219 protein-coding genes, 5 tRNA genes and 1 riboswitch (2 of these 225 cut by a window edge) are annotated in these 230,686 nt (G+C 49.1%); of the genes, 171 read left to right on the top strand and 53 right to left on the bottom strand.

Translation table 11 applies throughout. From position 1 onward, the window contains the following. The 12 genes from PJDR2_RS25350 to PJDR2_RS25295 form a co-directional block, all read left to right on the top strand. On the top strand, positions 1-1,510 hold the 3' portion of the coding sequence (locus PJDR2_RS25350; RefSeq protein WP_015846590.1) for an ABC transporter substrate-binding protein. The gene continues 98 nt to the left of window position 1, outside the view; the window shows 1,510 of its 1,608 coding nt (coding positions 99-1,608); its start codon lies off the left edge, out of view; the stop codon is at positions 1,508-1,510. Between the two features lie 108 nt (positions 1,511-1,618). Continuing rightward, positions 1,619-6,679: a glycoside hydrolase family 66 protein gene (locus PJDR2_RS25345; protein WP_015846589.1), complete on the top strand. Its 5,061-nt coding sequence runs from the start codon at positions 1,619-1,621 to the stop codon at positions 6,677-6,679. Between the two features lie 151 nt (positions 6,680-6,830). Continuing rightward, a complete protein-coding gene (locus tag PJDR2_RS25340) occupies positions 6,831-7,526 on the top strand; it encodes an SDR family oxidoreductase (protein ID WP_015846588.1) in 696 nt (231 codons plus the stop codon). Between the two features lie 171 nt (positions 7,527-7,697). Continuing rightward, the gene (locus PJDR2_RS25335) at positions 7,698-8,849 is read left to right on the top strand and encodes a GntR family transcriptional regulator (RefSeq protein ID WP_015846587.1); all 1,152 of its coding nucleotides are present in this window, start codon (positions 7,698-7,700) and stop codon (positions 8,847-8,849) included. Positions 8,850-8,993: 144 nt separating this feature from the next. After that, the gene (locus PJDR2_RS25330) at positions 8,994-9,512 is read left to right on the top strand and encodes a CBO0543 family protein (protein WP_015846586.1); all 519 of its coding nucleotides are present in this window, start codon (positions 8,994-8,996) and stop codon (positions 9,510-9,512) included. 192 nt (positions 9,513-9,704) lie between these two features. Continuing rightward, positions 9,705-11,000: a glycoside hydrolase family 125 protein gene (locus PJDR2_RS25325; RefSeq protein ID WP_015846585.1), complete on the top strand. Its 1,296-nt coding sequence runs from the start codon at positions 9,705-9,707 to the stop codon at positions 10,998-11,000. An 86-nt stretch (positions 11,001-11,086) separates the two neighbouring features. After that, positions 11,087-12,433 carry an ABC transporter substrate-binding protein gene (locus tag PJDR2_RS25320; protein ID WP_015846584.1) on the top strand — a complete coding sequence of 449 codons (1,347 nt, stop codon included), beginning with the start codon at positions 11,087-11,089 and terminating at the stop codon, positions 12,431-12,433. A gap of 107 nt (positions 12,434-12,540) precedes the next feature. Then, a complete protein-coding gene (locus PJDR2_RS25315) occupies positions 12,541-13,428 on the top strand; it encodes a carbohydrate ABC transporter permease (protein ID WP_015846583.1) in 888 nt (295 codons plus the stop codon). Positions 13,429-13,515: 87 nt separating this feature from the next. Next, the gene (locus PJDR2_RS25310) at positions 13,516-14,364 is read left to right on the top strand and encodes a carbohydrate ABC transporter permease (RefSeq protein ID WP_416202279.1); all 849 of its coding nucleotides are present in this window, start codon (positions 13,516-13,518) and stop codon (positions 14,362-14,364) included. A 5-nt stretch (positions 14,365-14,369) separates the two neighbouring features. Beyond that, positions 14,370-15,527, top strand: coding sequence for a glycoside hydrolase family 76 protein (locus tag PJDR2_RS33635; protein WP_015846581.1), 1,158 nt, complete (start codon positions 14,370-14,372; stop codon positions 15,525-15,527). A 27-nt stretch (positions 15,528-15,554) separates the two neighbouring features. Continuing rightward, positions 15,555-16,619, top strand: a complete 1,065-nt coding sequence (locus tag PJDR2_RS33630; protein ID WP_015846580.1) for a glycoside hydrolase family 76 protein — start codon at positions 15,555-15,557, stop codon at positions 16,617-16,619. Continuing rightward, on the top strand, positions 16,619-17,677 hold the full coding sequence (locus PJDR2_RS25295; protein ID WP_015846579.1) for a glycoside hydrolase family 76 protein: 1,059 nt from the start codon (positions 16,619-16,621) through the stop codon (positions 17,675-17,677). Before PJDR2_RS33630 ends, PJDR2_RS25295 begins: the two co-directional genes overlap by 1 nt. Here PJDR2_RS25295 and PJDR2_RS25290 read toward each other — a convergent pair. Next, a complete protein-coding gene (locus PJDR2_RS25290; RefSeq protein ID WP_015846578.1) occupies positions 17,670-18,548 on the bottom strand; it encodes a helix-turn-helix transcriptional regulator in 879 nt (292 codons plus the stop codon). The genes PJDR2_RS25295 and PJDR2_RS25290 overlap by 8 nt on opposite strands. Before the next feature lie 177 nt (positions 18,549-18,725). Here PJDR2_RS25290 and PJDR2_RS25285 point away from each other — a divergent pair, with 177 nt between their 5' ends. The 4 genes from PJDR2_RS25285 (at position 18,726) to PJDR2_RS25275 (ending at position 22,551) form a co-directional block, all read left to right on the top strand. Beyond that, entirely contained in the window at positions 18,726-20,603 is a 1,878-nt protein-coding gene (locus PJDR2_RS25285) for a beta-L-arabinofuranosidase domain-containing protein (protein WP_015846577.1), read from the top strand. 31 nt (positions 20,604-20,634) lie between these two features. Then, a complete protein-coding gene (locus PJDR2_RS25280) occupies positions 20,635-21,633 on the top strand; it encodes an aldose 1-epimerase (RefSeq protein WP_015846576.1) in 999 nt (332 codons plus the stop codon). A gap of 392 nt (positions 21,634-22,025) precedes the next feature. Continuing rightward, entirely contained in the window at positions 22,026-22,178 is a 153-nt protein-coding gene (locus tag PJDR2_RS33295) for a hypothetical protein (RefSeq protein WP_015846575.1), read from the top strand. Positions 22,179-22,200: 22 nt separating this feature from the next. Continuing rightward, positions 22,201-22,551 (top strand): hypothetical protein, encoded by a 351-nt coding sequence (locus PJDR2_RS25275; RefSeq protein ID WP_015846574.1) that lies wholly within the window; start codon positions 22,201-22,203, stop codon positions 22,549-22,551. A gap of 50 nt (positions 22,552-22,601) precedes the next feature. Here PJDR2_RS25275 and PJDR2_RS25270 read toward each other — a convergent pair whose 3' ends face one another. Next, on the bottom strand, positions 22,602-24,782 hold the full coding sequence (locus tag PJDR2_RS25270; RefSeq protein WP_015846573.1) for a family 78 glycoside hydrolase catalytic domain: 2,181 nt from the start codon (positions 24,780-24,782) through the stop codon (positions 22,602-22,604). 146 nt (positions 24,783-24,928) lie between these two features. On the opposite strand from PJDR2_RS25270, the gene PJDR2_RS25265 reads away from it, so the two are divergent. After that, on the top strand, positions 24,929-25,495 hold the full coding sequence (locus tag PJDR2_RS25265; protein WP_015846572.1) for a hypothetical protein: 567 nt from the start codon (positions 24,929-24,931) through the stop codon (positions 25,493-25,495). Between the two features lie 25 nt (positions 25,496-25,520). Here PJDR2_RS25265 and PJDR2_RS25260 read toward each other — a convergent pair whose 3' ends face one another. Next, positions 25,521-25,955 (bottom strand): GNAT family N-acetyltransferase, encoded by a 435-nt coding sequence (locus PJDR2_RS25260; RefSeq protein ID WP_015846571.1) that lies wholly within the window; start codon positions 25,953-25,955, stop codon positions 25,521-25,523. A gap of 132 nt (positions 25,956-26,087) precedes the next feature. On the opposite strand from PJDR2_RS25260, the gene PJDR2_RS25255 reads away from it, so the two are divergent. Further along, positions 26,088-26,540 (top strand): MarR family winged helix-turn-helix transcriptional regulator, encoded by a 453-nt coding sequence (locus PJDR2_RS25255; RefSeq protein ID WP_015846570.1) that lies wholly within the window; start codon positions 26,088-26,090, stop codon positions 26,538-26,540. A gap of 16 nt (positions 26,541-26,556) precedes the next feature. Here PJDR2_RS25255 and PJDR2_RS25250 read toward each other — a convergent pair whose 3' ends face one another. Beyond that, positions 26,557-26,880 carry an antibiotic biosynthesis monooxygenase family protein gene (locus PJDR2_RS25250; RefSeq protein WP_015846569.1) on the bottom strand — a complete coding sequence of 108 codons (324 nt, stop codon included), beginning with the start codon at positions 26,878-26,880 and terminating at the stop codon, positions 26,557-26,559. A gap of 112 nt (positions 26,881-26,992) precedes the next feature. Here PJDR2_RS25250 and PJDR2_RS25245 point away from each other — a divergent pair, with 112 nt between their 5' ends. From PJDR2_RS25245 to PJDR2_RS25215, 7 genes are all read left to right on the top strand, one after another. After that, the gene (locus PJDR2_RS25245) at positions 26,993-27,865 is read left to right on the top strand and encodes a LysR family transcriptional regulator (protein ID WP_015846568.1); all 873 of its coding nucleotides are present in this window, start codon (positions 26,993-26,995) and stop codon (positions 27,863-27,865) included. Between the two features lie 131 nt (positions 27,866-27,996). Next, entirely contained in the window at positions 27,997-28,920 is a 924-nt protein-coding gene (locus PJDR2_RS25240; RefSeq protein WP_015846567.1) for an ArsR/SmtB family transcription factor, read from the top strand. Between the two features lie 282 nt (positions 28,921-29,202). Further along, positions 29,203-30,612 carry an ABC transporter substrate-binding protein gene (locus PJDR2_RS25235; protein ID WP_015846566.1) on the top strand — a complete coding sequence of 470 codons (1,410 nt, stop codon included), beginning with the start codon at positions 29,203-29,205 and terminating at the stop codon, positions 30,610-30,612. An 87-nt stretch (positions 30,613-30,699) separates the two neighbouring features. Then, positions 30,700-31,593 (top strand): carbohydrate ABC transporter permease, encoded by an 894-nt coding sequence (locus tag PJDR2_RS25230; RefSeq protein ID WP_015846565.1) that lies wholly within the window; start codon positions 30,700-30,702, stop codon positions 31,591-31,593. Between the two features lie 13 nt (positions 31,594-31,606). Further along, the gene (locus PJDR2_RS25225; protein ID WP_015846564.1) at positions 31,607-32,446 is read left to right on the top strand and encodes a carbohydrate ABC transporter permease; all 840 of its coding nucleotides are present in this window, start codon (positions 31,607-31,609) and stop codon (positions 32,444-32,446) included. A gap of 4 nt (positions 32,447-32,450) precedes the next feature. Next, positions 32,451-34,874: a glycoside hydrolase family 43 protein gene (locus PJDR2_RS25220; RefSeq protein ID WP_015846563.1), complete on the top strand. Its 2,424-nt coding sequence runs from the start codon at positions 32,451-32,453 to the stop codon at positions 34,872-34,874. A gap of 54 nt (positions 34,875-34,928) precedes the next feature. Then, positions 34,929-36,686 carry a glycoside hydrolase family 2 protein gene (locus PJDR2_RS25215; RefSeq protein WP_015846562.1) on the top strand — a complete coding sequence of 586 codons (1,758 nt, stop codon included), beginning with the start codon at positions 34,929-34,931 and terminating at the stop codon, positions 36,684-36,686. A 64-nt stretch (positions 36,687-36,750) separates the two neighbouring features. Here the strand turns inward: PJDR2_RS25215 and PJDR2_RS25210 are convergent, their stop codons facing one another. Continuing rightward, positions 36,751-38,679 (bottom strand): LTA synthase family protein, encoded by a 1,929-nt coding sequence (locus tag PJDR2_RS25210; protein WP_190276168.1) that lies wholly within the window; start codon positions 38,677-38,679, stop codon positions 36,751-36,753. A gap of 458 nt (positions 38,680-39,137) precedes the next feature. Between PJDR2_RS25210 and PJDR2_RS25205 the strand changes: the two genes are divergently transcribed. Beyond that, a complete protein-coding gene (locus PJDR2_RS25205) occupies positions 39,138-40,280 on the top strand; it encodes a transglutaminase domain-containing protein (RefSeq protein WP_015846560.1) in 1,143 nt (380 codons plus the stop codon). Between the two features lie 328 nt (positions 40,281-40,608). Here PJDR2_RS25205 and PJDR2_RS25200 read toward each other — a convergent pair whose 3' ends face one another. Then, the gene (locus PJDR2_RS25200) at positions 40,609-41,757 is read right to left on the bottom strand and encodes a virulence factor (protein WP_015846559.1); all 1,149 of its coding nucleotides are present in this window, start codon (positions 41,755-41,757) and stop codon (positions 40,609-40,611) included. A gap of 214 nt (positions 41,758-41,971) precedes the next feature. Between PJDR2_RS25200 and PJDR2_RS25195 the strand changes: the two genes are divergently transcribed. The 4 genes from PJDR2_RS25195 (at position 41,972) to PJDR2_RS25180 (ending at position 46,930) form a co-directional block, all read left to right on the top strand. Further along, the gene (locus PJDR2_RS25195; RefSeq protein ID WP_049790176.1) at positions 41,972-42,889 is read left to right on the top strand and encodes an MBL fold metallo-hydrolase; all 918 of its coding nucleotides are present in this window, start codon (positions 41,972-41,974) and stop codon (positions 42,887-42,889) included. Positions 42,890-43,035: 146 nt separating this feature from the next. Continuing rightward, positions 43,036-44,106: a Gfo/Idh/MocA family protein gene (locus tag PJDR2_RS25190; protein ID WP_015846557.1), complete on the top strand. Its 1,071-nt coding sequence runs from the start codon at positions 43,036-43,038 to the stop codon at positions 44,104-44,106. Between the two features lie 135 nt (positions 44,107-44,241). Beyond that, positions 44,242-45,861 carry an ABC-F family ATP-binding cassette domain-containing protein gene (locus tag PJDR2_RS25185; RefSeq protein WP_015846556.1) on the top strand — a complete coding sequence of 540 codons (1,620 nt, stop codon included), beginning with the start codon at positions 44,242-44,244 and terminating at the stop codon, positions 45,859-45,861. A 172-nt stretch (positions 45,862-46,033) separates the two neighbouring features. Beyond that, positions 46,034-46,930 (top strand): cation diffusion facilitator family transporter, encoded by an 897-nt coding sequence (locus PJDR2_RS25180; RefSeq protein WP_015846555.1) that lies wholly within the window; start codon positions 46,034-46,036, stop codon positions 46,928-46,930. A 49-nt stretch (positions 46,931-46,979) separates the two neighbouring features. On the opposite strand, the gene PJDR2_RS25175 is transcribed toward PJDR2_RS25180, so the two are convergent. From PJDR2_RS25175 to PJDR2_RS25155, 5 genes are all read right to left on the bottom strand, one after another. Then, complete coding sequence (locus PJDR2_RS25175) at positions 46,980-48,170, bottom strand: acyltransferase (protein WP_015846554.1); 1,191 nt, start codon at positions 48,168-48,170, stop codon at positions 46,980-46,982. A 175-nt stretch (positions 48,171-48,345) separates the two neighbouring features. Continuing rightward, the gene (locus tag PJDR2_RS25170; protein ID WP_041613629.1) at positions 48,346-49,197 is read right to left on the bottom strand and encodes a polysaccharide deacetylase family protein; all 852 of its coding nucleotides are present in this window, start codon (positions 49,195-49,197) and stop codon (positions 48,346-48,348) included. Positions 49,198-49,226: 29 nt separating this feature from the next. Further along, the gene (locus PJDR2_RS25165; RefSeq protein WP_015846552.1) at positions 49,227-50,423 is read right to left on the bottom strand and encodes an acyltransferase; all 1,197 of its coding nucleotides are present in this window, start codon (positions 50,421-50,423) and stop codon (positions 49,227-49,229) included. A 136-nt stretch (positions 50,424-50,559) separates the two neighbouring features. Continuing rightward, on the bottom strand, positions 50,560-51,975 hold the full coding sequence (locus tag PJDR2_RS25160; RefSeq protein WP_015846551.1) for an NAD-dependent malic enzyme: 1,416 nt from the start codon (positions 51,973-51,975) through the stop codon (positions 50,560-50,562). A 118-nt stretch (positions 51,976-52,093) separates the two neighbouring features. Continuing rightward, complete coding sequence (locus PJDR2_RS25155) at positions 52,094-53,209, bottom strand: UDP-N-acetylglucosamine--LPS N-acetylglucosamine transferase (protein ID WP_015846550.1); 1,116 nt, start codon at positions 53,207-53,209, stop codon at positions 52,094-52,096. A gap of 291 nt (positions 53,210-53,500) precedes the next feature. On the opposite strand from PJDR2_RS25155, the gene PJDR2_RS25150 reads away from it, so the two are divergent. Further along, positions 53,501-53,887: a kinase-associated lipoprotein B gene (locus tag PJDR2_RS25150; protein WP_015846549.1), complete on the top strand. Its 387-nt coding sequence runs from the start codon at positions 53,501-53,503 to the stop codon at positions 53,885-53,887. Positions 53,888-53,942: 55 nt separating this feature from the next. Here the strand turns inward: PJDR2_RS25150 and PJDR2_RS25145 are convergent, their stop codons facing one another. Further along, a complete protein-coding gene (locus tag PJDR2_RS25145; protein ID WP_015846548.1) occupies positions 53,943-55,238 on the bottom strand; it encodes a stalk domain-containing protein in 1,296 nt (431 codons plus the stop codon). Positions 55,239-55,635: 397 nt separating this feature from the next. Here PJDR2_RS25145 and gltB point away from each other — a divergent pair, with 397 nt between their 5' ends. The 3 genes from gltB to PJDR2_RS33625 all read left to right on the top strand — a co-directional run bounded on the left by gltB (position 55,636) and on the right by PJDR2_RS33625 (position 61,632). Next, the gene (gltB, locus tag PJDR2_RS25140; protein ID WP_015846547.1) at positions 55,636-60,237 is read left to right on the top strand and encodes a glutamate synthase large subunit; all 4,602 of its coding nucleotides are present in this window, start codon (positions 55,636-55,638) and stop codon (positions 60,235-60,237) included. Between the two features lie 441 nt (positions 60,238-60,678). Continuing rightward, positions 60,679-61,152: a DUF2975 domain-containing protein gene (locus PJDR2_RS25135; RefSeq protein ID WP_015846546.1), complete on the top strand. Its 474-nt coding sequence runs from the start codon at positions 60,679-60,681 to the stop codon at positions 61,150-61,152. Positions 61,153-61,506: 354 nt separating this feature from the next. Continuing rightward, on the top strand, positions 61,507-61,632 hold the full coding sequence (locus PJDR2_RS33625) for a hypothetical protein (RefSeq protein ID WP_265525079.1): 126 nt from the start codon (positions 61,507-61,509) through the stop codon (positions 61,630-61,632). Positions 61,633-61,645: 13 nt separating this feature from the next. Here PJDR2_RS33625 and PJDR2_RS25130 read toward each other — a convergent pair whose 3' ends face one another. Then, complete coding sequence (locus PJDR2_RS25130; RefSeq protein WP_015846545.1) at positions 61,646-62,014, bottom strand: helix-turn-helix domain-containing protein; 369 nt, start codon at positions 62,012-62,014, stop codon at positions 61,646-61,648. Between the two features lie 279 nt (positions 62,015-62,293). Between PJDR2_RS25130 and PJDR2_RS25125 the strand changes: the two genes are divergently transcribed. The 10 genes from PJDR2_RS25125 to cls all read left to right on the top strand — a co-directional run bounded on the left by PJDR2_RS25125 (position 62,294) and on the right by cls (position 72,051). Further along, positions 62,294-62,719, top strand: a complete 426-nt coding sequence (locus PJDR2_RS25125) for a PilZ domain-containing protein (RefSeq protein ID WP_015846544.1) — start codon at positions 62,294-62,296, stop codon at positions 62,717-62,719. Positions 62,720-62,740: 21 nt separating this feature from the next. Then, positions 62,741-63,439 carry a CpsD/CapB family tyrosine-protein kinase gene (locus tag PJDR2_RS25120; RefSeq protein ID WP_015846543.1) on the top strand — a complete coding sequence of 233 codons (699 nt, stop codon included), beginning with the start codon at positions 62,741-62,743 and terminating at the stop codon, positions 63,437-63,439. Beyond that, positions 63,439-64,647, top strand: coding sequence for a sugar phosphate nucleotidyltransferase (locus PJDR2_RS25115; RefSeq protein WP_015846542.1), 1,209 nt, complete (start codon positions 63,439-63,441; stop codon positions 64,645-64,647). Before PJDR2_RS25120 ends, PJDR2_RS25115 begins: the two co-directional genes overlap by 1 nt. Before the next feature lie 33 nt (positions 64,648-64,680). Then, on the top strand, positions 64,681-65,640 hold the full coding sequence (locus tag PJDR2_RS25110; protein ID WP_015846541.1) for an LCP family protein: 960 nt from the start codon (positions 64,681-64,683) through the stop codon (positions 65,638-65,640). A gap of 465 nt (positions 65,641-66,105) precedes the next feature. Then, a complete protein-coding gene (locus PJDR2_RS25105) occupies positions 66,106-67,026 on the top strand; it encodes an ABC transporter ATP-binding protein (protein WP_015846540.1) in 921 nt (306 codons plus the stop codon). After that, positions 67,019-67,813 carry an ABC transporter permease gene (locus tag PJDR2_RS25100; protein ID WP_015846539.1) on the top strand — a complete coding sequence of 265 codons (795 nt, stop codon included), beginning with the start codon at positions 67,019-67,021 and terminating at the stop codon, positions 67,811-67,813. The genes PJDR2_RS25105 and PJDR2_RS25100 overlap by 8 nt, the downstream gene beginning before the upstream one ends. A 214-nt stretch (positions 67,814-68,027) precedes the next feature. Continuing rightward, complete coding sequence (gene rfbC / locus PJDR2_RS25095) at positions 68,028-68,585, top strand: dTDP-4-dehydrorhamnose 3,5-epimerase (RefSeq protein ID WP_041613628.1); 558 nt, start codon at positions 68,028-68,030, stop codon at positions 68,583-68,585. A 10-nt stretch (positions 68,586-68,595) separates the two neighbouring features. Continuing rightward, the gene (rfbB, locus tag PJDR2_RS25090; protein ID WP_015846537.1) at positions 68,596-69,615 is read left to right on the top strand and encodes a dTDP-glucose 4,6-dehydratase; all 1,020 of its coding nucleotides are present in this window, start codon (positions 68,596-68,598) and stop codon (positions 69,613-69,615) included. Between the two features lie 23 nt (positions 69,616-69,638). After that, on the top strand, positions 69,639-70,490 hold the full coding sequence (gene rfbD / locus PJDR2_RS25085; RefSeq protein ID WP_015846536.1) for a dTDP-4-dehydrorhamnose reductase: 852 nt from the start codon (positions 69,639-69,641) through the stop codon (positions 70,488-70,490). Positions 70,491-70,614: 124 nt separating this feature from the next. Then, a complete protein-coding gene (gene cls / locus PJDR2_RS25080) occupies positions 70,615-72,051 on the top strand; it encodes a cardiolipin synthase (RefSeq protein WP_015846535.1) in 1,437 nt (478 codons plus the stop codon). Positions 72,052-72,059: 8 nt separating this feature from the next. Here the strand turns inward: cls and ligD are convergent, their stop codons facing one another. From ligD to PJDR2_RS25065, 3 genes are read right to left on the bottom strand one after another with little or no spacing between them, the layout of a single operon-like run. Continuing rightward, positions 72,060-72,974, bottom strand: a complete 915-nt coding sequence (gene ligD, locus PJDR2_RS25075; RefSeq protein WP_015846534.1) for a non-homologous end-joining DNA ligase — start codon at positions 72,972-72,974, stop codon at positions 72,060-72,062. After that, positions 72,971-73,921 (bottom strand): RNA ligase family protein, encoded by a 951-nt coding sequence (locus tag PJDR2_RS25070; RefSeq protein WP_015846533.1) that lies wholly within the window; start codon positions 73,919-73,921, stop codon positions 72,971-72,973. Before PJDR2_RS25070 ends, ligD begins: the two co-directional genes overlap by 4 nt. Then, a complete protein-coding gene (locus tag PJDR2_RS25065; RefSeq protein WP_015846532.1) occupies positions 73,921-74,826 on the bottom strand; it encodes a Ku protein in 906 nt (301 codons plus the stop codon). Before PJDR2_RS25065 ends, PJDR2_RS25070 begins: the two co-directional genes overlap by 1 nt. 137 nt (positions 74,827-74,963) lie before the next feature. On the opposite strand from PJDR2_RS25065, the gene PJDR2_RS25060 reads away from it, so the two are divergent. The 3 genes from PJDR2_RS25060 to PJDR2_RS25050 all read left to right on the top strand — a co-directional run bounded on the left by PJDR2_RS25060 (position 74,964) and on the right by PJDR2_RS25050 (position 77,864). Beyond that, positions 74,964-75,155: a hypothetical protein gene (locus PJDR2_RS25060; RefSeq protein WP_015846531.1), complete on the top strand. Its 192-nt coding sequence runs from the start codon at positions 74,964-74,966 to the stop codon at positions 75,153-75,155. 36 nt (positions 75,156-75,191) lie between these two features. Next, a complete protein-coding gene (locus PJDR2_RS25055; protein ID WP_015846530.1) occupies positions 75,192-75,365 on the top strand; it encodes an H-type small acid-soluble spore protein in 174 nt (57 codons plus the stop codon). A gap of 186 nt (positions 75,366-75,551) precedes the next feature. Continuing rightward, positions 75,552-77,864: a YcdB/YcdC domain-containing protein gene (locus PJDR2_RS25050; RefSeq protein ID WP_015846529.1), complete on the top strand. Its 2,313-nt coding sequence runs from the start codon at positions 75,552-75,554 to the stop codon at positions 77,862-77,864. 39 nt (positions 77,865-77,903) lie between these two features. Here the strand turns inward: PJDR2_RS25050 and PJDR2_RS25045 are convergent, their stop codons facing one another. After that, entirely contained in the window at positions 77,904-78,215 is a 312-nt protein-coding gene (locus PJDR2_RS25045; RefSeq protein ID WP_015846528.1) for a hypothetical protein, read from the bottom strand. A 79-nt stretch (positions 78,216-78,294) separates the two neighbouring features. Continuing rightward, entirely contained in the window at positions 78,295-78,741 is a 447-nt protein-coding gene (locus PJDR2_RS25040; protein ID WP_015846527.1) for a cupredoxin domain-containing protein, read from the bottom strand. A gap of 198 nt (positions 78,742-78,939) precedes the next feature. On the opposite strand from PJDR2_RS25040, the gene PJDR2_RS25035 reads away from it, so the two are divergent. The 6 genes from PJDR2_RS25035 (at position 78,940) to PJDR2_RS25010 (ending at position 84,673) form a co-directional block, all read left to right on the top strand. Further along, a complete protein-coding gene (locus PJDR2_RS25035) occupies positions 78,940-79,548 on the top strand; it encodes a DedA family protein (protein ID WP_015846526.1) in 609 nt (202 codons plus the stop codon). 21 nt (positions 79,549-79,569) lie between these two features. Continuing rightward, positions 79,570-80,139 (top strand): thioredoxin family protein, encoded by a 570-nt coding sequence (locus PJDR2_RS25030; RefSeq protein ID WP_015846525.1) that lies wholly within the window; start codon positions 79,570-79,572, stop codon positions 80,137-80,139. A gap of 26 nt (positions 80,140-80,165) precedes the next feature. Next, positions 80,166-80,801 carry an MBL fold metallo-hydrolase gene (locus PJDR2_RS25025; protein ID WP_015846524.1) on the top strand — a complete coding sequence of 212 codons (636 nt, stop codon included), beginning with the start codon at positions 80,166-80,168 and terminating at the stop codon, positions 80,799-80,801. A 251-nt stretch (positions 80,802-81,052) separates the two neighbouring features. Then, a complete protein-coding gene (locus PJDR2_RS25020) occupies positions 81,053-83,194 on the top strand; it encodes a Tex family protein (protein ID WP_265525211.1) in 2,142 nt (713 codons plus the stop codon). Positions 83,195-83,270: 76 nt separating this feature from the next. Continuing rightward, positions 83,271-83,771 carry an Rrf2 family transcriptional regulator gene (locus tag PJDR2_RS25015; protein WP_015846522.1) on the top strand — a complete coding sequence of 167 codons (501 nt, stop codon included), beginning with the start codon at positions 83,271-83,273 and terminating at the stop codon, positions 83,769-83,771. Positions 83,772-84,028: 257 nt separating this feature from the next. Continuing rightward, complete coding sequence (locus PJDR2_RS25010; protein ID WP_015846521.1) at positions 84,029-84,673, top strand: nitroreductase family protein; 645 nt, start codon at positions 84,029-84,031, stop codon at positions 84,671-84,673. Between the two features lie 58 nt (positions 84,674-84,731). Here the strand turns inward: PJDR2_RS25010 and cmpA are convergent, their stop codons facing one another. Both cmpA and PJDR2_RS25005 read right to left on the bottom strand, forming a co-directional pair. After that, entirely contained in the window at positions 84,732-84,884 is a 153-nt protein-coding gene (gene cmpA, locus PJDR2_RS32575; protein ID WP_015846520.1) for a cortex morphogenetic protein CmpA, read from the bottom strand. A gap of 192 nt (positions 84,885-85,076) precedes the next feature. Further along, positions 85,077-85,427: a hypothetical protein gene (locus PJDR2_RS25005; RefSeq protein ID WP_015846519.1), complete on the bottom strand. Its 351-nt coding sequence runs from the start codon at positions 85,425-85,427 to the stop codon at positions 85,077-85,079. A gap of 110 nt (positions 85,428-85,537) precedes the next feature. On the opposite strand from PJDR2_RS25005, the gene PJDR2_RS25000 reads away from it, so the two are divergent. The 13 genes from PJDR2_RS25000 to PJDR2_RS24940 all read left to right on the top strand — a co-directional run bounded on the left by PJDR2_RS25000 (position 85,538) and on the right by PJDR2_RS24940 (position 95,829). Next, entirely contained in the window at positions 85,538-85,999 is a 462-nt protein-coding gene (locus PJDR2_RS25000) for a SprT family protein (RefSeq protein WP_083778269.1), read from the top strand. An 88-nt stretch (positions 86,000-86,087) separates the two neighbouring features. Then, positions 86,088-86,163 (top strand) — tRNA-Asn (locus tag PJDR2_RS24995). A 1-nt stretch (position 86,164) separates the two neighbouring features. Further along, positions 86,165-86,255 (top strand) — tRNA-Ser (locus PJDR2_RS24990). A gap of 60 nt (positions 86,256-86,315) precedes the next feature. Beyond that, positions 86,316-86,390, top strand: a tRNA-Glu gene (locus PJDR2_RS24985). Between the two features lie 45 nt (positions 86,391-86,435). After that, positions 86,436-86,511, top strand: a tRNA-Lys gene (locus PJDR2_RS24980). 49 nt (positions 86,512-86,560) lie between these two features. Continuing rightward, positions 86,561-86,646 (top strand) — tRNA-Leu (locus PJDR2_RS24975). Between the two features lie 174 nt (positions 86,647-86,820). Beyond that, complete coding sequence (locus PJDR2_RS24970) at positions 86,821-87,513, top strand: response regulator transcription factor (RefSeq protein WP_015846517.1); 693 nt, start codon at positions 86,821-86,823, stop codon at positions 87,511-87,513. Further along, a complete protein-coding gene (locus tag PJDR2_RS24965; RefSeq protein WP_015846516.1) occupies positions 87,510-89,036 on the top strand; it encodes a sensor histidine kinase in 1,527 nt (508 codons plus the stop codon). The genes PJDR2_RS24970 and PJDR2_RS24965 overlap by 4 nt, the downstream gene beginning before the upstream one ends. A 151-nt stretch (positions 89,037-89,187) precedes the next feature. Then, positions 89,188-90,318, top strand: coding sequence for a TolB family protein (locus PJDR2_RS24960; protein WP_015846515.1), 1,131 nt, complete (start codon positions 89,188-89,190; stop codon positions 90,316-90,318). Positions 90,319-90,695: 377 nt separating this feature from the next. Next, positions 90,696-92,177, top strand: a complete 1,482-nt coding sequence (locus PJDR2_RS24955) for a hypothetical protein (protein ID WP_015846514.1) — start codon at positions 90,696-90,698, stop codon at positions 92,175-92,177. 201 nt (positions 92,178-92,378) lie between these two features. Further along, a complete protein-coding gene (locus PJDR2_RS24950; protein WP_015846513.1) occupies positions 92,379-93,860 on the top strand; it encodes a hypothetical protein in 1,482 nt (493 codons plus the stop codon). Positions 93,861-94,045: 185 nt separating this feature from the next. Next, positions 94,046-94,903 carry a polysaccharide deacetylase family protein gene (locus tag PJDR2_RS24945; protein WP_015846512.1) on the top strand — a complete coding sequence of 286 codons (858 nt, stop codon included), beginning with the start codon at positions 94,046-94,048 and terminating at the stop codon, positions 94,901-94,903. A gap of 59 nt (positions 94,904-94,962) precedes the next feature. Further along, positions 94,963-95,829: a fumarylacetoacetate hydrolase family protein gene (locus PJDR2_RS24940; RefSeq protein ID WP_015846511.1), complete on the top strand. Its 867-nt coding sequence runs from the start codon at positions 94,963-94,965 to the stop codon at positions 95,827-95,829. Positions 95,830-95,875: 46 nt separating this feature from the next. On the opposite strand, the gene PJDR2_RS24935 is transcribed toward PJDR2_RS24940, so the two are convergent. Beyond that, positions 95,876-96,733, bottom strand: a complete 858-nt coding sequence (locus PJDR2_RS24935; RefSeq protein WP_015846510.1) for a helix-turn-helix transcriptional regulator — start codon at positions 96,731-96,733, stop codon at positions 95,876-95,878. A 213-nt stretch (positions 96,734-96,946) separates the two neighbouring features. On the opposite strand from PJDR2_RS24935, the gene fabF reads away from it, so the two are divergent. Next, positions 96,947-98,185: a beta-ketoacyl-ACP synthase II gene (gene fabF, locus PJDR2_RS24930; protein ID WP_015846509.1), complete on the top strand. Its 1,239-nt coding sequence runs from the start codon at positions 96,947-96,949 to the stop codon at positions 98,183-98,185. Here fabF and PJDR2_RS24925 read toward each other — a convergent pair. Next, on the bottom strand, positions 98,129-98,989 hold the full coding sequence (locus tag PJDR2_RS24925) for a WYL domain-containing protein (RefSeq protein WP_015846508.1): 861 nt from the start codon (positions 98,987-98,989) through the stop codon (positions 98,129-98,131). The two genes, fabF and PJDR2_RS24925, sit on opposite strands and share 57 nt — an antisense overlap. Next, complete coding sequence (locus tag PJDR2_RS24920) at positions 98,940-100,292, bottom strand: helix-turn-helix transcriptional regulator (RefSeq protein ID WP_015846507.1); 1,353 nt, start codon at positions 100,290-100,292, stop codon at positions 98,940-98,942. The genes PJDR2_RS24925 and PJDR2_RS24920 overlap by 50 nt, the downstream gene beginning before the upstream one ends. A 637-nt stretch (positions 100,293-100,929) precedes the next feature. On the opposite strand from PJDR2_RS24920, the gene PJDR2_RS24915 reads away from it, so the two are divergent. The 8 genes from PJDR2_RS24915 to PJDR2_RS24885 all read left to right on the top strand — a co-directional run bounded on the left by PJDR2_RS24915 (position 100,930) and on the right by PJDR2_RS24885 (position 107,533). After that, on the top strand, positions 100,930-101,241 hold the full coding sequence (locus PJDR2_RS24915; RefSeq protein WP_041613625.1) for a hypothetical protein: 312 nt from the start codon (positions 100,930-100,932) through the stop codon (positions 101,239-101,241). Continuing rightward, positions 101,238-102,356 carry a slipin family protein gene (locus tag PJDR2_RS24910; RefSeq protein ID WP_015846506.1) on the top strand — a complete coding sequence of 373 codons (1,119 nt, stop codon included), beginning with the start codon at positions 101,238-101,240 and terminating at the stop codon, positions 102,354-102,356. Before PJDR2_RS24915 ends, PJDR2_RS24910 begins: the two co-directional genes overlap by 4 nt. An 11-nt stretch (positions 102,357-102,367) precedes the next feature. Continuing rightward, positions 102,368-103,168 (top strand): nucleotidyltransferase domain-containing protein, encoded by an 801-nt coding sequence (locus tag PJDR2_RS24905; protein WP_015846505.1) that lies wholly within the window; start codon positions 102,368-102,370, stop codon positions 103,166-103,168. Positions 103,169-103,194: 26 nt separating this feature from the next. Continuing rightward, positions 103,195-104,874: a GAF domain-containing sensor histidine kinase gene (locus tag PJDR2_RS24900; protein WP_015846504.1), complete on the top strand. Its 1,680-nt coding sequence runs from the start codon at positions 103,195-103,197 to the stop codon at positions 104,872-104,874. Beyond that, entirely contained in the window at positions 104,871-105,548 is a 678-nt protein-coding gene (locus PJDR2_RS24895) for a response regulator (protein WP_015846503.1), read from the top strand. The genes PJDR2_RS24900 and PJDR2_RS24895 overlap by 4 nt, the downstream gene beginning before the upstream one ends. A gap of 141 nt (positions 105,549-105,689) precedes the next feature. Further along, the gene (locus PJDR2_RS24890; RefSeq protein ID WP_015846502.1) at positions 105,690-106,313 is read left to right on the top strand and encodes an FMN-dependent NADH-azoreductase; all 624 of its coding nucleotides are present in this window, start codon (positions 105,690-105,692) and stop codon (positions 106,311-106,313) included. Positions 106,314-106,494: 181 nt separating this feature from the next. Then, a complete protein-coding gene (locus PJDR2_RS33290; RefSeq protein ID WP_015846501.1) occupies positions 106,495-106,656 on the top strand; it encodes a hypothetical protein in 162 nt (53 codons plus the stop codon). A gap of 136 nt (positions 106,657-106,792) precedes the next feature. Then, positions 106,793-107,533, top strand: a complete 741-nt coding sequence (locus tag PJDR2_RS24885) for an N-acetylmuramoyl-L-alanine amidase family protein (protein WP_015846500.1) — start codon at positions 106,793-106,795, stop codon at positions 107,531-107,533. A gap of 72 nt (positions 107,534-107,605) precedes the next feature. Here the strand turns inward: PJDR2_RS24885 and PJDR2_RS24880 are convergent, their stop codons facing one another. Then, the gene (locus PJDR2_RS24880) at positions 107,606-108,508 is read right to left on the bottom strand and encodes a DNA-primase RepB domain-containing protein (RefSeq protein WP_015846499.1); all 903 of its coding nucleotides are present in this window, start codon (positions 108,506-108,508) and stop codon (positions 107,606-107,608) included. A 550-nt stretch (positions 108,509-109,058) separates the two neighbouring features. Here PJDR2_RS24880 and PJDR2_RS24875 point away from each other — a divergent pair. Genes PJDR2_RS24875 through PJDR2_RS24860 form a run of 4 tightly spaced genes read left to right on the top strand, consistent with a single transcriptional unit; the run spans position 109,059 to position 113,028 of the window. Further along, positions 109,059-110,216: a Gfo/Idh/MocA family protein gene (locus PJDR2_RS24875; protein WP_015846498.1), complete on the top strand. Its 1,158-nt coding sequence runs from the start codon at positions 109,059-109,061 to the stop codon at positions 110,214-110,216. A gap of 15 nt (positions 110,217-110,231) precedes the next feature. Further along, positions 110,232-111,305, top strand: a complete 1,074-nt coding sequence (locus PJDR2_RS24870) for a Gfo/Idh/MocA family protein (RefSeq protein WP_015846497.1) — start codon at positions 110,232-110,234, stop codon at positions 111,303-111,305. Between the two features lie 30 nt (positions 111,306-111,335). Next, positions 111,336-112,199 carry a sugar phosphate isomerase/epimerase family protein gene (locus tag PJDR2_RS24865; RefSeq protein WP_015846496.1) on the top strand — a complete coding sequence of 288 codons (864 nt, stop codon included), beginning with the start codon at positions 111,336-111,338 and terminating at the stop codon, positions 112,197-112,199. Between the two features lies 1 nt (position 112,200). Continuing rightward, positions 112,201-113,028, top strand: coding sequence for an AraC family transcriptional regulator (locus PJDR2_RS24860; protein ID WP_015846495.1), 828 nt, complete (start codon positions 112,201-112,203; stop codon positions 113,026-113,028). 59 nt (positions 113,029-113,087) lie between these two features. Here PJDR2_RS24860 and PJDR2_RS24855 read toward each other — a convergent pair whose 3' ends face one another. After that, the gene (locus PJDR2_RS24855; protein WP_015846494.1) at positions 113,088-113,966 is read right to left on the bottom strand and encodes an AraC family transcriptional regulator; all 879 of its coding nucleotides are present in this window, start codon (positions 113,964-113,966) and stop codon (positions 113,088-113,090) included. Between the two features lie 68 nt (positions 113,967-114,034). Between PJDR2_RS24855 and PJDR2_RS24850 the strand changes: the two genes are divergently transcribed. Beyond that, positions 114,035-115,081, top strand: coding sequence for an alpha-L-fucosidase (locus PJDR2_RS24850; RefSeq protein WP_083778193.1), 1,047 nt, complete (start codon positions 114,035-114,037; stop codon positions 115,079-115,081). 173 nt (positions 115,082-115,254) lie between these two features. Further along, entirely contained in the window at positions 115,255-115,779 is a 525-nt protein-coding gene (locus PJDR2_RS24845) for a hypothetical protein (RefSeq protein WP_015846492.1), read from the top strand. Positions 115,780-115,877: 98 nt separating this feature from the next. Here PJDR2_RS24845 and PJDR2_RS24840 read toward each other — a convergent pair whose 3' ends face one another. Then, positions 115,878-116,297 carry a hypothetical protein gene (locus PJDR2_RS24840; protein ID WP_015846491.1) on the bottom strand — a complete coding sequence of 140 codons (420 nt, stop codon included), beginning with the start codon at positions 116,295-116,297 and terminating at the stop codon, positions 115,878-115,880. Between the two features lie 272 nt (positions 116,298-116,569). Here PJDR2_RS24840 and PJDR2_RS32130 point away from each other — a divergent pair, with 272 nt between their 5' ends. The 7 genes from PJDR2_RS32130 to PJDR2_RS24805 all read left to right on the top strand — a co-directional run bounded on the left by PJDR2_RS32130 (position 116,570) and on the right by PJDR2_RS24805 (position 122,204). Next, on the top strand, positions 116,570-117,451 hold the full coding sequence (locus PJDR2_RS32130) for a GNAT family N-acetyltransferase (RefSeq protein ID WP_015846490.1): 882 nt from the start codon (positions 116,570-116,572) through the stop codon (positions 117,449-117,451). A gap of 134 nt (positions 117,452-117,585) precedes the next feature. Further along, a complete protein-coding gene (locus tag PJDR2_RS24830; protein ID WP_015846489.1) occupies positions 117,586-118,293 on the top strand; it encodes a stalk domain-containing protein in 708 nt (235 codons plus the stop codon). A gap of 235 nt (positions 118,294-118,528) precedes the next feature. Further along, positions 118,529-118,987: a hypothetical protein gene (locus PJDR2_RS24825; protein ID WP_015846488.1), complete on the top strand. Its 459-nt coding sequence runs from the start codon at positions 118,529-118,531 to the stop codon at positions 118,985-118,987. A 204-nt stretch (positions 118,988-119,191) separates the two neighbouring features. Further along, a complete protein-coding gene (locus tag PJDR2_RS24820; RefSeq protein ID WP_015846487.1) occupies positions 119,192-119,701 on the top strand; it encodes a hypothetical protein in 510 nt (169 codons plus the stop codon). Positions 119,702-119,883: 182 nt separating this feature from the next. Then, entirely contained in the window at positions 119,884-120,384 is a 501-nt protein-coding gene (locus tag PJDR2_RS24815; protein ID WP_041613622.1) for a hypothetical protein, read from the top strand. Positions 120,385-120,663: 279 nt separating this feature from the next. Beyond that, positions 120,664-121,578 carry a phosphotransferase gene (locus PJDR2_RS24810; protein ID WP_041614639.1) on the top strand — a complete coding sequence of 305 codons (915 nt, stop codon included), beginning with the start codon at positions 120,664-120,666 and terminating at the stop codon, positions 121,576-121,578. 224 nt (positions 121,579-121,802) lie between these two features. After that, positions 121,803-122,204 (top strand): OsmC family protein, encoded by a 402-nt coding sequence (locus PJDR2_RS24805; RefSeq protein ID WP_015846484.1) that lies wholly within the window; start codon positions 121,803-121,805, stop codon positions 122,202-122,204. A gap of 538 nt (positions 122,205-122,742) precedes the next feature. Here the strand turns inward: PJDR2_RS24805 and PJDR2_RS24800 are convergent. After that, entirely contained in the window at positions 122,743-123,531 is a 789-nt protein-coding gene (locus tag PJDR2_RS24800; protein ID WP_015846483.1) for an alpha/beta fold hydrolase, read from the bottom strand. A gap of 430 nt (positions 123,532-123,961) precedes the next feature. Here PJDR2_RS24800 and PJDR2_RS24790 point away from each other — a divergent pair, with 430 nt between their 5' ends. The 17 genes from PJDR2_RS24790 to PJDR2_RS24705 all read left to right on the top strand — a co-directional run bounded on the left by PJDR2_RS24790 (position 123,962) and on the right by PJDR2_RS24705 (position 139,684). Further along, positions 123,962-124,894 carry a GNAT family N-acetyltransferase gene (locus PJDR2_RS24790; protein WP_015846481.1) on the top strand — a complete coding sequence of 311 codons (933 nt, stop codon included), beginning with the start codon at positions 123,962-123,964 and terminating at the stop codon, positions 124,892-124,894. 916 nt (positions 124,895-125,810) lie between these two features. Further along, the gene (locus PJDR2_RS24785) at positions 125,811-126,494 is read left to right on the top strand and encodes a cysteine hydrolase family protein (protein ID WP_015846480.1); all 684 of its coding nucleotides are present in this window, start codon (positions 125,811-125,813) and stop codon (positions 126,492-126,494) included. Between the two features lie 75 nt (positions 126,495-126,569). Next, entirely contained in the window at positions 126,570-127,595 is a 1,026-nt protein-coding gene (locus tag PJDR2_RS24780) for an ABC transporter substrate-binding protein (RefSeq protein ID WP_015846479.1), read from the top strand. A gap of 12 nt (positions 127,596-127,607) precedes the next feature. Then, positions 127,608-128,426 (top strand): ABC transporter ATP-binding protein, encoded by an 819-nt coding sequence (locus tag PJDR2_RS24775; protein WP_015846478.1) that lies wholly within the window; start codon positions 127,608-127,610, stop codon positions 128,424-128,426. After that, entirely contained in the window at positions 128,423-129,175 is a 753-nt protein-coding gene (locus tag PJDR2_RS24770) for an ABC transporter permease (protein ID WP_015846477.1), read from the top strand. Before PJDR2_RS24775 ends, PJDR2_RS24770 begins: the two co-directional genes overlap by 4 nt. Then, positions 129,172-130,239, top strand: coding sequence for a ring-opening amidohydrolase (locus PJDR2_RS24765; RefSeq protein ID WP_015846476.1), 1,068 nt, complete (start codon positions 129,172-129,174; stop codon positions 130,237-130,239). Before PJDR2_RS24770 ends, PJDR2_RS24765 begins: the two co-directional genes overlap by 4 nt. Positions 130,240-130,268: 29 nt before the next feature. Further along, entirely contained in the window at positions 130,269-130,700 is a 432-nt protein-coding gene (locus tag PJDR2_RS24760) for a cupin domain-containing protein (RefSeq protein WP_015846475.1), read from the top strand. A gap of 17 nt (positions 130,701-130,717) precedes the next feature. Next, positions 130,718-132,334, top strand: a complete 1,617-nt coding sequence (locus PJDR2_RS24755; RefSeq protein ID WP_041613619.1) for a PucR family transcriptional regulator — start codon at positions 130,718-130,720, stop codon at positions 132,332-132,334. A 16-nt stretch (positions 132,335-132,350) separates the two neighbouring features. Next, entirely contained in the window at positions 132,351-134,123 is a 1,773-nt protein-coding gene (gene atzF, locus PJDR2_RS24750; RefSeq protein ID WP_015846473.1) for an allophanate hydrolase, read from the top strand. Positions 134,124-134,455: 332 nt separating this feature from the next. Beyond that, the gene (locus tag PJDR2_RS24745; RefSeq protein ID WP_041613617.1) at positions 134,456-134,911 is read left to right on the top strand and encodes a hypothetical protein; all 456 of its coding nucleotides are present in this window, start codon (positions 134,456-134,458) and stop codon (positions 134,909-134,911) included. 131 nt (positions 134,912-135,042) lie between these two features. Beyond that, positions 135,043-135,696: a hypothetical protein gene (locus PJDR2_RS24740; protein ID WP_015846471.1), complete on the top strand. Its 654-nt coding sequence runs from the start codon at positions 135,043-135,045 to the stop codon at positions 135,694-135,696. A 60-nt stretch (positions 135,697-135,756) separates the two neighbouring features. Then, positions 135,757-136,062 carry a DUF6678 family protein gene (locus PJDR2_RS24735; RefSeq protein WP_015846470.1) on the top strand — a complete coding sequence of 102 codons (306 nt, stop codon included), beginning with the start codon at positions 135,757-135,759 and terminating at the stop codon, positions 136,060-136,062. Between the two features lie 158 nt (positions 136,063-136,220). Continuing rightward, positions 136,221-136,703: a HEAT repeat domain-containing protein gene (locus PJDR2_RS24730; protein ID WP_015846469.1), complete on the top strand. Its 483-nt coding sequence runs from the start codon at positions 136,221-136,223 to the stop codon at positions 136,701-136,703. 56 nt (positions 136,704-136,759) lie between these two features. After that, entirely contained in the window at positions 136,760-137,056 is a 297-nt protein-coding gene (locus PJDR2_RS24725; protein WP_015846468.1) for a hypothetical protein, read from the top strand. Between the two features lie 77 nt (positions 137,057-137,133). After that, on the top strand, positions 137,134-137,622 hold the full coding sequence (locus PJDR2_RS24720; RefSeq protein WP_015846467.1) for an NUDIX hydrolase: 489 nt from the start codon (positions 137,134-137,136) through the stop codon (positions 137,620-137,622). A gap of 501 nt (positions 137,623-138,123) precedes the next feature. After that, positions 138,124-138,567 (top strand): GNAT family N-acetyltransferase, encoded by a 444-nt coding sequence (locus PJDR2_RS24715; protein ID WP_015846466.1) that lies wholly within the window; start codon positions 138,124-138,126, stop codon positions 138,565-138,567. 715 nt (positions 138,568-139,282) lie between these two features. Next, positions 139,283-139,684 (top strand): hypothetical protein, encoded by a 402-nt coding sequence (locus PJDR2_RS24705; protein WP_015846464.1) that lies wholly within the window; start codon positions 139,283-139,285, stop codon positions 139,682-139,684. A gap of 375 nt (positions 139,685-140,059) precedes the next feature. Here PJDR2_RS24705 and PJDR2_RS24700 read toward each other — a convergent pair whose 3' ends face one another. Then, complete coding sequence (locus tag PJDR2_RS24700) at positions 140,060-140,359, bottom strand: hypothetical protein (protein WP_015846463.1); 300 nt, start codon at positions 140,357-140,359, stop codon at positions 140,060-140,062. Between the two features lie 247 nt (positions 140,360-140,606). On the opposite strand from PJDR2_RS24700, the gene PJDR2_RS24695 reads away from it, so the two are divergent. The 12 genes from PJDR2_RS24695 to PJDR2_RS24640 all read left to right on the top strand — a co-directional run bounded on the left by PJDR2_RS24695 (position 140,607) and on the right by PJDR2_RS24640 (position 150,719). Further along, positions 140,607-141,032: an NfeD family protein gene (locus PJDR2_RS24695; protein WP_015846462.1), complete on the top strand. Its 426-nt coding sequence runs from the start codon at positions 140,607-140,609 to the stop codon at positions 141,030-141,032. Between the two features lie 3 nt (positions 141,033-141,035). Next, positions 141,036-141,965: an SPFH domain-containing protein gene (locus PJDR2_RS24690; protein ID WP_015846461.1), complete on the top strand. Its 930-nt coding sequence runs from the start codon at positions 141,036-141,038 to the stop codon at positions 141,963-141,965. A gap of 350 nt (positions 141,966-142,315) precedes the next feature. After that, positions 142,316-142,984 (top strand): HAD-IA family hydrolase, encoded by a 669-nt coding sequence (locus tag PJDR2_RS24685; protein WP_015846460.1) that lies wholly within the window; start codon positions 142,316-142,318, stop codon positions 142,982-142,984. A gap of 96 nt (positions 142,985-143,080) precedes the next feature. Further along, positions 143,081-143,548, top strand: coding sequence for an NUDIX domain-containing protein (locus tag PJDR2_RS24680; RefSeq protein WP_015846459.1), 468 nt, complete (start codon positions 143,081-143,083; stop codon positions 143,546-143,548). Between the two features lie 136 nt (positions 143,549-143,684). After that, positions 143,685-144,683, top strand: a complete 999-nt coding sequence (locus PJDR2_RS24675) for a phosphotransferase (RefSeq protein ID WP_015846458.1) — start codon at positions 143,685-143,687, stop codon at positions 144,681-144,683. Positions 144,684-144,954: 271 nt separating this feature from the next. Next, on the top strand, positions 144,955-145,599 hold the full coding sequence (locus PJDR2_RS24670; RefSeq protein WP_041613616.1) for a hypothetical protein: 645 nt from the start codon (positions 144,955-144,957) through the stop codon (positions 145,597-145,599). A 125-nt stretch (positions 145,600-145,724) separates the two neighbouring features. Next, a riboswitch (ZMP/ZTP riboswitch) is annotated at positions 145,725-145,802 on the top strand. A gap of 50 nt (positions 145,803-145,852) precedes the next feature. Next, on the top strand, positions 145,853-146,572 hold the full coding sequence (locus tag PJDR2_RS24665; protein WP_015846456.1) for an IMP cyclohydrolase: 720 nt from the start codon (positions 145,853-145,855) through the stop codon (positions 146,570-146,572). A 49-nt stretch (positions 146,573-146,621) separates the two neighbouring features. Continuing rightward, positions 146,622-147,743 (top strand): hypothetical protein, encoded by a 1,122-nt coding sequence (locus tag PJDR2_RS24660; protein WP_015846455.1) that lies wholly within the window; start codon positions 146,622-146,624, stop codon positions 147,741-147,743. Between the two features lie 103 nt (positions 147,744-147,846). Further along, positions 147,847-148,296 carry a GNAT family N-acetyltransferase gene (locus tag PJDR2_RS24655; RefSeq protein ID WP_015846454.1) on the top strand — a complete coding sequence of 150 codons (450 nt, stop codon included), beginning with the start codon at positions 147,847-147,849 and terminating at the stop codon, positions 148,294-148,296. Between the two features lie 91 nt (positions 148,297-148,387). After that, a complete protein-coding gene (locus PJDR2_RS32125) occupies positions 148,388-148,939 on the top strand; it encodes a hypothetical protein (protein WP_049790080.1) in 552 nt (183 codons plus the stop codon). Positions 148,940-149,388: 449 nt separating this feature from the next. Then, the gene (locus tag PJDR2_RS24645) at positions 149,389-150,117 is read left to right on the top strand and encodes an MBL fold metallo-hydrolase (RefSeq protein WP_015846452.1); all 729 of its coding nucleotides are present in this window, start codon (positions 149,389-149,391) and stop codon (positions 150,115-150,117) included. Between the two features lie 26 nt (positions 150,118-150,143). After that, positions 150,144-150,719 carry a TetR/AcrR family transcriptional regulator gene (locus tag PJDR2_RS24640; RefSeq protein ID WP_015846451.1) on the top strand — a complete coding sequence of 192 codons (576 nt, stop codon included), beginning with the start codon at positions 150,144-150,146 and terminating at the stop codon, positions 150,717-150,719. 13 nt (positions 150,720-150,732) lie between these two features. Here PJDR2_RS24640 and PJDR2_RS24635 read toward each other — a convergent pair whose 3' ends face one another. Further along, positions 150,733-151,584, bottom strand: a complete 852-nt coding sequence (locus tag PJDR2_RS24635) for an AraC family transcriptional regulator (RefSeq protein ID WP_015846450.1) — start codon at positions 151,582-151,584, stop codon at positions 150,733-150,735. Positions 151,585-151,751: 167 nt separating this feature from the next. On the opposite strand from PJDR2_RS24635, the gene PJDR2_RS24630 reads away from it, so the two are divergent. The 6 genes from PJDR2_RS24630 (at position 151,752) to PJDR2_RS24605 (ending at position 158,658) form a co-directional block, all read left to right on the top strand. Further along, positions 151,752-153,032 carry a glucuronate isomerase gene (locus tag PJDR2_RS24630; RefSeq protein WP_015846449.1) on the top strand — a complete coding sequence of 427 codons (1,281 nt, stop codon included), beginning with the start codon at positions 151,752-151,754 and terminating at the stop codon, positions 153,030-153,032. A 162-nt stretch (positions 153,033-153,194) separates the two neighbouring features. After that, complete coding sequence (locus PJDR2_RS24625) at positions 153,195-153,536, top strand: hypothetical protein (RefSeq protein WP_015846448.1); 342 nt, start codon at positions 153,195-153,197, stop codon at positions 153,534-153,536. 150 nt (positions 153,537-153,686) lie between these two features. After that, positions 153,687-154,928 carry an MFS transporter gene (locus PJDR2_RS24620; RefSeq protein ID WP_015846447.1) on the top strand — a complete coding sequence of 414 codons (1,242 nt, stop codon included), beginning with the start codon at positions 153,687-153,689 and terminating at the stop codon, positions 154,926-154,928. 134 nt (positions 154,929-155,062) lie between these two features. Then, positions 155,063-155,359: an ArsR/SmtB family transcription factor gene (locus PJDR2_RS24615; RefSeq protein ID WP_015846446.1), complete on the top strand. Its 297-nt coding sequence runs from the start codon at positions 155,063-155,065 to the stop codon at positions 155,357-155,359. Between the two features lie 46 nt (positions 155,360-155,405). Then, complete coding sequence (locus PJDR2_RS24610) at positions 155,406-157,892, top strand: DsrE/DsrF/DrsH-like family protein (protein ID WP_015846445.1); 2,487 nt, start codon at positions 155,406-155,408, stop codon at positions 157,890-157,892. Positions 157,893-157,968: 76 nt separating this feature from the next. Next, entirely contained in the window at positions 157,969-158,658 is a 690-nt protein-coding gene (locus PJDR2_RS24605; RefSeq protein WP_015846444.1) for a proline-rich domain-containing protein, read from the top strand. Between the two features lie 125 nt (positions 158,659-158,783). Here the strand turns inward: PJDR2_RS24605 and PJDR2_RS32570 are convergent. Together PJDR2_RS32570 and PJDR2_RS24590 are read right to left on the bottom strand one after the other, a co-directional pair. Next, positions 158,784-160,135, bottom strand: a protein-coding gene (locus PJDR2_RS32570; protein ID WP_085982381.1) for an IS1182 family transposase whose coding sequence is annotated in 2 segments (ribosomal slippage) — positions 158,784-159,568 and positions 159,568-160,135 — 1,353 coding nt in all. Because the reading frame shifts where the segments join, the coding sequence is not laid out codon by codon here. A 221-nt stretch (positions 160,136-160,356) separates the two neighbouring features. Continuing rightward, on the bottom strand, positions 160,357-160,584 hold the full coding sequence (locus PJDR2_RS24590) for a hypothetical protein (protein ID WP_015846443.1): 228 nt from the start codon (positions 160,582-160,584) through the stop codon (positions 160,357-160,359). Positions 160,585-161,005: 421 nt separating this feature from the next. Here PJDR2_RS24590 and PJDR2_RS24585 point away from each other — a divergent pair, with 421 nt between their 5' ends. The 4 genes from PJDR2_RS24585 to PJDR2_RS24570 all read left to right on the top strand — a co-directional run bounded on the left by PJDR2_RS24585 (position 161,006) and on the right by PJDR2_RS24570 (position 164,854). Continuing rightward, positions 161,006-161,776, top strand: a complete 771-nt coding sequence (locus PJDR2_RS24585) for a sugar phosphate isomerase/epimerase family protein (RefSeq protein WP_015846442.1) — start codon at positions 161,006-161,008, stop codon at positions 161,774-161,776. 38 nt (positions 161,777-161,814) lie between these two features. Beyond that, positions 161,815-162,834 (top strand): Gfo/Idh/MocA family protein, encoded by a 1,020-nt coding sequence (locus tag PJDR2_RS24580; RefSeq protein ID WP_015846441.1) that lies wholly within the window; start codon positions 161,815-161,817, stop codon positions 162,832-162,834. A gap of 389 nt (positions 162,835-163,223) precedes the next feature. Next, the gene (locus PJDR2_RS24575; RefSeq protein ID WP_015846440.1) at positions 163,224-164,063 is read left to right on the top strand and encodes a CAP domain-containing protein; all 840 of its coding nucleotides are present in this window, start codon (positions 163,224-163,226) and stop codon (positions 164,061-164,063) included. A gap of 134 nt (positions 164,064-164,197) precedes the next feature. Then, positions 164,198-164,854 carry a 3D domain-containing protein gene (locus PJDR2_RS24570; RefSeq protein ID WP_015846439.1) on the top strand — a complete coding sequence of 219 codons (657 nt, stop codon included), beginning with the start codon at positions 164,198-164,200 and terminating at the stop codon, positions 164,852-164,854. Between the two features lie 30 nt (positions 164,855-164,884). Here the strand turns inward: PJDR2_RS24570 and PJDR2_RS24565 are convergent, their stop codons facing one another. Then, positions 164,885-165,688 (bottom strand): polysaccharide deacetylase family protein, encoded by an 804-nt coding sequence (locus tag PJDR2_RS24565; RefSeq protein WP_015846438.1) that lies wholly within the window; start codon positions 165,686-165,688, stop codon positions 164,885-164,887. Positions 165,689-165,811: 123 nt separating this feature from the next. Continuing rightward, the gene (locus PJDR2_RS24560) at positions 165,812-167,077 is read right to left on the bottom strand and encodes a methyl-accepting chemotaxis protein (protein ID WP_015846437.1); all 1,266 of its coding nucleotides are present in this window, start codon (positions 167,075-167,077) and stop codon (positions 165,812-165,814) included. A 241-nt stretch (positions 167,078-167,318) separates the two neighbouring features. On the opposite strand from PJDR2_RS24560, the gene PJDR2_RS24555 reads away from it, so the two are divergent. After that, positions 167,319-167,753, top strand: coding sequence for a hypothetical protein (locus PJDR2_RS24555; protein ID WP_015846436.1), 435 nt, complete (start codon positions 167,319-167,321; stop codon positions 167,751-167,753). Between the two features lie 65 nt (positions 167,754-167,818). Here PJDR2_RS24555 and PJDR2_RS24550 read toward each other — a convergent pair whose 3' ends face one another. Both PJDR2_RS24550 and PJDR2_RS24545 read right to left on the bottom strand, forming a co-directional pair. Then, entirely contained in the window at positions 167,819-168,256 is a 438-nt protein-coding gene (locus PJDR2_RS24550) for a DUF1980 domain-containing protein (protein WP_015846435.1), read from the bottom strand. Further along, positions 168,253-169,317, bottom strand: coding sequence for a permease (locus PJDR2_RS24545; protein WP_015846434.1), 1,065 nt, complete (start codon positions 169,315-169,317; stop codon positions 168,253-168,255). The genes PJDR2_RS24550 and PJDR2_RS24545 overlap by 4 nt, the downstream gene beginning before the upstream one ends. A 470-nt stretch (positions 169,318-169,787) precedes the next feature. Between PJDR2_RS24545 and trpS the strand changes: the two genes are divergently transcribed. After that, the gene (gene trpS, locus PJDR2_RS24540) at positions 169,788-170,777 is read left to right on the top strand and encodes a tryptophan--tRNA ligase (protein ID WP_015846433.1); all 990 of its coding nucleotides are present in this window, start codon (positions 169,788-169,790) and stop codon (positions 170,775-170,777) included. Positions 170,778-170,807: 30 nt separating this feature from the next. On the opposite strand, the gene PJDR2_RS32565 is transcribed toward trpS, so the two are convergent. Next, complete coding sequence (locus PJDR2_RS32565; RefSeq protein ID WP_015846432.1) at positions 170,808-170,990, bottom strand: DUF5325 family protein; 183 nt, start codon at positions 170,988-170,990, stop codon at positions 170,808-170,810. A gap of 130 nt (positions 170,991-171,120) precedes the next feature. Here PJDR2_RS32565 and PJDR2_RS24530 point away from each other — a divergent pair, with 130 nt between their 5' ends. Next, positions 171,121-171,342 carry an alpha/beta-type small acid-soluble spore protein gene (locus tag PJDR2_RS24530; protein WP_015846431.1) on the top strand — a complete coding sequence of 74 codons (222 nt, stop codon included), beginning with the start codon at positions 171,121-171,123 and terminating at the stop codon, positions 171,340-171,342. A gap of 154 nt (positions 171,343-171,496) precedes the next feature. On the opposite strand, the gene PJDR2_RS24525 is transcribed toward PJDR2_RS24530, so the two are convergent. Further along, complete coding sequence (locus PJDR2_RS24525) at positions 171,497-172,483, bottom strand: metal-dependent hydrolase (protein ID WP_015846430.1); 987 nt, start codon at positions 172,481-172,483, stop codon at positions 171,497-171,499. Between the two features lie 108 nt (positions 172,484-172,591). Between PJDR2_RS24525 and PJDR2_RS24520 the strand changes: the two genes are divergently transcribed. Continuing rightward, complete coding sequence (locus PJDR2_RS24520; protein WP_015846429.1) at positions 172,592-172,894, top strand: hypothetical protein; 303 nt, start codon at positions 172,592-172,594, stop codon at positions 172,892-172,894. A 3-nt stretch (positions 172,895-172,897) separates the two neighbouring features. Here the strand turns inward: PJDR2_RS24520 and gerQ are convergent, their stop codons facing one another. After that, positions 172,898-173,455, bottom strand: coding sequence for a spore coat protein GerQ (gene gerQ / locus PJDR2_RS24515; protein ID WP_015846428.1), 558 nt, complete (start codon positions 173,453-173,455; stop codon positions 172,898-172,900). A 389-nt stretch (positions 173,456-173,844) separates the two neighbouring features. On the opposite strand from gerQ, the gene cyoE reads away from it, so the two are divergent. The 3 genes from cyoE to PJDR2_RS24500 are packed head-to-tail and all read left to right on the top strand — an operon-like array spanning position 173,845 to position 176,344. Beyond that, complete coding sequence (gene cyoE / locus PJDR2_RS24510) at positions 173,845-174,720, top strand: heme o synthase (RefSeq protein ID WP_265525210.1); 876 nt, start codon at positions 173,845-173,847, stop codon at positions 174,718-174,720. A gap of 52 nt (positions 174,721-174,772) precedes the next feature. Next, positions 174,773-175,402: an SCO family protein gene (locus PJDR2_RS24505; RefSeq protein ID WP_015846426.1), complete on the top strand. Its 630-nt coding sequence runs from the start codon at positions 174,773-174,775 to the stop codon at positions 175,400-175,402. Positions 175,403-175,405: 3 nt separating this feature from the next. Next, positions 175,406-176,344: an AEC family transporter gene (locus PJDR2_RS24500; protein WP_015846425.1), complete on the top strand. Its 939-nt coding sequence runs from the start codon at positions 175,406-175,408 to the stop codon at positions 176,342-176,344. Here PJDR2_RS24500 and PJDR2_RS24495 read toward each other — a convergent pair. The 3 genes from PJDR2_RS24495 to PJDR2_RS24490 form a co-directional block, all read right to left on the bottom strand. Then, positions 176,322-176,675 (bottom strand): toprim domain-containing protein, encoded by a 354-nt coding sequence (locus PJDR2_RS24495; protein ID WP_041613611.1) that lies wholly within the window; start codon positions 176,673-176,675, stop codon positions 176,322-176,324. The genes PJDR2_RS24500 and PJDR2_RS24495 overlap by 23 nt on opposite strands. 143 nt (positions 176,676-176,818) lie before the next feature. Continuing rightward, the gene (locus PJDR2_RS32975; protein WP_015846423.1) at positions 176,819-176,950 is read right to left on the bottom strand and encodes a hypothetical protein; all 132 of its coding nucleotides are present in this window, start codon (positions 176,948-176,950) and stop codon (positions 176,819-176,821) included. 129 nt (positions 176,951-177,079) lie between these two features. Continuing rightward, a complete protein-coding gene (locus PJDR2_RS24490) occupies positions 177,080-178,240 on the bottom strand; it encodes an MFS transporter (protein ID WP_015846422.1) in 1,161 nt (386 codons plus the stop codon). 238 nt (positions 178,241-178,478) lie between these two features. Here PJDR2_RS24490 and PJDR2_RS24485 point away from each other — a divergent pair, with 238 nt between their 5' ends. The 17 genes from PJDR2_RS24485 to PJDR2_RS24405 all read left to right on the top strand — a co-directional run bounded on the left by PJDR2_RS24485 (position 178,479) and on the right by PJDR2_RS24405 (position 196,629). Beyond that, complete coding sequence (locus PJDR2_RS24485) at positions 178,479-178,937, top strand: hypothetical protein (protein ID WP_015846421.1); 459 nt, start codon at positions 178,479-178,481, stop codon at positions 178,935-178,937. A gap of 49 nt (positions 178,938-178,986) precedes the next feature. Further along, on the top strand, positions 178,987-180,147 hold the full coding sequence (locus tag PJDR2_RS24480; RefSeq protein ID WP_265525077.1) for a transglutaminase domain-containing protein: 1,161 nt from the start codon (positions 178,987-178,989) through the stop codon (positions 180,145-180,147). Between the two features lie 26 nt (positions 180,148-180,173). Then, positions 180,174-182,237, top strand: coding sequence for a peptidoglycan D,D-transpeptidase FtsI family protein (locus PJDR2_RS24475; protein WP_015846419.1), 2,064 nt, complete (start codon positions 180,174-180,176; stop codon positions 182,235-182,237). Positions 182,238-182,439: 202 nt separating this feature from the next. Next, entirely contained in the window at positions 182,440-183,405 is a 966-nt protein-coding gene (locus PJDR2_RS24470) for a metal ABC transporter solute-binding protein, Zn/Mn family (RefSeq protein ID WP_015846418.1), read from the top strand. Between the two features lie 24 nt (positions 183,406-183,429). Beyond that, entirely contained in the window at positions 183,430-184,242 is an 813-nt protein-coding gene (locus tag PJDR2_RS24465) for a metal ABC transporter ATP-binding protein (protein ID WP_015846417.1), read from the top strand. A gap of 10 nt (positions 184,243-184,252) precedes the next feature. Beyond that, positions 184,253-185,209, top strand: a complete 957-nt coding sequence (locus PJDR2_RS24460; RefSeq protein ID WP_015846416.1) for a metal ABC transporter permease — start codon at positions 184,253-184,255, stop codon at positions 185,207-185,209. After that, a complete protein-coding gene (locus tag PJDR2_RS24455) occupies positions 185,206-186,078 on the top strand; it encodes a metal ABC transporter permease (RefSeq protein ID WP_015846415.1) in 873 nt (290 codons plus the stop codon). The genes PJDR2_RS24460 and PJDR2_RS24455 overlap by 4 nt, the downstream gene beginning before the upstream one ends. A gap of 408 nt (positions 186,079-186,486) precedes the next feature. Beyond that, a complete protein-coding gene (locus PJDR2_RS24450; RefSeq protein ID WP_015846414.1) occupies positions 186,487-187,239 on the top strand; it encodes a Cof-type HAD-IIB family hydrolase in 753 nt (250 codons plus the stop codon). A gap of 7 nt (positions 187,240-187,246) precedes the next feature. Beyond that, positions 187,247-187,732, top strand: coding sequence for a DUF456 domain-containing protein (locus PJDR2_RS24445; RefSeq protein WP_015846413.1), 486 nt, complete (start codon positions 187,247-187,249; stop codon positions 187,730-187,732). A 13-nt stretch (positions 187,733-187,745) separates the two neighbouring features. Continuing rightward, the gene (locus PJDR2_RS24440; RefSeq protein WP_015846412.1) at positions 187,746-188,471 is read left to right on the top strand and encodes a ThuA domain-containing protein; all 726 of its coding nucleotides are present in this window, start codon (positions 187,746-187,748) and stop codon (positions 188,469-188,471) included. A 38-nt stretch (positions 188,472-188,509) separates the two neighbouring features. Then, complete coding sequence (locus PJDR2_RS24435; RefSeq protein WP_015846411.1) at positions 188,510-190,147, top strand: putative polysaccharide biosynthesis protein; 1,638 nt, start codon at positions 188,510-188,512, stop codon at positions 190,145-190,147. Between the two features lie 115 nt (positions 190,148-190,262). Then, positions 190,263-191,840 carry a copper amine oxidase N-terminal domain-containing protein gene (locus PJDR2_RS24430; protein WP_015846410.1) on the top strand — a complete coding sequence of 526 codons (1,578 nt, stop codon included), beginning with the start codon at positions 190,263-190,265 and terminating at the stop codon, positions 191,838-191,840. Then, positions 191,836-192,219: a thioredoxin family protein gene (locus PJDR2_RS24425; RefSeq protein ID WP_416202278.1), complete on the top strand. Its 384-nt coding sequence runs from the start codon at positions 191,836-191,838 to the stop codon at positions 192,217-192,219. The genes PJDR2_RS24430 and PJDR2_RS24425 overlap by 5 nt, the downstream gene beginning before the upstream one ends. A 174-nt stretch (positions 192,220-192,393) precedes the next feature. Then, the gene (locus PJDR2_RS24420; RefSeq protein WP_015846408.1) at positions 192,394-193,326 is read left to right on the top strand and encodes a COX15/CtaA family protein; all 933 of its coding nucleotides are present in this window, start codon (positions 192,394-192,396) and stop codon (positions 193,324-193,326) included. Continuing rightward, positions 193,323-195,089 carry a UbiD family decarboxylase gene (locus PJDR2_RS24415; protein ID WP_015846407.1) on the top strand — a complete coding sequence of 589 codons (1,767 nt, stop codon included), beginning with the start codon at positions 193,323-193,325 and terminating at the stop codon, positions 195,087-195,089. Before PJDR2_RS24420 ends, PJDR2_RS24415 begins: the two co-directional genes overlap by 4 nt. Before the next feature lie 26 nt (positions 195,090-195,115). Next, complete coding sequence (locus PJDR2_RS24410) at positions 195,116-195,823, top strand: Cthe_2314 family HEPN domain-containing protein (protein WP_015846406.1); 708 nt, start codon at positions 195,116-195,118, stop codon at positions 195,821-195,823. A 20-nt stretch (positions 195,824-195,843) separates the two neighbouring features. Further along, positions 195,844-196,629, top strand: coding sequence for an SDR family oxidoreductase (locus tag PJDR2_RS24405; RefSeq protein WP_041613608.1), 786 nt, complete (start codon positions 195,844-195,846; stop codon positions 196,627-196,629). Between the two features lie 53 nt (positions 196,630-196,682). On the opposite strand, the gene PJDR2_RS24400 is transcribed toward PJDR2_RS24405, so the two are convergent. Beyond that, a complete protein-coding gene (locus tag PJDR2_RS24400) occupies positions 196,683-196,925 on the bottom strand; it encodes a NifU family protein (RefSeq protein ID WP_015846404.1) in 243 nt (80 codons plus the stop codon). Between the two features lie 87 nt (positions 196,926-197,012). On the opposite strand from PJDR2_RS24400, the gene PJDR2_RS24395 reads away from it, so the two are divergent. Next, complete coding sequence (locus PJDR2_RS24395; RefSeq protein WP_150106556.1) at positions 197,013-197,246, top strand: YuzB family protein; 234 nt, start codon at positions 197,013-197,015, stop codon at positions 197,244-197,246. A 29-nt stretch (positions 197,247-197,275) separates the two neighbouring features. Here the strand turns inward: PJDR2_RS24395 and PJDR2_RS24390 are convergent, their stop codons facing one another. Then, positions 197,276-198,343, bottom strand: coding sequence for an NAD(P)/FAD-dependent oxidoreductase (locus PJDR2_RS24390; RefSeq protein ID WP_015846402.1), 1,068 nt, complete (start codon positions 198,341-198,343; stop codon positions 197,276-197,278). A gap of 71 nt (positions 198,344-198,414) precedes the next feature. After that, on the bottom strand, positions 198,415-199,518 hold the full coding sequence (mqnE, locus tag PJDR2_RS24385; protein ID WP_015846401.1) for an aminofutalosine synthase MqnE: 1,104 nt from the start codon (positions 199,516-199,518) through the stop codon (positions 198,415-198,417). Between the two features lie 297 nt (positions 199,519-199,815). Here mqnE and erpA point away from each other — a divergent pair, with 297 nt between their 5' ends. After that, positions 199,816-200,172, top strand: a complete 357-nt coding sequence (gene erpA, locus PJDR2_RS24380) for an iron-sulfur cluster insertion protein ErpA (RefSeq protein WP_015846400.1) — start codon at positions 199,816-199,818, stop codon at positions 200,170-200,172. A gap of 478 nt (positions 200,173-200,650) precedes the next feature. Here the strand turns inward: erpA and pstA are convergent, their stop codons facing one another. The 4 genes from pstA to PJDR2_RS24360 all read right to left on the bottom strand — a co-directional run bounded on the left by pstA (position 200,651) and on the right by PJDR2_RS24360 (position 204,834). After that, on the bottom strand, positions 200,651-201,559 hold the full coding sequence (pstA, locus tag PJDR2_RS24375) for a phosphate ABC transporter permease PstA (protein WP_015846399.1): 909 nt from the start codon (positions 201,557-201,559) through the stop codon (positions 200,651-200,653). Then, positions 201,559-202,509 (bottom strand): phosphate ABC transporter permease subunit PstC, encoded by a 951-nt coding sequence (pstC, locus tag PJDR2_RS24370; protein WP_015846398.1) that lies wholly within the window; start codon positions 202,507-202,509, stop codon positions 201,559-201,561. The genes pstA and pstC overlap by 1 nt, the downstream gene beginning before the upstream one ends. 87 nt (positions 202,510-202,596) lie before the next feature. After that, complete coding sequence (locus PJDR2_RS24365) at positions 202,597-203,463, bottom strand: phosphate ABC transporter substrate-binding protein (RefSeq protein ID WP_015846397.1); 867 nt, start codon at positions 203,461-203,463, stop codon at positions 202,597-202,599. 39 nt (positions 203,464-203,502) lie between these two features. Further along, complete coding sequence (locus tag PJDR2_RS24360) at positions 203,503-204,834, bottom strand: TolB family protein (RefSeq protein ID WP_015846396.1); 1,332 nt, start codon at positions 204,832-204,834, stop codon at positions 203,503-203,505. Positions 204,835-205,083: 249 nt separating this feature from the next. Here PJDR2_RS24360 and PJDR2_RS24355 point away from each other — a divergent pair, with 249 nt between their 5' ends. The 4 genes from PJDR2_RS24355 (at position 205,084) to PJDR2_RS24340 (ending at position 209,686) form a co-directional block, all read left to right on the top strand. Then, the gene (locus tag PJDR2_RS24355; RefSeq protein ID WP_015846395.1) at positions 205,084-205,806 is read left to right on the top strand and encodes a response regulator transcription factor; all 723 of its coding nucleotides are present in this window, start codon (positions 205,084-205,086) and stop codon (positions 205,804-205,806) included. Then, entirely contained in the window at positions 205,803-206,861 is a 1,059-nt protein-coding gene (locus tag PJDR2_RS24350; protein ID WP_015846394.1) for a sensor histidine kinase, read from the top strand. The genes PJDR2_RS24355 and PJDR2_RS24350 overlap by 4 nt, the downstream gene beginning before the upstream one ends. A gap of 145 nt (positions 206,862-207,006) precedes the next feature. After that, on the top strand, positions 207,007-207,783 hold the full coding sequence (locus tag PJDR2_RS24345; protein ID WP_015846393.1) for an ABC transporter ATP-binding protein: 777 nt from the start codon (positions 207,007-207,009) through the stop codon (positions 207,781-207,783). Next, positions 207,758-209,686: an ABC transporter permease gene (locus PJDR2_RS24340; protein WP_015846392.1), complete on the top strand. Its 1,929-nt coding sequence runs from the start codon at positions 207,758-207,760 to the stop codon at positions 209,684-209,686. The genes PJDR2_RS24345 and PJDR2_RS24340 overlap by 26 nt, the downstream gene beginning before the upstream one ends. Before the next feature lie 23 nt (positions 209,687-209,709). Here the strand turns inward: PJDR2_RS24340 and PJDR2_RS24335 are convergent, their stop codons facing one another. Together PJDR2_RS24335 and PJDR2_RS24330 are read right to left on the bottom strand one after the other, a co-directional pair. Further along, positions 209,710-210,657, bottom strand: a complete 948-nt coding sequence (locus tag PJDR2_RS24335) for a hypothetical protein (protein WP_015846391.1) — start codon at positions 210,655-210,657, stop codon at positions 209,710-209,712. A gap of 93 nt (positions 210,658-210,750) precedes the next feature. After that, a complete protein-coding gene (locus PJDR2_RS24330) occupies positions 210,751-211,902 on the bottom strand; it encodes a metallophosphoesterase (RefSeq protein WP_015846390.1) in 1,152 nt (383 codons plus the stop codon). A 170-nt stretch (positions 211,903-212,072) separates the two neighbouring features. Here PJDR2_RS24330 and PJDR2_RS24325 point away from each other — a divergent pair, with 170 nt between their 5' ends. From PJDR2_RS24325 to sda, 3 genes are all read left to right on the top strand, one after another. After that, a complete protein-coding gene (locus PJDR2_RS24325) occupies positions 212,073-214,232 on the top strand; it encodes a DNA topoisomerase III (protein WP_015846389.1) in 2,160 nt (719 codons plus the stop codon). A gap of 113 nt (positions 214,233-214,345) precedes the next feature. Then, a complete protein-coding gene (locus tag PJDR2_RS24320) occupies positions 214,346-215,017 on the top strand; it encodes a YheC/YheD family protein (protein ID WP_015846388.1) in 672 nt (223 codons plus the stop codon). Between the two features lie 332 nt (positions 215,018-215,349). After that, a complete protein-coding gene (gene sda, locus PJDR2_RS24315) occupies positions 215,350-215,493 on the top strand; it encodes a sporulation histidine kinase inhibitor Sda (protein WP_015846387.1) in 144 nt (47 codons plus the stop codon). Here the strand turns inward: sda and PJDR2_RS24310 are convergent. Next, complete coding sequence (locus PJDR2_RS24310; protein WP_015846386.1) at positions 215,479-215,739, bottom strand: hypothetical protein; 261 nt, start codon at positions 215,737-215,739, stop codon at positions 215,479-215,481. The two genes, sda and PJDR2_RS24310, sit on opposite strands and share 15 nt — an antisense overlap. Before the next feature lie 394 nt (positions 215,740-216,133). After that, positions 216,134-217,135 carry an NAD(P)/FAD-dependent oxidoreductase gene (locus tag PJDR2_RS24305; RefSeq protein WP_015846385.1) on the bottom strand — a complete coding sequence of 334 codons (1,002 nt, stop codon included), beginning with the start codon at positions 217,133-217,135 and terminating at the stop codon, positions 216,134-216,136. A gap of 356 nt (positions 217,136-217,491) precedes the next feature. Here PJDR2_RS24305 and PJDR2_RS24300 point away from each other — a divergent pair, with 356 nt between their 5' ends. Together PJDR2_RS24300 and PJDR2_RS24295 are read left to right on the top strand one after the other, a co-directional pair. Continuing rightward, the gene (locus PJDR2_RS24300; protein WP_015846384.1) at positions 217,492-218,685 is read left to right on the top strand and encodes an NAD(P)/FAD-dependent oxidoreductase; all 1,194 of its coding nucleotides are present in this window, start codon (positions 217,492-217,494) and stop codon (positions 218,683-218,685) included. Further along, positions 218,685-218,945, top strand: coding sequence for a hypothetical protein (locus PJDR2_RS24295; RefSeq protein ID WP_015846383.1), 261 nt, complete (start codon positions 218,685-218,687; stop codon positions 218,943-218,945). The genes PJDR2_RS24300 and PJDR2_RS24295 overlap by 1 nt, the downstream gene beginning before the upstream one ends. A gap of 402 nt (positions 218,946-219,347) precedes the next feature. On the opposite strand, the gene hemQ is transcribed toward PJDR2_RS24295, so the two are convergent. Continuing rightward, on the bottom strand, positions 219,348-220,094 hold the full coding sequence (gene hemQ, locus PJDR2_RS24290) for a hydrogen peroxide-dependent heme synthase (protein ID WP_015846382.1): 747 nt from the start codon (positions 220,092-220,094) through the stop codon (positions 219,348-219,350). Between the two features lie 158 nt (positions 220,095-220,252). On the opposite strand from hemQ, the gene PJDR2_RS24285 reads away from it, so the two are divergent. The 9 genes from PJDR2_RS24285 to PJDR2_RS24245 form a co-directional block, all read left to right on the top strand. Then, entirely contained in the window at positions 220,253-220,540 is a 288-nt protein-coding gene (locus tag PJDR2_RS24285) for a YuiB family protein (RefSeq protein WP_015846381.1), read from the top strand. Between the two features lie 209 nt (positions 220,541-220,749). Then, positions 220,750-222,270: a helicase DnaB gene (locus PJDR2_RS24280; protein ID WP_015846380.1), complete on the top strand. Its 1,521-nt coding sequence runs from the start codon at positions 220,750-220,752 to the stop codon at positions 222,268-222,270. 23 nt (positions 222,271-222,293) lie between these two features. Then, positions 222,294-223,250 carry a primosomal protein DnaI gene (gene dnaI / locus PJDR2_RS24275; RefSeq protein WP_041613606.1) on the top strand — a complete coding sequence of 319 codons (957 nt, stop codon included), beginning with the start codon at positions 222,294-222,296 and terminating at the stop codon, positions 223,248-223,250. A 357-nt stretch (positions 223,251-223,607) separates the two neighbouring features. Then, positions 223,608-225,350 carry an ABC transporter substrate-binding protein gene (locus PJDR2_RS24270; RefSeq protein ID WP_015846378.1) on the top strand — a complete coding sequence of 581 codons (1,743 nt, stop codon included), beginning with the start codon at positions 223,608-223,610 and terminating at the stop codon, positions 225,348-225,350. Positions 225,351-225,492: 142 nt separating this feature from the next. Further along, complete coding sequence (locus PJDR2_RS24265; RefSeq protein WP_015846377.1) at positions 225,493-226,464, top strand: ABC transporter permease; 972 nt, start codon at positions 225,493-225,495, stop codon at positions 226,462-226,464. Next, positions 226,461-227,432, top strand: a complete 972-nt coding sequence (locus PJDR2_RS24260) for an ABC transporter permease (RefSeq protein ID WP_015846376.1) — start codon at positions 226,461-226,463, stop codon at positions 227,430-227,432. The genes PJDR2_RS24265 and PJDR2_RS24260 overlap by 4 nt, the downstream gene beginning before the upstream one ends. Then, positions 227,399-228,424: an ABC transporter ATP-binding protein gene (locus PJDR2_RS24255; protein ID WP_015846375.1), complete on the top strand. Its 1,026-nt coding sequence runs from the start codon at positions 227,399-227,401 to the stop codon at positions 228,422-228,424. Before PJDR2_RS24260 ends, PJDR2_RS24255 begins: the two co-directional genes overlap by 34 nt. Further along, a complete protein-coding gene (locus tag PJDR2_RS24250; RefSeq protein WP_015846374.1) occupies positions 228,388-229,410 on the top strand; it encodes an ABC transporter ATP-binding protein in 1,023 nt (340 codons plus the stop codon). Before PJDR2_RS24255 ends, PJDR2_RS24250 begins: the two co-directional genes overlap by 37 nt. A 223-nt stretch (positions 229,411-229,633) precedes the next feature. Continuing rightward, positions 229,634-230,686 carry the 5' portion of a sulfate ABC transporter substrate-binding protein gene (locus PJDR2_RS24245; protein WP_015846373.1) on the top strand. Its footprint extends 54 nt past the window's final position, so 1,053 of the gene's 1,107 nt are visible here — the first part of the coding sequence; it begins with the start codon at positions 229,634-229,636; its stop codon lies off the right edge, out of view.

Here is a 230,686-nt window from a genome sequence, read left to right as displayed (position 1 = left end):
CGGCAACAAGGAAGAGAGTACGGCTTCGAACTCGGCGAATACTTCGGCGGAACCCGCAAAGAACGCTGCGAAGGCGCTTGATCCTTACGAGGTCGTGATGGTGTACCCGGACGCGCCGCAAGCCGATCTGGCCAGCGTGCAGACCGCAATGAACGATTATTTGAAGCAAACGTACCCGGAATTAAATATGACGGTAAAGCTGAATCCGATTGACTGGGGCGCTTGGAACGACAAGACGAACCTTATGATGGCGTCCAACGAAAAGTTCGACCTGCTGTTCACGGCCGACTGGTTAGGCTATAACCAGCAGGTATTGAAGGGCGGATTGCTTCCGCTTGACGATCTGCTTGCCGAGTACGGTCCGGATATCGAGGCCGTAGAAAAGGATTACCACGAGCCCGCAAAACGCGGCGGCAAGCTGTACGGCATTCATACGCATCAGGAGCTGGGCGGCTCGCAAGGCGTCTATCTCGATAAAGCGCTGGTCGACAAATACAACATGGACTTATCCGCTCTGAAATCCGGCAAAGTAGAAGATCTGGAGCCATTGCTTCAAATCATTAAAGATAATGAGCCGGACGTAACGCCGCTGGCGGCGCCAAGCTTCCCGCTTGAAGCTTACTATTCGTCGGGCACGCTGGATACGATCTCGAGCGTAGCGGCGGTAAACACGTTAAATACGGATCCGAATAGCCTTGACGTCATTAATTCTTTTGAAACGCCTCGTTATAAGGAGCTTGCCGACTTGACCCACAAATGGTTCAAAGCGGGCTTTATCAATAAGGACGCTTTGACTCCGGGACTTGATGCGTGGAAGAAAATCCAGGCGGGCAAAGCTTTTGCCCTAGTAGGCGATATGGAGATTCTGGCTGACATGGAGATCGGCTCGGTAGCTAAAGCGCCTAACGCATCTATTAAAGCCGGCCATGAAATGATCCAAATCCCGTTAAACGTCGATAGACTGCAAACCGGCAAAATGACGGCAACGATGCAGGCCATCTCCAAAACGTCGAAGGACCCTGCCCGTGCCATGATGCTTTTAAACCTGTTCTTTAAGGATCAAAAGCTTCTGACGCTGTTCAACTTCGGCGTAGAGGGTAAGCATTACGTGCTGAAGAACGGCCAAATCGCGCTGCCTGACGGCAAAACGACAAATGACGCGGGCTTCTATCACGATATTATGTGGCAGATCGGCAACCAGATGCTGAACTACACCCGCGAAGGCGAAGACCCTAACAAATATCAGAACTACGAGAAGTTTAACGAGATGGTCTCGAGCCGTCCGGCCCGCACGTTTGGCTTTATCTTTGATCCGGAACCGGTGAAGAACGAGATTATCGCCATCGACAATGCCAACAAAGCTTTTGTTGACGGACTGAAGTCCGGCCAGCTGGATCCGGAAGAAAATCTGCCGAAGCTGCTGGCGAAGCAAAAAGCGGCAGGCGTGGATAAAGTCATCGCGGAAGCGCAAAAGCAGCTTGACGCATGGCGCTCGGCTAACGGCAAATAAGCAGTAACACGAAGGGTATAATCCAAAGCGGTTATACCCTTCTTATGTAGAACGGCAGACACGTATAGGAGATTAATCGGCGATATGATTTCATTTTAGGAGGATACGATGAACAAGCTGAATAAAACCTTGCTGCAGTCGCTTGCAGCTATAGTTGCCTTGCAAGGCGCGGTGCCGGTATTCGAAGCGGCAGCCGGTGAACATACGGCGAAGGCTTATGCCGAAACGACAAGCAGTGAACAGCGCCAATTCTTGAAAGCGATTACTTCGCTGACGGTGGATAAGGCCCGCTATACGCCCGGCGAAGAGGCGACGCTGACTTTCGCATTGAAGGACGACAGCTCCTGGAGCGGCGAGCTCAATGTGGAAATTTATCAGTTGAACAAGCTTGTGGCCAAAGGCGCGAAGGCCGTTACCGTCCTGCAGGGGCAGGGAGAGCTGCAGGTAAAGTGGAAGCCGCCGGCGGAGGATTATACGGGCTATTTGGTGAAGGCTTGGGTAAAAGGAGCGGCTGACGATGATTTTGCAACCGCTGCCATTGATGTATCCAGCGACTGGAAGAAGTACCCGAGGTACGGCTATGTCGGGGAGTTTCCGAAGGAAACGGCGGAGCAAAGCGATGCGAAGCTGAAGCAGCTGTCCCAGGACTACTATTTGAACGGCTATCAGTTCTACGACTGGATGTGGCGGCACGATGTATCGGTCTATTCCAAAACAGACAGCAGCGGCAAGCCGCTTACCGACGAGAACGGAAATTTCATAACGGAAACGATGGATGCGGATACGCATTACACGGATTTGCTCGGGCGCGAATTATTTCCGATGTCGGTGAAGCAGCAGGTGGCAGCCGCGCAGAAATACGGCTCTGCCGCGATGGCTTACGAGATGAACTATGCCGCGAGGGAGAATTACGAGGATTTTGGCGTCAGCCCGTTATGGGGGCTGTACAACAAGTCGGCGCAGTTCCCGCTTGATCCGGGCAACCCGCAGAAGGACCAGAACGGATTTACGTTTGACGTGAACGGCCATCCGACGTCGCTGTTCCTGCAGGATCCGGGCAATACGGAGTGGCAGGCTTTTATTACGAAGGAGTTTAACCGGGCGGTAAACGATTTTGGTTTTGACGGCATTCATCTGGATCAATGGGGAGCGAACGATAACGACTTTTTGTATGATTACAACGGCAACAAGCGTTATTATTCGCTTGATTACGGCAAGCTGATTAACGCGGTCAAGGATTCGCTGACCGTCAATAATCCGAATAACAACGATGTGACCTTCAATATGGTCGGCGGCAATGCGGAATACAGCGCGGTGCCGAACCCAGCCACCAAGACGGACTTTGATTACAGCGAAATCTGGCAGGACCGGAATCAATACCGCGATCTTCAGAAGGTGGTGGAGGATACGCGTGCCGCAAACGGCGGTAAAGCGATGGTTATTGCCGGCTACATGAACTATAAGCAGGCGACCGGCGTAACAACCCGAGGAACGGAAGCGGAGGATGTTCCGGCCACCGTCGATTACCAGTCCCGGATAACGAAGGCTTACGGATGGGTTGGCAACTTCGGACGCAAGGATACCGACGCGGTGACTTTTACCGTAACCGTTCCGGAAGCAGGGAATTACAATCTTGTCCTGAATTACGGACAAGGCAACGGGACCGTTGGACCGGAAGGCAAGCTGACCGTAAACGGCGAGGTTGCGGAAGGCGTTATTCCTTTCTCGGTCAATACGGGCTGGGGCCATCCAACCGCGCAATATACGGTGCCGGCGGAGCTTAAAGCCGGTGAAAACACGGTTAAATTGACGCTTAATACGAACAACCTGTGGCTTAACCTGGCCAGCCTGGACGTGGTGGGGAGCGGAGTGAACGACCGTTACGAAGCGGTGGACGCCAAGCTGGATACGGCTATCGTCGATCAGTACGGCAACGTCTACTATTTTGATACAAAAGGCGATTATTTGAAGTTCCACGTCCGCGTGCCGGAAGCGGGCGATTATCCGCTTGGCTTCAGCTACGCGTCGGATTGGCAGACGGTAAGCCGTGACCTGGTCGTTAACGATCAGCCGCAGGGCAGTCTTGCTTTCCCGGGCAACGGCACTTGGGATAAGTTTGTTGCGCATAGCGGAATGGCGACCGTTCACCTGGAGGCCGGCGACAATACGGTTATGCTGAAGGCGCCTACGGATGATTTGGGCATCAAGCTGCGGTATATGAGTGTCGGGGACAAAAAGTACGGGGCGTTATATGCCGATATCCCGCAGACGAACAGCGTTTCCTACAACGAGAGCAAGACGGATAATTTCGGCCAGCAAGGCCAGACGGTTACTTACGAGGTGAATCTGTCAGAAGCCGTCGATCAGATTACGGTGCTGTACCATGGCGATAACAGTCCAACGATGTCCGTGCTGGTAGACGGCGAGCCTGCGGAGAACGCGCAAGAGGTGTTGTTCCCGAAAACGCCGGGCGGCTGGGGCGGCGCGATGCAGCGGAAGGAGCTGGAGGCAGCGGTTCCGGCCGGCCATCATACGATTACGCTCCGAATGGAATCCAGCGGCCAATATACGAATGTCGGCGGGCTGCTGGCCGGCGGTTACGAATACAGCACGGGAAGCGCGGTAACGGGCGGCGGCGTCATTCCGGTGGTTGGCTATGCCTCGGATTTTAACAACGAGAACGACCGGCTTGCGTTCAACGTAAACGCGGAGGAAGCGGGAAGCTATGATCTGCATTGGCTCTACCGGAATAACGGGACGGACGTTTTGCCGCTAAGCCGCTCGGTTTATATCGGGGACGGAGAAGAGCAGACGGTAAGCTTCGCGCCTACGGCAAGCGACGAATGGGGCAATGCCGTGTTAAGCGGGGTACAGCTTCAGAAGGGCGCAAACCGGGTAGTGATCAAGATGCTTGAAGGAACCGACAGCGGCATCCAGCTGGATAAGCTGAAGGTTATTCCCACTGGAGGCGGCAGTCTCGCGGAACGCTCCTACGAAGCGGAAAGCTTGAATACGGAAACGCCGTTCTCGTTATACAAAGACACGGTAATGAATTTCAGCGAAGTCGGGCAGCAGGTTGCTTATCCTGTCACGATTCCGCAGTCCGGAGAGCAAAGCCTGATCTTTACGTATTCAAACCCGGGGGCTTTTACGACCCGTTCCGTCTACATTGATGGCTTACGAGCCAAGGATGCAAACGGAAACGCTCTGAAGCTGGGATTATCGGGGACGGACAACAAAGACAGTTACAGCGGCGACGGGTATGTAATTATCCCGCATATGACGGCCGGGCAGCACACGGTAACGCTTAAGATGGAAGAGGACGATGAGCCGGGTATGATCCAGCTGCGCGGCGTAACGGCCGGATATTTTGACGAATCTTCCGTACGGTTGATGGATGCGGCGCTGGCTTCCATGGGGGCTACCCATATCGAGCTGGGCACGGCTGAGAAGCTCGGGGAGGGGCCAAACATGCTGGCCCACGAATATTACCCGAACCGCAGCAAGAAGATGACGGAAAGCACAAAGGAAGCGATGAAGGATTATTATAAGTTTTTCGCGGCTTACGAGAACCTGCTCTTCGACAGCAAGGCTGATTCTGCCGCTTCAATCGGCGTTAAGACCGCAGGAGGACAGGCACTGGCGTTGAGCAAGCACGGCTCGGAAAACACGCTCTGGTATACCGTCCGCAAGAATGCTTCAAACGAAGGTTACGAAAATTACGATATTATCCATCTTGTTAATTTGCTCAATAACGACTCCGACTGGAGAAATGCGGCGAACGAGCCGGAGAAGCAAAGCGATTTGAAGGTTGATTATGCGGTTGGCGTCACCAAGCAGGAAGCCGCGAGGCTGAAGGTATTTGCGGCCACCCCTGACCGTGGGGAAGGCGCTATGACCGAGCTGACTTATAACTGGAACGGCGATCATATTACGATTGATGTTCCGTCAGTAGATTATTGGACGATGCTTGTCGTAGACCGCGATCCGAAGCAAGGGCAGGTGCAGCAGCTTGAACTAAACGGCAGTGCGGGTTCAGGCGGGGGCACGGCGGTTATACCGCCGTCTGACGGCAGTCGTACCGTAAACGAACAGGATGTGAAGAACGCGGCAAACGGCCAAGTGGCCATTGCGTTGGATAAAGGAACGGACCGCGTTCAGCTGCCTATTTCGCTTATCGGCAGCCTCGGTACTAACAAGCTTGTGCTTCAGGCAAGCGGCGGCCCTGCGCTGCAGTGGAAGCCGGAAACGCTGAAGAAGCTTGCAGGTTCGGCGCCGGCCGGAGCCTATCTGGAGTTTGCGCTTAGGCCGCTGTCGTCCACCGCAACGCCTGCCGTTCCGGCAGTGATGAAGCTGAAGGGTACAGTTTATTCGCTTGAGCTGAATTTGAAGGCGAAGGACGGAACGCTGCTGACATCCGTTCAGTCTGATCTTCAGGCCGGACTCGAGGTAGAAGTGCCAGCCCCCAAGCTGAATGGCAAGCTGCTTGGTTTGTATGTCTATGACCGCGAGAATAGTCGGTGGAAGTATGCGGGCGGCAAATACAAGGCTTCAAATGGAAGCTGTGCAGCTGATTTGAATTCCGCAGGGACCTTTGCCGTATTTGAATACGAGAAGAGTTATATGGATGTAGGAAGCTCGAGCTGGTTCTACGAAGCCGTTGCTTCGCTGTCGGCGAAGCATGTCGTTAACGGCGTGACGGAGGAGCAGTTTGCTCCGGAACGGAAGGGAACCCGGGCGGAAGTCATGGCTATGATTGTTCGGGCGCTTAATCTGACCGGAAACGCTGCATCCTCTGCGGCCGGATTTAAGGATGTTCCGGCAGGCGCCTGGTATGGGGCGGAATTAGCCGCCGCTTATGAAGCAGGGCTCATTCAAGGAGATTCGTCCGGGCGCTTTAATCCGAACGCTCCGATCAGCCGTCAGGAGCTGGCGGTCATGCTGCTGAGAGCCTATAAGCTTGCAGGCGGCGAATTATCGGAGGCGGGAGCCGGCAAGACGTTGTATGCCGATGAGGCTCTAATTGCCGCATGGGCGAAAACGGCGATTGCCGAAGCCGGCGCAGCCGGCCTGATGCAGGGGGACGGCAACGGGCAATTTGCTCCGGGACGTCACGGCACGCGCGCGGAAATCGCGCAAGCGATCGATAATTTGCTTGAAAAGATCTAGTCAGGATACCTGCCAAGGCTGAGCAGTACTATCTGTTCAGCCTTTTTAAATAGGATAGAACTCCTTATATTATCAAAGGATCTGCTAAGGTATGTTTACATATGTTTATGCTATAGTTAAAAGAATGGAAGATTAAGGAGGGGTTATCACTATGAACATTCTTATTACGGGGTCCAATAGAGGTCTGGGTTACGAAATCGCTGCCGAAGCGTTGGAGCGCGGGCATCATGTTCTTGCTGGCGTGCGCGATACCGCCGCGCAAGGCAAGCTTGCCGAACTTGTCAAGCAATACGGCGGGCAGTTGGAGCTGGTGGAGCTGGATGTTACGGACGAGGCGGGAGTCGCCGCGTTAGCGGGGAAATTGCAGCAGCAAGGAAAAGCCATTGGCGCAATCGTCAATAATGCCGCCATTCTCGTAGAACGCAATACCCCGATCGAAGAGCTGAATATCGAGGAAGTCGCTAAAACTTTCGATATTAATCTGTTTGGGCCAATGCGGGTCGCAAAGCATTTTCTTCCGCTAGTAACGGAAAAACAAGGAACCATTATCAATATTTCCTCCGAAGCGGGCAGCATCTCGAATGCTTATCCGGGAGATTACCCGTACGGCATCTCGAAGACGGCGCTGAATATGTTCACGCAGCAGCTCCTGTCCGCCGTGAAGGAGCGGGGCATTCAAGTGCTTAGCGTTCATCCGGGCTGGATGAAGACGGACATGGGCGGGGAGAACGCGCCTACCGATCCGCGCCAAAGCGCGAGGGGCATTCTGGATATGATCGAAGGTCAGCTCGTGCCGCAGGGCAAGTTCAATTTTGTGGATTATACGGGCAAGGAAATGCCGATCTAGTAACTTATGCGTTTAGGTTGAGAAAGCCTGACTCCTGACCGGGAGCGCAGGCTTTTTGTGTTGTCGTTATTCTGTAGTTGATATGTCAATTCAGCTTGGCAAATAACATATATCATGATATATTGTTATATAATAAACACTTGTCAGAGGGAAGACGGGGGAACGAACAGGATGAACGAATCATCGAAACCGATGTATGAACGGATTTTCGAAGCACTCCGCGAAGACATTATAGAGAAGAAATATATACCGGGCGACCGGGTTCCTTCGGAGAAGGAGCTGGGCGACGAATACAATGTCAGCCGGATTACGAGCAAGAAGGCACTGGAGCTTCTGGCTAATGAAGGCTATATTATCCGGCAGCCGGGACGCGGCTCCTTCGTATCGGATCAGCCTGCGCCACAGCCGAAGCAGCCGGCAGCGGCAGGTGCGATAGCCCAGAAAGCGCGCAAGGAAGACGGCAAGCTGCTGATTGGTCTCGTGATTACCGACTTTGCGGACAGCTACGGCAACGGACTGATTTACGGCATGGAGGAAGCATCCCGCCATCATAACTGCTACCTGGTTCTCCGGCGCACGTTTGGCATGCCTGCCCTCGAAGAGGAGGCGATCAAAGGTCTGCTTGAGCTTGGCGTGGACGGACTTATTATTTTCCCGGCACAGGGCGAATACTTCAATGCCGAAATCTTGAAGCTGGTCATTAATCAGTTCCCGTTCGTGCTTGTCGACCGCCATTTGAAGGGCATTTCGGCCAGCTCCATTGCCACGGACAATGTAGGCGCCGCCAAGGACGGGACTAACCATCTGTTTGAGCTTGGACACAAATCGATCGCCTTTTTGACGCCTCCGCCAGTGGATACAACCGCCATTGAGGAACGGATTGAAGGGTTTATTCAAGCCCATGCGGAGAAAGGGATCGTTGTTGACCGGGAGGTCTGGATGGAGAATATTACGTCTACGCTTCCGAAGCATAATACGGAGGAGAACAAGCAGGAGGATATTCAAAAGATTATCAGCCATCTGAACAAGCATCCTCAGATTACGGCATTGTTCGCAACCGAATACAACATCGGCCAGATCGCCTTCCAAGCGGTGCAGCAAATGGGCAAGTCCGTGCCTAGGGACTATTCGATTATCTGCTTTGACTGCCCGGAGACCAATGGACGTTATCCGTTCACGCATCTGAGCCAGAATCAGCATGAGATGGGGCGAGTTGCTTTCGAGAACGTGCTCAAGCTGTGGGCCGGGCAATCCGTACCGAATAAAATTCTGCTGGATGCTTCGCTTGTTGTCAGCGACTCGACAGGTCCAGCCCAATCATAAGTTTTGGCGTACAAAAAAGCCTCCTTTGCGGAGGTTTTTTTATTTGTCCTTTTTCATGGCGGACAAGGAATAACAAAACAAGGTTAGAGCACAATATTTTCCAAGAGCTAATCTGAGCTCGACCTTTAAAGAGGGGCAATTTATGTGCATTTGATTCTGGGGGTAATTACCGTGCTTGCAGCATGGAGGTACGGGGATTGGCGGCATTGGCAAAGGTATCATCACACCATGATGTTTATTGTCATTGGCAACCTGCTCTATAACTTTTTGACGGCGGGCCATTTCCTATGGAAGCTGAAGCCGGACTTTTTTCCTAACCATAGCTTGACCGAAATGCTGTACACCTTTGTTGTGTTTCCCGCGACGGCGTTAATGTTCATCTCGAATTACCCAGACCGTTCCGGCAAAATCATCGGTCACTACTTAAGGTACATCGGGGTTTACGTAGGGGTGGAGTGGTTCTTTATGCTTACGGACCGAATCATCTACCAGTACGGATGGAGTTTCTATTGGTCTATCTTTTTTGACTTCACTATGTTCCCTTTGCTGTGGATCTTTCACAGGAGACCGCTCGTCGCCTACGGAATCACGTTTCTGTTATGTCTGTTCTATATCTGGTATTTCAAGATCCCGGTTAATGTTCCCGTTGAACAAAGAAATTAATTGCTATGAAGAGCCTCCAGTCTGGAGGCTCTTTTCTTTTGCGTCGCAAGTCCCGGTTGATTAGTATAAAGGTTGGTATAACCTTTCGAAAAAATACATATTGACATACCATATACATGCCAATATAATAGCAATATCAAATGAAAGCGTTTTATAAAAAGCGTTCAAAGGAAACAAGGAGGCACAAAACTGATGACGCAATCGACAGAAATTCCCGCATCCTTAACGCGACTAGTGGAGCGTATCAAGGAAAAGACAGCGGATCATCCGAATTGGGCGGCGATATTCGAGAAGGCCATTCACAATACGCTGCAAACGACGATCCAGCGCCTGCCTGACGGCACGACATTTGTTATAACAGGTGATATACCAGCTATGTGGCTTCGCGATTCCGCTGCGCAGCTTCGTCCGTTCCTGGTGCTGGCGTCCGAGGATGCCGAGCTGGCCGATCTGATTGAAGGTCTAGTCCGGAGGCAAATGGATTCGATCCTGCTTGATCCTTACGCGAATGCCTTCAACAACGGGCCAACCGGCAAAGGACATCAGGATGATCTGACGGAGATGGGACCATCCATCTGGGAACGCAAATACGAGATCGATTCGCTTTGCTACCCGCTGCAGCTCAGCTACCTGCTCTGGAAGAATACAGGCAGAACCTCGCAATTTGGCGACACCTTCCGCCAAGCCGCGGATGCGATACTGAATCTCTGGACAACGGAGCAGCAGCATGAGAGCGTATCGCCTTACCGCTTCCAGCGCTTCAATTGCGCGCCGACGGATACGCTGCTGCGCGAGGGCAAAGGCACGGAGACCGCGTATACCGGCATGACATGGAGCGGCTTCCGCCCAAGCGATGATGCTTGTACATACGGTTACCTGGTGCCGGCTAACATGTTTGCGGTTGTCGTTCTTGGTTATCTGAAGGAAATTGCGGAGGAAGTGCTTGGCGATCAGGAGCTTGCGGCAAGAGCGGCTAAGCTTGGAGGGGAGCTTCATCAAGGCATCCAAACCTACGCGGTTACCGATCATCCGGAATTTGGAAAAATTTATGCATATGAAACCGACGGGCTAGGCAATTACAATTTTATGGATGACGCAAACGTACCAAGCCTTCTGTCGATTCCGTATCTCGGCTATACCTCGCAGGAGGATCCGATTTACCGCAATACGCGCGACTTTGTGCTAAGCAGCAGCAATCCGTATTACTTCGAAGGCGAAGCGGCAGCCGGAATCGGCAGTCCGCATACCCCGGACCGTTACATCTGGCACATCGCGCTGGCGATGCAGGGCCTGACAACGGATGACCGTGCCGAGAAGGAAAGACTGCTCGGCCTGATGGAAGCCACAACGGCGGGAACCGGCTTTATGCACGAGGGGTTCCATGCGGACGATCCGTATCAGTTCAGCCGTCCATGGTTCTCGTGGGCCAACATGATGTTCAGCGAGCTTCTGCTTGATTATTGCGGGATACGAGTACAAACGAAATAACAGCGGTTTCATGGAGGCTTTGCTTATCGGCGGCTTTCTTCGAAATAAATAGTGTAGTGGGTTACTAAAAAAGGGAGGCATGAAAAGTGAAAAAATGGATCACGATGATCGCCTTGGTCACGGTAGTAGCAACAGCAGCCGGCTGCGCAAAAACAACGACAAGCAGCAACGGCAACAGCTCGGAGAGCAGCAATGCGAATGCAAGCAGCAACGGGCAGACGGATAACGCTTCAAGCAATTCCGGCGGCGGCAAAGCCGTAGAACTGACATTCTGGGGCGACTGGGCCGGCGACGGACAGAAGCAGTTCCAGACGATGGTTGATGCTTTCAACAAATCGCAAGACAAAATTCATGTCAAGTATGTGCTTCAGCAGGATCTGATTACGAAGTTCCTGACAGCTGCTACATCCGGCGGCGCACCTGACGTGCTGCTCTGGGACAGATGGCGGACTCCGCTGTACGCGCCGAAAAACGTGCTTCACCCAATCGATGATTTCATGACGAAAGACGGCTTGAACAAGGATGATTTCTACGGCGAAGCGCTGAAGGAATTGTCTAATAGCGACAAGCTGTACGGCCTTCCTTTAACCGTTGATGCCCGCGCACTATTCTATAACAAAAAACTTTTGACCGACGCAGGCGTAACGCAGCCTCCTACAACTTGGGATGAGCTCGAGCAGGCGGCAATCAAGACGACCAAATGGAACGGAAGCAAGCTTGAAGTAGCAGGCTTCTCGCTTGCCGATAACGGACTTTTTAATATGTATCTTCAACAAGCAGGCGGCTCGATGCTGACCGACGACGGCAAGAAAACAAACTTCAACAACGAAAAAGGCTTGTCCGTGCTTGAGTTCTGGGACCGCATGCTGAACCAGGACAAAGTGTATAAGGTCGGCTTCGAGCAAGGCCTTGGCGAAGGAACCGACGCTTTCGCAACCGGCAAGGTCGCAATGACTTACAACGGTCCATGGATGCTGAGCACGTATAAGAAATACGGCAAGGACCTGGACTTCGGGGTTGTGCCTCCTCCGGCTGGACCTAACGGAGACAAAGGCGGCGTGATGGGCGGCTTTGGCCTTGTTATTCCGGAAGCCTCGAAAAATCAGGAAGCGGCATGGGAGTTCATCAAGTGGTGGACGGCGAACAAGGACAACGCGCTTCTGTGGGCGAAAACAAGCTTGAACATTCCTGGCTACAAGCCGGCGCTTGACGATCCGTTCTTCAAGGAAGATCCGCTCTGGCAGCCATTCCTCGATACGCTCGAATTCGCGAAGACTCGTCCGGCTCACCCCGGCTACTCCGTCATGGAGACCGAAGCGCTTATTCCGAACCTGGAGCTGTACCAGCAGAAGAAGCAAAACGCGGAGGATACGCTCAAGAAAGCGCAGCAGCGGGGCGACCAGCAGCTCGCGGACAACGAAGACGTGAAATAATTAAGGGACTCCCGGTGGAACGGACCGGATGATAAAGGGAGGGAGACCTCCCTTTATCTATTCCGGCCGGCCAAACGGGATTCACTACGAAGGAGGGAGGAGTGCTGATGTCTTCAATGGGCAAGCTGAATCAGCATCAGGCCCGCATGGCCTACCTGTTTATTACCCCAACGATGCTGCTGTTTTTCGCTTTTACCATTATTCCTGTCGTCATGGCGCTCTACTTAAGCTTTACGAACTACGATGTGGTCAGCCGGATGGAATTCGTTAAGCTCGACAACTACAAGAAGCTGTTTGAGGATGATCTGTTCTGGACGACGTTCAAGAACGTATTCTTCTATTCCGTTATTTTCGTACCGCTGAACATCATCATTTCCTTGTTGCTTGCCATGCTTCTGAACTTCAAGCGGTTCGGCGTCAAGCTGTTCCGTACGTTGAATTATCTTCCGACATTAACCTCCGCCGTTGCGGCGTCCACGGTCTGGATCTGGCTGCTCCATCCGGAGTTCGGCCTCGTGAACAACCTGCTCAGCTACGTGGGCATCACCGGTCCGGCTTGGCTCGCTCAGACCGAGACGGCGATGTTCTCCATTATTATGGTGACGTTATGGCAGTCGGTCGGCTCCAATATGATCATTTATATCGCCGGCCTGCAAGGCGTGCCGGATTACTTGTACGAATCCGCCAAGCTGGATGGAGCAACCGCTTTTGCGCGGTTCCGTTATATTACTTGGCCGCAGCTTCGCCCAACAACCTTCCTTGTCAGCACGATGGCGATTATCGGGGCGCTGCAGCTGTTCGACCAGGCCTTTGTCTTGACGCAGGGCGGTCCGGGCAACGTGACCAAAACTCCGGTCTATCTCATTTATAATCAGGGCTTCAACCAGCTCAAGATGGGTTATGCTTCTGCCCAGGCGTTTGTGCTGGCTGTGGCGATTCTAATCTTCTCTTTCGTTAACATGCGCATTAATAAATCCGAGGAACCGATCGTGTAAGGAGGCCAGCAAATGGCACAGCCTATTGTCAAATCTATTGCGGTACGCGCACCCAAGCCGCCTTCTTATACTCTCAAAAGGGTTTTGATGGGCGTCCTGTTCTACGCGGTTGCGATAGCTATAGCGGCAGCAATGTTCTTGCCGTTTTTCTGGAGTCTGATTACTTCGTTTAAACCAAGCAACGAGATCTTCTCGGTGCCGATCAAGTGGATTCCGTCCAAGCTTACGTTAGAGCATTACCGGTCGGCGTTTACGACCGTACCGTTCGCGGGATATTTCGCAAACTCCTTTATCCTGGCCGCAGCGGGCGTATTATGCAACCTGTTCTTTGGGTCTATCAGCGGCTACGCCTTTGCCAAGCTGAACTTCAAGCTGAATAAACCGCTGTTCCGCATCCTGCTGGCGGCGATGATGATTCCGGGTATCGTGACGATGATTCCAAGCTTCTATGTATTGAAGCATTTCCCGCTGATTGGCGGCAATGACATCCTTGGAGCCGGAGGCAACGGCTTCCTGAACTCCTTCTGGGGGATTATTCTGCCGGGCGCATCCGGTTCGTTCGCGGTCTTCTTCATGCGGCAGTTCTTCTTGACGCTGCCTTCCGACATGATGGAGATGGCGCGGATCGAAGGCGCCGGCGAGTTCCGCATCTTCTGGAATATTTACCTGCCGCTGACGAAGCCGGCGCTTGCAACCCTTTCGATCTTTACCTTCCAGGCGGGCTGGAACAGCTTCCTATGGCCGATGATCATCTTGAATGATCCGGCGAAAGCAACGATACAGATGGGACTGCAGGCGTTCTCGTTCAACCATCAGACCGATTTCGGTCCCATGATGGCCGGCGCGCTTATTGCAATCCTGCCGATTCTCGTCTTGTTCCTTCTGCTCCAGAAGTATTTCGTACAGGGCATTGCCTTTACGGGAACGAAAGGCTGATCGAATTGAATCGTAACAAACGATATTTATGGCTGGCCGGCGCTGCGGCAGTTATCCTCATAGCGTTGGTCTGGTCATTGGTCTGGAAGGATAAAACGGCAACGACCTCCGTCATTTGGCAGGAGCGGGCGGAAGAAGCGCAGCTTGAACTGACGAAGTCTTTTTGGGACGACAAGCGTAGGCTCTACAACAATGCCGCACCGTGCATTGCTCAGCTATGCACCGATCCGTTTAACTATTGGTGGCTGGCGCATGCGGTGGATGTGCTGGTCGACGGCTACGAGCGTAATGGCGACGAGAGGTACGCGGAGCAAATCGCCAAGCTGCATCAAGGTCTGCTCGATCGCAATGCCGGCGTGATGATCAACGATTATTACGATGATATGGAATGGATGGCGCTGGCCTGGCTGAGAGCTTACGATGCCACCAAGGACGAGAAGTATAAGCAGGCAACGCTTGAACTGTGGGAAGAGATTAAAGGCGGCTGGAACGAGGAGATGGGCGGCGGCATCGCTTGGCGCAAGGAGCAGACCGATTACAAGAATACGCCGGCGAATGCTCCTGCTGCTATTTTGGCGGCACGAGTGTACGGACATTTTCATGATGAGGAAGATCTAGCCTGGGCGAAAAAGATTTACGATTGGCAAAAAGAGACGCTTGTGGATCCGGATACCGGTCTCGTATGGGACGGAATCAACCGGACGGGCGACGGCAATATCGACAAGGAATGGAGATTTACGTATGGCCAGGGCGTGTTTATCGGGGCCGGCGTTGAACTATTCCGGGCAACGGAGGATAAGGCTTATCTGGAAGATGCACGCCGTACGGCGGCTAATCTGAAGGAAGCGTTCCTGTCTCCGGCAACCGGCATGCTTCCATCGGAAGGCGACGGTGACGGGGGCTTATTCAAGGGGGTATTAATCCGCTATTTGGGAGAACTCATTGCCGCTGATCCGGATGGACCGGAACGTAAAGAATGGATTGGCATGCTTAAGACGAATGCCGATAGCTTATGGCAATACGGCAAAGCGGATGACAAGGCGGTATTCAGCAATTCATGGGCCGAAGCACCGGATGCGATCGTGCAGTTAAGCACGGAATTAAGCGGAATGATGCTGCTCGAGCAGATGGCCGTATTGGAGAAAAACGGACAATTACAGTAGGCAGAGGATACGGGGAGAGTGAGAGCAATGGTGTGGGCAGCAAAAGCGGAAGAAGCGCAGCAGGCATTGGAGCAGCTGTATTGGAACCCTTCGATTAACATGTACGATATCGAAATTCCGTGCCCGGACGGCGCTTGCAATACGATTTTTCATTACTGGTGGATGGCGCATGCCGTAGATGCATTGGCGGATGGACTGAACCGGACGGGAAGCGACTTCTACCGGGAGCGGCTGGCGGCCTTTTATGAAGGCATCTTGAACCGCAACAGCGGCGAATGGCCCAATGAACTCTACGACGACATGGAATGGATGGCCATCGCTTGGCTGCGCGCTTATCAGGCGACAGGCGTAGAGAAATACAAAGGTGCGGCTCTTCTCTTGTGGGAGGATATCCAGACCGGCTGGAACGAGCATGCGGGCGGCGGAATCGCTTGGCAGAAGCCGCAGCTGGATTACAAGAATACCCCTGCTAACGCCCCTGCCGTTATTTTGGCGGCAAGATTGTACCAGGCGTTCGGCCGTGAAGAGGATCTCGCTTGGGCTCATAAAATCTTCAATTGGCTAAAAGCAAGCCTTGTTGATCCGGAGACCGGCTTTGTCTGGGACGGCATGAACCGGACCGGTGACGGCTCGATTGATAAGGACTGGAAATTTACTTACTGCCAAGGCGTCTACATTGGCGCAGCGGTAGAGCTGTACCGGATTACGGGCGACTCGGCTTATTTGCGGGACGCGGAACGTACGGCCAAGGCAGCGGCTGCCGAGCTGCTTCAGGGCGGTTTATGGCCGGATGAAGGCGATGGAGACGGCGGCTTGTTCAAAGGCATTCTGATCCGCTATCTGGGCGAGCTTGCTTCCCTATCGGATGAGCGGCCCGAGTTGTCGGCGCTGCTGGAGCAGCAGGGCCAGGCATTGTGGACGCGTGGTTCCGATCCGGCGCGTAAGGTGTTCAGTACTTTCTGGAGCGTTCAGCCGGAAGAGCGCGTTACCTTAAGCACGCAGCTTAGCGGCATTATGCTGCTGGAGCAGCTGGCCGTGCTGGAGAAGCGTGGTCTGACAAGCACGGCGTTAACCGAGGAGGTACAATCCTGATGGCGACACAAGGGAAATGGGCAGAACGCGCGGCAATCGCGCAGGAGGATTTTCGCCGTCTGTTCTGGAATGAAGAGCGCGGCGTGATGGATCAGGTGGTGCCTTGCAACGGCACTTGCAATGACCATTGGATTTATTGGTGGCATGCGCATGTGGTAGACGTATTGGTAGATTCCCTGGAACGCACAAAGTCGGAAGAGGACGAAGTGCTGCTGGAGCGGGCATTCCGCGGGGCAAAGAAGTGGAACGGCGATACGCTGCTTCATAACTATTACGACGATATGGAATGGATGGCGCTTGGGCTGCTCAGAGCTTATCGTGCGACAGGGAAGTCCTTTTACAAGGAAGGCGCTCTTGAGCTGTGGGAAGATATCAAGACGGCGTGGAACGATCATATGGGCGGCGGCATGGCCTGGAAGAAGGATCAGCTGGACTACAAAAACACGCCTGCGAATGCCCCGGCCTCCATTCTGGCTGCGCGCATCTATCGGATGGACCGCCGTGAAGAAGACTTGGAATGGGCGAAGCGGATCTATCAATTCAACAAGGAACGGCTTGTGGATCCGGAGACCGGCTTTGTCTGGGACGGCATGAACCGGCTTGGCGACGGCCAGATCGATTACGATTGGAAGTATACGTATTGCCAGGGCGTCTTTATCGGAGCGGGCATTGAACTGTACAACTGCACGGGGGATGAAAGCTATCTCGTTGATGCGCAGCGAACCGCGGGGGCAACCGTCCAGGAACTGGTCGATCCGGAGACGGGCATGCTGCCGCGCGAGGGGAACGACGACTGCGGCCTGTTCAAAGGCATTCTGATCCGTTATCTGGTTAACCTCATCCGTATTCAGCCTGATTTGTCGCTGCCATGGGTCAATCTGATCCGGCATAACGCGGGCTCCTTGTGGGAGAAGGGTCGCTCGGAAGCCGGCTTGTTCAGCTTATCCTGGGCAGGAGAGCCGGAGCCGGAAGTTCAACTGAGCGGCCAGCTTAGCGGCGTGATGCTTCTTGAGGCAATGGCTGAGCTGGAGAGAGACGGCTTCCTCGCGCCTAGGTAGAAGCAGGCGGCTTGCTCTGACGGTACAGCATCCGGAACTGCTTTGGCGTCTTGCCGGTTCGCTTGTGAAAGCAGCGGACGAAATACGGGAAGGAGCCAAAGCCGGTATCCTCCGCAATAGTGCCGACAGGCTCGTTGGTGTGAATAAGCAGCCGTTTGGCTTGTTCGATCCGGTATTGGGTGACATAGTCAAGCGGCGTGCAGCCAAACGTTCTTTTCATGCACAAGGCGATATAGTTGGCGTGAAAATGCAGCTCCTCAGCCATCCGCTTGTAACTCAGCGGGTCGCGGTAATGCTTGCGCAAATAGAGGGCGGCATCCTCGGCCAGCTGCAGATGGGAGCTTTGCGTTGTCTCTTCTTTGCTGTCTTCCTGAAGCTTAAGAAGAATCGCGTGAAACAGCTGCTGCTCCTGCCAGCGGGAATTTCCGGCCGGATTCTCATACAGTTGAAGAAGCTCGCGGAATTGCTCTTCTCCTCTCCCGAGGCTTTGTACCGGGCCGGAGCGCGGCAAATAAAAGGAGAAGTATTCGATAGGCGGATAAAGAGGCTCTTGCTCAGGCGGCAAGGGCTCTTTGTCGTAAGGCTCGGGATGCCACTGTCCGGTCGTCTGGAAATGCAGCCAGTAGAAATGGGTCTCTTCCCTGCAAGGGATAACGGTGTGATGCTCCAAGTCCGGACGCAAAATGCCGAAATTACCGGCTGGCAGGGTGAGCTCGTTCTCCCCCTCTGCCAGATACAGACATCCTCTGGTTACAAGCAGGAGATCAAATACGCCGATGCTGCTGCGGTCGGGATGTTTTCTGCCGATCTGGTACGTATCTTCTCCGATTTGAACAAAATGGGGCATAGGCGGACATTCAAAATGAAACATTATTAGCTCCTCCATTTGAACAGGAATGAATCCAGTATAAGTAAACACGGGAGACTCGTAAACATCCGCCTGCTTCTATTAGGTTGTAATCGGATAAATAGTGGTTGCGATTGTCTATCCAGCTCGAGGCCGGTCTAATGGTATATTCGAAGCAGATGAATGGGAGGGAGCTTAATCATGAAGAGTATCTTTGAGGCTCTGCCGCTTGGCAGCATTCAAGCGGAGGGGTGGCTGTACAACCAGCTTCGGATTCAAGCAGACGGATTAACGGGACATCTGGAGGAGCATTGGGCGGACGTTGGCCCGGATAACGGATGGATTGGCGGCAACGGCGAAAGCTGGGAGCGTGGTCCTTATTATTTGGACGGATTGCTGCCGCTAGCTTATATTTTGAACGATGAGACATTGATTGCGAAGGCAAACCGCTGGGTGGAGTGGGCGCTGAACAGCCAGCAGGAGAGCGGCATGTTTGGGCCGGCACGAATCGAGACGGTGAATAATGACGTGAGCAAGGAGCAGGATTGGTGGCATTACATGATCATGCTCAAGGTCTTTACGCAATATGAGGAAGCGACCGGCGATGCGCGGGTTATTCCGTTCCTGACGAAATTCGCGGATTACGTGGCCGGGAAGATTGAGGACCAGCCGCTGCAGGGATGGGCTAAAGCGCGCGGTGCGGAGCTGCTGCTCTGCCTCATCTGGCTGTATAAGCGCACCGGGAAAGAAGAGCTGCTGAAGCTGGCTTCCATCGTGAAGGAGCAGACAACGGACTGGACCGATATCTTTTATGATTTTCCGTTCTGGCGGAAGGTTGAGCAGTGGGATTGGAGAACGCATGTCGTTAATGTGGCGATGGGACTCAAGACGCCGGGCGTGCTCTACGAGCTGACCGAGGACAGCCATGAACTGGAGGCGGTGTACCGCGGAATCGAAAGCCTGATGACTTATCACGGGCAGGCGCATGGCATGTTCTCCGGCGACGAATGGCTGTCGGGCACGCATCCAAGCCAAGGCGTGGAATTATGCGCGGTGGTTGAATATATGTTTACGCTGGAGCAGCTGACCCGGATTTTCGGAGACGGCAAGTTTGCCGACGTATTGGAAAAGGTAGCCTTTAACGCTTTGCCTGCCGCTATTTCGGCGGATTGGACTTCTCATCAATACGATCAGCAAGTCAATCAGATTATTTGCAACGTAGCCCCGCGCGCCTGGAGCAACGGTCCTTATGCCAACGTCTTTGGTTTGGAGCCGAATTTCGGCTGCTGCACGGCCAACATGCACCAGGGCTGGCCTAAGCTGGTTTCCCATTTGTGGATGAAGGATAATGGGGGCGGGTTAGCTGCCGTTTCTTATGCCCCTTGTCTTATCCGCACGGATGTCGCGGGCGGCGTGAAAGCCGAGCTTCGGGTATCCGGGGAGTATCCGTTCCGGGAGCGGGTAAAAGTAGAGCTTCAGCTGGAGCATCCAGCCAGCTTTGCGGTACGGCTGCGAATTCCGGGCTGGTGCGAAGCGCCGGTCATTACGGTAAATGGTACCGCCGCTTCGCTTGAGATCAAGCAAGGCTATGCGGCCATTAACCGTGAATGGCAGACCGGAGACCGCATTGAGCTGACGCTGCCGATGGAGCCGAAGACGGTATCCCGCAATCTGTATGCCGTAAGCGTAGAACGCGGACCGCTTGTTTATGCCCTTCCCGTGGAAGAGAGCTGGCAGCTGCTGCGCAAGCGCGAACGATTCCATGACTACGAGCTGTATCCGGCTTCCCCTTGGAAGTACGGCCTGCTTGCGGATAGCACGTTTAAGGCGGTTACGAGCAGCGAAGAAATTCCGTACCAGCCGTTCCTGGCCGTAGAGTCTCCTGTTAAGCTCGCCGTATTGGGCCAGCTGGTGCCGGATTGGCGAATGGAAGGCAATAATGCAGGAACTCCGCCAATCGCGCCGAATACAGATGATCAGCCGGTCACCGAGCTTATGCTTGTTCCGTATGGCGGAGCAAAGCTTCGAATTGGAGAATTCCCGTTAATCGGCGAACGAAAGACATCAAGAACACGATAATAAGGAAACTAACAGACGAGGTGTAAGAAGAATGACGGTAAATCAAGCAAACGAAGGATTATTTCACGGCGAACGCGCGATTTGGCTGCGATTTGGACCGTACGAGGCTGCTCTTCTTCCTGAGATCGGCGGCAACCTGATTGCTTTTCGCGATGTAGAAAAGGAATACCGTTTCCTGCATGAACCAACGCCCGAGGAGATGGAGAGCTTCAAGGCAAGACCGATGATCCACGGCATTCCCGTACTGTTCCCGCCGAACCGCTATGAGGACGGCAAATTCCCTTGGGAGGGGAAAGTTCATCAATTTGATGTAAACGAACCGGCAACGGGCAACCATCTGCATGGTTTCCTCTATCAAACGCCGTGGCAAGTAGAAGACTTCGGCACAACAAAGACGGAAAGCTATGTGGTTGTATCGGTTCAGGTGGATGAGAACCATCCTTCCTATGCCAGCTTCCCGTTCAACTATACGATCCGCCTCCGTTACTCGTTAAGCGAGAATGGTCTGCTGCAGCAGGTGACGGTCCGCAATGACGGAGAAGAGGTAATGCCTTGCCTGCTCGCTTTCCATACCTCGGTGAACGCACCGTTTGTGCCGGGCGGACAAGCTCAGGATTACCGCATCCATATGACGCTTGGCGAGCGTTGGGAGCTGAATGAGCGGATGCTGCCAACGGGGCAGTATCAGCCTCTGAAGGAAGAAGAGCAGCTTATGCGCGACAGCGGCGTATATCCGTTCTTCGAAGCGATGGATAACCACTATACGGCTCGTCCTCAGAACGGACGCAACCTGATGGAGCTTACCGATACGAAGGCTGGCATTAAGCTTGTCTATGATGTAGGCACCTCCTACAAGCAGTGGATGATCTGGAATAACAATGCGACGGAGGGTTTCTTCTGCCCAGAGCCGCAGATTAATCTGGTGAACGCGCCTAATGTGGATCTGCCTGCCGATGAAATCGGGCTCCTTAGCCTGGCTGCGGGAGAGATTTTCGAGGAATCCAGCCGGCTGTATGTTATAAAAGGCTAATAGCGTAAGCGCGAGGGGCTGCCTCTCGTCATCTTCGGATGATGAGGGGCAGCTTTATTTGCGTGCGCGTGACTGGTTGCTTGCTTAATCTCCTGATCCGCCTAGCCGCTAACGAAACTACATAACGCTATTCGCTTCAAAACGAGGACTTTGTAATTGTAAAGAAACTACATATCGTTATTGTCTGATTGGAGGTATCATTTGACCCGTCAAAGTGCCAAATAGTGATATACAGTTTCGTTAAAACTGGCGAGAGGTTGTTTTCCGCGTTCTAACGCTCTGTAGTTTCGTTAGCGGGGCAGAGCGCAACTTCAGACGTCTTCCCGCGTTAACATTTAGTGGAAACAGGATGATATATACAACAATCCGCGATCGACAGTGGAGGGGATGTTATGGGGATTTTCCTTATCATTGCGTTTGTCATTATGCTGCTGGCCGTGCTCAATATAGACGGGAAAATAAAGAAGCATTTGGAGAATCAGAAGCTTATAATCAAGAAGCTTGATCTTCTGCTCCATGCTCAAACCAATAAAGACTCCGAATAAAAGGGGGAGCGCATATTTCGGTATGAAAATGATGTGGTGCTGGAGATGCAGACAAGAAGTTCCGATGCTTGATGAAAAAGAATACCGGCGCATCAATAAAATCTATAAAAAATGTTTTGACCGTGTGCGAAAATATAGAATGTCGGGAAGCAGTGTTTGGATAGACAGTCATAGTCCTATTAACGAATCCTTTAAGCTCGTGGCGAGAGAGTACGAGAAGATGACCGGTTATAAAGATATGCATCACAATGCCATCATGCACCATAGAATCTCCATGTACGGGGAACCCTGCCCCAAATGCGGTAAGCCGTTGCGCACGCCGCAAGCAAAAATGTGTGTTGCATGCGGAAAGAGGGTTCATCCAACGGGCTAGTACCAAAGAACATGCAGCCGATCGTTACTCCGATGGGCTGCATGTTTAGGTTAGTTTACAAGCCTCGCGCCAGGAGGAACGTCTATTGCCAATTTACCGTCAGCATAGTCCACTGTGACCTCCCCGACAGCCGTCCGGAATCTCAACTGAAAATCCTTCATCCCCTCGGGAATAGAAGGGGTAAACTTGATGGCTGTCCAGCCAGGCTCCAAGGGTGAAATCCCGATAATATCTTCGATAAGAACAGGGATAGGGGCGCTTGCCCAGCCATGACATAAGCTCGTATTCCATTTCTGCTCTTTCCCCCAGGCCTCAAAGCAAGAGGTTGCCCCTTCACGAACCATATTCGCCCACGACCGTTCATCCTCGCCTGTTATCAGATCGTAGACTAATCTGTTCCGGCCATGCCTGGCAAGTGCCTTCAAAAGGAAATAGGACATGTATACGCCGCAGCTCATTCTTTTCTGCATGATCAAATCAACTATGGAGTCGATCGCATCAGCCGGTGCAATGTCGAACAGAAGCGGGAAAATATTCGCATGCAGAGAAGTGTGGCTCGACTCGGCTGCGTCCGCGAACAGCATTTTATCCGCGCGGTAGAAGGAGGCCATAAAGGTTTGCTTGAGGCGAGGCAACTCATCCTTATAGGCTATTTTCAAAATATCGCGTATTTCTTGAACGGCTTGAATACTTCCGTAATACAGCGCATTGATAACATTATGGCATCCGTCGCCTACAGGCCGGGTCAGAGGAAAGTCATATCCGTCCCGCAGATTGTCCGGCCAGTCAACCAGGTTCCATTTGTCTTTGACGTTCTCGAGGAGGCCATCCTCCCGGCTGTACCTTTTGAAGTACGTTACTATTCCTTCCGCCACCGGATGCATCTTCGCGAGAAATTCCATGTCAGCGCTATGCCGATAATAGTTTAATAGCTGCATCGGCCATTGCAACGAGAAATCGGCAATCTCCTGCATGTAATGGCCCGGCGCAACAGCGAGCAGCCCCGGACACGCTTGCGCGGATAAAGCAAAATCATGGATCGCTTTTTTGAAAAGGCGAAGGTCACCGCTAATATACATATGAGTATGGCCCATTACCGTGTTATCGCCCAGATATTGGCCTTTCTCCCGGGAAGGGCAGTCGACGAAGTTTTCCTGCGCGCATAATTGGACGCCAAGCTTGCAGATCTCCCAGATTTGCTGCAGCAGCGGATCTTCGGATTTGAATTGGCAGGCTGTATCGTCTAATGGATAGTGGCGGACAATTGCGGCAAAGCTGTCGGGATAAAGGGCATCGGGAGGACCGATAACTTCGATATACCGAAAGGCTTTGTACTCGAATTGCTCAAGCGTGTCTTCTCGCCCCGATAACGTCCATGTTTCTATGTATCTGCAGTTGCAGCGCATGTCAAATTTTACGGATTGTCCGTCCGGTTCCAGCTCCTCGCCATAACGAAGCTCGATTGCTTGACCTGCTTCTCCTAACGCCTTTAACTCGAATTGCCCTGTAAGCTCATGTCCAAAATCAATCAGGTAATGACCCTCGGCCAGCTGGTGTACGAAAGAGGGCGCTTTTCGGTAAACGCTGACAGATGGCGTAGCTTGCGGGAATAACAGATAGTCAGCATAGCGTTTCTCTGCGGCATATTCCCATTTCTGATCCGGAAATTCTGGTGTCTGCCATCCAGCAATTTGAAATCTTTGATCGATATTTTCTAAAAACTGCGTATCATATCCGGTCATATCGGAGGATACGAACTGGCCAGCGCGATGAAATCTCCATGTATTGTCGGTAGAGAGAAGCAGATTACGGCCATCATATAATTCCGCTATAACGCCCATACGTAAGTCTCCGCTGTTATAAGCCCGATTCAGTAACCCTTGATAATAGACATGAATCGCTATCGTATTGTGGCCGGAATCGAGATATTCGGATACATCCCACTCGTTATATTTATAGTGGAAGTGGTAGCTTTGGGCTGGCCCTTGTCCAACGAAGATGCCGTTGACGTACAGCTTGTAATAATCATCGGCGGATATGTTAAGTAACGCCTGTCTGGGCTGATGATTCAGAATAAAGCTTTTACGGAAATAAACATGTCGGTTCATCAGATGCTGAGGATGGGAATACTCTCCATCGGTAAAAGCGGCATCTTCCTTGTGCAGCATGGAAATAGGGTGGAGATCCGCAAATTCGGAATCCGTAATCCAGCTTGCCTGCCAGTTGCTCATTGGGTCACCTCTACACGGCTTGATGATTTAGCAATACATTCAAACGAGTATGAATGACTTTACTATATGTAAAGCGGAGTAGGGGCACAATAGACATTTTTCCGGAAGTGAACACGATTCCGAATATAATTGGAGGGATAGATGGAATGATATTCGATCATATAACCCACTATTACAATTCCGTGCCTTTTAGAAGCTTATCTGCGCTATCATGGGAGGAAGCTTTAAAAGTCATGGAGGAAATGTGCGATGATACTCCGTTTTTCGAAAGATTCAAGGAACCCGTTCAGTATTGGGAAAACCGGATAGAAACTGAAAACTGGTTGAGGAAAAGCTTTATCCAAAAGGGCGGAAAACCAAAGGATAAAATTCCTATTTACTCTGTGCTTGGCACGGCAGTCTGGATAGAGGATTATTCATCAGCCAATGGTTTAGCCGTCGAGAAGATTCGAATTCCTCTATCCGCATTCGAAGAAAGTGATATCAGCTTTACTTTTCCGGACAGCATGGTTTCTTTTTGGATAGCAAGAGACAAACCGGAAGCTTACTATCATCCCGATTATCATGGGCATGTCTTTACGTTAACGGAAATAAAGAGTCTGATGACAAGCGAGTTAATGAATAAAATCGAATTCATGCACCCCGAGGGTACAATACCCTATGTCGAGGCGCAAATTTGGAATAAGGATCTTGTGAAAAATTACAAAACGTAAGTCGATATCCTCACGCGAGTGTTCTTCATTTCATAGATTTGGTCATGAGAACATGAGGGATGCCATCCTCCATGAATTCAGCTGATGCTCCCTCATAGCCAAGCTTCTCATAGAATCCTTTTGCATGCGTTTGTCCGTGCAGTTTAACCTTAGGGAGTCCTTTTTCGAGCGCGACTGCTTCCAATGCGGCGATGATTTGTCTGCCAATCCCGAATTTGCGGTAAGGCTCTAGTATGCAAATGCGCTCTAGCTTGCCCATACCTTCCACAATTCTAATTCTTCCCGTCCCCGCTGGTTGTCCATCATAATAGGCCAGTATATGCTCGCATTCTCCGTCCAAAAGGTCAAACTCGTCAAATTCATCGGCAAGTGGTACTCCTTGCTCCTCAACAAATACTTTCTTTCTGATGGAAAACGCGCTCTCGAGCTCCTCGGGCGTTGCAATTTTGATTGGATTCATAAACTCTCCATCCTTTAAGGATTTATTTTTATGTCGGAAATCGTCATAATGAATAACAGCGATAAATGCAGTATATAAAAAAATATTATTGTTGTAAATGCAACAAATTTTGACTAGCTGGCAGGTGACAACATGAGGGAGATACTTCGTGAGGTTGGCATGATCGCGAGGGCATTAGATTCCATAAGCAATATCGAATTCAAGGAGCTTGAGCTTACCAAAGGACAATACCTGTATCTGGTTCGCATCTTTGAGCATCCGGGAATTATTCAGGAGAAGCTGGCGGAAATGATCAAGGTGGACCGGACGACGGCTGCGCGCGCGATTCAGAAGCTTGAGATTCAAGGCTTTATCGAGAAGAAAGACGATGAATCAAACAAGAAGATCAAAAGGCTCTTTACCACGGAGAAAGGCAAGCTGGCTTATCCTTTTTTGAAGCGGGAAGGGGATCATTCGAACTCTGTGGCACTGGCGGGAATAACGGAGGAGGAAGCGGAGAAGCTTTTTCACCTGCTGCAAAGGGTCAGAAGGAATATTGAGGTCGAGTGGGATTACGTGAAAAAGGGGAATAAAAGAGACTATTAAGCGCGAAAGGCAGCCGTCATGAATGATCGGCTGCCGGGTAGGAATAGGCACGTTCCACTTTACAGATTTTTACGTTGTAGCTCTGATACCAGGCTTGTTTGCCTTTCTCCTGAGCAACCTGGTGCAGCCCGTTCTGCCTCCAGTTATGAATCGCCTCCAGGCTTTCCCAATAGGAAATCGTAATACCTGCTCCCGAGGCATCCCTTACGCTCTCCACGGATATGAATCCAGGCTGCTCCTGGGCAAGCTCCTCCATTTTGTCGGCCATCGCGCCGTACCCATGATCCCCGTCCGTCCGTTGACTCGAAAAAATAACCGCATAACAAGTTCCCTTTACCATGTTTATCAGGCTCCTTTCTGCATTAATTAGACTATACTATTGATTGTTAGATAAATAAAATGAATGATAATAATACTAAACATGAAAGAGTTTCATTTAAGGCGGGACAACGATGAATATAGAAAAATACCGGATTTTTAGCAAGGTCGTTGAGGTGGGAGGTTTAACAAAGGCAGGGGAGCTCTTGAATCTGACGCAATCTGCGATCAGTCACGCGGTTTCCAGCTTGGAGAACGAGCTTGGCTTGAGCTTGCTTATAAGAAACAGGGCCGGAATTCAGCTTACGAACAACGGTGAAAGTCTGATTCATCCTATCAGAGAAATTCTTCGCGCGAATGATATTTTGAATCAAGAGGTAGCCGCTATTAAAGGAATCGAAATCGGAGCCATTAAGATCGCGACCTTCACTAGCGTTTCGATACAATGGCTGCCGCAAATCTTGAAGCAATTTCAGAATCTATATCCTCAAATTGATGTGAAGCTACTGGACGGCAACTATCATGAGATCGAGGAGTGGATCGCGAATGGATCGGCCGATTTTGGCTTTGTTAATTTGCCTACCCGCGAAGCCTTTGATGTAGTGCCGCTTCATCGGGATAGGATGATGTGCGTAATGAATGCCGGGCATCCTTTCAGTCATCGGAGGGCGATCAGCTTGGAACTAATTATCGAGGAGCCTTTTATTATGCCGGTTGCAGGATGTGACACGGATGTGCAACGAATCTTCTCGCAAAACGAATGCAAGCCGCGGATTAAATACGAGTTGGAGGATGACCATGCCATTATTGCAATGGTGCAAAGCAATTTGGGGATCAGCATTCTTCCCGAAATGATATTGTCGCATCTTCCGGACAATGTGTGCTGCCGCCCGCTGGACAGCGAGCATTACCGCAATATTGGCCTTGCCGCAAGATCTTTTAAAAATGTCTCCCCGGCTGCCAAAAAGCTGATTGAATGGATTAGAACTTGGATCACTTCCCGATAAAATTTCATTACAATAATTTTGTAACAAAAACAAAAATATATTTTATTACAAATAAACTAGACAAAACTTTCGAATGGCGCTAATCTGATTGTAAGAAACATAATCGATACAGAGGAAGAAGGGACTTTGCGTTGTTAGAATTAACGATAGACGAGCCCGATCGTCTCGTAAAGGTTGCGCATGCTCTTAGTACACATACCAGAATCGGCATCATAAAGCTGCTGCTTGCCAAACCAAACCTGAATATTATCGAAATTGCGGAAGCGCTGGATATACCGGTCTCCACGGCGGCAACCAACGTGAAGGTGTTAGAAGAGGCGGAGCTTATTCTGACCGAGCTTCAACCGGCATCGCGCGGGGCCATGAAGGTATGCAGCCGGAATTTCGACGATGTCCGCATGATACTTAATCCGATTGCTTACTACCAGAACACAAGCAAGGCCGTTGAAGTCGAAATGCCGATCGGCCATTTCATTAACTTCGACATCCTGCCAACCTGCGGGATGGCGAATACGACCGGCATGCTGTTTATTGAGGACGAGCCGGAAAACTTCTATCATCCGGACAGCCGGACGGCCGAGATTATCTGGTTCCGCAAGGGCTGGATTGAATACCGGTTTCCGAAGAAGCTGCCGGCGGGCGCAAAGGTGAAATCGCTCGAATTCTCTCTTGAGCTATGCTCGGAAGCGCCGAACTACAATAACGACTGGCCTTCCGAAATTACGGTATGGGTGAATGATATGGAGATAGGCTCCTGGATCTCGCCCGGTGATTTCGGAGACCACCGGGGCAAGCTGAACCCGCCTTGGTGGAATGACTCCAGCACCCAGCACGGACTGCTCAAAACCTGGGCAATCGAAGAAAGCCGCAGTACCATCGATAACGAGAAGAGCTCCTCGACAACGCTTCGGGATCTGCAGATGGATCAGAAGCCGTTTATTACCTTCCGGATCGGATTAAAGCCGGACGCCAAGCATCAAGGCGGCATGAATTTGTTTGGCAAGTCGTTTGGCGATTATGCGCAAGGAATTATTATGCGAATGCAATACGAATAACGTCCAATTGTTCCAGATGTTTTGTTAGCACAAAGGCATCTGGAACTTTTTTGTTGAATGATACAGTTTTATTGAAAGAAAGCGTTGACATTGTAATTTAACGCATGTATATTTTGTTTATAAACAAATAAGTTGAAATAAACTAAAAAATATGTCGGTATATACGAGCCTATTGAAGAAACGCTAGCGGGGGCCGTTTGAACTGTACATAAGGGTCATGGCTTATTTGTTTAAAGCGCACGAAATCATATCGTTCATTCATTATGAAGGGGGAAGTAACAGATGGCGAAATGGAGAAGCGGTAAAATTTGGATGGCTGCAATGCTTTGTCTCATTATCGTACTGGCAGGCTGCAGCTCCAATAACGGTGGCAGCAAGGAAAGCTCCAATAACGGCAAGAACAACAGCAATGCGGCAGCACCGGAATCTTCGAACACGGGAACGGCGGCAGAAGGAACGGATGCCGGAGCCGACGCGAAATCTAGCATCGAATTTATGGGCTGGGGCGGAGACACGGAGAAAGCGGTCTTCCAAAAGCTGATTGACGCTTATATGAAGAAGTATCCAAACAAAAAGGTAAAATACACGGTTGTACCTCCAGGCGAGTATTACCAAAAGCTTGATACTCTGATCGCTGCTAAGAAAACACCGGATGTGTTCTACGCAGGCGGCGCGAACTTCAACAAGCTCGTTAGCAGCGGCGTGCTGATGAACCTGCAGAAGATGCTGGACACAAGCAGTCTGGTTGATCAAAGCAACGTATGGCCTGCCGCTCTGGACCGCTACCGTTATGACGGTACCGCTTCCGGCAAAGGCGACATCTATGGTCTTCCGAAAGACGTTGGCCCTTGGGCGTTTGCTTACAACAAAGATCTGTTCGACAAAGCCGGTCTTCCTTATCCTAGCGCAAAAGCCGGCGAATACACTTGGGACGATATGCTTGCCGATGCGAAAAAGCTGACTGTGGTTAATGAACGCGGCAAGATCGATACCTTTGGCGTTGCGGGTTATTCCACCGAATCCGCCGTATGGGCAAATGGCGGAGACTGGACAGACGGCAACGGCAAGATCACCATCGATACTCCTGAATTCGCGCAAGCAATGCAATTCGTAGCGGACCTTAGCCTTGTTAATAAAGTAAGTCCTTCCCCCGACGATGAAAAAGCGCAAAACGGCTATGCACGTTTCGTAGCCGGCAAAATTGCCATGTTCCCGATGGGCCCGTGGGATCAACCGGGCTTCTGGGATCTGCCATTCAACTGGGATATCGCGGCATGGCCGGCTAGCCCGAATACAGGCAAAACCGCAACTTGGCTCGGATCGCTTGGCTTTGTCGTATCGGCTAAAACCGAGTTCCCGGATGACGCATTCCGTCTTGCGGCATACCTCAGCCTTGATCAAGACTCGCAAAGACAAAACTATCAGCTTGGCCAAGCGGTACCAAACCTGATGGATATGGCAAAAGGCGAATTCCTCGAAATGGACAAAAAACCGGAGACCCGCCAAGTATTCCTGGATATCATCTCCGATTACGGCCGTCCTCCGATTGAGAACAGCTCGAAAAACACGAAATGGCTGGATACCTTCTGGCAGGATGCAAGCGCGGTATGGACCGGCAAGCAAAGCGCGGCAGACTTTGTGAAGGCGGAGCAGCCGAAGCTTCAAAAACTGTTCGACGAAGGCAATAAGTAAAGCAGGTTGAACTTGCTGATGTGCGTGGGGCGAAGATGATCAGACATCGTCTTTGCCCCTCTCACCTTTGGCTAGGGAGGATTATTCATGAAGAAGACAATTACCGGATACCGGCGCAAGGAAATCATCTGGTCCCTCATATTTGTTATGCCGCCCGTACTCGGGTTTCTAATCTTTGGGCTGGCGCCGCTGCTCACATCATTTGGACTTAGCTTTATGACTTGGGATATGCTGACGCCATCCAAATTCGTTGGCGTTGATAATTTCCATTACATGTTTAATGACGAGAAGTTTTATAAGTCGCTATACAACACCTTCTTCCTGCTGCTTGGCATTCCGCTAGGCATGGTCATCTCGATGATTCTTGCCATTATGATGAACCGTAAGCTGGCAGGCATCTCGATTTTCCGTACGATTTATTACATTCCCGTCATCTCGCCGATTATCGCGGTATCCCTCTTATGGCAGTGGATGCTCAATTATGATTACGGCCTGGTTAACGAGTTTATTTGGAAAGTCTTCGGAACGCAGGGGCCGAACTGGCTGGGCGATCCGAACTGGGTAAAACCTTCCTTCATTATTATGGGATTATGGGGCGGCGTAGGCGGTACGATGGTGCTGTATCTGGCCGGACTCCAGGGCATTTCTTCAACCTATTACGAAGCAGCAGAAGTTGACGGGGCTACCCGTTGGCATCAATTCAAGCATATTACGCTTCCGCTTTTGTCGCCGATTCATTTCTATGTTGTCGTTATGGGCATTATCGGTACGTTCCAGTCCTTTAGCCAAATGTACATTCTGGCTGCAGACGGCGGACCGGAGTACAGCGGTGCGACAATCGTGTACTACATTTTCCAAGAAGCGTTCAAATATTTCAACATGGGTTACGCAAGTTCGGTTGCCTGGGTGCTTGGCATCCTTATATTCATCATTACGTTGGTACAGTTCCGCTTGTCCAAGCGGTGGGTGTACCAGGATTAGGAGGCCTTAAGCAATGGCTAATCAACGCCGTCTTATCAATACCGTTTTATTCGTGCTGCTGCTTGCGGGATCCGTTATTATGCTGGGCCCGCTCGTATGGACAGTGTCGACTTCGTTAAAAACGCAGCAGCATGTGTTCGATGTGCCTCCGCAATGGATTCCCGAACCGCTCACTTGGCTCAACTATAAGGATGTCTGGTCGAAGGCGCCTTTATTATACGGATTCATGAACAGCGCAATCGTTGTAGTGTGCGTGCTGACCGTAGGTTTGTTTGTGGCGGCAATGGCCGCTTATGCGTTCTCCAAGTTCGAGTTTCCGTTCAAGGAATGGATCTTTATGGCGCTGCTTGGCACCATGATGATTCCTTATTCGGTCGTGATGATTCCGCAATATATCGGCTTCTCGGAACTTGGGTGGGTGGATACGCTTGCGCCGCTTATCGTTCCGGGCCTATTCGGCAATATCGTAACGATCTTCTTCTTCCGTCAGTTTATGCAGGGCTCTATTCCGAATGATCTGATCGATGCGGCCAAAATCGACGGATGCGGCTATTTCCGCACCTTTACGACCGTTGCGCTTCCGATTGCGAAGCCGGCGATTGCCGCACAAGCAGCGCTTGGTTTTATGGGCATCTGGAATGATTTTATGGGTCCGCTGATTTACCTGCATACGCCTGAACGCCAAACGATTCAAGTGCTTATCGCAAGCATGCAGTCCAACTATATTTCCACTTCGAATTACCCGTCTCTGATGGCGGCGTCGATTGTTGCGCTTGTGCCGGTTGTTATCGTGTTCTTTATGGCACAGCGTTACTTCATTGAATCGATGGCAATCAGCGGTATTAAGGGGTAACGGCATGAGCGGATGGCAAATGAAACGATCCTTGATCGGCATTGGCATCGCGGTCGTACTCGCAACAGGCGGGGGAGGGATTTGGTTGCTTACGCAAAAGCAGGATGAGCAGGAACAATCAAGAGAGGCTATTACGATGGACCGGACCTATCGGAATCCGATGACGCTCGACCAGGAATGGGAGGATTACGGCATCGGCGATCCTTACGTGCTGCGCTACAACGGCAAATATTATTTGTACTGCAGCACGAAGGACTGGCGGGTCGGCATAAAAGCATGGAGCTCCGACGATCTGGTGAATTGGAGCTACGAAGGGCTGGTAACGGAGGAGCCGGTAAGCGAAGGCGCTTATGCGCCGGAAGTGGTGTATTGGAACGGTTCCTTCTATATGTACACATCTCCAGCGGGTAAAGGGCATTATGTGCTGCAAAGCGACAGTCCCACAGGGCCGTTCAAGGTGAAAACCGATAATCTGGGCCTCACGATTGATGGCTCCGTCTTTATCGACGATGATGCCAAATGGTATTTCACCCATGCGGAATCCGGCGGCATTATGGCCAGCAGCATGATTGATCCTTATACGATCGAAGCAGGCGATAAGCTGAACACGTCATTGGGGCATTGGACGGAAGGCTCAATGATTATTAAGCGGGGCGGCAGATATTTCATAACGTATACCGGCAATCACGTGTTCTCCAAGGGCTATCGCGTTAATTACGCGGTAGGGCATGAGTCGCCAACCGGCCTGTATACGATTCCTGACAATAATCCGATTATCATCTCGACGGACAAAGATTTTAACGGACTGGGGCATAGCGCAACGGTGCTTGGTCCGGACATGGACTCCTATTATATCGTTTATCACAATCTGGTCGGCAGTTCGGCCGAAGGACCTCCGGTAAGGAAGCTTAATATGGACCGTCTAACGTTTAACGGGGACAAAATGTCCGTGCTTGGCCCAACGCATGATGCGCCGGTACCGGCTCCCGCGCTTCCGGCGTTCCGCGATCCGCTTGGCGGCAGTCCAAGCGCGGATAAATGGCAATCGCCTGAAATCTCCGGTACTGATGCAGCTTGGGTCGCAACGAAGCCAACGGGGGACCGTTTTACGGCGGAATACAACGTTATCTTAGGCAGCGAAAGCGGTGAACTGGAGACCATCTTCTCTTATACAAGCGCGGATGATTATCGCAGCATTCGGATCAATCCGGCGGAGCATTCCATTTCGTTAAGGGATGCGGCTGCGGATAAAGAAGTGCAGAAGGCCTCTTTACCTGAAGGGATGGATTTCTCCAAGCTGCATGCCGTGCGGGTGGAAGCGGATCAGAGCGGAACAAGAGTGTATTGGGATGGACTGCTGCTCATCGATAACGCGGAGTTTACGGCAAAAGCCGGTCAAATCGGTTACGCCTGGACGGGCGGCTTGAAGCCGGAGCTGCAGTATACGGCATTCTCGAATGAAGCGGGCGGCAGCAGCGACAACAAAATGATCAAGCAGGTGCCCGGCACGATGGAGGCCGTACACGCCGCAGCGTCCGGCAATAACGAAGTCACTATTCATCATGAAGGAACACCTGATGGAAGCTACTCGGCCGAGTTAACCGGCAAAGCTTCGGAGCTTGCTTTCCCGGTATACGTCCATTCGGATGGGGATTATATGCTGGCTGCGATGGTATCGGATGCTTCGGCGGGTTCTACGCTTGAGGTTGAAGCGGGCGGCGTAAAGCGGTCCGTAAAGCTTAAGGCGGAAGAGTTCGTAACCGAGGACGATTCCTCGGAATGGATGAAGGTTCCGCTCGGAACGTATCCGTTGAAGCAGGGCTTGCAGTGGCTGACGCTTTCCAGAGGAAAAGGAAATCCGGACATCCGGTTCATCGAAACAATCGAGGCGGCAGCGCCTGAAGGAGAGCAGCAGGTTGCTTTTGACCCTGACTCGACCTTTGGTTATTGGCAGGAAGAGAGCGGTACCGTAGGCCTGCAGCTGGCCGGCGATAATTCCATGATTTTTGGCGGGGATACCCGCTGGACGGATATGGAGGTTGGCGTGGAAATAACGCAGGCAGAAGCCGCGGAAGACGAGGCGTCTATTCTGCTGCGGACAACCATGGAATCATCCTTTCGCGATCAGGTTGCTGATTCTTTTATCGGGTATGAGCTTACCTTCCGCAATGGCAGAATCATCCTGAAGAAAGTCAGCTACGAAGTGAATCAGGAGCTTACCTCCGGCGTGCTGGAGCTGGGGAGCGGCAAAGCCCATCCGATTCGGATCAAGCTGAAGGGGCCAAGCATCCAGGTATTTGACGGGGACAATGACGAGCCCGTTCTGACCTGGACGGACCGGAATGCCTTCCTGCATGGACGGATCGGACTTCGCGCGAGCTCTTCGGACTGGCAATTCGGCAATATCACGGTAAATACGAAATCATAACATTCATTCATCATTAACGCAGCACATGGGCGTAACAGAGAGCAGGGAATACGTATGACAACAAAAATGTATATCAAAAACTATCCGCGTCCGCAATTCGTCCGCGAGCAATGGATCGATTTAAACGGGGAATGGAACTTTGCGTTTGACGACGCGAATACGGGCGAATCGCACTTGCCGTCCGCATTCAGCAGCGATTTGAAGATTAACGTGCCTTTTACTTACGAGACGCAGGCAAGCGGCATTGGCGACGAAAGCCATCATCCCAATGTCTGGTACAACCGAACGCTGGATATACCGGCCGAAGCAGAGGGCTCGAAAGTGCTGCTGCATTTCCAAGCGGTCGACTATGTAGCGAAGGTATGGATTAACGGTACTTATATCGGCTCTCATCAAGGCGGCTATGCGGCTTTTTCCTTCGACATTACGCCGTATATCGCCGTTGGCGGGGAGAACCAGCTGACCGTTAAGGTAGAGGACAGCATGGACGCAACGCAGCCGCGCGGCAAGCAGCGCTGGGTGAAGGATAATTTCGAATGCTTCTACGTGCAGACGACAGGGATCTGGCAATCGGTATGGATGGAGTTTGTCGCTCCCGTCCGCGTGGATTCCGTCAAAATAACGCCGGATATCGACAACCGCACCGTTCGTTTCGAATACCAGGTAGAAGGAGACTACTCGGCTTCGGATATCCGCTTGGAGACCGTCATCAGCCTGAAGGGCAAACAGCTGAAGCAAATGAGCCTGACGGTAGACCGCCCTTGGCTTCAACTCGATGCCGATCTCGTTCACGAGGTAAACGGTCCTTGGAAGCATAGCATGTGGTCGCCGCAGCATCCGAATCTGTATGACGTTGAGTTTATTTTGTACAAGGGCGATACCAAGCTGGACCATGTTTATTCATACTTCGGCATGAGAAAAATTTCGATCGAGAAGGGCCGTATCCTGCTCAACAACGCGCCGCTCTATCAACGGCTGATTCTGGATCAAGGCTACTGGCCGGATAGTCATCTGACGCCGCCGTCGGAAGAAGCGCTGATTGAGGATATTGATCTCATTCTGGAAATGGGCTACAACGGTGTCCGCAAGCATATGAAGGTGGAGGATGCTCGCTTCCTGTATTGGTGCGACGTGAAAGGCCTGCTCGTCTGGTCGGAGATGGCCGCAACCTTTGAATTTAACGATAACGCCGTTCATAAGTTTACGAACGAATGGATGGAGGTCGTACGCCAGCAGTACAATCACCCGTCTATCATTACCTGGGTTCCGTTCAACGAATCCTGGGGTGTCATGAACATCAAGAAGGACAAGAAGCAGCAGAAGTTTACCGAAGCAATCTATCATTTAACCAAAAGCTTTGACCCATACCGTCCGGTTATTACGAATGACGGCTGGGAGCATACGGTATCCGATATTCTGACTCTTCACGACTACGTGGAGACGAAGGAAGAGTTCGAGAAGCGTTATAGCAACAAGGACGAAATCCTGAACAATGAGATTTCGTTTAACCATTGGAAATACGCTTTTGCGGATGGTTACGAATACCAAGGGCAGCCGGTAATCGTCAGCGAGTTTGGCGGCATCGCCTTCCAGACCGAAGCAGGCTGGGGTTACGGTAACCAGGTTGCTTCGGATGATGCGTTCTTGAACCGCTTCCGCAATATCCACCAGGCGATCAAGGACAGAGATTATATCGTTGGCTACTGCTATACGCAGATTACGGATGTGCAGCAGGAAGTAAACGGGCTGCTTACGGCGGACCGCAAGCCGAAGATTCCGATCGAGAAGATTCGCGAAGTTAATCTGATGTAATAGGAAATAAAAAAAATAGCGAGGCAGGAAAAATTCCTGCCTCGCTATTTTTGTGCTATACCGGTTATTTTACTGATGCAACCTGCTTTGTATCATCCGCCGGCGTAACCTTCTTGTTCCATTCCGGCAGCGATGCGACATATTCATCCGACATGCTGATCAGTCGGTGTGCTCTCGTATAAGTGTCCTCCGTATCCTGCGGAGTTGTGACAGGACCGCCGGCGATCGGATAAGTGATGCCGTCCGGGTAACCCGAGCCTGGCACAAATGCGCCTTTGTCCGTAATAAAGGAACCGGTAGGGAGGTAGTAACGTTCAGGCAAGATGTTGCTTGTATGATTGAGCAGATCCTGTCCGAAGTGGACCTGATCCTTAAGCGAAACGCCAATCAGGTTCGAGATGGTCGGGAATATATCCGACTGTCCGCCAACCTGAGGGAAGACCTGAGGAGTTTGATTAGGCACGGACATAATCAGCGGGATATTCATCATATCCGGCAGCGTATAGTCACGGCCGTAAATTTCCTTCATCAGCTTCTTCTCATTGGTGTTCAGGGAGTATATCGGCAGTCCTTGATGATCGCCGTACAAGACGATTACGCTGTTATCCCAGACGCCGTTTTTCTTGAGCTCGTCGATCAATTGGCCAAGCGCGTAATCCGCGTAGTTCTGGGCTTCAATATAGTCGCCGACAAGCGTGTTTTTATAACGGTCGGGCAGTTCCATCTTATATTTGCTTTCCGGAATACGGAACGGATGATGGCCGGACATGGAAATCAGCTGAACATAAAACGGCTGGCCGGTCTGCTGCATGCGCGCAAGCTCATCGGCCGTCTTCGCGTACAGAACTTCATCGGAAGGACCAAAGGCAACGGGATCCTCTTTGCCAAAGAACCGGTCATCATAATATTTGCCCCAACCAAGCGCCTTATACAGCTGGTCGCGGTTCCAGAACATGACGTTGTTCGTATGGAAAGTCGCTGTCTGGTAGCCGTTAGCGGCAAAAGCCTTCGGCATGCTTGGCAGTTCCTTGTTTGCATATACCTCGGAAGCCGCGCCGTTAGGCGGTACGTAAAGCGAGGTATTTACGACAAACTCGGCATCCGCCGTATTGCCTTGCCCCACTTGCTGGAAGAAATGCGGGAAGTAGAAATGATCCGCAGCCAGCTTATTCATATTCGGCGTAATTTCTTTGCCGTCGATTTTCAAGTTAATGAGGAAATTCTGGAATGCTTCAAGCTGAATAACAATAACGTTTTTCCCTTTTGCTGCTTCCCAGTAGGCCGGCTGTGCGGGCTGGGCGCTTCCTTTTTCCTGCTCGACCATTGCCGGCGTTACTTCCTCCGCGTTAATCGGCAGGTCCTTGGAAGGAGCAAAGGTCGCATAGATCTCGTAGTTCAGGATCCCCATGTTTTTCGCCTGCTGGAATTCGTTCATATCCTGGCGGTAAGGGAGAATGGCAATGGCGCAAGCGGCAACCGCAAGCACTTGTCCAGCCACAAACCAGCTTCTTCTGCCTTTGACCGACAACGTGCGGCTCCAAGCGCGGAATCGTTTGCTGCTGGCAATCATGATGAACAGGAACACGATATCCGTAAAGATAAACAAGAAGTAAGGATCCATCAGCGAGAAGACGCTGCTGTTCACCTCGCCTACCTGGTTCACCTGGCGCAGCTCATGATAAGTAACGATAACGCCGAAATATTTGTAGTACATAATAACGGCAAAATAAACACCGGTTAAAATGAGGTCGAGGATCAGGTAAGTCATGAACTTCTTCCTGTAAGCGAATGCTTCAATAAGACAGAAAATAAATCCGATTGATGAAATGCCGGTCAACAGCATTTTAACGATATCTCCCGTACCGCCATCGAATACGATGATCCAGACGAGGAGCATTTTTAGAATCATAATGATGGAAAAGACAACAAAAGGCTTGTTCAGCAGTGCCTTCCACCGATATCCGTTAGTCAAAACGAATCGTCTCCCTTTCATTTAATTATTGACCAGGGGTAAGCTGTATAATATGAACGGCTGCCCCCGTATGTATCGATTGCAGCTCGCGACTTGCGGTATTAGTAATAGGGTTGTTCAAAATCGTACGATCATGCATATCAGCAAACGAAAAAGTGCTGCGGGGGTGTTTGACGGTAAAACATCAAAGCATCAACCTCCGAGCACGGATGTACGAAGTCTCTTTTATTACTTTACTACTATAATTCATTAAGAGAAAGAAAAGCAAGATAACCGAAACGGAAGCCAGCATTTGCATAGGCTGGCTTTATGCTTCCTCTTCTATTTGACAACGAAATCTTATCTTGCCATAGCTAAAAATAGCGTTATGATGGAGATAGATTCATATCCTTTATATTTTAGGTACTGTAGTGTTTATCACGATAGGGAATCGCATAAAATAAGTAAAGAAACTAATATTCCCGAAGCGGGAGGTACCTATGCGAAAAACAGGTTGGAAAATAGCGACAGTAGCGGCCTTGCTTGCCGTTGCCATTGGTTTAAATATGAAATCCGATCTGTTCTCTGTTTTTGCGTCTGCGTCAAGCGGCGGAGGCGGTACGATCGATCAGCTTGAGGATGAGCTGGCATCGCAATTTCAAAGCAGATCCGAGCATTTTACGCTTCAATATAAAGGAGACAAGCACAAGCTTTCCGACGGCTTGCAAAATACGATTAATCTGGCGCTTGCGCAGGATGATTACACCGCGTATATCCTTGACTCCTATCTTTATACAATCCGCAGCTGGGGTAATCTGTCCACCATAAAGCTGGAGGCCAGATACCGCGAAACGACGGACCAGACCGCTGCCGTTGATGCAATGGTGAGCAAAGCGATCAAGCAGATTATTACCCCGCAGATGAATGAGCATGAGAAGGTGAAGGCGATCCACGACTGGATTGTTAATAGACTTCAGTATGACGAGACCCTAAAGCATTACACCGCTTACGATGCTCTCACAACGGGAACCGCTGTATGTCAAGGTTATTCGCTACTTGCTTATAAAATGCTAAAAGCTGTCGGAATTCCTGTTCTTATTGCCGAGGGCAAAGTTAAGACCGGCGACCATGCCTGGAATATGGTGCAGCTCGGCGGCAATTGGTATCATCTCGATATGACCTGGGATGATCCCGTTGTGAAGCAAGCCGGCACGCAGCAGACCGAGTCCCGTCTCAGCTATAATTATTATTTGAAGACGGATGACGAGATGCGCGTCGATCATCAATGGATCAAAACCTATCCAACGGCGAACCATTCCTACGGCAGCGAGCTCAGCAAGCTGAAGAGCACGGACAGCGGGAAGGCGGATGTTTACGCTAAGCTCATCACCGATCTTGGCCTGCATTGGACGGAGCCGGAAAATACGGTAGCAAGCCTGGTAGAGCTGGAGCAGGAGATCCGCGAGGCTGTAATGGAGCAGCAGACGGGCATGAAGTTCCGTTATCTGCAAGGTTCGCAGCTTGCGACCGATCTGCCGACGGCCTTTAAGGTAGCGCATGTATCCGTTCGCTATTCGGCTCGTTACGAGCCATACGGCAATGACGGTTCGATGCTTGTGCAGGTTCAGCTGGATTATCAATAAAAAGTTTAAAGAATAGGAAAGAGCATTCGCTTGTGATAAAGCGAATGCTCTTTTTTACGACACCGTTGCGATATCAGCAAAGGTGTCCGGGCTGCACATTGTATACATTGCAGTATAAATGCCCATATAGGGGTTATTTTTGAGGCTAGAGTGTATTTTCTGCAGTATACATAACCGGGATAAGCTTGAAAAGTACGGATTTGAGGTAATATATTGTACTTTCTGCAACGTAAATCGGCTTATCGCATGAAATTGCTCCATTAAGCTGCGTTAGATACAACGTAGCTGGCAGCCTCGCACATTCGGACTGAGACTCAAACAGCTACTCTTACTGCTGCTGATCGCGGCTTCTGGCAGCGGTCATCTGCTGCCATACCGAGCCGGCAGCTTCCTCGCCGCGCTCGATCCGCTCCAGCGCGATCTGCGCTTGCAGCTGGATCTCGAACTCGGCGTCCTTCGCTGCTTCGCGCAGCGCTTCCACGGCGCTCTCGTCGCCGGCTTCATACAGGAAGCGCGCAGCGCGCCAGCGGACAAGCTTGTTCGGATCGCGCAGCGCGTCAATCATCGGGCCGGTTGCAGCCGGATCGCCCCAATCGGACAACGTATCGCCGGCTGTACGGCGTACGGATACGGATTTGTCGCGCAGCGCCTCGAACAGGTAAGGCATGGCTTCCGGCGTGCGCAGATCGCCAAGATAAACGACGGCAAGACGGCGGATCGACATGTTCTCGTCATGCAGCGCTTTTGCAATCAGCGGCAGCAGTTCGGGCTCCGGAGCCATCCGCTCCAGAGCGGCGTAACGGACCTGCCATTCCGGGGACTCGAAGCGCTCGGCGATTTCTTCGCGCGACAGCGGTGCCGGTCTAGCAGGGGCAGCGGATTCTTCGCCGGGTCCTAACGCCTGGGCTGCCGAGATAAGCTCTTTCAGCCGATCAGGCGTATAAGCAGCCTCCAGCTCCTTCACGATCTCGGCTGCAATCTCCTCAAGCTCGCCGTAACGAACGCCAAATTCCTCCAGCTTCCGTTCGCGGATCATCGAAGCACCGGCCGCTTCGGTTACGGCATCGGTGAATTTCTGCGGCAGCGCGGAGCGGGCTTCGCGCTCGCCGTTCTTCACGCGTACCTGCATCGGGATACCCCGGTACATTTGCACAAGCACATGCGCCTCGCCGTAGCTCTCGGCCGCAAGCGCGGCTCCTGCTGCGGCGTCGCCGTCATTGCCGCCTTGCAGCAGCGTTCGCGCGTCGGCGAGAATACGCGCCCAGTCCGCGCTTGCAACGCGGTCCAGCGCGATAAAGTCGGCCGTGCGGAAGATGCTCCGCACGCCTTCGATGGCGAGGAGCGCCTTCAGCGGCTCAGGTGCGGACTCGATTTCTTTTTTTGTATAGGATTGTCTGATGCCGCGCGGAAGCGATTCATCCACGTTCAGCTTCATGGAATTTGGACTTGGGGTTGGTTCTATTGAAATAAGTTTCATTTTCATTATGCCTCCCGTTCACTAACTTAAGCTTATAATCATAGTGTACATGAAAAAAACAGCTTACGCGAATAGAGCTCGGCAGCAGTTGATTGGACATTCCCAAGTTGGTATCTTTATATAACAGGGCAAGACAATCAGGAGGGATGTACGGTTGAAGCAGAATAAATTCACGAAATTTACGAACAGCGAGCCGGTACAGCTGCAAAATTCCATGAAGCATTTAAAGCGATGGCGCCAGGAGCGTCTCCGTAAAATAAAAACAAAGGATTATTCCTATTCCATTCCTAACATAGAGCCTGACCTTCCATTTTTGCATGAGAATCGGGTAAAGCCATCTTTGACATGGGTGGGGCATTCTACCTTCTTCATTCAGCTTGCCGGGAAAAATATTATCACCGATCCGGTCTGGGCGGGGCAGATGGCGTTTCAGAGGAGACTGGCACCTCCGGGGCTGCCGATTGACGATGTACCCCCGGTTGATATTATCCTTATCTCTCATTCCCATTACGATCATCTTCATATTCAATCGCTTCGGCGTCTTCAGGGCAACAAGCTGCTGCTGGTTCCGGCAGGGCTCCGCACAAAGCTCAGGCTGAAGGGATTTACGAATGTAAGGGAGCTGCACTGGTGGGAGTCTGTTGTTGTTGACGGCATCCGCATTACCTTCGTGCCATCGCAGCACTGGACCCGTCGCAATCTATGGGATATGAACAGCTCCCATTGGGGCGGGTGGGTTATGGAACCGGCCCGGAAGGATTCCTTGGATCCTACGATCTATTTTGCCGGTGACAGCGGTTATTTTTCCGGCTTCAGAGAAATTGGCAGCCGATTCGATATTGATGTGGCCTTAATGCCGATTGGCGCTTACGAGCCGGAATGGTTCATGGGACCTCAGCATGTGACGCCGGAGGAGGCGCTGCGGGCGTTTGAGGATACGGGAGCCAAATGGTTTGTGCCGATGCATTACGGGGCGTTCAAACTTGCCGACGATACGCCGCGCGAAGCTCTTGACCGGCTGGCAAACGAGCGGGAACGAATCGGGTTGGAGGAACAACGTGTCCGAATTCTCCTTCACGGCGAAACTTGGCGCTGTCCAAGCCGTGAAAATAACAAACGAGAACAAGAGTAAGCCAAATAAGCACAGTGACTCTCCCGGGCAGGAGAGCTATACTTATGGATATATTGTTAGGCCCATGCTTTCGAAGCATGAATCATCTCAAATGGCCTGAATATCGCCATCAAGGTGATTATTCATTTTAGGGGGAACTAAAGAAAATGAGTCAGCCTATTCGTCTTGGCATAATTGGAGCAGGGGCTATCGGCAAGGTCCACTTGGAAACTTTCGCGAAGGTTGGAGCGGATTCGGTATACGTTGCCGCGATTACCGATGCCTATTTGCCGCTTGCCGCGCAAAGAGCAGAGGAGTTTGACATAAAGACGGTTCACGAGAACCCGCAGGCCTTGCTGGAGGATCCGGAGATCGATGCCGTCGTCGTTGGCGTTCCGAACCAGTTCCATGCCCCTTTAGCCATTGAAGCTTTAAAGCAGGGCAAGCATGTCTTGCTGGAGAAACCGATGGCGATTGATGCCGAGGCGGCCCGTACTATTTATGAAGCGCAGAAGGCTTCGGGCAAAGTGCTCATGATGGCGCAGCAAATGCGCTGGACCGGCATTAATCGCGCGATTAAAGCGCGTGTTGAGAACGGCGATCTTGGCCGAATCTATAACGTGAAATCCGGCTGGGTGCGCAAAAAAGGCATCCCGGGCTGGGGCTCCTGGTTTACCCGTAAGGATATGGCCGGCGGCGGCCCGCTGATCGACATCGGCGTTCATATGCTGGACCTGTCGCTCTATCTGATGGGCAATCCAAAGCCGGTATCGGTATACGGCTCCACTTACGCCGAATTTGGTCCGGAACGCCGCGGTATCGGCACTTGGGGTACACCGAACTGGGACGGCTACTATGATGTGGAAGATCTTGCAACGGCGCTGATCAAATTCGATAACGGTGCAACGCTGTCGCTTGATGTAAGCTGGGCCGCGCATTCGGCGGGCATGAGCCAGGATCCGTTTATCCACTTGATGGGCAAGGAAGGCGGCGCGGCGCTTGTTGGCAGCGACGGCAAATTCGTAACCCATGAAGGCGACGAGATTGTCGAGTCGAACATCGAGCCGCTTGAGGGCGAAGAAGACCGCGTGCTGCTGAGCAAGCATTTCGTGGAATGCGTTAACGAAGGCAAGGAGCCAATTTCCTCCGCGCTTTCGGGCTACACAAACAGCCGCATTTTGGACGCGATTTACGAATCGTCCCGTACCGGCAACGAAGTGAAACTGAACTGGGATTAATAGCATTGAAAAAGGCTGCCGTAATGGCGGTCTTTTTTGTTTATCTTTTCCCATTGGGTGTAATTGAACGTTCAGACTGTGGTATAATGGTTCGAGATAAATTGAGTTTGGAAAAGAAGGACGGGATTAAATAAAATGATTAGTACAAGCGGCATAACGCTTCGCTTCGGGAAGAAGCCACTATTCGAAGATGTAAATATTAAATTTACGCCTGGCAACTGCTATGGCTTGATTGGCGCGAATGGCGCAGGTAAATCGACGTTTCTGAAAATTTTGTCCGGCGAGGTTGAACAGTCCAGCGGGGAAGTTCATATTACGCCGGGCGAACGCCTTGCGGTACTCAAGCAGAACCATTTCGAATACGATGAGTTCAACGTCCTCGAAACGGTTATTATGGGTCACAAGAAACTGTATGACGTAATGAAAGAGAAGGACGCCCTTTACGCGAAAGCTGACTTCACCGACGAAGACGGCATGCGCGCAGGCGAACTGGAAGCTGAATTCGCGGATATGAACGGCTGGGAAGCGGAATCGCAAGCGGCTGAGATGCTGAACGGCCTTGGCATTACGCCGGATCTGCACGACAAGAAAATGGCGGAGCTGGGCGGCAACGAGAAAGTACGCGTCTTGCTTGCGCAAGCGTTGTTCGGCGAACCGAACATCCTTCTCCTCGACGAGCCTACCAACCATTTGGACATTGAATCGATCCGTTGGCTGGAAGATTTCCTGTCCGGCTATGAAGGCACCGTAGTGGTAGTCAGCCATGACCGTCACTTCCTGAATACCGTATGTACGCACATTGCGGATATCGACTTTGGCAAAATCCAGATGTACGTGGGCAACTATGACTTCTGGTACGAATCCAGTCAGCTGGCTCTCGCGCTCCAACGCGGCGAGAACAAGAAGAAAGAAGATAAGATTAAAGAGCTTCAAGCGTTTATTCAACGCTTCAGTGCGAATAAATCGAAGTCCAAGCAAGCGACTTCCCGTAAAAAATTGCTGGACAAAATTACGCTCGACGACATTCGTCCGTCGAACCGCAAATATCCGTTTATCCATTTCAAAGGCGAACGCGAAGCGGGCAAATCCTTGCTGCTTGTTGAAGGTCTGACGAAGACGATCGACGGTGAGAAGGTTATTGATAACCTGACGATTGCGGTCAACAAAGGCGACAAAATCGCTTTTGTAGGACCTAACGGCCTTCCGAAGACGGTTCTGTTCCAATTGCTGATGGGCGAATTGGAAGCAGATGCCGGTACGTTCCAATGGGGGGTTACAACAACGCAAGGCTACTTCCCGAAAGACAACGCGCCTTACTTCGACGGCGTTGAGCTGAACCTTGTGGAATGGCTTCGCCAATACTCCAAGGATCCGGACGAAACGTTTATCCGCGGCTTCCTGGGTAGAATGCTCTTCTCCGGCGACGATGCGATCAAGAAAGCATCGGTTCTGTCCGGTGGCGAGAAAGTGCGCTGCATGCTTTCCAAAATCATGCTGAGCGGCGCAAACGTGTTTGTTCTCGACGAGCCTACGAACCATTTGGACCTTGAGTCCATTACAGCGCTTAACAACGGTCTGACCGATACGGACTGCACGGTTCTGTTTACATCGCATGACCATCAGTTTGTGCAAACCATTGCGAACCGTATCATGGAGATTACGCCGAACGGCTTGATCGACAGAATGATGTCTTATGACGAGTACCTCGAGAGCGAAGAGATTAAAGCTCTCCGCGAGCGTATGTACGCGGTATAATAATAGGGATAAGAGCCGTACAGTCTTTACTGTACGGCTCTTTTTTTGTGTATATGCATAAAAGCACGCCTAGGGTAAACACTGTTTCTTTAGACCCGTATGGAATCGCTTGGGTACGATAGGGATAAGGCATTATCGGGAACTAAGGATGAAATGAGGTTTGGTTACTGCAATGAACCAGTATGAAGAGATCAAGCAGGGCGAGAAAGGAGCCTTGGTCAGCATCGGGGCTTATATCGGGCTGTCGGCTATCAAGCTAGGCGCCGGCTATTGGTTTGCCTCTGGAGCGCTCGTTGCGGACGGCTTTAATAACCTGACGGATATTATTGCTTCGGTTGCTGTGCTGGTAGGTCTCCGCATCTCTCAGAAGCCGCCCGACAAGGATCACCCTTACGGACATTTCAGGGCAGAGACGATTGCGGCGCTTATTGCTTCGTTTATAATGGCGACGGTAGGCCTGCAGGTGATTATCAATACGGTACGTTCTTTATTCGCAGGAGGGCAGACCGTGCCTTCGCTGACTTCAGCATGGGTTGCTTTGTTCGCGGCAGCCTGTATGGGTGCCGTATATTTCTATAACCGCAGGTTGGCTAACCGGATTAATAACCAGGCTTTGCATGCGGCGGCAAAAGATAATCTATCTGACACGCTTGTCAGTATCGGCGCAGCGGTTGGAATTATCGGCGCTCAGTTTGGCCTGCCTTGGCTGGATCCGGTGGCCGCACTTGCGGTTGGCGCCATTATATGCAAAACCGCCTGGGACATTTTCTACAGCTCGACCCATGCTCTGACGGATGGCTTTGATGCCAACGAGCTGATGACGCTGCGTTCCACTATCGAGCGGACGAAAGGCGTCAAATCCATTAAAGACATAAAGGCCCGCGTACACGGGAGCAATGTGCTCATCGATGTGATCGTGCAGGTTGATCCCGGTTTGACGCTTATTGAAAGTCATCGGATCAGCGATGAGATTGAGCAGCAGATGGAAGGCAAACATAATATTATGAGCGTCCATGTTCATGTGGAGCCGCATGAGGAGCCCTTATCCAGTCCTAGTCCTCTGCATTAATAATATAACCTTAGCCTGGGGCGGCTAAGGTTATTTGCGTTTGAATGGATTACGCCTTCAGTTGTCTTTCCGGGCGAACCGGCTTGAAAGACTGTTGTTGCTTCTTTGGGAGGTTACCGAAGGCTATCCAGTTAAAGGGCACGTAACGGGCGAAGAAACCAACTACAAACCATGATCCAGCAAGAGCGAGTGCGAATCCGCCGAGATACCATAGATGAAGCATCCAAGCTTCCGCGTGAGGCGGGAATTCCCGGTAGACGAGCAGGAAGAAAGGATGGATCAGGTATATGCCAAAAGACAAGGAGCCAAGTCTTGCGATCAGTCTGTTTATAGCCTTCGGCAGCTTCCTGGTCAGGATAAAGGCCAATTGCAGGAGGACGAGAGCGGTTAGTATGCCATGAATATTCCACACCAGATCAAACAACGTTGAATTGAAGGATTGCTTTTGAAGTCTCGTTTCATGGTACAAATACACGTGGGTTAAGCCGGCAACGATCCAGCAAGCCCATAAGATGACCCATGCCGTAACGCGGACGGCAGTGGCATTTTCTTTAGCGGCGATTATCCATTCTTTCACCTTCGGATAGTAGATGCCTAGAGCAGCGCCAAGCAGATAATACGAGAAGTAGGAGAACGACCAGCTTCCGCGGTTAGGGACGGGTGCCGGAAGTCCGTATTTGTTAAGCAGGAAAAATCCCCATTGGAGGGCAAAGCCTGCAGGAATCGCCCATTTGACCATACGCGGATACTTTTTTAACAGCCATAAAAAAAGCGGGAACATGAGATAAAACTGAATGTTGATAAACACAAAATAAAGATGCGTGTAGGCACTGCCGGTTAGTACTTTCTCAATGAAACGATGAATCTCATTTGACAGCGAGCGGTCCGGGTAATATAAGAAATGCAAAATCGTAAAGTAAAACAATGAAAATACAAGATAAGGAATAATAATATACAGGAGCCGTTTCTTGTAGAAGCTCCCCAGCAGCTGCTTGTCCAATGGACGGGAATAATAGTTGTAAAAAAGGACAAAGCTGCTTAAGAAAATAAACGTTGTTGTACCGATTTTCATAAAAATATTGAAGAAATTATAAAGAAAGAAGTATTTCGAATTTATCATAGCAATAGTAGCAAATGAAGTAGAGTGAACGGACAGGACACCTGTGATGGCCATCGCCCTTACGAGGGATAGTTCAGGAATCTTGTCTCTTTTCTGCAAGGCTAGTGAGGTTGTATTCATCGGTTATGGATATCCTTTCTTTAAAGGTATAGCTGTTGGCCTCCTTACCTTAAGCTTCTAAACTTAAATTATTCTTAAATGGTCCTGTTAGAAAATGGTTGCCGAAATAAAAATACAGCCCTTGGTCTTTCTCATTAGAAAGACCAAGGGCTGTTGTATGGTAATTCATAAATCGTTATCCGTATTTCTTCAGCATCTCGAGGAATTTGTTGCCCGAGAGTGCCGGTGTTCCGGCGTTCAGGCGGAATGCTTCGTCTGACCCCGGTCTATTAATGCCGGGATGCACGGTGAAGAATAAGGTGACACCTGCATTCTTCTCAAGCTGTTTAGCCGTTGGGCTAAAAGCGCCATAAGGGAATGCGAGTATCTGACGCGTATTATTCAGCTCTTCCTTCAGCCTTTTTTCCATCAGCTGGGCATCTGCTTCAACGCGAGCCATGTATTCTTTCTTCGTTTCTACGCGGCCTTTGTCCGGAAGGTAAATCGGATTGCTCAGCATAGGGCCCTTTTTCTTGCCCTTTTTATCAAGCGGAGCATAGTCATGCTGGTTATACGTATGGCTATAGAAGCTGAAGCCTTCTCCTTTTAGCTTGCGCATCGTATCCCAAGTCAGATGCTTCGTGTGTACATTCTGATGGTCGGTGCTAGAGCCAATGATGAAGTGCGTAGCCGGAAAATTATACTTTTTCAAAATGGGAACCGCATATTGGTCAAAGCTCTCGTACCCATCGTCAAAGGTAATAACAACGGCGTTATCCGGTACTTTCGCTTTGTGCTGCATGAAATCCTCGAACTGCTCAACGCTGATTACGTTGTAGCCGTTATCGTTCAGAATCTTCATATGCGTGCCGAACCGGCTGGGTGAAATCGTTGCTCCGCTTTCTTTCACATCGATATGATGATACATAAGGACGATAACCTTGTTCTTGTAATGCGCTGGTTTGTTGGCGGAAGCCTCAAGCTGGTATCTGGACACCGGCCAAGTGATCGCAATGGCGATGACGAGGAGTGCGGCAATCACTTTCATTCTCACAACTTATTCCTCCTACGGATGTATTACGCGTCAAGCTGTCTTTCCGGCATAACCGGCTGAGAAGGCCGTTTTTTTGGCTTTGGCAGATTGCCGAAAGCGATCCAGTTAAATGGCACATAACGGGCGAAGAAACCAACGACGATCCAGGATGCGGTCAGGGCAAGCACGAAGCCGCCGAGATACCAAAGATGAAGCAGCCATGCCGTACCCGTATGAAGCGGGTATTCTCGGTAGAGAAGCAGGAAGAATGGATGAATCAGGTACACGCCAAACGATAAAGCGCCAAGTCTTGAGATAACTTTGGTTAAGACCTTCGGCAGCTTCTTGGACAATATAAACGAAATTTGCAATAAAACCAGTGCGGTCAGCACCCCATGAATATTCCACACCAGATCGAACAATGTGGTGTTGAACGATTTCAGGTGAAGTCTGGTCTCATAATACAAATACACATGGGCCAAGCCTGCCGCGATCCACAGCGCCCAAAGGGCAAACCATGTAACGACTCGTGCGTTTGTTGCATGCTTCCTTGCAATAATAATCCATTCTTTGATTTTCGGATAATAAATCCCTAGAGCAGCGCCAAGCAGATAATACGAGAAATAAGAGAACGACCAGCTGCCGCGGTTAGGAACGCCGGGAGCAGGAAGCACGTGCTTATTAATAATAAAGAATGCCCATTGAATGGCAATCCCCGCGGGAATGGCCCATTTGACCGTGCGCGGATATTTTTTCATCAGCCACAGGAACAACGGAAACATCAGATAGAACTGAATGTTTATATACACGAAATATAAATGCGTATAAGCCTTGCCGGTAAGTACTTTATCGATAAAATTATGGATTTCTGTTGATAGAGAGCGGTCCGGATAATAAAGATAATGCAATACCGTAAAGTAAAACAAGGAGAAGACCAAATACGGAATAATAATGTACAACAGCCGTTTCTTATAGAAGCTTCCGAGCAGCTGCTTGTCCAATGGCCGGGTATAATAGTTGTAGAAGAGGACAAAGCTGCTTAGGAATATAAAGGTTGTTGTACCAATCTTCATGAAAATATTGAAGAAATTATAAAGAAAAAAGTAGTTCGAATCCACCATAGTCACGGTGGCAAACGAAGTGGAATGGACGGACAGGACGCCTATAATAGCCATTGCCCGTACGAGTAGCAGCTGGGGGATATTGTCCCTTTTCTGCAAGGTTGGTGAAGCCGTAGCCATTCGTTATACATCCTTCCTTAGGTTTAAGCTATTATCCTATTAACCTAGCTATTATAGTATAAACGACAAGGCATACACAACAATTTGTCTTAATCTCCCAATTGAGATTAAGACAAATTATGTAATTTCTCTATATTTATTCCCTTGGTCTTCTGCGGGCTGCTCCGCTGTCCTGCGCAGCTTGAATCACTCTTTTGCGGACCTCTTCAACTACTCTCGTATTAAAAACGCTTGGAATAATATAGATTCTGCTCAGCTCTTCCTCGTTTATAACGGAGGCGATCGCTTCGGCTGCGGCAAGCTTCATCTGCTCATTGATCGTGACCGCACGGCTGTCCAGCGCCCCCCGGAAAATGCCGGGAAAGCAGAGGACGTTGTTAATCTGGTTCGGATAGTCGCTTCTTCCCGTGGCCATGACAGCTACGATATCTTCGGCCAGCTCCGGCCGAATCTCAGGCTCGGGATTTGCCATGGCGAACACAATAGGCTCGGGAGCCATTGATTGTATATGCTCCCGGGTCAAAATGCCGCCGGCGGATACCCCAATAAATACATCGGCATTAGCGAGCGCTTCTTTTAGCCCTCCGCTGATTCTCGCCTCATTGGTATTCTCCGCGTACCATTGCCACATCGGATGGCTGTAGTTTTTGTCTGCCGTCAGAATCCCTTCGCGGTCAACCCCTACAATATGCTTGGCGCCGCCGGCCAGCAGCATTTTTGTGCAAGCCGTTCCGGCAGCTCCAATTCCGCAAATAACAAACCGTGTATCTTCGATTTTGCGTTTCGTCAGCTTAAGGGCGTTCAGAAGCCCTGCGTACAGGACTACGGCCGTCCCGTGCTGATCATCATGGAAGACCGGAATATCGAGCTCGTCGCGAAGCCTGCGTTCAATCTCGAAGCAGCGCGGCGCCGATATATCCTCCAGGTTAATGCCGCCGAAGGCGGGGGCAAGATGCTTGATCGACGCAATAATCTGCTCGGTGTCCTGAGTATCGAGGCAGATCGGGAAGGCGTCCACGTCAGCAAACTGCTTGAACAGCATCGCTTTGCCTTCCATAACGGGCATTGCCGCATAAGGGCCGATATTGCCAAGGCCAAGCACTGCGCTCCCGTCGGAGACGACGGCAACCGTATTGCGTTTGATGGTGAGGGTAAAGGCCTTCTTCGGGTCGGCTTCAATGGCTTGGCAAACCCTCGCGACATCCGGTGTATACACGCGGGACAAGTCATCCCGGTTTTGGATGGGGGTCTTGGGCTGAATCGTTATTTTTCCGCCAAGATGCAATAGAAAAGTGCGGTCGGACACATGCCGGAGGCGAATGCCCGGCACGCTCTGAAGTGCGGTTTGCAGCCGCTCGGCTGCGCCGGCTTCCGTAATCTTCACCGTCAAGTCCCGTATGCTGATCTGCTTATCGGTTTGAATGACGTCAATGGCTACAATATCGCCGCCTGCCGCTTCAATGGCGGAGACAGCTTTGCCGAAATACGCCTGCTGGGTATCGATCTCGAGACGCAGAATGATTGTTTTTCCGTCCATGCTCCGTTCCTTCATCCTAATCCGCTCCCTTTGCTATTCGACTGCGATATACGTATCCTTCTCTATAATAACAATAACCGGAAAAGGTTTGTACTATTCGAATGGGGGAGTATTTTGTACAAGCAAAAAGCCGTCATTGCAACAGCTGCAAGACGGCTTTAGGACAAGTAAGGGGATTATATTCTTCGTTTCTTTTATTGATCAGGGTCTGGCGGTATCGGGCTGATGTCTCGGGCTGCTGAATGACAGCCATCCATTTATCAACCGTTTCGGTCGTCTCCAGCATTTCGCCAAAGCCGTTTTTGATGAAATATTCGCAGTTTTGTTCTTCCTGCCCGGGAATCGGCTCGTAGAACAGCATCGGAATGCCTTTGCTCATCCCTTCCGTGCAGGTCATCCCGCCTGGCTTGGTTACAAGAACATCCGCCACATCCATCAGCTTGCTGACTTCTTTGGTAAATCCGATAATCCGGACGTTATTATGCCGGAATCTCGGATTCGCAAGCATTTTTTCTTTCACCTTGTCATTATTGCCTACGCAAAAAATAAATTGAACGCGTTCGCGCCACTCCGTCATATATTCCAGCAGGCTGTCTTCATACATAAGACCCCAGCCGCCGCCCATAATAAGGACGGTAGGAAGCTCCTTAAGTCCAAACTGTTCCCTGATCTGGACCTTATCGTAGGATTTCCAGAAAAGAGGATGAACGGGGATGCCGGTTACCGCAATCCGGCTCTCCGGCACGCTGTGGTTAATGAGCTTGTCCTTCACCAGGGAAGAGGAGACAAGGAACTTGTTCACTTCCTGGTTCACCCATGAACCGTGCGCATCGTAATCGGTAATGACGGTACATAGCTTTATGTTCAGCCCAAGCCGCTTCAGGCGGCTGACAACCGCATTCGGAACAGGATGAGTACAAATAACGAGATCCGGCTTCAATTGGGCGATGACTTGCGAAGTATGTGTATAAAACATACGGTGAAGCGCAAGCTGCATAAATCGGTTTAGCGATTTTTTATAATTGCTGCGGTACATCAGGCCAACCATCTTGGGCTGCTTGCTGACCGTTTTGCGATAGGCGGAAATAATTAAAGGTCCTAGCACGGGATTAAGAAAATTGCCCAGCTCCATCACGCGGGTCTGTATATCCGGGTTGAGCTGGCGCAGGCCTGCTGCCAAAGCATGCGCGGCTTGCGTGTGCCCTGATCCGAATCCTTCGGAGAGCAGGAGCACTCTTTTCTTACGCATAATGTCACCTACTTTTCTAGTTCCATATTACGACTCTGCTCGATTTAAAACAAGTCATCCTGCTATTGAAGTTGCAGGGGCGATAGTCCTAGCTGACGGCTATCTCCGCTGCAATCGGAAAATCACGGGTTGCTTTGCAAGAAAACATTCTTATATGATATTGTGAATTTCTGCTGGATGAAGAAAAGCCGATCGACGTACTAAGCGGTATTATAGCACATTGGAAATAAGTAGCGAGCATTCGAATGCGCAAAACAGGCTAATCCATTTATTTTAGGAGGAATATTACATATGCAAGAAAATCGTGATTTTATCGTTCCGGGAGCGCTGGTTAAAGCGGATGTCAGGTCCGGGCAATATATTGGCGAGATTGTTGAAGTAAACGGGCCGCGTGCGGTCTTTAAGGTACTGGCTGTATCGAAGCATCCCGAGCAGGGAGACCTGCATCATCCTTATAATCCGGACGTCGCGATGTTTCATGAGCGCAGAGCATTGAGCTATACGGAAAAAACGAATGTGCTGCTTCGTGACGTGAAGCCGTTTGAAGGGGAAGTGCCGGACTACAATGCCTCGCTGCAGGAGGCGGTTGCAGCCCAGATCGCCGCGCTGGACCGTCTAATGAGATGGTCCGCGCGCGGGCTGGAAATATTGAAGGAATTACGGAAGGAATATAAGTAACTAGAATAATTTCTACTACTATAGTGGGGAAATGCGACCTTACGGTCTTGTTGAATTATTTGTTTATAAAGGCGGTTTGCAGGGTGCTGCGGTATGTGACCTGGAGGCCAAGAGCTTCGGACAAAGCGGCGAGCGGAAGGTAAGTTTTTGATTCCTTTCCTGATTTGAGCAGGAATGCAGGAGGAGTTGTCAGCTTAACCTTCTTGCCGTCGATCGTCGCATAAGCAGAACCGATAGTCAGGATAACGGTATGATTGTTATAAGAAACCGCTGCGCTTTGGGATGCGTTATTCCAGCTGAGCTTCGCGCCTAAAGCATCGGTGATATCCCTCATGGCAACAAAGCTTCGGTTGCTTCGAAGAACAGGCGGGGCTGCCGAGGCGGGAAGCTCCTTGCCGGCCACAACAACGGACATTTGAACGTTGGCTTGGCGTGGACGGACGGTCCGGTAATCGCCCCAGATCGCGGTTGCGAAAGCGCGCCCCATTGCCGCGTAGCCTTGATGGTTCGGATGAATGTCGCCTTGCGCGATGGAGGTGTACTCCAGCTCATGGCCGACAAACAAGCTGCTGACATCCGCAACCTGCAGCTTGATGCCGTCGCCTGCAAGACGGGTGCTTACCAGATCAAGCTTGCCGCGGAGCTTCGTTACTCCGTCAAGCAGAAGCTTGCGCTTGGCTTCGGGATACAGCTCGATTGTCGTGGAGCCGAATTGCAAAGGCGCGGGAACCGGCAAATATTGATCCGACATGACCATTTGCGCTTTGGGGTTCAGGGCGGCAATCGTTCGGATTGAAGCTTCGAGATCCTTTTCGTATTGATCCAATATCGTTTGGATGTAGGTGGTAATTTCTTCGGCGGTTGCGCCGGTATCCAGCTTGGTCATCACCGGAAGCAGGTCGTTTCCTCCGATCGTTAGAACGATCAGGCTGGCGGAACGTATGGATTTAGCCATTTGGGCGGTTTGAGCGGCAAGAGTTTCCTTACGGGGATCCTGCAGCTCTTTCTGGATATCGTCCGCCTTCACGGTACGGCCGCCCGAAACAGCCTGGAGCAGGCGGTTCAAGCCTTCGGCCTTAAGTCCAAGAATTCCGTAATTGACGTATTCCGCGCGGAGACCCTGGAACAGCGACTGCTCGTACACCTGCTCGACATAACCGTAAGGAACGGATTTTTCGGTATAACCATGCTCGTAACCCGCAGTTAAGGAATCGCCGAGAGCAACGATCCGATAAGGCTCCGGCACCCCCGATTCAGCCCTAGCCGGCGACCCTCCCCAGGCCGATGCGGCCAAGACCATGAAAGCTAACATGACAACAACAGATTGGATTTTCCTTGATTTGCTATACAAATGTTCATCCTCCTTTTGATAAAATGTTAGGCATAGTATAAGAACACGAACAATGTGCTGTAAAGTAAAGTTTTATCACATTCATAAAAATATTAAATTGATTCCCTTTTGGCCTGATGTTAAAATAATATAATAACCGCAATGGCGGAACACGGCCCGGAACATGGTCAATCTTAAACGAAAGCTTCATGCAGCTAATTATTTTCGACCAGATACGAACGATTTCCTTTAAAAGCTTCGGAAAGTTTGTGTCCGCGGATAAGATGCCATCAAGCCATCACGTTTAAGCTCGCAAGAATGGCAAGCAACAGGCCGATGCGCCTCGATTGCTGCCGTTCGATATACCGTTATTGAGCTATGCTTGCCCAAAAATCTTCTGATAGAAAGGTTGCACACGATGAAAGAGAAAATTTTTGGATTACCGCCGAAACAAGGTCTATACGACCCGCGCTATGAAAAAGACGCATGCGGCATGGGATTTGTAGCAAACATCAAGGGAAGAAAATCGCATACTGTCATTCGTCAGGCGCTGACATTGCTCGAGAACATGGAGCATCGCGGCGGTCAAGGCAGCGAACCTAACACGGGGGATGGAGCAGGTATCCTGATTCAAATCCCGCATGATTTCTTCGCACGTGAATTGAAAAAGATTGAGATTGACCTTCCGCAAGAAGGAGAATATGCCGTCGGCCTGCTGTTTATGCCCCATGATGAAGCAATCCGCAGCTCGTTCGAGCGCGAACTGGAGAGCATCATCCGCGAAGAGGGCCAATCGCTGATCGGCTGGCGTACTGTTCCTACGAACGATTCGAAGCTTGGCCAATCCGCTTTGTCGGTGAAGCCGTTCGTTCGCCAAGTGTTTATCGCGAAGAACCCGGGCATTCAGGACGAATTGTCCTTTGAGCGCAAGCTGTATGTCATCCGCAAACGCGCTGAGATTGCAATCCGTTTCGGCGGTAAAGAAGGCGGAGAAATGTTCTATTTCACAAGCCTTTCGAGCAAGAAGATCGTCTACAAAGGGATGTTGACTACCGAGCAGGTACGCTCGTTCTACCAGGAGCTGAACGACGAAGCTGTCGTGTCGGCTATGGCGCTTGTTCACTCCCGTTTCAGTACGAACACTTTCCCGAGCTGGGAACGCGCGCATCCTTTCCATTATCTGATCCACAACGGCGAGATCAATACGCTGCGCGGCAACATCAACTGGATGCATGCCCGTCAGACATTGTTCGAAACCGAGCTGTTCGGCGAAGACATGGAGAAGGTAAAACCGGTCATCAGCCCGGATGGTTCCGATACCGCGATGTTCGATAACGCGCTTGAGTTCTTGCATTTGTCCGGCCGTTCCCTTCCGCATGTTGCGATGATGATGGTACCGGAGCCTTGGTCGAACCATGAGAGCATGGACGACAAGAAAAAAGCATTCTATGAATACCACTCAACCCTGATGGAGCCATGGGACGGACCTGCCGCAATGGCGATTACGAACGGTACGCAAATCTGCGCTTACCTGGACCGTAACGGCCTGCGCCCAGCCCGTTATTATGTAACGAAAGACGATCATATCATCCTCGGTTCCGAAGCCGGCACTGTCGAAATCGCTCCAGAAGAGATTGCGTACAAAGACCGTCTCCGCCCGGGCCGTATGCTCGTTGTAGATACGAAAGAAGGCCGCATTATTTCCGACGAGGAAGTAAAAGCGCAAATCGCGGCTGAACAGCCTTACCGCGAATGGCTCGACGAGCATCTCGTTGATCTCGAAGCATTGCCGGACGCGCCAGAGCTTCCTGAGCTGGATCACGCTACCGTGCAACAGCGTCAGCAGGCATTCGGCTATACGTTCGAAGACGTTCGCAAAGTGCTTGAGCCAATGGCGAGCAGCGGCCAGGAGCCGATCGCTTCCATGGGTTACGACGCGCCGCTTGCCGTATTGTCCGAGCGCCCTCAGCGCCTGTTCAACTACTTCAAGCAGCTGTTCGCGCAAGTTACGAACCCGCCGATCGACGCAATCCGCGAAGAGATCGTTACATCGGTAAGCACGACAATCGGACCTGAGCGCAACCTGCTGAAGCCTGAACCGGAAAGCGCGCGCCATATCAAGCTGGATACGCCAATCCTGTCGAACGAGGAATTCGCGAAGCTTCGCCACGTACGCCGTCCCGGCTTCAAGTCGATTACGCTTCCGATCTTCTTCCCGGCCGCCGAAGGCGAAGAAGGCCTGCGCGCAGCGCTGAAGCTGATGTGCGATGCAGCGGACCGCGTTATTGATAAAGGCCATAATATTCTTATTTTGTCCGACCGCGGTATTGACAAGGACAACGCTGCGATCCCGTCGCTGCTTGCCGTAGCGGCTTTGCACCATCACCTGATCCGTCAAGGTACAAGAACAAAGGTGGCGATTCTGCTTGAATCCGGCGATCCGCGCGAAGTGCATCATTTTGCCCTCCTGCTCGGTTACGGCGTTAATGCAGTTAACCCTTATCTCGCATTCGAGACGCTTGACGATATGATCCGCCAAGGCATGCTCAGCAACATCAAGCATGAGAAGGCTGTTAAGAACTTCATCAAAGCGGCAACAAAAGGCGTAGTAAAAGTTCTGTCCAAAATGGGTATTTCGACCATTCAATCGTACCGCGGCGCGCAGATCTTCGAAGCGCTTGGCCTGCAGGAAGAGCTGATTAACGAATACTTCACATGGACGCCATCGCGTATTGGCGGTATCGGTCTCGATATCATCGCCCAAGAAGCGCTGAAGCCTCATAACAAAGCTTACGCTGACCAAGAGGGCGGGGAGAAGGAACTCGACTCCGGCGGCGATTACCAATGGCGTAAAGACGGCGAAGACCATTTGTTCAGCCCGCAAACGATTCACACGCTGCAAATGGCATCCCGTAAGAACGACTATAAACTGTACAAGAAGTTCTCGAACATGGTTCAAGGCGAAGACAAGAAGCATATGATGCTCCGCTCGCTGCTCCGGTTCAAGGATGGACGTCAATCGGTACCTATTGAAGAGGTTGAACCGGTTGAATCGATCTTCAAACGTTTCAAAACAGGCGCAATGTCGTTTGGTTCCATCAGTAAAGAAGCGCATGAGAGCCTCGCAATCGCGATGAACCGTATTGGCGGCAAATCCAATACCGGCGAGGGCGGCGAAGATCCTGCGCGCTTTATCCCTGACGCAAACGGCGATTCCCGCCGCAGTGCGATCAAGCAGGTTGCATCGGGCCGTTTCGGCGTAACGAGCAACTACTTGGTTAACGCGGATGAGATTCAAATCAAGATGGCGCAAGGCGCGAAACCGGGTGAAGGCGGTCAGCTTCCAGGACGCAAGGTATATCCTTGGGTTGCGGAAGTTCGCGGTTCCACTCCGGGCGTAGGCTTGATCTCGCCGCCTCCGCATCATGATATTTATTCGATCGAGGACCTTGCCGAGCTGATTCACGACCTGAAGAACGCAAACCCTCGCGCCCGTATCAACGTGAAGCTCGTATCCGAGGTTGGCGTAGGCACAATTGCTGCAGGTGTTGCGAAAGCTCGTGCTGACGTTATCATGGTCAGCGGTTACGACGGCGGTACTGGCGCATCCCCGATGAACTCGATCCGCCATGCGGGTCTGCCATGGGAGCTTGGCCTTGCGGAGACGCATCAAACGCTGATGCTGAACAATCTGCGCGACCGCGTCGTTATCGAAACCGATGGTAAAATGATGAACGGCCGCGACGTTGCGATCGCAATTCTTCTCGGCGCTGAAGAATACGGCTTCTCTACCGCACCGCTCGTTGTACTGGGCTGCGTTATGATGCGCGTATGTCAGCTGGATACTTGCCCGGTTGGCGTTGCAACGCAAAACCCTGAGCTTCGCGCGAAGTTTATGGGCGATCCGAGCCATGTCGTGAACTACTTGCACTTCATTGCGCAGGAGCTCCGTGAAATTATGGCTGAGCTTGGTTTCCGTACCATTCAAGAAATGGTTGGCCGCGTCGATATTCTTGAATCGAAAAACCTGGTTGATCACTATAAAGCAAAAGGTATCGATCTTAGCCTTCTGCTGCATACGCCGGATGTACCGCAAGACGCAGCGCGTCATAACGTACAAGAGCAAAATCACGGCCTCGAGCTGTCGCTCGACATGCAGGAGCTCGTTCCGGGTGCGCAAGCAGCTCTGGAAAGCGGCGAACGCGTTCGCGGCACATTCCCGATCTGCAACACAAACCGCGTAGTTGGTACAATTCTGGGCAGCGAAGTAACCCGTCGTTACGGCGCGAAAGGCTTGCCTGAAGATACAATCTCGTACCATTTCGTTGGATCTGCCGGCCAAAGCTTTGGCGCATTTGTACCGAAGGGCATTACGCTCTCGCTCGAAGGCGACTCCAATGACTATGTAGGCAAAGGCCTCTCTGGCGGTAAAATTATCGTTGCTCCGTCTCCGAAAGCTACATTTGTAGCCGAAGAGAACGTTATTATCGGCAACACGGCGCTGTACGGTGCAACGGATGGCGAAGCTTACATTCGCGGTACCGCAGGCGAACGCTTCGCGGTTCGTAACTCCGGCGTGAAGGTTGTTGTTGAGGGCGTAGGCGATCATGGTTGTGAATACATGACTGGCGGCCGGGTTGTTGTGCTTGGCGGCACAGGCCGCAACTTCGCGGCAGGTATGTCCGGCGGTGTTGCTTACGTGTACGATGAGCAAGGTGATTTCTTCAACAATTGCAATATCGAGATGGTTCTCCTTGAGCGTCTGGAGACAGAAGCGGATGTTGCCGAGCTTCGCGGCCTGATTGAGCGCCATGTGGAGTACACAAGCTCTGCGGTTGGCTCGCGTGTCCTGAACGATTGGGAAGGATCGCTCGCGAAATTCGTGAAGATTATTCCGAAGGATTACAAGAAAATGCTGGAGCATATCCGCAAAGCGGAAGATGCAGGCTTGACGGACGACAAAGCACTTCTCGCTGCTTTCGAGGAAAGCATGAAAGAGCTGGCTCGTACCGGAGGATAAAGGGGAACAGGCTGGGCAATTGCTCAGCCTGTTTTTTTGTTGTTTGGTGAGTGTGGGAGTGGCTCGGAATGCCGGGAAAGTATCTCCTTCCAGTCGCTGTTGAAATCGTGGGATTCTGAATTAATTAGGCTATGGTAATCCCACGATTTCAAAGGCGAACGCTCCGCTCTTCCAGGAGATACTTTCCCTCTATTCCTTCACACCCACACTACAAAAACAAAAAAGAGCAGGCTGTGCAAAATGCCGCTCGCCTGTTGAAGGGCGGGGCAGAGAAGGGCGAAAAGCGAAAAGCGGAAAGCGAAAAGTGGAAAGCGGAGGGCAAGGGCGAAGAACAATGCAAATACATCCCAGAGTCTAAGGGGGAAAACGATTAAAATATATTGTGAAACGATAAATATCGGATTATAATAACACTGAGTCTACACAGATGAGGTGGTTGTTATGAACCGAGTATCCACACTTTTTCTAAAGATAACCGTCTTATTAATGGCGATACCTGCGATTGCTGTTTGCATATTTGCGGTGATAGCTTTGATACGGAATAACCCTAACCAATTTCCAGGCAGGATGCATCCATCGGATATCGGCTTTTTTGTTGCCGTAATCCCATACTTTATAGCTTTATATATGGCCATGAGATTGCTTGGTTATATTGATAAGAACATCGCGTTTTCCGAGTTGTCCGTCCGGGCGTTAAAGAAGATTAAATATTGCGGTGTATCTATCGGAATCATTTTTGTGGCGATGATGCCGGTCGTAATTATAATGGCGAGACAAGAAGATGCGCCGGGGATTATCGTAATGGGGTTGGCTGTAGCTTTTGCTTCATTTGTAATCGCCGTGTTTGGCGCTTTGCTCGAGCGTCTGCTGCAAAACGCCATAAAGCTTAAGTCAGAGAATGAACTTACCGTTTAACCTTTAAGGGCATACCCGAATATAAAATAACCGTCTCCGTAGAGACGGTTATTTTATGTTTTGGACTTGCATAGGATGGAAGCAGTAAGGAATGAGATTGAAGATTGCCTATCTATGAAAAAAAGGTTAGGAGCAGCTCTATCTGTCTCTAACCTATTTCTAACCATTTGTTATGCGATTTTACAAAGGCTTCCAACGTGGTTGGAGCTGGAATTTTACGAAAAAATGGGCCCATATTCCTATTTTCGACAAAAAAAGAACTAATCTTACCACACTTTCCGACATATTCCAGCCGAACTGTTAGGTATAATAACATTATTGTTTTACTTTATTAGGAGTAGGGAGTCGGATAAAATGAGAGATGCAGAAATGCAAGTAGTAAGCACCGAAGATAAACGTACTGAGCTAAATATTAGGGAAATATTAATTCAACTCAATATTCCGCCGGAAAAATGGCCAGCGGATCTTATCCAGCCCTAACAATTGTCACTGCCTAATTCATCATACGTTCTGCCCGAACAAAGGCAATAAACCGTTTCGTTTCTTCGGCTGTAAGCTTACGGCCGTCCACGCTTAAATTATACTTCTCCAGCAGCTCTTCGTCAGACAGCTCCAAATGATCGACAAAGTTACGAACATCTTCGCTTAACGCCGCCTGTGTATTCGTTGTTCTTCCTACCAAATAATCTATGGTAACTTGATACAGGTCAGCAAACTTCGCCAAGGTCTCCGTATCAGGCTCTCTGCGGTTTTTCTCGTAATGAGATAATGCAGCTCTTGATATGCCGAGCTTCGAGGCGGTTTGCTCCTGTGTCCATTTTCTTTCTTCCCTCAAGCCAGCAATTCGGTTTCCTATATTCATCTTTATATCCTCCTAAAATGACTGACTTCCGCTACACCTATATTAATACGTAAACGTTAAAATTTCATTTGTTGCAACAAAACGTCGCAAAATATCCGCGTCCTCGTTATTTCCACTTGACATGTTACAAAACGTATCGTAAAGTGAAGGAAAAGCTAGATACGTATTGTATCATTAATCCTCAGTATTCACACGTTTCGCCGCCTTTATTCCTCTCTACTAGCGTAACCGAGAGTTTAGGTTCCGCGGGTGAAAATCAGGTAAGGAGATGCTTCAACCATGGGTGCCGACCCGTTTATACCACGGTCTAATATCCGTATTCACCTGCATGAAGGGATAACGGCAATAGCTGGTCTGCTGGATGAGCAAGGCCTCTTGCTTACGTCTTCGACATGTCCGGTGTTGATCCTGAATATTAGCCGGCATGGACTGTGCTTTTTGTCCGGTCTGCGCTTTCCTGTGCGTAAAGGCTATATGCTGGATTTCCAGATGAAGATTTCCGGTGTGGCAATCAATCTGCGCGGCCATGTCGTTTGGCGCAACACAAGGGATAACCAATATGAATACGGCATCGTCTTTCACCCTCTTAACCGGCTTCGGGCTGTGCTGGTCCGCATGCTGAATCAGGAACTTCTGCGTCAAAGCCCGCAGCAGTACAAGATCCATGCATTATATCGGGCATTAAGTCATAAGGCAATTCAATAATAGCTGGCAGGTGGTAAACCCATGCAACAATCCATAATGGAAAATAGCAAGCTGATTACGACGAGCAATCCCGATTCCCCTATTGCTGAGGCGTACCGTTCTTTGCGTACGAATATTCAATTTTCTTCTATTGATGTACCTGTGAAGACGTTAATGGTTACGTCCTGTCAGTCCGGTGACGGCAAAACAACAACGATTGCGAACCTTGCGGTTGCTTTCTCCCAAGAAGGCAAGCGTGTACTTCTGGTTGATGCGGATTTGAGACGGCCAACCCTTCATACGGTTTTTATGCTGTCCAATCAGACTGGCCTGACGAATGTGTTGGCTAATCAGACGGAATGGCAGGATGCCGTGCATTCAACCTCGGTTGATAATTTATTTTTTATCGGTTCCGGTCCTACTCCGCCTAATCCTTCGGAAATGCTGGGCTCCAAAAAAATGAATCAGCTTATCGAAGAGCTGTCCGCCCATTACGATATGATCCTTTTTGATGCTCCGCCATCACTCGTTGTAACTGACGGGCTTGTGCTTGCTTCCAAATGCGATGGCGTAGTTGCCGTAATCAGCGTTGGAATGACCAAGCGCCAGCAAGCGAAAAAATTGTACGCCAGTCTTGAGCATGTGAAAGCGAAGCTGCTTGGAGTGGTGCTCAACAATAAGAAAAAGAAAAGCAAGGAACAGCTGTATTACACCTATTACGGTACAAACAGGAGGATGTAATGGGAGAGCAGCAAGTAAGACTCGTAATATTAGCCGGCGGTCAAGGCAGAAGGATGTGGCCGCTTTCTCATTCGAAGCGCGCAAAGCAGCTTCTTCCCCTGTTGACTGGACCGGATGGCGATAAAGAGTCTTTGCTGAACAGGCTGTGGCGACAGCTGGATCAGGTCGGTTTGCAGCAGGATACGTTTATTGCAATCAGCCACAATCAGACGGAAACTTTGCGCAGCCAGCTCTCCATCAGCCTGAACGTGATTCAGGAGCCTGAGACGAAAGGGAGTTATCCCGCCGTTGCCCTTGCTGCTTCCTACCTCTACTCGGTTGCATCCATTCCTCTCCACGAGACGGTCGCCGTATTGCCCGCGGATCTGTATGTGGAAGAAGAGGACTGGTTTGAGACGCTAAAGGAGCTGCCGGAGCAGCTTCGCAGGCATCAATTAAATCATGCGGTGACAAGCGATGAGAGCGGTATTGTCGTCTTCCGGCTGGAAAGCGTAATAAACGCTTTGACTGAAGAGGGTCTTCCTATTCAGTATGAACAGCTTTTCCGTCGATACGAGGAGCTCTATAGCCGGCTGGAAGACAGAATGATCAGATTATTTGATGGAAGCCCTACCTTCCGGATGCCGGAGCAGCCCTTTTGCCGCATTAACAGCTGGAATGCTCTTGCTGCTGCCTTTCCGGAAAACGCTTCTATTTATAATGATTCGGCAGCTCCTGTAATTATGATGGGGCTGAGCAATATTACTGTGGCCGTTTCTTCTGCGGGAATTCTGATTGCCGATCAAACCGCCTGCATTCCTGATGAACAGACGCGGAATATAAGCACGGAACGGCAGCCGCTCATCCCCGGATACGAGGCTGGCCGATGGGGAAGTGCAGTCGTTATTAACTGCTTATCCCGCGAGGATGGACAGCATGCAATCACAAGAAAGCTCGAAGTGGTTGACGGCGGGTTTCTAAGCTATGCCTTTTATCTGAAGCGAAAGATCGTCTGGACGGTACTGGCCGGTGTCGGAGAGCTGATCCGCAATGAGAAGAGCAGCATCATTAAGACAGGCGAAGTTGTCGAGCTTCTGCCGGGAGAGCGGCATACCGTTATGGCCAGGTCCGGACTTACGCTTCTGGAGGCACACATCGGAACGGATCTAACCGAAGATGACCGGATTGTGCTCGGTGATCATTGGGAGGAAGTCAATACGGCCATCTAGAGTTTGCGGTAATGAAGAAGGGGGAAGCAGAGGGTGAAACGGGGCTGGAGAAGAGCACTCATTGGCATTGGAGCGGGATTGGTCATCATTGCTGCCGGGACAGGCGGATATGCCTGGCACCTGTACGGTTCGGTGAAAGAGACGGCGGACAAAATCTATGAGCCGATTCAGCCAACGGTATATGTAAGCAAGGATCCTGAGGTTACGGTCAAACCGCAGCAGGCGGCTCAAGCTTTAATCGAGAAGCGGCATCCTTTTACGGTAGTAGTGATGGGCGTTGATGAGCGGGAAAATGATAAAGGACGCTCCGATACTTTAATTGTGCTTGCGGTTAATCCAGAGAAGAAATCCATCCTCATGTTCAACATTCCGCGTGATACGAGAACCGAAATTATCGGTCATGGAACAACGGATAAAATCAATCATGCGTATGCCTTTGGCGGAGTATCGATGGCGAAAAATACGGTCGAGCATTTCCTCGATTATCCCATTGATTATTACATCCGGATTAACATGGAGGGCTTCGCCCATTTGATTGACATCCTCGGCGGTGTCGAAGTAAACAATCCGTTTGCCTTTTATTACGAGGATCATCAGTTTGATAAAGGAACACTTAATCTTAACGGCGAGCTGGCGCTCAAATATTCCAGAATGCGTTACGATGATCCAAGAGGGGATCTCGGCCGGAATGCCAGACAGCGGGAGATCATGATGGAGGTTATGAAAAGCTCGCTTCAATTCTCCAATATTACGCAGATTCAAAAGATATTGAAGGAGCTTGGAAGCAGCGTCAAAACAAATATTACGTTTGACGAGATGAAGACCTTTATGACCGATTACCGGGAAGATCTCGGCAATATTAATACGGTGGAGATTAGCGGTTCGGGGAGCATGATCAATAAAGTATGGTACCTGATTGTAAGCAAGCAAGAGAAAGAGAGAATTCACGAGCTGCTTAAGGAACAGATGGATACCAATCAGACGGCGTCTTAACAGGACGCTGTTTTTGTCTCCTGAACTGTAAACGCTTACAGGTTAAAAGACGACAAATTGCATACAAGTATTGACAACTTTCGCTAAATCCCATAAAGTAAAGATACGAAGTGTAACAACTTTGTGATATTGATACAAATAGTATTGGGAGCGAGGGAATAGTGATGATGCAATTGGAAGAATGTTTTTATTGCGTGGGCTGTGGAAAAATGGTGAAGGTGCATGAAGCAAAGGCGCTTTTTCGGACCGGCTTTTTCCGTGTAATCCTCCCGCTTGGCTGCTGCTCGGATTGTTCCCGGATCCAAGCGTAAACGGCTGCGCCGTTCTCTAAATAAAGTCTTAATAGGCTGTTCACTTTCCCTCCCCCTTCTAATTCGCTATAATAGACGGACGATACATAGAACTAGATTTTGGAAAATAAAGCAATGATTCATCACTGGATGATTCATTTAAAGGGAGGGTATCATGGAGCAACCGATCGTACAGCTGCAGCAGGTTACGAAGCGAATCGGGAAGAAGACGATTATCGACAATCTGACGCTGGACCTGCCGCTTGGCGAAGTATTTGGTTTTCTCGGGCCTAACGGCTCCGGTAAAACGACCACAATCCGCATGATGGTTGGCCTCATGGCCATGACTGCGGGCGAAATTAAAATCGGCGGACACAGCATCCGAACCCAGTACCAGCAGGCTATTCGTAATGTCGGAGCGATTGTTGAGAATCCGGAAATGTACAAGTATTTGACCGGTTATCAGAATCTTGTCCATTTTGCGCGGATGATTGAGGGTGTGACGCCTGAACGGATTCAGGAGGTCATTACCCTTGTTGGTCTGGAGTCCCGCATTCATGATAAGGTCAAAACTTATTCCCTCGGGATGCGCCAAAGACTTGGGGTAGCCCAAGCGATCCTGCACCGTCCCAAGCTGCTTATCCTTGACGAGCCGACCAACGGATTGGATCCGGCCGGTATCCGCGAGCTGCGCGATTATCTCCGCCAGTTGTCCAAGGAAGAAGGTATTGCCGTATTTGTCTCCAGTCACTTGCTCTCCGAGATGGAGCTGATGTGCGACCGGGTTGCAATTATTCAAAACGGCAAGCTGATCGATGTTCGGACCATGCACCAAGGAGGTCTGGATGTCGCAAGCGATGTGAATATGCTGTTCGAGGTAGACAAGCCTGCCGAAGCGTCTGACCTTGCGTCGGAGCTGGGCAAAGCTGCATTCAGGGAAGGCGACAGCCTTATTATTGAAGCAAACCGCGAATTCGCGGCAGATTTTAATGCCCGATTGGTTGCCGCAGGCATTAAGGTATACGGTATCCGCGTCCAAACCAAGTCGCTTGAGGATCAATTCCTTGAAGTTACAGGGGGTGAACGCATTGTTTAATTTTTTTAAGCTGGTTCAGAATGAAAACATGAAAATCTACCGCCGCCCGCGGACGTATGTCATGCTGGGAATCTTGCTTGCTTTGATCGCGGCGATTTCGATTATTGGTTATTTCGTGGATCAAAATCATACGACTGCCGCATGGAGCATGATCATGACGGAAGTCATGATTGCTTATTTGCTTATTACGGTATTTACGATTATTATCGCTTCCTCCGGCGTAGCCGAAGAGTTCACGAGCGGTACAATCAAGCTGCTTCTGATTCGTCCATGGACAAGATCCAAAATCCTGTTGTCCAAGTATATTGCCGTTCTTCTGTATGCGCTTGGCATGGTCATTGTTATGCTGCTGTTTACCATCGTGCTGAATATGATTCTGTTCGATACCAGCGACAACACGGCAACCGATATTATTTCCCCGCTTGTCTCGGGCTCCATCGCGGCTTATTTGATCAAGTACGCCCTGCTGAAGTATGTGTCGCTGATCGTCACAACAACGCTTGCCTTTATGCTGGCGACCGTATCCCGCAGCGGCGCGCTCGCTATCGGCTTGTCGCTGTTCCTGATTCTGGGGGTTAATTCCTTTACGCCATTGCTGGCCGCGCTCAAGTATAAATGGGCGGATTACATTTTGTTCATCCATCTTGACCTTACGCAGTATTTGAATGATACGCCGATGCGCGACGGTTTAACATTAGGCTTCTCAATTGCTGTCCTGGCCGTCTATTATGCCATCTTTATGGCTCTAGCCTGGTATGTCTTCAAGAAGAGGGATGTAGCGGCTTAAGCAGCAAGAAAAAACTCCTATTCGGTACTTCCTTCCGGAAGAGCAGAATGGGAGTTTTTTTGTGCCTGCTTATTGACTTCTAATCTCGCAAAGCTCGAAACATGCCAGATTTATCTTCGTTCTATAGGAGAAAAATGGCGTATACCTACGGGTCAGTACGAGTTTGTCGAATATAATGATAGTGTTGAGTTTCGATATAACAGGATGGTGAGGCATGAACGTAATGGATACAAGGCTGCCGGGGGTGAAACTGCTGGAGCCGCCTGTATACGGCGATCACAGAGGATTTTTTACGGAAAGCTATAACGAGAAGACCGCTCGCGAGAATGGCATCCTCCATGCTTTTGTTCAGGATAATCATTCATTGTCGGTAGAAGCGGGAGTTCTTCGCGGCATGCATTATCAGCTTCAGCCAAAAGCGCAAACAAAGCTGGTCCGGGTTACGGCGGGGGCGATCTACGATGTTGTTGTAGATATACGCCGCGGCTCGCCAACCTTTGGACAATGGCAGGGCTTTATTCTAAGCGCGGCCAACAAGAGACAGCTGTTAGTTCCGCAAGGCTTTGCCCATGGCTTCTGTACGCTTGTGCCGAGCTGCGAGGTACAGTATAAGGTAGATGCTTTGTACGCTGCGGAGCATGACAGGGGTATTGCCTGGAATGATCCGGCGCTTGGCATTGACTGGCCGGTGACAAAGCCGATCTTGTCGGACAAAGACGCGAAGCATCCCGTGCTTGCCCAGGCGGAAATCAATTTTGTGTATGAGGGGTGAGCATTCCACAATGAAACTGTTAATTACGGGCGGAGCGGGGTTCATCGGGAGCAACTTCGTTCATTATATGATGAGCCGTTATCCCGATTACGAGTTCATTAACGTTGATGCCTTAACGTATGCGGGCAACCCGGAAAATCTCCGGCAGGTGGAGAATCATCCGCACTATACGTTTGTCAAAGCGGATATTGCCGATCAGGCGGCGCTTACCCCGCTGTTTGAGTCGGGTATTGACGCGGTCATTAACTTTGCCGCGGAATCCCATGTAGACCGCAGTATTTTGCAGCCGGGACTGTTTGTTCATACGAATATCGTCGGGACTCAGACGTTGTTAGATTTGTCCAAGACGCATCAGGTGAAGAGATACGTGCAGGTATCGACGGATGAAGTGTACGGTACGCTTGGTGCGGCTGGACTGTTTACGGAAAACACGCCGCTTGCGCCTAACAGTCCGTATTCGGCAAGCAAAGCCGGAGCAGATTTGCTTGTCCGCGCTTATCACGAGACATACGGTCTGCCGGCTGTCATTACGCGCTGTTCGAATAACTATGGACCGTATCAATTTCCGGAAAAGCTTATTCCGCTGATGATTCTCAATGCGCTGCAGGATAAGCCGCTGCCGGTTTATGGCGACGGTCTTCAGATCAGAGATTGGCTGTATGTCGAGGATCATTGCAAAGCGATCGATCTGGTGCTTCATCAAGGCCGGATTGGCGAAGTGTACAACGTTGGCGGCAGCAACGAACGGACCAATCTTCATGTGGTGAGAACCATCCTGCAGGAGCTGGGCAAGCCGGAATCGCTGATCCGCCATGTGGAGGACCGTCCCGGACATGACCGGCGCTACGCGATTGATGCGGATAAAATCAAAAGCGAGCTTGGATGGACACCGGAGCATAGCTTCGAGAACGGGATTAAATCGACGATCGAATGGTATCTTCACAATGAAGAATGGCTCGAGCAGGTTGTATCCGGCGCGTATAGGAAATATTACGATACGCAGTATGCGAAGAGGCTGGAGTCCAAATGACCGGAGCGGGGGACAAAAGAAAGCTGAGGGTAGCCGTTACGGGAGCAAACGGACAGCTGGGACGCGAGCTTGCCATGCTGGACGACAATGGCCGGTTCGAGATCATTGGGCTAAGCCGCGCGGAGCTCGATATTACGAATCTGGAGCAATGCCGAAACGTGTTGGCTAAGCTTCGTCCGGATGCCGTTATTCACTGTGCGGCATATACGGCAGTGGACAAAGCGGAATCGGAGCCCGATGAAGCCTTCCGGATTAACGCTGCCGGTACGCGTAATATAGCCGTAGCTGCAAGGGAGATTGGCGCTAAGCTATGCGCGGTAAGCACCGATTATGTATTTGACGGAACGGGAACGGTTCCTTACAAGGAACATGACCGAACCAATCCCCGGACGGTATACGGTCAGTCCAAGCTGGCGGGCGAGCAGGCCGTGTCGAGTCTTCATGACCGGTATTTTATCGTCAGAACTTCCTGGGTATTCGGCGCTTATGGCAATAACTTCGTAAAGACAATGCTGAAGCTTGCTTCGCAGCGGGAGCAGTTGAAGGTTGTAGCGGACCAGTGGGGCTCGCCGACATACACGAGGGACTTGGCTATTTTTCTGCTGGAGCTGGTAAGTACGGAATGCTACGGCATCTATCATGCTTCGGGCAGCGGCGTCTGCTCCTGGTTTGAATTTGCGCAGGCCATAATGGAGGAGAGCGGCAGCAGCACGAGGATCGATCCATGTACGACGGAGGAGTATCCAAGGCCTGCTCCCCGCCCGCATTATTCGGTTATGGATCACGGCGCGATTCGCAGCAACGGATTTACCCCGCTTCGTCACTGGCGGGAGGCGCTCCGTCATTATTTATCGAATCATCGTCTCGAGGGGTAACAGCCTATCTGCCGGAAGCACCGGCAGATAGGCTGTTTTTGTGTTCCTAAAGTATACGCTTAAGACAGGTCGACCACACTAAGTGAATGGGGATTTCAGGGGATTTCAATAATGGGGTGCGCGGATGATCGGTTGGCTTACGGCAATAATCATATTTTTACTCCTGTATAGCGCTCAGCCTGTCGTCATTGTATGGATCGAAAGACGTCTTCCGGCGAAAGCGGCTGCATGGATTGTCATTGCGCTGGCCGTTCCTGTTCTTGGTTTTGCGGGATATTGGATGGTTGGCCGTTCGAGACGCGTCAAGGAAGGACGGGCAGTCTCGAGAGAATACGAGCAAGCTGCCGAGCGTTTGTCTATTTGTGCTGCCGGTCCCGGCGAGCTTGGGCAATCCGGCTTACTGGAGCAAGAACAGCTGCTTCGACTCCTGCGCGTTTGTTCCGGCAGACCGGTTACGTTAGGCAACCAAGTGAAGGTGCTGACAAACGGGCGGGAGACGTTTGCCTCTATATTAGAAGAAATGAAGCAAGCTAGTCACCATATTCATCTGGACTATTACACGATCCGCGATGACGGAATTGGCCGGGAGTTTTTGAATATCCTGACCGCCAAAGCCAAGGCAGGCGTTGAGGTACGCGTGTTGTATGACGGGATTGGAAGCGTCAAATTAAGCAAGCGGTATGTTCGCGAGCTGAAGCGGTCGGGCGTGCAGGTAAGCTGTTTTTCACCGCCGGGCGCGGCTTTGCTCAATCGGCTCCTGAACAGCCGCAATCACAGCAAGATTGCTGTAATTGACGGGAAAGTCGGATTTGTAGGCGGCATCAATATCGGAGACGAGTATTTGGGCAAGGATAAGAAGCTTGGATTTTGGCGGGATACGCAGCTTCGGCTTGAAGGGGATGCGGTTTATTTCCTGCAGGAGCTGTTTATGAAGGATTGGGAGCTGGCCGTTAAGGAACGTCTGCCGGTGAATGCAGGTTATATGCCGGAGCATGATCCGGATGAAGCTTTGCAGGAGCCGGTGTTAATTGTGTCCAGCGGGCCCGACCGGAGCGGTGAGCCTATCCTGGAGACGGCGTTTGCTGCCGTAAAAGCGGCCCGGACAAGCGTCTATATTTCAACGCCGTATTTTATACCGGATGAGAGTCTGCTAGCCATGCTAGGGAGTGCCGCAAAAAGCGGGGTAGATGTGCGGCTCGTTATTCCCGGTATTCCAGACACGCAGCTCGTTTTATGGGCGACCTTGTCGTTTGTAGAGCGGATGCTGGAAGCCGGGGTTCGGGTGTACCGTTATCAGAAAGGCTTCATTCACGCAAAAGTGATGATCGTGGATGAGCTCCTTGCGGTAGTGGGAACGGCCAATATGGACATGAGAAGCTTTCACAGCAACTTCGAGCAAAATGCGGTATTGTTCGACGCTGGGACGATCAAACACTTGAAGCGGGATTACGAGCAGGATCTGCTCGACAGCCGCGAGCTTGATCTGGAAGACTTTCGGCAAAGGCCGAAAAAGGAAAAGGCAGCGGAGGCCGCTGCCAGGCTGTTATCGCCGCTCTTGTAAAGGGCGGCTTATTTTTTAGCATGGATAAAGCTGAGCACATGGCCCAAATCCTGCGGCTTCTCCAAATCGATCAAATCGCCGAAACGCTGCAGTCGCTCTCCGATGTTCAGAAGATGGAAGTCGGCCGGCTTTATGCCTCCGGCGTACACTTCTTCCCACTTTAGCGGCGTGGAGACGGGAGCGCCATAGCGCGCTCTTGGCGTATAAGGGGCTGAGATTGTTTTCCCCCTGTAATGCTGAAGATAATCGACGTAAATCAGGTCGCCGCGGTTTTTGGTCAACCGTTCAACGGTGAAAAGCTGGGGATAAGCGCTGGACAGGTAGTCGCCGACGAATTGCCCTAAGCCCCTCAATTCATCGAAGGTGTATTTCTGCTGTAACGGTACAACAATCTGGACGCCCGTTGCGCCAGAGGTTTTGGGGACGGATTTGATCTTCAGCGATTCCAGCAGCTTCCCGACAAGCGCAGCCGCTTCGATGATACGCGGTTCTTCCTCGCGGGAAGGATCAAGATCCAGAATCCATTCGGTAGGGCGGTCCGGATTACTGATCCGGTCGAAGGATGCATGGAACTCAAGGCAAGCCAGGTTGCCGAGCCATAACAAAGTCGGCAGGTTATCGAGTTGAATATACGAGATCCCTTCGCTTTCGGAGATATGGACAAACTCCGGTTTTGGCTCAGGGCAGTTTTTCTGATAAAACGATTTGCCCGCATAACCATGCGGGTAACGGATGGTCGTCAAATAACGGTCCTTGCAATGCTTCAGCAAAAAAGGCGACAGCATGGCGAGCTTCTCCAAATACATCAGCTTAGTGATCCCATGCTCCGGCCAAAGGGGCTTCTCCGGATTCGTAACCGTTATTTCCTGTCCTTCCACCATGACCATTGCGGGCCGCTTGGCAGATGCGCTTGTCTTGTTCATGAGTGGCCTCCTGATGGTTTTAGACCAAAGGATACAAGCTTGGGATGCCTTAATAATCCGGCGGATGTCAGCTCGAGTCCGGTTACCCGGCAAGGAAGCGGGGACGGCAGCCAAATAATGCTCTCGCCTTTAAGCTCAGCCGGCAAAGCCGGAAAAGGCATCGGCCACGAAGGAGCATCGCTTCTCCGCAGCTGCAGCATTTGGCCAAGCGCTTCCCGCATGGCTTCGTCAAGGCCAAGCGAGACGCTTCCGATAAAACGCCCCTGATCGGACATGACTAGACTAGCTGCGCGGCCGTCGCGGCGCTTTACGCCTACGATGCCAACGTCAAGCAGGAGAGCCCGTTTCTTTTTCAGCCAATCGCGATGAGCTTTGCCTTCCTTATAGGAACTATCAAGCCTCTTGCTGACGATTCCTTCCCACTGATGGTCATCGACCCATTTCCATAGAGCATCCGCATCCGTATATAGATCAGCTATAAGTAGCCGGTCGGATTGGACGGGCTTCAGCTTGGCAAGCAGCCGTTTATGCCGCTCCGCATAGGGAAGCGGGCGCAAATCCTCCTCGCCGTCCTGCAGCAGGTCGAAGAGAACATACAGCACTTTCCCTTTGCTTGAAGACGAAGAGAGATCCCCGCCAAAGCTGCGTTCACGGCTTAGTACCATTTGAAAATTCGGACGTTCGCCATCGTAATAGACGATCTCTCCGTCCAGCATGCAGGGACCAAGAGCTTCAGCCTGCTCCTGCAATGTCCGGTGGATTTCCGGGTAGACGGCATTTTTATTCAGCAGCTTGCGCGAGAACAAGTCAATCCTGCCTTCATCATGAACCGTAGCGACGATTCGGACGCCGTCCCATTTGATCTGGTAGATCCAGCCGGACTCCTTCGGGACATGGTCATCCGCGACAGGAATCATCGGCTCGGCAGGCAGCGTAAAGACCGTCATTAAGAGACGGTCTCCGTTGCTTCAGGCTTCTTGGTTCTAGGTTTGCGCGGCTTTACAACCGGTTGGTCTGCGGCTGCTTCAGGAACTGCTGCTACAGGTTTGCCTGCGCCGGTATCGAGACCGACTCCGCCCGGAGGCAGCTTGGCTGCATCGAGGCTGGCTTGCAGGGCGGCCATCAAATCAAGCACATTCGTTTGCTCCTGCTGAGGCGCTACGCGTATTTCCTGTCCGGCGACTTTATTTTGGATAGCCTGAAGCATGTTAGCCCGGTAATCATCGGAATATTTGGACGGTTCGAAAGGAGTGGACAACTGCTCGATTAGAAGCTTGGCCATCGTCAGTTCTTTGTCGTTAATGGTAAACGATTCAGGAATCCCGGGAACATGGGAGATCGAGCGGATCTCATCCGGATAAAAAATCGTCTCCATCGCGAGGCAGTTATCAATGACCCGAATGGCGGCTAGACTGCTTTTCGATCGGATCGATACTTTGGCTACGCCAATCTTGCCGGTATCGGACATTGCTTGAAGCAATAGGCCGTAAGCATTGCTTCCGGCTTGATCCGGGGACAAATAATACGTTTTCTGGAAGTACACCGGATCAATTTCCTCGAGTGCGACAAAATCAAGAATTTGAATCGTGTGGGACTTTTCTCCGGCCAGCTGCTCCAGTTCATCCTTTTCAAACAGCACATAGCTGCCTTTTTCATATTCATAGCCTTTAATGATATCGTCCCATTCCGCCTCTACATCGCAATTCGGACAGCGGCGGACATAGGCGATAGGACTGCCGCAAGGCTTATGAATCATGCGAAGCGAAATATCTTTATCCTCCGTAGCGGTGAACATCTTCACCGGCACATGGACAAGCCCGAAGCTGATTGCGCCTTTCCACACCGTATGCATCTGGTTACTCCTCCTAAAATGAATTTCTTTATATCTTCTTCTACTCTTTATTGTTCCCGCAATGCATGAGAATCAATCAATTCGGGCATATTTTGCTTGAACCAATAATGCTTGCAGCAGGGAGGAGCGAACCGACTATGATGGATTTTGACGACTTGGAAAACAACGAGAAGCCCCCGGCAGACAAATGGGATGAAGGCCGCGACAATTACTTCATGGATATTGACCGTATGGTGAATGAGGGATTAGGCGGAGGCACCGTGTCTGAGCATAACGGGTTAATCGATGAATCAACAACTGATTACATGGTTCCCGAAACAAAAGACTGACCTGCAGAGGCAAGTGCGAAGGAGGCCGTGAAGCAAATGGACGTAAACCGCGCTAAACAGATTTATAATTCAGAGGAATCGATCAAGGTCCATCTTGATGACGGGAATTCCGTATGGATTGAGCATGTAGACGAAGCAAGCGGTACAGCGACTGTACAGGTTGGAGGAAATTCCAAAACGGTACCCGTGGATCGTCTGCAGGAAGGATAACGGTTTGAAATGAAGAAAGCCGTCTGGGGCCCAAAACCCAGACGGCTTTTTTGTTATTTGCAAATATAGTAAATGTTTCTCATGAATGAATTGTAAAAAAAATTGAAACCTTCGCCCCTTTTCTATCGTCTATACTAAGGTGTAATTTGGAAGTGATTTCTATTTTAGAGAAGGTGAGGAAAAGGAATGAAGAAATCGATGAAAGGCAAGCTGCTTGCAACGGTCCTGGCGCTCAGCCTGCTTCCGGTTGGAAATCTTGCTTACGCGGCGGAATCAGGGACAATGACAATTGTTTCCTCCACTGGCACGGGAGCAAGTACCGCCCCGGGTGGCGTACTGGACGAAAGCTTGGCGAAAATTTCGAAGGATGAGGCAGTTGATCGTTTCAGGAAGCTGTTCCCTGAACTGAAGGATGCCGAGGTGACAAGTATCGACCTTGGTAATCCGAATCAATATCCGCCAAGCAATGAGATGGTTTGGACCATTCAGTGGAGCGTATCCGTCGAGAACGGAACTCATGGCTTTGATTCCAGGATTGATGCGATCACCGGAGATATCATTACATATTATAATCCGCTTCCTAAGGAAGAAGCTTATTATCCGGCTGAAGTATCGAAAGCGGAAGCTGAGAAAATCGCCAAGCAGTTCATTGCGGTAGCTTCTCCTTCCATGAAATCGACAGACAAGCTTCAGCTTAAGCCAGTCGAGAGCGATTATCCGCAAGCTTTGTTTGGCCCGGTACAATACAGTTTCAGCTATCAGGCCCAAGTGAACGGCATTCCGACAACAAGCAATCAAATTCAGGTAGTTGTTGACGGTAACGGAAATATTATTAATTATTACGGTTTTAGCACGGGTAAAGATTATCCATCTCCGGATACGACCCTGACAGCAGAACAAGCTGCCGAAAAAATAAAAAAAGAATTGAAGCTGCAACTTGCTTACGTTCCGGGCTCCGATTATTACGTGAATCAAACGAATACGTCGGCTTACCGTCTTGGATATGTTGCGGTTAGCGGGATAGGCCTGGTTGATGCCAAGTCGGGCAAGTTCCTTGATGATCAAGGACAACCTATCGATTCTTTTCCGGCAACCGGCTACTCCTCTATCTCTTCCACGGCAGCTGCATTTAAGCCTCATACGGGAGGGGAATTGACCAAGGAGGAAGCTATTGCGGTTGTGACTGCGGTTGTCGGCAAGGAAAACGCGGAAGGGACCCAACAAGCTTCGACCAGCACCGACCGTGAAGGCCGCAAGACTTGGTCGATTTATAATGGCAGCCCGTTTGGCGGCATTCAAACCCATGCTACAGTGGATGCAAAAACCGGCCAATTAATCGATTATTCTACTTTTTCATACCCGACAGGAGATTCCGCCGCAGCCGAAGAAACGGCAGGGAAGCCGTCGATTACGGAAGCGCAAGCGAAGGCAAAAGCCCAGGATCTCGTTACTTCGTTATATCCGAATGCCTCCGGCAGCCTGAAGCTGGTCGACCGCTCGGGAACGGGTTCCTATAGTCCGGACACGGCTTTTATCTACAGCTTCCAACAGTTCTATAAAGATAAGCCGATCCAGTCGTCAGCTGTTCAGATCAATCTGGATGGACAAGGGAATCTGACAAACTATTATAATATGACTACACCGACGGATAAGCTAAGCAAGCTGGATTCCTTAACCGCTAAAATGACGGAGGAAGAAGCGCTTAAGCTATACCGGGACTCTATTCGTACTGAACTGCAATACACTACAGTCGGAGGCAACTATTTGGATGGCAAGCTCCAGGAGCAGCAAGTGAAGCTTGTGTACATGCCCAAACTAACCGATGACAACAACTGGGGCGTTATTGTAAATGCGGTTACCGGCAAGCTGGAGCAGCAATACATTTTCCCAGGCACAACGGTGCAGAAGGGTGAAATTCCGGCAGACGCGAAGAAGCATTGGGCGTCCAAATCGCTGCTAGTCATGTTTGACTATGGCATTATTCAGCCGGAAGCCGACGGACTTATTCACCCGGACCAAACCGTTAACAACGGAGACTGGGTGAATATGCTGCTGGCCGGCTTTACGGGAGGACAAAGCTACATGACTCCGCAGAAGCAGCGGTTTGCCGACATTCCGGTCGACAGTCCATACGCTTCGGCGGTAGAGTACCTGGTGCAGAGAGGCTTCCTGAAAGCATCACCAACGCAAAAGCTGCATCCTGAGCAGGCTTTAACGCGCGGCGACTTGGCGGTATGGCTGACCAAACTTCTCAAATACGATAAGTTGTCCGAGTTTATGTCCGGCGATACCGATGTAACCAAGCTGAAGGATGCTGCCCAAATTAAAAATAAAGGCGCCGTAACGATTGCGATGAAGCTGGGATTATTAACGGCTGAGAACGGGAAGTTCAACCCTAACGCTGCAGTTACGAAAGCACAGATCAGTATCGTTCTGCTTAGACTTGCGACCTTGCAGGACAAAGTGGATGCGCCGATTATGAACAGCAATTATTATTAATCGTTTATGCAAAAAAAGCTGCCGCGCGGCAGCTTTTTTTTATCCCCCGAATGCATCGCGGAATGCCCAGCGGAGCTTGGCGATATCCACGTCCCACAGCTCGGCGATATCGCTGGCAACGTTCTCGTCCCACCAGTCGGACAGAACCTTGCGGTTTTTTTCGTTCTCCGCAATAAAGAGCAGGTTCATAATGACCTTTTTGTAATACAAGTCTTCGGCCTGCTCCATTTTTTCTTTGGGCACCCATACCTTCAACCGTTTGACGGTTCGATACAGTTCATTGCTGCAGGCGCGGCGGATTTTTCGTGCGGACGGCAGGCCGGACGTATGCTTCTGGGTAGTTGACTTCATCGTGAACCGACTCCTCTCTAACTCATAAATATGCGCCCGAGTTTGAGACGGTCACTTCCAAGCAACGTATTACTGTTTGTTAATGGACCTCGATGTAGCCGACCATCGGTCCGCCATTGTTCATATCGGTATGAACCTGGCATATAATGGGGTAGGTGCCGGCTTGCTCAGGCGTAAACCGGACAACCGTGGTTTGTCCTTTTTTCACTTCGCCTTTAATGCCGAGGCCTTCAATGACAAAAGGGTGGCTGCTGCCGTTAACGCCGCTTATGCGAAGCTCGACAGGCTCGCCCTTGCGGAGGCTGACGGTGCCCGGATCCCAGCGGTATACCTCCAGTTTTTTGCCGTCTTCGGTCGTTGTGCTGAATTCGCCCGTTACAAGCTGGATGGTCTGTACCTTTGTTGGCTGGCTGCTAGCCGTATGCGTACGGTTCCAGCTTAAATAGACGGCTGCCAGGAGGATGATAAGCAGGGCAAACACAAATAGCTGTACATGCTTTTTATTAATGATAAATACGCGTGACATAAGGATTCCTCCTCTTTAATCTTATAACGAGAGCGGTTTCGAAGTTATGCTAGTGTATGCGGCAGCTTGTCCCGGCATGACACCTTTAGTCGCACGGACAAGCCGGACCAGAGTCCGGGTAGATGCCTGTCCGCTTCGTATGGTAGAATACAGTCAATTGCTATTATTTAGATATTTAGGATGGGAAGGCGGGATGGAATGGATTTAATAAAGGATATATTGCACGAAATTTTAGTATGGATTGAAAGCCTTGGTTACTTCGGGATACTAATTGGATTGCTCATAGAGGTGATTCCAAGTGAAATAGTATTAGGTTTCGGCGGGTATTTAGTGTCGGAAGGGAAAATATCGTATCTGGGCGCTATTATTTTCGGCGTGCTTGGCGCGGTTGGGCAGAACTGGATTTTATACGCGATTGGAAGATTCGGCGGCCGTCCTTTGGTCGAGAAATACGGCAAATATATTAAGATCAAGATGAAGCATGTCGATGTCGCGGAAGGATGGTTCAAGAAATACGGAGCGGGTATCGTCTTTACCGCCCGTTTTATCCCGGTTATGCGCCAGGTTATCTCGATTCCGGCCGGCATGGCGAAGATGAACTTCGGCTTGTTTACGCTGTTGACGGCGCTTGCTTCCATCCCTTGGACAATATTATTTGTTCATTTGGGCAAAACATTAGGTGAGAATTGGGAAGATGTCGATCAGAAGGCCGCTCAGTACGTACAACCGGCTATTCTGATTGCTATAGCATTGCTGATTGTTTACGTGGTGTACAAGTTTATTCGTTCCAGAGGCAAGTCTGTATAACAAAACGGAAAGAGGGATGAAATGAGCAGAAGCGTAGCCGAAAAATTAAACAAAGGGATTAGCCCGCAGCAGTTTGTGGAAGGAATGACCAAGAACAAGGAAGCATTTCAGGGCTGGTACGATAAATTTGAATGGGCAAGCGATAGCGACCGCGAATTTTTCGAATCGCTCAAAAGCCGCAATGACCTGCGCGTCTTTATTCTGATGGCGGATTGGTGCGGAGACGTTGTCCGCAATATTCCGGTTGTATTCCGTGCGCTGGAGACGGGAGAAATCCCGGTTGAGGTTCTTATTATGGAAGAAAATCTCGATACGATGGATCAGTTCCTGACGATGGGAGGCCGCTCCGTTCCTGTTGTTATCGTAACCGATGCGGAAGGCAAGGCGATACACGGCACTTGGGGACCAAGACCAACCTACATCCAGGAACCAATGGTGCTCTTCAAGAAAGAAAATCCGGACCGCGAAGCAGCGGACTACCAGGACAAGCTTGCGGAAACACGGAAAGAAATTATGCGCCGTTACGGCGAAGGCACCGGTTATCACGCTTTGGTTGTACAGGAAATTAGAGCGTTGATTGAATCGGTGTAAACGGATTAGATTGGAGTATTGCGAACATGCGTATTGAAACGTTTACGCTTGGCCCGCTGCAAACCAATGCTTATCTATTGACGGAAAAAGATGAGCAAAGCGGCGAAGAGCGAGGAATTATTATCGATCCGGGAATGGGGCCGAAGCGGCTGCTGGACCGGATCGCCGGAGTTAAGGTTGAAGCGATTCTGCTCACTCATGCCCATTTCGATCACATGGGCGGCGTAGAGGAAATAAGAACCGCTGCGGGTTGTCCGGTATATATTCATGATCTAGAGGCGGATTGGCTGACGGATGCCCGCAAGAACGGCTCGATGCGGTGGTCGGACGTAACGCCGCCGCTGACGACAGGTCCAGCCGAATACGCGCTGGACGAAGGGCAGACGCTGAATTTTATCGGCCATACGTTTAAAGTGTTACATACGCCCGGTCATTCTCCGGGCAGCGTTAGCTTCCTCTGCGGGAATGATATCTTCTCGGGCGATGTTCTGTTCCGGCAATCCGTCGGCAGGACTGACCTGCCGGGCGGCCGGGAGCGGGATTTGTTCGATTCGATTCAATTGAAGCTATACAAGCTTTCGCCCGAAGTTAAGGTTTACCCGGGACATGGGCCCAAAACAACGATTGGCTTTGAAATGGCCAATAACCCTTATGTGAGATAATTTATTAAGCGAACCGCCGGCTGTTTCTGCCGGCGGTTTGCTGCTTTTTTGGTTTCGTTTCCGGAAATATGGAAAAGCGGTTTCAAATCTGAGACAATGTAGTTATGGCCTTTTTGTAAATGAAAAGTTTGAAGGGACGGTGCAGTTGTTTGGCAGATACTAAAGTAAAGCAAGTAGAAGAGGAAGCGGCAGGCACGGGCAAACGGACACCCGGGCAGGTTGCTGCCGAGAATGAACAAATCATAAAAAGCATGGCATCGCAGCTGTCGATTCCGATTACGAAAGTGAAATCGGCTGTGGCTTTGCTCGATGAAGGCAATACGATACCGTTTATCGCGCGTTACCGGAAAGAGATGACCGGCGAGCTTGACGAGAATGATCTCCGGGCGATTGAAGAACGGCTGCAATATATGCGTAATCTGGAAGAACGCAAACGCGAAGTGATCCGTCTAATTGATGAGCAGGGCAAGCTGACCGATGAGCTTCGCCGCTCGATTGAGGCATCGGGCAAGCTGCAGGAGGTTGAGGATCTTTACCGTCCTTACCGCCAGAAGCGCAAGACGCGCGCCAGCGTCGCGAAGGAACGCGGTTTAGAGCCGCTTGCCTTGTGGCTGTGGGCTCAGCCCCGCCAGGGCGAACCGCTTGCTGAAGCGTCTAAATACGTGAATGAGGACAAAGGCGTAGCTTCGGCAGAAGATGCTCTTCAAGGCGCAATGGACATCCTGGCGGAAAATATCGCGGATGACGCAGCGATCCGGTCCTGGGTGCGGAAGCATACCTTTGACCAGGCGCTGCTTAAGACCGAAGCGAAAAACGCGGATGCCGAATCCGTCTATGAGATGTACTACAGTTATCAGGAGCCGGTCCGCAAGCTGCCGCCGCACCGCGTCTTGGCGATTAACCGCGGAGAGCGGGAAGATATTCTGCGCGTCTCGTTTGAGCTTTCGGCGGAACGGATCCATGAGTTTATCCAGCGCAAAGTGCTTCGTCAGCAGACTGCGCCTGCCGTACGCGATGTGCTCGCGGCCGTTATTGAGGATGCTTACAAACGGCTCATTTCCCCTTCGATCGAGCGGGAAGTACGCGGCGAACTGACGGAGAAAGCGGAGGAGCATGCGATCTCCATCTTCTCGGAAAATCTGCGCAACCTTCTGCTTCAGCCGCCTGTTCGCGGCAATGTGGTATTGGGGGTTGACCCGGCATACCGGACGGGCTGCAAGCTCGCCGTTATTGACGATACCGGCAAGCTTATGGAGGTAGCCGTAACTTATCCGACTCCTCCCAACAATAAGGCCGCGGAAGCGGAAAAAATCATTAACGGTCAGATTGATCGTTACGGCGTAACGCTTATTGTAATCGGCAACGGAACAGCTTCCCGCGAAACGGAGCAATTTATTGCCGGCTTAATCGGCAAACGCAAGGCAGCCGGTCAAGGCGAGCTGAAATATATTATCGTAAGCGAGGCCGGGGCAAGCGTTTATTCCGCTTCCAAGCTTGCGGCAGAAGAATTCCCCGATCTTGACGTAGCCGAGCGCAGCGCGGTCTCGATTGCGCGTCGACTCCAGGATCCGCTCGCCGAGCTTGTGAAGATTGAGCCTAAAGCGATCGGCGTTGGGCAATATCAGCATGACGTCAGCCAAAAACGGCTCGATGAAAGCCTTGGCGGCGTTGTTGAATCTGCCGTTAACCATGTTGGCGTAGATGTTAACACAGCGTCCGCGTCGCTGCTTTCTTACGTAGCGGGGATCAACGCAACGATTGCGAAAAATATCGTGAAGTACCGCGAGGAGAACGGCCGGTTCGCGAAACGCGGCCAGCTGCAGAAGGTACCGCGCCTCGGCGCGAAATCTTACGAGCAATGCATTGGCTTCCTGCGTATTCCGGAAGCGGCGAATCCGCTGGACAGCACGCCGATTCACCCGGAATCCTATGACGTTGTCGGCAAGCTGTTTGCCGAGCTTGGCCTGAAGCAGAATCAGCTTGGCACGGAGGAGCTGAAGGAGAAGCTGTCGGGAATCGATCCTGCAGCCATGGCGTCTTCGCTTGGCGTAGGGGTGCCAACCTTGAAGGATATTATCGATAGCCTGCTCCGTCCGGGGCGTGACCCGCGTGAGGAGCTTCCGCCGCCGATCTTCCATACCGATGTCCTCAATATTGAAGATTTGACTCCGGGTATGGAGCTGCAAGGCACCGTTCGGAATGTTATCGACTTTGGCGCCTTTATCGATATTGGCATCAAGAACGACGGCCTTGTCCATATTTCGCAGATGAGCGATAAATTCGTGAAGCATCCGATGGATGTGGTATCCGTAGGCGACAATGTCACCGTTTGGGTGCTTGGCGTTGATTTGAAAAAGGGCCGGGTATCCCTTACCATGCGCAAGCAGGCATAATTTCGGGCTTGCTGACAGCTTATTTTGGACCCTATAATACAGATGTGCCTCTAAGATCCTACTAAGGAAGGAGAGGATGAACATCATTATTCAGCCTGATAACAATCCCATTCAAACGGAAAAAGAACGGTGCAGCAGCGCTCCGAATCATAAATGGTTTGGCTTGTCCCTGCAGGCGCTTGTTGTGCTTTCCCGGAAACCTAATGCTTGTACCAGCGCGGAGCTGGCGGGCCATATGAAGTCGGAAGCAACGATGCTGCGGCGCGTACTGGCTAAGCTGGCTAGGGAACAGCTCCTTGAGACAAGGGAGGGCCGTGACGGCGGTTACCGCTTGAAGCGTGCTCCGGAGACGATTACGCTTGCCGATGTCTATTTGGCATTGCGCGTAGGGGAGCCGTTATGCAGCGGAATGCTTGATACAACCGGCATCCATGATTTTGGTCAGGAGATGCGGGTTGCTTTTATGGAAATAACCGACGAAGTGGAACGAAGAACATTGGAAGTGCTGCGGCAGGTTACCATTGCTCAGCTTTCCGAGAGGATTTGCACGCTGAAGCGAATGGATTTGAATAGTTAAAAATGACGGCGGAAAAAATAGTCACACTAGCCCAGTTGACTTTCCGCCGTCTCGATTTTATACTGTTATCAAAACTGTTACAGATGCGAGCGTACGTACAGCATAAAAGGCTCCTTGTTATATTTGTAACTGTGTGAAATTATTCGCAGTTTAATCCGTGGTTTATTTCTCACAGTCGTCATTTCTACTATGCCTTTTTTTGGTTTTAACTGAGCAATCTGGTACACAGATCATTTTATTATTGGAGGGAACCAACAATGGCTATCGAAACACAAGTTGGCAAGGATTTTACGGAAGTTCTGACATCCCGTCGTTCTGTTCGTCATTATGATCCGTCGTTCAAAATCTCGGATGAAGAAATCAAGGAAATTCTCGAACTTGCAACCAAAGCGCCATCCTCGGCGAATACGCAATCCTGGCGTTTCCTGGTAATCACGGATCAAGCGCTGAAAGATCAATTGCTCCCAATTGCGAACAATCAGCAACAAGTTGTTGACGCATCGGCCGTTGTCGTTATATTGGGCGATCTGGAGTTCTACACGAAGCTTGGCGAAATCAACGGGGCGGCAGTTAAAGCCGGCTACATGACAGAAGAGATCGCTCAGCGCTTTACGGATCATTACACAAGCTTGTTCCCTTCTATCCCTAAGGAGCGCGTGACGGAGATCGTTGCTTTTGATGCGGGTCTTGTATCGATGCAAATTATGCTGGCAGCTAAATCCAAAGGGTATGACACTGTACCAATGGGCGGTTATGACCGTGATAAGCTGAAAGCTTTCTTTGAGATTCCTGAACGTTATTTGCCGCTTCTTGTTCTGCCGATCGGTAAAGCAAAAGAGGAAGGCCGTCCAACCGTACGTCTTCCGCTCGACGAAATTACCTTCTGGAACAGCGTGAAATAATTCCGGATGCAAAAAAACTCCCGCAGCAGCTCGCTGGCGGGAGTTTTTTGTTAGGACTTTAATGAAGAGTTATTTCGGGACGGCTTTCGTCTTCGTTTTTTGTTGTTTGCTTGCTCCGATAGAAATACCAGCATTCATTCAGCAGCTTAATCTGCCTAAGGTCCTTCTTCTGAAAAGCACGCATCATTTGATTGCAAAGCCATTGTGGCATTTGTATCTTCTCCTTCCGGCCATACCTGATGTACTACTACAGTATGGAGAAGGGCGAATGTCCGTGCAGGTCCTACCGCAATAGAAATTCTCAGTTCCGAATCTACGGAAACCGAAATTCTATTTGGCGATTAATCCTACCTTTAAACGCGGTCGCTCATCTTCGAAAGGCCTCGATTGAGGATTATTCATTTTAGAGTTCTTCTTCCTCGTACCATTGTTCAAGCTGGGCTTGCAAGGCACGAATCTCGGTGAGCAGGGCAATCAGCGGGTAAGCCGATTCCTTAACAGCCGCAAAATCACGTTCCAGTTCATTAATGTAGTCCAGACCGGAAACGATCCGGATCGAGCTGTCATGCAGCTCGACATTGTCGCATTCCGCGACCGCATACGGCAGCTGAGGCACATGATCAGCGGTAAGCTTGTCAATCTCTTTATGAAGGCGCAGGTTCAGCGCGCTGAGCTGATAAGCGTGGGATTCCGGCATCTCAACAAAGAAAATTTGGCTGCTGCCGTTCATAAGGACGTTACGCATTGTAGGCATGGTGAAAATTAACTCCCCTCGTAGGCCATCTATAATGATTTCTACTTGACAGTGTATCGTATGAACGCTTTAAAATTCAAGTACTGGGGGAGAATACAATGACCATGAAAATGAATGATGAACAGCTGCAGCGGTGGGTCGAGCGCGTATCGCTCGAAAGCTTTGGACGACCCTTCATCCATCAGGCTACCTTTAACGGACGTTTGAAGGCAACGGGAGGGCGTTATTTTACGAAATCGCACAACATCGAGATCAGTCCTCATCAATTAGAAGCGTTTGGTGAAGAAGAGACCGAAAAAATTATTAAGCATGAGCTGTGCCATTATCATCTCCATATAATGAAGAGAGGGTACCAGCATCGGGATGAGGATTTCAAAAAACTGCTTGCTTATGTCGGCGGATCCCGTTACTGCAACTCGCTGCCGGAGAGGGCGGCAAAGGCGCCAACTCCTTATAAATACATGCTTGTCTGCCGTAGCTGCGGCACCGAATATCCGCGTAAAAGAAGGCTTGATCCGGCCCGCTATGCATGCGGAAAATGTCGCGGAAAACTTTTTTTAAAAAACGCTTGACCTTCTGAAATGGCCGTGATATATTATTACTTGTCGCCGCGGTAAACAAGCGGTTGAAACGAAAGAAAAAAGCAAGTGATTGAAGTATTCCCTGATAGCTCAGTTGGTAGAGCACTCGACTGTTAATCGAGTTGTCACAGGTTCGAGTCCTGTTCGGGGAGCCATGGAGAGATACCCAAGTGGCTCAAGGGGACCCTCTGCTAAGGGGTTAGACTGCGTAAGTGGTGCGAGGGTTCGAATCCCTCTCTCTCCGCCATAATTTTCTTGGTGGACAAGTCGCTCGAGAGAGATGACGATAGGAACAACAAGTAAGTAAGGCCCGTTGGTCAAGGGGTTAAGACACCTCCCTTTCACGGAGGTAACAGGGGTTCGAATCCCCTACGGGTCACCATTTCCTTTAATGTAGCGGCTCTCGAGAGTTCGTTTTACAGCATGAGAGCCATTAGCTCAGTTGGTAGAGCACCTGACTTTTAATCAGGGTGTCGAAGGTTCGAGTCCTTCATGGCTCACCATTTTACTTCTCCCTCGAAGTGATGGTATGAAGGAAATGAAATTAAATGTGCGGTAGTGGTGGAATGGCAGACACGCTATCTTGAGGGGGTAGTGGGCGTACGCCCGTGGAGGTTCGAGTCCTCTCTACCGCACCATAACTTAAAAGTTCAATCCCTTACATCCGTAAGGGATTTTTTTGTGTTTTCTTTTTGAAATCGGATTTGTGCTTTGGACTTTGGAACAAGCGCGGCTATAATGAAAAGAATAAGCCATATCTAATGGAACCTGCCGGGTGATAAGGAAAGTTGGAACGAGGAGTGATAAATCGCATGATTAAAGTGCTTGTTGTAGATGATGAAGTCAGCATCTCCAGCGCGATAGCCTACGCTTTGCAGCGTGAAGGCTTTACGGTAGAAACTGCCGGTGACGGGATGGAGGCGCTTGAGAAGGTTGCTGCCTTTAAGCCCGATGTTATGGTGCTTGATGTAATGATGCCGAAGATGAACGGCTATGAGGTATGCCGAAAGCTGGAGGCGGGCAACAAACCGGCCATTATGCTGCTCACCGTTAAAAACGATATCGTGGATAAAGTGCTTGGGCTCGAGCTTGGCGCCGATGATTACATGACCAAGCCGTTTGATATCCGGGAAGTGGTCGCCCGCGTGAAGGCTCTCCACAGACGGCGCCAGATTGAATCGCCGGAACAGGACTCCGATAAAGAAGGCAGATTGGAGCTTGGCGGGATTGTAATTGAATTATTAAGCCGCACGGTCAGGGTTGACGGAGAGATTTGTGACCTTACGCCGAAAGAATTCGATCTGCTGGCGCTGCTGGCGAAGCATCCGGACCGGGTATATTCCAGGGAAGCGCTGCTTGAGCAAGTGTGGGAGATGGATTTTGCCGGCGGTACCCGTACCGTGGACATCCATGTGCAAAGGCTTCGCAAGAAGCTTGGCGAATGGCAAGGACTCATACAAACCGTTTACGGTATCGGCTATAAAAGCACGAGGACAAACGGATGACCCGAGCTGCCGGTACCCGGCATAGGTTCAGAATTGGCTTAAAGGGTAAAATCACCGTGTTTCTCGCGCTGCTGCTCGCTTTTGTTGTCGTATTGCTCAGCACGCTGGTGCTTGCGGGTATCCGCGAGGATCAGCAGAGGCGGATGGAGCAAAGCTTTTCCCAGCTGGCCAGTTCGGCAAATCTTCGCGTACGCGAGGAGTATTTGACCGGCGAGCGGGTGTCGCCGGATGAATTTATGGAGCGTAATGGCCAGAGCCTGGCCGTAGATCTTGGCGGGCAAAGCGGCATGGCGGTTACGCTGTACAGCGCTGACGGGCAATTTGCCGGCACATCGCTTCCGGTACAGCCGCTGACCGATGTGAAGGATGCGCTTGCCCATACTGCCAAAGGCCAGGAGGCTTATATTACGCTAGGCAATCAGGTACTGTATTTGGCGCCGCTCTATAATGCCGATCAATTTCTCGGCAGCGTACAGTTTCATGGCTCGCTCCAGGATCAGAAATTGTTTTACCGCCATATCCGCGACTTGTTTATCGGGACAGGTGCTGCCGTGCTGGCAGCCGGTCTCCTGCTTGGTTATTTGTACGTCTGGAGGCAAGCCTTTATCCTTGGCAAGCTGAATCAGGCGGCCAAGGATATTGGGGAAGGCCGTTACCTGGACAAGCCGCCCGTCCGCAGGAGGGACGAGATTGGCGAGCTTGCGGAAGGGATTTATGATATGAGCGGCAGTATCGCTACTTATGTCGATGAATTAAACGAGGAGAAGCAGAAGCTGCTGACGGCTATTAAGAGGCTTCAGGAGCTGGAGCAGCAGCAAAAGCAGTTTATCGGCAATATCAGCCATGAGCTGAAGACGCCTTTAACATCCATTCTGGCGTATTCGGACCTGCTTGGCATGTATAGCGATGACCCGGTTTTGCTGCAAAATGCCCGTACGCAGATCAGTAAGGAAGCGGAGCGTTTGTATGCGCTGATCGAGAAGGCGCTCCAGCTTTCTTCGATGGATATTTACGATTTTGAGACAAATGCCTCTCGGTTCCAAGTGAAGCCGTTGCTCGAGGATGCGCTAAGCCGTCTACATATTAAAGCGGAAAAACAAAAAATTTCGCTTTCTTCCGAGTTAAAGGATGACCTCGTATGGGCGGATCAGGATAACCTCATGCATATGGTTACGAATTTGCTCAGCAACGCGATAAAATATAACCGCCCCGGCGGATGGGTTCGGCTAACCAACCGTTCGGAAACGGAAACCTCCGGTGAACGGCGCGTCATTATCGAAGTCGCGGACAGCGGTATCGGCATACCGGTAGAGCTTCAGAGGCGGATCTTTGACCCGTTCTTTACCGTTAGCGACGACCGATCCCGGGAAACCGGCGGTACAGGGCTTGGTTTAGCTTTGGTCAGGAGCTTGGCCGAGAAGCAGCATGGCACCGTACAACTGGCCGAATCAGGACCTAACGGCTCCAGATTTGTCATCTCTTTGCCTGGTGAGCCTATAGCCATAGAGCCGCCGGATGAGTAAGCAACAAGCCTGGACATTGGATAGTCCGGGCTGCTTTTTATTTTGGGCACTCTAACAAAAAGTTGTTACAACTTGGATACAATTCAGATATGTTTTCGACATAGAGGCCTTCTATACTAATGGAAACTGGTATAAATCCGGGGGGATAACGATGAAACAGATCATTAAATTAGGCGCCGTGTTGTCGCTCGCAGCCGCACTTGCTGCGTGTTCCTCTGTTCAGAGCGGTAATCAAGCCAATAACGGCAATAACACGAACAAACATGGGGAATTAACGGTTGTAAAAAGCCCAGAGCAGAAACCAAACCAGGAAGTTATGGTGCAAAGGATTCATCGTTTTGAGGATGCAAGCATGGACAAATGGCTGTCTGATGATCAGGTTCAGCTGATGTACACCAAGCTTGTCAAACAGGCTACGGCTACGGAAGAAGCTCAGTTCGAATACAATACCATGGATGTGGATTTAAGCAATAACGAGCAGAAATCTGCCGCTGAACCGGTGAAAAATGTTCAAACGGTCGTGAATGAACAGCCGTCTCCGGACGGTAAGTATGTGTTCGTTCAGCAGTGGAAGGATAAATATACGGCCCGCAATTTTATCAAAGAAATCAGCACCGGCAATACGATCGAAATCAAGGGCAGCAATTACTTGGAGACCGGCGGCTGGCTGAACGATACGACGTACGTTCTTGCGGCGGGCTCGATGAGCGGGCTTGGCGATATCCGCCAAATCGCGGCGGACGGAACCGTTACTCTTCTGAAGCTGGATGATCCGGCGCTTGGCGATCAGCCCTTCGTGAATTTTGGCGTCGGTCAAGGTCGCATCTACTACACGGACAATAACCAGACCTTAAAGCAATTTACGCCTGACGATCCGAAACCAGCCGAACTGGTCAAACATGCGATGATATTCCAGGTATCGCCGGATGGCAAGCATCTTGCGGTCGAAATCCAGAAGCAACCCGGGAAGGCGGGCAGCGAGCTTCGTATTTTCGACTCGAACGGAAGCGCGGAAGGGCTCTCCATTGCGAAAGGGGATTTGATTCCGTATATCGCTTGGTCTCCGGATTCCTCCAAGCTGGCGGCCGCGCTGTATACCGAGAATCAGAGCGGAATGAACGGGGTTTATATTTTCGACTCGGCAACCGGCAAGGTTTCGCCGATTGGCCCAAGCTATTTTCCGCAGTATCCGTTAAGCTGGAATCCTTCGGGAACGCGGCTTGGCGTGACGGTCGCCGATAAGGACAGCATGCCCGTCACTCATATTATTGATTTTCAATGAGAATAAGCAGGGGGAAAACCGGATCTGGCGATCCGGTTTTTTTGTGTCCATTTGTTTGGATTAATTGTTACAGCTTTGATACAAGCTCGAAATTTTTTGGATATATCGGCTTACTATACTAAGTTCATCAGCAACAAACAACAACGAATGAACGAAGGAGAAAACAGATGAACGAAGGACAATTGAAATAAATTGAGGCAAAAATGTTTACAGGTTCGTTACAAGCCCGAAATTTTTTGGATATATCGTCACTCTATACTGTAGTCAGTAAGGAGCTTCAAACAAACAGAAACAGGTTATAAAAAGACAGAGAGTAAAAAGGTTAGAAGTTCGGAAATAGAAAAAACAAACTCAACTCTAAAGGAGATAATAAAAAAATGAACAAAAACATGAAAAGAACAGTCGCAACAATGATGATCGCAGGCATGACCGTATCGGGAGCAGCAGGGGTATATGCAGGAACAAACATGGAGAAAATCAGCGCTTTCCTGAACCACAGCATCGGCTTTAAAATCAACGGCAGCACGTATATTCCGAAAGACGAGAACGGCAACGCACTTGCGCCGATCACGTATCACGACACGACTTATCTCCCTGTTCGCGCGCTTTCCAATGCACTGAACACGCCAATCCAGTACGACAGCAAAACCAATACGATCTACATCGGTACAAGCACAACCGACCAATGGGTATTGGCTAACTACTCGGCAGCCCAATTGGATGAGATCAAAAAAGCATTTGCCGGCTTTGAAGGATTCGAAACGGCTTATGCTCCGCAAATTTTGATCAAAGGCGACGCTTTGCAAAAGGTTGCAGCAACAGCCGACGGCGTAAACCTTACCTTCAAGAACATGACGGTAAACGTATCGCCGCGCGATTACTCTTTCGAATACGACGGCACAAACGTAACGCTCTCCAATGGCGCAAAAGCAAAATGGTACAACGTAAACGGTACAGACATGCTGACTGTAAAAGTAGATGACCGTTATGTGACGGTTAGCTCGCCAAGCAAAGCCTTGAGCAAAGCGCAAGCGGAAAAAGTAGCGGCTACCGTAACTAGCGTTGGCGCCGTGCAATCCGATATGGCCGCTGTAACGTACACCGCCGCTCAGCTGGATGAAATGAAAAAAGCGTTTGCCAACTTTGACGGCTTCGAAGCGGCATACGCGCCTCAAGTAACGGTTAAAGGCGATGCGCTGCAAAAAACGGCAGCTACCGCTGACGGCGTAAACCTTCTCTTCAAAAACATGACGATAAACGTATCGCCGCGCGATTATTCCTTCGAATACGACGGCACGAACGTAACGCTGTCCAATGGCGCTAAAGCAAAATGGTACAACGTAAACGGCACGGACATGCTGACCGTAAAAGTAGACGACCGTTATGTAACGGTTAGCTCGCCGAACAAAACGTTGACCAAAGCGCAAGCGGAAAAAGTAGCCGTTAGCGTAGCTAAAGTTGGCGCTGCGCAATCCGACCTGGCAACCGTAACGTATACAGCTGCTCAAACAAAAGCCATTAAAGACGAATTTGCGAAATTCGACGGCTTTACGGCGGCTTATGCTCCAACAAAAATGGCGAAAGACGACGCGTTCCAAAAAGTAGCGGGCGGAGATTCCGTCAACTTCTGGTTCAAGCACATGAACGTTCAAATCTCGCCTCGCGACTACTCGGTTGGTTATGACAGCACAGCTGTAACGCTGGCAAACGGCGTAAAAGCGAAATGGTTCGCGCCAAGCGGCACAGCTATGCTGAGCTTCCAAATCGACGATCGTTATGTCACAATCAGCTCGGCGGATAACAGCCTGACTAAGGCTCAAATCGAGCAAATCGCAACAGGCGTAGCGAAATTGAAATAAGCATCTTTCAGCACTCCCCGTGCGGCTTTCCAGCTGTGCGGGGAGTTTTTTTGTCCTCGAAATATCGATACAGCATGGACAAAAAGCTTTACAGCTTCGTTACAAGCTCGAAATGGTTTCGAGATAACGCGAATCTATACTTAAGTCTGTAAGGAGCTTCAAACAAAAAAACAAATTCAACTCTAAAGGAGATTATAAAAAATGAACAAAAATATGAAAAGAACAGTCGCAACGATGATGATCGCAGGCATGACGGTATCGGGAGCAGCCGGCGCATTCGCCGGAACTAACATGGAGAAAATCAGCGCGTTCCTGAACCACGGCATCGGCTTTATAATCAACGGCAGCACGTATATTCCTAAGGATGAGGACGGCAATAAACTTTCGCCAATCACGTATCATGACACGACTTATTTGCCGGTACGCGCGTTGTCCAACGCGCTGAATACGCCAATCCAATACGATAGCAGAACAAATACCATCTACATCGGCACAAGCGCAACGGATCAATGGGTATTGACGAATTACACGGCAGCTCAGCTTGATCAGATCGTAAAAGCATTTGCCGGCTTTGACGGATTCGAAGCTGCTTACGCTCCGCAAATGATGATCAAAGGCGATGCTCTGCAAAAAGCAGCAGCAACAAGCGACGGCGTGAACCTGCTGTTCACCAATATGACCGTCAACGTATCGCCGCGCGACTACTCGCATGACTACGACGGCACAAACGTAACGCTGTCTAACGGCGCAAAAGCGAAATGGTACAACGTAAATGGCAAAGACATGCTGACGGTAAAAGTAGACGACCGTTATGTAACGGTCAGCTCGCCAAACGGGAAACTAAACAAATCTCAAATGGAAAAAGCGGCAGTTAGCGTAACGAAAGTAGGCGTTGCTCAAACCGATCTGGTAAAAGTTTTGTACACGGCAGCGCAGCTCGACGAGCTCAAGAAAGCATTTGCCAGCTTTGACGGATTCGAAGAGGCTTACGCTCCGCAAATGATGGTTAACGGCGACGTTCTGAAGAAAACCGTAGCTGCCGCGGACGGTGTAAACATCATTTTCGAGAATATGACCGTAACTGTCTCGCCGCGTGATTATTCCTATGATTATGAAGGTACACCGGTAACCTTATCGAACGGAACAAAAGCAAAATGGTACAAAGCAGGCGATACCCTCATGCTAACGTTAAAAGTGGATGATCGTTATGTTACTTTGAGCTCGCCGAATGCAAACCTGACTCAAGCACGCCTGGAAAAAGTAGCCGTTACGGTCGCGAAAGTAGGCGCTGCTCAATCCGACCTGGCAAAGGTAACGTATACGACAGCTCAAACAAACGCGATTAAAGACGAGTTTGCGAAGTTCGACGGCTTTACTGCGGCTTACGCTCCAACGTTAATGACGAAAAACGATGCCTTCCAAAAAGTAGCCGGCGGAGATTCCGTTAACTTCTTGTTCAAGCACATGAACGTTCAAATCTCGCCGCGCGATTACTCGGTTGGTTACGACGGCACAGCCGTAACGCTGCCAAACGGCGTAAAAGCAAAATGGTTTACGCCAAGCAAAACCGCTATGCTGAGCTTCCAAATGGACGATCGTTACGTCACAATCAGCTCCGCGGACAATAGCCTGACAAAAGCTCAAATCGAGCAAGTAGCAACCGGCATAGCGAGATTGAAATAAGAAATTGAAATAAGGTTCTTCAGCACTCCCCGCGCGGCTTTCTCAGCTGTGCGGGGAGTTTTTATGTGTTAATTGCTAGTCCGGGAATGTTTGCAGGTTCGTTACAATCCGGAAACGCTTTGGAGATAACGGCTATTTATACTGATTCAGTAACAAACGAATCGCGTTTCTAGGAGGAATACGTAGTGAAATTGAAAGGGATTGCCGCGCTGCTTGCCATTGCGATCGTGATCGCTTGGCCGGTGCCCGAAAGCGAACTCGACGCTGCTTCCAACCACCCTGCGCATTATAAGAATAAAGTTATTGTCCTCATGTACCACCATATTGATGCAACGGAAAGCGGGGCAACGATATCCCCGAGCCGTTTCGGCACGCAAATGAAGCTTCTGAAGGATAACGGCTACCATGTCATCAGCATTGAGCAGTTCGCAGACTTTATGCGCGGCAAAGGAAAGGTGCCGGATAACGCCGTTGTTATTACGTTTGACGACGGATATGAGAGCTTTGACCAATACGCGGTTCCGATTATGAAAAAATACCATTTTACCGCCGCTCATTTCATCATTGGCGCAAGCAGCGATAAGCAGAACGTTCATACCAAGCATATGACCTGGGAAACCATGCGCAAGCTCAAGGCGGAAGGGTTCAGCTTCTACAGCCATACGTATAACCAGCATGATTATGCCCCGCTTGATGAAAAAGGTCATAAAACCGGACCAAAGCTGAGCAATCCGATTTATCTGCCTGACAAAGGCCGTGTAGAGACGAAAGCGGAATATAAGGCCCGCATAGAAGCCGATGCACGGCTGGAGGAGACACGGCTGAAGGAAGAGCTGGGCAACACGTATCAAATTATTGCTTTCCCGTATGGCGTGTTTAACCGGACAGCCAAGCAGATTGAGAAAAACGCGGGCGTAACGCTATTTTTCACCACGCACCCCGGCATTAACAAGCCGGGATCAGATGAAGTATTCCGCCTTAATGCAGGAACACCAACGCTGACGGGCAGCAAGTTTCTCAAGATGCTGAAGAGATACGGTTAAGGCTGTATAATAAAGGAGGAATCTATTGCAGATTATTGGAAAACGGGGAGGGCTTATTCGTGAAATTAGTCAATTTCAAGGAAAAGGCAGCAGCTTCTGCTTATCGTTTAGGTGTACGGACGGATAAAGGAATCATTGATGCCGGCCATGTAACCTTAAACGGTTTATTGCAAGGCGGAGAGGCAGAACTAAGCAAGCTCCGGCAATACGTTGAAGAATCGAAGGAACGGCAAGATCGTTACCTGGATGAGTCGCAGGTTGTTGTTGGACCATCCGTGCCGGAGCCGGGGAAAATCATCTGTATCGGACTTAATTACAGGAAGCATGCGGAAGAGACGAATATGCCGCTGCCGGAATACCCTATTCTGTTCAGCAAATTCAGCAACGCGCTTGCCGCGCATGGCGAGGATGTACCTTTGCCCCGGTCGACGCAAAAGGTTGATTACGAAGCAGAGCTTGCGATTGTCATTGGTCGCACGGCGAAAAACGTATCGGTGGACGAGGCGCTTGATTACGTATTTGGTTACAGTACATCAAACGATCTGTCAGCACGCGATCTTCAGACCCGGACAAGCCAGTGGCTGGCGGGCAAGTCCTGCGATAAATTCGCTCCGGTAGGTCCATACCTCGTATCCAAGGATGAGGTAGGCGATCCGAATGATCTGCGCATCAGCTGCACGGTAAACGGAGAGGTACGGCAGGATTCGAATACGTCGGATATGATTTTTAACTGCAAGGAAATCGTCAGCTATATTTCGCAATGCATGACGTTGTCCCCCGGAGACATTATTCTGACCGGCACGCCGGAGGGGGTCGTGATGGGCTATCCGCCGGAGAAGCAAGTTTATCTGCAGGACGGAGATGTCGTCACCATCGAGATCGAGAAGCTTGGCGCGTTAACGAACCGCATGGTTGTTGAAGCTTAATGGAATAGTATCAAGAAAAGAAAGCCGTCTTGGCCTGACGTTCAGGCTAAGACGGCTTTCCGCGCATCAGCTTGCTTAATTTCTCTTCCGTCTCGCTGTCCGGAGCAGGGGTGTATATGCTGCAGCGAAGATCCGAGCCGCCTTGCAGCTGCAAGGACGTTAGATGGAAGAGCATTTTCCCTGCTTTGGCATGCCGGAATTCCAGCACAACCTCTGGCGCAGTCCGTACCTCGCTATGCTCCCATAACTCCTGAAAGTCCGGATGCAGCCCCGTCATTTCCTTCAGAAACTGATCATACCAGTTATCCTCTACATATTGTCCGTAATAAGCCCGGAAGATCGACAGAAATCCGCTTGCGAACTGCTTCCAGTTAACGGCTAAGCGGCGCAGCTCTTTCCGTGTGAACAAGAGGCGGATCATATTCCGCTCCTGCTCGGGGATCTGGGCAAAGTCTACAAAGACATGGGCGGCTGCTTCGTTCCAGCCGACAATCTGACAGCGGCGGTCCGAGATAATGGATGGGCATTGCCTGAGCTCCTGCAGAATTTTGCGCAGGGGCGGACTAACCGCATCCGATGAGTAAGCGGGCATTTCGGCCGTGATAGACGGACCGGCTCCGGGCTCAATCGCAAGACCGTACAAATAATTGCGTTCGTCATGAGTCAAACGCAAGGCGGAAGCAATAGCGTCCAGCACATTCGGCGAAGCTTGAATATCCCGGCCTTGCTCCAGCCAGGTATACCAGGTTGTGCTTACGCCGGCAAGCGCCGCAACCTCTTCGCGTCTAAGGCCGGGCGTTCTTCTCCGGCTGCCGGGAGGAAAACCTACCTCCTCGGGAGTGAGCTTGGCCCGTTGGTTTTTCAGAAAGCTCGAAAGCGCAGTGAGCCTCGTCTTGTTATTCATTTGAGCAGTACCTCCAAATGGGTGATCCTGTTACTCATTATACTAGGATAAACGACAACTTGTAATAGGATACTTCATGTGGCAACATGATTTAATATCAGGTACTAATTCTGAGGTATGAACATACATTAAGCGAATGCTTACGAGGCAATAATCATCATGAATAGCGAACACCGCTATTGGGGTGATAATTCTTTTTAGGAGCTGATCTCTATGGAACGCGTAGTTGTTACGGGAATGGGCGTTATTTCGCCGCTTGGACAATCGGTTGACGAAATGTGGTCCCGGATGAAGCGGGGAGAGTCGGGTATTTCCAGCATAGATGCTTTTGATACGGCAAGGCTGAAAACGAAAATCGCGGGGAGCGTTAAGGATTTTGACCCGGAAGCGTTGTTTGGCCGCAAGGAAGCAAGAAAGATGGACCGTTTCGTGCAATTTGCCGTTGCCGCCGCGGATCAGGCGATAACGGATTCCGGACTTAAGCTGGATGAGACGGACCGTGACCGTGTCGGTGTTTATGTCGGTTCGGGGATTGGCGGATTAAGCACGCTGATGGAGCAGGACGAAATTTTGCGCACCCGCGGTCCCGAACGGGTAAGCCCGATGCTGGTGCCAATGATGATCGCCAATATGGCGGCAGCCACGATCAGTATCAGGTACCAATTAACCGGTCCTACGCTTGCGCCGGTTACGGCCTGCTCCATCGGAAATACCGCCATTGGCGAAGCGATGCGGCTTATCCGCCTCGGTATAGCGGATGTGGTTATCGCAGGCGGCGCAGAGGCAACGGTTAATGAACTGTCTCTTGCCAGCTTTGGCAACGCGCAGGCTATATCTTCCCGCAACGAGGAGCCAAAGAAGGCCAGCCGGCCTTTCGACCGGAACCGTGACGGATTTGTCATGTCGGAGGGAGCGGGTATCGTCGTGCTTGAGTCTCTGGCTCATGCGAAGAAGCGGGAGGCTCGGATTTACGGCGAGGTGTTGGGTTACGGGGCAAGCTCGGATGCCTATCACATTGTTGCTACCCATCCGGAAGGAACCGGGGCGTACACCGCTATGAGGACAGCCCTTGCGGATGCGGGTATCCGTCCGGATGAAGTAGATATCATAAGCGCGCATGCTACAAGCACGGGTCTTGGAGACCGCTCGGAAGGCCAGGCAATTACCCGTTTATTTGGCCAGGGAGAAAGCCGGATTGCGGTAACGGCGAACAAGTCGATGCTAGGTCATATGCTGGGAGCGGCAGGCGGCGTTGAGGCGATTGCCCTCCTGCAAAGTCTGCGCGAAGGAATCGTGCCGCCAACCATCAACCTTGATCAGCTGGATCCGGAATGCGGACTAACCAATGTTCCTGCGGCAGCCCAGTCGGCTCCGCTTCGCATCGGGGTTTCCAATTCATTCGGCTTCGGCGGACATAATGCCGTTATCGTGCTTAGCCGGTTCGAGGGCTGACGAATAGCCGTAACGGGCTAAAGATCTCTGCGCCGCTTCGCGCATCCGGAACTTCATATAGGGATGATCCGTTACTCGGACGCGCAGACCAAGAAACCGGAGCTTGGACAGCACGTATTCCGTCTCGTCGCCAAGGAAAGTCAGCTTGATCGTATAAGTATCGGATAATTCATCGTATTGAACCTGCTTGTCAAAGCAGGAGAAAGCATACAAAATCCGGGATAACTCCTTGTTATAAGCCGGAATAATCTCAATCGTGGCGTGCTGCATGCGCTTCACCAGCTGCTGGGCTAGCGTTGCAGCCGCCTGATTGAAAAATTGCCCGCTTACCGGCATTTCTTCCACGCTATGAATACTCCGAAGTCTCGTTGTCATCAGGGATCGCGTTCTCCGGTTGTACCAGAGCAAATACCATTCGCGCTTTACCATCGAATACTCCAGTTTATAAGGTACACCGGTTTGGCTAGGGAGGAGGAAGCCATCCTTCCGCGTATGGCGCAGCTGCATGCCCGATTTCTTCACAATCATCTGCCTTAGCGTTCTCAGCAGAGGGTGGTAGAGGGAGGGGACGGCACTGCCCGCTTTTTCAACAATAATGGACCGCAGCGAATCGTTGCGTTCATCCGAGCCGCCAAGACATTGCCGGAGCTTATCCAGCGTATCGGGCGATAGGGCAACTGCCGCCTCCGGATGCTCCAGCATCATCAGAAGCCAGCGGCGTTCCTGAGCCGTAACCGCAAGGGCGCCATGCTCGTCAAGCTGTGCCATCATCCGGTAATTGAATATTTTTTCGAACAGGTTCATAGTATTCCGCCAGCTCCTTCCATTCCTTGATAAACTCCCGTCTTAAAGACATGGGCTCAAGCACCTCGCAGCTTGATCCAAAGCTGCGCAGCCAAGGCTTGATCTCCTGCGTGCCGTTAACCGTAATCTCGAACAGGAATGAAGCTTCATCTTCCTCCGTAATAACGCCCCATTGTCCCTGCAGCTGCACCCGGTCTTTAATAAAGTTTCTTTTTGCGCCTTCCGGATTAAAAAATCTGACCTTAACCGAGGCAGGTCTGCTCAAATCGACAAGCCAGCTATAACTTGTGTTGCGTTCTAGCGCTGCCAGCTTTACCGCATATTCTTCTTCCGTTACGAGTCCGCTCTCCTCAAGCTGCGTGATGCCTTCCATCCGAAAAATCGCGACTTGGGACCGGCCCGAGCTATAGCCAAGCAAATACCATCTTCCGTATTGATGATCGTAAGCGACCTTTAGCGGCAGCATCTCGGCGAGCCGGCCTTCGGATGGCTTAACGAACATCGGATTCGTATTTTTGGAATGATAGCTTTGGTTCGATTTGGGCGTGAAGTAGTGGAAGCTTAGCTTCCGCCTGGACTCAATCGCCTGCATGATCGTATATAGATGCGCTTCGTCCAGAATACGCGAATGGTAATGGTATTTATATAAGAAAAGGTCGCTGGCTCCGTCCGGCAGCTGCCGCAGCTTCATCGCTTTTTTCAAGCTGTCGCGCAGCAGATAACCCTGGACGGAAGGAACCTGCGTATTCGCCATCACGTCCACAAAAGCATAGAGATCCGACAACTCCTCGTCGGAGAGTATGCTTACGAAATCATTGTGGGCCGTATATTTCTGCGGTCTTCCGCCCGGAAGCCGCCGGATTACGCCGGCCTGCTCCAAGTATTTGAGATCGGAGCGGATGGTTTTCTCGTCCGGCGGCGCAAGCTCCGCGGGCATTCCTTCGAAGCACAGATCCAGCAGCTCCAGCGGTGTCAGTGCTTGCTCCTGAAGGGAAGCGATAAGCAGAGATAAACGGTAACTCTCGGATTCCTTGAGCGATTTGGAGCGGAACAGGAAGAGCAGCAGCGGGTCTGCCGATTCGTAATAGCTTGTTCGCAGCATGTCCGCCATCGCTTTGTTTTGTTCCTCGGCCGCCGGCTGCTGGACGGATCCGGCAATGTCCTTCAGGCGCCGGATGGTCTTGTCGAAGGTATGTACGGAGATGCCAAGCCGGTCGGCGAATTGCTGCCGGTTATAAGCGCCGCTTGTCAGCACCAGCATTCTCAGAAACTGGATTTCTTTATCGAAGCTTTCCTTTGCCACGGTTCATAAGCCCCTTTCATTTTCGAAGAGGTAGTTGCCTCTATTGTAACTTGGGCCGTTAAAAGTGGATAGGTAATCTTTCGTTGTATAGCGAGATACTTGCAGTGCACGTTAGACCGGATCAGGATCTGGCCAGGCTTACTTGAACTGCCACTGCGCGCCAATGTTGTACGAAATGCAGCATAATAGCGTGATCTAGCCCAGTAATCCAAAATATCCTGCACGGAATGCAGGATATCAGAGAAAAATGAGCTCAAATCGACCCTTATCGGCGCAACATCCTGCATTCTGTGCAATATAATGCGTCCATCATCTCCTAAATGGGCGAATATCCTGTATTTCGTGCAATGTTAGCTAAGTAACTTAACAGGACGGCACCTGAGGGAGCTGCGTCAATTTGAAATGCAATTAAAATGCACTTTTTCTGTTTCGCCATACTTTTACCATGTTCCGGAAACGGGAAGTCGAAGATAATGAGGATGTAAAGCAACGGCCGGGCCGAACCGGGCAGGGATTTCGGTAGGATTCCCGCAGTGCCCGTACAGTCTTTGTACGCGGTATGCTGTCGGACTTGGTACGTGCTTTACGCTAAAGTGGAGGTTCGAATCCTCCATCGTCCTCACGGAGACGATCATGGTTGAATTTAACTCGACTGCAAATCGAGTCCAATCGAATTATTCAAGTTGCTTTGGGAAAATGCTCAGCAGGCTTATACAGCTGCACCTTACGCCGCAGCTCTGCAGTCCGCGGATACCAGGCGGGAAGAGGCCTGCACAAAAGGCCGCTGCCAAACGCACCGCGGACAGACTGGAAGCAAGAAAAGTCTGCTGCGCTGCCGGAGGAGCAGGCCGGCTGGCAGGCGGATGCCGTTCTTAAGCGGATCTCCGCCGCGGGTACGGGAGCATTTTCGCCAAACAACGCCAAATCCAAGGAGGTTATATACCTATGACTGTATATATAAACAAAATTACGATTCAAAACGATCAACGCGGGCTGCTGTTTAAAGACGGTAGTTATGTTAGGCTGCTGGGCCCAGGCAAACACCGCTTTCCATTTTTCTCGAAAACGACGGTAACGGTCATGGATATCACCAAGCCGTTTATGGTACCGGGCAAAGAGCTGGCCTTGTTCCTGCATGACGACAAGCTGCTTGAAGAGCTTCACATCATTGACGTTGCCGATGACGAATATGTGCTTCACTATGAGGACGGCAGATGCGGCAGCGTGTTAAAAGCCGGCAGGCATGCTTATTGGAAATCGGCCATCAAGCATACATTCAACCGATTGAGTACGCGGAGCCTCGAGCTGCCTGCTTCCTTAAATGCCGCTGACTTAATGAGGCTGAACGGTCTGTACAACACTTATGAAGTGGCCGGCCATGAGAAGGGCTTCCTGTTCTTTGACAACATGCTGCAGCGCGAGCTTGGTCCGGGCAAATACCGGTTCTGGCGTACGCCGGTTTCCGTTATCGTACAGACGATGGATATGCGCCGGCAGCAGCTCGACCTGATCGGGCAGGAAATGATGACGGAGGATAAAGTAACGCTTCGCCTTAATTTTGTCAGCCAATACGTGCTGCACAATCCGTTGAAGGCGCTGCAGATCAAGGGCTTCGAAGAGCAGCTCTACATCCAGCTTCAATTAATTCTGCGGGAATACGCGGGGACGATGAAGCTGGATGAGCTGCTGCGCACGAAGCAGGAGATCGGCGCTTTTGTATTGGAACGATTGGCGGCAAGAAGCGGGGAGTACGGAGTAACGTTCCTGAACGCGGGCGTGAAGGATATCATTCTGCCGGGTGAAGTAAAAGACATCATGAATACCGTACTTCTGGCGGAGAAAAAAGCGCAAGCTAACCTCATCACGCGCCGGGAAGAGACGGCTTCCACACGAAGCCTTCTGAATACGGCAAAGCTGATGGATGAGAACGCCACGCTGTACCGCTTGAAGGAGCTCGAGTTCCTGGAGAAAATTTGCGACAACGTCGGCAGCGTATCGCTCACGGGCGGCGGCAATCTGGTCGAGCAGTTAAACCAGCTGCTTGGCGGCAAACGTTCGGGATAGGGGGCGCGAACATGATAGAGGAGCAATACCGGTTGAAAATAGAAGCCGAGCTTGCGCGTATGGAAGCGGAAGAAAATATCCGCATCCTGTACGCCTGCGAGTCCGGTTCGAGAGCTTGGGGTTTTCCGTCAAAAGACAGCGATTACGATGTCCGCTTCCTTTACGTGCGGCCGGTGGAATGGTATTTGTCGATCCGCGAGCGCCGGGACGTGATCGAACGCCCGATCAGCGAGATGCTGGATTTGAGCGGCTGGGATCTTCGCAAAGCGCTGGCGCTGTTTAATAAGTCCAACCCGCCTCTGCTGGAATGGCTGCAGTCGCCAATCAAATACAAGGAGCCCTTTACCACGGCCGAACGTATCCGCACCTTGTCCGGCGCAACCTTTTCGCCTAAGTCCTGCATGTACCATTATCTTCATATGGCCAGGGGCAACTACCGCGAATATTTGCAGGGCGAGACGGTACGGGCGAAAAAATATTTCTACGTACTCCGTCCCTTGCTGGCTTGCGGCTGGATTGAGAAATATAACGCGATGCCACCGATGCTATTCGAGGAGCTTGTTGAAGATTTAATTCCTACCGACAGTGCGCTCTATGGCATTATTGAACGCCTTCTAGTCCGGAAACGCGCGGGAGAAGAGCTTCGAACGGAACCTCGCATCGGGCGTCTCAATGATTATCTGGAGGAGCAAATCGATTATTTTGAGCAGGCGGCGAAGGATTTGGATACGGCTGATGGCTTGACGGACGAACAGCTGGATGCGCTGTTTCGGGATGCCCTGCTGGAGGCATGGGGAAAAGTAAGTGTATAATGGTGGCAGAGAAGGAGGGAAGCCGGATGCCAAGGGAAGTTCGGGTCAGCGAGCTCGCTGCGCTTAAGGAAATCGCGGAGATGCTCAACACGACCAACGACATGGATCAGATGCTCGGCGATGTGCTTGCGAAGCTGCTTGAAGTAACGGATTTTACGACGGGATGGATTTTCCTGATCGATGACGATATCCCGGGAAATACTTGCGCGGCCCATCATAACCTGCCTCCCGCCTTAACCGCCGGCAATTACGCGCTTATGTGCGGGGAGGACTGCTGGTGCGTGGAGCGCTACCGCCAGCGCAAGCTTACCCATGCCGTTAATATTATTGAATGCAAACGCATTACGTATGCGGTAAGCCATCAGCTTGGGGATACGGAAGGCATTACCCATCATGCAACGGTACCTCTTAAAGCCGGCAAGGACCGGTTTGGGCTGCTGAATATCGCGCAGGCGGGCAAGGAGCATTTCAGCGAAGAGGAGCTTGCGCTGCTGCAGGCTGTTGCTCTGCAGATCGGGACGGCGATTAATCGGATTCGCTTGTATCAGACACAAGAGCGCAATGCGATGCTATACGCCAAGCTGGGCGATGTCATCCAGCGTATTAACGGCGTTCAGGATGTTAATCAGCTGCCTATCAAGGCCGTTCAGTATATTGGAGACGAATTCGGCTGGCCGAATGTCTCCTTGTTTATGTATGACGGACAGCAGCTATCGCTCCGGGCTTTGTATTCGAGCGGAAAGCTAACCAAGGAGTGGCAGACGCTTGCGGTTGAAGCCGCCGGTCCGATTGAGGCCTCGCTCCGGGATAATCGGATTATTATCGAGTCTTCTTGCATGGAAGGCAATGAATTGGACTCGGTTGGCATTCCTCCGTTCCGGTCGGCAGCGGCAATTCCGCTTCGCGTGCGTAACCGGACGATTGGCGTCATGTTTATCAGCAGTCCGGATCAGCGTCAATTCGACGACCTGAACGAGGACTTTATGTACTCGCTGGGGGATCATTTTACGTTATGCGTGGAAAATCTGCGTATTTACGAGCATCGGAGCGAGCTTGCCCGGATGGAGGAACGGAACCGGATGGCGCGAGATCTTCATGATTCCGTCGTGCAAAAGGTCTTCTCCTTGTCCTTCCTGGCGAAAGGAGCGGAAAACGTGCTTGCCGGGCGCGATCCCGTCGTACAGCGTTCGCTAAGCGAGATTCAGCAGCTGTCGCAGGAGGCGCTCAAGGAGATGCGAACGCTGATCTGGCAGCTGCATCCGGCGGGTCTCGAGAACGGACTGCTGCCGGCGCTTAAGCAATACGGGCAAGGCCTCAACCTGACGATTTATGACCGGACGGACGGGGTACAGGAGCTGCCGCGTGCCATTGAGGAAGCGTTCTGGCGGATCGGGCAGGAAGCTCTGAACAATGTCAGGAAGCATTCCGGCAGGGAGACGGCCTATATTCGGCTTAACAAACAGCAGGACGGGGCAGCCGTTCTGGAGGTAAGGGACGAAGGGACAGGCTTTCAGGTTGACCGGAAAAAAGGCCGCCAGACGATGGGGATGCGCTCCATGAGGGAGCGGGCGGAGACGCTTGGCGGTTCGCTGTCGATTACAAGCGGACGGGGCAAACCAACCATTGTCCGGGCGACGATTCCTCTTGAATCGGTACAGGCGCATTGCATGGAAGAGAAGGGAAGCAACGGTGACTACTTACTATGAAAATCAAAATTTTACTCGCGGATGATCATCAGATTGTTTTAAAAGGAATATCGTTCTTTCTTGCGATGCAGCCGGATTTCGAATTGGTCGGCGAGGCGCATAACGGCAAGGAAGCCGTCGAGAAGGCTGGCGAGCTTCAGCCGGACATCGTCCTGATGGATTTGAATATGCCGATTATGGACGGAATCGAAGCAAGCGCCTTAATCAAGGAGCAGCATCCGCATATCAAGGTGCTGGTGCTGACCAGCTTTGCCGATCAGAGTCACATCGTCCCGGCCCTGCAAACCGGCGCTATCGGCTACATGCTGAAGGATGTGGAACCGGATCAGCTTGCCGAAGCTATTAGGAGCGCGTATAAGGGGAATATCCAGCTGCATCCGGATATATCGCGTGCTTTGTTAAGCCGTCCGGAACCGGAGCCAAGACCGGAGCCCGTTATCCAGCATTCGAATAGGGATAAGTCGCTGGAAGCTTTGACGCCAAGGGAGCTTGAAGTGTTGGAGCTGCTAACAAAAGGGCTTAGCAATAAAGACATTGCGCAGACGCTGATCGTTGCGGAAAAAACCGTAAAGACGCATGTCAGCAGCATTCTAAGCAAGCTGGATTTGTCAGACCGCACGCAGGCCGCCTTGTTTGCCGCACCGCTCTTTCAGAATAAGGGGCAGATGGCTTAGACGGTTCTCAGCCTATAGTCGTAAGACCAGTCCCGCTTTATTTTTCCGCCTATTAGCCGATGTTGGCGAAAGTAAAACTCTATAAAATAAAGACAGTTACAAAAAGTTACTACACATTATTTTATGGAGGGAATTAAAAAGATGAGTACTGTACTGTTCGTAAAAGCAAATGACCGTGGAGATATCGCTGTCAGCGTAAAGCTGTATGACGCGTTCCTCGCTAGCTATAAAGCAAATCACCCGCAAGACACTGTAATTGAGCTGGACCTGTTCAAAGAGGAACTTCCTTACCTGAACGCCAACCTGATCAACGGCGGCTTCAAAGCGGCTCAAGGTCTTGAGCTGACTCCGGAAGAACAAACAGCCGTAAGCATTGCGGACAAATACCTGGATCAATTTATCGCTGCCGATAAAGTTGTATTCGGCTTCCCGCTTTGGAACTTCACGATTCCGGCTGTTCTGCACACTTACATCGACTACCTGAACCGTGCAGGCAAAACATTCAAATATACGGCTGAAGGCCCTGTTGGTCTGCAAGGCGACAAAAAAGTGGCATTGCTGAACGCACGCGGCGGCGTATATTCCGAGGGTCCTTTCGCAGCAGCAGAAATGTCCCTTAACTATGTGAAGAACATCATGGGCTTCTTCGGCGTAAGAAACTTCGAGACAGTTATCGTTGAAGGCCACAACCAATTCAGCGACAGAGCGGAATCGATCATTGCTGAAGGTGTTGCAACAGCTGAGAAAGTGGCAGCTAGCTTCTAATTTCAGTTTGAATAGGTTACAGAGCAAATAAGAGTAAAGTCCCGCATTTCCCTTGTAGTAAAAGGGAATATGTGGGATTTTTACGTCTAAATGCGACAAATTTTGACAGATCTCCGACGCGGCGTTACAATGATATAGGACTTTAGACACATCTAGATGTTAGTGACGGAGAGGGTAGCCGATGAACAAAGAGTTTTTTGCGGAAATGAGAAAAATCAGCCACGAGGACGAGATGCGGTCTAAGCTGCTGCTTCATGGCGTAAAAAGGATACTCGAGGAGAAGCAAGAGAAGCGAAAGCGGGGCTTGCTTGGTCTTTTAAGAAGAAAAACGAACCACATATAAAAAACGCTCATACATATATGCAGTCAGGCCCTTGGCCTGGCTTATTTTTTTATCCTTCTGCACACAAACCTTTTGAGCCTCTTCTTAGTATAAATGTAACTATAAACAGAAGATCAGCTGCAAAGGAGTGAGGCGTATGTTCGAGACGATACTAATCGATATGATTCCTGCCGGCCGAAATAATCGTCCAGGCACTCCAATTAACGGCCCTTATTTTATTACCGTACATGATACGGCGAATCCGGGAAAAGGCGCGAATGCGCTAATGCACGCAAAATATTTGAAAGGCGAGGCTGCTGAAGTTTTGCCGGTATCCTGGCATTTTACCGTTGACGATACGCGGGTTGTCCAGCATTTGCCGATTACGGAGCATGGCTGGCATGCGGGTGACGGGAGCCGGGGAGAGGGAAACCTTAGCGCCATCGGGATTGAAATTTGCGAAAACGAGGATGGCAATCGCGCGAAAGCCGAGGCTCGTGCCGCAAGGCTGATCGGGGATCTGCTCTATAAGCTGAAGCTCCCGATCGTAGCCGTTGTTCAGCATAACCACTGGAGCGGGAAAAACTGCCCGCATCTTATAAGGGCTCGCAAGAACGGCTGGGAGACCTTTCTTGACGGAGTCCGGAATCAGCTGAATGCTCATTTAGGGGAGGAAGATGTACCGATGACAGAAGCGGAAAGAAAGCAGTTCGAAGCGTTGGTGAACCGTGTAGCGGAGCTTGAGTCGCAGCATGGCATGAAGGTTCCTTCTTGGGCAAAGCCGGCGGTGGACCGGGCTATTGAGCTGGGACTTATCGATGCTCCCGCTGACGGAAGCTCCCGCGATTTCTTTAGAATCCTGACGATCATGTATCGAAGAGGCTTATTAAAGGATTAAATGTTCAAACTGTAATTTGACGGGCAATACCCCCTGGCTGGAGGCGACCAGGGGGTATTGCCGTATTATGCCTTATGATACTTTCCTGCCGCTCAGCTTACGGCGCTTTTGTCTGAGTTTTGCCGTGAGTACAGGTTTTAACTCAAGCAATGTAATAAGCTCCTCTTGCGTGAACGGCTTTACCCTGCCCCACTGGATGACCTTGACCATATAGGGACTTTCGGGATTTTTCATATGGTAGAACCCTGGTATGCGCATCACCCTGGATAAGTTTGTGATCATCGGATCGGAATCGAAGGTTTGGGCTAACGCTTTTTGAATAGGAACGAATTTGCTTATGTCTGCGCTTTGCATGACCCAGTAGATGTGATAACCGTTTTTCGTTTCGACGATCATCGTATCCTTGACGCGTTCACCGTGTTTTTTCATGAATTGTTTTTTTAACTCGGCTACTCTTTGTCTTGTCCGCTGAGCTAAAAGCTGATATTGGCCATTTTTATTTTGCGTGAGCGTAATGGATTGAAGTTGTTCAGAAGGGTCGGAGAGAATGGAGTCGATCTTTTGCTGAATTTGTTCTTTCGTTTTGCAGCGCGCTGAAATTTTGTTTAGGTCAACATCGATAAACTGTGCTCTTATCGCTTTGAACGGGCTGTCCTTCGCCGATTCCCGGCCGTTTATCTCCACAAATACGGCATAGCCTTTCTTGTTTAGCCACAATACGTTAACTAGCTTGTTTCTCCTTGAAAAAAGCTTGATTTGAGGAACCAGCTTTTCCAATGAACGAAAAGGCTTACGCAAGGTTATTGCGGGAAGCTCGGTAGCAAAGCTATACCCCCTGGTTTTACCTTTGGCGTCAGAGACTAATAAGAAATGCAACTGATCATTTGGCTTGCAGCCAAGTTTTTCGAGAAACCGGTAAGCGTGACCGGAATATAGCTGAACGGGTTTGGAACTTTTCGCCCGGCTTTGTGTCATTCAACCACATCTCCTTGTAAGCTCTCGTGACCTGGGAGGTTCGTATCTAAACAATCATATTCTGACAAGATGTTATTCGTGTGGAAAGGCCGTACCCATTTTTGTGCAATGCGACCTTATAAAATAAAAGCCGTCTTGGAATTAGGCGGCCTGGTATCTCTTTTCAAGAACCGGGTGTGAGCGCGGAGAGAAAGCTTGAGGCTGAGGAGCGTGAGCGCCCGCCTTTGTTTTTGAATCTCGACACCTACAATCAAATTCAGGAGATTCAAAAACAACAGCGGCCGAAGACCAAGCTTTCTCGCAGTGCGACCCTACGGTAAAATAAGGTTCAATCACAGTTAAATTGTATTCAAACCGTATTTCACCCACAATCAAAAGCACAAGAGAAGCCGCAGCATCGCTCCGCGCCACCACCCGGTTCGCCCTTCACAACAACCACAGTTAAATGAAAGCCATTATTGGCTCATTAGAATCAAGCGCTTTCACAATGCAACATGCTAGAATGGAGAAATAGATTCCTTATTTCATCAAGCATGGAGAGGGTGTAATCATGGTACGTATTGGTATCGTTGGATTAGGAAACATGGGAACGGGGCATGCCCGTTATTTGATTACAGGCGGCGTTAAAGGCGCAGAATTGACGGCAGTATCCGACGTTCGTCCGGAGCGTCTGGCAGAGGTGAAAGCAGAGTGGGGCGAGCATATTCAAGGGTTTTTGAGCCCGCAGGAAATGTTCGAATCCGGCACGGTTGACGGCGTGATTATCTGTACGCCGCATTATGATCATCCGGAGCAGGCAATCGCTGCTTTAAACGCAGGACTGCATGTATTGATTGAAAAACCAGCAGGCGTCTACACTCGCACGGTACGCGAGATGAACAATGCTGCAGCGAAAAGCGATAAAGTATTCGGCATCATGTACAACCAACGCACGAATCCGCTGTACGCGAAGCTGAGAGAGCTGATTGCTTCCGGCGAGCTTGGCGAGATTCGCCGCACGAACTGGATTATTACGGACTGGTACCGTTCGCAAAGCTACTATAACTCCGGCGGCTGGCGCGCAACCTGGGCTGGCGAAGGCGGCGGCGTTCTGATTAACCAGGATCCGCATCAGCTGGATCTGTGGCAGTGGACAACGGGGCTTATGCCAAAACGCGTCCGCGCATTTTGCCAATTCGGCAAGCACCGCGATATTGAAGTCGAAAATGACGTTACGGCTTATGTGGAATACGAGAACGGTGCTACGGGCGTATTCGTAACTTCGACGTTTGAATCGCCGGGCACAAACCGTTTTGAAATATCGGGCGACCGCGGCAAAATCGTGATCGAAGATAACAAGCTGACGTTCCATCGCCTGCGCGTATTGGAATCCGAATTTAACGAGACTTTCACAGGCGGCTTCGGCCAGCCGGAATGCTGGAAGTTCGAAATTCCGATCACCGGCAGCGGCGGCAGCCATCAGGAAATTACGCAAAACTGGGCGGATGCCATCAATAAGGGAACGCCGCTTGTTGCGCCGGGCGAGGAAGGCATCAAGGGCCTCATGATCTCGAATGCGATGCTGCTGTCCACCTGGACGGATAACTGGGTTGATCTGCCGATTGACGAGGATCTGTTCTACGACAAGCTTCAAGAACAAATCGCAAAATCCGATTCGAAGAAAAATGCGAACGAATACCATACGCTGGATGTTTCCGGCACGCACTAATCAGGAGGCTTAACAATGTCAAAAGCAAACGGAATGAATTACGCGCCGCAAGGAAAGCCGCGTCCTGTCGTATCCCAAGGCGAGTTTATCTTTGCAGCGATGTCGCTTGACCATGGACATATATACGGAATGTGCAACGGCCTCCGCGAAGCGGGCGGCACTTTGAAATGGGTATTCGATCCGGATCCGGCCAAGGTAGAAGTATTCTGCCGCGCGTATCCGGAAGTACAAGTTGCCCTTTCGCAGGAGCAAATCCTGCAGGATCCGGAAGTGCAGCTGGTTGCCGCAGCAGCCGTAACCAACGAACGCGGCCCACTTGGCGTGAAGGTTATGAAGCATGGCAAGCATTATTTTACCGACAAGGCTCCGTTCACGACGCTGGATCAATTGGCCGATGCCAAGAAGACCGCATCCGAGACGGGCAAGAAATATTCGGTTTATTACAGCGAGCGTCTTCACGTGGAAAGCGCGGAATTTGCGGGGCAGCTTATTAAAGACGGCGCGATCGGCCGCGTTCTCCAGGTAATCGGCTTGGGGCCGCACCGCCTGAATGCGCATATGCGCCCGGAGTGGTTCTTCCAAAAGGAAAAATACGGCGGCATCCTATGCGATATCGGCAGCCATCAGATCGAACAGTTCCTGTACTATGCGGGCGTTAAGGATGCAAAGGTTCAGGGAAGCAAGGTTGCTAACTATAATAACAAGCAATATCCGGAGCTTGAGGATTACGGGGATGCTACTCTTATCGGCGATAACGGGGCAACCAACTACTTCCGCGTAGACTGGTTCACCCCTGACGGCCTGTCTACATGGGGAGACGGCAGAACGATGATTCTTGGCACAAACGGATACATCGAGCTCCGCAAATACGTGGATATCGCAAGAAGCAACACGGGCGATCATCTGTTCCTCGTGAACGGCGAAGGCGAGCATAAAATCGAAGTGAAGGATCAAGTAGGCTTCCCATACTTTGGCGCATTAATCCTTGATATCTTAAACGGCACGGATCTCGCGATGCCGCAGGAGCATACCTTTAAGGCAGCCGAGCTGTGTCTCGAAGCGCAGAGACAAGCAGTCAAGGTCGAATAGAACAATTAAAAGCGAAAGAGGGATTCCGATATGAAGCTGTCCATCTTTACAGTAGCAACGCCGGAGCTTTCTCCCGAGGAACTGGTACGCGTAGCAAGCGAAGCCGGCATTGACGGCATTGAATGGCGTTACAAGGAAGCTCCCGAGAATGCGTCGGAGCAAAAGCCGTCCTTCTGGGGGAATAACCTCTGTACGCTGCTTCCTTCCGGCGGCGAAGAAATGGCGGACCAATTCCGCGAAGCGGCTGCTGCGCATGGCTTAAGCTCAATCAGCGTAACGCCATATTTGACGGCAGGCGATTTGGAAGCAACGGAGGATGTACTCCGTAAAGCCAAACGCGTAGGGGCGCAATTTATCCGCCTTGGCGTTCCGGGCTATGACCGTTCCCGTCCATTCGGCGAGTTGTTCTCCTTGGCGCGTCAATATTTGAAGGACGCCGAAGGCTTATGCCGCCAATACGGCATTAAGGGTCTAGTTGAGACTCACCATCAGACAATCGCTCCAAGCGCATCGGCCGCTTACCGCCTTGTCGAAGGCCTTGATCCATCCTTTATTGGCGTATTGTACGATCCGGGCAATATGGTGCATGAGGGGTTTGAGAACTACCGGATGGGGATGGAGATTCTTGGTCCTTACCTCGCCCATGTTCATGTGAAGAACGCTGCATTCGCAACAGACGGCACGGCCGAAGACGGAAGCGTGAAGTGGAAGTCGGAATGGAGCGGCGTCAAGGAAGGCGTTGTTCCGTGGAAGCAGGTAATTGCCGACTTGAAAGCGGTAGGTTACGACGGTTATCTCGGCGTTGAGGATTTCAGCGGACAATTCCCTGAGACTCAGCAAATGTTGAAGCATTTCGTTCAATATATGCGTGAGCTGCTGCAAGCCGAGGCTTAATATGCTGGATTTGCTTTACTGGTCAGACCAGCCGATCGAGCCGTTTTTTCACTCCCACATGCATTACGAGGTTTATTACTTCCATGGCGGCAAATGCAACTATCTGATCGGCGACCAGATTTATGAGCTTGCTCCAGGCGATTTGATTATTATGTACGGTATGACGCTGCATTGCGCCAAGGCGGATCCGTCGGTTGAATACATCCGGTCCATCATCCACTTTGAACCAACGCTCTTGCAGCCTTATCTCGAACTGCCGCATGCCCGCAACATTCTTCAGCCGTTTCAGCAGCTGAACAATTACCGGCTGCGGCTACGGGGAGAGGATAAAGCGGAGGTTGAGCGGATTCTGGCCAGAATGGACGAATACCAGAAACGCGGCGACGCGGTTGGCGACAACCGGTTCCGGCTTGCGTTTGTGGACCTGCTCTATATGATCCTAGATCATTGCGAGCAGCCGCTTCTTAACCGCAACAGGCAGGAATACAGCTCCGAGAAGGAAGCGACGGTGCAGCGCATCATTTCGGTTCTGGAGGAGAATTATACCGAGGACCTGAATATGGAGCTTCTAGAGGAACGGCTGCACTTAAGCAAGTCCTATCTCTCCAAGCTGTTCAAAGAAGTGACCGGCGTCACGATCTTTCATTATATTTATACAAGAAGGATCAACGAAGCGAAAATTCTGTTCCTGATGCAGCCGGAGCTTTCGGTTACGGAGGTTTGCTTCCGGCTTGGGTTCAAGCATCTGGCTCATTTCAGCAGACTGTTCAAGCAATATGCCGGCATGCCGCCGGAGCAGTTCCGCAAGCGCGAGCAAGTGCAAGTATAAAAAGACCTCCGAACTCTCGGAGGTCTCTTTTCTGTCGTATTGTAGTTTAACTGTAACAACTATTCTGTATGAAGCCATTGATATTTTTTGCGATATTCTCCAGGCGTAAACGTTGTGTGCCGTTTGAGTAAACGTGAAAAATAGGTCATATCTTGAAATCCGCATTGTTCCCCAATCTTCGATAGCGGCAGTGTGGAATGCGCAAGCAATCGCTTCGCGCGATCAATTTGCAAATGGTGTCTATATTGCATGGGACTCATGCCTGAATATTCTTTGAGGCAACGTGCCAAGTAGTCGAAATGATAATTCAGCTCGCTTTCCATGCGTTTGGAGTCAAAAGGCTGCTCCAACCGATCAGCTAAATAGGCAGCTGCCTTTTCGCCAATCTCGTATGCTCTTGCATAAGGACTGCTCTTTCTCATCCCGTTTTGCAATTGAATGAGCAGTTGGCAAAAGAGAATTTGTAATTCGAAAGATCGAGATAAAGTAAGTACGCTATGCAATTTTAGCATTTCTGACAACAAGGGCACGGTTTTTCTGATATCGACCGTTGTGAATTTCGGTATTTCAATCGTGGATGGGTGAGACACTGTATCTTGATCAGTTGTTTGAAGCAGTGGCTGTGGAGAGCTATTCTTTTCATTCAGACTTATGGACAGCGAAGTCGGATATTGAAAGTGAATCCAATATACTTCCGTTTCTGTATCGGTTGGGCGATAACCGCTATGCGTCTTTTCCGGTTCCAGAAGAAGCATCATCCCTTGCTTGACGTCATAAAGAATTCCGTCCTCTTCCATGTACAATGTGCCTTTAATGCAAATAATCAAATCATAAACATCGAATTGCCGGCGTGCATGTGTAATTCCTGATTGCCAATGTGTATAGCCTACAGTGGCCAATAAGGGGAAGGGCGGAACTGGCAGTTGAACGCTATACATCGTCTCACCTTCTAAGTTTAATGTAGATATTGTATGGTATTTTGTCGTGTTTGTCCGCTGAATTCTTGATGAAATTCTCTTATATTAGTAGGTATCATACGATATCGAGCAATGCTAAACAAAATGAGGAGGATTCATTCATGAATAATCAAGAGTTATTACAAAAGCAAATGTGGTTTGTTAATCAACGATTTGGCATGTTTATTCATTTCAATAGCGCTACGTTTCAGTTTGCGGAAACAGAAATCGAAGATTGGGAGTACGGCCACGAAAATCACGGTGAACAGCGTAAATTTCCTTTTAATCCAAAGGATTGGAATCCGGTTGGTCTAGATTGCACACAGTGGGCTAGAGCAGCCAAAGCTGCCGGTATGAAGTTTGCTGCACTCACTGCAAAACATCATGAAGGTTTTAGCTTGTGGCCCACCTGCTATACAGAGCACTCCGTGAAAAATGCAACCGATAAGCGGGATATTGTAAAGGAATACCTGGATGCATTTCGCCGCGAAGGAGTAATACCGGGTATATATTTTTCGATGCTTGATTTACATCATCAAATCGGTAGAAGAAAATGCAATTGGGAAGATAAACAATTCATCAAAAATCAATTGAAAGAATTATTAACGAACTATGGGGAAGTTCCGTTCCTTATTATCGACGGATGGAATGCCCATTGGGGCGGACCCCATTATGATGACCTTCCGTTCGAAGAGATTGATGAGTGGGTGAAGGGAATTCAACCAGATTGTTTGCTGATGAACATCAGTTGTGAGTCCACATTGGATCACACAGACATCGTTTTTTATGAAAATGCAGCTGGGCAAGAGATTGAAGATGAATTTAGCGGACCGGGTGCAAGTTGTAATATCTTGACTAAAACATGGTTTTGGAGAAAATCGGATACGAATATGGAGTTGAAAGATGCAGATTGGGTTTTGCAAAAAATTGAAGATGCTAATCGTCATAACGTTACCTTTTTGTTAAACGGCGCACCCAATCAAAACGGCGTTTTGGATGCAAATATCGTAAATCAGTTTGAAAACATCGGCAGACGCTTTAGAATGCCAAATAAGCTTACGAGTATACCTGATAACTGGCTTCATCGTATGAAGTAATCTCAGATATTGAAGGAGGAGTACAACGATATAATAATCCCGATTTAGAACCTTGATAAATCAAGGTTCTTTTTCATGAAGGTGACTTATTTAAGCCTTGTGCTAATTATGGTAAAATGTGGATTATATCTAATTAGAACCCATGAAACATAGGCAGGTGTTTGAATGTGAAGATGTCTAAATTAGGGGAATTGGCTGTTATTGCTATTGTTGTTGTATCCGTTGTTTTATGCATCCAATATACCAAACGTACCTACTATGGGGATGACGGGATAGTCGTCACAGCTGAAAGTAAACCTATGTTAAATGAGGTGCCGGTAGAGGTTAAAGCAACTATCGCAGAAGTTCATGGGATATTAGATGATTTACTCGGCTGGGGTGCGGATGAGGATTTTCAATTCACGGGTTCCGATAAAGAACAGTTAAAGGATGCTGTGGACAAATTGGATGGCGTTCCGCCACTTTCAAGTGACTTTTTAAGAGAGGATTTACACAATGCTCAAGACCTTCTTAAATTCGGTGTCATGCGTGAGGACCTGAAAGCTATACAGTATGCGTACCGTATCCTAAATGATTTAGATATTGCCTTTAATGATTACTTTGGCGATAAAGTTTGGCACTATTCGCTTGCTGGAGCGGGTAATGGAAAGAATGTAGAGAAGGTAAGGAAATATCTGAATCTCACGGATAGTGGATAAGGATTTCATTTATGAGGTTATTGATTGGACAAACTAAAGATTATATTGTTTTTCTTATATAAATTTATTTAGGACTGACTGCCGGATTACTAGGACAATTATTGTCCGCCGGTAGATGATCCGCGAATCATGCTGATCAGTGCACTTAAGTCATCCTCCACCGAAAACTCGCGAATGATCGTTGTCGGCAGTCCATCCTTCATGCGCCAGACGAAGTTGTACAGAGCGGGCTTTCCTTCCTTTACTCGACGCAAAACGACCGATCCGTGATTATCATACACGGTCGTGGCCATGTACTGCACATCTTCAGTCATTCCGAGCGTCGTCCCACCCCCATGCTTCAAGCGGCGAAAGGTCAGCATGAACTGTTCCTTCGTAATCGTGACGGTTTGCCCGATCTGATCAGTCCTAATGTTTACGAAATCAGGTGCATAGATCGCATCCAGCCTATCCAAATCCAATAGAGTCCCCGCTTGAAAATAGCCATCCATTGCTTCGATTAATGATTTGTTCTCCATGTGCATCTCTCCTTGAGTTCGATTTAATTAATAATAGCTTAGTGCGTTTTTGTAAACGGAAGATAAACGGAAAACAAAACCGAACGGATTGTTATGACTGGCATCCCCACCTCAACATTGCGCTCGATCAGATTAAATCTTCCATTTATTGGGGATATATTGCATGATTATTAGAGCGATAGAAGTTTGAATTGAAGGTGTTAATCTAGATTTTCCAACGGAGCTACAAGGTGCAAAGGGTTGCAAAAATATTTTTATAATGAGGATTGTAAATGAAAAATCATTATTTTGAAAAAGCAAACAAGAACTTGTTTGCTGTATATCAAACCATATATTCACAAGCAGATATCGAGATGTGGTACGACTGGAATGCTCGGCTAAATGATACAAAATGGTCTGAAGATTGTTATTTTTTATATTGTGATGGGGAAAAAGTGGGTGGTGCGATTATTGCTCCTAATGTAATCATGTTTCCTTTTCTAATTGCCCCTTTTTGTGACAGAAGATTATTTTGGAAGTTGTTATTGCTGCAAGGAGAAGCTATAAGCCCAGAAGGGGAAATTCAATTAAAAGGTATACTTACGGAAAATATTGATATATTAATGAGCTTCGGTGCAGAAATTTGGAGACCGAGACAAATTATGTGCCGACCGACCGACAGACTAAGCTACTCACTTGATGATTGCTATGTCCTTGAAACGCCAAAAGAAAGTGATATACCAGAAATGGCTAGAGCCCTCAGGAATTCATTTCTTGGTGGAATAGTATATGAAGTCTTTGGGGAAGAAAGTATTGAAGAAATTAATAAAACAATAAGTAATTGTTTCGAATGGTACAGAGCAACTAATACACTTAATCAAGTAGTGGTAGCAAAGGAAAAAAGCACAGACAGAATTATAGGCGGCTGCATTGCAGGTGTATATCCGGAGATAGTTAACAATTTTTCAGGTATAAATGATGTGTTTGTACTACCGGAATACCGCGGAAAAGGACTTGCGCAAGCTATGATAAAATACTCTATCACAGCGGCATATTCGATTACGCCGGTTATAAAACTACATATTCTAATTGGAAATCCAGCAGAACACTTATACCAAAGGCTAGGGTTTGTTGCAGGACCAAGATTTACAGATATGAAGTATAAGAAAAAGTGACTCGTACACGTAGCAACATAATACGCGACCTGTTATCCAACCTTACAGTTTTTAACTTCGAATGAGTAAGTATAGGTGTTAATATTTATTAAACAATTAATTTCTCGCTTATTTATAAAATTATGGAGGTTGAAATGAAGAAAACAGTATTAGTATGTGTAAGTGTAATGAGTGGTGCTTTAATGATTGGTCCAATGAGTTCTTATGCCGCAAATGATGATTATGATGCATATGGCGGAGTAAATGGTTTGCTTTCTGAGGGTAGATTATATGCCCCTCTCCGTAGTATGGCGACGAATAATCTATTCAGATACGATGAACAACTTGATAAATATCTTGAAGTGAAAATAAATTGGAATCAGAAGACAAAAACTGCTTCACTAACTAAAGGCGGGAAGACTTTTAATGCCACTGTTGGTAATGGAGTATTGTTGAGAAATGGTGCGGTGTATGTACAATTTAAAGCTTTAAGTAACTTCTTCTATCCGAACGATTATATCAGGTGGGATGCATCTACTTTGACAGGAAAATCTGAGCACATTACGGTTTATGCTCGTCCATTGACAGATAATCAGGCATTGACTCTTGCAACAAATGCGATGTCCAAGAAGAAACACTGGATTCAATTTCATAAAAAAAACGTAGAAATAGGTCTTCCTGAGTCAGAGTATATTCAATGGAATAAAAGTCTTACTAAATTTAAAGCGGTTTTTCAATCAGATGGGATTGTTGGCGATTATGACTATAGCTACAGTATTGAAGCTGAGATGACTAAGAAGGTTAATGATTGGACTATAACTTCTTTTAATTATTTCGATAGTACAAGGATATATTATCCTTAATCATCACCTGATCAACCGCTAGCCGGTGGATAGGCGTTAAAAAAGGTTAAATCGTGAAGCGCGCGTACAAGAGAGCCGTATAGTATCCCTACGGCTCTTTAATTTTTGACCTTGTTATACTGTGTGATGTAGATTTTCCTATTAAGCTAACGGGCAGGATAACGTGGAAACTATCTTGAATAAATGATTAATAAATACTAGATGCGTAACTACTTGTTACCGGAGGTGATTTTTGATGGGATTAGGTGATTACCAGTTTATTTTGTATCCTATAGGAAATTCATCTATGCTTACGGAAGAAGGTATGGAGTTTATTGGGCCGTATTATTTTAACTTTGTCCAAGCAGTAAATGAGCTCAAAAAAATAGATAAAATAAAGAATGACCCAACATTGAAAAGTTGGAATTCATTCGATGATGCGTGTTATTTTCTATATAACGATGAGCAGTACAAAGTAGAAATTGAACTAAACGCTGGCACTGTATCTGAACAGGCTGAAATGATTTCTGTCAGAACTAATTATTATAAAGAAGAAGGAAGTATAACTGAAGCTTTACATATTTGCAGGGAACTATGTAACTCCTTGAACTTAAGTTGCTGGAGTATGAAACTTCGTAGGATTATTGATTTGAATGAAGTTCAAGATGTAGAAACAATAATTAGTAACTTCAACAAGCTAAGAAATAAATCTTAATTCAGATATCATTGCACGAAGAGGAATGATAGTTCAATACGACACGATGGCAGCGCTTATCAAATGATGCGCTGCCGTTTTTTCAACTAAAGGGCAGGATAATGGAATTAACTCGTTGTATTTCAATTAGGATACTAATACCATAAAAAATATGGAGATAAGGTATGAAAGAGGCTCTGATAGCCTTAATACAAGGGGGATGTAATGAAGCCGCTATTAGCTGTTATCTCGATAGTTGTTGTTCTTTTGTTTCTTGCTATTGCAGGTCCTTGGCTATTAGTTTATTGGGGTCTTTCATTTCAAGAAGATCCTCCTCTGCCTAAATATACTTATGGAGAATTTCCTTTTTATGCAAAATATCAGGTTGACGGTAAGACAATGACTATTGAGGATACTGTAATTGTTAAATATGATGGAGTCGGGTTAAGCGAAGGTACTGAAAAATTTATTAAATGGAAGCAAACCTTAGCGTCTGGGAATGAAGAAGTTGTCTTATTAAAGGATGGTGATTCAATAAGAATTATACTATCGGTCAGAGAGATTAATTACCATCTTGAAGATAATGTGCTTTCAGAAGACTACGGAATACCAGTTATACAAAAAGAAGAGAAATCAGGAAAATCAATAATTTCTAGGCTTGCATCAATAGAAGATTTAGATAAATATAAATTACGAATGATTGAATTTAAGTATGGAGAACCAATTAGGAATTAGCATTGACCATTACGCTAACGGGGAACTATAGCTCAAGACAGCACGACGGCAGCTTATCACATGATGAGCTGCCGTTTTCTCAACGAACGGGCAGGTTAACGCAACAATTGATCAGCAGGATGCGTATTTATAAGAGAAGCCAATTACCTGTAAAAATTCAACAGATAGGAAGATTGTATCAAATGATGAAGCAAACTAAATTCACCGTGCTATCTCTAGCGCTAGCCGCAGCTTTAACGATTCCAGCAGTAATTAACGCTGATTCTGAAGAGGTAACACCGACAGAATCCAATTCCCCAATCGTAACTCCAGCCACGTCGCCAGAAGTATCTGACAAAGACTTTGAGTCTATTACGCCGTTTATTAAGGGTAACCAACAGCCTCTCACAACCGTGACCGCTTCAACTTCTGGCGCCCCCGCCTATTTTGTAATACCAGCTGGTTATGGACATGGAAAATTTTATTTTCACAACACAGGTAAAGGCGTGCTAACGGTTACGATGAAACACTCGTCAGGGTTAGAGTATATTGCAGCAACTATTCAGCCAGGACAAGCATATACATGGAGAAGCACGACGGATTATCCACAAGGAATGCGCGGTGGTGATAATGCCATCTCATTCCAGTGTTCCACTGGTGTAAGTGTAGAGTGGTCTGCATCCGCTTCCGATAGTGTAACTTGAAGGAATTACACTGAATGAAGATCTGGGATTGATAAAGGGAAGTCGGATGGATTGGTTTCTTCACTTTTTACGTTAAGCTATCGAGGAACTATACTTTAATACATCGTGACAGCAGCTGGCGTTTTACGTTGGCTGCTTTTTTGTTATGAACGGGCAGGATAGAGGAACAGACGGTAAGGTTGTTCTCGAACAGAAGAACAAATTAATGATATGATGTTGTAAATGGAACAGGCTAGTCGAGCCTATTTTCTATTTTCGTGAGGGAGTCGATAAATGGGTATGGGAAGTACGAATCAATGGGATGCGGAATGGGAAGTATCAGAAGAATTGGCTCATAAATTAATAAGCAGTCAGTTTCCGCAGTTAGCTTCACAATGCGTACAAAAACTTGGATACGGCTGGGATAACACTGTTTTTCTTGTCGGGATCGAATATGTATTTCGCTTTCCAAGAAGAGAAGTTGCAATTAATCGTTTAAGGATGGAAGGAAAGATACTACCTAAGCTTAAAGATTATTGTTCCATTGCATATTCGTTACCTCTATTTTTTGGGGAAGGGGATTATAATTATCCTGCACCTTTCCTAGGCTACCCCTATTTATCAGGAGAGTTTCCAATCGGATTAACTGACCAGCAACGTGCGTTATCAGCAACAACGCTCGCGCAATTTTTAAAAAGCTTACATGCATTCCCTGTGCAAATTGCCCAAGAAAATGGAGTTCAACATGACCATAGAAATTTGATTGATATTGTAATGCGTAAAGAAAAGTTGCATAAATTCATTTCCGACCTTGCCCTTCATTTTAGTGAAGAAGAGTATCGTGAATTATCGAACTATTTGGAACAGCTTGGAACTGAAAAAGTGAAACCCAAAAACGTATTCCTCCATGGAGACCTTCATTTTAAAAATATGTTGGTAGACGAAAATGGAATAGTTTCAGGGATTATCGACTGGGGAGATATCAATATTGGACATCCTGCTTGCGACTTGAATGTCGCGTATAGCTTTTTGCCTCCGGATGCGCGTTCAGACTTTTTCAAAGAATATGGGGATGTAGATGAAGAAACGAAGATATTAGCTCGATTGATAGCCATATACATTCCCATTTTGATCATGATGCAGGCAATTGATTATAAAGATGAAAAGTTGGTTGCTGAAGCAAAAGCGATCATAAAACGTGCTCTCGCTGATTAAGAAATGTCATACCGTTAACGGGAGACTATAGTTCAATCAATAAAGCTGCAGCAGATCGAGGATCAGCTGCAGCTTTTATTGAGCGAAAGGGCAGGATAGTAGATTCGATCAAGAATTATTTATAGGTTATAACTATTAAATAAATTGTTTTAATATATTTCACTACTATCATCGTAAGAGCAATAATACAGTTATCCTTAATATAAATAATTGGAGGGAATACAGTGGTTATCTCAACAAGTGGAAGCGAAACTTATATTACGGAAATTTTTAATGGTACTTCCGAAATTTATTCTGATGTTACTGAAGAGAAAGGGGGGAGTGGAAAATATTTTAGACCACATGATCTGATAGAATCCGCTTATGCTTCGTGTTTAAATATTACTACGAGAATGATATTGGACTTTATGAATGTATCTTACGACGGGGTTAATGTTACAGTTGAATTGGATAGAAGCAACGAAGTAAAGACTATATTTAAGTACCAAATTGACATTTCAGGATCAATCGATAAAGAAACCAAGGAAGTAGTGTTGAGAAAGGTAATGAACTGTCCAGTTAAAAAAACATTATCTAAACAGCTAGAATTTATTAATGAAGCAGTATTATCTGAGCAAAGGGTATGATTACTTTAAAATAACTCGACAGTACCCGGTTACTTGCCGGTTGCTGTTTTTGTTGAGCTAACGAGGAACGATATTGAATCAACCATATAGGGTGATGAGATGAAATTGAACTTAGTCACGGCGTACCAGAGCAAGGGGAGGACATCATAACTTACCTCATAAATACAGATACAGTCACGATAATCGAGACCAACAGTTATGCTTTGAGCGTAGAGCCTATAATTGAAACAATGACGGTATCAGAATACATGATTGGACTTACCAAGAAAGACCGTATTAAATTGGCAATTGCTCTAGAATTGGCTCAAGAAGATTTGAGGCGAAGTTGAACTATCGGGAAACGATAGTTGGAAACAACGTAAAGGCAGCCGGTCTGAGGATCAGCTGCCTTATTTATTAAAGAAGGGCAGGATAGAGTGGGAACTATCTTGAATAAATGATTAATAACTATCCGATGCATTATTACTTATTATCGAAGGCGATTTTGGAAGGAATTAGACGATTATGCATATCACAAAAAGGCTGTCGTTTTCTTCATTTAGTTCATTACAGTGAACTCCCGAAGTAACTCATTGAGCTTGTCGCGCTCTTCGTAGAACGAACCGTGGCCGCTGTACATGAACGGCACGAGCCGTGAATGGGGGATTTTTCGATGCATCTCTTCTGCCTGGCTGAATGGAATAACCTTGTCGTGAATGCCATGCACGATCAATGTCGGCACTTGGATGCTTGGCAGGTCGGCATTCAGATCGAAGTCGCTCAGCATGATGATGATCGCGGCTGTTGACCAGCCGGCAGCTTGCATGCCTAACTGATTGAACCAGTCCGAGAGTGGCTTGGTGATATACTGGAAGAAGAAAATGTCAGTTACGCCGCGCATCATATTTGCCCGGTCATTCAACGTTTGTTTTAGCAGCTGTGCCGCAGTCTCCTTGGTGAAGCCCCTTGGCGCTGCCGCATCTATTAGCACGAGCTTGGATACGTCTCCGCCATTGTAACGCACCACGTATTTGATAGCTATTGCGCCTCCGGTCGAATGTCCGACGAGCACGAATTCTTTCAACTGTAGCGCATCAACGACTGCTCGGATATCGTCCGCAAGCCGATCTAAGGTATAACCCCCATAGGGACGATCTGACTTACCGAAGCCGCGCCAGTCGATACCGATGCAGCGAAACCCTGCGCTCGGAAGCACATCGAACTGATACTCGAACTGCTCATGGCTGAGCGGCCAGCCATGAAGAAACACGATCGTCTTGTTTCCTCCCGGGTTGATGTCCTCTACGTAGAGCTTTACACCTTGCTCTACCGTTACGTAATATCCCATTGTCGTTGCCTCCGCGAATCAAAATCCTTTCTCGATAGAGTACGCGACACGCGCCCAAACGTGATCTCCGTAATTCTTAGCTTACGAAGGAGGGGCTGCTCCTTTTTTACGGGATTATATTGCTGCCATTGTTCAACTAAAGGGCGGGATACTTTGATGAATGATTGAAATAAATATTAGAAGCATATCAGAAAATCGCTACAGGGAGAAACACTATGGAATTTATTAATTCAAATAAGTATGGGGAGCTAACCGAAACAGCAACTCTTCAGTTTGAAACTATAATAAATCACCGGCTGCCTTCTGAGTACCGAGCATACTTACAAGCAAAAAACTTGCCGTTATTTCTGGTCCTGTTCAGCGAGATTCTATGGAAGCCGGTCACTTCAACAGTGACCAGCTTCCGCAATCAGATCAAATGAGGTGTCACATGAAAAGTATCCGTAACCCGTGGTTGAAACTCAGAGAGGGAATCTACCAAGAAGACTATGGCTTGATTAACAGACTCCAAGAACGATGCATTCGCGAAGATCAGACGACGCTGAAGCTCGAGTTGGACTACAAGCTTGGCGTATATTCAGGGACTGACTGCGCGGAGATCCACCAAATCAATGAATTCATGTACTTCGATGGACATGAGTTAATTGGCTATATGGGGATTTGCGAATTCGGCGGAGCAGGTACACCGCTCGAAGTGAACGGCATGGTGCATCCAGAATACAGGCGCCAAGGAGTTTTTGGAACACTAAGCAGGCTGGTTATGGCTGAGTGGAGGCGCAGATCTTCCAAAAGTATGCTTTTCTTAAGCGATCGGAAGTCAGAAGCCGGACAAGCGTTCATTCAAGGAACCGGTGCAGAGTACCATCATTCTGAGCATGAGATGTATCTCCGGGTGCATCGACCGGAGATACACAATGACTTAGAGGGCATTATATTTCGGAAGGCGACAAACGCCGATGCGTGGGAGATTCACCGGCAGAATGCGATATACTTTGGGGACAAACTGGGTGATGAGGAGACTGAGGAGACAAGCGCACTTTTGGAAGGGATGATCCTGCCTGAGGAGGAAGAAAAGAGGGGCATGACCATCTATCTTGCAGAAGCTGATCATAAGGCCATCGGGAAAGTCCATATCCAGCTGTCTCCCGGCATCGGGGGCATATATGGTCTGGGCGTTCTGCCCGAGTATCGTGGCAATGGCTATGGAAGAGCGATTCTCTTGAAGGCGATAGATAAGTTGAAGGAATCGAACGCAGGGGATATAATGCTGCAAGTGGCCGTGGAGAACGACAATGCACTCCGGCTCTATCAATCGTGTGGTTTCGTGGAGACCTCGACGATGGATTATTATGAGCTAAAATAATCCTCCCATATGTGATAAAGCATAGAAGGTTGATTAACGGGCAGTTTAGTTCCGACATGTGGTAACATTTAAATAGTAATAACAATGATCCTTACTTATCAAGGAGCAGTTAGCTTGTGATATGCTCCCCTTACGGTAGACAGGTTAAAAAATAAAACCTGTTACTGTAAGGGGAGCTTTTTCATGGCAAGGGAAAAATATACTGCGCTAGAGAACGCGGTGAGATTGGTTTTCTAGCTGCAGCCAGAAAATATAAGATCAATGATACCACTTTGATGAAATGGCAGCGTCGCTATAAGCTGTATGGTTATGAAGGGTTGGAGCGCCGTGCACATAACTGCAGGAAAAGTATAGTTAATACTAATATGAGGTTATCGTTCAATTATCGGGAAACGTTAGACCAAATAGATGGTAGAGGTTTATAAATTTTTATAGTGGTTAGACTATAAAAATAACTATCGATTGTGTTTAACTGATATTCATGACTAAAATGTGCAAGTCGGACCGTCTGAAGGTGCTGACAAAGAATATACATTAGATCAACGATAAATAAACCGCCAGGGCATTGTGCTCTGGTGGTTTTTCTTATGCCCGTTTCCAACATAACGAGCTGCTGTGTTGATTTATTTATAAATCCAGCACCAGAGGAGGGGTTAAATGAGAATCGAATTATTACAGGTTCTATAATTTAATTCTTGCGTTACAGCCTCTTTTCGTTTCTTATGTAACTAAACATAACACGTTTGATTCGCTTTATAAAGAATCACAACAAGTAAGTTCACTTTTTTGTGAGATTCACAAAGAAAATCAGTATTTTATGTGATATAATATGACATATAAGAAAAATATACATCGGATATGCGATTGATTGTTACTAAATCTCACAAAATGAGAGTGGAGGAAGGGGAAACATAACATGCAGGTTACAGCTAATCCCTATGCTTGGCCGTACGATGGCAGGATCGATCCTGCGAAAACAGCGCTCCTTATTATTGATATGCAAATCGATTTTTGCGGAAAAGGTGGGTATGTGGAGCAGATGGGGTACGATTTGTCGTTGACGGCCAAGCCTATTAAACCTATCAAAACGCTGCTGAACCGGATTCGCCAGATTGAAGGTATGACGGTTATCCATACAAGAGAGGGCCACAAGCCCGACTTGTCCGACCTTCCTGCGAATAAGCGTTGGCGAAGCAAGCAAATCGGCGCTGAAATAGGCTCACTTGGTCCTGCCGGACGCATACTGGTGCGAGGTGAGCCGGGCTGGGAAATCATTGAAGACCTTACCCCGATTGAAGGGGAGTTCATTATCGACAAGCCGGGCAAGGGAAGCTTTTATGCAACAGACTTGGATCTCGTGTTAAAGAACAGAGGCGTTACTCACTTGATACTGACTGGCATCACGACTGATGTTTGCGTCCATACGACAATGCGGGAAGCAAATGATAGAGGTTACGAATGTTTAATCCTTGAGGATTGCACGGGCGCAACCGATCCAACCAATCATCAAGCGGCGCTTCATATGGTGACAATGCAAGGCGGGGTATTCGGCAGCGTCAGCAACTCAGCGGATGTACTGATGGCTCTGGAAAACTACTAACACAGACTAACGCGAAACTTCTATTCAGCATCCAGCTATTATTTATCCATAAATAGAGACATACCGGAGGGAAATATGATGTGGAATAAGAAATCATTGTTTATTGTTCTGGCGGCTCTGATGCTTGTTGTGACGGCTTGCGGTTCCAATGTAAAAACCAGTACCAACTCAAATACGGTCTCTTCTGACTCGGCAGCCGGAGAAACAAAGAGTTTGAAAAAAGTCGTGTTGAGGCTGAAATGGATTCATCAAGCGCAATTTGCTGGCTATTACGCAGCGGTTGAGAAAGGCTTCTATAAGGAAGCGGGATTGGATGTTGAAATCAGGCCGGGCGGAGCCGATTTCCCTTCCGTTCAGATGGTCGCTTCGGGAAGCGAGCAGTTTGGCGTAACGGGCGCGGATCAAATTCTGATGGCTCGGGAGAAAGGCGTGCCGGTTAAAGCGGTCTCCGCGGTATACCGCAAAACGCCATTCGTATTGTTTAGTTTAAAAGACTCGGGCATTACGAAGATCGAAGATCTTGCCGGCCAGAAGGTAGGCGTGAAGCTTGGCGGCAATGAAGAGCTGACCTTCCGGGCGATGGTCAAAAGCGCGGGCATAAATGCGAAATCGATTGATGAAATGCCAGTGAAATACGACATGAGCCCACTGCTCAGCGGCCAAGTCAAAGCATGGCCGGGTTACGTTATCAATGAGGTGCTGGCCGTTCAAGAGCAAGGCCATGAGGTGAACATTATTCAGCCTGGCGACTATGACATTAATTTTTATGCAGATACGTTGTTTACGACGGAATCATTGATTAAGAAGGATCCTGAAATGGTGAAAAGCTTCGTTGAAGCTTCCATGAAGGGTTGGGAATATGCGATCGCTAATCCGGAGGAAGCAGCCGGGTTTGGTCTGAAGTACGGCGATAAGCTGGATATCGATCATGAGGTAGCCATGATGAAAGCAAGCATTTCGCTGCTCGAGCCGGAAAAACTGCCGCTTGGCAAGATGGATACCGAGGCTTGGGATGTTTTGCAAAAGAGCTTGATTGATTTGAAGTTCCTGAAGAAAGAGCAAGCTCTGGATAAAGTGTTTACGAATGACTATATCGAATAGGGAGTGATTGATGTGCAAGCGACGGTAAGTGAATTGAGGAATGGAGCGGCTAAGCAAGATCATACATCGGTTTCTTCGATGAACGAAATCGCGGTTACATTACAAAATTGCTCCCTTTCGTTCGGAGATGTTCCCGTACTGAACAATGTTTCCTTGGACATCTATAAGAATGAGTTTGTTTCCATCCTTGGCCCAAGCGGCTGCGGTAAGTCCACGCTGCTGCGCTTAATGCTTAATCTCCTCCAGCCGAATGCTGGAGGGGAGGTAAAGCTTGCATCAAAGGATCTGTCGATCGGGATGGTGTTTCAAAAGCCGGTTCTGATGCCTTGGCTTACGGCTATTCAGAATATCGTGCTGCCTCTGACGATCGGAGAGAAACGCTTCTCGAAGAGCGAAGCCCGGGACAAAGCGGAGGGGGCACTGCGGCTTGTTGGCTTGCAGGACTTCAAGAATCACTTCCCGCATCAATTGAGCGGGGGGATGCAGCAGCGTATCGCCATCGCACGGGCGCTTGCCGCTGACCCGGCGGTGCTCTTAATGGATGAGCCGTTTGGCGCGCTGGATGAGTTTACGAGAGAGAAATTGAATTTCGAGCTGCTGCGGCTGTGGGAAAGCTCGGAGACAAGCTTAAACACGGTCGTGATGGTCACCCATTCGATTCAAGAATCGGTTATTATGTCGAACAGAATCGTTATGATGTCGCCAAGGCCAGCCGGTGTGGATGCGATTATTCCGGTTCCGCTTCCTGCGCACCGTGAAGTGGGCATGGAGGAGCTTCCGGAGTACCATCATACCGTTAATGAATTAAGAAAGAGGGTCAAGCACTTATGAAGAATAAATTAAAAAGCAGCATGTACCCTATCAGTTTTGCGCTTGGCTTTATTATTTTGTGGGAGCTGGCCGTTCGCTTGTTCGATGTCCCTGTTTATTTGCTGCCTGCTCCATCGGCTGTCCTTTCAGTTATTGACGGATCACTATCGTCCCATATGCTCGTCACGCTAATGGAGGCGTTGGTAGGTTTTGTACTCGCTAATATTTTGGGGATGGTAACGGCCGTTATTTTCGTTCACTCCAAGTCCATTGAAAAGGGAGTTTTCCCGCTCGCCATTGCGCTTAAGACGACTCCACTCGTTGCGTTGGCTCCGCTATTGGTCGTTTGGATGGGCACCGGCTATTCCTCGAAGGTTGTTGCATCGATGCTTATTTGCTTTTTCCCGATTCTCGTCAATAGCGTCAAAGGTCTGAAAGCGATTGAACATGAGGCTTGGGAGCTGTTTTCCACTTATAAAGGAACAAAAGCGGAAATATTCTGGAAGCTGCGTCTGCCGACGAGTTTGCCTTACGTGTTCTCGGCTTTGAAAATATCCTCGTCGCTCGCCATTGTCGGAGCTATTGTTGGGGAATTTGTTGGAGCAAACAAAGGGCTCGGTTATGTCGTACTCGTATCTTCCTATCATATGGACACACCGATTATGTTCTCAGCGATTATTGCTTCGGCAGTATGCGGGCTGCTGCTTTTCTGGGGCATTAGCTTGCTGGAGAAGAAAGTCGTATTTTGGCAAAGGGCGGATGATCTATGATGAAATGTTCAGTTATTAAAGTGCCGGCTCGTTCTCCGAATGATACGGCTGCGCTGCAGCGCTATATTGACGAATCGCTAATTAATCCGAAGGATGTTGTAGCCGTACTGGGCAAAACCGAGGGAAACGGCTGCGTCAATGATTTTACCCGGGGCTTTGCTGTTCTGGCTTTGAAAAATTTGTTCGCTTCTTATAAAGAAGCAACTGCTGAGCCAGTCTCGTACATTATGTCCGGAGGGACGGAGGGGATATTAAGTCCTCATTTCTCGGTAATTTCCCGGAGTGAATCCCTTGACGATGCGATCAAGCGCGAGCAATCCTCACTGGCAATTGGTGTAGCTAGAACACCTGATTTCATGCCCGAAGAGCTTGGGCGTCTTGCTCAAGTTGATCAAGTGGCGGAGGCTGTTCGCCGGGCAATGGATGGGGCTGGCATCCATGATGCTGCTGATGTGCATTTTGTTCAAATTAAATGTCCGCTGCTGACGGCGGAGCAAGTACAGGAAGCGAATCTGAGAGGAGCCTCCACTGTAACGGAGGATACTTACAAGTCAATGGGCTACTCCCGCGGGGCATCGGCGCTTGGTGCAGCCGTAGCGCTTGGAGAGATTCAACGGGAGCGATTGCAGGATACGGATATTTGCCATTCGTGGGAGCTTTACAGCAAGGTGGCATCTACGTCGGCGGGCAGCGAACTCGCCTATTGCGAGGTTATCGTATTCGGCAACTCCGCTTATGCGGAAGGGCCATATTTTATCGATCACGATGTGATGAAGGATGCCATTGACGCGGGGGCGTTGAAGCGGATTTTGGAAAAATACCCGGATGCCGAGATGGTGCAGGTGCTTGCTAAGGCTGAGGCTGATCCGACCGGATATATAAGAGGCCAGCGGCATACGATGCTCGATGACTCCGACATTAATCATACCCGTCATGCCCGCGCTGTCGTCGGAGGTGTTCTAGCTTCCGTATGCGGCGATCCAATGATCTACGTATCGGGTGGAGCGGAGCATCAAGGTCCGGCAGGCGGCGGTCCGGTAGCGGTTGTTTTTCGGCGTAACTAACAAATAGCGGATGATAGGAGACTGATCATATGGCAATTGCAAATGAGACAGAGGTTATGGTAGGAGAACAAATGGAATGGGGGCTGATGCCTGACCATATTCATTTGTATCATAGGGAAATCGTATCGGCTGCGCAAGCGGATAAGCTGGGTATCCGTTCGAGCTCGATTCTTTGGGAGAAAATCGGTGTCGGCGGTCAAGTACTTCCCCATTACCACGATGTCGCCGAAATTATTTATATTTCCGTTGGAAAAGTAAAGCTGCTCTGCAACGGCGAGTGGAAAAGCTACAAAGCCGGTGATACGTTCCATGTGCCGGCAGGGGTTATTCATTCCGTAGCAAACGATGATGATCAGCCGTCCGAACAAATCAGCATTTTCCTCCCGGTAGAGGAGAACGTGCCTGCTAACTCGTTTTTCAATACAACTCTCGTGGAAGATGTGTATTCCATTAAGAAATAGAATAGCGGGGTAATGTCATGGCGACCAACAATCAGGCAAGCTTCACATGCGGAGACATATTGCTAATACCCGACTTCAAAGAAGCAGTCGTACTAGCCGGTGCCGGCGGCATGCATCGTAGCATTAACCGGGTCAATGTCATGGAAGTGCCTGACGTCATCGATTGGGTGAGACCGGGGGAGTTTCTCATTACGAGCGGTTTCCCGTTCCGGGATCAACCGGAGGCAATAGCGGACATTATTCCGCAGCTGGTTGAAAAAGGTGTTGCCGCGCTTGGCATTAAGACGAAGCGTTTCATTGAGGAGATTCCAAAGCGGGCGCTTGAGCTGGCGGACCGGCTTGCTTTTCCCGTGTTCGAGCTTCCGGCTACGACTGTGTTCTCGGATGTTGTCCGCGACATTATGGAGCGAGTGCTGGTGACCGAGGTGAGGGAGCTTTCACTGCTGCAAAGCCGCTTCCAAAAGCTGTCCCAGCAGCTCTTATACGGCAATGGAATTGAAGAGTTTTTACAAACGCTGGATGGTATGCTGAATAATCCGATTGTGCTGCTGGATGATTCGGATCAGCTGTTTCTATCCCCGCAGGCAGGTCGGCTCGAGCAAGCGGCGAATGTTGAGCTCTGGTCGCATTTGCGGATGGAGACCAATCTTGGCGTCAGCTTTATATCCTTAGGTGACCGTCGTATTCGGGTGTACGTCTCCGAGGTGAACGATAAGCAGCATGAGAAGTGTTTGCTTATTCTGCTGGAATGGAATCAGGAGCATTCCATCGTTGATCAATTGACCATAGATCGGGTCGGCATTCTAGTAGGATTGGAAATGATCAACGCAAACGCCCGGAGAGAGGTTGAATTAAAATATATCGACCAGTTTCTTCAGGATTGGATCTCCGGGCGGATCGTAGCGATGGAGGATTTGAAACTCAGGGCAGAAGCGTCGGGCAGCCAGTTAGAGGATCAGCAGCAGCTCTTCGTAGCGCTTGTGCGCTGGTTGAATGGGAAACCTGCGGTTAAGCAGCTGCAGCAAGTCGTCAAAAGGCTTCGGGCCAAGTCGCTTCGCGAAGGGCTGCAGATCACGATAGCGGAAGGGGAGTTGATTTTTCTTATTCCGGTTTCTATGCAGCTCTCGAAACAGACGGCGCTTGACCGGGTCGCAGCAGACCTGAGGTCGGTTATTGATTCGTCAAATGCGTTCTCGCTTTGTATCGGCAATGTCGCCAGCCGGCCTGACCTGGTGTGCGAAAGCTATGAAGAAGCCAAAAAAATTCATCACATCAGCACGATTTGCAATTATGAAGAGCCCTATGTGGATTTTAAACGGCTTGGAGCTTTTCAATTGTTATATCACCTGCCGCATTCAGAGGCTGTTATCCAATATCGGGATCAGTATATCGTTCCGCTGCTCGAATACGACCGTAAACATCAATCTCAGCTGCATGAGACGATCCGCGTTTATTTCAAATATAACCGGAACGTAAAAAAGACGTCCGCGGAGCTGATTACGCATTACAACACCGTTTCTTACCGGGTGGAACGGGTATGCGAGCTGCTTGGCATTAACGTCGATGACGGCGACGATATTTTACAGCTGTATTTGGCCGTTAAGCTAAACGAGATGAGGCCGGTAACGTTATGAGATTAGGAGGCTGGTTATGAGCGAATCAGATATTCCGGTCAAGCTGACCATCGAGCGGCTTCGAGAGTTGTACGTAAGCGGCACGCTTACGCCGGATGCTGTTGTTGAAGGAATTATGGAGCGCGTTCAGGCGGATGCAGGTATGAATATTTGGATTACGCCGCCAACTATGGATAAAGTTCAGCCCTATTTGGATCGGTTGAAGGGGACGGACCCGGAAAGCCTTCCGTTATGGGGTATTCCGTTTGCCATTAAGGATAATATCGATGTGGCGAAGATCCCAACGACGGCAGCATGCCCTGCATTTGCCTATACGCCTCAAGAGCATGCAGCTGTCGTGCAGCGGATGATAGATGCGGGTGCGATTCCACTTGGCAAAACAAACCTGGACCAGTTTGCGACCGGACTAGTAGGCGTCCGCAGTCCGTATGGCGAGACGCATAATGCGCTGCGTCCCGAGCTGATTAGCGGCGGCTCAAGTTCAGGCTCGGCGGTCGCTGTAGCACGCGGCCATGCAGCTTTTGCCTTTGGTACGGATACCGCCGGTTCCGGCCGGGTTCCGGCTGCATTGAACAATCTGGTCGGCTATAAGCCAAGCCTTGGAGCTTGGCCGACCAAAGGCGTTGTTCCGGCTTGCGCCAGCCTTGACTGCGTCAATGTATTTGCCCATTCCCTCGCGGATGCGTTAGAGGTTGATAAGCTTGCGCGTGGCATTCATGAATCCGATCCATGGTCCCGCAGCATCGAGCGTTCGGCATCGAAGCTCCCGCACAAAGTTTTATTGCCAAGCGTCAAGCCGCAGTTCTATGGACCTTATGCCGCAGAGTATGAAGAAGCTTGGGATGCGGCAGTAGAGAGGATTACTAAACTTGGAGTCGCTGTGGAATATATCGATTACGACTTTTTCACCCGGGCGGCGGCGTTGTTATACGACGGGCCTTGGGTTGCAGAGCGGTGGGCGAGTCTCGAACCATTCGTGACAGCTAATCCCGGAGTAACATTTGAGACGACGGAGCGGATTTTGCGGTCTGGTGCTTCCGGGAAGCACAGCGCGGCTTCCGTGTTTAAAGCTATGCACCAATTGCAGCAGTATAAGCTGGAAACCAAGAAGCTGCTTAAGCAGGCGGTAATGGTGATGCCGACCTGCGGAGGCACATGGACACGCGAGCAGGTGAGTGCCGATCCGATAGGGGCAAACTCGGATATGGGACGCTACACCAATCATTGCAATTTGCTTGATTTATGCGCAGCTGCGGTACCTGCTGGTTTTGCCGCTGATGAGCTGCCATTTGGAATTACGCTGTTCGCGCTTGCCGAAGAGGAGGCTCTCATTACCGGCGCTGCCGAGCTTTTCCTTACGAGAGAATGTGATGCAGCTATCCAGCCTATACCTATTTCCGTAACGGAGCAAGCAATGGTACCCGTTGCCGTATGCGGACTTCATATGCGCGGATTTCCGCTGGAAAAGCAAATGCTGGAGCATGGCGCCCATTTTGTTCGCGAGGCGGCTACAGCCGCAAAATATCAAATGGTGAAATTGACGACCGTTCCGGCTAAACCCGGCTTAATCAAGAAGGGTAACGGAGGGCGTTCCATTCAGTTGGAAGTATGGGAAATGCCGAAGACGGCATTTGGCGCTTTCACAGCCCTTATTCCTGCACCGCTTGGAATCGGGAAGATCGAGCTTGAGGATGGGACCGAAATTTCCGGCTTTATTTGCGAGGGTTATGCGGAGCAAACAGCCGTAGATATTAGCGATTCAGGCGGTTGGCGTTCTATTACCGTATAGATTGTTTTTCAATAAGAACATTGCGGCAGCCGGTCAATAATGACCGGCTGCTGACGTTTCTCAGCTATGGGCAGTTGAATGACTGGTTCAAAACTTTTATGTCGTTAGTACAACGACATAATAATCCCGATTTAGAACCTTGTTAAATCAAGGTTCTTTTTCAATTTGTACGTATTTTCTTGTCGTTTTATTTTGGACGTGAAAATCCCTTTATACTGGGATAACGACAAGAAAAGCACCATATTAAGGGTTGTGTGAGCAGTTTGGGCTGAGAAGATAAAGTGTCGACAGACAAGACTTCATTAAGCTAACGGGCAGGATACTTCCAATGTGTGGTAATATTATGTTGGGCTAAGAACTTAACTACTCTTGTTATCGAGAGGAGAAAACTTCTGAAAAAGGAAATAACCATGACCATAGAAATAAAGACTAAAAAAGCAAAAGCTCTTTTAGGTCTTGGAGTAATTTTAGTCCTCCTATTCTTTATGTGGTTTTATAGAGGACCTATTTCTTCCACCGATATAAAGCTCAATTCAGTAAAACAATCAGGAAACCAATTTATTATTGATGGCTCTTTTAAGGATAAGTGGACACGTTATAAAAGCTACTCAATTCAATACGTGGGTACAGGTAATTCAAACTACGCAATATTAAAAATATACGGAGGTATTATTGGCAAGCGAAATATACATATCGAGACAAATGCAATGAAGAACAACAGACCACTTTACCTTTACTATAAGCAACTAGAGGTAAGGGCAGAGGACGTAATAAGACAAAATAAATAAACGAATTAAAGTATTAAACTATCGGGAGATATTTGTTTCAAAGCATGCATAATACGCCTGCAGATTAGAGATCCGCTGCCGTTTTTATGGAGAAAAAAGAGGTTAACCCAGCAAATTATGGAGGAGAAGGTATGACCATTATAAGTATCGAAGGTGCTAGTGCTGTAGGAAAAACAAGGACATCCTCTGAACTGGCTGCCATTCATGGGGCTTTTCATATCCCTGAAATTAATACCTGGTGGAAAGAACGACCTAACCCTGAATATAGAGAATGGTGGTTTGAACGTCAGGCAGATCGATGGAGAATAGCCTTAGAAAACAGGAATAAGCACTCATTTGTTGTTATAGACATCGATTTATTTCAACCCTTTTGGTATAACTGGGCGTATGATTTTACTTTATTTGATAATCAGTCGTTAGAGTTTATAGCCGATTACTATCGGAATCTGATTCTAGACCAAAAAATCGGATTCCCTGACAGATATTATCTACTCAGCTGCAGTGAGGATGAACTAATTAAACGGAAAGAATCGGATTCTTCGAGGAAACGAGGGGGCTTTGATATGAATTTACAGTTCATTAAGCCACAAAAACATTACTTCCAAGCGCTTAATAAAGAGGTTCCCGGTCTAGTCCATTTTATAGATTCCGTGAGCGTTGATAGAAATATTGGGGAAATCATTACATCGATTCCGAGTACCCAAAATAAGCATACTTACTCAATAGAGTTGTTTGATTTTATGGTGGACTGGCTATCTCGAAATAAAGCTGATCAGTTCAGATGAGTAGTTACGCTAATTGGGAACGATAGCTGAATAACATGCAATGATAAAAAGGAGGTACTAATGACTCCGTTAATGAATGATACAAAGTGGGATGAGATTCGACTGGCTATGCATGATTACGATGGACCGATTCACTGGAGGACAAAAGATGTTGTGAATGGTTATATAGCCATGTGGGATGCCGAGTGGTTTTACCATTTCAGTTTAGGCGGTTTCAAATACATTGAATGGTTAGAAATTCGTTTGAACGAAAGTAATACCACATACGTGATGAGAAAGTTGAAAAAAATTAATGTTCCAGGTGAAATTGATGGGAACGTAGTGAGAATTTACGGCTATAAAGATGGATTTGTGGAATACATTTAGAAGGTTCTTTATTCTACTATCGAAGAACAATAGTTGAACGAACAAGGGAGCAGATTGCCGCGGCAGTTGCTCCCTGTTTTATTAAACTAAAAGGCAGAATAGTTCCAATATGTGGTAGAATTAATGTAGTACTTAAATCTAAGGTGTGAGGACATGAAATGGATCTTATCCAATTAGAACGGGCTTTAATGAGTGATAATCAAGACGAAGCATCTGCTGTAATTTCTGAGGCAATTCGATACAAGAATAAAGAAATAGTTCTAATTCTGATAAAACATCTAAAAAATACGGAAAACAAAATACTTAGAAATGAAATTGCTTTAGCCTTAAGCGATATTAGAAATCCAGAGGCAGTGGAGCCAATTATAGAACTGCTCAAGGACCCGAAAACTTTAGGTAGCAGGGGCTCGCTGTTGTATGCCTTGAGACCATTTGATTATTCATCCCATATAGAGATATTAATCGATTTTTTGATTAACGGGAACTTTGAGGTGCGTCATGAGGCTAAATATTTACTGCAGCTACTGAAAGTCCGAATCCCGGGAGATCAGATAATTAAAATTAAAAGAGCCATTAATGAATTTGAAGATAGAATCGACTTACTTTTAGAAACACTTGATGAATTAGAGAATGGAAAATAACCGTGTCATTGAACAAACGGAGAACATTAGTTCAACTTTTCTGCAGGGAGGTCGACATGGGAGACATTCGTTTTGTCAAAGCCCTAATTCATTGGGACAAAGATCCAAGCAAATATCCCTGTAATACCTGGTTACCAGATCTTATCGTGCACTATGAAAGCATAGAGGGTAAACAGTTAACCGGTGAAGCCTGGACCGTACCTGTTAGAATTACAAGTTTAATTGAAGGCACTCGGGATACATATGCAGATGTACGCTTTTTAGTTGATGATGCACCTTGGCATTTTCTTGTCAGCGGATATATGTTTAAATTATGGGGTGGGAAGGAAATTGCTTCTGTTAAAGTCTTATAGTATTCAATAGGAAGTTAAGCTAACGGGGAACGATAGCTCAATACATACCTGCAACGAAAGTAGGGGGATTAAATTCAATGGAGGAAAAGTTTTATCGCCACACAGGAGTTTACGGAATATGTATGGTTAACGAGAAAATTCTAGTTATTCAAAAAAGTTTAGGCCCTTATGCCGGCCAATTTGACTTGCCTGGGGGGCGACTAGAAGTATCGGAGTCCTTAGAGCAAGGCTTAAAAAGGGAGTTTAACGAAGAAACAGGATTCAAAGTCAAAGAACTCAACAATATTGGTGTTTGTGATTTTTCTGTGTTATGGACACTACAGGATAACTCTACTGAGTGTGTGCATCATATTGCGATTTTATATGAAGTTGTTATTGTCGCTGGGAATATTGGGGGTTCCGTGGTTCAATTCGAAGGACAAGACTCTAATGGTTATGACTGGATTTCAATCGATGATGTTACACCGATAAATTCATCACCGTTGGTCCAGCAAGCGGCCGATTGGTTTCGTACGAAGACGATCCCAGTTAGTAGAAGTTCATATGACTACAGATCTTTAAGCTAACGGAGAACGTTAGTTGAATGAACTAACTAATAAAGCTGCTGGCACATGATCGGCAGCTTTGTTACGTTAACGGGCAGGATTGCGTGGCGTATGCTCCGAATTACTGATGAGAGAAAATTCCATACTGCAGCGAAGGGATGTGGGTTGTTTTATTTGATTTTAGTATGTATTGCTGTTGTTTTATATTTATGGGGGTTTGTCGTAAATAAAAAGCATGAACAAGTCCGTCAGTCATTTTTTCAGGATTGTTTCTTTGGCAGTCGTGGTTAAAGAGATATTAAAAATGAACTTGAGGATTGAGCTAACGGGAGACTATAGTTCAACCAAATCAGGGAGCAGAACGCCGCGGCGCTGTTCCCTGTTTATAGTATGCAATTAAAATAATTCCGAAAAGAGTGGTAAGCATGAAGTCATATATCAATTGGAGGTCTACGATCACCATCTACAAAAAAAGTGACGAAAGGAGCGTGATAAATTAAAAAGAAAAAGGAGCAGAACGAAATGATACAAAACAGAAAAGCAACCGTTAATGACTATGATATGATTATAAATCTTTGGGAAAGGTCGGTAATGGCCACTCATCATTTTTTGAGTTTCAAGGATAAAGAGGAAATCAAAAAAGAATTACCCATGTATTTTCCTCATCTTGATATACGTCTATGGTATACCGAAGACTCTATCATTGGTTTTACCGCCATCAATGAAAATCACTTGGAAGCACTATTTCTCGATCCCGATAAAATTGGCAAAGGGTATGGGAAACAAATTTTGGAAAAATGCATCAATGGTCTTGGGATCACGTCCGTTGATGTTAATAAACAAAATGAGAATGCGACAAGGTTTTACTTAAAAAGCGGTTTCGGAATAATCGGTGAAGATTTGACGGATGGAGCAGGCCGCCCTTACCCCATTTTACATTTGAAATACAATGAACAGTGGAAGTAATTCTTCTGTCCAGGCTGTCGAGAAATCGACAGCCTTTTATATAACTATTGAATATCTTTTTTAACGGCACAAAGAAGATTAATGATTTTGTGATACATAACATTACATAACTAATTAGGTGATTCAACAAACGAAGAACTATAGTTCAACCAGAAAGCTGCAGCGGACCGGAGGATCAGCTGTAGCTTTTGTTGAAGTGAAGGTTAGTTCGGTTCCAATATGTTGTAAACTAATTGTGGAACGGAGGTACAATATGGTTAAGATTAAGAAGGATATCATGGTTACTAACCTCCTTCTAATGTTTGCATTGTTTGTTGCATGCCAGAGTTTGTATGGAGATGTAAGGAGTGTACTGGACCGCGTTCACTATTTTAATGTCCCAATAAAGGAAATAACCTACTCTTATTATGAAGTAACTGTCTTCACAGATAGTGAGACTCTGCACATACATCCATGGCTTCCGCTTGTAATTGCTGCTGTCGGTATTGTATTTAATCTTCTATGTTTATTAAACAATTATCAAAAGGGCAAACGTCAGTCAAGAAAAAGCGTTGTCCATTGAACTAACGGAAAACGTTAGTTTAATTCAGAATGACAGCAGCCGGCTCATAAAGTACGGTTGCTTTTTGTTGGACTAAAGGTAGGATAATGCAACTAATTTGGCAAATCCACGTCTAACAATTGGAAATAGTTGTGAGGTTACGGAGGTGTTTAAATGCTTAAAAAATATGTTGTAATATTGATTTTATTTGGCACTTGTTTATTACTTGTTGGATGTAATCCAAGTAAAGATGAAGTAGTTCAGAACTTAATGCCTGAAAAGGAATTGAACTATGCTTACGCCCTTCAAGTGTTTTGTTACCAAGCAGATGTTATGAAAATAGGGGATGAACTTAATCGTTTTCAGAATTCATCACTAGATTTGCAAAATGGATTTCAAGTACAGCTATTAACTATTGACCAAAAAAAGTTTAAAAAATGGGCGCATGCTTTGGGCATTAAAAAATTCCCTGCGTATGTCATACTCAATAAAGAAGATGGAATTGTTCTACAAACACAGGACATGGAAATGGCAAAGAAATATCTTACAGAACTTTCAATTAACGGGAAACGATAGTTCAAAAACAGCAGCAGTCTAGGACTTTATTTTGACGTCCATGACTGCTGCTGTTCCGTTTCTAGGGGGTAGTCTAATACTTATTTTTTGAGCCTGACGATTTTGCAATTCGAAATACCGCACGAATTCAATACATCCAGTCTAATACTTTATTTTCTCAGAACAAGAATTCCAAGCGCTAATAGACTTAATCCAATGATTTTTGTGCGGTTCACATTAATCTCCTCCAGAAACGCTCTTAAAGTGTGATTCACAAAGGGACACAAAAAAACAGCCGTGGCAAGTCATGATGTGACCTGCCACGGCTGCTCTAATTATGCTTCATCGTCGCCTGGATATACGGCCGGAGTATTCAAGACACAACTTCCGTGTTTGTCACTCCACACCATCTTTAAAATTCTTCTCGTGATATTTGTCTCCTTTGTGCTCGAGGTCATCCAATGTCCTCTCCAACGTCAACAAAATCTGCTCTTTCACTAGCGCTAGTGTATCATAGAACAGAACTTCTTCGTCGCCGATAATCTTATAGCCGCTGATTGCATGGGCGGCGCTCAGCAGCCGATGCTGCTCAGACAAATCATCAATGGCTTTGATCGTGTGCTTCGTGTGTAAAAATAAATCCATATGATGCTGGTTCGTGAGGCGCTGCTCTAGATTCATTAATCGTTCCCTCATATGAACTCATCCCCCTCTGCTGATTTAACGCCATTATATAGGGGGTGCAAGTAGACGTCAATGGCTGGTTATGTTTATTTGTAATGCGCATTCCGATGCCAATGATTAGGAAAATGTTGGGAATATTGTCCAAAGGTATGTTTTCGCCGGAAATCCCACTTGCAATGATGGATTAGGTAGTCTACTGCATACTTTATTCCTGTCTCACATAGCCATGTACTATGGAATCATGTAAGGGAGGGGGACTATGCTTTGGATCGGATGGCTTATTCTGTTCGCTATTTTCTTGTTGATTGAACTGAATACAGGTACCTTTTATTTTCTGTTGCTCTCCATTTCGTCTCTCATCGCGCTAGGTATGGTGTTCGTAAATACTTCATTTCTGGTGCAATGTTTTGTTTTCGTGGGCTCAGCATTTCTGATGTACGTATGGTTAATTCCAATTATACGCAAAGTCATTCCTACTTCAACGGATAAGATGCCAGAGATTAAGGAAAGGCTGATTGGCCAAGAAGCCTTTGTCGTGCAAGATATTGTACGCGGCGAGATTGGACTAGTCAGCGTGAACGGTGAAATATGGTCGGCCGTCGCGGATGAATCGATAAGCAAGGGCGAGAAAGTGCGAATTAAGGGGTTAGGCGTAACAAAACTGATTGTAGAAAGGAGCCGATAATAAATGATAGGCTTAATCGTATTTATTATCATACTCGTGATTGTTGTTGTCATTATTGCAAGAGGCGTTCGCATTATCCCTCAGCAATCGGTAGCGATTGTGGAGAGGTTAGGCAAATATTCAAACACGCTGCATGCCGGGGTAAATCTCATCATTCCGATTATCGACAGAGTTCGGATCCGTCATGATCTTCGTATGAAGCAGGAAACAGTACCTTCGCAATCGGTGATTACGAAGGATAACGTGGCCATCGGCGTCGAACTGGCAACCTTTTTTACAGTAGTTGATCCGAAGCTGGCAACGTATGGCATTGCGAATTATGTGGAAGGGATCCACAATATTGTCGCTTCCGCCCTGCGAGCCACGATAGGGAAGATGGAGCTGGACGAAATATTGTCCAACCGTGACCGCATTCAAGCAGAATTGCGGCAGGCGCTCGATAATGCATCGGAGAATTGGGGCGTTCGGATTGATCGGGTAGAAATTTTACAGTTGGGAATTCCAGCGGATATTCAAAATTCGATGGAGAAGCAGATGAGAGCGGAGCGTGAGAAGCGCGCCAGCATTTTGCAGGCGGAAGGGGAGAAGCAGGCGACCGTTCTGCGCGCAGAAGCCCAACAAGCAGCTGTCGTCTTGGCAGCAGAAGCCGAGAAGAAGCGGCAAATCTTGGACGCGGAAGCCAAGCAGAAGTCGCAGGAGCTTGAAGCGATGGGGAAAGCGGAAGCGATCAGACATGTCGCGCAGGCGGAGCGGGCTCGGATCGAAGCAATCAAAGAGGCAGGCTTAGATCCGCAAATTTTAGCTTACAAGTCATTCGAAGCCTTAGCGCAAATGGCAGAGGGGAAGGCGTCGACGATCTTTGTTCCGACCGAGGTTATGAATGCGCTGGGATCTGTCGGTATGATCAGCAAGATTTTTGATGTGCAAAAATAAATGAAAGTGTAAAATTCACAATCAAAACACACAAAAAACAGCGATGGCAGGTCACAATTGTGACCTGCTGTCTTGAAAAAATAAAATATTAGACTGAAAAATAAAGTATTAGACCGTGAAAATAAAGTTGTAGACTGTGGGTGGGCATTAAGTTAACGGGGAACGATAGTTAAATAAGGATACCGCGGCAGTCGACCAAACAATCGGCTGCCGTTTTCGTTGAACTACGGGCAGAAGAGCGTAATGAGATGTTGACACATAACGCCATTTCAATTTACTATGTTAAAGTGGTAGAGAGATAAAGTATTCAGTGGTTTAAGTAAGACATAGACTCATTTAGGGGGTAAGCTATGGCGGTTGAAGCTGTCATTTTTGATTTTGACGGTTTAATCAGAGATACCGAAACGTATGAGTTTTATTCATTTCAAGAACTTCTTATGGAGTATGGGGTTGAATTACCTTTAGAATTATACAGTTCTAGGATCGGTGGACATTTTAATTCATTTGATCCTTATGAATTTTTACAACAAAGCATAGGAAAAACATTAGACCGAGAATTACTTAGAAAACTGAGAAGAGAAAAATATGATAAGTTAATTGTTAATCAAAAAGCTCTTCCAGGTGTTCAAAACTATTTGAATGAAGCCAAAGGATTAGGTATCAATATTGGATTAGCTTCTAGTGCTCCACGAAATTGGGTTGTCCCTAATTTAGAGGAGTTAGGACTTACAGATTATTTTTCATGCATAAGAACCCACGAGGATGCCAAAAATGTTAAGCCTGCTCCTGACCTTTACCTGCAAGTTCTAGATTACTTCGGTGTTAAACCTATAAATGCGGTTGCATTCGAGGATTCACCTAATGGAGCAAAAGCGGCGAAGGCAGCTGGGATGTATTGTATAATTGTACCAAACAAACTAACTAGAGAATTATTCTTTGAAGCATATGATTTACGATTGAATTCTTTAGAAGACATGAACTTAACAACAGCAATAAGATTATTAACAAAAAGTCATTGAACTAACATAAGAACTTTAGTTCAATGAAGATGGCACGGCAGTTCACACTGATGAGCTGCCGCTCAAGTAATAGGCAGTTTTATGGGGGCTTTGCTAATGATCGCTACCAATAAAGATGGGTATGAGTTATTAGAATGTATTACTTTGAAAGAAGATGAACTAAATAGTTACGGGCCACTAGCAGGTTCATATGCAGTGGTTAGATATAATGATAAGTATCTATTATGTTTTAATACGTTGAGGAAACACTGGGAAGTACCAGCCGGAGGAAGGGAAGATGGGGAAACTCCTAAAGAATGTGCCATAAGGGAACTTTTTGAGGAAACAACACAAGTTGTTCGCGACATGGATTTTAAAGGCTTACTAAAGGTTAGGAAGCCAAATGGAGTGATAAAATATAATCCAGTGTACTTTACTGAGTTGGATTACATAGCCCAGTTTAAAGAAAATAACGAAACAGACAAAATATTATTTTGGAATTTATCTGATGATATCGCCTACGTTGATGAGGTCGATAAGGCAGCTATTAGATGGTGCATGTCGTTCAACAAAAGGGAACATTAGTTTGATGATTCCAGGGAGCAGTTTGCCGCCGCGGCAGCTGCTCCTTCTTTCGTTAAGCGATATGGCAGGACAACGTAATGGCTACAAAGAAATTGTATTATACAAATTGGTAGATGATGTGGGAAGGTGAATAAGAATGGATCCTTGTCAAATAGAAGCTCTATGTAATGAATTAGGGCTTGGTGATATAACAATTGCCCCTACTGCGGTATCAGGTGGTTTATTACATCGCATGTATGCAGTTCAAACCACCTCAGGTAGATACGTAGTCAAAGCATTAAACCCAGAAATTATGGCCAGACCAACAGCCATGCAAAACTTTATCAGATCCGAACTCATTGCTAATAGGGCTTCAGACTTTGTACCTGCTCTTCCGGCTAAGACTTTTAATGGTCATTCTATTCAGCAAGTAGGTGAGCAATTCTATCTCGTATTTGAATGGATGGATGGAAAAAGCCTTAAGCCCAGTGAAATAAATTCGAATCATTGCAAGATAATGGGTAGCATTCTTTCCTCTTTACATAAGGGGGATTTCTCAGACCTTGGAATAGTTAATATTCCGCCTGAAGATCGGGGGCTAACTGACTGGAACTTTTATTTGGAAAAAGGGCAGGAGAATAATGCCGAGTGGACCAGCTTATTATTAGAAAACACTCCAATGCTTAACGAATGGAATCTCGAAGCTATAAATTCAGCTAAGCAGTTGTTAACGAGTATGGTCATCAGTCATGGTGACCTAGACCCTAAGAATGTTTTGTGGAATGACAAACCAATCCTTATTGATTGGGAATGTGCTGGCTATAGAAACCCTAAACTGGACTTAATTGAAACGGCAATTTATTGGTCTGAGAATGAATCGGGAGAAATTGATCACGACAGGTTCTTATCTTTTATAGATGGCTATAGAGGAACTACACAAACCCATATCCATGCAAACTGGAGAATGATACTGGCAAATAGCTTTTTAGGGAAGTTGGACTGGTTAGAATATTGTCTGAAGCGGTCTTTATGGATTGATTGTACAGATCCAGATGAACAGAAATCCGGGACAGAACAGGTTGCAGGGACCATTCTAAATATTAAACTTTATGCAGAGAAACTTAACGAAATTGAACGTTGGCTGCATGAGATTTAGTTGACTTGATCCATTACTCTAACGGGAGACTTTAGTTCAATACAGAACAACAGCAGCCGGCGTATTACGTTCGGCTGCGTTTTTGTTGAACTAAAGGGCAGTTTAACGTAGTGGATCATATCAATGTAAGGGTATTCACAAATGGATAATATTGTGGGAAACTGTTATAGAAAGGCGGTGTAGAAATGCCGGCAACTTGGACAGTTAGTGCTACCAGAATGAGAATTTCCCCCTTGTAAGAATTAATCTTAAACAAGGGGATGTTAGAACAATGAGAATTTCAGATCGATTATTAAGAAATTACCTGGATCACGTTTATTGGATATGTGGGGGACCTTGCGGTGGCAAAAGCACTATGGCGAAGTCGCTAGCCTCAAAGTGGGGAATGAATTATTATTCTTCAGATGACCATACCTATGAATATCAATCAAAAGCTAACCCACAGGATCATCCGGCAATTTTGAGGCACTTTATCGATTGGGAGTGGTTCTTTTTAGGTCGTGGGAACGATAGAAGTCATTGGTTAAATTCAGTCTTTGATGAAAGTGTTGAGTTCATCATATTGGATTTATTACAAACGGGTAAAGAGAAGCCAATAGTTGTAGACACTTTTATGGAGCCAGCTTTTTTAAGGGAGATATCTAACCCCAACCAAGTTGTTTATTTGTTTGCAGAAGATGAACTAATTCGATCAGAATATTTAGACCGAGACCACCTGAGAGGCATGGAGGATTTGTTTCCCACTTTATCTGAACCGAAACGGGCTAGAGAGGAAACACTAAACAATGTTGTTAAAGCCTCAAATCACTATCTGCATCAAGCCAAGCAGTATGAATTAAAGTGGCTAACGAGAACAGTTCAATCAAATAAAGACCATATGTTATCGGCAATTGAAAAGCATTTTGGTCTGTCCTGATTTGTTGAAGCGACTACTTCATTAAGTGGTCGTCTTCTTTTTATTAAACTATCGGGTAACGTTAGTTTATGAAAACAATGCATTGAAAAGTGTTGAGAGAAATTGGTATTATGAATATAATTTAGAGTCTTATATGTGACTGGCGGAGCATGGGGATCCATGAGGAAGCATATAAGTTAAAGCCGTACGCCTGGGCAGAGGTAAGGGGGATTCCCCTTACCTCTTTGTGTTTATTCGAGAGGAGCAGATGCAGATGAACAAACTTCAACACGCTTTGTTTGAGAATCCTTATCCCGGAAGAACGCTTATTGTAGGTATGACTCCTTCAGGATCGCATTATGTACAGGTGTATTGGATTATGGGAAGAAGCACGAACAGTAGAAATCGAGTATTTGAAAGAGAAGGTTTTAGTATAAGAAACAAAGCCTTTGATCCTGCTCTAGTGGAGGACCCTTCGCTCATATTTTACTATCCTATTCGGCATTGGGATAACGTACACATTGTCTCTAATGGTGATCAAACTGAAACTATTTATGAAGGATTAAAGAATTACAGGTCCTTTTATGAATCATTAATGCTTAGAGAGTTTGAACCCGATGCTCCCCACTTTACCCCAAGAATCTCAGGTATAATTAACACAGATCTTAAGCAATACAGCTTATCAATTCTTAGAACACAAGACAACGACCATTCAATTTGCATACGTAACCTCTATCAATACAACCGTTTCAAGAAGGGAATAGGTCATTGTATATATACCTATAGAACGGAACTGGATGGTGTACTTAAACCATTCGAAGGTGATCCAATTGAAGTACCACTCTTCGATTCAATTGATAAAATAGCAGACTACTATTGGGAACGTATTAATTCTGAGGACAAAATTGCATTATTAGTAAAATTTGTTGATGTACAGAATCAGGAAATAAACTTAATAATTCGAAATAAGCATTCCATAAACGAGGAACGTTAGTGGAAACCTAATACTTACAAAAGACTATATTTTAGGGAGCAATAAATTAATGTCTATTACAATAGAAACATATATAAACTTAGCTTTAGATGCACAGGAGAACTTCTTATCTTATAAAAAACGGAGTGAACTACAAGTTAGCCGGTGGGAATTTACAGATGGAAAAAGATATTCTCCATGTCCATATTGGTTTGAGCGAAACCAGCAGCCAGTGGGGAGAGTTACAGAGGGCCAAGACGAAACTTCTTATGGGAAGGACGAAAACGGTCTGATTTGGGTTTCTCATCAAGATTCTTTAATTAATGTGGTGGCTTATTATGAACACCTAGAATCTCGGTTGATTATTAGATCATATAATGACGGAAAACTGGTTTCTATTGAAGATATTCTCTATGAAAAAGGTCGACCGATTCGTTATATAGAATTTAACTGCAGGAATGGTTTAACAATAGAGAATACAATCTGTTATGAAGAGAATTATAATTATAATAATGAAGCACTAGTAACTATAAAGGCTTTAACATATCAATCAAATAAGCTCTCTGTTACAGTGCAATACAATTTGTTTTATGACCTTGATGGACAGCTGGATCGCATAATTGATCAGTCTGGGATACTTATTTATATCTACTTGTCTCAATATCAAGCGGAAATGCTTTATGAAGAAGTATGTAGGGAACTTCCTGATGCAATTAAGCAAGTAATAAAGCAAATTGCCCAAAAAACTCAAACAGAAAAAATTTGTTACCTAAACATATATGCAACTGGGGATCCTTACACAACAGCAGATGCAATTTTCCATCCAGCACTTGAACGAATACGAATTGATCAACTTAATAATGGTGCTTCTCTGTACTCCATTTGGAACGTCGGTAATCACCCCATTCGTTATCAGGCTGGAATAGATGAAAAATCTATTTTAAACAAAATGGTTATGCTTTATCTCCATTGGTCACTACAGGATTGGGACTGGCATATCCGTGCGTATAAGATTTGGTTCGAAGCAATTATGAAATGTAATCAAATTGATTGGAGCAAGCTAATTTATTGTACTGATGATTTCATTATTGTGTTCGATGATGGGGAGCTAGATTTACCTGGTGGAGACTTGGCCAAGTTTGTACCAACTTACAAGCTGGATTTACTTCGAACAAGGGCACTCACAAAATAGAAGGTTTTGAACTAACGGGGAACGATAGTTCAACAACAAAAAGTGAGCAGACCACCGCGGCGCTGCTCTTTTTTCCATTGACTAAAGCAGGAGGGGTGGTTAAGTGAATGGTATTATCGTCACAAAAGTTAGTCATTTAGAAACCTCTAAGGTAATGCGACTCATTGAAGAAAGTACGAACGAAGGATTTCGTCACATCAAACGATTAGTGGCCGACTATGAAGCAGGAACCAATAAATTTGGCGGGGACGGGGAAGCGCTCTTCATCGCTATTAAAGACGGCGATATTGTTGGGGTTTGCGGGTTAAACCAAGACCCTCTCGCAGGTAGTAAAGCAGTTGGTCGTGTTCGTCGCCTCTATGTCTTACCAAGTGTCCGTCGATTCGGGATAGGACGCTTGCTGATGGATTCAGTTATTATAGAGGCTAAAAAGTACTTTCAGATGCTTGTATTAAAGACAGATAACCCAAATGCAGATTTATTTTATCAATCTATAGGATTTTTTGTTAAGGCTGATTCGGAAAATTATACTCACTTTGTGAAATTCAGCTAACGGAGAACTTTAGTTCAAAACAAAAAAACCGACAGCAGATCAGATATCCGCTGCCTATTTTTATTGAAGTAAGGGCAGGAAAATTACAATTATGAAAATATTTTGGAATGATATTGTCTTAGGAATGAGGGGCATTATGAGGAAACGTCATATCAGGCTATTCGTCGCTCTGGTTTTTGTGCTTTTTCTTGTTTCATGTACATCGAGGGGGCAAAAAATGCTCTCGGACGAAGTGCTGATCCAGAAGGTGAAGGAAGATTGCTCGGCATGGTGCCAAGATGATAAAGATCTTATTATTGAAGTAAGTGGATATGACGAGAGAGACCATGTCATGGTAGGAGTACGAAAAAAGAGCAATAATCAGCCTGAAGCCGGATATCACTTGGACCCCGTTACAGGAGAAATTACGAGAAAGTACATTTTAGACGGAGAGTTGGAATCAATCGAAAATGGGGTGAAAGAATCTTCTTCCCAAATAACCGACGTGACTTTTTCCAAGATCGATGATCTAAGTTACAGCAATGAAACATCAAACCTTCTAAGTGTAACCACGGAATTGAAAGAGATTGCGAGATATCGGGGGAGTTTGATAACACTGTTCGGTGATCCTGTAAGAGTCGGAAAACTCCGAAGATGCCTTTAATTATATGATTCAAGCGCAAAGAAGCGACGGGAGTAAGTGGATCTTAACCGCATATCAAGGTCCATCCGGATTTGCAATCGGTGGGACAGGGGAAGCAGAGTTGAGTCATGAGATGGCCTATTTGCTTATGCAAAGGCTCGCAGCGACGGCACCAACTGATTTTGAGAAAAGAGGAATTAGATACTCCGATTCAAAAGATACTTATATTTATGGTTGTCAGAACGGTGAGTGCTATGTGGAATAATATGTCTCAATAGAGCTAATAACATGGTTGCGCTAACGAGGGAGCTCAATACAACACGACGGCAATTGACTTGTTGGTAAGCTGCCGTTTTTTATTATAATTATTGTTGTTATACTTTTGGGCTAAAAACTTCTTGCAAAAACTAATGGTATTAGTTATTATAAAACTAATGATATTAGTTTATGAGCGAAGGTGGTTAATTAAAATGAGAATGACACGTCATGAACAGGTTTACCAGCTTACTTTTATGCCAAAAATGTTTCCGGTGAATTGTTACTTGGTGGAGGAAGAGAAGAGCCTGACGCTAATTGATGCTGCAATGCCGGGTAACGCCGAGGCTATTCTGCAAGCAGCAAAGCAAATCGGCAAACCTATTACGCGTATTGTTCTGACCCATGCTCATAGTGATCACATCGGAGCTTTGGATACGCTTAGGAAGCAGCTGACCGATGTTACGGTATATATTTCTGCCCGTGATTCGAGACTGCTTAACGGTGACCGCTCGCTTGACTCCAACGAGCCGGAAACGCCGATTCGGGGCGGCGTGCCTAAGCCGGGCAAAATCGCAACGCGCCCGGATGTGCTTCTCCAGGATGGAGACCGCGTAGGTTCCCTGCTGGCGATTGCGACGCCGGGCCATACGCCGGGTTCGATGTCTTTTCTCGACTCGCGAAGCCATGCGTTGATTGCGGGAGATGCTTTTCAGGTGCGCGGCGGAATAGCGGTAAGCGGACAGGTGCGCTGGAAGTTTCCTTTTCCTGCAATGGCGACCTGGAATAAGATCGAATCGCTCCGCAGCGCAATGAAGCTGCTGAAGCTGAAGCCATCCTTGCTGGCTGTCGGTCACGGGGATTTGATTGTTCTGCCGGAAGCGATGATGGAGTTGGCCATTCAGAATGCTTCCCGCAAGCTTGATGCCGTAATTGTTCATTAGAAATCATTGGAAAGGGAGAATAGACCATGTCACCAAGAATAGGATTGGATCTGCCAACCATCATACAAAAGGCTGCCGAGCTGGCGGACGAGAACGGACTCGAATCCGTTACCCTCGCCTCGTTGTCCCAGAAGCTTGGCATCCGTTCTCCTTCTTTATATAACCATGTGGACGGATTAAGCGGACTTAAGGAGAAGCTTGCCTTGTACGGACTCAAAAATCTGCATGACAGGCTGCTCCGCGCCGTTGCCGGAAGATCGGGCGATGATGCCGTCTTTGCCATAGGGCTTGCTTATATCGGATTCGCGAGAGAGCATCCGGGCTTGTACGAGGCAACGCTTCCGGCTCAGCAGACAGAGGACGCGGAGCTGATCAAAGTAAGCGAAGAATTGATTCAGCTCATTATTACGGTGATGGACTATGCGTATAAGATGAAGCAGGAGGATACGATCCATCTCGTCAGAGGCTTCCGCAGCTTTATGCATGGTTTCGCAACGTTAGAGAGAAGCGGAGGCTTTGGGCTGCCGGTAAATCTGGACGAGAGCATTCAGATTGTGCTTAAGGTCTATTTGGCCGGCATCCGGGAGCAATTCCGTTCTTAAATCCAATATCGGTTTACTCAAGAGGCCGGGCGATCCCCTTCCGATAGTCATCGGGGGATTGTCCGGTAAATTTTTTGAATGTTTGGCTGAAATGCGAGACGTATTTGAAGCCAATCTCAAACGCGGTCTCCGTGATGGAGCGGTCCGGGTTCATCGTAAACAGCATTTTAGCCTGATTAATTCTTCGCTGATACAGGTAATGGAACAAGGTAATGCCGGTTGTTTCCTTGAAGATTTTCACGAGATAATGCTTGTTCAGATGCATATAGTCGGCGATATCGTCCAGCTCAAGATCCTCCCGGTAATGCTCCTCGATATACGCGATCAGCTTTTGGACGTTCTGATGCTTAATGCTGCCAGGCGGAGAGGCTTGTCCATAACTAGGCATATGGGCGAATTCGTAAATAAGCAGCAGCAGTTCTTGGAAGCAGAGGATTAACCGGTCATGAGACAGCGGATCATTGCTTTGCCGAAGCTGGCATAACCGTTCCAGAAGCGGTTCTATCCTTGCCTGCTCCTCGGCTTTCAGGGAGATCAGGCGGTTCGTCTGTCTCTCGAAGGGAAGCAGCAGGGGAATCAGAAAAGGCGGCTGAAACAAACCCGAAGCAAAGGCCGGGTCAAAATGGACGACCGTCCGGCAATATTCGTACCGGTTATCGATGGACGGATAATGAAGAGTCATCCCGTTCATCAGAATAAGGTTGCCGGGAGCAAGCTCATAGATGCTGTCACCGATCAGAAGCTTGCATTTGCCGCTGTGAAAATAATAAATTTCATATTCCAGATGGGAATGAAAGTCGGTCGGAATCTGGGATGTGTTGTACATCGCTTCAATGGGAAGCGGGTATCGCTCTTGAACGCTCATGAGATTCCTCCATGGATGAAATAGCTGTTGATTTATTATACTGCCCGGCCTTCAAATACACCAACCACATATAAATGGGCCATCGATGAACGATAACCGGATAGAAGCGGTTCGCCCCCCGGCGGTGGTACGATGTGATTAGGACAAGTTGAGGGGGAAAATTCATTATGATCAAGGAACAACTAGCCATAGAATCCGTCAGTGTTATGAAAGAAACCGTTGGGCGTCTTGCGATGACGATGCCGGTAACGGATATGCATACCCATTTATTTTCCGCCGATTTCGGCAATTTGCTGCTATGGGGCATCGATGAGCTGCTTATATATCATTATCTAATTTCGGAGTCGTTCCGCTGGGCGGATGACCAGGAAACGTATGACGCATTCTGGGCCATGACGAAGCGGGAGCAGGCGGACTGGATCTGGAATAAGCTCTTTATTGAACATTCGCCAGTCAGCGAAGCGGCAAACGGTTTTATTACGATATTGCACCGTCTTGGTCTTGATGTTTCCTCGCGTAATTTGAATGATTACCGTGAAGCGCTTGCCAGCCGTACGACGGCTGAGCAGGTGGATGAGGTTCTGCGGATCTCGAACGTGAAGCATGTCCTTATGACCAATGATCCGTTTGATCCGGAAGAGCGTGAAGTATGGCTGAACCGCGGCGGCAATACGGATGCCCGGTTCTCCGCTGCCCTTCGGGTCGACACTCTGCTGAATGACTGGCCTAATGCGGTCGTACAGCTTCGTTCCCTTGGTTACGATGCTTCCGAGGAGTGGACGGAGAAGACGAAGGAAGAAGTACGCCGCTTTCTCTCCGAATGGATTGTACGCATGGACGCTTTATATCTGGCCGTATCGATGCCGGGCGATTTCGTCTATCCGGCTGAGGACCACCGCACCCGCATGATTGACGAAGCGATGGTGCCGGTCTGCCAGAAACATGGCATTCCGTTTGCCCTCATGATTGGCGTTCGCCGCCGCGTGAATCCGGAGCTTCGTCTTGCGGGAGACATGAGCATGGATTCGGACGTGTCCGCGGTTGAAGCTTTATGCCGCAATTATCCGAAGCAGAAATTCCTTATCACGATGCTGGCCCGCAGCAATCAGCATGAGCTGACCGTGCTTGCGCGGAAGTTCCGCAATCTGATGGTATTTGGCTGCTGGTGGTTCCTTCACATCGAATCGATGGTAGAGGAGATGACGAAGTTCCGTCTCGAACTGCTGGGTACTTCCGTCATTCCGCAGCACTCGGACTGCCGGGTATTTGAACAGCTGATTTACAAATGGGAGCACTCGCGCCGCATTATCGGGCAAGTACTGGCCTCGAAATACGAGCGTTTGTACAACAACGGCTGGAAGGTAACGGAGGATGAGATCAAGCGTGATCTTGACGATTTGTTCAACCGGAATTTCTGGCGCTTCCTCGGCAGGGAGCAGCCGGAATAGCCGTGAGGAGAAGCAAGAAGCAGGTGATGCCTGCTTCTTTTTTTGTGAATTCTAATGGTTTTAGCTTGCCTGTACGACATCATTGTCCGTGAAAAAAATCGAATCAATGCGGGGATGCGCCATATACTGTTGTAACGCAACAGGAATGGAGGCGACTAAAGCGTGACCGATAAACGTTTGCCGCGCAGCTCCCTTCTTTCGATAGGCGGCATGTTATTTCCAATCGTTGTGCATGGCATACATTTGCTTCTTCCACTGCTCCTTACGGGCGGCATAAGCGCTATGGAATGGTCCAATATGCAGCATCATAGCGGCGGGATGAACGGTATGATGAATGATCCTTTTATGGACGGCATTATGATGGGAATTATGATTGTCTCCGTCCTGTTTACAATCGGGTATCTTGTGCGAATTTGGCGTCTCCGTGATTGCAGCCGGGCGGCAGCCTGGTGTTATACAGGCGTCTCTGTCGCCTGCTTTGGTTTGCTGTTGATACTGGTGTAACGGTTCTTTCAGTCCGGTGAGGGCCGTTTTTTTGGGATGACAAGCTCAGGTAAAAATGTTTATTGCGCTTTCATGAAATCTCTGCTCTAATGGGTAAGACAAACCAAATAGATAGAATCACGGATAGTGGAGCGAAAGGATTGCAGCGAGATGGAAACAAAGGGCAGTGTCTATAGGCTCGGCATGCAGATGATGCCTCGGGTCTGGTTTAATGCGCGTATCGATTTCAGCGCGACTTTATTATTCAGTATTTTTAACGTTGTATTGAATCAATTTTTTATGCCGTTCGCGATTCGGGAAGGGGCTACCAACCTGCAGGTAGGGTTATTGTCCGCTGCGCCGGCAGTAGGTCTCTTGTTCTCGCCGATTTGGGCGGCATGGATCGAGAAGACGGGCAATCCAAAACCGTTTGTTATTGTTCCGAACGTCATCGGCAGATTGCTCATTATTTTTCCGGCCTTATTTCCTCATCCATCCGTTTACGTTGCAACCGCTCTGGCTTTCCAGATTCTAATGGGAATACAAGCTCCGGCTTACGCATCTCTTGTTGCACGGATGTATCCGGCAGATGTAAGAGGCAGGCTGATGGGGTATGTGCGGGTAGCAAGCGGAGCATTAATGATTCCTCTTGCGTACGTCGTTGGTTCTTGGGCTGATGCGGCGGGACCATCGGGTCCTCTTATTACGGCTTCTATATTCGGAGTAGCCTCCGTTATCCTATTTAATTCGCTGCGGCTGCCGAAGCAGCCTTTGCCCGCATTGTCCAGAACAAGGGCTAAGTTCTCGCTGCGCGATCAGTGGGCATTGGTGTCGGGTAACCGTAAGCTGGCTGTATTTCTTGCAGCGACCACCTTCTCCGGCTTCGGCAATATGCTGTCCAATCCGTTGTACCAGATCATTCAGGTGCAGGTGCTGGAGTTGAACAACGTACAGATCGGTTTTGCCCGAATATCCTACTACGCAGGACTTTTGCTTACTTACTTGATCGCCGGACGATTGATTGACCGGATTGATATTAAACATGTCCTGGTATGCGGGATTAGCGCGTATGCGATCGTACCGATGCTATACGGAGTATGGGGAACCTATACGGCTGTTATCGTAGGCAACGGCATTCAAGGTGTAGGAGAGGCCATTTGGGATATCGGTATCCTGGCCTTTGTTTCCAGACTCGCCCCGGGTAGGGAAGCGGCCGTGTTTGGCGTGCATCTTATGCTGTTTGGCGTTCGCGGCACATTAGGCCCGCTGCTTGGAGCGGGCTTGTCGGACAGCGTATCGTTAACGATGCTGCTTGTGATTGCTTCCATTTGCGGCTGGATCGGAACAGCGCTGTTCCTGCTTGGCAACCGGAAAGCATTACATCAAGACGGAGCTTCAAGCTCCCTTCGATAATAAGAATGGGGGACCTGATTTCAGGTCCCTTTTTTGTATACGCGGGATTGTGCTTTGGATCACAACTTGCTTTTATTATCGTTATATCGTAATATTACGATATTGTGATTTAGTGATGACGCTGAGGTGAATATATGGATAACAATTTTAAAGCTTACGATGATGTCGCCGAGATGCTGAAGGCACTTGCCCATCCGGTACGACTTTGTATCGTTAAAGGGCTGCTTCAGAAAGGCCGCTGCAACGTATCGTTTATGCAGGAATGTCTTGACCTGCCGCAGTCTACGGTATCGCAGCATTTGCAGAAGCTCAGAAGCGCGGGTATTGTTGCCGCCGAAAGAAGCGGGCTGGAAATTCATTATACAATTGCTTCCCCGAAGATCGCGAAGCTAATCTCGGCGATGTTCGGCGAAGAAGACGAGTCTGAATAAGGCCATACCAACAATGGTAACTACACAACAGGAGGCACAGTCCAACATGAGTAAAAAAGTCATTATTGTCGGCGGCGTAGCCGGCGGAGCTTCCGCTGCGGCAAGACTGCGCAGGCTGGATGAGCAAGCGCATATTGTGATGTTCGAAAGAAATGATTATATTTCGTTCGCGAATTGCGGCTTACCCTATTATATCGGCGGTTCCATCAAAGAACGGGGAAAGCTGCTCGTTCAGACACCTGAAGCGATGTACAAACGATTCAACATCGATATCCGTACCCAAAGCGAGGTTGTAGCTATTCATCCGGCAGCCAAGACCGTAACGGTCCGGAATCTGGCAAGCGGCGAATCGTACGAGGAGAGCTACGACCAGATGATACTGTCGCCGGGAGCTAAGCCAATTAGGCCGGATGTGCCGGGAGCGGATCTTCCTTCTATTGTATCTCTCCGCAATCTTGCGGATACGGACCGCATTAAGGAAAAAGTAACCCAGGCCGATACACGCTCAGCTGTAGTCATTGGCGGTGGATTTATCGGAATCGAAATGGCCGAAAATTTGAAGGAGCTTGGTCTGGACGTCACGCTTGTCCAAGCAAGCAATCAGATTTTATCTCCGTTTGATGCCGAAATGTCAGGGATCATGGCCGGCGAAATGGAGGATCACGGCGTTCGGCTTCTGTTTAACGAGAAGGTGCAAGCCTTTAGCCAGACTGACCGGAACCGCATTGAGGTTCGACTTGCTTCCGGTACCGTTCTTCAGACAGAGCTTGTCATATCGGCTATTGGCGTCACGCCGGATACGGCTTTCCTGCAAAACAGCGGCCTTGCTTTTGGCGCATGCGGACATATTCTCGTGAACGAGCAGACGGAAACGAATCTGCCTGACATCTACGCAGTAGGGGATGCGGTTGAGGTTACGGATTTCGTCAGCGGCAAGCAGACCGCTATTCCGCTTGCTGGGCCGGCTAATAAACAAGGCCGGATTGCGGCTGACAATGTGGCAGGGCTGAAGACTTCTTACAAAGGCACGCAAGGCACCTCGATCATCAAAGTGTTTGGACTTACCGGCGCGGCGACCGGAAGTAAAGAGAAAATGCTGCGCGATCAAGGTATCCCTTACCAAGTGACTTATGTGCATCCGAATTCGCATGCCGGTTATTATCCCGGTGCGGTACCGATGTCGCTAAAGCTTCTTTTTAATGAAGCGGGACAGATTTTAGGCGCTCAGGCGGTTGGGCGCGATGGCGTGGACAAACGGATCGACACGATTGCAACGGTTATGCGTCTTAGAGGAACGGTTACCGATCTGACGGAGCTTGAGCTGGCTTATGCACCGCCGTTTTCCTCTGCCAAAGATCCGGTTAACATGGCAGGCTATACCGCTGAAAATATTTTGTCCGGACTAACGGATGTTTTTGTTGCGGAGCAATTAGCAGCACGGGATCAAGAAGCTTCTATTCTTGTTGATGTAAGGTCGCAAATGGAGCATAATAACGGTCATATTCCGGGCTCCATTCTTATTCCGGTAGATGAGCTTCGCGGCCGTCTCTCCGAGCTGGACCGCAGCAAAGAGATTTGGGTGTATTGCCAGGTGGGATTACGCGGTTATACGGCTTCCCGTATTTTGCGTCAAAACGGTTTTAAAGTAAGAAATCTGACCGGGGGTTATAAAACGTACAAGCTGATGCAGTACACGCCAAAACTTGCAGACAAGCAGCCTCCTGCAGCAACGGCAGCTCTTGATTCCGTTATTTCTGGTGCAAAGGAAGCTTCGGCTGCCGCTCCTGTTCTTCAGGCTGACGCTTCCTTGGATGCATGCGGCTTATGCTGTCCGGGTCCGCTTATTCAAGTCAAGCAGCGGATGGACGGCCTGCAGGCCGAAGAGGTGCTTAAGGTGACAGCGACGGATCCCGGCTTTTACGAAGATATTAAAGCTTGGGCAGGTATGACAAGCAATAAGGTTGAGAAGCTGACGAAGCAGCAGGACGGGACGATTGAAGCCTTTCTTCGGAAGGGGAAACCGGCATTAGCCGCGAACCCGATTCATCCGGTGGCCCAAGGCGGAGACAAAAGTACGATGATCGTCTTCAGCGGCGATCTCGATAAAGCGATAGCTTCGTTTATAATAGCTAATGGCGCGGCATCCAGCGGGAAGAAAGTAACGATGTTCTTCACGTTCTGGGGATTAAACGTTATCCGCAGACCCGAGAAAGTTCCTGTAACGAAAAATATAATCGGCCGGATGTTTGGCATGATGATGCCGCGCGGGAGCCGGAAGCTAAGCCTGTCCAAAATGAATATGATGGGGATGGGCGCCAAGATGATTCGCGGCGTGATGAGCAGCAATAACGTATCTTCCCTTGAGGAGTTGATCGAAACAGCCATTGCGCAAGGCGTGGAGGTCGTTGCTTGCCAGATGTCGATGGATTTGATGGGGATTAAGCAAGAAGAGCTTATAAACGGCGTGAAAATTGCGGGAGTCGGCTACTATTTGGGTCAAGCGGATCAATCCGGCATCAATCTGTTTATTTAGAAGAGGCATGTTCATTTCTCGTTCATATTGGTCTGCTACAATGCAAACAAAAGGCCATAAAAGGGGAATACGAGAGATGAATAACTGGAAAATTGTACTAAGCGCCGTCGCAATCTCGGTTGCTTTGGCGGGCTGCGGTTCTAAGTCGGATGAATCGGGTACTGCTGCGAATGGAACAACCGGACAAGCTCAGCAGCAAAACCAGGGGCAGCAAGGCGACTTCCAAGGCAGAGCCATGATGGGCACAATCGGCAAAATCAAATCGATTAATGGCCAGACTATCACCATTTATAAATCCTCATTCCAAAGACCGGAAGGAGGCCAAGCGGGCAATCCTCCTCAGGGCGATGCAGCACAAGGAGATGCGCCAAACGGCAACCCTCCGTCTGGAGATCCTCAGGGCGATGCTGGCTCCGCGCCTCAAGCAGGCGATGGGCAGAACTCCGGCGGCGGACGCCAGCGCAATATGGAGAATATGTTCTCCGACGAGACAATGGATATTACGGTAACGGATGCAACCAAGATTGTGTCGGCCTCCTTCGCTGATGGGAAAATGACGGAAACAGACAAGACGCTGGCTGATCTGAAGGCCGATGATATTATTACGGTACAATTGAAGGATGATACGCAGGAAGCAGAATCCATTCGTCTGGGCGGTTTTGGCGGCGGAGGATTCGGCGGCGGCGGACGCGGCGGTCAATTCCAGAATGGCGGCGGAGCGCAGAACGGACAGCAACAGGCTGACCAGCAGACGACAACAAAGTAAAAGCAAAAAAAAGAAGCCCGGCAGGGCTTCTCAGATTGTAGAGAAACCCCACGTTTTCTTAAAACGTGGGGTTTCTCTTTTTGTTTTCTGTGAGTAGAACGAAGCGACGCAAGAGGCTACCCCTCTTACGCCCTCCTTTCCAGGTGGAGGGCGATCTTTTTCATGTTCTGCACCGCAGCGGTCATCAACGCTTGTTCCATCACGTTGCTTAACCCCCGCAAACGGCAATAGCGAAACCCGTGGAGCTGTTTGGCATCCGCGAAGCTTCGCTCTATGGTTTCTTTTCGTTTACGGTAAAGCTTTTTGCCCGACTTGCTTAGTCGGTTCATCCTCACGTTTTCTTTACTGTCCTCCCAAATATGTCGGGTAACCATTTTCTGTTTGTTAGCGGAACGCGTGCATTGCTGCAGTATTGGGCATGCTGCGCATTGCTTTGGATCAGACGCGTAGTGTCGGTAGCCATGCCGATCTGTCGTCCGGTAAGTCAGTTCTTGTTGCTGCGGACACACATACAGATTCCGTTCTGCATCATAAGTAAACTTCCATTTTGGTTGTAAGCCTTGCGTTGGATGAAATCGGCGATGGGCAATCACGCCAAAGATTTTACGATCTTCTAATCCTTTGCAAATCGGTGTTGTTAAATAGCCAGAGTCTAATGCAACAGCTTCTACTTTAAATCCAAAACGCTGACGTTGGCGGTCCAGACGAAAAAGATAAGGAACAGAATCATGGACGTTACCGGCGGTGACGAAGACATCGGTAACAAGGTTGTACTTCATATCAACTGTACGGTGATCCAAGTAAAAGAAACCTTCTGGCTTGCCTTCTCGGTACATATAACCGCTGTCAGGATCAGTCGTACTAACTTTTACCTCTTTGTCTTCATTCACCTCCTTCCGTGGTTTTAGCGCTTTTTTCCTTGCTCTTTACGTTCTGCTTCAACAGCTGCATTGAGCTCATTCACATAATCTCGTGTGTTTTGCTGTACTTGTTCTCTTGTGTATTTATGTTTATTGGCATTAGCTTTTACATGGGTAGAGTCAGAAATAAGCACACGTCCGCCAATCATCCGATGTGAGATCGCTTGCAGCACGATTTCATCGAAAATATCTTGGAAAACAGAAGTATCTTTGAATCGTGTTCTACGATTCCAGCTAATCGTTGTGTGATCTGGAACACGGTCTGACAGACCGAGTCCAAGAAACCAACGGTAAGCGAGGTTGGTTTGAACTTCGCGTTCCAGTTGGCGCTCCGAACGAATGCCATAGAAGTAACCGAGAAAAATCATTTTGAAAAGTACAAGTGGATCAATGGCTGGACGACCATTATCTTGGCAGTAGAGGTGACGTACTTTCTCATCAATGAAAGAAAAATCAATGTACTTATCGATCTTGCGAAGCATATGGTCAGCAGGCACCAAGTCTTCAATGGAAACCAGCTCGTAGTTTTGTTGTTTGTCTCGATTAGAACGCAACATAACGACACCATCCGTTTCTATTAGATACTAATATTATACTATATTAACGCGGTGTCGTATTGAATTATTTGAACATAAAGAAGGCTGTCGAGACTTTCTCGACAGCCTGAGAAGCCCGGCAGGGCTTCTTTTTGCTGCGTATGAAAAACAACAAAAGCGAGCTGCATCGTATGATAACAGCCGGCTTTGGGACATGCTATTGTAATGTTTCCTCAGTAGGTTTAATACAATGAGATCGTTAAAGTATCTTTCTCATACAGCGAGTGGAGCGTAGCTTCACTGCCGACGATTTCAACGCTGATCAGCGATCTGATACAGTTTTTCAAGGCATTTTTACCCGTTGTAACCTTGCGGTTTAGGACATCAGACAATTTCTCAATTGCTTTTTTATTCGTATCGGTTAAATAAACGGGAATTGTGCGGTTATTAAACAGAATCATTGTTTTCATAGGGGAATGCCTCCATTCCATTAATAGACTTTGATATAACATATACGGATAAAACCTGCAGAAGGTTTCGCCCGAATATTAATTAGCTTACTTTTTTACTGCTTTGGCGATAAATATGGACTATAGACGGGACGTTTATCTTCGATAGAAGTTTACTAATGATCTTATTCTAAGCGACAAAGATTAAGATAATCTTAAAAAATGGTTATGATTTCTTTACAATTCAAGGAATCTGCGGCCGCGCAGGCGCAATAGAGAACAAATTAAGCACATCAAACGGAAGAAATGGCAAAATCGCATAAGAAAATAGTAATAAGACAACTGTTTTTTTGTTTCCGGCAACCCGTATAATGAGAATCGTAAGACTTTAAGAATAAAATTTACAGCTACAAGGAATTGAATGATAAAGGAGTGCTTGTCAGTGACACGTCCGGGTATCGGTTTACAAATGTATACGCTTCGTGAAGAAACAGCTCAAGATTTTGAAGGTACATTGCGCAAAGTAGCGGCAATGGGTTATGAAGGTGTTGAATTTGCCGGATACGGAGATATTCCTGCCGAACAAATGAAAGCGCTGCTAGATGAGCTTAATCTGGTTGCAATCGGCAATCACGTTCCTCTTGTGAATCTTGAAACAAAAATCGATGAGGAAATTGCTTATTTGACTACAATCGGTGCGAAATATGCGATCTGCCCATGGCTTCCCGTTGAAGTCCGTGACGCAGAGGCTTGGAAAAAGCATATTGTAGACTTCGCGGAATACGGTAAGCGATTCCAAGAAGCAGGCATTGTTTTCTGCTACCATAACCATGAGTTCGAATTCGAAGTTGAGATCGATGGACAAGTTGTGTTCGACAAGCTGTACGAAACAGTAGGCGCTGACCTCCTGCAAGTCGAGATGGATCTTGGCTGGGTGCAATACGCAGGCCGCGATGTGCTTGAATACATCTCGAAATATGCCGGCAGACTGCCGCTTGTTCACTTGAAAGACTTCGTTAAAAATACGGAAAAAGCTGAAATCGACACGGTTGAACTTGGCCGCGGCGATCTGGATCTGCTGCCGCTTATCAAGCAATCCGAGCAAGCAAACGTAAAATGGCTGATCGTTGAGCAGGACCGCTGCGCGAATCCGCCGCTTCAATCGGTTGAAGAAAGCATCAACTGGCTGAAAACGAACTATTTGAACCAATAATATTGGACTTTTGATTATAGAAGAGGCAGGGGAAAATAATGAACAAAGTAAGAGTAGCAGTAATCGGTTGCGGTTCCATCTCCAAACACCGTCATATTCCTGAATATGTAGGCAATGAGAATGTTGAACTGGTTGCATTCGTTGATCCGGTAATCGAGCGTGCGGAAGAATATGCTGCTAAACATGGCGGCAAGGCTTATGCCGATTATGAGACTATGCTGGCTGAAGTAAAGCCGGATGCGGTAAGCGTATGTACCCCTAACTACCTGCATGCTTCCATGTCGATTGCGGCAGCTAACGCTGGCGCGCATGTCCTGGTTGAGAAGCCAATGGCTGTAACGGACGAAGAAGCAGCTGCAATGGTCGAAGCTGCAGCGAAAAACGGCGTGAAGCTGATGGTGGGACATAACCAACGTCTGATGCCTCCACACGTAAAAGCTAAACAAATTCTTGAATCCGGCGTTCTTGGCCGCGTTCTGACTTTCCGTACATCGTTTGGCCATCCTGGTCCGGACGGCTGGAGCATCGACGGTGCGGGAAGCTGGTTCTTCCGCAAGCCTGAAGCTATTATGGGCGCAATGGGTGACCTGGGCGTGCACAAATCCGACCTAATCCGTTACCTGCTTAACGATGAAGTATCCGAAGTTGCCGCATTTATCGGTACAATCGACAAAGCTGGCGATGTAGACGACAACGCAAACGTTGTTGTACGCATGCAAAGCGGCGCTATCGGTTCCCTGGTTGCAAGCTGGACGTACTACAAAGGCGAAGACAACAGCACGGTTCTGTGGTGCGAAAAAGGCGTTATGAAGATCGGCACTCATCCTGAAGATCAAGTTATCGTTGAGCTTCGCGACGGTTCCGTTGAAAAGCATAAAGTCGGCGAAATCTCCACAAACACGAAACAGCTGTCCAGCGGCGTAGTAGATGCATTCATCGATTCGATCGTTAACGACACTGTACCGGCTATCCCGGGCGAAGAAGGACGCAAATCGCTTCAAGTTATCCTGAGCGCATTTGAATCCCAAGCTACAGGTCAATTCATCAAAGTAAACTAATCGCTATATATTGAAGAAACTCCTCAAGAGACTGCCCGAAAAGGCGGTTTCTTGGGGAGTTTTTTCGTTTGTTACCCTTCTTTTTGGAACCGCTTTCTTAAAGGATTCTAATGTTTCATACTCCTAGAGTTGAAATATTCTGACATCTATGCGTAATCGCCAACAGCCGCCTGAATTTGCGGTTTTAGCGAGAAATGAGCACATTCTCATAAAGACGCTCAACCGCCTGTTTTTACAGTGAAAACGCGTAACTTACCAGTTTTTGTGCCATGAAACAAGTTCGAAACACATGTTACGATAAGTGGCGTCGGAGGGCAAGTGAATAACGAGCTGACAAGCAAACAAGCCAACAACTTTTATACCACATACAATTTTAGGAGGATGATTTCATGAAGATGCAAACATTACGAGTGGGTGTCACTAGCTTAGCAGCAGCAGCTTTGATCAGCATAGGTGTAACGACTCCAACTGCAGGTGCAGCACCAGCTGTGAAGACGTACTCCACGAATTGCAATAATGTTTCGATGGATACAATTAATCAAATCGCTCAGCAATACGGTATCGATTTGAGCAAAATCACTTTCGGCGGCATTACAATTAAATTGCCTACGGAAGTAACGCAGCCAAGCACGGGTACTGGCAACACAACAACGCCGACAACACCAAGCACAGGAACTGGCAACACTACTAAGCCAACAACACCAAGCACAGGAACTGGCAACACTACTAAGCCTACTACACCAACTAAGCCAACAACACCAAGCACGGGTACTGGCAACACAGGCAACACTACTAAGCCAACAACACCAAGCACGGGTACTGGTAACACTGGAAGCAACACAGGCAGCGGTACAGTATCGCAAAGCGAGTTCGCATCCCAAGTTGTGACGCTTGTTAACAAAGAGCGCGCTAATGCCGGTCTGAAGGCTTTGACATCTGACGCTCTTCTGACTAAAGTGGCTACGGCAAAAGCGCAAGACATGTACCAAAACAACTACTTTGACCACAACTCTCCAACTTACGGTTCGCCGTTTGACATGATGAAATCGTTTGGCGTGACTTACAACTATGCTGGCGAGAACATCGCGATGGGTCAAAAATCGCCAACCGAAGTTATGACTGCTTGGATGAACAGTGCCGGTCACCGCGCTAACATTCTGAACGCAAACTACACGAAAATCGGCGTAGCTTACGTGAATGGCGAGTGGGTACAAGAATTCACAGGCTAATCCTTCAATACTGTTATTGAAGTCAATTAAACCGGAAGAACCAAGCGTCAGGCGGTTCCGCCTGACGCTTTTCTTTTCTTCACATAAGCAAGGCATCCGTACTTAAATACGCAGAAACCAGGGGGACAACACAAATGAAGAAAGCTTCTATGATGACAACGGCGGTACTTGGCTTATCTCTTATTTTTGCCACAGGATCGGTTCATGCGGCCAGTAAATCACATACGGCGGTTGAGGGCGATACATTCTGGAAGCTCTCGCAGAAATATAGCGTGTCGGTTGATAAACTCATGAAAGCGAATGCAAAAATCGATCCGATGAATATTTACGCTGGTCTTAAGATCGTTATCCCGACAACAACAACGGCTACAACAGCAAAAACGACTACAACAACTGCCAAGGCAGCAGCTGCAAAAGCTGCTACGGTTACAGCCCAAAGCGTTACAGACAAAGCGGGCACGATCCATACGTTCAGCAAGCAGCTGTCAATCCAAGCAACGGCGTACAGCGGCGATGCTTCCGAGAACGGCGGCTGGGCAGGCCTGGACTACTTCGGCAATAAGCTGAAGGTAGGCACGGTTGCGGTTGACCCTAAGGTTATTCCGCTTGGCACAAAGCTTTACATTACGGGCTATAACTCCGATGGCCTTCCAACTGGCGGGATGATTGCGACTGCGTCCGATGTTGGCGGCGCGATTAAAGGCAATCGTATCGATATTTATTTGCCGGGCACGCCTGCAGAGGTAAACAATTTCGGCATTCAAAACGTAAAGGTATACGTTCTGAAGTAACAAGGTAACCGGCAGCCGAGAGGCTGCCGGTTATTTCATTTTATCGGCGGATTTGTTCAGCAGTTCAGGAAGCGTGACAAACTTGTAACCCTTTTTCCTCAGCTGGGTGATTAGAACTGGCAGAGCCTCGATTGTTCCGGACAGATCCTGTCCATACCCGCCTCCTGCATGCTGCAGGACGATGGATCCCGGCTGCAGGGTCTTCTTAATATTGTGCAAAACAATGCTGCTGTTCGGATTGTTGCGCCAATCGACGGAGTCTACATCCCAATTAACGACGGTATATCCGCTTTTGCCCGACCATGCCACTTGATCCGGGCGCATTTCTCCGTATGGAGGACGTATAAAACGGGGGTGATACCCGATGATATTGCTTACGATCGCATCCGTTCGCCAGATCTGGGTATGAAATTCCCGGGAATTAAGCTGTGACAGGACGGCGTGATTGTAAGAATGATTTCCTACGGTATGCCCTTCGCGATGAATACGCCGGACTAAAGCAGGATGCTTGACTGCGCGGGAGCCAACAACAAAAAAGGTCGCGCAAATATCGTAGCTGGCGAGTACATCCAGAATTTGAGGAGTAAACCTCGGGTCAGGCGCATCATCAAAAGTAAGGGCTATTCGCTTGGCGTTTCTTGGACCGCTCAGGATAAACGTATTAGGAAACTGCTTATGCATCTTTACCCAGGACATATCCGCCGTTTTTTTCTTTTTTTGCTTTGCGGGTGCAGAAGCATAGGCTTGCTCTACGGAAGCAAGCAGCAAGACGATGGTAAGCAGCAAAGCAAGCCATCGTTTGTAACTGCCGTACAGAGTCGGCATTCCCTTCATTCGTTTATAGCCTCCGTTTCTTATGTAGTCGCGAAGCTATTTTTCCCCGTTAAAAGCGAGATCATGCGCATAACAAAAACAGCCGCATCCGTTAAGCGGATGCGGCTGTTTTGTTATGCGGTCTCATTTCATCTTGAACACTTGAATTGTACGTTGAAGCTGGGTAGACATATTGAGCATTCGCTCCGTCTCTTGAACAACACCTTGGACGGAGGAAATCTGCTCGTTCATGGAGGCGGATACCTGCTGGGTACCAGCTGCGGATTCCTCCGTAATTGCGGAAATATTTTGGATGGCGTCAGAAATTTTGCGTGCGCTCTCCAGCATTTGATCGCTTTCGCTTGCGAATGCCGCAATCTGCTGCGTAATGAATTGAACGCTTTGAACGATCTCGGCAAAGACCATCTCGGATTCGCGGATCCGCTCAGTCTGAATTTTAACGACTTCTTCATTTACTTTCATATGATTGATCGTTTGTTTAATGCCTTGATCGATACTCTTCACAAGACTGAATACTTCTTTCGTCGAAACCGTAGCTTCTTCGGCAAGCTTGCGAACCTCTTGAGCGACTACCGCAAAGCCGCGGCCGTGTTCTCCGGCGCGTGCAGCCTCGATGGAGGCATTAAGCGAGAGCAGGTTGGTCTGCTCGGCGATATCGGAAATTGCCGTAGTCATTGCCGTAATGCCCTGCGCCTTGCGGGCCAGATCGGTAATCGTCTCGGATACCTTCTCGGTAGCTTCCACGTTGCGGCGCATCCCTTCGGATTGCGCTTCCAGCGCTCCTCGTCCTTTGTCTACGAGACCCAAGGTGAACTCGGAGCGTTCGTTCATCTCTTTTGTCGCATGGGCATAATTCGCGACCTTTTTCTCGATCTCGGCAATGGATTCGCTCATGTCCGCAACATCCTCGGAAATTTCGTTAGCGCCCGTAGCCAGCTCGTTGGAAGAGGCGGCAACTTGCTCCATTGCGATCTGAATATGGTTGTTTTTATCAAAAATATTGCGGCTTGTTTCGGATACATGCCTTGTAATATTGGAGGTTTCGGTCAAAATATCACGCAGCTTGTCCACCATGCTGTTAAAAGCATGGCCCACTTCGCCAAGCGACGCATTTGCTGCCGTATCGATTCGTTGCGTAAAATCGCCTTTGGAGATCCGGAACGCCGCGTTTGACATCTCTTCAAAGGAGGAGTTTAACGCCTTCTCTATAAAGCCGACAGTCGGGTAAGCGAGAATCGCCAGTACCACCGTTACGATAAGGCCGGCCAGGATGGAGCCCCCACTGAATAAAATTACCAGGTTCAGCGCGATTGCAACTAGGACCAAATTAAAATAAATGGAGGTCATCAGCTTACTTCTAACGGATAAGGAATAGTACCATTGGCTCATTATGTAAGCGCTCCTTTTTTTAGAATAACCATATTATAGCATCAGAGGTGAAATTGGTCTATAAATGTCGAATAAGATCGAGAAATAGTTTGTCATGAATAGATGTAATTGCGCGATAATTGTAAAAAATTATAATTTACTATATTGTAAATTTATTGAAAAGATTCTATAATCAGACCTGAGAACTAGTTGGAATCAACTTTTTTCAAAATTTTAAGGGTAGAAAGGAGGAGAAATTATAATGAATATAGATGCTATGCCATTGGCGCGGCAAGTTGATTTTGTTTTTCGCCAATTAGAAGAGGAACTTACAAATGCGGTTGGAGGAACGGTTCATATTCACATCCGGAATAATGCGGTAGGCAAATTCGGCCTTCGGCATAATCCGATTGAGACTAGGAACGGCAATCTGGAGCAAGAGGGAGAAGGCGGAATGACACCAACTCAGGTCCAGGCGTTCCGCAAACTTGCTATTGATGCTTTGAAATTGAGAAGGAATTGGACTCATGGCGAAATTATGTACGATTTCGCTGTCCGGCAGAACGCGGGCACCTGGTCGGCTAGCATCTGTTATGAATCAAACTATAATACAGCCAACTGGAATTATCGTTACCAGCAGCCTAAGCATCAAATGCTGCGGGAAAAGAACAGCGATCATACCGGCTTTGATTTCTAGGCTACAGCCATTATCCATTCGAACAGCCGTGCAGGATTTCCTGCACGGCTGATTTTTATTACCCGCTATTTAACCTCATGGCTTCCGGAATGCAGATGGGGAATTCCGCCGCTGTTGACTTCGTGTTCCTGCGCAGCCGCAGGGAGCAGGAAGCCAAGCAATAACGGGAGAAGGAACAATCCGTAGACTATAAGGCTTTTTAGAGGAGACATGGAATGGTCGTGGTCGTGGTCGTGGTCGTGGTCGTGGTCGTGGTCGCGGTCATGGTCATGGTCATGATGGGAATGATCATGGCCGCATTCCTCGCAATCCGCATGGGGCTTACGCTGCATGGCCAGCATGGCTTGGTGGATGGCGGCGGCGTTCAGGACGATTGCCGACAGCTTGACATACAGCTCGATCCGGGGGGCTACATACAGCGGCAGCTGGCCTAAACGGTCGAGGTAAATGATGAGGAAGGCAAACCCCGCCAGGAAGCCTGCCCGTATCCAGTTATGATTCATCTCAGCACCTCCAGCAGCCATACGCTGGCCAGAACAAGAGCAAAGGTCAACAGCGTAATCGAAAGAACGATCCGCGCACGGAATGCGGACAGCATCATCATCGTATTTTTCAAATCAATCATAGGGCCGAACACAAGAAAAGCAAGCAGCGGGCCATGATCAAACATCCCCCCAAACGATGCGGCGATAAAAGCATCCGAGGTCGAGCAGATCGACAACAGGAAGGCAAGCCCCATCATGAATATATAGGAGAGAACGGGCTGGTCCGCAACGGCCTCAAATGCCTGACGGTCAATAAAGGACTGGATAACGGCCGTGAGCAGTGCGCCAAAGATCAAATATTTTCCCATATCAAAAAACTCGTCCGAAGCATGGCTAAGCGTTGCCGACAGTCGCCAGCTTTTTTTAACCGGGTTGGAAGAATGTTCGTGTGTCTGGTGATTATGATGCTCATGGTCGCAATTGCGGTCATTGTCATGGTTATGCTCATGGCGATGCGCAGAGATGTTGGCGGATGATTCTTTCAGAGGGCTGTCTTTCATGAACCGGTGAAGGAGAAGGCCGACAATAACGGTAACGATAAAGGCGATGATAAGGCGGTCGTAGGCCATTTGCGGTTCCGAGCGGAAAGCGGCATAAGTAGAAGTAAAGACAATCGGGTTAATAATGGGTCCTGCAAGCAAATACACAATCCCGATATAAGCAGGCATGCCTTTCCGGATTAAGCGCCGCACGACGGGAATCATCCCGCACTCGCATAACGGAAACACAAGACCAAGCAGCGCGCCGAAAAGAATGCCGACCATGTGATGCTTAGGCGTCAGCTTCCGGACCATCTCGTCGGTCACGAATACCTGAAGCAAGGCAGAGAAAATAACGCCAAGCAGGATGAACGGAAAAGCTTCTAATATAATGCTTAAAAATACAATTTTAAACTCTTGCGCGCCATCGGACTCGAGAAGGGCAAGGGACCAGGGTTGACCCGCTAATATTAGGCAAACCATTACAAGACATCCGATACCCAGCAGCGGGGTCCCAAATCGGAATAACATGTTCAGCATGAGCCAACCTCTCTTTAATTACCAGGAAATGTTTGCGTTAATAACCAGCTTATGCGGGGCTTGGCCCTTATAGGACAACTTTTGAGGGACGGGCTTGACATGGCGGTAGAGACTTGCGCTATAATCAGGGTACGAAATGCGATGAAGGGAACAAGTAAGCACAGGGGTTAATGCGTAACAGAGAGCTGGCGGACGGTGCAAGCCAGTGCAAGCCTGATTGCTGAATGGATCCTGGAGCCGAAAGCGGAACACAGACTCTTGATGTGCTGTCTATGCTTATCCGGCCGTTCCCCGTTACGGAACAATGAAGGCTTGTTGCTTCGACCTGCCCCGATGAGTATCGGATATAGGCGGGAGGCAATGAGTAAATTAGGGTGGCACCACGGTCCCTCGTCCCTTGCGGCGGGGGATTTTTTGCGTTCAAAGACGCATTTGACACTGATCAACAGAAGATAAGGGGACGAGCTTTTATGAAAAAGGTACTTTCAGGTATTCAGCCGAGCGGACAGCTTACGCTTGGCAACTATATCGGAGCGATGCAAAACTTTGTGAAGCTGCAGGAAACGGAAGAATGCTTCTTTATGATCGTGGATCTTCATGCGATTACCGTACCGCAGGAGCCGGCTATGTTCCGTGAGCAGATCGAATCGGTTGCGGCATTGTTTATCGCTGCGGGCCTTGACCCGGCTAAAGCAAACATCTTCGTGCAATCCCATGTGCGTGCGCATGCCGAGCTGGGATGGATTATGACCACCCTTACCGGTATGGGCGAGCTTGAGCGCATGACGCAATTCAAAGACAAGTCTGCCGGCAAAGATTCGGTTGGCGCGGGGTTGTTTGTTTATCCTTCGCTCATGGCCGCGGACATTCTTGTGTACAATGCAGACCTTGTACCGGTAGGCGATGACCAAAAGCAGCATCTGGAGCTTACCCGCGACCTGGCAAGCCGCTTCAATTCCAGATTCGGTGAATTCTTCACGGTTCCGGAGCCTTATATCCCGAAGGTTGGCGCAAGAATCATGTCGCTTGACGATGCTAGCAAAAAGATGAGCAAGAGCAATCCGAATGCCGGCAGCTATATTGCCCTTCTTGACGAGCCAAGCGTCATCCGCAAAAAAATCAGCCGAGCCACAACGGACTCCGGCCGCGAAGTGAAATATGATCCGGCGAACAAACCGGAGATCAGCAACTTGATCAGCATTTACTCGCATTGCGCGAACATGACAATCGCCGAGGTAGAAGCCCGTTATGAAGGGCAAGGCTACGGACCGTTCAAGAAGGATCTGGCCGAGCAGGTCGTAAATATCCTCGAGCCGCTGCAGCAGAAGTATAAAGCAATCCGCGAATCGGGCGAGATTCATGCGATCCTCAAGCAAGGCGCAGAACGCGCATCGGAGATTGCAGACCGCACGCTTGCGGATGTTAAAGAAAAAATGGGCTTCCTTGCACCGCGAGGATAACCAAAAAGAAAAGGCTGGCGCTGTTAAGCGTCAGCCTTTATTTTCGTTTCTGCGCCGGATTCTTGCTTTTGCCACAAAACCTCCGCCAATCATGCACAGAGTGAGAATGGCAAACAATATGGCCAGCCAAGCGTTAAAAGATATCGAGATCGCAGTAGCGCACATAAGCAGAACAGAGACGATGGCGAAGAACAAAGATAGTGGTTTTGACAAGGTGTTAACTCTCCTTTACGGATGCTTAATAATATTTTTTTGAGCTTAGCATATTTTGCGTCAACATGCTCATAATAAGCTTGCAAGCTTGCAAAACATCACAGTGCTCAACTGAAGGGAGATTATCAGCATGGCTAGCAACAAATCGAGCAATCAATTGGTGGTTCCACAAGCACAAGCAGCTCTTAACCAAATGAAAATGGAAGCAGCTTCGGAGCTTGGCGTACAAATCCCAGCGGACGGTTACTACGGTAACGTCACATCTCGCGATGCAGGTTCCCTGGGCGGATATATCACAAAGAAACTTGTCCAAATCGCTGAACAACAATTGTCCGGCGGCAGCTTCCGCTAAACGTTTATAAATACACAACGCTTCAGAGGAAGCCAAGAAGCTCAAGGGTAAAACCTTGAGCTTTTTCCATTTGCACCAAGCCGAGCAAGCGTAATCACAAAAAAAAGCCCCTTCTTATTGTGCGTCAGGGGCCTTCCTTCGTCAAGTCGAGTCGTTAATAAGAGTTCATACGCAGCCGCTTCATTAAGCGGTCATCGCTTAACCAACCGACATACGAACCAACCGTTTCATATTCCTTGTTCATAAGCAGCACGGCAACAAACGGATATTGCTTGCGGTGCCGGTACCGGACATCCGACCAGCGGACTTCAAATCCCCAAGGATGCTCCTTCACTTCGGCGCAAGCAAATTTGGTGAAATACAAAAAGCTGCGAATCGCATTGTCGTTTCTGGATTTAGCAACGGCAGGATGATCGGAGCAGCGGACATTATCCAGCCATCTAAGCTTGTTGCCGCGAAGATCCCCGATAACAAAGCTGCCGTCTGACGCACGCTTGACGATATTCCAATTCGACAGCGAGATCGTTGGAATGGCTATATAGGTTTGTGTCCCGTCCGGTTCAGGGTCCAAAGAATGGAGCCTGCGAAGCGTACTTCTGTGAGCCAGCGTCCGCCATGTATAATAGATAATGGTAAACAGGTACAAAACCGGAAAGATGGCAACGGGACTAGCGATGCCAAACGCCCAAATCAATATCGCAATGACATGGGTAGTGAAGATGACCGGATCAAAGATATGGATGATATTCCATGATATCCATTTCTCCGTAAAAGGCCGCATGGCTTGGGTTCCGTAAGCATTGAACAAATCTGAAAATACATGAAGGCAAACGGCAAGCAGCACCCATGATCCGACGTGCAGCCAGGGGAGATTCCCCCGGAATATCAATTGGAGCAGTCCTGTAATCAGGATTGTCCAAATTGCGATAGCCGGCAAGGAATGCGAGATGCCGCGGTGATTCCGGATATAGCTGGCATTTCCTTTAAGCCTCAGAAAGGTGTCAAAGTCCGGAGCCTGCGAGCCGATTATGGTTCCGACCAAGACAGCGGTGAAGATGGATGAGTTGTTGGCGACAACGGGATCGATACAGGCCAGTCCGGCGAGTCCGATACCCATGACAAGATGCGTTCCTGTGTCCACGGCTAGACCTCCTAGAAATTAATACAGGAGCTTTGGTTCAATTAGATGTAGTATCAACGGAGAAGCTTTACTTTATCAGTGGTAAAAAGAAAGGGGTTAACGACAACCATGTATATTTGCTTTGCGGAATATAAAATCACGGCGGGCGAGAGGGACACTTATTTAGCCTATGTAAATACATTAATGAAGGAATCGGGGCAGAACATCCAATTATATGAAGGAACAGATCAATTCAACTTATTTGTAGAGATCTGGACGGCTGCAACCGAAGAGGAAGCCGAAGCCATAAAAAAAGAACGCTGCGATGAGCGTTCTTCTTGGTACCGGGTTGCCGAATGGATTCCCGGCGGTGCGGACAAAATGCATGTATGGACATTTAAGCCGGCGGGGGTTGGCTTAAATGCAGGGTAATTCTTAGCCTTCGCGGCTCGCAAGCGGTGTCGTATTCGTAATTGTTCCGCCTTGGAACGGGTACTCATACGCGATTTCGCCTTCAAACGTTACATAATCCAAGTTCAAAGTGAGCAGCAGGTAACGCATGCCTGTAGAAGGATCGCTAATAATAATATGGTCGCGGCCGGCTGCTTCAATAATGCCGCGGAATACTTTAGCGTTCCATTCGCGGTTGTTCTCGTAAGTCATGTAGAAGGTAGCCATTTTACCGCGGTTAAGACGCAAGATGTTCTCTACGTAAGATTCTTCAACAACCGGAACGGCAACAATGTTTCCGCCTGCAGGGGTAACAACTGAACCGTTTGGTACCATCGGAAGCGATTGTGCGCCCAATGTACCTGTTTGCGGCATAACTGGCATCGGCATTGGCATTGGCATTGCCATGTTGGGCATTGTTGCCGCAGGAGACACGCCAGTAGGGAAGCCACCGTAACCACCGCCTGCAAATGGGCTGACGCCGCCATATCCGCCTGTGCTAGCCGGACTTACTCCATTTTTGTAACCATAACCGTAAGACATGCTGTTGATCCTCGCTTTCAATCTTTGAAATTTGTTGATTGATCAGTACGCTTGTGGACAATTTACTTTTTTCGGGTTATTCCTTGTCGCGTGCGCTCTGCCGGAAGAAACCTTTTTGCGTAGCCTCGAAGCCTCCGGGATTCTGGTACTGATGACTGCCGTATGTTCGGACTCTTTACTTCCCTTCAACCTATACAGAGCTGGGCACTTGACTACATACCTATAGTATTGAAGGGCGGTCAAAAGGGTTACACATTTATTGTCACAATTTGAATGGCGAATTGATGAACAATAGCTCCGAACGTTGTCATGGCATCTATTTTTCTGTATGATTAAGAACGATTCATCAATGAAAATGTATAGGCGCGCGTGCTTGCGTGCTTTGTTGCATAACTCGGGAGGCTCGCTTCGTGTTGAAAGATTTAATTGCATTAACCAAACCACGGCTGCTCCGGCTTAATGTATTTGCCGCAATTGGCGGTTTCTGGGTCGCTTCCAAATGGGATATTGACTGGCTGACATTGCTGTGGGTCGTCATTGGCTCAGCGGTTACGATAGGCTCGGCTTGCGTCATTAATAACTATTGGGATCGAGAACTTGATCAGAAGATGGAGCGCACGAAAGACCGCGCATTGCCTACTGGCCGTCTGCAGCCTGGCTTTGTGCTGGGATACGGCATCGTTCTTGGCATAATCGGCCTTGCGATATTGTTTGTTCTGGTAAATCCGGTTACGGGCTGGCTTGGTTTTCTGGGCTGGTTTGTTTATATCTTCATCTATACAATCTGGTTAAAACGCACGTCTACCTGGAGCACGTCGATCGGCGGTATTTCCGGGGCAATGCCTCCGGTGCTTGGCTATTGCGCGGTGACGAACGAAGTGGATATGGGAGCATGGCTTCTGTTTGCTTTCTTGTTCCTGTGGCAGCCGGCGCATTTCTGGTCGCTTGCGATTCGCCGGGTCGAGGAATACCGCACAGCCGGTTTTCCGCTGCTTCCGGTTGTGAAAGGGATTAAACGGACGAAGCTGCAAATGATTCCGTATGTTGTCCTTCTGATTCCAACCTGCGTACTGCTATATACCTACGGATATACGGGCATCGTGTTCCTGATCCTGTCTGTGATCGCCGGGGTTGTTTGGGCTGTTCATACGCTTCAGGGCATAAAAGCGGAAAATACCGAGAAATGGGCGAAGGTTAACTTCCTTATTTCCGTTAACTATTTAATGGTTGTCTTTATTGTAATGATGGCAAATACCGTGAAGTAATCTGTTCGGCTATTGCTTTGGATCATTCCTTTTAGGGAGGACGAGAACCGAAATGGCATTTCTCAAAAAGCACAGCTTCAAATTCGCTGTACTGGCGCTTTGCTTGGCAATGGGCATTTATTTATTCATTACCAACTACTCGCAGTCGAGCGGCGGCAGTAAAATGCCCGTCCAAATGGCTGCTCCGTCATTTGAATTGAAAGATATTAACGGCAATGAGGTTTCGCTGGATTCCACAAACGGCAAAGCGAGACTGGTCTACTTCTATTGGGCAAGCTGTCCGGATGTATGTCCTCCAACAACGTTTATGATCTCCGAGGCAGAGGACCAACTCCGTGAAGCAGGGCTTCTCGGCACGAAAGCTGAGCTGATCTCGATTACTTTCGATCCGTCCCATGATACGCCCGATGTCATTCGGGACTTCGCAACACGCAACTTTGCGCAGCTGGATGAAGGGGGCTGGGACTTTTTGCGCGGCGATGACGAGGAAGCCTCGATCAAGCTGGCAAGAGATTTTGGCGTCAGCGTGAAGAAGGATGAGGCATCCAAGTCATTCATACATATGAATGTCATCACGCTCGTTGACAAGAAAGGCCAAATACGCAAATGGATTAACGGCAGCGATGAGTCACTTACGCCCGAGAGCTTGGTGTCGGATTTGAAGCAGCTCGCGAAGGAATAAGCGATGGATATATTTTGGCACATATTATGGAGCAATGTCCTGCCGCTCACATTGATGATAGCTGTTGGCTTCACAATGCAGCGGCTTTTTTCTTTGGATATCAAAACCTTGTCGAAGCTGAACTTTTATGTATTTTCTCCATCTGTCATTTTTAATTTGCTGTATACAACGGATATTTCAGCAGCCCTTATCGGTCAGGTCTTATTGTTCGTGATTCTGTTTATGACCCTGCAGGCTTCATGCGTAGAGGCAGCCGTGCGGCTGCGCGGGCTGGAGGGGGGCATGCGCGGCGCCATGCGCAACAGCGTGCTGTTCTACAACAGCGCAAATTACGGGATCCCGCTTAATCAGCTTGCTTTTTCGGCGAACCCTTATACGCTGTCGATTCAGATTATCGTAATGGTTACGCAATCCCTGCTTCCGAATACATACGGCATTTATAGTGTTAATTCGCATAGGATGAGCTTCCGTTCAACGCTTCGGACCATTCTGTCGCAGCCGATTATTTATGTTATACCGATTGCCTTCCTGCTTCACGGCTTTCAGGTACAGCTGCCGCAATCCGTTGAGACGCCTATTACGTATTTATCCAATGCCTTTATCGGGACGGCACTTGTTACGCTTGGCGTTCAGCTTGGCAATATGAAGTGGGAGCTTAACCCGGTTCTGATCAAAAATGTTCTGCTTTCGAACGGATTGCGTCTGATAGGCGGTCCGGCTTTGGCCGCATTGGTCGTTTGGTTTCTAGGATACTTTATGACCATCGACCATATGATGGCTGCAGCGCTTATCGTATCGTCATCCGTGCCAACCTCGCTGAGCAGCGTGCTGCTCGCCGTCGAATTCGATAACGAGCCGGAATTCGCCTCGCAGGCCGTGTTCCTCTCGACCGTGATCAGCATTATCACGGTGGCGGTCGTTATTTTCCTTCTTCATATTTAACGGGGTATTGGATGAATGTCTCCAGACCGGCCTTCTCCAATTGCTCGATGAGATAATCCTCCGGGGTATGCTCTACTCCCGGGTAGCCGCGGCGGGTGTAAATATGCTCGGCGTCAGGGAACAAATCGCGGAGAATGCCGCGGATGCGCTTGCCCGAGGAATCATTGTCGGTGAAGATATAGACGTCCTTGTCCCCAACCTGCTTGCGCAGCTTCTCCAGTTGGACGGTACCTGGCGTACCAAAGGTGCAGAAGATGGGGACGGATTCATCAAGTACGCGGCGGATATGGCTTTTGTCGTTTTTGCCTTCTACAATAATGGCGATATCCATAGCAGTCACCAGCCTTTTATTCTGTAGCTTCTTACATGTAGTGTAGCGATATTCACGGGCCGCGGGCAAGAAAAAGATTCCTAATGGAAAAAGGGACGGAGCCACTAGAGCTCCGTCCCTTTTTCATATTCATAAAGAGTTACTTAGTATAATCCGCCGCCGCAAATTGTGCAGACGATGATAACGAGCAGGATGAACAATACGAGGATGGACCCCATATGGTTAAAGCCGCCACCGCGATGATCGTTTACAGGTGAAACATGAATTTCAGACATCTAAGTCACCCCTCTCTAGCAAGCTTCAGCGTCATGTCGACCGGGCAATGTTCCTTCCGGAGCAACTGTCCTTCGCGGCCACCTGACATAGTGCATTATATGCCCGGGTGAGCGAATGGCCTTGTGCATTCACCTAGACTTGGGAAAAATGGGTGTGAGCGTAGTTTTTCTGCGGTGAAACGGCAATACGCAGACACCGATCATTAATCCAAGAAAGGCAAGATAGTATGGGGACAGATTATCCCGCAGTTGGCCGGCAAGCATCGGTCCAAGGAAGGCGCCAACCGAATAGGCAATGGACAGAACCGAGAAGGTGCGTCCGTACTTGGCACCGCCGCTAAGCTCGATAAGCAAGGTAGAGATAGCGGGAAGAACGATGCCCTTGGCCATCCCGACAAATAGCAGAAGCATAAAGAACGGCAGCGGGGTTTGGGCGGCGATTGTAAAGTATACGAGAGCAAGTCCAAGCGCCCCCCACAAAGTCCGGTAATAAGACGAAAGCTTGTTAAGGAAAAGCATGCTGAGCGTAATCAATGCGCCGATGCTGACGACCGAGAACAGAAGGCCTGTCTCCATCATACCCTCCGCGGACGTCGCCATCAGAGGCAGCTCAAACGATAGAATCCCTTGCGCACAGCTCATGGCAATCGGCAGCAGGAACACCAGCCAAGGGATGGGAGTCCCTTCGGCAAGGACAGGCTTCGCGCTGCTTGGCGCCGGCTCAACCTCTACGGCAGGTGCGGCCTTTATATCCCGTATAAAGAACAAGGCGCAGACTGCGGTAATAATGAGCACCCAGCCCAATAAATAAAAAGCGGTCGTGAACCCAATCCTCGCAACCAGATACGCGCCTGCTGCCGGCGAGACAACCGTAGCCAGCGTATGCACCAACCCGTTGCCGGCCATAAACTTGCCTTGCTTGGTCACGTCGCTCGAGATTCGGGCAAGCAGCGCAAGACAGGCGGGAGACAGGAAGGCTAGTACAAATCCGCTGATTGAACGGAGCACCAGCAGCTGCCACGGATCGGTTACTTTGGATTGGAACAGCAGGACAACGCCGGCGCCCATCAGGCTGAATACGATAAACAGTCTGCTTCCGTACCGGTCAACCCCGTATCCGGCCATAATATTGCCCGGCAAGTGGGTGATGGAGTACATGCCCATCATCAGCCCGATGAAGGAGGGTGCCGCGCCAAGGGAGATGGCGAAGGGCGTAAGGATCGGGTACTGCGCATGCAGATCAAAGAAAGCGACGAATAGAAATAGATAAAGCCAGATTGCGGTTTTCAACGGCTGCGTTCCTCCTTGCATATCCTCTTAATTTACTTGTACGTTAAAGATGGACAGGATATGTCTTCCGGTGAAGATATGCTTCCTTACGTTTACGGCATATTCTGGGTGGGTTATAATGTTTGATAATAGGACATTGCACGAGTTATAATAGGGCTAATGCTTACGAAGTAAGAATTACCACAGTAAGCAAAATCCCGCCTACTTGCGTGATAATTCTTTTTAGGGGGATTGTTTGTTGAAAAATTACTTTGATTTTTCCGGCTACGATTGGAATGCATGGAGCACTTTCCTGCAGGATCATTGGCTGGTGCTGGTCGTTGCGCTTGTTGTACTGCTCTTTATCATCCGAGTCGTAAAGACATTCGTGAAATGGGCACTGGTGCTCGTCATTGTTGTCGGTATTGTCGCTTACAGCGGATACACGCTGGATGACGTGAAGTCGATTGGCACGCAGGCGATTGACAGCCTGAAGCAGGAAGCTGTGTCGGCCATGGCGGGAGAAGTGGATAAAGCAACGTTTACCTCGAATTCCGACGGAACCTTCACTGTGAAGACGGAGAATCTGGAAATGACAGGTGTTCCCGGCTCCGGTGAAGTGAACGTAAAATTCCGCGGCAAATCGGTTGGTACGATGAAAATAGATTCAACCATTCAGGCGCTTATCGATCAAGCGAAGGCTAATGGTAAAGTATAGATAGAGAACTGGAACAACAACGTAATGCAGGTAGAGGCAAGGAGGGGTAATGATGATGGAATGGATTCGCGCTGGGACGGTATGGGAGCCGGTCTCGCTTATCGTTCTTCTCCTTCTGCTTGTTTCGCTGCTGCAAGGAATGAGAAGAGGCGCGTCGGGTTCAGCGAGGCGCCTTTTCTTTTTTGTATGGGACGGTATTCTGTTAATCGTTTGTCTTGTGCTTGCCGGGAAAATTGCGGGCAGCTTGTCCCCATTGGCAGCGGATTGGCTGAGCGGGCATGTAAACGTGCCGCAGAAGGAAATGGGTGCAACCTCCCAGGCTTGGTATACGTTTATAACAAGCCTGCGCGATTTTGCCCTGCTCCGGTACGGCATCCTGTTTTTGCTCTCGTATTTGCTGCTTCGGCTGGCTGCTTCCTTTCTTGCGCCTCTGGTGGAAACGCTGTTTGCCAGCAGACAGCAACGCGGCAGACATGAGAGCATGGAGCGTCTTCCGGGAGGAGGGGCGGCAAGCCGCGCAGCCGGAGCGGTTTTCGGCACGGTTCATGGTGCCGGACGGGCATTTGTATTTGTAGCCGCTTTGTTCATTTATGTCTCGCTGGCGCCAAACGGCCTCTGGTCCGGATTGATTCAGCAATCTCCGTTATACATGAAGGCATCGGATGTTCTTGAACCGGTTGCCGGAGATATGCTGGCCGGACGTGGCCCCGTTCTGGCTGAAGCCGTGCAGGAAGAGTTCCAGAATGTGCTGCAGCGCAAATACGAGATTATCGATTACAATATCCCGTCGGATATTGAGCAGGCAGCCCTGCAGGTTACGAAGGACAAGAATAGCGAAGAAGACAAGGCAAGGGCTTTGTATGACTGGTTAGGCAGCCGGATCGCCTATGACTGGGACAAGGCTGATAATTATGTAGACAACGGAGTATGGAAGGAACAGAACCCGGAAGAGACGTTTGCTACCCGAAAAGGCGTATGTATCGACGTTGCTAGGCTGTACGCCGTAATGGCGCGCGCCTCAGGTCTGGATGTGAAGGTCGTTACCGGCACAGGACTTGACGGGCGCGGAGGCTCCGGGCCGCATGCCTGGAACGAAGTGAAGGTAGGCGGAGACGGCGGTACCTGGATTCCGCTCGATGCGACATGGGCATCCTCCGGCGATTGGTTCAACCCGGTTGATTTCGACAAGACTCATATCCGGGCAGTATAAGTTAGATTGGACAAGAGGTGAACAGGTTGCATGATGATCCGCAGAAACGGGAAATAACGAATCGTCGTCATTTTTCGTTTCGTTTGAACTTTTTCTTCTTTATCGTATTTGGACTATTTAGCGTTCTTATTATTCAGCTTGCTATCTTGCAGTTTGTCGAAGGTCCGAAGCTGAGCGCGCAAGGCAGCCAGAAGAGCACCAGAAGCGTCAAGATCGCGCCGATCCGCGGCAATATTTACGATTCGTCAGGCAATGCGATTGCTTATTCGACATCAACGCAATCGCTCTATTTTACGATCTCGCCCGATTTCAAAGACGGGGATGCGGAAGCGATTGCCGCAAAGCTGGCTGAGATATTTAAAGAAAAAGGCGATAAAGCTCCTGAAAAACAAATGACGGTTGAGGATATTATCCGTCAGATGGACTTGGATTTCCGCCGGAACACGATTTCTACTCCTCGGCGGATAAAAACCGGCTTAACGGAGCAGGAAATTGCCTACTTTAGCGAGCACAAGTCGGAATTCAAAGGGATCGATATCGTCGAGGAAAGCGTGCGTAATTATACGAATGATACGGTAGCCGTGCAATTGGTCGGCTATTTAAAGAAATTCAAAGGTGTACGCGAATCGCTTGATTTCTACAAGGATAAAGGAAATGAAGACGATCCGCAGCTTCAATATCTGGATGACGAGGACGTTGGTTTTGACGGACTTGAATATATGTACCAGGATATTTTGCGCGGCAAAAACGGCCTGAAGACCTATCCGGTTAACAACGCGGAACGCATTATTGGCCCCGTACAGATTACCAACCCGCAAAAGGGCGATGACTTGTACCTGACCATCAACCGCAACGTGCAATTAACGACGGAGCAGGCGATTGTTGACCAGATCAAAAAAATCAGCACGTCGACAAGTAAAGCGGAGCGTGCCGAATACGCGAAGATCGGCTTTGCTGTCGCGATGGAAGTAAACACCGGTAAAATCGTCTCGATGGCGAGCATGCCGGATTACGACCCGAATATATGGGCGGGCGGCAAGATCAGCAACGAAGATTACAAAAACTTCTCGTCTGTCCTAAACAACGGTACGATCAGAGAGGTGTTCCCTCACTACGAAACCGACAAAGAGCGGAATCAGCATCCGTCGTCCCTGGTTCCGCCGGGCTCGACGATGAAGCCTTTATCCATTCTTATCGGCTTGAATGAAAAGCTGTTTACGACAACAAGCACGTATTTCGATAACGGCGCTTTCTTCTTTGGCGCCAAAGGCCATGAGGTGCGAATCGGTAACGCCTCGAACCATGCTTACGGCTTGCTGGACCCGGCATCGGCGATTGCCCATTCCTCCAACCCGTTTATGGCGAAGATGGTGGGCAACAATCTGTATGAGAAATACGGCAAAAAAGGCGTCGATGTGTGGGATAACTACATGAAGCAATTTGGACTTGGCGTTTTGACCGGCAGCGGTCTGAGAGGCGAATCCAAAGGCACGATCGACTACTATCACGAGCAGCAAACGGCCAGTTCCCAATCCGCATTGGTGCGGGCATCGTTCGGCCAGCAAGCGCGTTATACACCGCTGCAGCTTGTGCAATACGTATCCATGCTCGCGAACCACGGAAAACGGATGAAGCCGCAATTCGTCAACCAGATAAAAGACGCGGACGGCAAAGTGGTTCAGACGTTTAAGCCGGAAGTACTGAACACGGTTGATTTCCCTGAGTCTTACTGGAATGAAATCGAGGATGGCATGTCACGGGTTAACGTTCAAGGCTTTGATGGCGTTACGTACACGTACGAGAGAAAAACAGGTACGGCACAGTCTGACGTAGCCGGCCGCCGTGCGGATAATGCGGTATTTATCGCTTATGCGCCAAGAGAAAATCCGAAGCTGGCCGTAGCGGTTGTTATTCCGGACGGTGAGTTTGGCGGCTGGGGCGCAGCTCCGATTGCCCGGAAAATTTTCGATGCTTACGATTACGAGGTTGGCTTGAACGGTACGCCGGGCAAGCTGAAGGATCAAGCCAATAATACGGCAAACGCGGGTACTGACGGTACAACGGGTACGACCGATACAACTCAACAATAAGAAGCGCTATAAAGCTGTTTCCGAGGATTCGAAAAAGAATCTTCGGGAGCAGCTTTTTTTTTTTGAAACTTTTTAGAGACAAATTTCGTAAGAAATGTTGCATCAGAGAAACATTTTTGAATAGTATAAACAAAGAGGCGTTAAGCTAACTAATGTTCGTCCAGGCAAAACACGTGTAAAAATCAAGGATGGGGGAAAGGATATGCGGTTTTCGAAAAAGCCAAACTCCGCGATTAAGCGGTTTATTATGACCCTTTTATTTTTGGCGGTAAGTGCTTTACTGGTGACGGCCTGCGGTACCGGGGAGAACGACGGACATGCGGGTGATGGCAAGCTGAAGGTAACGGCTACAACCGGGATGATTGCCGACGTGGCTCAGGAAGTAGGCGGCGAGGATGTCGTAGTTACCGGCCTGATGGGTTCGGGCGTTGACCCTCATTTGTATAAGGCGTCTTATGGCGATGTGAAGAAGCTGGACCGGGCGGACATTATTTTTTATAACGGGCTGCATTTGGAAGGGAAAATGGCGGAGATGTTCGAGAAGCTGGAGAAGCGTAAGCCTACGGTTGCGATCTCATCGCGTATACCGGAGTCGGACCTGCGGTCGTTCCCGGGCGGAGGGAGCCAATCGCATGACCCTCATATCTGGTTCAACGTGAAGATGTGGATATCGGCAGCGGAGGTGATCCGTGACTCCCTGATCGAGAAGGATCCGGTTCATGCGGAGGGCTACCAAGCACGGGCAGTGGCCTATATCGGGAAGCTGGAGGAGCTGGACCGCTACGTTACCGAGCAGATCGGAACGATACCGGAGGAGAGAAGAATTCTCGTTACCGCGCATGACGCATTCGGATATTTTGGCGATGAGTATGGACTTGAGGTAACGGGACTGCAGGGGATGAACACGATGTCGGAATACGGTTCGAAGGATGTCAGCTCTCTGCGAGATTTTTTGGTGGAAAATAAGATCAAAGCGGTCTTTATCGAATCCAGCGTGCCAAAGAAAGCGATTGAGTCGGTTATTCAAGGCGCGCGCTCGATGGGACATGAGGTAACGATTGGCGGCGAGCTGTTCTCCGATGCGATGGGGGAAGCAGGTACCGTGGAAGGAACGTATATCGGGATGGTCAGGCATAACGTGTATACCGTTGTTAAGGCGTTGAGATAAACGAAGAGAAAGGGAGTGTTAGTAATGTCAGAAGCAAAGGTACAGTCTGCAGCATCCGTCATGGAGCGGGAGGGTGCTGCACCACCATTAACGATTAGGGGGCTTAGCGCAGCCTATCAGAAAAAGCCGGTATTACGCGGCGTCTCCTTCACCGTGACGGAGGGGGAGCTGATTGGGGTTATCGGCCCTAACGGCGCCGGCAAATCAACGATGATGAAGGCTGCGCTTGGCCTTATTCCCCGCCTTGGAGGAGAGGTGCTCGTATACGGCAAGCCCTATAAACAGCAGCGCAAGTTGGTTGGCTACGTACCGCAGCGTGAATCCGTCGATTGGGATTTCCCGACGAATGCACTGGATGTCGTTATGATGGGGAGATATGGACATTTAGGCTTGTTCGGGCGCCCGGGAGCGAAGGAACGCGCGATTGCTATGGAATGTCTGGCCAAGGTGGGCATGGCTGATTTTGCCTCCCGCCAGATCAGCCAGCTGTCCGGCGGGCAGCAGCAGCGTGTATTTCTCGCCCGTGCATTAGCTCAGGATGCCAGCCTGTACTTTATGGATGAACCGTTCGCCGGTGTTGATGCCGCTACGGAGAAGGCTATTATTACGCTGCTTCAGGAGCTGAAGCAGCAAGGGAAGACCGTTATTGTCGTCCATCATGACCTTGCTACGGTGGAGGAATATTTTGATTCCGTACTGCTGTTGAACGTAGAGCTGGTTGCCTACGGCAAGACAAAAGAGGTATTTAATCAGCAGTTGCTGCAACGCACGTATGGCGGCCGGCTCGCCTTCCTTGACCGGAACAGCCTGGCGAAGACGGATAGCGCGGAAGGGTGAGTGAACGGATATGAATACGTTGTGGACGCTTTTACAGGATCCGAACATGCAGTGGATTCTGCTCAGCTGCACGCTTCTTGGGCTGAGCAGCGGCATTATCGGCTGCTTCTCCTACCTGCGGAAGCAAAGCCTGATGGGCGATACGCTCGCGCATGCCGCCTTGCCAGGTATCTGTATTGCTTTTATGCTGACCGGTACCAAGTCTATTCTGTACTTCCTGATTGGAGCGGGTCTCGCCGGTGTGGCAGCAACCTTTGGGATCGGCTGGATTACGCGGCATTCACGCGTTAAGCATGATGCGGCGATGGGTATCGTATTGTCCTCTTTCTTTGGTCTTGGTATCGTCTTGTTAACTCTTGTCCAGCATGGTGGCTACGGCAATCAGGCGGGACTGGATAAGTTTTTATTCGGCCAGGCGGCCTCGATGGTGGGCTCGGATGTTCTTACTCTGTCGATCGTCAGTCTGCTGCTGGTTACGATCTGTTACTTTCTGTTCAAGCAGTTCAAGCTGGTATCCTTCGACCCCGGCTTTGCCAAAGGAATCGGCTATCCGGTTGCGCTGCTCGAACAGCTGCTTATGTTCCTTATGGTTGTGGCGGTAGTCGTAGGGATTCAGGCGGTTGGGGTAATCCTGGTTGCCTCCTTGATCATCACCCCGGCGGTATCCGCAAGGTACTGGACGGACCGGCTTGGCGTCATGGTGGTTGTATCCGGCCTGTTCGGCGCAATTAGCGGGGCATCGGGAGCGATTGTCAGCTCTACCGGAGACAGCCTTCCGACCGGTCCGCTTACGGTGCTGGCCGCAACCCTGCTATTTCTGCTATCGCTGATGTTTGGCACCAAGCGGGGGATTCTTGTCAGGAGAATGGTACAGCAAAGAATGAAGCGGTCGCTTGGCTTTGGCTATGAGGAGCAGGCGGCGACAGCTTCCGTGGATGACCGCTTGAACAAGGAGGCATCGTTATGAGTGACTTCTGGATTTTATTGACCGGGATGCTGGTGGCAAGCTGCAGCGGTATACTGGGCGCCTTCCTTGTTCTGCGCAAAATGGCCATGATCGGCGACGCAATCAGCCATTCCGTCATGCCGGGGATCGTTATCGCGTTCCTGCTCAGCGGCTCCCGGGATTCGCTTCTAATGATGGTTGCCGCTATGGCCTGCGGTCTGTTCGCCGTCTTCCTTATTCAGCTTTTTCAGAATAAAGGGGTGCAGGCAGACGCTTCGATTGGAGTCGTTTTTACCGCCCTGTTCGCGATAGGCGTCCTCCTGGTCAGCCTGTTTGCGAGACAGGTTCATCTGGACCAGGATGCTATTCTGTACGGCGAAATCGCTTATGTGCACTGGAACACCTGGGTCGTAAACGGTGTAGACCTTGGGCCAAAAGCGGTGTGGCTGCTTGGCGTAACGCTGATCATCATAGTGACGGTAATCAGCTTGTTCTACAAGCAGTTCAAGCTTTGCTCCTTCGACCCCGCGCTGGCTGCCGCCTGCGGCATTCCGGTAGCGCTGTTCCATTACCTCTTGATGGGGATGGTATCGATGGCAACCGTCAGCTCCTTCGAAAGCGTAGGCGCCATTCTCGTTGTCGGGATGCTGATCATCCCGGCCGCTACCGCCTATCTGCTGACCGACCGGCTGGGCCGCATGATCATGCTCAGCGTAGGCGTTGGTATCCTAAGCGTCTTTGGCGGTTATATTGCCGCCGTCATGCTTGATGCTTCCATTGCAGGCTGTATCGTATGCGCGGCAGCCGTGTTATTCGTGCTGGCCTTCCTGTTCTCGCCTTCGCATGGCATCGTCGCAAAGAAGCTCCGCCTACGCAAGCTTGCGGCTTAAAAAGTCGAGTTTAGATTCCCTTTCCTCATAAACCGAGGAAGGGGATTTTTTTTCGGGCTCGGCGGCGGTATGGAGCTGGCCGAATAAGACGGGAAAACCGTGTTACAGCGGGGCTGGCGGAGGGATTGGACACGAAACCAGTCAAATAAGACGGAAAAACCGTGTTGCAGCGCGGTCGGGAGTGAGATGGAGTACGAAACCAGCCGAATAAGACGGAAAAACCGTGTTACAACAGGTCTACGTCGGGGGGGAGAACGAATTTGGCTAAAAACTTCCTTAGGACTATTCAATTAGTTGAACCCTTCGCGCATGTCCCAACGTTTAGAACAATATCTATAGCTTCGTTTGGAATCTCCTTAATCTGTGCTAAAATATTGCATAGTAGAAACAGGCAGGAGGATACCGAGCATGGGGAATTACAAGTTAGTAGCACTCGACATGGATGGCACGCTGCTGAATGACCAGAGCGAGATCAGCGAGGAGAACGCGGAATGGATTCAGCGGGCGCTGGATGCCGGCATTACCGTCAGCTTTTCCACGGGCCGGGGCTTCCGCGGGGCGCTTCCGTTTGCGGAGCAGCTGAAGCTGGAGACTCCGATGATTACGGCCAATGGCAGCGAGATTTGGCAAAGGCCGCATGTACTGCATAAGCGTACATTGCTAAGCCCGGTCTACGTCAAGCAGCTGCATGAGCTGGCGTTGAAGCATGAGGGAACCTGGTTCTGGGCCTACTCGACAACGGGCATTTACAACCTGGAGAAGTGGATTGATCCGTCTACGACGTATGAAGACCATCATTGGCTGAAGTTTGGTTATTACACGGAGGATGATGTTATCCGCAATCGCATTCTCGCGGAAATAACCGAATGGGATGCGCTTGAGATTACGAATTCCTCCACTCAGAATCTGGAGCTTAATCCGAAAGGAATCACGAAGGCCAGCGCACTCCGCGAATTATGCACCATGCTTGGCATCGAGATGTCGCAGGTTGTTGCGGCGGGAGACAGCTTGAATGATATTGCGGCGATCCGCGAAGCGGGACTTGGCGTAGCGATGGGCAACGCGCAGCAGGCGGTCAAAGATGCGGCTGATGCGGTGACGCTCACCAACAACGAGAACGGCGTCGCCGAGATCATCAAACAATATGTATTGAAAGGTTGATGCCTAAGTGGATATTTTAGGCTGGTCGCTGGTTGTCATTTTATTCGTAGTCGGAATGGCCGGAGCAATCTGGCCGATTCTGCCGGGAGTTTTTGCGATATACGGCGCTTTCTTCGTATATGGCTTTTTCTTCTCGTTTAAGCCGTTTGGCTGGGTATTCTGGACGGTGCAGACCTTGATCCTCATCGTTCTGGTCATAGCCGACCACGCGGTAAGCGCATGGGGTGTTCACCGGTTTGGGGGTTCAAAGGCCTCTATCATCGGCAGTACGATAGGGCTTATACTAGGTCCATTCGTTATTCCTGCCTTTGGTCTTATTATTGGTCCTTTTGCAGGCGCCGTTATCGGGGAACTTGCGGTGGGCTCCAATATCGAGAAATCGTTTAAGGTAGGCATCGGCTCATTGGTTGGATTATTAACCAGTGTCGTTGTCAAAATCATTCTTCAGGCAGCAATGATCGTATTATTTATTATTTGGTTAATGGCCAACTAAGGAGATGGAGCAAATGGTAAAAGTAACGGTATGGAACGAATTTCTGCATGAGAAAGAGCATGAAGAGGTAAAAGCGGTATATCCAAGCGGCATTCATAACGCGCTTGCCGAGGGTATCCGCTCGGAAGGCATCGAGGTTCAAACCGCAACGCTGGAAGAGCCGGAGCATGGGCTTACGGAAGAAAAGCTTAACAACACCGACGTTCTGATCTGGTGGGGACATATGGGTCATGACCGCGTAGACGATGCGATCGTGGAGCGGGTACATCAACGCGTAATGGACGGCATGGGACTTATCGTGCTTCACTCCGGCCATTTCTCGAAAATTTTCAAGAAGCTCATGGGTACGGGCTGTGACCTGAAATGGCGCGAAGCCGGCGAGAAAGAACGGATCTGGACCGTTAATCCGGCCCATCCGATTGCTGCGGGCATTCCAGAATACGTTACGATCGACCATGAGGAAATGTACGGCGAGCATTTCGATATTCCGGCTCCGGACGAGCTGGTCTTCGTAAGCTGGTTCGAAGGCGGAGAAGTCTTCCGCAGCGGCTGCACCTTCTTCCGCGGCCAAGGCAAGATTTTCTACTTCCGTCCGGGTCATGAGACGCATCCGACTTACTATCATCCGCAGGTGCTGCAAATTATCCAGAACGGCGTGAAGTGGGCAGCGCCATCCCAAGCAGGCAAGCCGGTCCGCGGCAACCATCAGCCGCTGGAGCCAATCAAAGGCGAAGCTTAACTGCATTAGGCAAGTAATTATAGAAAGAGAAGGACAACATGAAAAAAGATTCTCTTATTAAAGGTACGTTAATTCTGGCGGCAGCCGCGCTGATTGCCCGTTTTCTCGGGATTTTTCAGCGGGTTCCGCTTGATCATATCCTTACCGAGAACGGCGGGCTTTATTTTGCGGTCGCAAACAACGTGTATTTGACGCTGCTTGTCGTGGCGACGGGCGGCCTTCCGAGCGCTATCAGCAAGATGGTATCGGAGCGATATGCGCTAGGCCGCGAGCATGAAGCGAAACGGGTCTATCAGGCCGCGCTGCTCTTTGGCGTCATAACCGGCGTCATCCTGACGATTGCCCTTTACATTGCGGCACCGTATTATGCCGTGCATATCGCTAAGACGCCCGGTGCGGAGGTAGCGATCCGCGCGGTTGCGCCAACGCTGCTTATTTTCCCGATTATCGCGATGATGCGGGGTTATTTCCAAGGCCGTCAGTTTATGATGGCGGGCGGCATGTCGCAGATCGTGGAGCAAATCCTGCGCGTTATCGTAGGCGTAGCGCTTGCTTATTATGTCGTCTCGATTGACTGGGGCGAAAAATGGGGCGCGGCCGCTGCGTCGTTCGGCAACGTGATTGGCGGCGTAGGCGCTTTGCTTGTCATGCTGTATTATGCGGCAAAGCTGCGCCGGGGCGACCTCGTAGACCGGCCGTCGGTGGATATCGAAGCGGTCAAGGCGGCTGCCAAGATTCCTTTCCGGTCCATTTACCGCGAAATTTTCACGATGTCCATTCCGATTGTTATTACGGCGATGACCGTGCAGATTATTTATACGTTTGATTCGTCCTTATTCGTCCGTCTAACGGAATCGTATTACGGCTATCATGACGCGCTGCTGGTATTGAGAGATCTCAGCTTCAAGGCGCAGACGGTTGCGGGCATTCCGCCGATTCTGGCCATTGCGCTCAGCACGTCGATTATTCCGGTAATCTCGTCGGCTTATTCCTTACGGAATATGGCCGAGGTGGAGCGCCAGACCTCCCTCGTTATGCGAATTGTCTTGTTCACCGGCGTGCCGGCAGCATTAACGCTTGCCGCAGCATCGTATTCGGTTACGGGACTTATCTTCACGGGACCAAGAGGTTACGGCATCGTTGCTGCCTTGACGGCGGGAACAATCTTCCAGATTACAATGATGACAAGCAACTCGATTTTGTTCGGGCTCGGGAAAGCCCGTATCCCGATGATGAATACTTTTGTGGGAATCGGGCTGAAAATCCTGTGCAGCTACGCGCTTGCGCCGATTTATGGCGTTTACGGCGTTATTATGGCGACGAGTGTCTGCTTTGTCGTCATGACATGGATGAACATCGAGGCGATCCGCAGGGAAGTGAAGTTCACGGTGCTTGGCAGCCGCTGGCCTTCTTACCTGGTGACCATCGTTGTGTCCGTTGCGGCAGGCTGGGGAACCGAGATGGGAATCCGCCATCTGCTTGGCAGTTGGCCGGACAAGCTGACGTATCTGGTCTCCGCGGTCGCGGCCGGCGCCGTGATCGGAGTCCTATACTTGTTCCTGCTTGTGCTGCTCCGCGTCGTAACAATGGAGGATGCGAAGTCCTTTCCGGGGCCGCTGCGTAAGCTGTTTGTCCTGCTTCTAAAGGTGCTTGGCCGTACGCAAACGCAGAAATAACGACATCAAATTAAGATTTCCATACATTTACAATCTCCCTGAACATCAGGTACAATAGATAGAGTTATGGGTCTATTAATCTATCTATTACTGGCTGTGAAGGGAGATTTGTAATTTGAAAAGTCTGAAAAGATTCAAGAGGGGGATCATCCTGATTTTGGCGCTGGCGCTTGTCATCGTTGCAGGCTGTCAGGCGATTCAGGGCGTAGATTTTAACACCGTATTGAAAAATACGCTTAAAGTGACCTCCGCGGAAAGCAAGCAGTCAGTAGAGCTTAAGCTTCTTATGAACGAAGAAGCGTACGAAGGAATGCCTGAAGAAGATATTGCTCTCATGAAATTATTCTCGAACATGAAGCTTCAGTTAGATAGCGTGAAGGTTCAGGATGCAAGCCATGCGTCCTACGCGGGCAAACTGATTTTTGGCGATAAGGTCAGCATTGGTTTCTCCATCAAGCAATCGGATACAGCGGCGGTTATCGAGGTGGAAGGCGCGAAGCTTCCTATCGTGCTTGACGTAACGGGAGCCGGCATTGGTTCAATGCTGGGAACAGCCGAGCTTGGCGGGACGGCCGAAGGTTCGGATGACGAATCGGTAACGGCAATCGGCAAAGAGGTATTGGACAGCGCAACGTCCTTCTTTATCGATAATCTGCCTAATCCGGACAAAATTTCGGTAAACGCGGTTCAGGAGCCTATCAATGGCGTTAACACATCCTTGTTCCATGTGAAAGCAGAGATGAGCGGTACCGAAATCTGGGCTTGGATCAAAAAATACGTCGATGTTCTTGCAAGCGACCGGGATGGCCTCGAAACGTTCGTGAAAGAAATCGTAGCGATTATGAGCAGCCATCCGGAGTTCTGGGAAGAGATGGGCGTAAATCCGTTCGAGCAAACCGGACTGGATATGCCAACAACCGATGACATGATTAAGGAAATGACGGATGAGCTGGAAGCTACGTTTGTATCGCTGCAGGAAGAGCTAAAGGCGATGGAAGAAGAGAGCGATGAGGATCTTAAGGCTGTCTTCAACGATGATTCTTCGATTAAAGCAGAGCTTTACGTAGACAGCAAGATGGATATCCGCAAACAGGTCATCGACGTTACGCTTAAACCAAGCGATCAAGCCTTATTCCCGCTTGACGGTCTCTCGCTGCATATGGAGAGCGAGCTGTGGAACGTTAACGGCAAGGTAGAGGCTGACGCGCCGGTGATCCCTGCTCAAGCTATCCATTCCGATCAGCTCGACTCCATGCAGGGCTATCAGTACCTTCGCATGTTCAATAAGCAATCCGCAGCCTACTCTTTGCTCGATCAGCTGGGCATCGGAGAGCAGACGGTTGAGCTGTCCGTGGATTCGCGCCTTTACCCTGCAATCGTTACTCCTAAATACGTAACGATTGTTCCGCTGCGCAGAGTGGCTGAACAGCTGGGCGCTACGGTGAAATATGATAAAAAGACGAAGAATGTAACAGTCTATGACGAAGCGACCAATACGACGATCGTTCTGAAAGAAGGCTCTGACCGCGTAACGGTTAATGGCAAAGCAGCGACATGGTCGTTCGTAGCCAAAACCGTTGACGGCGCATTGTATGTACCGGGACGTGATTTCGCAAACGCGCTTGGAGCGAAGGTTCGTTGGGATGACAGCTGGGGCAGCGATACCTTTGTCATTGAGCGTGTAGTACATTAAATTATCTGCAAGAGCAAGGAGGATAACAACGATGAACAAACTGACAACGGACGCAGCATTCCGGGAAGCGGTTCAAGGCGATGGCATTACGGTGGTCGTATTCAAAACGACATGGTGCGCGGACTGTCATTACATCGATCCGTTTATGCCGGATGTAGAGCAGCAATATAACGGCAAATTCTCATTCCATGAGATCGACCGGGATGAATTGCCGGATCTTTGCTCCGAGCTGAACATTCTTGGCATTCCGAGCTTTATTGCCTTCCGTAACGGCAAAGAGCTGATCCGGTACGTGAACAAGCTGCGCAAGACGCGGGAAGAAATCGAACAGTTTCTGGACCGCGCGGTGCAAGTGGCAGACGCTTTACCTCAAGGTTAATAAACGGCAATTGTGCGGCTTAAGGAACTCCTCCTGAGCCGCACTTTTTATGTCCGCGCATCATTGCCACGGAACTGTCACACCCTAGGAAGTGTCACATTTTCAACATGGCTTTTGACCCCCATAATGGCTATAATGAGGTGACAACAAAACCCGAAATAAGGTGATTTTATTATGGTTACCGGCCGTTTTCGCGCGCTTGCTCTCGCATCGTGCATCGGAATGCTTTTTGTTCTTCTTGCCGGAGCATTGGTTACAAATACCGGATCCGGACGCGGATGCGGTGACGATTGGCCGCTTTGCAACGGTAAATTTATTCCTGCGTATACAATGGAAACCGCGATCGAATTTTCTCACCGTTTGATTACCGGATTTGAAGGTTTGCTCGTTGTGGCAGCCTTTATTGCCATATACCTGCTGTTCCGGAAAAACAATGCGGATTACAAAGAGCCGTATATCTATGCTAGCGGAGCCCTGCTTTTTACAATTATTCAGGCGCTAATGGGCGCGGCAGCTGTTAAATGGTATCAGTCTGACGCAGTAATGGCTATTCATTTCGGTATTTCCTTAATTGCTTTTGCGTTTACTTTGCTTCTTGTCGTGTGGTCTTACCGTTCGAAGAATGGCAAGCCGGTGGAATTTACAGTGCCACGCGCTATTTATCCCCGTATGCTGGCTGTGACGATTTTCTGTTATATCGTTGTTTATCTTGGCGCGTATATCCGACATACCGAGTCGGCAGGCGGCTGCCTCGGCTGGCCGTTATGTAACGGCGAGGTTGTACCTGAGCTTCAGGGAGCAACGGCAGCTGTTTTCATCCATCGTTTGGGAGCACTTATTTTTGGTCTTGCTTTGATTGGTCTATATATTCATGTCCGCAAAATCAGCGGCAAAGGTAAAGGTCTTACGAAATCAGCCGGCTGGGCTTTGATCCTGGTTATCGCTCAAATTCTGAGCGGTGCGCTTCTGACGGAGACAATCGGCAACGATGACTGGTTCCTGTTTACGAACCTGCTTCATAATTTAATTATAACGGGCTTGTTTGGGATATTGTGTGATATGTTGATACGTTCCTGGCGGCTGCGGGAAGGACGGGAGAACGCTTGAGTTTTCAAAACCTGCGTGAATTTGTAGAGGTATTAAAAAAGGAGAACGATCTGCTCGTTATCGACGCGCAAGTAGATCCTTATCTGGAGCTGGCGGAAATTCACCGCCGCGTTATCGAAGAGGAAGGACCGGCACTGCTTTTCACCAACGTGAAGGGCAGTCCTTTTCCCGTTTTGACGAATATGTTCGGGACAAGCCGCCGGGTTGACCTTGCGTTTGGTACACGCCCGGAAGAAATCATGAAGCAAATCGTTGGTGCCGCAGACCGTATTATGCCGCCAACGCCAAAAGCTTTATGGGGCGAGAAAAAGCTGATCTGGGACATGATGAAGGTAGGCATGAAGGAAGTGCCAAGCGGCACGGCGCCTATTCTGCAAGTACTGAAGCGTCAGAATCCGCTGGCCGGTCTGCCGCGCGTAACAAGCTGGCAGGAGGATGGCGGTCCGTTTATTACGTTGCCTCTTGTCTATACGGAGAGCTTAAAATCCCGCAAAGCGCATAATCTAGGGATGTACCGCATGCAAATCTTTGACGATTCAACGACAGGCATGCACTGGCAAATACATAAAGGCGGCGGCTTCCATTATCATGAAGCGGAGCAGCGGAACGAAGCGCTGCCGGTATCCGTCTTCCTCGGCGGACCGCCGGCATTGATCGCTTCCGCGATTGCGCCGCTTCCGGAGCATTTGCCGGAGCTCTTAATGGCTTCGCTTATCCTAGGCGGCAAGCTGCCGGTTGTATCCGACCCGCACAGCAAGCACCGCATTCCGGCGGAAGCCGAGTTTGTCATCAGCGGACAAGTGCCGGCGCATCTCCGCCGTCCGGAAGGTCCGTTTGGCGATCATTTTGGTTATTACTCGCTTATCCATGATTTCCCGGTCTTTAACGTCAATCATGTCTGGCACCGCAAGGATGCGATCTATCCGGCGACGATTGTGGGCAAGCCTCGTCAGGAAGACTATTATCTGGGCGAATACTTGCAGCGCTTACTGGCACCGGCCTTCCCGATGGTTATGCCGGGCGTACATGAGCTATGGGCTTACGCGGAAGCTGGCGTACACGCGCTTGCCGCAGCCGTTGTCCGGGAATCCTATTCCCGTGAGGCATTGTCGACGGCCTTCAGTATTCTAGGCCAAGGCCAACTTACCTTGACCAAGTTCCTGATGCTCACGGATCAGCCGATTGACTTGTCGCGGTTTGACGTATTGCTTGAGACCGTGCTTGAGCGGTTCGAGCCGCAGACGGATCTGTTTGTATTTGACGAGACCTCCCATGATACGCTGGACTATACGAGCGGCAAATTTAATCACGGCAGCAAAGCGGTTATGCTTGGCGTCGGCAAACCTGTCAGAGAGCTGCCTTCAAGCTATAAAGAAGGCGTTATCGAGGAAATTACGAATGCTCAGGTGTATTGCCGCGGATGCCTGGTTGTATCGGGCGCATCCTATGAAGCAGAGCCGCAGCTTGCGGAGCGTCTGTTGGCTAGGCTGTCGGAGCGCGGTACGGAATGGCCGCTTGTTATTCTTGCGGATGACGCAAACGTTGCCCATGGACAAACGTCCTTCTTATGGACGGTGTTCACGCGGTTTAATCCGGCGGATGATATTTACGCGAATGCCGAAATTCGCCGCCATCATTTTGGATACAAGCTGCCAATCGTTATCGATGCGAGAATGAAGCCGGGTTATCCGGCAGAGCTGTTCGCGCGTGAGGATATTACCAAGCTGGTTGACAGCAGATGGAACGAGTACTTCAAATCCTAAGTTGCGAAGAGAGGCGGGGATGGCCGATGCTGCGTTTTCTATTTGATGAACCGGAAAGGGAGCCGCAAGGCCGCCTTGCAGAAACGTTACAGCTGATGAATCAGTTTATCGCCATTCTGCATGAGAAGATCGAAGCGGGCAAGGACAACGATCATAAGCTCCGTACGTATGAAGTGTGGACGAAGGGGCTGGTCGCTTCCTTGAACGAAATCGAGCAAAGCTGCTACGCGGCTAGGCGCTTTAAGGAGAAGATCAAGTCGCCTTCCGTCAGCCAAATGTCGGAGGAGGAACAGCTTAATTATCAGCGCTACGTTTATTTTGACAAAAACGCGTTTATCCGTATTTTTGCCCTGCTGGATAAGCTGAGTATCTTTCTTAACGACATCCTTGATTTGAAGACGGAGAAGATCAAGCCGCATTTCTCCTACTTCACGGTTCTGCGCAATATGCGCGACAAGAAGGCGCATCCGGATTTGACCTGGAAGCTGAACGACATCAAGGAAAGCCTGAAGGAACCGATGGGGCGGCTGCGGAAGCGCCGCAATACCGAAATTCATTACATGAATACGGAGATGCAGGATGATCTTGCGCAGGCGCATAAAATATACGGTCAGGAAGTACAGCTGGAGAATATTGCTGCGCAATCGGAGGATCTCCAGCATGGACTGCAAATGGTGACAGGATCATTACGCCTAACCTTTGACTATGCTTGCAGACTAATACGATCCAGGTAGGCTTAAAATCGCGAGGAGGAATGCTCGTGGAGCTGATGGGCAGAACGGCGCTTGTAACCGGAAGCGCCAAGGGGCTTGGTAAACGGACTGCATTGCAGCTCGCAAGTCTTGGCTGCAGCATCGTGTTAAACTATCTGGAGAGCAGGCAGGAGGCGCTGGAGCTTCAGCGCGAAATCGAGCAGCTGGGTGTTAAAGCAATTGCTATACAAGGCGATATTTCCGTTCCGGCAGGTGTAGCGCAGCTGGCAGCCGAAGCGGAAGCCTGGAATGGCGGTATTGATATCCTTGTGAACAACGCAGGCCCGTTTATACGCGAGCGGCGCTTGTTTGCGGATTATAATGAAGACGCTATCATTCAACTGTTAAACGGTAATTTGCTCGGCGTTATGCTGCTGGACCATAAGCTGCTCCCAGGCATGCGTAAGAGGGGCTGGGGACGGATTATCCATTTGGGCTTCGGACACGCGGACGAAGCCAGAGCATGGCCTCACAGGGCCGTATATGCGGCGGCGAAGACGGGTCTCGTCTCCTTCACCAAATCGCTTGCGGTCGAAGAGGCGCCCTCCGGCATTACCGTAAACATGATAGCGCCCGGTGATATCCGCGGCCTAAACAAGGAGCGGACGATTGACGAGGCAACTTGCGAGAGGGATCTCGAGTCGCCGGTTGGCAGGCCGGGAACCGGTGAAGATATCGCGAGAGTGATTGGCTTCCTTTGCCAGTCGAGATCGGATTATTTGACCGGCAGCTTTATAAACGTAACCGGCGGTTTTGATGCGATTCGTTCCAACATAATCGGATTATAAGGAACAAAAAAAAAGAGTCTTGCCTGCTTGAAGCGGGCAAGACTCTTTACATTTTAGAATACCTGAACAACTTCCTGTACGCCTTCAACTTCCTCGAGCAGCGCGCGCTCGATACCGGCTTTCAGTGTAATTGTCGAACTTGGGCAGCTTCCGCATGCACCCATCAGACGAAGTTTAACGATACCGTCCTCTACGTCTACCAGTTCTACGTCACCGCCGTCGCGTTGCAGGAACGGACGCAATTTATCCAGTACGTCCAATACTTCGTCGTACATTGTATCTTGTGCTTGACTCATTGCAATCATCTCCTTTCTCCCCTATTATAGTACAAAGTGCGAGGAATGAAAATGGATATCAACCGTTAAGGCCAGGTGATCAAAAAATTGTCAAAACCGCTTATCGAGTTCTGCAACGGCAACATGCATCACGGAACCGAGCAAATCATGAAGCAGCTCGAACAAGATGTTCGGCTGAAGGTCATCGAATACGGCTGTCTCGGCAACTGCGGGGAATGTTATTTGAAGCCATTCGCGCTAGTTGCCGGCAGAATAACCGCTGCCGAATCCATAGAGGATCTAGAAACCCGTATTCGCGAAGCCATCAGCTTAAAGCCATAATATAATTTCCGATTATCCGATATTTAAGACTAACCGAAGTGGCGTTTCGATTTCCAGAGAATTCCGCTCTTGATCAAACGCGGAATTTTCCCCATCATCGGCGTGCTGCCCATGAGGCCGAAGCCGCTTTTCTTGCCAAGGGAGCCCATAACGCCCTTCAGCTTGATTTTGCCAAGCTTAGGCGTTTTGTTGTTCCAAATGGCATGGATAGCTTCCGCGATTTGCTTGCCTTGCGCGCCGGCCGCTTGCCCGCTAGGGGAGAATGGCAGTGACGCGCAGTCGCCGCAAACAAAGACATCGGTATAATCCGGCAGCTGATGGTACTCATTAATGATAAGCCGTCCTTGTTTGTCCTTCGGCAGATTCATGCGCTGTACAATCTCAATCGGCTGAATGCCGGCTGTCCATACCGTTACGTCGGTCAGGATCGTTTGATTGGCATTCGCATCGTGCAAAGCGCCTTGCTCAAGGCGGCAGAGCGAAATATGGCTGAGCATCTCAACTTCATGCTCTTTGAACCAGGAAGCCACAAACTTCTGCAGCGATCCAGGGAAGGCCGACATTACGCTTGGTCCGCGGTCAATAATGCGTATGTTCAGGTCGGAACGGGCTTCGCGCAGCTCTGCAGCCACTTCTACGCCGCTAAGACCGCCGCCGATGATCGATACTTGACCGTAAGGCTTCACGTCGTTCAGCATCTGGTAAGTTTTGCGTGCATTCGAAAGGGTTTGAATACTGTTTGAGAACTCTTCCGCCCCTTCAATGCCGTGGTAATTATCCGTACAGCCGAGTCCAATTACGAGCCACTCGTAATCGATTGGATCTTGACCTTCCAGGTAAACAAGTTTTTTGTCCATGTCGATATCTACAACTTCTCCATACCGGGTTGTCAGACGAGGATCCTGCGGGAATTTCACGCGAATCTCCAAATCCGAAACCGTTCCGGCTGCAAGTGCGTAATACTCTGTTTTAAGGCCTTGATATGGCATACGGTCTACGAGGATGACTTCAACGTCGATTGGCAGCTGTTTCTCGATCACATCTGCTGCGATAGCCTGGCCGCCGTAACCGCCGCCTAATATAACAAATTTTCTCATATGATTCCCTACCCAACTCCAAAATGATGAATGACTTGTTGTGTGCCTAATATGTGCGACTAGCCGCGTGATTACTCATATACTTTAATTTCGTTATAGAACGTATCTCTCTCCACTGGGATACGTCCGGCTCCTTTAATGAGCCATAAGAGATCCTCACGCGTGATGCCTTCCGGCGTAAGAGCGCCCGCCGCATGGCTGATTTTTTCTTTTACAATGGTGCCGTGAGCGTCTGATGCGCCCATCGTCAGAGCAACTTGAGTCAGTTGTGTACCAATGTTAATGAAGTAAGCTTTAATATGCTGAACGTTGTCCAGCATCAGACGGCTGATCGCGATCGTCTTCAGATCCTCGAATGCCGAGTTGCGGCGACGGATGCCGGCTTTCGGGTTAATCGGCTGCATAGAGAGCGGAATAAATACCTGGAATCCGTTTGTTTCATCTTGCAGCTCACGGATCTGTATCATGTGGCGAATACGGTCCTCATGCGATTCAATCGAGCCGTACAGCATGGTCGTATGCGTGCGCAGGCCAAGATTATGAGCGGTGCGGTGCACATCTAAATATTGGCTGACGTCGGCTTTATCGACGCGCATTTTTTTGCGGTAATGATCGGATAATATTTCTGCGCCTCCGCCGGTAAGCGATTTGAGGCCGACTTTCATAAGCTCTTCCAATACTTCCTTGTAGCTTAAGCCGCTAATACGCGAGAAAAAGTCGATTTCCGCAGCTGTGTAGGCTTTAAGCGTTACTTCTGGGAAGCGCTCGTTTAATGCCTTCAGGGAATCGACGTAATATTGGAACGGAACATGCGGGTTATGACCGCCTACAATATGGAATTCTCGTACACCAGGGTGGAAATGCTGTTCAACGTACTCAATCATTTCTTGACCGGATAAGGTATAGGCGCCTGGTGCGCCTTCGTCTTTGCGGAAGTTACAGAATGCGCAATGTGCTTCACAGACGTTCGTAAAGTATAAGCTCATGTTTTCGATAAAATAAACCTTTTTACCGTTCTTGCGAAGGTTAACTTCATTAGCTAGTTGCCCAATCGTAAGCAGATCATCCGATTGATACAGGAATACACCGTCTTCAAGCGTAAGGCGTTCCCCGTTACGGACTTTGTCGATAATCGACTGCATTTGCTTATTATCAGATGGAATGGTGATGTTCATCTTGGCAACCTCCTTTTTCTCAAAAGTTAGTTATGTGTAGTGCTGCGGCATGCTGCCATTTACCGTTCTAGGAAGAGTGGAATAAATTCAGGCTATGCCTTTGTGAAAAAAATAACTTGCTCATCCGATTAAGAAAGCTTCCATTATTATAAACCCGTACGCAAAAGGCGGCAACACCTAAAGTCTTCAACTCGTTCCAACAGGAAGGCTCTCATCTCTTGAGGAAGCGGAGGAAGAGGAGTATACTGTAACTACAACGATACATTTATTCTTATTTATATAGAGGAGGGAAGAAGCATGATCACTATTAGTGAATCGGCGTCTGAGAAAATAAAAGAAATGCTCGAGGAGGAAGGAACTCCCGGGTTGTTCCTGCGCATTGGCGTTAAGGAAGGAGGCTGCACTGGCTTCTCCTATGGCATGGGCTTCGACGACGAAGAGAACGAGAACGACAAGTCGTTGGAAGTTGCCGACTTGAAAGTAGTCGTAGACGACGAGAGCTTGAAGTATTTATTTGGTCTTATCATCGATTGGAAAGAGTCGGCAATGGGCGGCGGCTTTACGATCGAAAATCCGAACGCAACCGCTACATGCGGCTGCGGCTCCAGCTTCCGTACCGCTGCGGCGGCTGGCAAGCCGGATAGCGACTGCTGATATTGGGCTGAGCACGCCTGTGCTCAGCTTTTTTATTGGGGATTCGCCAGTACGCAGGCTGCGCAAAAGTACCAATCGCCATTGTTCCCGGAATCTCTGAATTTATCGTACAAGGTACGATTCCGGGAACAAAAGCGAGCACTCCGTTTCTCCAGAACATTCTTTCGCTCCGCCTGTTTGGCGAAGCCAAACAAAAGCATTCGCAAAAGGCCAGGCTCAGCCAGCCTTTTTTGACCAAATTAGACAGGTTGCCCAACACAACCTGTCTAGCCAAAACCAAAACGGCGTCCCATTTTAGCGGACGCCGTTTTTTGTTTTAAAAAAAGAAGTCGGCAAGGAACGGAGGAAGTGAATGCTCTTGAGAAGCGTAGCGCCCGCCTTTGCTCGGGGATTGCAACCACTACAAGTTTAGTCGAGCAATCCCCGAGCAACAGCGGTCGAAAGAGCGTTCACTTTCGCTGTGGCCATCCCCGATCTCCTATGACCTCTGCATCTTACGAGAGTTCAGCCAAAGAGGAATACGGAACACCAGGTTGATAAGCAGAACGAAGAACACGAGTACCGCCGCCGACTTCTGGGCGATATCCTGGGCGTCCGGAACGATAGCCTCGGACTGTACATACCACAGGTGAACGGCAAGCGTCTCGCCCGGCGAGAAGAGGCTGAAATCCCACATTTCGCCGGAGGTCGTAACGCCGGCAGTCAGAATAATAACGGCGCTTTCGCCAAAGGCGCGACCCGCGACAAGACAGATCCCCGTAATAATTCCGTTCATGGCTGCAGGGATCAAGACGCGAACGATCGTCTGTAAATGTGTAGCCCCCAAAGCGAAGGAAGCGTTTTTCAATTCCTTCGGCACGGCACGGATCGATTCTTCCGTTACGCGGGTCAGTACCGGCAGATTCAAGAATGCCAGGCTGACAGCGCCGCCGAGAATCGTAAGGCCAAGCTGGAACATCTCAACGAACAGCGCGATACCAAACAAACCAAAGATAATCGAAGGTACGGAAGCGAGTCCCTCTACGCATATCCGTACAAACGAGATTAGCTTGTTGTCAGGCGCAAATTCGGCAAGATAGATGCCTGCAGCCATCCCGAGCGGAATAGCAATCGCAAGCGACAGGAACAGGATATAGAAGGAGTTCAGCAGGGCTGGCCCAATACCGCCGCCTTCATCGATTTCGCTTGGCAAGCCAAACAGGAAGTTCCAGGATAGCTTAGGCAGACCGTCCTTCAGAATGAGGAACAGGAGCCCGAGTATAAAGAGAACGATAGCGATACCAACGGTCCAGACCAGAATCGTAAACAGACGGTTATTAAAGCTATTGATTCCTCTTTTGCCGCGGAAAGGATTGGTTGTATTTACTGTGGTGTTTACATTGCTCATTATTGTTGTACTCCTCTCCGTTGCAGCCAGCGTACGCCTACGATCATCAGAAGCGAGATGGCAAGCAGCAGGAAGCCCATCAGATACAGCGCATAGTTCCAAGTGGAATCGAACGGAACGTTGGCAATCTGCATAACGATGTTACTCGTTAATACCGAGGTAGGCTTAAGCAGGCTGTCCGCGATTTGCGGGGTATTGCCGATAACCATAACAACCGCCATGGTTTCGCCGATCGCGCGGGCCATACCGAGAATAACGGCATACATAATACCGCTGCGCGCGGAAGGAATAAGCACCTTTACGACGGTTTGGAAACGGGTAGCGCCAAGGGCATAAGATGCATCGCTGAATTTCTTCGGTACGGCTGTGATCGAGTCATCGCTGATCCGGCTGATAGTCGGCAGGACCATGATGGTCAATACGAGAGAGGCTGCAAGCAGGCCGTCACCCATGCCCGTTCCGGTAACGTTCCGTATCAGCGGGATAAGAACCGTGAGGCCCAGATAGCCGTATACAACGGACGGAATGCCGACGAGCAGGTCCATGACCGGACGAAGCATATTTTTCAGCCATGCCGGAACAAAGGTCGACAGAAAGACCGCGATCAGGAGCGAGAGCGGAACTGAAATAATCAAAGTTAGCAAAGTAAGGGCAAACGTGCCGAAGATGAATAACAGTCCGCCGTATTGCTCGGTCTCCGGGCTCCATTCCGTGGACAGGAAAAATTCGGAGAAGGACACATCGCCAAAGGTCAAAACGCCGGTGCGGAACATAAGCGCAAGGATAAGGAAAAGAATCAGACACACAAAACCGGCGCAGGCAATGCAAACGTAACGGAACAGGCGGTTCATCACAAACAGGCGCTTCCTGCGGTCAAACGGCTTTCCGCTTCCCGTCAAAAGACTGCCGCCCAGATCGATCTGGCCCGCAGTGGATGAGGTATCTAACATATTTATTGATCGGCTCCTTCGGTAGCAAGCAGCCGCCTGTCGCTTCGCGAAAGACGGCCGCCGTTACCTGTATTCGATTAACTTGGATTATTTCATTGCGGAAAGCGGGATGAACTTCAGCTTTTTCAGCGAACCGTTTTGGAATTTAGCGCTTTGCACGTATTTGATGAATTCTTTAACAACGCCTGTAGGTTGGCCTTTAGTCATGTAATAGCCGTAGCCCCAAACTTTGTATTTACCGTTGATTACGTTGTCTACAGTTGGAGCAACGCCGTTGATGCTTACGCCAGTCATTTTTGTAGTGATGTAAGCGAAGTCGAGGTAACCGATAGCGCCTGGAGTCGACTCAACGGCTGTTTTCATGTCGCCGCTTGTTTTAACTTCTTTGTAGTTAGAGCCTTTTGTCATGAAGTCCGTACCGTTCAACGCTTTTTGTTGGAAGTTAACGCGGGTACCGGAACCAAATGCACGGTTAACGACGATGATATCGGCATCTTTGCCGCCAACTTCTTTCCAGTTCGTTACTTTGCCGGAGAAAATGTCTTGCAGTTGTTTTGTAGTCAGGTTTGTTGCCGTAACGCTTTTGTTAACTACTGCAGCGAACGGAGTAACCGCTACTTTGTTAGCTACTTGGCCTGTGAAGGCTTCGAAGCCGGGAACAGCTTGCGTAGCGTCCCAGTCAACCGCACCGATATCAGCGATACCTTTGCGTACGGATTGAGGGCCAGTGATGGAGCCGGCAGCCGAAGCGGAGATTTTAACTTTCGGATTCAGCTTTTTAAATTCGTTAGCCGCTTGAAGAGTAAGCGGAAGAAGGGCGGACGAGCCGTTGATTACGATTTTGCCGGACAGCTTGCTTGCTGCTTCTGTTTTTGTAGGGGCTTGAACGGAGCCAAAGCCGATTGTTGCGATAAGAGCGGCTACCGTAGCCACTTTAAGCCATTTCAGTTTCATTTCATTTATCCTCCTAAAAGATGTTAAGTTATTTGTCGATTAGCGAGTAATCGTTGTGAATTTGCCGTTAACCGGAACAGCCAGCTGGTCGTTGCTGATTGCGGCGATATCGCCTTTGCCCGATACGATCAGCTCGGATACAGCATCCGATACGCTGTACAGCTTGCTTGCCGTACCTGTTGCAGGGTCGATAGCGCTGATGCTGTTTGCATCGCCTTTTGCAGTCAACACGATCAGTTTGCCGTCAGCTTGGTTCATTTGGTACACGTCTTCAGCGTTGTAGACGTTTGCTGCTTCAAGAGAAGCGGTGTTTACCGAAGAAACGTTGCCCGTGTTATCGTCGTTGATGCTTACGTAGTAAACTTTCGAACCGTCAGCGGACAATTCCAGGAACGCTTTGTCGCTTGCGTCTTTCGTCAGTTGAACAGGCTTGTTGTCGCCTTTAGCCGAGTCGTAGAAGAATGCTTGCGTTTCCGTACCTGTTGGGTCGATAGTGACATCGTCCTTGCTTACGTCCGTAGCGTCATTTTTTACAACAGGCTGTTTGATTTGGAAGTAAGCCACTTTCGAACCGTCAGCAGATACTGAAAGGTTTGCTTTGTAGTCGACTTTGTCTTCCAGCACTTTCGTTACGCTGCCGTCAGCCAGGCTAAGCTTGCAGATAACGGAGTTTTTGTCGCCTTGGAAGAAGAAGATCGAGCTTCCGTCAGCCGAGAATACCATCTCGTTTTTAATCGATGTATCCGTGCTTACTTTTGTGGATTGTTTTGTGCTCAGATCGATAACGTTAACCGTGCCGTCTTCTTCGGAATAAGCGGCTTTCGAACCATCCGGGGACACGATCAGTTCGGATGTATCGGACGAAGTAAGCAGCAGTTCATTTTTGCCTGTCGCAGCGTCAACCAGATAATCTTCGCGGCCGCTCTCGCCAGAAATCGATGCGATCAGCTTCGAAGCATTTACCCATGTCACTTGATCGACATTCTCAAGGAATTTGACCGAAGTGATGTTGCCGTTGGAGTAGCCTACGCCCAGCTTGCCAAGGAAGCTTACCGGTTCAACGAATGCTGTACCGTTTACAGTCACGGCATCGCTCAGCTTAACAACATTGTGGTTCAATTGAACGGTAATTGTGCTGCCTGAAACATTTAGGGAAGCTTCAAGAGCTTTCGCCAGGTCGCGAACAGAAGCGAGTGTTACGCCTTGTGCGTCAATCGTGCGGATTGCGACAGAGTTGCCGTTGATGGATACGGTAATGGAACCGACTTGAACCGCTTGTGCCGTTTGTACGGCCGATTGCGCCATTACTGGTGTAACAGCTGCTGCTCCAATTGCTGTTGCGAGCACGGAAATGACTACTGCTTTTTTCATTTGTAGTTCGTCACCTTTCTTATTTTCGAATAGTTGCTAGGTCCGACGGCACTACGCCGGTATGTATGAATGGCCTTGATTTTTCCCCCCGTCAAGCCGCGTCGGAACTATTTCGATTTCTACGCTAGTCTAACAGCGGATTATTATCCCATTATTTAGAAATTGTAATGATTTTGTGAAGAAAGACCTAGGTTGATTGGCGAAGGTGAAATTGCTATCCTAAAAATGACAATGAGGAGGAATGTCGGAATGTATCGGATATTCATCATCGAAGACGATGACAAAATAGGAGCTATATTGAAATCAACCATGGAGAAATACGGGTTTGAAGCGGGAAGGGCTACTCAGTTCAAGGATTTGCTCGGTGAATTTGCGTCTTATGATCCGCATCTTGTTCTGCTCGACATCAATCTGCCGTATTTCGACGGCTTTTATTGGTGCAGGCAGATTCGGACAAGGTCTAATGTCCCGATTCTGTTTATCTCAGCCCGCGAAGGAGAGATGGATCAGGTGATGGCTATCGAGAATGGGGGAGATGATTATCTCTCGAAGCCTATCCATCTGGATTTGCTGCTAGCGAAGGTAAAAGGAGCTTTGCGCCGGGCTTACGGGGAATATGCCGCGGCTTCGGCCGCTTCGGCGGCCGCATCCTCTGAACTCGAATTGTACGGGCTGCGCCTTAATCTTAGCCGCAACGAGCTGGAATGGCAGGGTGGGCGGACGGAGCTCACGAAGAACGAACGGCTTCTGGCCGAAGCTTTTATGAAGAAGCCGGATGAGATCGTGGCAAGAGAACAGCTGCTTGAGGCTTTATGGGATGATGTTCAGTTTGTGGATGACAATACGTTAACCGTTAATGTGACTCGGTTACGCAAGAAGCTCGAAGAAATCGGCATTATAAAAGCGATTGAGACGGTACGCGGACAAGGCTACAGGCTGAGCGCCGAAGCTCTGCAGGTGGCCAAAGCATGATTCGTGCTTATCTCTGGGACCGGAAAGTGCTGATCGCAACCTACCTGTTATGCTCCGTCATGGCGTGTGTGATGTTTTCTCTGGATAAACTCCGTTATGAGAGAGCCGACGCGGGTCTTGTCTATTATTACGCCGAGCTTGCGGTCTTCCTGTTGGTTATTGGACTGGCCGTTGACTTCCTTCGACAGCGCAGCTACTACAAGCAGCTTCAGGATGCGAATGAACACGGAACGGAGCTAAAGGCTTCGATGGTGGTTACTTCCGGCGTCACCAAAGAACAGATTGCCGTGCAGAAGCTATTGGCCGCGCAATACGGCGCATACTTGACCGAGCTTGGCCAGTACCGCCGGCAGCAGGAGCAGCATAATCATTTTGTGCTGCAATGGGTTCATCATATGAAGACTCCCGTGTCGGTTATTGATCTGCTTGTCCAGGAAGCGCTGCAGGAACAGGATGTTCCGCCTGCCCATTCGGAAAGGCTGCAAAGCATCCGCGAGGAGACCGGCAGGATGACTAGAGGGCTCGATATGATGCTGCATACGGCGAGGCTCGACAAGATCGAATTCGATCTGCATCCCCGTTCGGTTCCGCTGCATGAAGCGGCCCGCAGTGTAATAAACGCGCACAAGCAGCTCTGCATCCGGCATGCTATTTTTCCGAGAATTGACGGAGAGGCGGTTGTGGAGACCGACGAGAAATGGCTGACGTTTATCTTGAATCAACTGATCGGCAATGCGATCAAATATTCAAAGCGCAAGCCGGGCTCGAAGAAGCTGATTGTCAGCATTGAACGGGAACCGGATTCAAGTGCTGTCAGGCTGTCTGTTATAGATGAAGGAATCGGGATTGAGGCGCATGATCTGCCAAGGATTTTTGATCCGTTTTTCACGGGAGAGAATGGCCGTGCGGTTGAGGAGTCGACGGGGATGGGGCTTTACTTGGCTAAGAAGGTATGCGGCAATCTTGGTCTTGAGCTGTTTGCTGAATCAGAGGTTGGTTCCGGTACGAAGGTTACGGTTGTGTTCCGCCCTGAAGGGATCCATTTGTTGCGTTAAGTAAGCCAATGCGATCCAAACATGACAAAATCGTAAGATTCGAAGCCTCCAATTGAAAGGTAAATCGATGGGTTGATACGGGCGGATGGAGCTATACTGAGTCCATAATCAAAACAAATGAGCAAGTCTTTGGGAGGCTGTTACGATGAGTGTATTGCGTACGAAAGGGATTGGAAAGGTTTATCATTCAAAAGGGAATATGTCCTATCGGGCACTTGAGGATATCGATCTGAACATTGAAGCGGGAGAATTTGTTGGCGTCATGGGGCCTTCGGGCAGCGGGAAAACAACGCTTCTTAACCTGCTCGCAACGATTGACCGTCCGACATCCGGCGAGCTGGAGATTAACGGCGTACAGCCTGCCAAGCTGAGCGACAAGAAGCTGGCGTTGTTCCGCCGCAGAGAGCTGGGCTTTGTGTTTCAGGATTTTAATCTGCTTGATACGATGACGATTAAGGAAAACATTATTTTACCGCTGGTGCTGGAAGGCGTAGCGCCGCGCGTTATTGAAGAGAAGCTAAAACCGCTGGCGATTATGCTTAATATCGATAGTATTCTGGACAAGCGGACGTATGAGGTGTCCGGCGGACAGAAGCAGCGTGCCGCTATTGCCCGGGCAATCATACATCAGCCTGCGCTTGTGCTTGCCGACGAGCTCACCGGTAACCTCGATTCCAAAGCGGCGAAGGATGTTATGGATGCGCTGAAGGATATGAACGAGCGGCTTGGCGCTACGGTTCTAATGGTTACGCATGATCCGTTCTCGGCAAGCTATTGCAAACGCATTGTCTTTATTAAGGACGGCAAGCTGTTCAGCGAAATCCGGAGAGGAACGAACCGTCAAGCGTTCTTCCAGCAGATTCTGGATTCTTTGAGTGTACTGGGAGGTAATTTCGATGACGTTCCGTTCGCTCGCGCTTAGCAATATGAAGGGGAATTGGCGATCCTACAGCGCCTTTTTCCTAAGCTGCGTATTTTCCGTACTGATCTTCTATATGTATTCGTCGTTTATTTTTCATCCGGATGTGGTAAGCGGGCATATTCAGCAGGCGGCAAAGGTTAGAAGAGGGATGTTGTTCTGCCTGTACATCATCGGTATCTTCTCATTCCTGTTTGTCCTGTACTCCAACTCGGCTTTTCTTAAAACACGCAAGCAGGAGTTTGGTTTATTGTCCTTATTTGGGATGACCAAAGCGCAGCTTAGGAAGCTTGTTATATATGAAAGCATTGCCCTGGCCATTCTGTCCATTGGCGTCGGGATCGGCCTTGGGATGCTGTTCAGCAAGCTGTTTTTTATGGCATTATCGGTGTTTCTGAAAGTAACGGATCCTATACCGTTTGCCGCTCCGCTGAAGGCAGTCGGAATGACGGGACTTGGTTTCTTTGTTCTGTTTGTCGCGATTGCGGTCCTTACTTCGCTTCGGATCGGCAAAGCCGAGTTGATTGAACTCTTCAAAGCTGGCCGCAAGCCAAAAGGGATGCTGCTGTTCTCGCCTTGGCTGGTTGCGCTGGCGCTTATTTCCCTTGGCGCGGGCTACACGATGGCGGTTATGTTAAATCCGTTTAACTTCTTATATATGTCGCTTCTTATTCTGGTAACGGTGACGGTTGGAACCTATTTCCTATTCACGCAGTTCAGCGTGCTGCTGATCCGTTTCCTGCAGAAACGCCATTCCTTCTTTTATAACAAGACCAACATGGTTGTTCTGTCGCAGCTTGGCTACAAGCTGAAGGATAACGCGCGGATTTTGTTTATGGTCTCGATTATGAGCGCGGTTATTTTGACCGCATCCGGAACTTTTTATCTGATGCAGGTCAGCGCCAAGCAGCAAGTTCACCAGTTCTATCCTTATGCGGTAGCCGTGATGGAGAAAGGACTTCAAAGCCATGATGTGATTGATCCGGAGGAGCTGAAGACGCATCTCCGTGAAGCGGGCCATCCCGTTACCGATGAGAAGATTGTCGCCGGAGCCAGCGTAACCCATATCAAGCTGACGCGGAGCAACGGGAACAACATCGACTATAATCCGGATACTATGATGATCTCAGAGTCGGATTATAACCGTTTGGCGGAAGCGCAAGGAAAGAAGAAAATCCATCTGAAGCCGGATACGGTGGCGATGCCGGGATCATTCAACCCGCCTATTGAACGGATTCAGGGGACTGTACAGGGCAAGGCTATAGATTATGCCGTATCAACGACCCTTTCCGACAGCGTCATGAATCAGACCGATTTTAACTGGATGACTATCATTGTAGAGGATGGCGACTATAAGCAGCTTCTTGCCAATGTGCCGGAAAGCGAGCAGCTTGTCTGGTACGGTTATGAAGTGAAGGATTGGGAAAACGCGGGTCCGGCTATTAAGAAATTACAAGTAAAAGAAGATCTTGCAGGGCAGATCAACCGTAACCGCGCGGATAACTTCGCCAATATGAAGGAAACAAGCCAGCTTACGCTGTTTATCGGCCTGTTTATCAGTTTGCTGTTCTTTATCGCATCGGGCAGCTTGATTTACTTCAAGATGTTTACGGAGCTGCAGGAGGATCAGGCGCAGTTCAACGCTTTGAAACGGATTGGAATGACAAGCCAGGAGATTCGAAAAATAACGGTGACCCAGATCGGCATCATCTTCTATCTGCCCTGCTTGGTTGGTACCATTCATGCGCTGTTTGCGATGAAGGCGCTGGACGGATTGATGGAATCCAGCGTGTGGCTGTATTCGTTTGTGATTATCGGTATCTTCGTTGTCATGCAGACGATTTACTTCCTGCTCGCAAGCATGAGCTACTCGAAAGGATTGAATAGAGGAACGGCCAGCGCTTAAGGCGCCGGCCGTTTTTTTATTCTTCAATTAGATTGCTGCCGCTCCAGCCACGAGATCCGATTGGTTCTTAGTCCGCTGAGCGCTGCTTCCGCGGCTGTGAATTCCGACTGCAGCTTTTTCACCACCGTCCTGACCTCATGCGCGGCTTCGCAGGTGCGGTCCTGCGTTTCCTTGATTCTCTTCTGCACGATCCAATCCGTGATCAGCCCGTCAAACCAATAGTCTCCGAACTTCAGCAGGCTGCTGATATCGACATGGATATCCAGGCTGCGCTGCAGATCCGCAAGCTCATCCCTGAAGCTCTTCAGCTCATGATTGGCTGCGGCAATGGAGGCTTTGGCATCATCAATATGCTCGTGTTTGATATGAGTAGAAATAAGTCCGCCGTTGCCCCACGTATCCCAATTGCCCCAGTTGATTGCTTTGTCTAGACTTTCGATAGCCGGCTCAAGCGAGGCAAGCACCCTTCTGCCTGCCGTAAATGCTTCGTTCAGCTCGCGCACGATAACCTGCTGGCCTGCGATCTCGCTTTCCATGGCTATCAGCTCCGAGGCTTTATCCGGCATGCTTCTTAGGAAATGTTCTTGTTCCTTTAGATGCCGGTAATAATCCTGTTCAGCACTATGATTGGCGCTAATGACCATACCGGCCTGCATAATCTCTTCCTTCAGCTTATCGCGCTCCTGCTTGGCTTCGGCTAGCTTGAGAGCTGCTGCAAGCGCCTGCTGGCGTTCCATTTCCAGCTGTTCCTCCTTGCTGCGCAGGAGCGTATGGAACAGATTCGTCAGGGTCATTCGCGTAAGCTTATCGACATCGGCCTGCTCTGATTCGAGATCAAGCTCCAGGCGGATGATTTGCCGCTCCAGTTCGTTTAACCGGGAACGGAATTGACTTTGTCTGCGAACCGCTTTTTCAAGCTCGTATTTGCGTTCCTTTGCTTCCGTCAAACGATCGAACAAAGAATCTGTCATAAGCAGGAATTCCCTCCTGGAATAGGTTGATGACTGCAACTCTATACGAGGCCCGGACGTATGAAGTTTCATTGCTTGGCGAAAGGTTTGAAGTTACGGCTGAAACGTCAGGTCAATCTGAATAATCTCGGAACGGCTGCCCAGACGGATTGGCGGCCCCCAGGAGCCAAAGCCCGAGGAAACAATGGCGTGCAGACTGCCCTTCAGCTTATAGCCCCAATCCAGCTCGAAGATGCGGCGGGTGATCAGATGGTTAGGCGCCATTTGCCCGCGATGGGTATGACCGGATAAGGAAAGGTCAATGCCGTTTATAGCTGCCTGTTCCAGATCGGAGGGCTGGTGGTCCATCATAATAAGCGGACGGGCTTTATCCAGATCGGAGATCAGTTCGCTGATCGGAAGACGACCGTCCGGATCGCTATGCCGCGCCGCCAGGTCTTTGCGTCCAACGATATAGAAGCTGTCCCGAACAAGGATATTTTCATCCAGAAGCACTCGAATGCCAATCGCATTCATCTGAGCGATGTATTCCTGAATGTGACCGCCGATATATTCGTGGTTGCCCAGCACGGCATAGATGCCAAGCGGTGCCTTCAGCTTGCTCATGGTAGCGGCCATATTGCGGCGGATAAACGGATCAATGCTGTCGTCTATGACGTCGCCGGGCAGAAGAATCAGATCCGGCTTCATTTCCTCCATGTGGCTGACGAGGCGGTCAAGATGCTTGTTGCCAACAACAGTGCCCAGATGGATATCGGAGGCAACCCCGATGCGGAGCTTCCGGATTGTGCCGGCTTGCTTCGGAATGGTCAAGTCATAATTGCGGACGATCGGAGTCCAGGCGTTCCAGGCTCCCCGAATAAGGATCGAGGCCAAGAGAACGAAGGTAACCGTACCGACGGAAGCAACGGCTGTTTTGTAGGAAACGGAAGCAAGCGTCAACAGCCAGACGGCTAAATCGGCGAGAGGCAGAATGAGAAGGCCGTATTCCATAACGGCAAACCAGTAAGAGCCAATATTTTTTAAAAAATAGGCAACTTGGCGGATCGGCGAAGCCGAATGTTGTCCAAACCGTCCGATAAGCCAAGCAAAGGAGAGGATGCCAACGATGATGCCATACGGCCAGGCGTGCTCCAGGTCAAACAGCGTGGACAGGTATACCCATCCATTCCAGCCGATGTACCAGTTCACCAGGCCAAATACAAGGAGGAAGAAGGTAATAACGGGAATAAATCTAGCTTTCACTTGGACATCTCCTTACTTGACGCATATAGGTTTCGATAACTCGTGAACCTACTATATCACACCGGGAATTGCCGGGTAAAATAAGGCGGATTTAGCTGCCGGCATTGGTCTCGCAGCCATTTTTCTAGTATACTTGAACAATGATTTTACGGCAGGGAGAGGGATTCGAAATGAAGTCATTAGTGCTTGCGGAAAAGCCAAGCGTCGCAAAGGAAATTGCGCGTGTTCTCGGCTGCAGCAGCAAAAATAAAAGCTATATGGAAGGCCCTGATTACGTGGTAACTTGGGCGCTTGGCCATCTGGTGACGCTTGCGGAGCCGGAGGATTATGATCCGAAATATAAGACATGGAATCTGGAGGATCTGCCACTGCTTCCGGGAAAGATGAACCTGAAGGTGATGCGCGAGACGTCGCATCAATATAAGGCGGTTGCGCAGCTGTGCAAACGTCCGGATATTGGCGAGCTCATTATCGCAACCGATGCCGGGCGGGAAGGCGAGCTTGTAGCCAGATGGATTATGGAGCTTGTCCACTGGCGCAAGCCGTTCAAGCGGCTGTGGATTTCGTCCCAGACGGATAAAGCGATCAAGGATGGCTTTAAGGCGCTTAAGCCAGGCCAGCAATACAATAATTTGTACGCATCGGCCGTCTGCCGGGCGGAGGCGGACTGGCTGATCGGTCTTAATGTCACTCGTGCGCTTACGGTGAAATACAATGCCCAGCTTGCAGCCGGCCGCGTGCAGACGCCAACGCTTGGCGCGCTGATCGACCGGGAAAAAGAGATTAACCAATTTCAATCGCAGCCTTATTGGACGGTATCGGCTGAGCTGGGCGCATTCCAGGCATTGTGGCGCCAGAATGACAATCATGACGGCAGAGTGTGGGACAGAAGCGAAGCTGAAGCAGTAATTGCGCGTCTGCAAGGGAAGAGTGCCAAGGTCGACAAGCTTCGCACAACCCAGAAGTCCGAGCCGCATCCGCAGGCTTTCGACTTGACGGAGCTGCAACGGGAAGCGAATAAACGGCTTGGTTTTTCGGCGAAAATGACATCCAATGTCCTTCAGAAGCTGTACGAGCAGCATAAGCTTGTTACTTACCCTCGAACGGACTCCCGTTATTTGTCGAGCGATATCGTGCCAACGCTTAAAGGACGTCTGGAGAGCGTTGCGGTAGGACCGTATGCGCCGCTTGCCCGCAAGCTGCTCAGGGGTCAGTTGACCGTGACGAAACGGTTCGTGGACGACAGCAAGGTCAGCGATCACCATGCGATTATTCCGACCGATGAATATGTAAATTTATCGGCTCTCAGCAACGACGAACGCAAGCTGTACGATTTGATCGTCCGCCGGTTTATTGCGTTATTTTACCCGCCGTATACGTATGACGAGACAAGCGTCGTCCTGACGGTTGGCCAAGACAAGCTATACGCGAAAGGCAAAGTTCAGAAGGATATCGGCTGGAAAGAGTTGTATGGCGGCAGCGACGCGAGATTTACCGCGGACGAGGACGATGAAGAAGAGAACGGGCGCGGCGAGGACAAGAGCACGCCGGAGCAGCTGCTGCCGGAGCTTGTCCAAGGACAAGCTGTTCAGGTGAAGCAGAGCCGCTTGAAGGAGCTGCGTACGCTTCCTCCGGCGCGTTATACGGAGGCCTCGCTGCTCTCGAAAATGGAGAAGCATGGCCTTGGCACGCCGGCTACCCGCGCGGATATTATCGAGAAGCTTCTCTCTACCGATACGATTGAGCGTACCCAGAACCGCCTTGTTCCGACAAGCAAAGGCAAGCAGCTAATTGAGCTGGTTGTTGACGAGCTGCGCAGTCCGGAGCTAACGGCGAAGTGGGAGAGGGAGCTCGAGCTTATCGCGCACGGCCAAGGAGACGCGAAGCGGTTTATGGCGGGGATACGGGAGCAGGCCAACAAATGGGTTACGGCGGTTAAGAATGAGACGAAGGAATACAAGCCGCATAACTTAACCCATTCGCGTTGTCCGGAATGCGGCAAACTGCTTATGGAAGTGAAGGGCAAGCGCGGCAAGTCGCTGGTCTGCTCCGACCGGGAGTGCAGCTACCGCCGTCAGGCGGAACCTGCGCTGTCCAATAAGCGCTGCCCGCAATGCCATAAGAAGATGGAGATTCATAACGGCAAGGCAGGCAAATACGCGCAGTGCAGACCATGCAACGTTATTGAAATGCTGGGTGACAAGCAGGGCGGAAGAGTTAATAAGCATCAGCAGAAGAAGATGATTGAGCAGTACAGCGATAATGTATCGCTGTCCAATAGTCTTGCCGACGCGCTGAAAGCCGCGATGAACAAACAGGATAACGATTAACCAGAAGAGGGAGTGCCGTGAAGAACGGTACTCCCTCTTTTTTGCTCGGACAATCATCCAAGAGACAACCGTTTCTCCTTCATATGCTATTAATAGGAAAGGAGATTGATAGCATGGAAGAACAACTAGGCCGGCCAGTCCCTGACAAATGGGCAAAGCAGGCGGCTCTGCTCGCCGATCCGTTTATTGCCCCGCATATTCCGCCAACGAAGCTATACAATGCCGGCAACTTAAGAAGCATGCTCGGCAAGCATCAAATGGTTGTCATCAAGCCGGTTATCGGCACGGGAGGACACGGCGTTATTAAGGTATCGAAGACAAGCGCAGGCTACAGCTTTACCTCTCATTCGACAACGCATTCTTATGCCAGCTTTGAAGCTCTCAAATCAGCACTCGACAAGAAACGCAAAAATCGTCCTTATCTGATTCAGAAAGGGATCCGTCTCGCCAAGGTTGGCAGCCGTCCCATTGATTACCGGGTCAAATACGTAAAGACTGAAACGGGCTGGGAATATCGCTCTATGGTAGGGAGAATTGCCAAGCCGGGGTTGTTTGTCACGAACTTGTGCCAAGGCGGCACGATGGTTACGGCGGCAGAGGGAATCCGCCGATCCTTGTCTCGGTCTCTTGTAGGATCGAAGAAGCAGAAAATGCGCGATCTGACCGTTGCCTCAACGAGAATACTGGAGGACAGGTTCCCCGGCGTTGGGCAGTTAGGGTTCGATTATGGCATTGATGTAAACGGCAAGATATGGATCTTTGAAGTTAATACGAGGCCGCAATAATAAGGTAAAGGCTTGCCTTTTATAAACCCGTTTGGGTTTGTTTTTTTTCACAGGGAATCTACAAGCTTATGCACAAAAATTCAATATATTCCATTAATGGGGCAAGAAATTTCGATTAAAGTTTTTTATCGCGTTTTGGTAAAAAAAGGCTGTGTATAAAAATATCCACATCATCCACTGTGTTAAATCCTCATTTTTCGACTTGTATTCACATCTCATACACAGCCTGTCCACAAGGATGTGTGTATAATGGGGGCCATTGTTGTAGGGAAAAGGGCATGTTACGATGGGAACAGCTCAGGAAACTTTAGGAAGAAAGGAAGTGTCCAGGTATGGATCTGCTGTCAGACGAGCTACTGGAAGACACCTACCTTGCTGCTATTCAGTACAAACTGGAAGACGACTTCATCCGAATGCTTCTGATTGAGATGAAGCGAAGACAACTTAACAAGGCTGCCGCCTCAAACGCTATATAACGGATCATTCCCTATTTCGGTAACGGCAGCCTCAACCGTCCGCTCACAGGACGAGCAGTATACAATATGCAAGCAGTTTCTATTATCGGCCGATTGATTCCATAAAGTCATTTCCGTCTCGAGTGGCACATAAGGTGCATAAGGACCAATCCAGTCTGTCATTCGGCCCCAATCTTCCATTGCTTGGCCACAATTGGAGCAAGCTGCATTCAGCGGCTGCATGCCATTGCATACAGGACAAAACATAAGGGTATCCTCCTTGGCTCGTGCAGATTGCCTGCACTTGAATGAAACGCCAATGTTAGGATACCCTTGTCATTTTCGTTTTACCACAATGGAATTCAAGTTTTCGAGCTATTGAAAACTTAAATTCCATTGGCGATAAAACCTACATCTAAACGCGGTCGCTCATCATCGAAAGGCAACGATAGAGGTTTTCTCACCACATAAATTATGAATTCACAAGTTTTCGAGCTATTGAAAACTTAAATTCCATTTGGCGATAAAACCTACATCTAAACGCGGTCGCTCATCATCGAAAGGCAACGATAGAGGTTTTCTCACCACATAAATTATGGATTCACAAGTTTTCGAGTTATTGAAAACTTAAATTCCATTTGGCGATAAAACCAACCCCATGCTATAGCTTCATATTGCTGCTATGCCCCGGCGAAAGCTTCGCGTCCGGATCAATATAGACCTTCGCGTTATTAATGGCGGTAGGGGCTTCTCCGAAGCCAACGGCAATCAGCTTCAGCTTGCCCGGGTAGGTCGTTATGTCTCCGGCGGCAAAGATGCCGCTGACGCTGGTCTCCATTCTTGTATCTACGATGATGGAGCCGCCCTGAATCTCAATGCCCCATTCGGCTATCGGGCCGAGTGAGGAGACAAAGCCGTAATTGACGATTACCGCATCTACCTCGACCTCGGTTTGATCCTTGGTTTTGACATCGGTAAGCGTTACGCGGCTGATCCGGCCATCCCCATGGAGGGAAGTGACCTCTTTAGGCGTCTGGACAATAACCTTCGAGTTCATCAGATTTTCAACGCTATGCTCATGCGCGCGGAACTTATCGCGGCGGTGAACAAGCGTAACCGATTCCGCGATTGGCTCGAGCATCAGCGCCCAGTCAACGGCTGAATCGCCGCCGCCAGTGAGCAGTACCTTTTGCCCCTTGAACCGGTTCAGATCCCCGACAAAATAATGAAGGTTGCTCTTTTCGTATTGTACGGCTTCAGGCAGCTCCAGCTTGCGCGGTTCAAAAGCGCCAACGCCGGCTGTAATAATAACGGCTTTTGCATAATGTACGGCTTTATTGGTAATGACTTCAAATAAACGCTCGCTCTGTTTGTTCACTTCAACGACTTTTTCTTCTAATAATACTTCCGGCTGAAAAAGACTGATTTGCTCAATTAACCGATCAACAAGCTCTTGGGCTGTAACTTTTGGGAATCCGGCCACGTCATATATGTACTTCTCCGGATACAGTGCTGCGAGCTGACCGCCAAGTTGAGGCATACTCTCAATGATTTTGACGGATGCCTGGCGCATTCCGCCATAAAAGGCTGCAAACAGGCCGGCAGGTCCGCCGCCAATAATGATAATATCTGCAAGGTTATTTGGCTGTTCTACGGATGACATGGAAAGCACCTCCAATATATTGATGATCTGCTTTCTATTATATGCCTGCCGTTTCCAAGAAGGAAATATTTAATTTGTATGCTGCTCTAAAGTTTTTCGTATATTTTGCTCTTGAAGTTTAAGTAAAAACTATGTAATATTTCTGATGTATTGTATGTATGGCGCCGAATTTGGACAGTCAACATTAGATAAATAGGACTGAAACGCAGGTATTAATAGCGTACAATCGGAGCGATAAATCGGACCAAAAAATGACACAATTCGCTGGGGTAGAAATATAGATCCAGCACGGATTGTGTAATTTTTCACAAACAAAAAGACACATAAACAAGCTAAGGAATGGATGGGATCATACGATGAGCAACATACCCAAAATTGTCATCTTAGGAGCTGGCTACGGCGGTGTGCTTACTGCGCTGCGGTTGCAAAAAGAACTTAACTATAACGAGGCTGACGTCACTTTGGTGAATAAGCACGACTATCATTATATTACAACGCATTTGCATATGCCTGCTGCGGGAACGGATAATCCTGAGAATGCGCGCGTCAGCATTTCCAAGCTGATTGATGAATTCAAGATCGACTTCGTGAAATCGACGGTCGTACAGATTCGCCCGCAGGATAAAAAGGTTATTCTTGAGGATGGAACTCTTTCGTATGATTATCTGGTCATCGGTCTTGGCGGCGAGCCGGAAACCTTTGGCATTCCCGGGCTTGGCGAATATGCAATGAACATTAGAAGCATCAACTCCGTCCGCCTGATCCGCGAGCATATCGAGTATCAATTTGCGCGCTTCAAGCGTGAACCGCATCGTACCGACTACCTGACCTTTATCGTAGGCGGAGCGGGCTTTACCGGCATTGAATTCATTGGCGAACTGTCCGACCGTATCCCTGAGCTGTGCAAGCAGTTTGATGTCGATCCGGCGCTCGTTAAAATTTATAATATTGAAGCAGCGCCAACCGCGCTTCCAGGCTTTGACCCTGAGCTCGTGGAATACGCGATGGACGTATTGACGAAAAAAGGCGTAACGTTCCGCATCGGAACGGCGATCAAAGAGTGCACGCCTGACGGCGTCGTAGTTGGCGAAGGCGAAGAAATCAAATCGCAGACGGTTATTTGGACCGGCGGTATCCGCGGCAACCGTCTGATTGAGGATGCAGGCTTTGAAACGATGCGCGGACGCGTAAAAGTGGATGACAACCTGCGTGCTCCAGGCCATGAGAATATCTACATCGTGGGCGACAACTCCCTGATGTTTAATCCGGAAGGACGTCCGTACCCTCCAACCGCGCAAATCGCCATGCAGCAAGGCGTAGTATGCGCGCATAACCTGATTGCTTCGATCCGCAACCAGCCTTTGAAGGCATTCGTCTTCAGCAACAAAGGCACGGTAGCATCGCTGGGCAAAGGCGAAGCGATTGGTATCGCGTTCGGCAAGAAATACAAAGGCCGCACGGCTGCTTGGCTGAAAAAGATGATCGACCTGCGTTACTTGTTCATTATCGGCGGCATTCCGCTTGTGCTGCGCAAAGGGAAGTTCCTGTAATGCGTCACTGCAGCGTTCAAGTCCGCGGATTATTGACCCGGGATGAGCTCGACCGCTACAATGCTTTGATGGAAGTCGGCTCGTTCCTCGAGTCCCAGCAACGGCATGATCTGTCATACACGGTGCAAAAAGAAGTGGATATTCTCATCCTGCCCGCCATTGAGCGGCTGAAGGAGAAAGGCCGCGAGCGCGACCGTGCGACCGAGCTCTATCTCGAACAAAAACGCCTCGGCCTCTTGGACGAGGACGACGAAGATTAATAAAAAGCTTTCGCTTCGGCGACAATGTCATTAAGGTAAGCTAACTTAATGATATTGCGCTTCGGCGAAAGCTTTTTTGTTTTGTGTCGGACGTTTGTACGGTCCGCGATCTAACGAAACGTCATATCGCTATTTGCTGCAAATGAAACCTTTTTCAAATCTAACGAAACGCCATAACGTTATTTGAACATTTTTAGGCTTGATGAGGTTAATAATCGGTAAATAGAGATACCAGGTTTCGTTAGAATTCCCAAACCGCCTATTTCGAGCAAATAACGTTATGCAGTTTCGTTAGGCTTTCTATCCCTAAAAAATAACGCCACCGGAATCACCCGGTGGCGTTATCGGTCTAAAAAATAGGTTGACGATGCCGTAGCAGCTCAAAGGCTCGCTTCAACCTATTTACAGCGAAAGCATCGCCTTAAACTTATCGTCCGTCAGCAGATTCCCAACAAAGAACTCGCCAAAGTCGCCGTAACGCGCGCTGACTTCGTCAAAGCGCATCTCGTACACAAGCTTCTTGAATTGAAGCGCTTCGTCAGCAAACAGAGTAACGCCCCATTCCCAATCATCAAAACCAACGGAGCCGGTGATGATTTGTTTAACCTTGCCGGCATATTTGCGGCCGATCATGCCGTGGCTGCGCATCATGTTGCGGCGGTCTTCCATGCTCAGCATGTACCAGTTGTCGTTGCCAGAACGGCGTTTGTTCATCGGGTAGAAGCAAATATGTCTAGCTTTCGGTAGGGATGGCTTCAAACGTGCCACAACCTCCGGATTTTGCATCGGGTCGCTGCCCGGGGAATTGACATAGTTGCTAAGCTCAACAACGCTCACATACGAGTGAGCCGGCTGCGTGAACTCCGCGAACAGCGTTTTGTTAAACGCGGTTTCGATATCGTTCAGCTCTTCCAGCGTTTCGCGCAGGTGCATAAACACGAAATCTGCTTTTTGGCCAACGATGGAATAAACAGCCGTGCTGCCTTGCTTGTTCTCGTCAATGCTGCTCCATTCCTTCAGGAAGGATTGAAGCTCGTCCAACGCCTGGCTCCGTTCTCTATCGCTTGCAAGCCGCCACGCCGCCCAATCCATCGAACGGAAATCATGCAGCGCGTACCAGCCTTCTAATGTAATGGCTACTTCACTCATGGGTAAATTCTCCTCTCGTTACATTGCTTTTAACATTGTATCGTAAATAAATCAGCTAGAGCAAATGGCGGACTTGTGACAAATATACAGCTCCGATTGACTTCCTTATTTCCATTATTTAAACTGAAAAGCGAGACTTTCCATAAGGAGAAGAGGACATGCTTCAATTATTTGTAGCCACCGTGCTGTTTCTGGTCATGATGTTCGGCATCGGCTTTATTCTTAACATGCTTCTCAAAACAACGTGGTTTCCTATTTATGTCTTTGTAATCGTACTGCTGCCTATCGGCATATGGTCGACATGGGATCATTCCGTTTCGTTTGTCGACAATTTCACAGAGTTTACATATGTAGATGTTATCCCGGTTATCGGCGCCTTGGCTGGTGCTTATATCAGTGGATGGGCCATTCGCGCGCTGCGCCGCGGCGGTTATAAAATGTTCTAAATCATTCAACGGCTTTCGTTATTCCGAAGGGAATCACGGAGCCGTTTTTCATTTCTAAGAAAATTATTAGTTTCCTCGTATACCGCGCTCCGCCAAGGATCGTGACAGATGTTCGCCTAGTCACCTCATATTTCTAGTTTTGTATTCGTCCCCGGTCCTTCTTTTTATGTTAGAATAATAGAAAGTACGAATGAGATGGAGAGATGCAATTGCGCATCGGTAATCTACTACAATATACAGAACATCACCGTTATTACATTTTTCGTGATTTTTCGCTAAGCAGCTTGGACTATAAAATGTTGTCGCTTATCTATCAGCCGATGTTAGGCGCATTTGCTATTGCTTTATATCAGCAGCTTTATCATGGCATTGCTGAAGGTACTTCCGGTTACTCCGCCATTGAATCGCAGCGCAAGCTGTTCCTTGGACTGGGATTGGACATGAACGAACGGGGCAGAAAATATTTGATCGATCAGGCATCGCGTCTGGAAGCGGTTGGACTTTTGCAGACGTCGCGGGTAGGATTGCCGGATCAGGCAGATGTCATGTACGAATACGAACTGTCGCAGCCGCTCTCGCCAGGAGAGTTTTTCCGCAATCAGCATCTGACCCTGCTTCTTCGGGACAAGATCGGCAAGTACGCGGTTATTTCGCTCCGTGAATCGTTTGGGGCGCAAGAGCCCGACGAGCTTGCGCAGAAACAGCTGACCAAAGAAAACATTTCGGTGCCTTTCTATGAGCTGTTCCAGCTGAACACGCAGTCGGTTGATCAAGAGCTCGAGCAGGCTTTAACGGAAGTAGCGCCAACCCGTCAGGCTGCGCCTCGGGCTCAGCTTGAGACGGCAGGTATTCCTTATGGGGAAATTATCCTTCGTTTCCCGCGCAATTCGGCGAACCGGAGTTATGTAGAGCGGATGCGCGGCAATTCCGAGCAGCTCGCACAAGTCAATTATGTCGCTTACAAATACAATCTATCCGTAGCGGACATTTGCCGATTATTGGATGAGGATGGTATTTTCGCTTCGAATGGCGAGTTGATCGTAGACGAGATTCAACTGCGTGCGAATCAGCTGTACCGCCAGGATAAGAAGCGTGAAGGAGAACGGCAAAGAACGCTTGCCCGCGTGCAGGCAGCAGCCGTTCAGCCAAATGAGACGGAGGAAGAACTCGTCGAGTTCGGCGTTCAGGAAGAGTATTACATGCTTGTGCCAAGCCAATTGGCGGGCAGATGCGACGTGCAGCAATATAATATGCTCATGCGGAACGAACCGCATACCAGGTTTTTGCAGCGGTTTTTCCCTGGAGCCGTACCGGACTGGATCGAAAGATCCTTTGAGCGGATTGATCTTAATTACAAGCTTCCCGCACCGGTGATCAACATACTTATTCATTATGTGATAGGCATGAACGATGCGCAGCGCGTGACGAAGACATTCGTGGAGGCCGTTGTATCCAACATGCTGGTGAAGCAGGTAGATACATTCGAGAAGGCTGTTCTTTACGTTAGAGAGCAGGCTGAGGTAGAGGCCGACAAGGAACGCCGGAATGCGAGAGCTGCAGCAGGTCTTCCGGGAACGAGAGGAACGTCGCGCAACAGCTCGCGCGGAGGTACGTCCCGTAAGCCGTCTATTCCGATTGTACAGGATGAAGAGGCAGGAGATACGGCAATTTCGCCGGAGAAGCTGGAACAAATGCGAAGGCTGGCCAGAAAGCTGGACGGCAAAGCTTAAACCATAAAGCGGGGTGAATACGAATGGAATCGCTTGGTGAAATGTTAAAAGCATGGCCTGGCGGTAAATCAATGACCGATCAAGCGGAACAAAAGCTTGGAGAGCTAATGGCGGACCCTCTTGTTGAGCGTCTGTTCGTCAAGCACCCTGAGCTGAATGAACGTGCGGTACGGATGAATATGAACCGGGTCTATCAGTATGTGAATGAATACCGGAACTGTTCGAATTGCCCGGGATTAAACAATTGTCCAAATGATTTCGAGGGCCATTATACGTTACTTTCTTGCGAAACGGTTAGTGATCAGGTTCAATTGATTGACCGGAAGGTGTCTTGCAAAAAGTTCCTCGCGCGGCGCAGCGAAGAACAGATCAAGAACAGGATCCGAAGCTTCTATGTCGACGAGACCGCTCTAAATAACGGTTATTCGGCTGATGAAATATTGTTCAACGATCCAAAGCGGACCGAGGCAGCCTATCAAATTCTGGCATATATCGACAAGACGAAGGAAGAAGGGCTGCAGAAGGAAGGCTTGTACCTGGCCGGCAAGTTTGGCACGGGCAAAACGTTCCTAATGTGTTATCTGCTTCATGAGCTTGCGAAGGCAGGCTATTCGGGGGCTATCGTCTACATGCCGGAGTTTGTGGAAGATCTTAAATCGATGATGCATGATCAGGCTAAGCTTCGCGAAACGGTAGAGATGATGAAAGAAACCGATCTGCTTATCTTTGATGATATGGGGGCGGAGAACCTGAATCCATGGGTTCGGGACCATGTTCTTGGATCGATTCTGAACTACCGGATGAACCGGAAGCCTACCTTATACACGTCCAACTATGAGCTGGATGCCTTGGAGAGACATTTCAGCTTTACTAGCAAAGACGGTGACGAGCAGTATAAGGGAGAACGCCTGATGAACCGGATCAGGCCTTATGTTGAAGTCGTTATGGTTACCGGAGAGAATAAGCGGGGACGCAAATAAGAAAAGAGACTGCACATTTGTTCACGGGTGCAGTCTCTTTTTTTGAACATACTTTAACTATTTACCGCGTTAATAACTTATAGTATACTCTCCTCATGGGGAGGTGAGAAAATGTTACATACTTGGAAAAATAAAGTTCAAGATGTACATCTATGGAAGTCGGAATCGGTGAGCAGAAATTCAGAATGAACCATTAATAGTACCTTACTAGTAAATTATGTAGGCGATGTAAACAGAATGCAATACTTATGTTCGAAATAATCAGAAAAATTAAAAGATTTGAACAAATAGAAAGGCAGCGATGTTGAACAGAAGGCATATGAACGATATCACGTTCAAATTAAAGGAGGAGATAGGATGATTACCCGAAAGAAATCATTTAAGTTTTTGTTTCTATTAAGTATCCTGGCTATTCTAATCGCAGGCTGTTCCAACAAGAATACCAATAACAGCTCTAATTCCCCTTCGCCTTCGGCAACAACGGCCGACGAATCGGCTTCTCCTTCCGCAGAACCTTCAGAGGATCCCAATACGCCTAAAGTAGGCGGAACGTTAACGGTAAGCACATTCTCCGACATTGTCTCGGTAAATCCGATCTTTGTGAATGACACGGCTTCCGGAGATATGCAGTATTTGTTATTCGCCCAATTGTATGACCTTGACCGTGACGGCAACCTGGTTGTACAACCATGGTCTCTCGCTGCTGAACTTCCGCAAATTTCGGAAGACGGCAAAACTTACACGGTGAAAATGAAAAATACGGCCAAATGGAGTGACGGTCAGCCGATTACTGCAGATGATTTGGTCTTTACCATTAATACGATCATAAATCCAAAAGCGGGTGCGCCAGGCATCAGTACGTTTGACAAGGTTGGCAGCGTCGAGAAAGTGGACGACAACACAGTCAAAATTACGCTGAAGCAAGTATACGCGCCATTCCAATATTCCCTGATGCTTAATCCGGTGCCAAGCCATATCCTCAAGGACGTGAAGCCTGAAGATTTGCAGGCGAATCCTTACGGCAAAGACCCTGCCAAGACGGTGACGAGTGGTCCTTGGAAATGGTCGGAGTGGAAGGCTGGCCAATATGTAAGCTTGGAAGCCGATCCGAATTATTGGGGCGAAGTAAAGCCTAATATTCAAAAAGTCGTTTACAAAATCTACGCCGATCAAAATACAGAGGTTCAAGCGCTGATCAAAGGCGATGTGGATACAACGCTGGCGATTCCGATTACGCAGCTTGAAGCGGTTGAGAAAAACGACAAAATCAATGTCATTAAAGGATCAACCTCTACCTACGAGTATGTCAGCTTTAACTTTGACGCCAACAACTTCCCGGATAAGTTCATTCCGTTCTCTTCGCAGAAGAGTCGTCAAGCCATTGCTTACGCTCTGAACCGCCAAGGCATGGTTGATAATGTTTTGAAAGGCACCGGGGCGCTGATGAACGCGCCATTCCTCCCAGGCTCCTGGTCGGATCCCGGCGACAAAGCGGTTAATTACAATTACGACGCCGAGAAAGCAAAAGCTCTGCTAGCCGAAGACGGTTGGGTTGCCGGCAAAGACGGCATTCTCGCGAAAGACGGTCACCGCTTCTCCTTCGAGCTGCAATATAACGCCGGCAACAGCCGCCGCGAAGCGGTAGCGCAAATCATTCAGCAGAACCTGAAGGACGTAGGCATCGAAGTAAAACCAACGGCGATCGATTTCGCAACTTGGATCGATCAGAACATTACGCCTGGTAAATACCCTGCCATTCTGCTTGGCTGGTCGCTTAGCAATCCGGATCCGGACGGCGAAAGCATCTTCTCGTCGAAATACTTCCCGCCGGCAGGTCAAAACAGCGGTTGGTATAAGAACGAGAAGCTCGACAAGCTGTGGGTGGACGGCTACTCCGTTGTAGATCAAGCAGCCCGTAAAGAAATTTACAACCAAATCGCAACCGAGATTTCGACTGACTTACCTTATGTATTCCTGTATCAATACGGTAACCCTCAAGGTATCGGACCTAAAGTGAAATTCGGGGAAGAGGATGCACCTGTACCAACGCAGCAAACCGGTTATTTCTATCACATGATCAAATGGTGGCTGGCCGAATAAGCAGCGTAATCAATCGTTTGCAGGAGAAGAGGGCTTGGCCCTCTTCTTCCTTGTAAACCAATCCGCGGCAATTCTTAGGTTTACGCTTACGAAGTAAGAATTACCTCAAAAGGCGCGGTAATTCTTTTAGGAGGATGGGCAAATGACCGAGTTTATTATTCGCCGAACACTTCAGTCCGTCTTGGTGCTATTCCTGATTACGCTCGTGACATTCGGGCTTATCCATGCCGCTCCGGGAGGACCGTTCCAAATCATGCTGGCGCCCGGCTTATCGCCGGAAGCAATGGAAATCCAGGCACATAATATGGGTCTCGATAAACCTCTTCCCATGCAATATTTAAGTTGGTTAGGCAATTTGCTGCAGGGCGATCTGGGTTACACGTTCAAGAATCATGTGCCGATTGGCGAGATTATTTGGCCAACCGTTAAAAACACGTTTATTCTAATGAGTGTCGCTTGGCTGCTGACACTGATCATTGCTATTCCATGGGGGATCTACAACAGCACGAAGGAATACAGCCTCTCCGATCAAACGGCTTCCTTTATTTCGTATATTGGATTTGCGATGCCTACCTTCTGGTTCGGGATCATTCTTCAGCAGATCTTCTCGATAAAGCTGGACCTTCTGCCGCTGGCCGATATGTATTCCATGGATAAAGAAGGTCAATTTGGCGACTTGATGCTGCATCTTATTTTGCCGGTGACAGTTCTTACTCTCGGTTTTCTGGCTGCATATGTGAAATATTCGCGTTCCAGCATGATGGAAGTGCTTAACCAGGACTATATCCGTACGGCTCGGGCAAAAGGAGTGCAGGAAGGGAAAGTCATCTACAAGCATGCTCTCCGAAATGCGCTTATTCCGATTATTACGATTATCGCACTTGACCTGCCGCTGCTCGTTGCCGGCGCAGCTATAACCGAAAGTGTCTTCAATTGGCCGGGAATGGGCCGTTTATTCGTACAGATGGCGGTTGCGCGCGAATACTCCGTTCTTATGGCTATTACTCTTTTGACGGCTGTTATTGTCATTTTCGGTAATTTGCTCGCTGACTTGTTGTATGCCGTCGTTGATCCGCGGGTGCAGCTTGGCAAGAGAGGGGGAAGGTCGGCATGAGCGAAGCCAATATGCAAACCTCCGCGGTCATCCCGCAAGTTGAAGTACAGGCGAGAAAGCCGCTTAAGCGCCCTCCCGGGCCTTGGCGTACGGCTTGGTCCAAATTCAGACGTAATCCCTATGCGATAACCGGTCTTGTTGTCCTTCTGGTTTTTATATTCGGAGGAGCGGCAGCACCTTGGCTTACGAAATACGATCCGGCAAAAATCGATATGATGTTCGTTAATGTAAAAGCGGGTACGGCCGGACATTTGCTAGGCACTGACGAGCTGGGCCGGGACATCTTCGCGAGATTGCTCTATAGCGCTCGGATCTCTTTGACCGTGGGATTTTCGGTTGCTGCCGGGTCTGTCATTATAGGGGCTGTGATTGGATCCATATCTGGCTTTTTCGGAGGATTTATCGATACCTGCTTTATGCGGCTTGTGGACGTGATGAATTCGATTCCGTTATTATTCCTTAATATTCTGGTGCTTGCGATCTTTGGCACTGAATTCCGTTACATGATTATCGTTCTGATTCTAACCAGCTGGATGAGCGTGGCGCGGCTTGTACGAGGGATGTTCCTGCAGCTTAGGGAAATGCAGTACGTAGAAGCGGCAAGGGCCATCGGGGTATCGAATCTCGGCATTATTTTCAAACATTTGCTCCGCAACGCAAGCTTTCCGATTATCGTAAACGCAACTTTAATGGTGGGGTCAGCGATTTTGAGCGAATCGGCATTATCCTATCTCGGCTTAGGCATTCAAGCGCCAAAAACAAGCTGGGGGCTGATGCTGAGCAACGCGCAGGAATTTATGCTTGTTGATCCGCTCCAGGCCGTCTACCCCGGCATTTGCATTCTTCTAGTTGTGCTTGCCGTGAATTTTATAGGTGACGGTATTCAGGACTCTTTAAACCCCCGGCAGAAAATGTCCGAGAGGAGGATTGACAGATGGCGGAAAAGCTTCTTGAAATCGAAAATTTAACGGCCGGATTTCTGACGGTGGGCGGTACGGTTAAAGCAACCGAGCATCTGTCGATCTCCATTGAAAAAGGGAAAACCGTCTGTCTGGTTGGAGAGTCGGGCAGCGGCAAAAGCGTCACTTCATTGGCCGTCATGCGGCTGATTGATTATAACGGCGGCGCGGTTCTGGAAGGAAGCATTAAATTTCAAGGCGAGGATTTGGCGAAAAAGAGTCAGGATGAAATGATCCGGATCCGCGGCAACAAAATCGCGATGATTTTCCAGGATCCGATGTCTTCTCTTAATCCGGTCTATACCGTAGGGGATCAGATCGCCGAGAGTATTATGCTTCACCGGAAAAAAGGGAAGAAGGAAGCCCGTAAAATGGCTGTTGACATGCTGCGATTGGTTGGCATCCCGGCTCCCGAAATCCGGGTCAAGCAATATCCGCATGAGCTGTCCGGCGGAATGTGCCAGCGGGTAGTAATCGCGATAGCCTTAGCCTGCGATCCCAGCCTGCTTATTGCTGACGAACCTACTACGGCGCTGGATGTTACGGTACAGGCGCAAATCCTCGACCTGCTTCGCAGTCTGCAGAAGGAGCTTGGCATGTCCATTCTGCTTATTACGCATGACATGGGCGTTGCCGCCGAAATGGCAGACCGCATAGCGGTAATGTACGCCGGTATTATCGTGGAGGAGGGCAGCGCAAACGAAATATTCGCATGCCCAAGCCATCCTTATACGGAAGGATTACTGAAATCCGTTCCCGGACTGGAAGGCGCACGCGGTGAAGAATTGTACACGATCCGGGGCAACATCCCGGGCTTAAGCCAGCTTCCCGAGGGCTGCCGCTTCCACCCCCGCTGCCCTTATGCGAAGGATATTTGCCGGGAGAAGGCACCTCCGGCTATGGCCGTAGCCGAAGATCATTACGCTTCCTGCTGGATGTATTTGGATGAAGGCGGAGCGGCAGCATGGAAAAACGAAACGAAGCCCGAGGTGAGCCGATGAACGCGGAATATGTATTGGAGCTGCGCGGAGTCAAAAAATATTTTCCGATTCGGTCGGGTCTTCTGAACCGGGTAGTCGGACAGGTCAAAGCGGTGGATGACGTGACGCTGTCCATCCGCAAAGGAGAGACGTTTGGGCTTGTTGGCGAATCGGGCTGCGGCAAATCAACGCTTGGCCGCGTTGTGCTTAATCTTCATAAGGCGACGGAAGGCGAGGTTAACTTCAACGGGACGGATGTCCAGAAGTTAGCCGGATCGGAGCTGCGCCGGCTGCGGAAGCAGATGCAGATTATTTTCCAGGATCCGTTCGGATCGCTGAACCCGCGGTTTCTGGTAAAGGATATTATCGGGGAGCCGTTGCGGCTGCACGAGAGGATGACGGTGCGCGAGATCGATAAGCGTGTTGTCGAGCTGATGGAGCTTGTTGGTCTTGATGCTACGCGCCGCAACCGGTACCCGAACGAGTTCTCCGGCGGCCAGCGGCAGCGGATCGGCATCGCTAGGGCGATCGCGTTAAATCCCGAGTTTATTGTCGCGGACGAAGCGGTATCCGCCCTTGACGTATCGGTGCAGTCGCAGGTGATTAACCTTCTGATGAAGCTTCAGCGCGAGCTGGGATTAACCTTTCTTTTTATTGCCCATGGTCTTAACGTGGTGCGGCATATCTCCGACCGGGTAGGCGTGATGTATCTGGGAAAAATCGTCGAGATCGCGCCAACGGAGGAACTGTTCGCCAAACCGCTCCATCCGTATACGGCAGCTCTCTTATCGGCCATTCCAAGGCCGGACCCGACGCGGAAGCGGGAGAGAATCGTGCTGCAAGGCGATGTGCCGTCACCGGCTAATCCGCCATCCGGCTGCCGTTTCCACCCGCGCTGCCCGGCTGCGAAAGCCAGATGCAGCGTTGATGAGCCGCTGCTCAAGGAGCGGGAGGATGGAAGGCAAATCGCCTGCCATTTTCCGCTGGATGCGGGTTCGATTCAATAACACAACAAAAGCCGGGCTGCTGTCCGGCTTTTGTTGTGTCTTTCGTTTATAAGTTTGGCTTATATAGTCAATAAATAATTTCCAATTTTCTATTGACAGATGATTGGGCGGACTGGTAATATTCATCCATAACCAACTAAACAGGTAGGAATAATATTAACTACCCGGACCACCGGATGCTAACCATTATTCGTCTGTCAATAAAAATAGGGGTGTGTTGACAATGAAGAGATTAGCTATTATCCGCTCGTTTGTACTTATTCTTACTTTTACGCTGGCCCTCGCAGCATGCGGCAATAACTCCAACTCCAATTCCTCCAGCAGTGGAAATAAAGAAACTCCTGCAGCGTCCAATGCGGGCACTGCATCGGATGCTCCAACCGAAAAACCCAAAGATGTTGAACTTCTGAACGTATCTTACGATCCAACCCGTGAGCTCTACGTTAAATATAACGAAGCATTCTCGAAATATTGGCTGGACAAAACAGGCCAAAAGGTTACCGTTAAGCAATCTCACGGCGGCTCCGGTGCTCAAGCCCGCGCAGTTATTGACGGTCTGGACGCTGATGTTGTAACGTTGGCTCTTGGTTACGATATCGATGCTCTTGTCGGGCCTGGTCTTATCAATCAAGACTGGCAAACCAAATTTGAACATAATAGCGCGCCATATACTTCCACAATCGTATTCCTTGTACGTAAGGGCAACCCAAAAGGCATTAACGACTGGGGCGATCTGATCAAGGATGGCGTTGAAGTCATTACCCCAAATCCGAAGACATCCGGCGGCGCACGCTGGAACTATCTCGCAGCTTGGGGTTACGCGTTGAAACAAAACAATAACGATGAAGCGAAAGCGCAAGAATTCGTACAACAATTGTATAAACATGTTCCGGTACTTGATTCCGGTGCCCGCGGCGCTACAACAACGTTCGTGGAAAAAGGAATTGGCGACGTATTGCTTGCTTGGGAGAATGAAGCTTACCTGTCCGTGAAAGAGCTTGGCCCGGACAAATTCGATATCGTATATCCTTCGCTCAGCATTAAAGCGGAGCCTCCTGTTGCTGTCGTTGACAAAGTGGTAGACAAACGCGGTACACGAGATGTAGCTACAGCTTACCTGCAATACCTGTACTCCGATGAAGGCCAAGAAATTGCGGCGCAAAACTACTACCGTCCAATCAACGAAACGATTGCAGCGAAATACAAAGACCAATTCAAAGATCTTGAACTGATTACTATCGATGACTTCGGCGGCTGGAAGACTGCTCAAGAGAAA

Source organism: Paenibacillus sp. JDR-2, from assembly GCF_000023585.1.
GTDB lineage: Bacteria > Bacillota > Bacilli > Paenibacillales > Paenibacillaceae > Pristimantibacillus.
The sequence above is the reverse complement of the archived record's forward strand: the minus strand, read 5'-3'. Positions and strand labels throughout refer to the sequence as shown.

What these genes read in the sequence shown, in the direction of transcription:
- PJDR2_RS25345 (WP_015846589.1), top strand. Translation starts at nt 1,619, where the DNA reads ATGAACAAGCTGAATAAAACCTTGCTGCAGTCGCTTGCAGCTATAGTT.
- PJDR2_RS25340 (WP_015846588.1), top strand. Translation starts at nt 6,831, where the DNA reads ATGAACATTCTTATTACGGGGTCCAATAGAGGTCTGGGTTACGAAATC.
- PJDR2_RS25335 (WP_015846587.1), top strand. Translation starts at nt 7,698, where the DNA reads ATGAACGAATCATCGAAACCGATGTATGAACGGATTTTCGAAGCACTC.
- PJDR2_RS25325 (WP_015846585.1), top strand. Translation starts at nt 9,705, where the DNA reads ATGACGCAATCGACAGAAATTCCCGCATCCTTAACGCGACTAGTGGAG.
- PJDR2_RS25315 (WP_015846583.1), top strand. Translation starts at nt 12,541, where the DNA reads ATGTCTTCAATGGGCAAGCTGAATCAGCATCAGGCCCGCATGGCCTAC.
- PJDR2_RS25310 (WP_416202279.1), top strand. Translation starts at nt 13,516, where the DNA reads ATGGGCGTCCTGTTCTACGCGGTTGCGATAGCTATAGCGGCAGCAATG.
- PJDR2_RS33630 (WP_015846580.1), top strand. Translation starts at nt 15,555, where the DNA reads ATGGTGTGGGCAGCAAAAGCGGAAGAAGCGCAGCAGGCATTGGAGCAG.
- PJDR2_RS25295 (WP_015846579.1), top strand. Translation starts at nt 16,619, where the DNA reads ATGGCGACACAAGGGAAATGGGCAGAACGCGCGGCAATCGCGCAGGAG.
- PJDR2_RS25290 (WP_015846578.1), bottom strand. Translation starts at nt 18,548, where the DNA reads ATGTTTCATTTTGAATGTCCGCCTATGCCCCATTTTGTTCAAATCGGA.
- PJDR2_RS25285 (WP_015846577.1), top strand. Translation starts at nt 18,726, where the DNA reads ATGAAGAGTATCTTTGAGGCTCTGCCGCTTGGCAGCATTCAAGCGGAG.
- PJDR2_RS25280 (WP_015846576.1), top strand. Translation starts at nt 20,635, where the DNA reads ATGACGGTAAATCAAGCAAACGAAGGATTATTTCACGGCGAACGCGCG.
- PJDR2_RS33295 (WP_015846575.1), top strand. Translation starts at nt 22,026, where the DNA reads ATGGGGATTTTCCTTATCATTGCGTTTGTCATTATGCTGCTGGCCGTG.
- PJDR2_RS25275 (WP_015846574.1), top strand. Translation starts at nt 22,201, where the DNA reads ATGAAAATGATGTGGTGCTGGAGATGCAGACAAGAAGTTCCGATGCTT.
- PJDR2_RS25270 (WP_015846573.1), bottom strand. Translation starts at nt 24,782, where the DNA reads ATGAGCAACTGGCAGGCAAGCTGGATTACGGATTCCGAATTTGCGGAT.
- PJDR2_RS25265 (WP_015846572.1), top strand. Translation starts at nt 24,929, where the DNA reads ATGATATTCGATCATATAACCCACTATTACAATTCCGTGCCTTTTAGA.
- PJDR2_RS25260 (WP_015846571.1), bottom strand. Translation starts at nt 25,955, where the DNA reads ATGAATCCAATCAAAATTGCAACGCCCGAGGAGCTCGAGAGCGCGTTT.
- PJDR2_RS25255 (WP_015846570.1), top strand. Translation starts at nt 26,088, where the DNA reads ATGAGGGAGATACTTCGTGAGGTTGGCATGATCGCGAGGGCATTAGAT.
- PJDR2_RS25250 (WP_015846569.1), bottom strand. Translation starts at nt 26,880, where the DNA reads ATGGTAAAGGGAACTTGTTATGCGGTTATTTTTTCGAGTCAACGGACG.
- PJDR2_RS25245 (WP_015846568.1), top strand. Translation starts at nt 26,993, where the DNA reads ATGAATATAGAAAAATACCGGATTTTTAGCAAGGTCGTTGAGGTGGGA.
- PJDR2_RS25235 (WP_015846566.1), top strand. Translation starts at nt 29,203, where the DNA reads ATGGCGAAATGGAGAAGCGGTAAAATTTGGATGGCTGCAATGCTTTGT.
- PJDR2_RS25230 (WP_015846565.1), top strand. Translation starts at nt 30,700, where the DNA reads ATGAAGAAGACAATTACCGGATACCGGCGCAAGGAAATCATCTGGTCC.
- PJDR2_RS25225 (WP_015846564.1), top strand. Translation starts at nt 31,607, where the DNA reads ATGGCTAATCAACGCCGTCTTATCAATACCGTTTTATTCGTGCTGCTG.
- PJDR2_RS25220 (WP_015846563.1), top strand. Translation starts at nt 32,451, where the DNA reads ATGAGCGGATGGCAAATGAAACGATCCTTGATCGGCATTGGCATCGCG.
- PJDR2_RS25215 (WP_015846562.1), top strand. Translation starts at nt 34,929, where the DNA reads ATGACAACAAAAATGTATATCAAAAACTATCCGCGTCCGCAATTCGTC.
- PJDR2_RS25210 (WP_190276168.1), bottom strand. Translation starts at nt 38,679, where the DNA reads ATGAAAGGGAGACGATTCGTTTTGACTAACGGATATCGGTGGAAGGCA.
- PJDR2_RS25205 (WP_015846560.1), top strand. Translation starts at nt 39,138, where the DNA reads ATGCGAAAAACAGGTTGGAAAATAGCGACAGTAGCGGCCTTGCTTGCC.
- PJDR2_RS25200 (WP_015846559.1), bottom strand. Translation starts at nt 41,757, where the DNA reads ATGAAACTTATTTCAATAGAACCAACCCCAAGTCCAAATTCCATGAAG.
- PJDR2_RS25195 (WP_049790176.1), top strand. Translation starts at nt 41,972, where the DNA reads ATGAAGCATTTAAAGCGATGGCGCCAGGAGCGTCTCCGTAAAATAAAA.
- PJDR2_RS25190 (WP_015846557.1), top strand. Translation starts at nt 43,036, where the DNA reads ATGAGTCAGCCTATTCGTCTTGGCATAATTGGAGCAGGGGCTATCGGC.
- PJDR2_RS25185 (WP_015846556.1), top strand. Translation starts at nt 44,242, where the DNA reads ATGATTAGTACAAGCGGCATAACGCTTCGCTTCGGGAAGAAGCCACTA.
- PJDR2_RS25180 (WP_015846555.1), top strand. Translation starts at nt 46,034, where the DNA reads ATGAACCAGTATGAAGAGATCAAGCAGGGCGAGAAAGGAGCCTTGGTC.
- PJDR2_RS25175 (WP_015846554.1), bottom strand. Translation starts at nt 48,170, where the DNA reads ATGAATACAACCTCACTAGCCTTGCAGAAAAGAGACAAGATTCCTGAA.
- PJDR2_RS25170 (WP_041613629.1), bottom strand. Translation starts at nt 49,197, where the DNA reads ATGAAAGTGATTGCCGCACTCCTCGTCATCGCCATTGCGATCACTTGG.
- PJDR2_RS25165 (WP_015846552.1), bottom strand. Translation starts at nt 50,423, where the DNA reads ATGGCTACGGCTTCACCAACCTTGCAGAAAAGGGACAATATCCCCCAG.
- PJDR2_RS25160 (WP_015846551.1), bottom strand. Translation starts at nt 51,975, where the DNA reads ATGAAGGAACGGAGCATGGACGGAAAAACAATCATTCTGCGTCTCGAG.
- PJDR2_RS25155 (WP_015846550.1), bottom strand. Translation starts at nt 53,209, where the DNA reads ATGCGTAAGAAAAGAGTGCTCCTGCTCTCCGAAGGATTCGGATCAGGG.
- PJDR2_RS25150 (WP_015846549.1), top strand. Translation starts at nt 53,501, where the DNA reads ATGCAAGAAAATCGTGATTTTATCGTTCCGGGAGCGCTGGTTAAAGCG.
- gltB (WP_015846547.1), top strand. Translation starts at nt 55,636, where the DNA reads ATGAAAGAGAAAATTTTTGGATTACCGCCGAAACAAGGTCTATACGAC.
- PJDR2_RS25135 (WP_015846546.1), top strand. Translation starts at nt 60,679, where the DNA reads ATGAACCGAGTATCCACACTTTTTCTAAAGATAACCGTCTTATTAATG.
- PJDR2_RS33625 (WP_265525079.1), top strand. Translation starts at nt 61,507, where the DNA reads ATGAGAGATGCAGAAATGCAAGTAGTAAGCACCGAAGATAAACGTACT.
- PJDR2_RS25130 (WP_015846545.1), bottom strand. Translation starts at nt 62,014, where the DNA reads ATGAATATAGGAAACCGAATTGCTGGCTTGAGGGAAGAAAGAAAATGG.
- PJDR2_RS25125 (WP_015846544.1), top strand. Translation starts at nt 62,294, where the DNA reads ATGGGTGCCGACCCGTTTATACCACGGTCTAATATCCGTATTCACCTG.
- PJDR2_RS25120 (WP_015846543.1), top strand. Translation starts at nt 62,741, where the DNA reads ATGCAACAATCCATAATGGAAAATAGCAAGCTGATTACGACGAGCAAT.
- PJDR2_RS25115 (WP_015846542.1), top strand. Translation starts at nt 63,439, where the DNA reads ATGGGAGAGCAGCAAGTAAGACTCGTAATATTAGCCGGCGGTCAAGGC.
- PJDR2_RS25105 (WP_015846540.1), top strand. Translation starts at nt 66,106, where the DNA reads ATGGAGCAACCGATCGTACAGCTGCAGCAGGTTACGAAGCGAATCGGG.
- rfbC (WP_041613628.1), top strand. Translation starts at nt 68,028, where the DNA reads ATGAACGTAATGGATACAAGGCTGCCGGGGGTGAAACTGCTGGAGCCG.
- rfbB (WP_015846537.1), top strand. Translation starts at nt 68,596, where the DNA reads ATGAAACTGTTAATTACGGGCGGAGCGGGGTTCATCGGGAGCAACTTC.
- cls (WP_015846535.1), top strand. Translation starts at nt 70,615, where the DNA reads ATGATCGGTTGGCTTACGGCAATAATCATATTTTTACTCCTGTATAGC.
- ligD (WP_015846534.1), bottom strand. Translation starts at nt 72,974, where the DNA reads ATGAACAAGACAAGCGCATCTGCCAAGCGGCCCGCAATGGTCATGGTG.
- PJDR2_RS25070 (WP_015846533.1), bottom strand. Translation starts at nt 73,921, where the DNA reads ATGACGGTCTTTACGCTGCCTGCCGAGCCGATGATTCCTGTCGCGGAT.
- PJDR2_RS25065 (WP_015846532.1), bottom strand. Translation starts at nt 74,826, where the DNA reads ATGCATACGGTGTGGAAAGGCGCAATCAGCTTCGGGCTTGTCCATGTG.
- PJDR2_RS25060 (WP_015846531.1), top strand. Translation starts at nt 74,964, where the DNA reads ATGATGGATTTTGACGACTTGGAAAACAACGAGAAGCCCCCGGCAGAC.
- PJDR2_RS25055 (WP_015846530.1), top strand. Translation starts at nt 75,192, where the DNA reads ATGGACGTAAACCGCGCTAAACAGATTTATAATTCAGAGGAATCGATC.
- PJDR2_RS25050 (WP_015846529.1), top strand. Translation starts at nt 75,552, where the DNA reads ATGAAGAAATCGATGAAAGGCAAGCTGCTTGCAACGGTCCTGGCGCTC.
- PJDR2_RS25045 (WP_015846528.1), bottom strand. Translation starts at nt 78,215, where the DNA reads ATGAAGTCAACTACCCAGAAGCATACGTCCGGCCTGCCGTCCGCACGA.
- PJDR2_RS25040 (WP_015846527.1), bottom strand. Translation starts at nt 78,741, where the DNA reads ATGTCACGCGTATTTATCATTAATAAAAAGCATGTACAGCTATTTGTG.
- PJDR2_RS25035 (WP_015846526.1), top strand. Translation starts at nt 78,940, where the DNA reads ATGGATTTAATAAAGGATATATTGCACGAAATTTTAGTATGGATTGAA.
- PJDR2_RS25030 (WP_015846525.1), top strand. Translation starts at nt 79,570, where the DNA reads ATGAGCAGAAGCGTAGCCGAAAAATTAAACAAAGGGATTAGCCCGCAG.
- PJDR2_RS25025 (WP_015846524.1), top strand. Translation starts at nt 80,166, where the DNA reads ATGCGTATTGAAACGTTTACGCTTGGCCCGCTGCAAACCAATGCTTAT.
- PJDR2_RS25020 (WP_265525211.1), top strand. Translation starts at nt 81,053, where the DNA reads ATGGCATCGCAGCTGTCGATTCCGATTACGAAAGTGAAATCGGCTGTG.
- PJDR2_RS25015 (WP_015846522.1), top strand. Translation starts at nt 83,271, where the DNA reads ATGAACATCATTATTCAGCCTGATAACAATCCCATTCAAACGGAAAAA.
- PJDR2_RS25010 (WP_015846521.1), top strand. Translation starts at nt 84,029, where the DNA reads ATGGCTATCGAAACACAAGTTGGCAAGGATTTTACGGAAGTTCTGACA.
- cmpA (WP_015846520.1), bottom strand. Translation starts at nt 84,884, where the DNA reads ATGCCACAATGGCTTTGCAATCAAATGATGCGTGCTTTTCAGAAGAAG.
- PJDR2_RS25005 (WP_015846519.1), bottom strand. Translation starts at nt 85,427, where the DNA reads ATGCCTACAATGCGTAACGTCCTTATGAACGGCAGCAGCCAAATTTTC.
- PJDR2_RS25000 (WP_083778269.1), top strand. Translation starts at nt 85,538, where the DNA reads ATGAATGATGAACAGCTGCAGCGGTGGGTCGAGCGCGTATCGCTCGAA.
- PJDR2_RS24970 (WP_015846517.1), top strand. Translation starts at nt 86,821, where the DNA reads ATGATTAAAGTGCTTGTTGTAGATGATGAAGTCAGCATCTCCAGCGCG.
- PJDR2_RS24965 (WP_015846516.1), top strand. Translation starts at nt 87,510, where the DNA reads ATGACCCGAGCTGCCGGTACCCGGCATAGGTTCAGAATTGGCTTAAAG.
- PJDR2_RS24960 (WP_015846515.1), top strand. Translation starts at nt 89,188, where the DNA reads ATGAAACAGATCATTAAATTAGGCGCCGTGTTGTCGCTCGCAGCCGCA.
- PJDR2_RS24955 (WP_015846514.1), top strand. Translation starts at nt 90,696, where the DNA reads ATGAACAAAAACATGAAAAGAACAGTCGCAACAATGATGATCGCAGGC.
- PJDR2_RS24950 (WP_015846513.1), top strand. Translation starts at nt 92,379, where the DNA reads ATGAACAAAAATATGAAAAGAACAGTCGCAACGATGATGATCGCAGGC.
- PJDR2_RS24935 (WP_015846510.1), bottom strand. Translation starts at nt 96,733, where the DNA reads ATGAATAACAAGACGAGGCTCACTGCGCTTTCGAGCTTTCTGAAAAAC.
- fabF (WP_015846509.1), top strand. Translation starts at nt 96,947, where the DNA reads ATGGAACGCGTAGTTGTTACGGGAATGGGCGTTATTTCGCCGCTTGGA.
- PJDR2_RS24925 (WP_015846508.1), bottom strand. Translation starts at nt 98,989, where the DNA reads ATGAACCTGTTCGAAAAAATATTCAATTACCGGATGATGGCACAGCTT.
- PJDR2_RS24910 (WP_015846506.1), top strand. Translation starts at nt 101,238, where the DNA reads ATGACTGTATATATAAACAAAATTACGATTCAAAACGATCAACGCGGG.
- PJDR2_RS24905 (WP_015846505.1), top strand. Translation starts at nt 102,368, where the DNA reads ATGATAGAGGAGCAATACCGGTTGAAAATAGAAGCCGAGCTTGCGCGT.
- PJDR2_RS24900 (WP_015846504.1), top strand. Translation starts at nt 103,195, where the DNA reads ATGCCAAGGGAAGTTCGGGTCAGCGAGCTCGCTGCGCTTAAGGAAATC.
- PJDR2_RS24895 (WP_015846503.1), top strand. Translation starts at nt 104,871, where the DNA reads ATGAAAATCAAAATTTTACTCGCGGATGATCATCAGATTGTTTTAAAA.
- PJDR2_RS24890 (WP_015846502.1), top strand. Translation starts at nt 105,690, where the DNA reads ATGAGTACTGTACTGTTCGTAAAAGCAAATGACCGTGGAGATATCGCT.
- PJDR2_RS33290 (WP_015846501.1), top strand. Translation starts at nt 106,495, where the DNA reads ATGAACAAAGAGTTTTTTGCGGAAATGAGAAAAATCAGCCACGAGGAC.
- PJDR2_RS24885 (WP_015846500.1), top strand. Translation starts at nt 106,793, where the DNA reads ATGTTCGAGACGATACTAATCGATATGATTCCTGCCGGCCGAAATAAT.
- PJDR2_RS24880 (WP_015846499.1), bottom strand. Translation starts at nt 108,508, where the DNA reads ATGACACAAAGCCGGGCGAAAAGTTCCAAACCCGTTCAGCTATATTCC.
- PJDR2_RS24875 (WP_015846498.1), top strand. Translation starts at nt 109,059, where the DNA reads ATGGTACGTATTGGTATCGTTGGATTAGGAAACATGGGAACGGGGCAT.
- PJDR2_RS24870 (WP_015846497.1), top strand. Translation starts at nt 110,232, where the DNA reads ATGTCAAAAGCAAACGGAATGAATTACGCGCCGCAAGGAAAGCCGCGT.
- PJDR2_RS24865 (WP_015846496.1), top strand. Translation starts at nt 111,336, where the DNA reads ATGAAGCTGTCCATCTTTACAGTAGCAACGCCGGAGCTTTCTCCCGAG.
- PJDR2_RS24860 (WP_015846495.1), top strand. Translation starts at nt 112,201, where the DNA reads ATGCTGGATTTGCTTTACTGGTCAGACCAGCCGATCGAGCCGTTTTTT.
- PJDR2_RS24855 (WP_015846494.1), bottom strand. Translation starts at nt 113,966, where the DNA reads ATGTATAGCGTTCAACTGCCAGTTCCGCCCTTCCCCTTATTGGCCACT.
- PJDR2_RS24850 (WP_083778193.1), top strand. Translation starts at nt 114,035, where the DNA reads ATGAAATTCTCTTATATTAGTAGGTATCATACGATATCGAGCAATGCT.
- PJDR2_RS24845 (WP_015846492.1), top strand. Translation starts at nt 115,255, where the DNA reads ATGTCTAAATTAGGGGAATTGGCTGTTATTGCTATTGTTGTTGTATCC.
- PJDR2_RS24840 (WP_015846491.1), bottom strand. Translation starts at nt 116,297, where the DNA reads ATGGAGAACAAATCATTAATCGAAGCAATGGATGGCTATTTTCAAGCG.
- PJDR2_RS32130 (WP_015846490.1), top strand. Translation starts at nt 116,570, where the DNA reads ATGAAAAATCATTATTTTGAAAAAGCAAACAAGAACTTGTTTGCTGTA.
- PJDR2_RS24830 (WP_015846489.1), top strand. Translation starts at nt 117,586, where the DNA reads ATGAAGAAAACAGTATTAGTATGTGTAAGTGTAATGAGTGGTGCTTTA.
- PJDR2_RS24825 (WP_015846488.1), top strand. Translation starts at nt 118,529, where the DNA reads ATGGGATTAGGTGATTACCAGTTTATTTTGTATCCTATAGGAAATTCA.
- PJDR2_RS24820 (WP_015846487.1), top strand. Translation starts at nt 119,192, where the DNA reads ATGAAGCCGCTATTAGCTGTTATCTCGATAGTTGTTGTTCTTTTGTTT.
- PJDR2_RS24815 (WP_041613622.1), top strand. Translation starts at nt 119,884, where the DNA reads ATGATGAAGCAAACTAAATTCACCGTGCTATCTCTAGCGCTAGCCGCA.
- PJDR2_RS24810 (WP_041614639.1), top strand. Translation starts at nt 120,664, where the DNA reads ATGGGAAGTACGAATCAATGGGATGCGGAATGGGAAGTATCAGAAGAA.
- PJDR2_RS24800 (WP_015846483.1), bottom strand. Translation starts at nt 123,531, where the DNA reads ATGGGATATTACGTAACGGTAGAGCAAGGTGTAAAGCTCTACGTAGAG.
- PJDR2_RS24790 (WP_015846481.1), top strand. Translation starts at nt 123,962, where the DNA reads ATGAAAAGTATCCGTAACCCGTGGTTGAAACTCAGAGAGGGAATCTAC.
- PJDR2_RS24785 (WP_015846480.1), top strand. Translation starts at nt 125,811, where the DNA reads ATGCAGGTTACAGCTAATCCCTATGCTTGGCCGTACGATGGCAGGATC.
- PJDR2_RS24780 (WP_015846479.1), top strand. Translation starts at nt 126,570, where the DNA reads ATGATGTGGAATAAGAAATCATTGTTTATTGTTCTGGCGGCTCTGATG.
- PJDR2_RS24770 (WP_015846477.1), top strand. Translation starts at nt 128,423, where the DNA reads ATGAAGAATAAATTAAAAAGCAGCATGTACCCTATCAGTTTTGCGCTT.
- PJDR2_RS24765 (WP_015846476.1), top strand. Translation starts at nt 129,172, where the DNA reads ATGATGAAATGTTCAGTTATTAAAGTGCCGGCTCGTTCTCCGAATGAT.
- PJDR2_RS24760 (WP_015846475.1), top strand. Translation starts at nt 130,269, where the DNA reads ATGGCAATTGCAAATGAGACAGAGGTTATGGTAGGAGAACAAATGGAA.
- PJDR2_RS24755 (WP_041613619.1), top strand. Translation starts at nt 130,718, where the DNA reads ATGGCGACCAACAATCAGGCAAGCTTCACATGCGGAGACATATTGCTA.
- atzF (WP_015846473.1), top strand. Translation starts at nt 132,351, where the DNA reads ATGAGCGAATCAGATATTCCGGTCAAGCTGACCATCGAGCGGCTTCGA.
- PJDR2_RS24740 (WP_015846471.1), top strand. Translation starts at nt 135,043, where the DNA reads ATGACCATTATAAGTATCGAAGGTGCTAGTGCTGTAGGAAAAACAAGG.
- PJDR2_RS24735 (WP_015846470.1), top strand. Translation starts at nt 135,757, where the DNA reads ATGACTCCGTTAATGAATGATACAAAGTGGGATGAGATTCGACTGGCT.
- PJDR2_RS24730 (WP_015846469.1), top strand. Translation starts at nt 136,221, where the DNA reads ATGGATCTTATCCAATTAGAACGGGCTTTAATGAGTGATAATCAAGAC.
- PJDR2_RS24725 (WP_015846468.1), top strand. Translation starts at nt 136,760, where the DNA reads ATGGGAGACATTCGTTTTGTCAAAGCCCTAATTCATTGGGACAAAGAT.
- PJDR2_RS24720 (WP_015846467.1), top strand. Translation starts at nt 137,134, where the DNA reads ATGGAGGAAAAGTTTTATCGCCACACAGGAGTTTACGGAATATGTATG.
- PJDR2_RS24715 (WP_015846466.1), top strand. Translation starts at nt 138,124, where the DNA reads ATGATACAAAACAGAAAAGCAACCGTTAATGACTATGATATGATTATA.
- PJDR2_RS24705 (WP_015846464.1), top strand. Translation starts at nt 139,283, where the DNA reads ATGCTTAAAAAATATGTTGTAATATTGATTTTATTTGGCACTTGTTTA.
- PJDR2_RS24700 (WP_015846463.1), bottom strand. Translation starts at nt 140,359, where the DNA reads ATGAGGGAACGATTAATGAATCTAGAGCAGCGCCTCACGAACCAGCAT.
- PJDR2_RS24695 (WP_015846462.1), top strand. Translation starts at nt 140,607, where the DNA reads ATGCTTTGGATCGGATGGCTTATTCTGTTCGCTATTTTCTTGTTGATT.
- PJDR2_RS24690 (WP_015846461.1), top strand. Translation starts at nt 141,036, where the DNA reads ATGATAGGCTTAATCGTATTTATTATCATACTCGTGATTGTTGTTGTC.
- PJDR2_RS24685 (WP_015846460.1), top strand. Translation starts at nt 142,316, where the DNA reads ATGGCGGTTGAAGCTGTCATTTTTGATTTTGACGGTTTAATCAGAGAT.
- PJDR2_RS24680 (WP_015846459.1), top strand. Translation starts at nt 143,081, where the DNA reads ATGATCGCTACCAATAAAGATGGGTATGAGTTATTAGAATGTATTACT.
- PJDR2_RS24675 (WP_015846458.1), top strand. Translation starts at nt 143,685, where the DNA reads ATGGATCCTTGTCAAATAGAAGCTCTATGTAATGAATTAGGGCTTGGT.
- PJDR2_RS24670 (WP_041613616.1), top strand. Translation starts at nt 144,955, where the DNA reads ATGAGAATTTCAGATCGATTATTAAGAAATTACCTGGATCACGTTTAT.
- PJDR2_RS24665 (WP_015846456.1), top strand. Translation starts at nt 145,853, where the DNA reads ATGAACAAACTTCAACACGCTTTGTTTGAGAATCCTTATCCCGGAAGA.
- PJDR2_RS24660 (WP_015846455.1), top strand. Translation starts at nt 146,622, where the DNA reads ATGTCTATTACAATAGAAACATATATAAACTTAGCTTTAGATGCACAG.
- PJDR2_RS32125 (WP_049790080.1), top strand. Translation starts at nt 148,388, where the DNA reads ATGAAAATATTTTGGAATGATATTGTCTTAGGAATGAGGGGCATTATG.
- PJDR2_RS24645 (WP_015846452.1), top strand. Translation starts at nt 149,389, where the DNA reads ATGAGAATGACACGTCATGAACAGGTTTACCAGCTTACTTTTATGCCA.
- PJDR2_RS24640 (WP_015846451.1), top strand. Translation starts at nt 150,144, where the DNA reads ATGTCACCAAGAATAGGATTGGATCTGCCAACCATCATACAAAAGGCT.
- PJDR2_RS24635 (WP_015846450.1), bottom strand. Translation starts at nt 151,584, where the DNA reads ATGAGCGTTCAAGAGCGATACCCGCTTCCCATTGAAGCGATGTACAAC.
- PJDR2_RS24630 (WP_015846449.1), top strand. Translation starts at nt 151,752, where the DNA reads ATGATCAAGGAACAACTAGCCATAGAATCCGTCAGTGTTATGAAAGAA.
- PJDR2_RS24620 (WP_015846447.1), top strand. Translation starts at nt 153,687, where the DNA reads ATGGAAACAAAGGGCAGTGTCTATAGGCTCGGCATGCAGATGATGCCT.
- PJDR2_RS24615 (WP_015846446.1), top strand. Translation starts at nt 155,063, where the DNA reads ATGGATAACAATTTTAAAGCTTACGATGATGTCGCCGAGATGCTGAAG.
- PJDR2_RS24610 (WP_015846445.1), top strand. Translation starts at nt 155,406, where the DNA reads ATGAGTAAAAAAGTCATTATTGTCGGCGGCGTAGCCGGCGGAGCTTCC.
- PJDR2_RS24605 (WP_015846444.1), top strand. Translation starts at nt 157,969, where the DNA reads ATGAATAACTGGAAAATTGTACTAAGCGCCGTCGCAATCTCGGTTGCT.
- PJDR2_RS24590 (WP_015846443.1), bottom strand. Translation starts at nt 160,584, where the DNA reads ATGAAAACAATGATTCTGTTTAATAACCGCACAATTCCCGTTTATTTA.
- PJDR2_RS24580 (WP_015846441.1), top strand. Translation starts at nt 161,815, where the DNA reads ATGAACAAAGTAAGAGTAGCAGTAATCGGTTGCGGTTCCATCTCCAAA.
- PJDR2_RS24575 (WP_015846440.1), top strand. Translation starts at nt 163,224, where the DNA reads ATGAAGATGCAAACATTACGAGTGGGTGTCACTAGCTTAGCAGCAGCA.
- PJDR2_RS24570 (WP_015846439.1), top strand. Translation starts at nt 164,198, where the DNA reads ATGAAGAAAGCTTCTATGATGACAACGGCGGTACTTGGCTTATCTCTT.
- PJDR2_RS24565 (WP_015846438.1), bottom strand. Translation starts at nt 165,688, where the DNA reads ATGAAGGGAATGCCGACTCTGTACGGCAGTTACAAACGATGGCTTGCT.
- PJDR2_RS24560 (WP_015846437.1), bottom strand. Translation starts at nt 167,077, where the DNA reads ATGAGCCAATGGTACTATTCCTTATCCGTTAGAAGTAAGCTGATGACC.
- PJDR2_RS24555 (WP_015846436.1), top strand. Translation starts at nt 167,319, where the DNA reads ATGAATATAGATGCTATGCCATTGGCGCGGCAAGTTGATTTTGTTTTT.
- PJDR2_RS24550 (WP_015846435.1), bottom strand. Translation starts at nt 168,256, where the DNA reads ATGAATCATAACTGGATACGGGCAGGCTTCCTGGCGGGGTTTGCCTTC.
- PJDR2_RS24545 (WP_015846434.1), bottom strand. Translation starts at nt 169,317, where the DNA reads ATGCTGAACATGTTATTCCGATTTGGGACCCCGCTGCTGGGTATCGGA.
- trpS (WP_015846433.1), top strand. Translation starts at nt 169,788, where the DNA reads ATGAAAAAGGTACTTTCAGGTATTCAGCCGAGCGGACAGCTTACGCTT.
- PJDR2_RS24530 (WP_015846431.1), top strand. Translation starts at nt 171,121, where the DNA reads ATGGCTAGCAACAAATCGAGCAATCAATTGGTGGTTCCACAAGCACAA.
- PJDR2_RS24520 (WP_015846429.1), top strand. Translation starts at nt 172,592, where the DNA reads ATGTATATTTGCTTTGCGGAATATAAAATCACGGCGGGCGAGAGGGAC.
- gerQ (WP_015846428.1), bottom strand. Translation starts at nt 173,455, where the DNA reads ATGTCTTACGGTTATGGTTACAAAAATGGAGTAAGTCCGGCTAGCACA.
- PJDR2_RS24505 (WP_015846426.1), top strand. Translation starts at nt 174,773, where the DNA reads ATGGCATTTCTCAAAAAGCACAGCTTCAAATTCGCTGTACTGGCGCTT.
- PJDR2_RS24500 (WP_015846425.1), top strand. Translation starts at nt 175,406, where the DNA reads ATGGATATATTTTGGCACATATTATGGAGCAATGTCCTGCCGCTCACA.
- PJDR2_RS24495 (WP_041613611.1), bottom strand. Translation starts at nt 176,675, where the DNA reads ATGGATATCGCCATTATTGTAGAAGGCAAAAACGACAAAAGCCATATC.
- PJDR2_RS32975 (WP_015846423.1), bottom strand. Translation starts at nt 176,950, where the DNA reads ATGTCTGAAATTCATGTTTCACCTGTAAACGATCATCGCGGTGGCGGC.
- PJDR2_RS24480 (WP_265525077.1), top strand. Translation starts at nt 178,987, where the DNA reads ATGATGATGGAATGGATTCGCGCTGGGACGGTATGGGAGCCGGTCTCG.
- PJDR2_RS24470 (WP_015846418.1), top strand. Translation starts at nt 182,440, where the DNA reads ATGCGGTTTTCGAAAAAGCCAAACTCCGCGATTAAGCGGTTTATTATG.
- PJDR2_RS24465 (WP_015846417.1), top strand. Translation starts at nt 183,430, where the DNA reads ATGTCAGAAGCAAAGGTACAGTCTGCAGCATCCGTCATGGAGCGGGAG.
- PJDR2_RS24460 (WP_015846416.1), top strand. Translation starts at nt 184,253, where the DNA reads ATGAATACGTTGTGGACGCTTTTACAGGATCCGAACATGCAGTGGATT.
- PJDR2_RS24455 (WP_015846415.1), top strand. Translation starts at nt 185,206, where the DNA reads ATGAGTGACTTCTGGATTTTATTGACCGGGATGCTGGTGGCAAGCTGC.
- PJDR2_RS24450 (WP_015846414.1), top strand. Translation starts at nt 186,487, where the DNA reads ATGGGGAATTACAAGTTAGTAGCACTCGACATGGATGGCACGCTGCTG.
- PJDR2_RS24440 (WP_015846412.1), top strand. Translation starts at nt 187,746, where the DNA reads ATGGTAAAAGTAACGGTATGGAACGAATTTCTGCATGAGAAAGAGCAT.
- PJDR2_RS24435 (WP_015846411.1), top strand. Translation starts at nt 188,510, where the DNA reads ATGAAAAAAGATTCTCTTATTAAAGGTACGTTAATTCTGGCGGCAGCC.
- PJDR2_RS24420 (WP_015846408.1), top strand. Translation starts at nt 192,394, where the DNA reads ATGGTTACCGGCCGTTTTCGCGCGCTTGCTCTCGCATCGTGCATCGGA.
- PJDR2_RS24410 (WP_015846406.1), top strand. Translation starts at nt 195,116, where the DNA reads ATGCTGCGTTTTCTATTTGATGAACCGGAAAGGGAGCCGCAAGGCCGC.
- PJDR2_RS24405 (WP_041613608.1), top strand. Translation starts at nt 195,844, where the DNA reads ATGCTCGTGGAGCTGATGGGCAGAACGGCGCTTGTAACCGGAAGCGCC.
- PJDR2_RS24400 (WP_015846404.1), bottom strand. Translation starts at nt 196,925, where the DNA reads ATGAGTCAAGCACAAGATACAATGTACGACGAAGTATTGGACGTACTG.
- PJDR2_RS24390 (WP_015846402.1), bottom strand. Translation starts at nt 198,343, where the DNA reads ATGAGAAAATTTGTTATATTAGGCGGCGGTTACGGCGGCCAGGCTATC.
- mqnE (WP_015846401.1), bottom strand. Translation starts at nt 199,518, where the DNA reads ATGAACATCACCATTCCATCTGATAATAAGCAAATGCAGTCGATTATC.
- erpA (WP_015846400.1), top strand. Translation starts at nt 199,816, where the DNA reads ATGATCACTATTAGTGAATCGGCGTCTGAGAAAATAAAAGAAATGCTC.
- pstA (WP_015846399.1), bottom strand. Translation starts at nt 201,559, where the DNA reads ATGAGCAATGTAAACACCACAGTAAATACAACCAATCCTTTCCGCGGC.
- pstC (WP_015846398.1), bottom strand. Translation starts at nt 202,509, where the DNA reads ATGTTAGATACCTCATCCACTGCGGGCCAGATCGATCTGGGCGGCAGT.
- PJDR2_RS24365 (WP_015846397.1), bottom strand. Translation starts at nt 203,463, where the DNA reads ATGAAACTGAAATGGCTTAAAGTGGCTACGGTAGCCGCTCTTATCGCA.
- PJDR2_RS24360 (WP_015846396.1), bottom strand. Translation starts at nt 204,834, where the DNA reads ATGAAAAAAGCAGTAGTCATTTCCGTGCTCGCAACAGCAATTGGAGCA.
- PJDR2_RS24355 (WP_015846395.1), top strand. Translation starts at nt 205,084, where the DNA reads ATGTATCGGATATTCATCATCGAAGACGATGACAAAATAGGAGCTATA.
- PJDR2_RS24350 (WP_015846394.1), top strand. Translation starts at nt 205,803, where the DNA reads ATGATTCGTGCTTATCTCTGGGACCGGAAAGTGCTGATCGCAACCTAC.
- PJDR2_RS24345 (WP_015846393.1), top strand. Translation starts at nt 207,007, where the DNA reads ATGAGTGTATTGCGTACGAAAGGGATTGGAAAGGTTTATCATTCAAAA.
- PJDR2_RS24340 (WP_015846392.1), top strand. Translation starts at nt 207,758, where the DNA reads ATGACGTTCCGTTCGCTCGCGCTTAGCAATATGAAGGGGAATTGGCGA.
- PJDR2_RS24335 (WP_015846391.1), bottom strand. Translation starts at nt 210,657, where the DNA reads ATGACAGATTCTTTGTTCGATCGTTTGACGGAAGCAAAGGAACGCAAA.
- PJDR2_RS24325 (WP_015846389.1), top strand. Translation starts at nt 212,073, where the DNA reads ATGAAGTCATTAGTGCTTGCGGAAAAGCCAAGCGTCGCAAAGGAAATT.
- PJDR2_RS24320 (WP_015846388.1), top strand. Translation starts at nt 214,346, where the DNA reads ATGGAAGAACAACTAGGCCGGCCAGTCCCTGACAAATGGGCAAAGCAG.
- sda (WP_015846387.1), top strand. Translation starts at nt 215,350, where the DNA reads ATGGATCTGCTGTCAGACGAGCTACTGGAAGACACCTACCTTGCTGCT.
- PJDR2_RS24310 (WP_015846386.1), bottom strand. Translation starts at nt 215,739, where the DNA reads ATGTTTTGTCCTGTATGCAATGGCATGCAGCCGCTGAATGCAGCTTGC.
- PJDR2_RS24305 (WP_015846385.1), bottom strand. Translation starts at nt 217,135, where the DNA reads ATGTCATCCGTAGAACAGCCAAATAACCTTGCAGATATTATCATTATT.
- PJDR2_RS24300 (WP_015846384.1), top strand. Translation starts at nt 217,492, where the DNA reads ATGAGCAACATACCCAAAATTGTCATCTTAGGAGCTGGCTACGGCGGT.
- PJDR2_RS24295 (WP_015846383.1), top strand. Translation starts at nt 218,685, where the DNA reads ATGCGTCACTGCAGCGTTCAAGTCCGCGGATTATTGACCCGGGATGAG.
- hemQ (WP_015846382.1), bottom strand. Translation starts at nt 220,094, where the DNA reads ATGAGTGAAGTAGCCATTACATTAGAAGGCTGGTACGCGCTGCATGAT.
- PJDR2_RS24285 (WP_015846381.1), top strand. Translation starts at nt 220,253, where the DNA reads ATGCTTCAATTATTTGTAGCCACCGTGCTGTTTCTGGTCATGATGTTC.
- dnaI (WP_041613606.1), top strand. Translation starts at nt 222,294, where the DNA reads ATGGAATCGCTTGGTGAAATGTTAAAAGCATGGCCTGGCGGTAAATCA.
- PJDR2_RS24270 (WP_015846378.1), top strand. Translation starts at nt 223,608, where the DNA reads ATGATTACCCGAAAGAAATCATTTAAGTTTTTGTTTCTATTAAGTATC.
- PJDR2_RS24265 (WP_015846377.1), top strand. Translation starts at nt 225,493, where the DNA reads ATGACCGAGTTTATTATTCGCCGAACACTTCAGTCCGTCTTGGTGCTA.
- PJDR2_RS24260 (WP_015846376.1), top strand. Translation starts at nt 226,461, where the DNA reads ATGAGCGAAGCCAATATGCAAACCTCCGCGGTCATCCCGCAAGTTGAA.
- PJDR2_RS24255 (WP_015846375.1), top strand. Translation starts at nt 227,399, where the DNA reads ATGGCGGAAAAGCTTCTTGAAATCGAAAATTTAACGGCCGGATTTCTG.
- PJDR2_RS24250 (WP_015846374.1), top strand. Translation starts at nt 228,388, where the DNA reads ATGGAAAAACGAAACGAAGCCCGAGGTGAGCCGATGAACGCGGAATAT.